The sequence below is a fragment of the Vibrio sp. 2033 genome (genome assembly GCF_033339735.1).
The window spans coordinates 56,978-287,663 of the sequence record NZ_JAWOVC010000003.1; the positions used below are offsets into that span (position 1 = coordinate 56,978).

Annotated in this window: 191 protein-coding genes and 1 tRNA gene (2 of these 192 cut by a window edge); 81 read left to right on the top strand and 111 right to left on the bottom strand. The window is 43.8% G+C overall.

Annotated features, from left to right (window positions below; translation table 11 throughout):
* On the top strand, positions 1–34 hold the 3' portion of the coding sequence (locus tag R7P74_RS05950; RefSeq protein ID WP_064354777.1) for a biotin-dependent carboxyltransferase family protein. The gene continues 902 nt to the left of window position 1, outside the view; the window shows 34 of its 936 coding nt (coding positions 903–936); its start codon lies off the left edge, out of view; the stop codon is at positions 32–34.
* 28 nt (positions 35–62) lie between these two features.
* On the opposite strand, the gene R7P74_RS05955 is transcribed toward R7P74_RS05950, so the two are convergent.
* The 3 genes from R7P74_RS05955 to R7P74_RS05965 form a co-directional block, all read right to left on the bottom strand.
* A complete protein-coding gene (locus R7P74_RS05955) occupies positions 63–1,502 on the bottom strand; it encodes an FAD-dependent oxidoreductase (RefSeq protein ID WP_318122745.1) in 1,440 nt (479 codons plus the stop codon).
* Positions 1,503–1,854: 352 nt separating this feature from the next.
* The gene (locus tag R7P74_RS05960; protein ID WP_318122746.1) at positions 1,855–4,311 is read right to left on the bottom strand and encodes an ABC transporter permease; all 2,457 of its coding nucleotides are present in this window, start codon (positions 4,309–4,311) and stop codon (positions 1,855–1,857) included.
* The gene (locus R7P74_RS05965) at positions 4,311–5,003 is read right to left on the bottom strand and encodes an ABC transporter ATP-binding protein (protein WP_005376323.1); all 693 of its coding nucleotides are present in this window, start codon (positions 5,001–5,003) and stop codon (positions 4,311–4,313) included. Before R7P74_RS05965 ends, R7P74_RS05960 begins: the two co-directional genes overlap by 1 nt.
* On the opposite strand from R7P74_RS05965, the gene tesA reads away from it, so the two are divergent.
* From tesA to R7P74_RS05985, 4 genes are all read left to right on the top strand, one after another.
* A complete protein-coding gene (gene tesA, locus R7P74_RS05970) occupies positions 5,002–5,604 on the top strand; it encodes a multifunctional acyl-CoA thioesterase I/protease I/lysophospholipase L1 (protein WP_005376324.1) in 603 nt (200 codons plus the stop codon). The two genes, R7P74_RS05965 and tesA, sit on opposite strands and share 2 nt — an antisense overlap.
* Before the next feature lie 82 nt (positions 5,605–5,686).
* Positions 5,687–6,886 carry an enoyl-ACP reductase FabV gene (fabV, locus tag R7P74_RS05975; RefSeq protein WP_318122747.1) on the top strand — a complete coding sequence of 400 codons (1,200 nt, stop codon included), beginning with the start codon at positions 5,687–5,689 and terminating at the stop codon, positions 6,884–6,886.
* A gap of 180 nt (positions 6,887–7,066) precedes the next feature.
* The gene (locus tag R7P74_RS05980) at positions 7,067–8,977 is read left to right on the top strand and encodes a bifunctional diguanylate cyclase/phosphodiesterase (RefSeq protein WP_318122748.1); all 1,911 of its coding nucleotides are present in this window, start codon (positions 7,067–7,069) and stop codon (positions 8,975–8,977) included.
* A 71-nt stretch (positions 8,978–9,048) separates the two neighbouring features.
* Positions 9,049–10,704 (top strand): ABC-ATPase domain-containing protein, encoded by a 1,656-nt coding sequence (locus R7P74_RS05985; protein ID WP_017821933.1) that lies wholly within the window; start codon positions 9,049–9,051, stop codon positions 10,702–10,704.
* Positions 10,705–10,783: 79 nt separating this feature from the next.
* Here R7P74_RS05985 and R7P74_RS05990 read toward each other — a convergent pair whose 3' ends face one another.
* Positions 10,784–11,404, bottom strand: coding sequence for a DNA-J related domain-containing protein (locus R7P74_RS05990; protein WP_318122749.1), 621 nt, complete (start codon positions 11,402–11,404; stop codon positions 10,784–10,786).
* 128 nt (positions 11,405–11,532) lie between these two features.
* On the bottom strand, positions 11,533–12,372 hold the full coding sequence (locus R7P74_RS05995; protein WP_005386285.1) for an isopenicillin N synthase family dioxygenase: 840 nt from the start codon (positions 12,370–12,372) through the stop codon (positions 11,533–11,535).
* Positions 12,373–12,614: 242 nt separating this feature from the next.
* Here R7P74_RS05995 and R7P74_RS06000 point away from each other — a divergent pair, with 242 nt between their 5' ends.
* Entirely contained in the window at positions 12,615–13,211 is a 597-nt protein-coding gene (locus R7P74_RS06000) for a DUF2238 domain-containing protein (protein WP_005376330.1), read from the top strand.
* On the opposite strand, the gene cutA is transcribed toward R7P74_RS06000, so the two are convergent.
* The 5 genes from cutA to R7P74_RS06025 all read right to left on the bottom strand — a co-directional run bounded on the left by cutA (position 13,173) and on the right by R7P74_RS06025 (position 16,218).
* Entirely contained in the window at positions 13,173–13,505 is a 333-nt protein-coding gene (gene cutA / locus R7P74_RS06005; protein ID WP_017634166.1) for a divalent-cation tolerance protein CutA, read from the bottom strand. The two genes, R7P74_RS06000 and cutA, sit on opposite strands and share 39 nt — an antisense overlap.
* Before the next feature lie 14 nt (positions 13,506–13,519).
* Positions 13,520–13,771 (bottom strand): hypothetical protein, encoded by a 252-nt coding sequence (locus R7P74_RS06010; RefSeq protein WP_005376334.1) that lies wholly within the window; start codon positions 13,769–13,771, stop codon positions 13,520–13,522.
* Positions 13,755–15,464, bottom strand: a complete 1,710-nt coding sequence (locus R7P74_RS06015; RefSeq protein WP_005386283.1) for an SgrR family transcriptional regulator — start codon at positions 15,462–15,464, stop codon at positions 13,755–13,757. The genes R7P74_RS06010 and R7P74_RS06015 overlap by 17 nt, the downstream gene beginning before the upstream one ends.
* 79 nt (positions 15,465–15,543) lie before the next feature.
* Positions 15,544–15,777 (bottom strand): DUF3389 domain-containing protein, encoded by a 234-nt coding sequence (locus R7P74_RS06020; protein WP_005386281.1) that lies wholly within the window; start codon positions 15,775–15,777, stop codon positions 15,544–15,546.
* Positions 15,778–15,783: 6 nt separating this feature from the next.
* Positions 15,784–16,218 carry a hotdog fold thioesterase gene (locus R7P74_RS06025; RefSeq protein WP_005376340.1) on the bottom strand — a complete coding sequence of 145 codons (435 nt, stop codon included), beginning with the start codon at positions 16,216–16,218 and terminating at the stop codon, positions 15,784–15,786.
* A gap of 200 nt (positions 16,219–16,418) precedes the next feature.
* Here R7P74_RS06025 and R7P74_RS06030 point away from each other — a divergent pair, with 200 nt between their 5' ends.
* Entirely contained in the window at positions 16,419–17,207 is a 789-nt protein-coding gene (locus tag R7P74_RS06030) for a M48 family metallopeptidase (RefSeq protein WP_017634168.1), read from the top strand.
* A 74-nt stretch (positions 17,208–17,281) separates the two neighbouring features.
* Here the strand turns inward: R7P74_RS06030 and R7P74_RS06035 are convergent, their stop codons facing one another.
* On the bottom strand, positions 17,282–18,310 hold the full coding sequence (locus R7P74_RS06035; protein WP_047103591.1) for a site-2 protease family protein: 1,029 nt from the start codon (positions 18,308–18,310) through the stop codon (positions 17,282–17,284).
* 422 nt (positions 18,311–18,732) lie between these two features.
* Between R7P74_RS06035 and R7P74_RS06040 the strand changes: the two genes are divergently transcribed.
* From R7P74_RS06040 to R7P74_RS06055, 4 genes are all read left to right on the top strand, one after another.
* Positions 18,733–19,968 (top strand): outer membrane protein transport protein, encoded by a 1,236-nt coding sequence (locus R7P74_RS06040; protein WP_262634071.1) that lies wholly within the window; start codon positions 18,733–18,735, stop codon positions 19,966–19,968.
* 20 nt (positions 19,969–19,988) lie between these two features.
* A complete protein-coding gene (locus tag R7P74_RS06045) occupies positions 19,989–22,397 on the top strand; it encodes a VolA/Pla-1 family phospholipase (RefSeq protein WP_318122750.1) in 2,409 nt (802 codons plus the stop codon).
* Positions 22,398–22,533: 136 nt separating this feature from the next.
* Positions 22,534–22,743, top strand: a complete 210-nt coding sequence (locus R7P74_RS06050; protein WP_017634171.1) for a YgdI/YgdR family lipoprotein — start codon at positions 22,534–22,536, stop codon at positions 22,741–22,743.
* A 289-nt stretch (positions 22,744–23,032) separates the two neighbouring features.
* Positions 23,033–23,590, top strand: coding sequence for a PhnA domain-containing protein (locus R7P74_RS06055; RefSeq protein ID WP_005376350.1), 558 nt, complete (start codon positions 23,033–23,035; stop codon positions 23,588–23,590).
* Between the two features lie 185 nt (positions 23,591–23,775).
* On the opposite strand, the gene R7P74_RS06060 is transcribed toward R7P74_RS06055, so the two are convergent.
* From R7P74_RS06060 to R7P74_RS06070, 3 genes are all read right to left on the bottom strand, one after another.
* Complete coding sequence (locus R7P74_RS06060; protein WP_005376351.1) at positions 23,776–23,967, bottom strand: hypothetical protein; 192 nt, start codon at positions 23,965–23,967, stop codon at positions 23,776–23,778.
* A gap of 279 nt (positions 23,968–24,246) precedes the next feature.
* Positions 24,247–25,266, bottom strand: a complete 1,020-nt coding sequence (locus R7P74_RS06065; protein WP_064354768.1) for a TerC/Alx family metal homeostasis membrane protein — start codon at positions 25,264–25,266, stop codon at positions 24,247–24,249.
* A gap of 622 nt (positions 25,267–25,888) precedes the next feature.
* Positions 25,889–27,631: a bifunctional metallophosphatase/5'-nucleotidase gene (locus tag R7P74_RS06070; protein WP_213874222.1), complete on the bottom strand. Its 1,743-nt coding sequence runs from the start codon at positions 27,629–27,631 to the stop codon at positions 25,889–25,891.
* 268 nt (positions 27,632–27,899) lie between these two features.
* Here R7P74_RS06070 and R7P74_RS06075 point away from each other — a divergent pair, with 268 nt between their 5' ends.
* Positions 27,900–29,534 (top strand): ATP-dependent endonuclease, encoded by a 1,635-nt coding sequence (locus tag R7P74_RS06075; protein ID WP_047103581.1) that lies wholly within the window; start codon positions 27,900–27,902, stop codon positions 29,532–29,534.
* Positions 29,535–29,687: 153 nt separating this feature from the next.
* Here R7P74_RS06075 and R7P74_RS06080 read toward each other — a convergent pair whose 3' ends face one another.
* Together R7P74_RS06080 and R7P74_RS06085 are read right to left on the bottom strand one after the other, a co-directional pair.
* Positions 29,688–30,170, bottom strand: a complete 483-nt coding sequence (locus R7P74_RS06080; RefSeq protein WP_017634175.1) for a DUF1097 domain-containing protein — start codon at positions 30,168–30,170, stop codon at positions 29,688–29,690.
* Between the two features lie 228 nt (positions 30,171–30,398).
* Positions 30,399–31,304 carry a LysR substrate-binding domain-containing protein gene (locus tag R7P74_RS06085; RefSeq protein ID WP_005376369.1) on the bottom strand — a complete coding sequence of 302 codons (906 nt, stop codon included), beginning with the start codon at positions 31,302–31,304 and terminating at the stop codon, positions 30,399–30,401.
* A 301-nt stretch (positions 31,305–31,605) separates the two neighbouring features.
* Here R7P74_RS06085 and focA point away from each other — a divergent pair, with 301 nt between their 5' ends.
* The gene (gene focA / locus R7P74_RS06090; protein WP_262634069.1) at positions 31,606–33,057 is read left to right on the top strand and encodes a formate transporter FocA; all 1,452 of its coding nucleotides are present in this window, start codon (positions 31,606–31,608) and stop codon (positions 33,055–33,057) included.
* Between the two features lie 136 nt (positions 33,058–33,193).
* On the opposite strand, the gene R7P74_RS06095 is transcribed toward focA, so the two are convergent.
* The 3 genes from R7P74_RS06095 to R7P74_RS06105 all read right to left on the bottom strand — a co-directional run bounded on the left by R7P74_RS06095 (position 33,194) and on the right by R7P74_RS06105 (position 34,716).
* On the bottom strand, positions 33,194–33,763 hold the full coding sequence (locus R7P74_RS06095; protein ID WP_017634178.1) for a YceI family protein: 570 nt from the start codon (positions 33,761–33,763) through the stop codon (positions 33,194–33,196).
* Positions 33,760–34,299 carry a cytochrome b gene (locus R7P74_RS06100; RefSeq protein WP_042520838.1) on the bottom strand — a complete coding sequence of 180 codons (540 nt, stop codon included), beginning with the start codon at positions 34,297–34,299 and terminating at the stop codon, positions 33,760–33,762. The genes R7P74_RS06095 and R7P74_RS06100 overlap by 4 nt, the downstream gene beginning before the upstream one ends.
* A 174-nt stretch (positions 34,300–34,473) precedes the next feature.
* Positions 34,474–34,716: a DUF2164 domain-containing protein gene (locus tag R7P74_RS06105; protein ID WP_042520836.1), complete on the bottom strand. Its 243-nt coding sequence runs from the start codon at positions 34,714–34,716 to the stop codon at positions 34,474–34,476.
* Positions 34,717–34,899: 183 nt separating this feature from the next.
* Between R7P74_RS06105 and R7P74_RS06110 the strand changes: the two genes are divergently transcribed.
* Positions 34,900–35,532, top strand: a complete 633-nt coding sequence (locus R7P74_RS06110; protein ID WP_005376385.1) for a hypothetical protein — start codon at positions 34,900–34,902, stop codon at positions 35,530–35,532.
* 187 nt (positions 35,533–35,719) lie between these two features.
* The gene (locus R7P74_RS06115) at positions 35,720–36,508 is read left to right on the top strand and encodes an EAL domain-containing protein (protein WP_258645169.1); all 789 of its coding nucleotides are present in this window, start codon (positions 35,720–35,722) and stop codon (positions 36,506–36,508) included.
* A gap of 27 nt (positions 36,509–36,535) precedes the next feature.
* On the opposite strand, the gene R7P74_RS06120 is transcribed toward R7P74_RS06115, so the two are convergent.
* The 3 genes from R7P74_RS06120 to R7P74_RS06130 form a co-directional block, all read right to left on the bottom strand.
* Positions 36,536–37,795: a DEAD/DEAH box helicase gene (locus R7P74_RS06120; RefSeq protein ID WP_318122751.1), complete on the bottom strand. Its 1,260-nt coding sequence runs from the start codon at positions 37,793–37,795 to the stop codon at positions 36,536–36,538.
* Positions 37,796–37,862: 67 nt separating this feature from the next.
* Positions 37,863–38,465, bottom strand: a complete 603-nt coding sequence (locus tag R7P74_RS06125) for an acyl carrier protein phosphodiesterase (RefSeq protein WP_005376382.1) — start codon at positions 38,463–38,465, stop codon at positions 37,863–37,865.
* 81 nt (positions 38,466–38,546) lie between these two features.
* Entirely contained in the window at positions 38,547–38,720 is a 174-nt protein-coding gene (locus tag R7P74_RS06130; protein WP_005376381.1) for a hypothetical protein, read from the bottom strand.
* 314 nt (positions 38,721–39,034) lie between these two features.
* On the opposite strand from R7P74_RS06130, the gene R7P74_RS06135 reads away from it, so the two are divergent.
* Positions 39,035–40,465: a methyl-accepting chemotaxis protein gene (locus R7P74_RS06135; protein ID WP_005376380.1), complete on the top strand. Its 1,431-nt coding sequence runs from the start codon at positions 39,035–39,037 to the stop codon at positions 40,463–40,465.
* Positions 40,466–40,895: 430 nt separating this feature from the next.
* On the opposite strand, the gene R7P74_RS06140 is transcribed toward R7P74_RS06135, so the two are convergent.
* Together R7P74_RS06140 and R7P74_RS06145 are read right to left on the bottom strand one after the other, a co-directional pair.
* Positions 40,896–41,564 (bottom strand): HAD-IA family hydrolase, encoded by a 669-nt coding sequence (locus R7P74_RS06140; RefSeq protein ID WP_213970401.1) that lies wholly within the window; start codon positions 41,562–41,564, stop codon positions 40,896–40,898.
* A gap of 195 nt (positions 41,565–41,759) precedes the next feature.
* Entirely contained in the window at positions 41,760–42,269 is a 510-nt protein-coding gene (locus R7P74_RS06145; RefSeq protein WP_151515604.1) for a flavodoxin, read from the bottom strand.
* Positions 42,270–42,414: 145 nt separating this feature from the next.
* Between R7P74_RS06145 and R7P74_RS06150 the strand changes: the two genes are divergently transcribed.
* The 4 genes from R7P74_RS06150 to glgC all read left to right on the top strand — a co-directional run bounded on the left by R7P74_RS06150 (position 42,415) and on the right by glgC (position 48,163).
* Positions 42,415–42,885, top strand: a complete 471-nt coding sequence (locus R7P74_RS06150) for a CreA family protein (protein ID WP_005397614.1) — start codon at positions 42,415–42,417, stop codon at positions 42,883–42,885.
* A 234-nt stretch (positions 42,886–43,119) separates the two neighbouring features.
* Positions 43,120–44,424 carry an inosine/guanosine kinase gene (locus R7P74_RS06155; protein WP_005376376.1) on the top strand — a complete coding sequence of 435 codons (1,305 nt, stop codon included), beginning with the start codon at positions 43,120–43,122 and terminating at the stop codon, positions 44,422–44,424.
* Between the two features lie 235 nt (positions 44,425–44,659).
* A complete protein-coding gene (locus tag R7P74_RS06160; RefSeq protein ID WP_318122752.1) occupies positions 44,660–46,408 on the top strand; it encodes a formate--tetrahydrofolate ligase in 1,749 nt (582 codons plus the stop codon).
* A 537-nt stretch (positions 46,409–46,945) separates the two neighbouring features.
* Positions 46,946–48,163 carry a glucose-1-phosphate adenylyltransferase gene (gene glgC / locus R7P74_RS06165; RefSeq protein ID WP_262634066.1) on the top strand — a complete coding sequence of 406 codons (1,218 nt, stop codon included), beginning with the start codon at positions 46,946–46,948 and terminating at the stop codon, positions 48,161–48,163.
* 97 nt (positions 48,164–48,260) lie between these two features.
* Here glgC and R7P74_RS06170 read toward each other — a convergent pair whose 3' ends face one another.
* Together R7P74_RS06170 and R7P74_RS06175 are read right to left on the bottom strand one after the other, a co-directional pair.
* Positions 48,261–51,422 carry a chitinase C-terminal domain-containing protein gene (locus R7P74_RS06170; RefSeq protein WP_262634065.1) on the bottom strand — a complete coding sequence of 1,054 codons (3,162 nt, stop codon included), beginning with the start codon at positions 51,420–51,422 and terminating at the stop codon, positions 48,261–48,263.
* 277 nt (positions 51,423–51,699) lie between these two features.
* Positions 51,700–52,581: an AraC family transcriptional regulator gene (locus tag R7P74_RS06175; protein WP_064354760.1), complete on the bottom strand. Its 882-nt coding sequence runs from the start codon at positions 52,579–52,581 to the stop codon at positions 51,700–51,702.
* Between the two features lie 206 nt (positions 52,582–52,787).
* Between R7P74_RS06175 and R7P74_RS06180 the strand changes: the two genes are divergently transcribed.
* From R7P74_RS06180 to R7P74_RS06210, 7 genes are all read left to right on the top strand, one after another.
* Positions 52,788–53,936, top strand: a complete 1,149-nt coding sequence (locus R7P74_RS06180; protein WP_047103556.1) for an iron-containing alcohol dehydrogenase — start codon at positions 52,788–52,790, stop codon at positions 53,934–53,936.
* A 294-nt stretch (positions 53,937–54,230) separates the two neighbouring features.
* Complete coding sequence (locus R7P74_RS06185) at positions 54,231–54,887, top strand: lysoplasmalogenase (RefSeq protein ID WP_005376394.1); 657 nt, start codon at positions 54,231–54,233, stop codon at positions 54,885–54,887.
* A 162-nt stretch (positions 54,888–55,049) separates the two neighbouring features.
* Entirely contained in the window at positions 55,050–55,784 is a 735-nt protein-coding gene (locus R7P74_RS06190) for an amino acid ABC transporter ATP-binding protein (protein ID WP_053307675.1), read from the top strand.
* Positions 55,784–56,581, top strand: a complete 798-nt coding sequence (locus tag R7P74_RS06195) for an amino acid ABC transporter permease (protein ID WP_115386637.1) — start codon at positions 55,784–55,786, stop codon at positions 56,579–56,581. Before R7P74_RS06190 ends, R7P74_RS06195 begins: the two co-directional genes overlap by 1 nt.
* Before the next feature lie 9 nt (positions 56,582–56,590).
* Positions 56,591–57,409: a transporter substrate-binding domain-containing protein gene (locus tag R7P74_RS06200; protein ID WP_086047417.1), complete on the top strand. Its 819-nt coding sequence runs from the start codon at positions 56,591–56,593 to the stop codon at positions 57,407–57,409.
* A gap of 81 nt (positions 57,410–57,490) precedes the next feature.
* Positions 57,491–58,411 (top strand): amino acid ABC transporter permease, encoded by a 921-nt coding sequence (locus tag R7P74_RS06205; protein WP_047103552.1) that lies wholly within the window; start codon positions 57,491–57,493, stop codon positions 58,409–58,411.
* 92 nt (positions 58,412–58,503) lie between these two features.
* Positions 58,504–59,322 (top strand): EAL domain-containing protein, encoded by an 819-nt coding sequence (locus tag R7P74_RS06210; RefSeq protein ID WP_137282661.1) that lies wholly within the window; start codon positions 58,504–58,506, stop codon positions 59,320–59,322.
* Between the two features lie 106 nt (positions 59,323–59,428).
* On the opposite strand, the gene R7P74_RS06215 is transcribed toward R7P74_RS06210, so the two are convergent.
* Positions 59,429–59,962: an RNA-binding S4 domain-containing protein gene (locus R7P74_RS06215; RefSeq protein WP_053303581.1), complete on the bottom strand. Its 534-nt coding sequence runs from the start codon at positions 59,960–59,962 to the stop codon at positions 59,429–59,431.
* A 226-nt stretch (positions 59,963–60,188) separates the two neighbouring features.
* Between R7P74_RS06215 and R7P74_RS06220 the strand changes: the two genes are divergently transcribed.
* Entirely contained in the window at positions 60,189–61,142 is a 954-nt protein-coding gene (locus R7P74_RS06220) for an endonuclease/exonuclease/phosphatase family protein (protein ID WP_175413493.1), read from the top strand.
* A 17-nt stretch (positions 61,143–61,159) separates the two neighbouring features.
* On the opposite strand, the gene cra is transcribed toward R7P74_RS06220, so the two are convergent.
* A complete protein-coding gene (gene cra, locus R7P74_RS06225; protein WP_005376402.1) occupies positions 61,160–62,140 on the bottom strand; it encodes a catabolite repressor/activator in 981 nt (326 codons plus the stop codon).
* 374 nt (positions 62,141–62,514) lie between these two features.
* Between cra and fruB the strand changes: the two genes are divergently transcribed.
* Genes fruB through fruA form a run of 3 tightly spaced genes read left to right on the top strand, consistent with a single transcriptional unit; the run spans position 62,515 to position 66,387 of the window.
* Entirely contained in the window at positions 62,515–63,648 is a 1,134-nt protein-coding gene (gene fruB, locus R7P74_RS06230; RefSeq protein WP_047103539.1) for a fused PTS fructose transporter subunit IIA/HPr protein, read from the top strand.
* Positions 63,649–63,657: 9 nt separating this feature from the next.
* Positions 63,658–64,629 (top strand): 1-phosphofructokinase, encoded by a 972-nt coding sequence (pfkB, locus tag R7P74_RS06235; RefSeq protein WP_225491836.1) that lies wholly within the window; start codon positions 63,658–63,660, stop codon positions 64,627–64,629.
* An 18-nt stretch (positions 64,630–64,647) separates the two neighbouring features.
* On the top strand, positions 64,648–66,387 hold the full coding sequence (fruA, locus tag R7P74_RS06240) for a PTS fructose transporter subunit IIBC (protein ID WP_213872448.1): 1,740 nt from the start codon (positions 64,648–64,650) through the stop codon (positions 66,385–66,387).
* A gap of 82 nt (positions 66,388–66,469) precedes the next feature.
* On the opposite strand, the gene R7P74_RS06245 is transcribed toward fruA, so the two are convergent.
* From R7P74_RS06245 to R7P74_RS06260, 4 genes are all read right to left on the bottom strand, one after another.
* Positions 66,470–67,180 carry a hypothetical protein gene (locus R7P74_RS06245; protein ID WP_318122753.1) on the bottom strand — a complete coding sequence of 237 codons (711 nt, stop codon included), beginning with the start codon at positions 67,178–67,180 and terminating at the stop codon, positions 66,470–66,472.
* Positions 67,181–67,344: 164 nt separating this feature from the next.
* The gene (locus R7P74_RS06250) at positions 67,345–70,404 is read right to left on the bottom strand and encodes an efflux RND transporter permease subunit (RefSeq protein ID WP_318122754.1); all 3,060 of its coding nucleotides are present in this window, start codon (positions 70,402–70,404) and stop codon (positions 67,345–67,347) included.
* Entirely contained in the window at positions 70,404–71,465 is a 1,062-nt protein-coding gene (locus tag R7P74_RS06255; protein WP_005376420.1) for an efflux RND transporter periplasmic adaptor subunit, read from the bottom strand. Before R7P74_RS06255 ends, R7P74_RS06250 begins: the two co-directional genes overlap by 1 nt.
* Entirely contained in the window at positions 71,465–72,538 is a 1,074-nt protein-coding gene (locus tag R7P74_RS06260) for an efflux RND transporter periplasmic adaptor subunit (protein WP_017820965.1), read from the bottom strand. The genes R7P74_RS06255 and R7P74_RS06260 overlap by 1 nt, the downstream gene beginning before the upstream one ends.
* Before the next feature lie 160 nt (positions 72,539–72,698).
* Here R7P74_RS06260 and vdeR point away from each other — a divergent pair, with 160 nt between their 5' ends.
* Positions 72,699–73,427, top strand: coding sequence for an efflux transporter transcriptional repressor VdeR (vdeR, locus tag R7P74_RS06265; RefSeq protein WP_005376423.1), 729 nt, complete (start codon positions 72,699–72,701; stop codon positions 73,425–73,427).
* 71 nt (positions 73,428–73,498) lie between these two features.
* Here vdeR and gcvT read toward each other — a convergent pair whose 3' ends face one another.
* Positions 73,499–74,617 (bottom strand): glycine cleavage system aminomethyltransferase GcvT, encoded by a 1,119-nt coding sequence (gene gcvT / locus R7P74_RS06270; protein WP_137282664.1) that lies wholly within the window; start codon positions 74,615–74,617, stop codon positions 73,499–73,501.
* 260 nt (positions 74,618–74,877) lie between these two features.
* Positions 74,878–75,501, bottom strand: a complete 624-nt coding sequence (locus R7P74_RS06275; protein ID WP_005376429.1) for a helix-turn-helix domain-containing protein — start codon at positions 75,499–75,501, stop codon at positions 74,878–74,880.
* Positions 75,502–75,880: 379 nt separating this feature from the next.
* On the opposite strand from R7P74_RS06275, the gene R7P74_RS06280 reads away from it, so the two are divergent.
* The 3 genes from R7P74_RS06280 to gcvP all read left to right on the top strand — a co-directional run bounded on the left by R7P74_RS06280 (position 75,881) and on the right by gcvP (position 80,601).
* Positions 75,881–77,176, top strand: coding sequence for a serine hydroxymethyltransferase (locus tag R7P74_RS06280; RefSeq protein WP_318122755.1), 1,296 nt, complete (start codon positions 75,881–75,883; stop codon positions 77,174–77,176).
* Between the two features lie 53 nt (positions 77,177–77,229).
* Positions 77,230–77,610: a glycine cleavage system protein GcvH gene (gene gcvH, locus R7P74_RS06285; protein ID WP_005376432.1), complete on the top strand. Its 381-nt coding sequence runs from the start codon at positions 77,230–77,232 to the stop codon at positions 77,608–77,610.
* Positions 77,611–77,736: 126 nt separating this feature from the next.
* Positions 77,737–80,601 carry an aminomethyl-transferring glycine dehydrogenase gene (gene gcvP, locus R7P74_RS06290; protein WP_137282665.1) on the top strand — a complete coding sequence of 955 codons (2,865 nt, stop codon included), beginning with the start codon at positions 77,737–77,739 and terminating at the stop codon, positions 80,599–80,601.
* A gap of 239 nt (positions 80,602–80,840) precedes the next feature.
* Here gcvP and R7P74_RS06295 read toward each other — a convergent pair whose 3' ends face one another.
* From R7P74_RS06295 to R7P74_RS06305, 3 genes are all read right to left on the bottom strand, one after another.
* Positions 80,841–81,242 (bottom strand): VOC family protein, encoded by a 402-nt coding sequence (locus R7P74_RS06295; protein ID WP_137282666.1) that lies wholly within the window; start codon positions 81,240–81,242, stop codon positions 80,841–80,843.
* 250 nt (positions 81,243–81,492) lie between these two features.
* Positions 81,493–82,320 carry an MBL fold metallo-hydrolase gene (locus R7P74_RS06300; RefSeq protein WP_225452537.1) on the bottom strand — a complete coding sequence of 276 codons (828 nt, stop codon included), beginning with the start codon at positions 82,318–82,320 and terminating at the stop codon, positions 81,493–81,495.
* Positions 82,321–82,586: 266 nt separating this feature from the next.
* Complete coding sequence (locus R7P74_RS06305; protein ID WP_262634060.1) at positions 82,587–83,492, bottom strand: LysR family transcriptional regulator; 906 nt, start codon at positions 83,490–83,492, stop codon at positions 82,587–82,589.
* A gap of 93 nt (positions 83,493–83,585) precedes the next feature.
* On the opposite strand from R7P74_RS06305, the gene R7P74_RS06310 reads away from it, so the two are divergent.
* The 3 genes from R7P74_RS06310 (at position 83,586) to R7P74_RS06320 (ending at position 86,000) form a co-directional block, all read left to right on the top strand.
* Positions 83,586–84,497, top strand: coding sequence for a DMT family transporter (locus tag R7P74_RS06310; RefSeq protein WP_262634059.1), 912 nt, complete (start codon positions 83,586–83,588; stop codon positions 84,495–84,497).
* 196 nt (positions 84,498–84,693) lie between these two features.
* On the top strand, positions 84,694–85,155 hold the full coding sequence (locus R7P74_RS06315; RefSeq protein ID WP_047104117.1) for a carboxymuconolactone decarboxylase family protein: 462 nt from the start codon (positions 84,694–84,696) through the stop codon (positions 85,153–85,155).
* A gap of 104 nt (positions 85,156–85,259) precedes the next feature.
* On the top strand, positions 85,260–86,000 hold the full coding sequence (locus tag R7P74_RS06320) for a helix-turn-helix domain-containing protein (protein ID WP_262634058.1): 741 nt from the start codon (positions 85,260–85,262) through the stop codon (positions 85,998–86,000).
* A gap of 119 nt (positions 86,001–86,119) precedes the next feature.
* Here R7P74_RS06320 and R7P74_RS06325 read toward each other — a convergent pair whose 3' ends face one another.
* Positions 86,120–86,614 carry a YcxB family protein gene (locus tag R7P74_RS06325; protein ID WP_262634057.1) on the bottom strand — a complete coding sequence of 165 codons (495 nt, stop codon included), beginning with the start codon at positions 86,612–86,614 and terminating at the stop codon, positions 86,120–86,122.
* Positions 86,615–86,837: 223 nt separating this feature from the next.
* Entirely contained in the window at positions 86,838–87,098 is a 261-nt protein-coding gene (locus R7P74_RS06330; protein WP_115386623.1) for a DUF5062 family protein, read from the bottom strand.
* 1,295 nt (positions 87,099–88,393) lie between these two features.
* On the opposite strand from R7P74_RS06330, the gene R7P74_RS06335 reads away from it, so the two are divergent.
* The 5 genes from R7P74_RS06335 (at position 88,394) to R7P74_RS06355 (ending at position 93,823) form a co-directional block, all read left to right on the top strand.
* Positions 88,394–88,921 carry a DUF6795 domain-containing protein gene (locus R7P74_RS06335; RefSeq protein WP_262634055.1) on the top strand — a complete coding sequence of 176 codons (528 nt, stop codon included), beginning with the start codon at positions 88,394–88,396 and terminating at the stop codon, positions 88,919–88,921.
* Between the two features lie 265 nt (positions 88,922–89,186).
* Positions 89,187–89,648, top strand: coding sequence for a DUF6795 domain-containing protein (locus R7P74_RS06340; RefSeq protein WP_053303565.1), 462 nt, complete (start codon positions 89,187–89,189; stop codon positions 89,646–89,648).
* On the top strand, positions 89,648–90,799 hold the full coding sequence (locus tag R7P74_RS06345; protein ID WP_262634053.1) for a lipase family protein: 1,152 nt from the start codon (positions 89,648–89,650) through the stop codon (positions 90,797–90,799). Before R7P74_RS06340 ends, R7P74_RS06345 begins: the two co-directional genes overlap by 1 nt.
* A gap of 371 nt (positions 90,800–91,170) precedes the next feature.
* Entirely contained in the window at positions 91,171–92,931 is a 1,761-nt protein-coding gene (locus R7P74_RS06350; RefSeq protein ID WP_262634052.1) for an ABC transporter ATP-binding protein/permease, read from the top strand.
* A 499-nt stretch (positions 92,932–93,430) separates the two neighbouring features.
* Entirely contained in the window at positions 93,431–93,823 is a 393-nt protein-coding gene (locus R7P74_RS06355; RefSeq protein WP_005376463.1) for a hypothetical protein, read from the top strand.
* A gap of 40 nt (positions 93,824–93,863) precedes the next feature.
* Here R7P74_RS06355 and R7P74_RS06360 read toward each other — a convergent pair whose 3' ends face one another.
* The 4 genes from R7P74_RS06360 to R7P74_RS06375 all read right to left on the bottom strand — a co-directional run bounded on the left by R7P74_RS06360 (position 93,864) and on the right by R7P74_RS06375 (position 97,507).
* Positions 93,864–94,868, bottom strand: coding sequence for a metal-dependent hydrolase (locus tag R7P74_RS06360; RefSeq protein ID WP_206969559.1), 1,005 nt, complete (start codon positions 94,866–94,868; stop codon positions 93,864–93,866).
* A 328-nt stretch (positions 94,869–95,196) separates the two neighbouring features.
* Positions 95,197–95,655 carry a hypothetical protein gene (locus R7P74_RS06365; protein ID WP_005388759.1) on the bottom strand — a complete coding sequence of 153 codons (459 nt, stop codon included), beginning with the start codon at positions 95,653–95,655 and terminating at the stop codon, positions 95,197–95,199.
* A gap of 93 nt (positions 95,656–95,748) precedes the next feature.
* Positions 95,749–96,777 carry a phospholipase A gene (locus R7P74_RS06370; protein ID WP_017820977.1) on the bottom strand — a complete coding sequence of 343 codons (1,029 nt, stop codon included), beginning with the start codon at positions 96,775–96,777 and terminating at the stop codon, positions 95,749–95,751.
* Positions 96,778–97,003: 226 nt separating this feature from the next.
* Positions 97,004–97,507 carry a DUF2938 domain-containing protein gene (locus tag R7P74_RS06375; protein ID WP_203345405.1) on the bottom strand — a complete coding sequence of 168 codons (504 nt, stop codon included), beginning with the start codon at positions 97,505–97,507 and terminating at the stop codon, positions 97,004–97,006.
* A gap of 84 nt (positions 97,508–97,591) precedes the next feature.
* Between R7P74_RS06375 and R7P74_RS06380 the strand changes: the two genes are divergently transcribed.
* Positions 97,592–97,999 (top strand): helix-turn-helix domain-containing protein, encoded by a 408-nt coding sequence (locus tag R7P74_RS06380; protein WP_213869820.1) that lies wholly within the window; start codon positions 97,592–97,594, stop codon positions 97,997–97,999.
* Positions 98,000–98,071: 72 nt separating this feature from the next.
* On the opposite strand, the gene def is transcribed toward R7P74_RS06380, so the two are convergent.
* The 5 genes from def to R7P74_RS06405 all read right to left on the bottom strand — a co-directional run bounded on the left by def (position 98,072) and on the right by R7P74_RS06405 (position 102,151).
* On the bottom strand, positions 98,072–98,578 hold the full coding sequence (gene def / locus R7P74_RS06385) for a peptide deformylase (protein WP_047101472.1): 507 nt from the start codon (positions 98,576–98,578) through the stop codon (positions 98,072–98,074).
* 234 nt (positions 98,579–98,812) lie between these two features.
* Complete coding sequence (locus tag R7P74_RS06390; protein ID WP_171342919.1) at positions 98,813–99,277, bottom strand: ABZJ_00895 family protein; 465 nt, start codon at positions 99,275–99,277, stop codon at positions 98,813–98,815.
* Between the two features lie 32 nt (positions 99,278–99,309).
* Positions 99,310–99,639 carry a YceK/YidQ family lipoprotein gene (locus R7P74_RS06395; RefSeq protein ID WP_017820979.1) on the bottom strand — a complete coding sequence of 110 codons (330 nt, stop codon included), beginning with the start codon at positions 99,637–99,639 and terminating at the stop codon, positions 99,310–99,312.
* A 416-nt stretch (positions 99,640–100,055) separates the two neighbouring features.
* Positions 100,056–101,501: an AGE family epimerase/isomerase gene (locus R7P74_RS06400; protein ID WP_318122756.1), complete on the bottom strand. Its 1,446-nt coding sequence runs from the start codon at positions 101,499–101,501 to the stop codon at positions 100,056–100,058.
* Positions 101,502–101,608: 107 nt separating this feature from the next.
* Positions 101,609–102,151 carry an AAA family ATPase gene (locus tag R7P74_RS06405; protein ID WP_167416060.1) on the bottom strand — a complete coding sequence of 181 codons (543 nt, stop codon included), beginning with the start codon at positions 102,149–102,151 and terminating at the stop codon, positions 101,609–101,611.
* Positions 102,152–102,204: 53 nt separating this feature from the next.
* On the opposite strand from R7P74_RS06405, the gene R7P74_RS06410 reads away from it, so the two are divergent.
* Complete coding sequence (locus R7P74_RS06410) at positions 102,205–102,465, top strand: hypothetical protein (protein WP_318122757.1); 261 nt, start codon at positions 102,205–102,207, stop codon at positions 102,463–102,465.
* Here R7P74_RS06410 and R7P74_RS06415 read toward each other — a convergent pair.
* Entirely contained in the window at positions 102,442–103,785 is a 1,344-nt protein-coding gene (locus R7P74_RS06415) for a magnesium transporter (protein ID WP_017635328.1), read from the bottom strand. The two genes, R7P74_RS06410 and R7P74_RS06415, sit on opposite strands and share 24 nt — an antisense overlap.
* Before the next feature lie 215 nt (positions 103,786–104,000).
* Between R7P74_RS06415 and R7P74_RS06420 the strand changes: the two genes are divergently transcribed.
* Positions 104,001–104,876 (top strand): universal stress protein, encoded by an 876-nt coding sequence (locus R7P74_RS06420; protein WP_104976128.1) that lies wholly within the window; start codon positions 104,001–104,003, stop codon positions 104,874–104,876.
* Positions 104,877–104,919: 43 nt separating this feature from the next.
* Here R7P74_RS06420 and R7P74_RS06425 read toward each other — a convergent pair whose 3' ends face one another.
* Positions 104,920–105,309: a MazG nucleotide pyrophosphohydrolase domain-containing protein gene (locus R7P74_RS06425; protein ID WP_005376487.1), complete on the bottom strand. Its 390-nt coding sequence runs from the start codon at positions 105,307–105,309 to the stop codon at positions 104,920–104,922.
* Positions 105,310–105,335: 26 nt separating this feature from the next.
* Positions 105,336–105,764 (bottom strand): PaaI family thioesterase, encoded by a 429-nt coding sequence (locus tag R7P74_RS06430; protein ID WP_005376488.1) that lies wholly within the window; start codon positions 105,762–105,764, stop codon positions 105,336–105,338.
* A gap of 211 nt (positions 105,765–105,975) precedes the next feature.
* Between R7P74_RS06430 and gloA the strand changes: the two genes are divergently transcribed.
* Entirely contained in the window at positions 105,976–106,362 is a 387-nt protein-coding gene (gene gloA / locus R7P74_RS06435; protein WP_005376490.1) for a lactoylglutathione lyase, read from the top strand.
* A gap of 11 nt (positions 106,363–106,373) precedes the next feature.
* Complete coding sequence (locus tag R7P74_RS06440) at positions 106,374–107,474, top strand: alkene reductase (RefSeq protein WP_318122758.1); 1,101 nt, start codon at positions 106,374–106,376, stop codon at positions 107,472–107,474.
* A gap of 117 nt (positions 107,475–107,591) precedes the next feature.
* On the opposite strand, the gene R7P74_RS06445 is transcribed toward R7P74_RS06440, so the two are convergent.
* Positions 107,592–107,867, bottom strand: coding sequence for a nitrogenase-stabilizing/protective protein NifW (locus R7P74_RS06445; RefSeq protein ID WP_318122759.1), 276 nt, complete (start codon positions 107,865–107,867; stop codon positions 107,592–107,594).
* A gap of 241 nt (positions 107,868–108,108) precedes the next feature.
* Here R7P74_RS06445 and R7P74_RS06450 point away from each other — a divergent pair, with 241 nt between their 5' ends.
* A complete protein-coding gene (locus R7P74_RS06450; protein WP_318122760.1) occupies positions 108,109–109,959 on the top strand; it encodes an acyltransferase family protein in 1,851 nt (616 codons plus the stop codon).
* A gap of 79 nt (positions 109,960–110,038) precedes the next feature.
* Here the strand turns inward: R7P74_RS06450 and R7P74_RS06455 are convergent, their stop codons facing one another.
* The 4 genes from R7P74_RS06455 to R7P74_RS06470 form a co-directional block, all read right to left on the bottom strand.
* A complete protein-coding gene (locus tag R7P74_RS06455) occupies positions 110,039–110,509 on the bottom strand; it encodes an RES family NAD+ phosphorylase (protein WP_262634051.1) in 471 nt (156 codons plus the stop codon).
* A 1-nt stretch (position 110,510) separates the two neighbouring features.
* Positions 110,511–110,963 (bottom strand): type II RES/Xre toxin-antitoxin system antitoxin, encoded by a 453-nt coding sequence (gene parS / locus R7P74_RS06460; protein ID WP_017820987.1) that lies wholly within the window; start codon positions 110,961–110,963, stop codon positions 110,511–110,513.
* Positions 110,964–111,128: 165 nt separating this feature from the next.
* Complete coding sequence (gene katG / locus R7P74_RS06465) at positions 111,129–113,303, bottom strand: catalase/peroxidase HPI (protein WP_213909850.1); 2,175 nt, start codon at positions 113,301–113,303, stop codon at positions 111,129–111,131.
* Positions 113,304–113,489: 186 nt separating this feature from the next.
* Positions 113,490–115,031: a glutamate synthase-related protein gene (locus R7P74_RS06470; RefSeq protein WP_031781378.1), complete on the bottom strand. Its 1,542-nt coding sequence runs from the start codon at positions 115,029–115,031 to the stop codon at positions 113,490–113,492.
* Between the two features lie 156 nt (positions 115,032–115,187).
* Here R7P74_RS06470 and R7P74_RS06475 point away from each other — a divergent pair, with 156 nt between their 5' ends.
* Positions 115,188–115,667 (top strand): aminoacyl-tRNA deacylase, encoded by a 480-nt coding sequence (locus tag R7P74_RS06475; protein ID WP_005376501.1) that lies wholly within the window; start codon positions 115,188–115,190, stop codon positions 115,665–115,667.
* Between the two features lie 175 nt (positions 115,668–115,842).
* Here the strand turns inward: R7P74_RS06475 and R7P74_RS06480 are convergent, their stop codons facing one another.
* The 3 genes from R7P74_RS06480 to R7P74_RS06490 all read right to left on the bottom strand — a co-directional run bounded on the left by R7P74_RS06480 (position 115,843) and on the right by R7P74_RS06490 (position 118,516).
* Positions 115,843–117,255 (bottom strand): coniferyl aldehyde dehydrogenase, encoded by a 1,413-nt coding sequence (locus R7P74_RS06480; RefSeq protein WP_005390037.1) that lies wholly within the window; start codon positions 117,253–117,255, stop codon positions 115,843–115,845.
* A 125-nt stretch (positions 117,256–117,380) separates the two neighbouring features.
* On the bottom strand, positions 117,381–117,953 hold the full coding sequence (locus R7P74_RS06485; protein WP_031781379.1) for a GNAT family N-acetyltransferase: 573 nt from the start codon (positions 117,951–117,953) through the stop codon (positions 117,381–117,383).
* A 104-nt stretch (positions 117,954–118,057) separates the two neighbouring features.
* Positions 118,058–118,516, bottom strand: a complete 459-nt coding sequence (locus R7P74_RS06490) for an NUDIX hydrolase (RefSeq protein WP_005376504.1) — start codon at positions 118,514–118,516, stop codon at positions 118,058–118,060.
* Between the two features lie 169 nt (positions 118,517–118,685).
* Here R7P74_RS06490 and R7P74_RS06495 point away from each other — a divergent pair, with 169 nt between their 5' ends.
* Positions 118,686–119,591 carry a DMT family transporter gene (locus R7P74_RS06495; protein ID WP_031781380.1) on the top strand — a complete coding sequence of 302 codons (906 nt, stop codon included), beginning with the start codon at positions 118,686–118,688 and terminating at the stop codon, positions 119,589–119,591.
* A 79-nt stretch (positions 119,592–119,670) separates the two neighbouring features.
* Here R7P74_RS06495 and R7P74_RS06500 read toward each other — a convergent pair whose 3' ends face one another.
* A complete protein-coding gene (locus R7P74_RS06500; protein WP_005376506.1) occupies positions 119,671–119,985 on the bottom strand; it encodes a DMT family transporter in 315 nt (104 codons plus the stop codon).
* A 394-nt stretch (positions 119,986–120,379) separates the two neighbouring features.
* Here R7P74_RS06500 and R7P74_RS06505 point away from each other — a divergent pair, with 394 nt between their 5' ends.
* Positions 120,380–121,744: an endonuclease/exonuclease/phosphatase family protein gene (locus R7P74_RS06505; RefSeq protein ID WP_005390044.1), complete on the top strand. Its 1,365-nt coding sequence runs from the start codon at positions 120,380–120,382 to the stop codon at positions 121,742–121,744.
* Positions 121,745–122,028: 284 nt separating this feature from the next.
* Here the strand turns inward: R7P74_RS06505 and R7P74_RS06510 are convergent, their stop codons facing one another.
* The 4 genes from R7P74_RS06510 to R7P74_RS06525 form a co-directional block, all read right to left on the bottom strand.
* Positions 122,029–122,562, bottom strand: coding sequence for a hypothetical protein (locus R7P74_RS06510; protein ID WP_017635341.1), 534 nt, complete (start codon positions 122,560–122,562; stop codon positions 122,029–122,031).
* On the bottom strand, positions 122,556–122,942 hold the full coding sequence (locus R7P74_RS06515) for an MAPEG family protein (RefSeq protein WP_005376510.1): 387 nt from the start codon (positions 122,940–122,942) through the stop codon (positions 122,556–122,558). The genes R7P74_RS06510 and R7P74_RS06515 overlap by 7 nt, the downstream gene beginning before the upstream one ends.
* A 208-nt stretch (positions 122,943–123,150) precedes the next feature.
* Positions 123,151–124,056, bottom strand: a complete 906-nt coding sequence (gene rarD, locus R7P74_RS06520) for an EamA family transporter RarD (RefSeq protein WP_031781381.1) — start codon at positions 124,054–124,056, stop codon at positions 123,151–123,153.
* Between the two features lie 102 nt (positions 124,057–124,158).
* On the bottom strand, positions 124,159–124,881 hold the full coding sequence (locus tag R7P74_RS06525) for a sulfite exporter TauE/SafE family protein (protein ID WP_005390054.1): 723 nt from the start codon (positions 124,879–124,881) through the stop codon (positions 124,159–124,161).
* Between the two features lie 444 nt (positions 124,882–125,325).
* On the opposite strand from R7P74_RS06525, the gene R7P74_RS06530 reads away from it, so the two are divergent.
* Positions 125,326–125,856 (top strand): prepilin-type N-terminal cleavage/methylation domain-containing protein, encoded by a 531-nt coding sequence (locus tag R7P74_RS06530; protein ID WP_005376513.1) that lies wholly within the window; start codon positions 125,326–125,328, stop codon positions 125,854–125,856.
* 49 nt (positions 125,857–125,905) lie between these two features.
* Here the strand turns inward: R7P74_RS06530 and R7P74_RS06535 are convergent, their stop codons facing one another.
* Positions 125,906–126,886 carry a chemotaxis protein gene (locus R7P74_RS06535; RefSeq protein ID WP_025998672.1) on the bottom strand — a complete coding sequence of 327 codons (981 nt, stop codon included), beginning with the start codon at positions 126,884–126,886 and terminating at the stop codon, positions 125,906–125,908.
* Between the two features lie 671 nt (positions 126,887–127,557).
* Here R7P74_RS06535 and R7P74_RS06540 point away from each other — a divergent pair.
* A complete protein-coding gene (locus R7P74_RS06540) occupies positions 127,558–128,166 on the top strand; it encodes a response regulator transcription factor (RefSeq protein WP_017821556.1) in 609 nt (202 codons plus the stop codon).
* Here R7P74_RS06540 and R7P74_RS06545 read toward each other — a convergent pair.
* The 5 genes from R7P74_RS06545 to R7P74_RS06565 form a co-directional block, all read right to left on the bottom strand.
* On the bottom strand, positions 128,163–129,050 hold the full coding sequence (locus R7P74_RS06545; protein WP_017635345.1) for a LysR family transcriptional regulator: 888 nt from the start codon (positions 129,048–129,050) through the stop codon (positions 128,163–128,165). The genes R7P74_RS06540 and R7P74_RS06545 overlap by 4 nt on opposite strands.
* Before the next feature lie 157 nt (positions 129,051–129,207).
* Positions 129,208–130,578, bottom strand: a complete 1,371-nt coding sequence (locus R7P74_RS06550) for a GGDEF domain-containing protein (RefSeq protein ID WP_005390063.1) — start codon at positions 130,576–130,578, stop codon at positions 129,208–129,210.
* A 9-nt stretch (positions 130,579–130,587) separates the two neighbouring features.
* Entirely contained in the window at positions 130,588–131,184 is a 597-nt protein-coding gene (locus R7P74_RS06555) for a response regulator transcription factor (protein ID WP_017635347.1), read from the bottom strand.
* A complete protein-coding gene (locus R7P74_RS06560; RefSeq protein ID WP_005387483.1) occupies positions 131,177–132,343 on the bottom strand; it encodes an EAL domain-containing response regulator in 1,167 nt (388 codons plus the stop codon). The genes R7P74_RS06555 and R7P74_RS06560 overlap by 8 nt, the downstream gene beginning before the upstream one ends.
* The gene (locus R7P74_RS06565) at positions 132,327–135,992 is read right to left on the bottom strand and encodes an ATP-binding protein (RefSeq protein ID WP_318122761.1); all 3,666 of its coding nucleotides are present in this window, start codon (positions 135,990–135,992) and stop codon (positions 132,327–132,329) included. The genes R7P74_RS06560 and R7P74_RS06565 overlap by 17 nt, the downstream gene beginning before the upstream one ends.
* 446 nt (positions 135,993–136,438) lie before the next feature.
* Here R7P74_RS06565 and ylqF point away from each other — a divergent pair, with 446 nt between their 5' ends.
* Complete coding sequence (gene ylqF / locus R7P74_RS06570) at positions 136,439–137,383, top strand: ribosome biogenesis GTPase YlqF (protein ID WP_005376521.1); 945 nt, start codon at positions 136,439–136,441, stop codon at positions 137,381–137,383.
* Positions 137,384–137,720: 337 nt separating this feature from the next.
* Positions 137,721–138,902 carry an alpha-hydroxyketone-type quorum-sensing autoinducer synthase gene (cqsA, locus tag R7P74_RS06575; protein WP_151515634.1) on the top strand — a complete coding sequence of 394 codons (1,182 nt, stop codon included), beginning with the start codon at positions 137,721–137,723 and terminating at the stop codon, positions 138,900–138,902.
* Positions 138,903–139,005: 103 nt separating this feature from the next.
* Here the strand turns inward: cqsA and R7P74_RS06580 are convergent, their stop codons facing one another.
* Entirely contained in the window at positions 139,006–141,051 is a 2,046-nt protein-coding gene (locus tag R7P74_RS06580; protein ID WP_318122762.1) for a hybrid sensor histidine kinase/response regulator, read from the bottom strand.
* Positions 141,052–141,413: 362 nt separating this feature from the next.
* Between R7P74_RS06580 and R7P74_RS06585 the strand changes: the two genes are divergently transcribed.
* Entirely contained in the window at positions 141,414–142,031 is a 618-nt protein-coding gene (locus tag R7P74_RS06585; protein WP_225473033.1) for an HAD family hydrolase, read from the top strand.
* An 89-nt stretch (positions 142,032–142,120) separates the two neighbouring features.
* Here R7P74_RS06585 and R7P74_RS06590 read toward each other — a convergent pair whose 3' ends face one another.
* Positions 142,121–142,669: a GNAT family N-acetyltransferase gene (locus R7P74_RS06590; protein WP_005376525.1), complete on the bottom strand. Its 549-nt coding sequence runs from the start codon at positions 142,667–142,669 to the stop codon at positions 142,121–142,123.
* Positions 142,670–142,940: 271 nt separating this feature from the next.
* Between R7P74_RS06590 and R7P74_RS06595 the strand changes: the two genes are divergently transcribed.
* A complete protein-coding gene (locus R7P74_RS06595; protein ID WP_017821552.1) occupies positions 142,941–144,065 on the top strand; it encodes an acyl-CoA desaturase in 1,125 nt (374 codons plus the stop codon).
* A gap of 359 nt (positions 144,066–144,424) precedes the next feature.
* Positions 144,425–145,792 (top strand): anaerobic C4-dicarboxylate transporter DcuC, encoded by a 1,368-nt coding sequence (dcuC, locus tag R7P74_RS06600; RefSeq protein WP_005376528.1) that lies wholly within the window; start codon positions 144,425–144,427, stop codon positions 145,790–145,792.
* Positions 145,793–145,895: 103 nt separating this feature from the next.
* Here the strand turns inward: dcuC and R7P74_RS06605 are convergent, their stop codons facing one another.
* The gene (locus tag R7P74_RS06605) at positions 145,896–146,252 is read right to left on the bottom strand and encodes a hypothetical protein (protein ID WP_005376535.1); all 357 of its coding nucleotides are present in this window, start codon (positions 146,250–146,252) and stop codon (positions 145,896–145,898) included.
* Positions 146,253–146,828: 576 nt separating this feature from the next.
* On the opposite strand from R7P74_RS06605, the gene R7P74_RS06610 reads away from it, so the two are divergent.
* From R7P74_RS06610 to R7P74_RS06625, 4 genes are all read left to right on the top strand, one after another.
* Positions 146,829–148,061, top strand: coding sequence for an L-lactate MFS transporter (locus R7P74_RS06610; RefSeq protein ID WP_053349165.1), 1,233 nt, complete (start codon positions 146,829–146,831; stop codon positions 148,059–148,061).
* A gap of 67 nt (positions 148,062–148,128) precedes the next feature.
* Positions 148,129–149,742 carry a VRR-NUC domain-containing protein gene (locus tag R7P74_RS06615; protein WP_318122763.1) on the top strand — a complete coding sequence of 538 codons (1,614 nt, stop codon included), beginning with the start codon at positions 148,129–148,131 and terminating at the stop codon, positions 149,740–149,742.
* Between the two features lie 165 nt (positions 149,743–149,907).
* A complete protein-coding gene (locus R7P74_RS06620) occupies positions 149,908–150,555 on the top strand; it encodes an AcfA family outer membrane beta-barrel protein (RefSeq protein WP_042520735.1) in 648 nt (215 codons plus the stop codon).
* 15 nt (positions 150,556–150,570) lie between these two features.
* On the top strand, positions 150,571–150,906 hold the full coding sequence (locus tag R7P74_RS06625; RefSeq protein ID WP_042520734.1) for a YgiW/YdeI family stress tolerance OB fold protein: 336 nt from the start codon (positions 150,571–150,573) through the stop codon (positions 150,904–150,906).
* An 81-nt stretch (positions 150,907–150,987) separates the two neighbouring features.
* On the opposite strand, the gene yegS is transcribed toward R7P74_RS06625, so the two are convergent.
* The 11 genes from yegS to R7P74_RS06680 all read right to left on the bottom strand — a co-directional run bounded on the left by yegS (position 150,988) and on the right by R7P74_RS06680 (position 163,093).
* Entirely contained in the window at positions 150,988–151,890 is a 903-nt protein-coding gene (gene yegS, locus R7P74_RS06630; protein ID WP_053307625.1) for a lipid kinase YegS, read from the bottom strand.
* Between the two features lie 8 nt (positions 151,891–151,898).
* Entirely contained in the window at positions 151,899–152,804 is a 906-nt protein-coding gene (locus R7P74_RS06635; RefSeq protein ID WP_318122764.1) for a LysR family transcriptional regulator, read from the bottom strand.
* 172 nt (positions 152,805–152,976) lie between these two features.
* Positions 152,977–153,402 carry a bifunctional diaminohydroxyphosphoribosylaminopyrimidine deaminase/5-amino-6-(5-phosphoribosylamino)uracil reductase RibD gene (locus R7P74_RS06640; protein ID WP_005376542.1) on the bottom strand — a complete coding sequence of 142 codons (426 nt, stop codon included), beginning with the start codon at positions 153,400–153,402 and terminating at the stop codon, positions 152,977–152,979.
* 49 nt (positions 153,403–153,451) lie between these two features.
* Complete coding sequence (locus R7P74_RS06645; protein ID WP_318122765.1) at positions 153,452–154,753, bottom strand: BatD family protein; 1,302 nt, start codon at positions 154,751–154,753, stop codon at positions 153,452–153,454.
* The gene (locus R7P74_RS06650) at positions 154,750–156,480 is read right to left on the bottom strand and encodes a VWA domain-containing protein (protein ID WP_318122766.1); all 1,731 of its coding nucleotides are present in this window, start codon (positions 156,478–156,480) and stop codon (positions 154,750–154,752) included. Before R7P74_RS06650 ends, R7P74_RS06645 begins: the two co-directional genes overlap by 4 nt.
* Positions 156,473–157,543: a vWA domain-containing protein gene (locus R7P74_RS06655; protein WP_318122767.1), complete on the bottom strand. Its 1,071-nt coding sequence runs from the start codon at positions 157,541–157,543 to the stop codon at positions 156,473–156,475. Before R7P74_RS06655 ends, R7P74_RS06650 begins: the two co-directional genes overlap by 8 nt.
* A complete protein-coding gene (locus tag R7P74_RS06660; RefSeq protein ID WP_054574631.1) occupies positions 157,536–158,114 on the bottom strand; it encodes a DUF4381 domain-containing protein in 579 nt (192 codons plus the stop codon). Before R7P74_RS06660 ends, R7P74_RS06655 begins: the two co-directional genes overlap by 8 nt.
* Positions 158,115–159,077 (bottom strand): DUF58 domain-containing protein, encoded by a 963-nt coding sequence (locus R7P74_RS06665; RefSeq protein ID WP_047101409.1) that lies wholly within the window; start codon positions 159,075–159,077, stop codon positions 158,115–158,117.
* A 12-nt stretch (positions 159,078–159,089) separates the two neighbouring features.
* Positions 159,090–160,073 (bottom strand): AAA family ATPase, encoded by a 984-nt coding sequence (locus tag R7P74_RS06670; protein WP_005376549.1) that lies wholly within the window; start codon positions 160,071–160,073, stop codon positions 159,090–159,092.
* Positions 160,074–160,158: 85 nt separating this feature from the next.
* On the bottom strand, positions 160,159–161,460 hold the full coding sequence (locus R7P74_RS06675; RefSeq protein WP_318122768.1) for an anaerobic sulfatase maturase: 1,302 nt from the start codon (positions 161,458–161,460) through the stop codon (positions 160,159–160,161).
* A 106-nt stretch (positions 161,461–161,566) separates the two neighbouring features.
* Positions 161,567–163,093, bottom strand: a complete 1,527-nt coding sequence (locus R7P74_RS06680) for an arylsulfatase (RefSeq protein WP_318122769.1) — start codon at positions 163,091–163,093, stop codon at positions 161,567–161,569.
* A gap of 141 nt (positions 163,094–163,234) precedes the next feature.
* Here R7P74_RS06680 and R7P74_RS06685 point away from each other — a divergent pair, with 141 nt between their 5' ends.
* On the top strand, positions 163,235–164,092 hold the full coding sequence (locus R7P74_RS06685) for a LysR family transcriptional regulator (RefSeq protein WP_025767859.1): 858 nt from the start codon (positions 163,235–163,237) through the stop codon (positions 164,090–164,092).
* Positions 164,093–164,226: 134 nt separating this feature from the next.
* Here the strand turns inward: R7P74_RS06685 and R7P74_RS06690 are convergent, their stop codons facing one another.
* A complete protein-coding gene (locus R7P74_RS06690; protein WP_005376560.1) occupies positions 164,227–165,774 on the bottom strand; it encodes an arylsulfatase in 1,548 nt (515 codons plus the stop codon).
* Positions 165,775–166,080: 306 nt separating this feature from the next.
* On the opposite strand from R7P74_RS06690, the gene R7P74_RS06695 reads away from it, so the two are divergent.
* The 3 genes from R7P74_RS06695 (at position 166,081) to R7P74_RS06705 (ending at position 169,112) form a co-directional block, all read left to right on the top strand.
* On the top strand, positions 166,081–166,467 hold the full coding sequence (locus tag R7P74_RS06695) for a winged helix-turn-helix domain-containing protein (RefSeq protein WP_005376561.1): 387 nt from the start codon (positions 166,081–166,083) through the stop codon (positions 166,465–166,467).
* An 80-nt stretch (positions 166,468–166,547) separates the two neighbouring features.
* Positions 166,548–168,902: a fatty acid cis/trans isomerase gene (locus R7P74_RS06700; RefSeq protein ID WP_225473024.1), complete on the top strand. Its 2,355-nt coding sequence runs from the start codon at positions 166,548–166,550 to the stop codon at positions 168,900–168,902.
* Positions 168,903–168,920: 18 nt separating this feature from the next.
* The gene (locus R7P74_RS06705; protein ID WP_005376565.1) at positions 168,921–169,112 is read left to right on the top strand and encodes a hypothetical protein; all 192 of its coding nucleotides are present in this window, start codon (positions 168,921–168,923) and stop codon (positions 169,110–169,112) included.
* Between the two features lie 50 nt (positions 169,113–169,162).
* Here R7P74_RS06705 and torS read toward each other — a convergent pair whose 3' ends face one another.
* Positions 169,163–172,126, bottom strand: a complete 2,964-nt coding sequence (torS, locus tag R7P74_RS06710) for a TMAO reductase system sensor histidine kinase/response regulator TorS (protein WP_225473023.1) — start codon at positions 172,124–172,126, stop codon at positions 169,163–169,165.
* Positions 172,127–172,169: 43 nt separating this feature from the next.
* Here torS and torT point away from each other — a divergent pair, with 43 nt between their 5' ends.
* Complete coding sequence (gene torT, locus R7P74_RS06715) at positions 172,170–173,219, top strand: TMAO reductase system periplasmic protein TorT (RefSeq protein ID WP_080960073.1); 1,050 nt, start codon at positions 172,170–172,172, stop codon at positions 173,217–173,219.
* 64 nt (positions 173,220–173,283) lie between these two features.
* Positions 173,284–173,739, top strand: a complete 456-nt coding sequence (locus tag R7P74_RS06720; protein ID WP_005376571.1) for a methylglyoxal synthase — start codon at positions 173,284–173,286, stop codon at positions 173,737–173,739.
* Between the two features lie 77 nt (positions 173,740–173,816).
* Here R7P74_RS06720 and helD read toward each other — a convergent pair whose 3' ends face one another.
* Positions 173,817–175,886 (bottom strand): DNA helicase IV, encoded by a 2,070-nt coding sequence (helD, locus tag R7P74_RS06725; protein WP_005376572.1) that lies wholly within the window; start codon positions 175,884–175,886, stop codon positions 173,817–173,819.
* Between the two features lie 323 nt (positions 175,887–176,209).
* Between helD and yccS the strand changes: the two genes are divergently transcribed.
* From yccS to R7P74_RS06740, 3 genes are all read left to right on the top strand, one after another.
* Positions 176,210–178,363, top strand: a complete 2,154-nt coding sequence (gene yccS / locus R7P74_RS06730; RefSeq protein ID WP_031781171.1) for a YccS family putative transporter — start codon at positions 176,210–176,212, stop codon at positions 178,361–178,363.
* 189 nt (positions 178,364–178,552) lie between these two features.
* Entirely contained in the window at positions 178,553–178,783 is a 231-nt protein-coding gene (locus R7P74_RS06735) for a hypothetical protein (RefSeq protein WP_005376575.1), read from the top strand.
* A gap of 80 nt (positions 178,784–178,863) precedes the next feature.
* Positions 178,864–179,166, top strand: coding sequence for a hypothetical protein (locus R7P74_RS06740; RefSeq protein ID WP_031781170.1), 303 nt, complete (start codon positions 178,864–178,866; stop codon positions 179,164–179,166).
* A gap of 184 nt (positions 179,167–179,350) precedes the next feature.
* Here R7P74_RS06740 and R7P74_RS06745 read toward each other — a convergent pair whose 3' ends face one another.
* Complete coding sequence (locus R7P74_RS06745; protein ID WP_318122770.1) at positions 179,351–197,971, bottom strand: retention module-containing protein; 18,621 nt, start codon at positions 197,969–197,971, stop codon at positions 179,351–179,353.
* An 861-nt stretch (positions 197,972–198,832) separates the two neighbouring features.
* On the opposite strand from R7P74_RS06745, the gene R7P74_RS06750 reads away from it, so the two are divergent.
* Positions 198,833–199,084, top strand: coding sequence for a YgjV family protein (locus R7P74_RS06750; protein WP_005376619.1), 252 nt, complete (start codon positions 198,833–198,835; stop codon positions 199,082–199,084).
* Positions 199,085–199,172: 88 nt separating this feature from the next.
* On the opposite strand, the gene R7P74_RS06755 is transcribed toward R7P74_RS06750, so the two are convergent.
* Together R7P74_RS06755 and R7P74_RS06760 are read right to left on the bottom strand one after the other, a co-directional pair.
* On the bottom strand, positions 199,173–199,454 hold the full coding sequence (locus R7P74_RS06755) for a DUF2218 domain-containing protein (RefSeq protein WP_005376622.1): 282 nt from the start codon (positions 199,452–199,454) through the stop codon (positions 199,173–199,175).
* A gap of 41 nt (positions 199,455–199,495) precedes the next feature.
* A complete protein-coding gene (locus tag R7P74_RS06760; protein WP_225473021.1) occupies positions 199,496–201,502 on the bottom strand; it encodes a TonB-dependent siderophore receptor in 2,007 nt (668 codons plus the stop codon).
* Positions 201,503–201,618: 116 nt separating this feature from the next.
* Between R7P74_RS06760 and R7P74_RS06765 the strand changes: the two genes are divergently transcribed.
* The gene (locus R7P74_RS06765) at positions 201,619–202,587 is read left to right on the top strand and encodes a helix-turn-helix domain-containing protein (RefSeq protein WP_213866754.1); all 969 of its coding nucleotides are present in this window, start codon (positions 201,619–201,621) and stop codon (positions 202,585–202,587) included.
* Between the two features lie 87 nt (positions 202,588–202,674).
* The gene (cueR, locus tag R7P74_RS06770; protein WP_005376627.1) at positions 202,675–203,061 is read left to right on the top strand and encodes a Cu(I)-responsive transcriptional regulator; all 387 of its coding nucleotides are present in this window, start codon (positions 202,675–202,677) and stop codon (positions 203,059–203,061) included.
* A gap of 42 nt (positions 203,062–203,103) precedes the next feature.
* Here cueR and vctC read toward each other — a convergent pair whose 3' ends face one another.
* From vctC to rbsD, 13 genes are all read right to left on the bottom strand, one after another.
* Positions 203,104–203,859 (bottom strand): iron chelate ABC transporter ATP-binding protein VctC, encoded by a 756-nt coding sequence (gene vctC, locus R7P74_RS06775; RefSeq protein ID WP_025767868.1) that lies wholly within the window; start codon positions 203,857–203,859, stop codon positions 203,104–203,106.
* Positions 203,860–203,861: 2 nt separating this feature from the next.
* On the bottom strand, positions 203,862–204,812 hold the full coding sequence (gene vctG / locus R7P74_RS06780; protein WP_005376631.1) for an iron chelate uptake ABC transporter permease subunit VctG: 951 nt from the start codon (positions 204,810–204,812) through the stop codon (positions 203,862–203,864).
* The gene (vctD, locus tag R7P74_RS06785; protein WP_017820306.1) at positions 204,805–205,740 is read right to left on the bottom strand and encodes an iron chelate uptake ABC transporter permease subunit VctD; all 936 of its coding nucleotides are present in this window, start codon (positions 205,738–205,740) and stop codon (positions 204,805–204,807) included. Before vctD ends, vctG begins: the two co-directional genes overlap by 8 nt.
* A gap of 22 nt (positions 205,741–205,762) precedes the next feature.
* Positions 205,763–206,671, bottom strand: a complete 909-nt coding sequence (locus R7P74_RS06790; protein ID WP_005376635.1) for a siderophore ABC transporter substrate-binding protein — start codon at positions 206,669–206,671, stop codon at positions 205,763–205,765.
* A 163-nt stretch (positions 206,672–206,834) separates the two neighbouring features.
* Positions 206,835–207,515, bottom strand: coding sequence for a Crp/Fnr family transcriptional regulator (locus tag R7P74_RS06795; RefSeq protein WP_042522565.1), 681 nt, complete (start codon positions 207,513–207,515; stop codon positions 206,835–206,837).
* Between the two features lie 134 nt (positions 207,516–207,649).
* A complete protein-coding gene (locus R7P74_RS06800; RefSeq protein WP_017635382.1) occupies positions 207,650–208,381 on the bottom strand; it encodes a nucleoside phosphorylase in 732 nt (243 codons plus the stop codon).
* Between the two features lie 10 nt (positions 208,382–208,391).
* The gene (gene pnuC, locus R7P74_RS06805) at positions 208,392–209,123 is read right to left on the bottom strand and encodes a nicotinamide riboside transporter PnuC (protein WP_025767870.1); all 732 of its coding nucleotides are present in this window, start codon (positions 209,121–209,123) and stop codon (positions 208,392–208,394) included.
* Positions 209,124–209,622: 499 nt separating this feature from the next.
* Positions 209,623–210,645, bottom strand: a complete 1,023-nt coding sequence (locus tag R7P74_RS06810) for a substrate-binding domain-containing protein (RefSeq protein ID WP_025767871.1) — start codon at positions 210,643–210,645, stop codon at positions 209,623–209,625.
* 35 nt (positions 210,646–210,680) lie between these two features.
* Entirely contained in the window at positions 210,681–211,598 is a 918-nt protein-coding gene (gene rbsK / locus R7P74_RS06815; RefSeq protein ID WP_005373140.1) for a ribokinase, read from the bottom strand.
* Between the two features lie 222 nt (positions 211,599–211,820).
* Complete coding sequence (gene rbsB, locus R7P74_RS06820; protein ID WP_005373143.1) at positions 211,821–212,699, bottom strand: ribose ABC transporter substrate-binding protein RbsB; 879 nt, start codon at positions 212,697–212,699, stop codon at positions 211,821–211,823.
* Between the two features lie 87 nt (positions 212,700–212,786).
* Entirely contained in the window at positions 212,787–213,770 is a 984-nt protein-coding gene (rbsC, locus tag R7P74_RS06825; RefSeq protein WP_005382618.1) for a ribose ABC transporter permease, read from the bottom strand.
* Positions 213,767–215,272, bottom strand: a complete 1,506-nt coding sequence (rbsA, locus tag R7P74_RS06830; RefSeq protein ID WP_085569089.1) for a ribose ABC transporter ATP-binding protein RbsA — start codon at positions 215,270–215,272, stop codon at positions 213,767–213,769. The genes rbsC and rbsA overlap by 4 nt, the downstream gene beginning before the upstream one ends.
* Positions 215,273–215,295: 23 nt before the next feature.
* Positions 215,296–215,715: a D-ribose pyranase gene (gene rbsD, locus R7P74_RS06835; RefSeq protein ID WP_005382620.1), complete on the bottom strand. Its 420-nt coding sequence runs from the start codon at positions 215,713–215,715 to the stop codon at positions 215,296–215,298.
* Positions 215,716–216,188: 473 nt separating this feature from the next.
* Here rbsD and R7P74_RS06840 point away from each other — a divergent pair, with 473 nt between their 5' ends.
* Positions 216,189–218,549, top strand: a complete 2,361-nt coding sequence (locus R7P74_RS06840) for an EAL domain-containing protein (protein ID WP_154204298.1) — start codon at positions 216,189–216,191, stop codon at positions 218,547–218,549.
* Positions 218,550–218,688: 139 nt separating this feature from the next.
* Here R7P74_RS06840 and R7P74_RS06845 read toward each other — a convergent pair whose 3' ends face one another.
* Complete coding sequence (locus tag R7P74_RS06845; RefSeq protein ID WP_053349404.1) at positions 218,689–219,264, bottom strand: imm11 family protein; 576 nt, start codon at positions 219,262–219,264, stop codon at positions 218,689–218,691.
* Positions 219,265–220,112: 848 nt separating this feature from the next.
* Here R7P74_RS06845 and R7P74_RS06850 point away from each other — a divergent pair.
* From R7P74_RS06850 to R7P74_RS06860, 3 genes are all read left to right on the top strand, one after another.
* Complete coding sequence (locus tag R7P74_RS06850) at positions 220,113–220,754, top strand: murein L,D-transpeptidase catalytic domain family protein (protein ID WP_017633652.1); 642 nt, start codon at positions 220,113–220,115, stop codon at positions 220,752–220,754.
* 326 nt (positions 220,755–221,080) lie between these two features.
* Complete coding sequence (locus R7P74_RS06855; RefSeq protein WP_318122782.1) at positions 221,081–221,539, top strand: hypothetical protein; 459 nt, start codon at positions 221,081–221,083, stop codon at positions 221,537–221,539.
* A gap of 86 nt (positions 221,540–221,625) precedes the next feature.
* A complete protein-coding gene (locus tag R7P74_RS06860) occupies positions 221,626–221,949 on the top strand; it encodes a hypothetical protein (protein ID WP_042522561.1) in 324 nt (107 codons plus the stop codon).
* A 124-nt stretch (positions 221,950–222,073) separates the two neighbouring features.
* Here R7P74_RS06860 and R7P74_RS06865 read toward each other — a convergent pair whose 3' ends face one another.
* The 3 genes from R7P74_RS06865 to R7P74_RS06875 form a co-directional block, all read right to left on the bottom strand.
* Complete coding sequence (locus R7P74_RS06865; protein WP_033906460.1) at positions 222,074–222,754, bottom strand: DedA family protein; 681 nt, start codon at positions 222,752–222,754, stop codon at positions 222,074–222,076.
* A 50-nt stretch (positions 222,755–222,804) separates the two neighbouring features.
* Positions 222,805–223,242 carry a hypothetical protein gene (locus tag R7P74_RS06870; RefSeq protein ID WP_225473018.1) on the bottom strand — a complete coding sequence of 146 codons (438 nt, stop codon included), beginning with the start codon at positions 223,240–223,242 and terminating at the stop codon, positions 222,805–222,807.
* Positions 223,243–223,329: 87 nt separating this feature from the next.
* On the bottom strand, positions 223,330–223,848 hold the full coding sequence (locus R7P74_RS06875) for a DUF4136 domain-containing protein (RefSeq protein WP_053304498.1): 519 nt from the start codon (positions 223,846–223,848) through the stop codon (positions 223,330–223,332).
* Between the two features lie 371 nt (positions 223,849–224,219).
* On the opposite strand from R7P74_RS06875, the gene R7P74_RS06880 reads away from it, so the two are divergent.
* Positions 224,220–224,294, top strand: a tRNA-Gly gene (locus R7P74_RS06880).
* 16 nt (positions 224,295–224,310) lie between these two features.
* Here the strand turns inward: R7P74_RS06880 and R7P74_RS06885 are convergent.
* Together R7P74_RS06885 and R7P74_RS06890 are read right to left on the bottom strand one after the other, a co-directional pair.
* The gene (locus R7P74_RS06885; protein ID WP_005373167.1) at positions 224,311–225,168 is read right to left on the bottom strand and encodes a sterol desaturase family protein; all 858 of its coding nucleotides are present in this window, start codon (positions 225,166–225,168) and stop codon (positions 224,311–224,313) included.
* A 7-nt stretch (positions 225,169–225,175) separates the two neighbouring features.
* On the bottom strand, positions 225,176–226,186 hold the full coding sequence (locus tag R7P74_RS06890) for a DUF2804 domain-containing protein (protein ID WP_206225659.1): 1,011 nt from the start codon (positions 226,184–226,186) through the stop codon (positions 225,176–225,178).
* Positions 226,187–226,491: 305 nt separating this feature from the next.
* Between R7P74_RS06890 and gdhA the strand changes: the two genes are divergently transcribed.
* Positions 226,492–227,844 carry an NADP-specific glutamate dehydrogenase gene (gdhA, locus tag R7P74_RS06895; protein ID WP_017633658.1) on the top strand — a complete coding sequence of 451 codons (1,353 nt, stop codon included), beginning with the start codon at positions 226,492–226,494 and terminating at the stop codon, positions 227,842–227,844.
* Positions 227,845–227,920: 76 nt separating this feature from the next.
* Here the strand turns inward: gdhA and R7P74_RS06900 are convergent, their stop codons facing one another.
* Together R7P74_RS06900 and R7P74_RS06905 are read right to left on the bottom strand one after the other, a co-directional pair.
* Positions 227,921–228,388 (bottom strand): OsmC family protein, encoded by a 468-nt coding sequence (locus tag R7P74_RS06900; protein WP_017820322.1) that lies wholly within the window; start codon positions 228,386–228,388, stop codon positions 227,921–227,923.
* Positions 228,389–228,487: 99 nt separating this feature from the next.
* A protein-coding gene (locus tag R7P74_RS06905) for an ATP-binding protein (protein ID WP_225473017.1) crosses the window boundary here: on the bottom strand, positions 228,488–230,686 show its 3' portion. Its footprint extends 159 nt past the window's final position; the window shows 2,199 of its 2,358 coding nt (coding positions 160–2,358); the start codon falls outside the window, past its right edge — the gene reads right to left on this strand; its stop codon occupies positions 228,488–228,490.

Genomic DNA, 230,686 nt, shown 5'->3' on the forward strand with positions numbered 1-230,686 from the left:
ATGGTGCCAATGGGCTCAGTTTTTTGGGTACTAATACAACCACTGAGCCCAAACACAGCCGATTATGTAGGCATACCATAACGCACTGCTAAAGCTTGTGGATAGCCTCGCTCTTGAGTGAGTTTAATCGCGTACTGCTCGACCTCTTGTTCAGACCACTTTACAGCGACCGGATGCTGTGTTTCCACATTTTGGTTAGGATCGATGTCAAACCAGAATTGAAGCATTTTTTGCGCTGCGAGTAGTGTCGATGACGCTTTTACCACCTCTATTCTCGCATAGTGGTTATCTTCAAAAGTCACATCTGCCGCTCTGAGTACTGGGTCTGTTCCGGGAATTTGCTGAGCGCCAAACAATGCTTTTCCTCCTTTTACAGCAGAGTGATAGTCGGGAATAAACTGCGCCATGTGTTTGATGGCATTGTTCGTTCGCTCTTCTAACACTTCTTCTCTCCAGCCGTTACGGATCTTCGAGAGTAAAGGCATAGGCAGTTCAGGTTGAGCAGATGAGTTCGTGCTCTCCACTAAACCATCTTCAAACAGCGTGATTCCTTTTGTCATACCATGAAGTTGAAAGTAACCATCGCCATAAGGCGTCAATTGAGCCATTCCTTTATCGGTTCCACGCGGGCCATGAAAAATAACTTCTGGCCATTGTTGTTGACAGTCTGCCCACCTCGTAACGTAAGCGGCTTTAAACTCCACCAACCTGTCACGCTTGGCACCAACTGTGTTGTCAATTGAGCCTGTTTCAAAGCCACACGCGTTAACCAAGTAGTCGCATGTCATCAGGTAATCGATACCTTCACGTTCATAGCCAAGTTGCCAGTGTTCCCCCATCCAATCGGCTTGCTTGAACGTTGCTTGTGTGAAGACTGAAGCATTAGGAAGCGTATCTAGTGTTAAGTTGGCAATTGCAGCGAGGCGAAAAACACTCCAACCATATTCTTGAACTGCGACAACAGGATACTTTAGCGCTTCAAGATCAGCATGTTGAGCAAAAGGAATACACCACTCATCGAAGTTTGTAGGATGACTTGGTTGAGTACGTTGCGCGAGAGCTTCTAGCTCCGCTTTTGAATACAGTTTGTAGTATTCGCTTGGTTCGCCGAGCACTTTATTACTCTGATCTTTATCAACGAGCGTCTGATAAGCACTTTTCACAACCTCTAATCGCGGAATTAGTGTGGATGGGTCTCCACCATCGGAATGAGGAACCGCGATGATTGTCGGACGAATATTCAGTGAAAGCGGATACAGGCGAACAGTATCAATAGATTGTGCTAACAAGTCTAAGCATTGTTGCTCGGAAATCTCTCGATATAAATTACCACCAGCATGCAAATGACAAATGGGTGGACCATTTACTAGTGATACGCCCTTCTCTATTACGGAAACTTTAAAACCCAGCTCCGCAAAATGAATTGCTGCTGTTGCACCTGCTACACCGCCACCAACAACAGCGATATGCTTATCTTTATAACTTGGAAACTCAGACTTCATTGCTTCACTAAAAATTTTATAAGGAAAATTCTTTACTAACGGTGGATTCTACTCGTGTTTGGACTTGATTAAAATCACAAAAAGTTCATGGGTTTGCGAAATATCCAACAGCGCCTGTAAAGTGCATTAAAGTAGAAAAAATTTGCGAAAAAGTACTTGACTACATGGTTAAGAAGACACTTTTTTGTGTCTATGTGAATAAGAATTTCACTGTAAGACCCATGGCGCAAAGCCTGCAGAAACACCCCACTTTTTACCCCATTTAGTTATCCCAAAAGTTATCCACTGTTTTTGTGGATAACTAAAATAAAAGTGTCATGGAGTGTTCCAAACTTGATAACACTCGCTGCGATTAAGTGTTTACTGGAGTTAACAATCTTTTCAACAAACTCATCACTACAAGTGCCAACGTAACAAATGTTGCAAGCGGTAAAGCTATCCACAATTCGGGGTGAATTTGTGCATTGAGATCGAATCCATATGTCATGACTGCGGCCACACAAACTTCCGCAGCGAATACCGCAACACCACTAGCAATCAACGCCATAATTCCGTACTCGGCCCACAGGGTTGTGTTGATCCGTTTCTTACTTGAACCTAATGTGCGATACAAACGAATCTCTTGTTGTCGTTGGGACAAGCTTAACCTCAGTAGCGTAAAGATGAGCAGCAGACCAGCAACAACGCCTAAAAGAGCAAGGATGGTGATTGCTGATACGATTTGCTGAATCAAAGCCTGAATTTTCTCGCCCATAGTTCGGATATCTAAAACAGAGACCGTTGGGTGAGCACGTGACATTGACGTCAACAACGCTTCATTTCCTTCTTCAATCCTATAACTGATGAGGTAAGAACCAGGTAAATTAGCCATCACGTCAGATGAGAAAATAAAATAAAAGTTAGGCTTCATGTCACGCCATTCGACATAACGGATGGTATCTACTACTGCATCGTAATTCTGGCTGTTTATTACAAAGCGCAGCGTATCACCGAGTTTTATGCCTAAGTCATTTGCTACATCCGCTTCTACAGATACACTCCCTTTGTTTGTCCATTCACCCGAAAGCACATCATTATATTCTGGTAGGGTATCTCCCCATGTCAGGTTTAGCTCTCGACGTATCGCGTCAGAACCTTCTCCTTCGTAATCAATCTCTTTGACGTTTTGACCGTTAATCTCTGTTAGTCGTCCACGAATTATTGGATAAGCTTGTGACCGCGTAACTCCATTTTTATCTAGGGTTTCTAGGTAGTTATCGAGCTCATAATCACCAATGTTCAAAGCGAACACATTTGGCGCGTCTGCAGGTAAGGTTCTCTCCCAATCAGCGAGAATATCACTGCGCACAAGCCAAATGATAGACAGCAACATCAAAGATAATGCCAAAGCACCAAACTGTAGACCGCTGGTTACTGGCGTCCGGTTGATACGACTCAACGCAAGCTTCATTGCAGGATGGGTTGACACACGTGCAAACAGCTTTGTGAGTGTGACGCTAACTGCTGCGAGTACCACAAACAGTACCGCTATACCAGTGAGCACGATCCAAACTAAGGTGTTATCTGCATACAGTAAAAGCAATGGAACAACGGGAACTAGAACAAGTAACATTCGCTTCCAGGAACGTTGCGCTTTGCCCTGCTGTAGCACTTCTAACGCGGGAGTTTTAATCAAGCCTAACAATGGTATACCGAGAGCGGGAACAGTAATCAAGACTGCAGAGATAAATGCCACCAAAAATGGTGTGACACCGTAACTAGGGAGTGGATCGGGTAATAAGTCTTTGAGTGGAATGCGTAATAAATACTCCAACCCGCTCCCTAGCAGTAGGCCGACGACACTGGCACTAATGAGAAGGATTGTGACTTGAATAAATAACCACTTTTCAATCCATCGGCGGCTCGCACCAAGACTTTTCAACATCGCGATAGTTTGTGTCCGGCTGTTCACGTAATTTTGACAAGTAAGAACCAATGTTGTCGCCGCCATAATGATGACAATCGCTACGGTCAACGACAGATACTGCGTCGTGCGTTCAAAAACCTCATTACTACGACTGGCAGTATCTTGCGTGCGCCAGCGATCGCTCGGAGAAAGCTGCGTATCATCTTGCAAGCTCTTTAGTGTTTTATCATCGGCTTGTAAAAACAGACGGTATTGAACTCGGCTCCCAACTTGAATTGCTCCTGTTTTATCTACGTCACTTTGATGAATGTATGCAGAAGGCATTTGCTGAAATGGATTAAAGCTCAAGCCTGGTTCCATCAATACTGCGCCTGATACAGTAAACTCGGCATCGCCTATCGTGACGCTGTCACCTGATTTTACGTTTAGTTGAGTCATAATCCGCTCATCAAGCCAGAGTTGGTTCTCTTTAACGCGACCGGCTGGATTACTTTCAAGAACGAGCTCTCCCATTAAAGGGTAATTATCATCCACCGCCCTTACAGAAATAAGCTGCATACCATTATCGCTAAATGCCATAGTGGCAAAGCGTGTCATCGTCGAACGTTCAAGGCTTTCAGTCGAGGCTAACAACATGTCCGGAATGGGATTAGCAGACACAAACACCGCATCTGCCGTTAATGCGTCCTTCCCCTGCTTGACGATCACCTGCTCCATTCGTTCTGCTAATGCAGAAAGCGCAAAGATACTCGCAATCACGAGAATAAGAGCAACGCTAATAGGCCAAAGATTCCCCTGCCTTATTTCGCCGAAACTCCAGCGTATCAAACTTTTATTCGACGAGTGCTGTGTTGTACTGTTTTGCTCTGTGGATGTTGCTTCACTTGATGATACTGCAGACATTATATCTCCTCCTTAAGCTCACCCGCCTCCATACGATAGATACGGTCACATCGGCTTGCTAGATGACCATCGTGTGTTACTAAAATCAGAGTTGTCCCGTGCTGTTCATTAAGATCGAATAGCAGCTCAATCACTTTGTCTGCGGTTTGATGGTCAAGATTGCCGGTAGGCTCGTCTGCGAACAACAGCTCAGGCTGTGTCATAAATGCACGCGCTAGCGCAACTCGCTGTTGTTCACCACCAGATAACTGGCTTGGTAAATGGTCGACACGTTTTTCCAATCCAACAGCAGCTAATAATTCCGCTGCTCTTGCTTCATCTTCGGCTTCACCACGTAAAAGACAAGGAAGCGTGACATTACGTAATGCACTCAAACTCGGGATTAACAGGAAACTTTGGAAAACGAAACCTAAAGAGTCAGCCCGGATTTTCGCACGAGCTTCATCGTCCAGTTTTGATAATTCATGACCTAATAAAGTAATTTCGCCTGATGTCGGCGTATCAAGACCAGCTAGCAACGTCATCAATGTTGACTTACCTGCACCGGAAGTTCCGACGATGGCGATTTTTTCTCCTTTTCGGATGTCAACATTTACGTCTTTGAGGATTGTTAATTGTTCTTGATTAGTAGAGACTTGTTTAGAAACCAAATTGGCTTGAACAATAGGTGCATTAAGTACAGGTGTTTGCATGATTCGTATACTTTCCTTAGTTCTATTTTTTTGTTTTTCCGCTACTGCACATGCGAGCGAAAAGCTACTTGTCTTGGGTGATAGCTTGAGTGCAGGCTATCAGATGCCGATCGAAGAGAGTTGGCCTAGCTTACTCCCTGATGCGTTGTCAGAACATGGTCAAGATGTAACAGTTATTAATGCTAGCATTTCTGGCGATACCACTGGCAATGGCTTAGCACGGTTACCTCAGTTGCTAACTCAGCATAGCCCTGACATGGTACTTATTGAGTTAGGTGCCAACGATGGCCTAAGAGGTTTCCCTCCTAAACTTATTACGTCAAATCTTTCAAAAATGATTACCATGATAAAAGATTCTGGTGCGGACGTTGTCATGATGCAAATTCGGGTTCCGCCTAATTATGGTAAGCGCTATAGCGATATGTTTTACGATATCTACCCTAAGCTTGCACAGCATCAACAAGTTGCCTTGATGCCATTCTTCTTAGAGCATGTTGTCACCAAACCAGAATGGATGATGGATGATGGCCTTCACCCAAAACCAGATGCACAACCTTGGATCGCTGATTTCGTTGCTCAAGAATTAATTAAACATCTCTAATTTTAATGGTCTAGCTCAATAAGTTTTACGTAACTTTACGTTAATCTATTTTCAATTCCACTCATCGAGGATAGATAACAACATGCGAATAGAACCGTTAATTCAAGGTGTTGTTGCTCGCTCTGCGCACCCCAAAGGGTGTCATGCATCTATTAAAGAGCAAATTGAATACGTAAAGCACGCCCCACAGATCAAAAAAGGCCCAAAACGGGTTTTGATTATTGGTGCCTCCTCTGGTCTCGGCCTAGCGGCACGAATAGCCCTAACGTTCGGTGGCGCTAACGCCGATACCATTGGCGTCTCATTTGAGCGTGGCCCTTCAGAGAAAGGGGTTGGGAGTGCGGGTTGGTATAACAACGTCTTTTTTAAGCAAGAAGCAAATCAAGCCGGGCGTACCGCAATAAATATTGTTGGCGATGCATTCTCGGGTTCGGTGCGCAATCAAGTGATTGAAGCCATTGAAACGTACTTTGAGGGTGAAGTTGACTTAGTCATCTATAGCTTGGCAACCGGTGTTCGACCTAAACCTGAATCTGATGACTTTTGGCGCAGTGTCATTAAACCTATTGGTGAACCTGTCACTGGCGCTTCTATCATGCTGGAGAACGATAAGTGGATAGAAACCACCTTAACGCCTGCAACAGAAGAGGAAGCCAATGCCACCATTAAAGTAATGGGCGGCGAAGACTGGGAAAGCTGGATTGACACACTCATCAATAACGACTCTATCGCAAACGGCTGCAAAACCATCGCCTTTTCTTACATGGGCCCTGACATTACGCACCCAATTTATCTCGATGGTACGTTAGGTCGAGCGAAAATCGATTTACACCAAACCAGTCATTCATTAAACCTCAAACTCGCCAACTTTGACGGCGGTGCTTACGCAACCGTGTGTAAGGCGTTGGTGACGAAAGCCAGTGTATTCATCCCTGCTCTAAGCCCTTACCTGTTAGCGCTTTATCGAGTGATGAAGGAAAAAGGTACTCACGAACGCTGTATTGAACAAATGCAGCGGCTGTTTACTACGAAGTTATACGATCAAGAGAAAGTGCCAGTTGACGGTGAACGCTTGATTCGAATAGATGACTTGGAACTTGAACCGCAAGTTCAACAAGAAGTCCACGCTCTTTTAGAACAAATGAATGCTGATAACTTTAAAGAGATTGGTGATTACCAAGGTTTTAAAGATGAGTTTATGAAGCTCAATGGCTTTAACTTTGAGGATGTCGACTATTCGCAAGACATTTCTATTGAATCGTTAATGTCGCTTAAGCCTTGATGCTTGTTATCTGTTTCAAGGATGAGATATGTGACAACTATTCCTAGTCCTGAACACTTTTCAGGACTTTTTTTTGTTTCGAGCCCTAGCCACCCTATACTTAATTAAAAAGCGAGAACAAAATAGAGCAGTCTGCATTTTTAATTCACAGGAAGTGAAACCACGTAAAGGATGACCTATATGGGGAGATTGCAAACATTAGACTACGAAATCCCTGAGTCTATGCGAAGAAGTTGGCAGGAAATCGTCAACTTACTGGCTCAAATAACGCACGTACCCACCACATTAATTATGCGTATCCATCCAGATCGCATAGAAGTAAATACATCCAGCGAAACTATAGGTAATCCTTATCGTACTGGCGATACTGAGTTGCTTGGCAACGGTTTGTATTGTGAGCATGTCATAAAACACAAAAGTGAACTTATTGTCCCAAACGCGCTTGAAGATGAAGAGTGGCAAAATAACCCTGATATCAAACTAGGTATGATCTCTTATTGCGGCTTACCGCTATTCTGGCCAAATGGAGAGACGTTTGGAACTATTTGCATGCTTGATTCTAAGGAGAATGAATACTGCGACACTTACCGGCAATTACTTGGGACTTTTAAAGATTCAATCGAAGCGCAGCTTTCCATCGTGCATCAGCAACACAAACTTCAGCGTCTTAACAACGAACTCAAAAATAGAGTTGAGAATCGCACTACAGATTTGGCGCAGTTAAGTTATTCCCTAACGCAAGAGATTGATCGTCGCAGAGCCGCTGAAAAGCAGGTGAGCTACCAAAAAACACACGATCAAGGAACTGGATTCCTAAACCGAGCAGCACTCGAAAATATAGTCAGTGACACACTCAGAACGTTAGATCACAGTCAGCAATCATTAATCGTAATAAACATTGGTTTTAGCAATGCACGCAGTATCCAAACCCGTTATGGCTTTGAAGCTTTCGACGAAATATTGAAAGAGTTTCGGTATCGTCTTGGTAAGCGGGAGTCCAGACATTTTGTTACGGGGAGGCCTAGCTCCAATGATCTCGTATTGCTCGTTTGGGGCACAGACATCGATATAAAATTGCATCAGCTACTGAATGATATTACCGATATTGGTATGGGAAGTTTTTATGTAAAAGACACAGAGGTTCACCTAAACTCTTACATTGGTGTTGTACAAGCTCACCGAACCAGCAATGCTAAACAACTACTCCAGAACGCATGTTATGCCATGCTTTTGTGTAAAGAATCTGGCGAAGCGTATAGTTATTTCTGTGAAAGCCATTCAAATGAACTCAACAACCACAATCAACTGGAAAGCTACTTATTGCAAGCGGTAAGAAACGACGACCTAATGCTCTACTTTCAGCCCAAAGTACACCCTCAAACCCACAAATGGATTGGCGCAGAAGCATTACTACGCTGGAGGCATCCAATACTAGGCGACGTATCCAACGAAGCCTTAATACATATGGCTGAACAAAACGGGCTTATCTTTGAAGTTGGCTCTTTTGTTCTTCGAACCGCGATAGACAAAGCAAAACAATGGTCTGAGTTAATTGATAACTTCAAAATGGCCGTCAACGTTTCTCCCATTCAATTACAAAACGTAAATTTTGCGGAACAAGTGCAACACTTACTCGAGTCTTTTCACTTGCCAGCGCACTTTCTCGAGCTCGAGGTGACCGAGAGCGCTTTAATTGCCGATGAGGTCGTAGCACGCACTACATTAAATAAACTGCACAAACTAGGCGTGACACTGTCACTTGACGATTTTGGTACAGGATATGCCTCGTTCAGCTATTTAAAGAAATATCCATTTGATGCCATCAAAATTGATAAAAGCTTCGTCCAGCAAATGGAAAAGTCGGACGATGACCGCGCGATAATTTGTTCTATCATACACATTGCGAAAAAACTGGAACTCCAAGTCGTGATCGAAGGCATTGAATCCCACCAACAAGAGCAGTTTCTTATTGGTGAGGGTTGTGATATCGGACAAGGTTTTCTTTATGGTAAACCTATGCCTTGTAATGAATTTGAGCAAAGTTTGTTTAATCAGCGCCTTTCTGGCGGGCAATACGCCTACTCTTCCTAAGCATTCTCTTTACTATGAGGGCGGTGGTTTCTATAATCGCCGCCCGCTTCTATTAAAAGGCCAATATCTTCATGGATCAGTTGACTGCCACGCTTAAGAAAATTGAAAAGCAGAACTACCGAGCTTATCAGCAAATCAAAGGTCAATACGACTTCACTGATTTCACTTTGTTTATCGATCATGTACAGGGTGACCCTTATGCATCGGCGTCACGTTTTCGTGCGACTCGCGCATGGTCTTTGACTGGTCTTGAGTGGCTAAGAGACGAGTCTCCTGCATTTCAAAGAGCTGCACGTGATTTTATTGCGCGTAGTTTTGAACAGTTTGCTAAACAAGAAAACTCAGTGTCAATTTCACTGACAGGCCAAACTGTACTGGATAGCACCGCGGTGTTGTTTACTGAAGAAGGTATTGAACTGCGTTTTCGAGTTAACTTACCGGCTGAAGGTCGTTCAGTATTGGGGAAAAAAGCCAACAACATACTGACTTTCCACCTGCCTAAGTTTATCCGTCGAGCAACTTTAGAGCGTGAACTCGACAAAGCCGCTTTAATTAAGCACTGCCAAGTTGTTGAAGACCAAGATGCCCTGCGAGAACAGTTGGAGGCCAATAACTTAGTCGCGTTTGTCGCAAACGGCAGTATTCTTCCTCGAATTGCAGGTAATTGCGACCTTCCAATGAAAGAAGCCGTTGAGTTTAAAGCCCCTGAATCTCTACAAGTCACTTTACATGCGCCAAACAAGGGCCATGTCACAGGATTAGGAATTCCAAAAGGTATCACACTGATCGTAGGTGGCGGCTTCCACGGCAAATCTACCTTATTAAATGCAATAGAGCGTTCAATTTACGATCATATTCCAGGAGATGGTCGCGAATACATTGTTGCCGATAACAAGGCTATGAAGATTCGTGCCGAAGATGGCCGATGCGTACACCACTTGAACCTGTCGAACTACATCAACCATTTACCGATGGGTAAAGATACGGCGGACTTTTCTACTCAAGACGCATCAGGCTCAACGTCGCAAGCCGCTTGGCTTCAAGAGTCTATTGAAGCGGGTGCAAGCACATTATTGATTGATGAAGATACTTCTGCTACCAACTTCATGATTAGAGATGAGCGTATGCAGGCATTGGTGGCAAAAGGTGATGAGCCAATTACTCCTCTCGTCGACCGCATTGGTCAATTACGAGATGATCTTGATATCTCTACCATTATCGTTATGGGTGGGTCAGGCGACTACTTAGACGTTGCCGATACCGTCATTCAAATGCACGACTACCAAGCCGTTGATGTAACTGAAAAAGCGAAAGAAGTTATCGCTCAGCACCCTACTCAACGCCATAACGAGTCAGAAGAACGTTTACAGACCTTCCCACCTCGAGCACTGAACCGCGTTGCGTTGATGAATATTCTGACTGACGGCAAGTTCCGTGTGAATGCGAAAGGCAAAGAGTCACTTCGATTTGGTAAAGAGTTTACTGATCTTAGCGCTTTGGAACAGATAGAGTCAGCCGATGAAGTCAACACAATTGGCTGGTTATGGTTCCAAATTGCTCAACTTCCAGGTTGGTGTAATCATCCGGCGAAGGAGATTGAAGAAATGCTGTCTGGTGAGTGGCATGCCGCTCTTCCTAAGCAAGGCGACTTAGCCAAACCACGCACACTAGACGTTATGGCTGCCCTCAACCGCATGCGAAAATCTCAGTTTAAGTCATCATGCTAGTTTTGATACGCTGACAAAGACAGTTCAATCAAAAGGCAGCTATAGTTAGCTGCCTTCCTTTATCTTTATTCTTAGCGAATCATTCGTTTTTCAGTACATTCCACGCTTCACAAAGAACTCTAAATCTTTCTGCATCGCCATTTTCTCGATCAGGATGCCAACGAAGCGCGAGTTTTCGCCATTGTTTTCTAATTTCCGCAGGCGTAGCGTCAGTGTTAAGTTCAAATAGTGACAGTGCCTTTGTCTTATCTACGCTGGCTACTGACGAACCACCGATGAACTTTTGATAAGTTGTCCAAAATTCATTCAACAGTCGACGCACTTCATCTTCGTCCGCTTCGTAATTGCGCCAATCTAAGTAATACTCACGCAAAGGATCATGAATATCGATCTTATGCCTCAAAGCTTCCATCGAAGACATGAGCTGAATATCCATGGCTTCGACTTGAAGCCAACTATCCGGATACAGAGTGTCTTGCAGTTGATATAATGCATTCATGATCAGGAAATTTCTTTTGAATAAATCCTTATCGGGAGAGTCGTCCAGCTTTGAAATATAACCTTGTTCACCCAACGAGCTTGCCAAGGTGTGCACTTTCCAATTAGAGGGCTGTTTTCTCAGAATTTCTAGCATTGGCCAAAGCAGCGGATTTTCTATTGCATGAGGCTCAATACTATTGACAGTACGTTGTCCTTCCATTCATCCTCTCTGACACGAGTTTAGGGCCCCATTCACGGCACAAAAAACATAGTTTCCACTTTGTAGCATAAATGCAAAAAGGCCGATAGTCATTCACCATCGGCCTTTGTAAGGAGATCACGTAAAGGTTAAATAACCCCTAGCTCACGTAAACGTTCCATAAGGTAGCTATGTGCAGTGTAGCGCTCAGATAACACCACTTCCGGCTTTGGATGCAGGAACAACGGTAATGAGATACGTGACTTTTCTTGACGGCCACCCGTAGGGTTGATTACACGGTGAGTCGTTGAAGGGAAATAACCACCTGACGCTTCTTGAAGCATATCACCAATGTTGATGATTAAGTTCCCGAAGTCACATGGTACATCGATCCAATCACCCTCTTTACTCTTTACTTGCAGTCCAGGTTCATTAGCAGCAGGCAAAACCGTTAACAGGTTAATGTCTTCATGCGCAGCAGCACGAATAGCGCCTGGCTCTTCTTCGCCTGTCATCGGTGGGTAGTGAAGCACGCGTAGTAATGTTTTGTCACTGTTATTGATCATTTCTGACAACGCGATAGAGAACTTCTCTTGAACGTCCTTAGGTGCGTACGCTTCAACCCAGCCTAATAGCTCTTGAGCAAATGCATTGGCACGCTCGTAGTACTCTAAGATTTCAGCTTTAAGCTGCTCTGGGATCTGACCCCAAGGGTAAACATGAAAGTACTCTTTGATGTCTTTCACTTTGTGCCCTTTCGCCACTTCAGACACAGAAGGTGGGAAGTAGCCATCTTGGGTGTCTACGTTAAAGTGAAAATCATTCTTTTGTTCTGAACAGAAAAACTCATGCCAGTTTTTGTAAATTGACTCTACAAGCTCTTGTGGAATCGGGTGGTTTTTCAACACACCGAACCCCGTTTCGCGTAGAGAGGTAACGAACTGTTGAGCAGCATCGTCAGCAAGATAATCGACAGTTTCCAGTTTCATGGCTTTACTTCTTTTTTATTAGACTGAATCATGGATTCTATGGATGGGCATGTTGTAAATCAAACTTTAATGAAAAGTGCACGCGCAAACGTTTTAATGTTGAGCAGTTTGCCAATAAATCAACATTTTCAGTGATCAAAAAACCCATTAAAATATCAATTGCACACCGTTCAATTAAGTGCAATCATTAACACAATCTATGGAGTCCCACTGTAAGATAAATTGAAGGATCAAATAACTCTATGAAAAGCACCTCGACACTCTTAGGATTAACGATTTTTTATGCCATCGTGTTTTTATTTTCTGCGTTGGAACCTAACTCACGTGCAGTTTGGTTTGCGGAGATTATCCCGGCGATTGGTATTCTTGTTGCTATTTGGGCGATTTCGATTCGCTATCAGTTCAGTAATACGGCTTACTTTTTAATGTTCATCTGGCTCTGTTTGCACACTATCGGTGCGAAATATACGTTCTCCGAAGTGCCGTTTGACTGGTTTAACGACATGATTGGTTCAGAGCGAAATAATTTTGATCGCGTTGCGCACTTTTCAATTGGCCTTTACGCATATCCGATCGCTGAATACTTGATAAACAAAAAACGGTTCAACAAAGCGTTCTCTTGCTGGTTTGCTTTGTTTGCTATCATGTCACTTGCTGCTGGCTATGAGATTATCGAATGGTGGTATGCGGAGTTGGCTGGTGGCGATGAGGGAATTGCCTTTCTGGGCTCGCAAGGTGACATATGGGACGCCCAGAAAGATATGTTGTGCGATACCGTTGGTGCAGTGTTGTCGTTATTCTTAATGTCGGCTCAACGTCGATTCTCTCAACCATTCTAAATAAGGGTTAAACCCATCAACAATTGGAACCTGTACGATTTGAGCGACCTCGTATTCGTGCAGGTTTTCTATTTTCTCTTCCACCAATTCATAAAGTTCTCGACGAGTTTTGATGACTAGCAACCATTCGTTGTCAGTACAAACCTCCCCTTTCCAAACGTAGTGGCTTTCAATAGGCATTGTTTGAATACACGCGGCTAATTGGGCATCTAGCAAACCTTTAATGATCTGATCTCGATTTTTTTCATTACTGGTTGTACTTAAAACCATGCAATAGTCATGTTTCATACTCATTTTCTAGCCCTTTATTATTTCATCGTCACTTTGCCGCCAATCATTTTGTAAGCGGGGGTTCCTCTTACTAGGGTATCTCTTGCAAACTCTTGTCCGCAAGCGGGGCAAATACATGGGGTTTGTGTGAAATCGTCAACAATGCGCTCTTTGAAGCATTTAACCAGTGCGCCTTTCCCGCCTTTACGGTACTTAAATAGTTGAGTTTTACATTTAGAGCAAAAGATATCGACGGTTTTCGTCGGTTGTTTTTTATTCGGTTTCGCCATGGTTACTTTCTATATCCGGTTTGACCCATACATTATTAAAATCAAACCAACCTAAGGCATTACACTTTGCATTTTGTAACGCACCGCTGTGGTCTTTATTCACGCCTAGCCAGCAGTGAAACATAGGAATCACCTGACAGCTTTTTACTAACTGTCGTCCTAGCTCACGCGCAGGAAAGTCTGTGTGCATCCCAGCACGCCATTGATCGACAAGTTTAGCCCATTCACTAAAATCGTAACCTGAACTGAACTTCTCAATATCACTGTAATCCAGGAGCCAGCCCGCCAACGCGTCATTTCGGTTCGTTGCAATGCCCATAGCTTTCACCCAGATATCCACTTCCTCCGGCGCGGGCGGTTGAGAATCATAACGAATAAACTCAACCTCTATACCGTGCGGTTTTAAGAGTGTCTTGATGGCCTTGGCAACTACTGGAAACATCGGATGCTTTTTCTGATACGCTACGGAAATTACCTTATTAGCCTGTGGTACGCTGCCCGCTTCCGCTGGCCTGAGATCAATCCAACCGGGCTTAAGGCCAAAGGCTTGCAATACTCCCAGTTCCATCACTTTATCTTGTGGAACATGCGCGTAAATCTGGTGACTGTTGAGGGTTTGCGAGAGGAACTCTGCCCAACGTGGATCTTTTGCAATCCCAGTGTTTTTGTTTAGTAATAGGAATGTACAGCCAGGGTCCAGCTCGACTTCATCGGATGAACCTTGTTTATCCATCTTCGGCTTTGACAGGCTTGGATAAACCATTGAAGAATAGGCTTCATCGATTACCCACACCTCCACTTGGTCAAGTAAAGGGCGAAAACCAAAGTAGCCATCAAAAGCCGTCAAAATAAGACGCTTATCATCATTCATTTTAACTTGGAACGGCCCTGTCCCTATCGGTTGTCTATCGAAGCTTTCAGAACGCAAAGCACTCGGTAGCAAAATTTTTGCTTGCGACTCACTCAGAGCCAGAGGAAGGTAGCGATCAGGACGGACGAGCTCAATATCAACGGTCCACTCTTGTGGTGAAGACACCCGCTTTATGTGAGAAAACAAGTTCAAGCCATTTAACGCAAGCACACTCTCAAGAACACAACTGGTTGTTAACGGTTCACCATTATGAAAGCGTACTCCACGACGAAGATAAAAACGCCAATGTGTATCAGAAATTGCTTCCCACGTGTGGGCTAAATCTGGTTGAAGTTGTTCATTTTCATCAAGGCGAGTGAGTCCGCTAAAAATTTGTCTGGCGATGTGCTGTTCAGAACGCCGCATCGGTTTCTGCGGGTTTAACATCGACAATGGTCGATAATAAGGCAAACGCACGACCTGCTCGCCCTGTCGATGCTGAAGCCCTAAATAACCTTGGATAACCTGCGTCAATCGTGCCGCATCGTTATCAAGCGCATCTAGAGCCTGACCGATTTTCCCTTCATCGAGATAACGCCTGGCGAGGTTTTCGCTGACGTCGCTTCGATTACGTTTAAAAACGAGTTTCGAAAGTTTTCCTCGACCCGCTGCCGGATGCCACTCAATCCAGCCCTCTTCTTCAAGTTTATTTAGAACAATACGAGCATTACGACGTGTACAAAACAACGCTTCGGTGATGTCTTCGAGCTGAACGTCCGTATCGTGACCGGAAAATTTTTCAAACAGTGTTTCGAACTGAACACGTAAACGAGGGCTACTCATAAAGAGGAAATTCTTATCTTGTTGTCGATAAGCTAAGTTTCCTCATTTTTTCCAAAAAGTGCAAACATCACACTATAAATTATTGAATATCGATACCAATTTCTCGCGAAAGTTCAGCCAGTTGTACCTCGTTGTCCAGCTTGATAGACCATTTGCACTCTGCTCCATGAGATAAAACAACGTTCGCTCCTCTACCCAGCAACTGAATTGCATCGGTTTGCGCTTGCAAGGTTACCATTGCACTGCCGGAGAGCTTAATCACTATTTCACGCTGGGTTGCAATGATTTTTCCTAATGAAAACTCAATCACCATCTTAGTTTATACCGACTTTGTTTTGTGTTGTTTCACAGCGATGGTCAAGCGACTGGTACACACTAAACGGCCTCGCTCATCAGTGATATCGATTTGCCACACTTGCGTTGAAATACCCAGATGAAGCGGTTTTGCCGTACCAATCACATGACCACTTCGCATGGCTCGCACATGGTTCGCGTTAATATCTAAACCGACGCAGTAGCTGCCCTCATCGACAGAGAAGTTTGCAGCCAATGAGCCTAATGTTTCTGCGAGCACGACTGATGCACCACCGTGAAGCATTCCTAAAGGTTGATGAGTAAAGCTGCATACGGGCATGGTTGCTGTAAGGGAGTCGTCAGTGAAATCTGTATATTTAATTTGTAGGTGCTCGATCAGGGTATTTTTTGACGTGGCATTCAGAATCTCTATGCTTACGGGCTTTTTCCATATACTCATTGTTTTACTCTTAGTTTCACAAACTGGTTTGTTAGGTTGTAACGATGTGCTAGGAAGCTAGCATGACGCTACTTGGGCATAACTTCAAGACGTAACATCTCACCTTCTTTATTAATCAGATGAATAACTTGATCCATGCATCATGTTACTATTTGGGTATATACTATTGCTTCAAAACAAAAAATTAAATGGAGCCTGTTATGAAGGTATGGATGAAAGCCTCTGCTCTTTTAACTATCGCGGGTTTAACGGCGTGTAGCGCATCACCGACGGGTCGCAACCAGATCCTGATGTTTTCAGATCAGGAAATGTCATCGCTTGGCGCTAAATCTTTCGAACAAATGAAGAAAGATATCCCAATCAGCAAAGATCGCAAAACGAATGCCTACGTTCAATGCGTTGCCAAACACATCACTGACACCATTCCCGCTCAATCTGGATTTAAAGACTGGGAAGTCGTTGTTTTTGATAGTGAACAAGTCAATGCGTTTGCTCTACCAGGTGGGAAGATCGGCGTGTATACCGGGCTTTTAGATGTCGCGAAAAACCAAGATCAGTTGGCAACAGTCATTGGTCACGAAGTCGCTCACGTCCTCGCTGACCACAGTAATGAACGTCTCTCACAAAGTCAGTTAGCAAATGCCGGGTTGTCTCTAGCAAACGTTGCCATTGGCGCTTCCGAGTACAAACAGTATCAACAAATGACGATGGCGGCACTTGGTGTCGGTGTCCAATACGGTGTTATTTTGCCATACGGTCGTACTCAGGAATCTGAGGCTGATATTGTCGGGCTGGAATTCATGGCAAAAGCAGGTTTCGACCCACGTCAAAGTGTCGATTTATGGAAAAATATGAGTGCTGCATCAGGTGGTTCTCAACCACCTGAATTCTTCTCAACCCACCCATCGCACAGTACGCGCATTAAAGATTTACAAGCAACCATAAATAAGCTGCCTGCGTATAACGCGAAAGCACCAAGATGTGGCTAATTCATTGCTACTATCGTCTACTACTTAAGCTTGCCAAATAAAAAAGCTCCCTAGGGAGCTTTTAATGATTCTAATCAAGTGCCCAATATCTGTAGCGGCAAACTTAACAAACTATCTCCGAGAGTGGCAAAATACCAGATGATAGAAACAAAACCTCCGACAGAGACCAAGTACCAAGCCAGTGAGAATAGCTGCCCATAACGGGTTAATGGCAATAAATGGCTTTGATGTCGAGCTCTCCATTCCATCACCACTTCCAACATTCCCATTAACAATAAAAACCCTAGCAACGTCAGACCGAAATAGTAACTGATAAAAATGCCTAATAAAGCGGTCGCAATACTGCCAACTAACCCGACCCAAGTATTCATTGAGAAGGTAATACTTTTGAGCACATGGCCACCATCTAATGGTAAAATAGGCAGCAGATTAAATAGGTTTAGCAAGGCGTTAAACACAGCAAGCCCAGCGAAGATCACCTCACCAGTCATCCAATAAAGCAAAGTAAAAACAATACTAAGTACTAAACCGAAAAATGGTCCCATGATTGAGATAACCACATCCTGCCAGCGCGTGTTTATCTTTTCGTCACTTAGCGCCAAACCACCTAGGAATGGAATCAAATAGATTCCTTTGGTCTTCATTCCAAAATACTTCATAGCTCTAATGTGACCATATTCATGGAAAACCAAGCAAGCGATCAACGCTAGCGCGAACTCGATGGAAAATAGCCAAGAATATGCAGCGAGACTTGCAGACGCTAACGCCACTTTAATAACTTTCGCACTTTTAAGTGCTTTCATCCCAAGAGATACGAGACCTATTATACTTAAACGCTTTTCGGATGGTGGCGTAACTTCTGGCACTTGGCGCTCGATGTCTTTTTCATTTCGACAACCTTCGTTGACGAGCTCACCGTTAATTGTGACCTTGTAACTCAATTCAAACGGTTGCCATGTTAAAGAACACTCTAAATGACAGTTCAGGATTTCCTCACCCGCAGAGAGCCTAAACTGGTGTAGACAAGTCTCTGCGGTATTGTCACTGGCATCGATTTGAGACACCAACGTATTATCCCAATATAACTGCTGCCACCCAGCCATCGATCCTTCGAGCCTTAGCGAACGACCTAAAAATTCAACATTCAGTAATTCCAATGCGGTTCCTATTGCGTCTATTGAATAACTACATAGCGAGCGCGAATTATGCCTGTGAAGTGAAGAAACCGCAAAGCGAGCTATCTCTTGATTTGATCGTTATTTAACTATAAAGCTCGCAAAACAATTCTGGTCGTACCATTCTCTTCAAAAATATAACGATAATACATGCCCTTAAAAGCCATCGTTTGACCTATGCATCATATTTAAAACGCAAAATACGCTCAAACTTTGACAAGTTATTAAACATACAATTAACATTACATTTACATCACCGTTGTATTTCGCGTATTAACAATTGGTGTAAGTACCACACAACAATTACAAGGACTTCGGTCCAGCATTATGACACCCTAGGAGGGTCAAGGATGAACAAGAAGCACTGCTCTCTGCTTACAATTTCAATATTGTTTGCGTGTAATGCCCACTCAGCGGGCTTCCAGGTAGCTGAACATTCGGCATCTGGTCTTGGTCGAGCATTTTCAGGTGAAGGGGCTGTCGCAGATAATGCCAGCGTCCTTGCCCGTAACCCTGCAGCAATGACACTTTTCAAAGAAGCTCAATTTTCGGGCGCGTTATCTATCATCGACCCTGAAGTCGATGTGTACGACACTGTAAACAATGAACACGCGAAAGATGTCGCCCCTTTACAGATCGTGCCAGCAGGTTATTACATCAGCCCTATCAATGATAACTGGGCTTGGGGTATCGGTATGTTCACAACATACGGTGTTGCTACCGACTATCCAAATGATATTTCCGCAGGTGATATGGCGGGTGACACTTCCCTACTTTCAGTAAACATCAACCCTAATGTCGCTTACCGTATCAACGAGTCTTTCAGTGTCGGTGGTGGTATCAACCTAGTTTACGCTGAAGCAGAGCTGACTCGCCACAAAGGCGCACTCGCCCGTATTTTAGGTGGTAATAAGTCCGATAACCTTGTCGGCATGGAAGGCGAAACTTTTGCTTGGGGTTGGAATATTGGCGCTTTATTTGAGCTAAATGAAAACAACCGTTTTGGCTTTGGCTACCGCTCTAAGGTTGATCTAGATTTTGATGACGGTGAGTTTAGTAGTTACGACTCTGGTCGAGCTTCATCACCAAAAGTGGATGGCCGTTTAAAAATCTCTCTTCCTTCAATTATCGAATTATCGGCTTTCCATCAATTGAATGAACAATGGGCTGTACATTACGGCTGGCAACAAACCGACTGGAGCACATTTAAAGAACTAAAAGCGACCAGTAACGAATGTAATGACGGAGTATGTTTCTTTAAACCTGAGAAATATGAAGACAACAATCGCTACTCCATTGGTGCAACTTACATACTTAATACAGACTGGACATTCCGTGCAGGTTTTGCGTACGACGAACAAGCAGGTGAAGCGACATTGAGTATCCCTGACAGTGACCGTTTTTGGTACAGCGCGGGCCTAACTTACGCAATGAATGAGAATTTAACTTTCGATGCAGGCTTTGCACTTGTTAAGAGTAAATCAGGCTCTTTCACTGAGACGAATGCTCTGGGTGAAGAGATTAAGTTTGACTCAGAAGGTACTGCTTACATCAGCGCGGTACAGATGAACTACACCTTCAAATAATGGGATTACGGAGTAAACCAATGAAACACACGTTTAAATTATCAATGCTTTGTTCTGCAATCCTTCTTGCTGGTTGTGGTGATGATACCTCCAGCTCTGGTACTTCCGACAAAGTTCAATTTGAAGATGAAGTCCAAGCATTGCTTGATCGCGAAACATCCATCAGTTTTACGCTTCAAGGAGCGAACGCAGATGTACCGGCACCGTCTTACTTATTAATGGACACAAGCGATGGTACGCTTGGTCTGCCAACTGATGGCGATGATGCTTTAACCAACCCTAGAGCCTCAATGAACACGATGGATGGATGGTCAACGTCTATGCCAATCGTTCTTAACTTCAACGGCGACGGTTTTGCAACGGGCATGCTGTCGTCTGGTGTTAAAGTCATCAAGATTAACCAACGCTTAACCGAGTGGGACGGTAAATCTAACCCAATCGAAGAGGTACTCGTTCAGAATCAGAACTACGTAGTTCAAGCAAAAGGTAGCTCTCTATACATCCAGTTCTTGGCTGCACTTGATGAGTCAAGCGAGTACATTTTTGCGGTTACACAAGATGTTACTGACGTGAATGGTGAGCCAATTGGTACATCAGCCAGTTATGCGACAGGTAAATCGAAAGAAATCGTTTATGAAACTGGCGACCTTGCTTCTGTTCAAGCAGTCACTCAGGCGGTTGAAGGCATTTTTGGTCTAGCTCAAGTTAATCCTAACGACATCGTTTACTCCTCATGGTTCAGTACCCAGTCTGTAGGTGATACGTTAGCGGCAGTCAAAGGAGTAACCGCTACTGGTTTTTCTACTGGCGCAAACACACTAAATACCGTTTACAAAAATGACTCAAACGAAGGTTCAGTAGACTTATCAACGGCCTACACAATAACGCTCGGTGAAACCCAAGACTTTAGCACTGCGCTAGACTCTGACGATGACTTTAGTAAATACATTAGCGATCTAGACGCAGCTAAAACGGCAATTAAAGGCCTTTACATGCAATCAGGTGCCGATGTAAGCGTGACACAAGGTGTGGTAAGACTGCCTCATTACTTGGAAAAAGGCGCAAGCTGGAACATGCAACCAATGGTATCTGCGATGCCAAGCCTAGCGAAGCTAAGCGCAGCATTAGCGGATCCGAACGAGCAAGCAAACATGGTTCAGCAGCTATCAACAGACGTTTTTGCAAATGATCCTGTTGATGTGACAAAGCTTGCTACAGATCCTACAGAGCAGCTAAAACTTGTTGGAGCTAAGCTTACTCTTACCGATGGTACCCAGCTTGATAGTGAGCGTATTGTTACTCGCTACTCGCCTGTTCCCGTAGTGAAATCGGTTGAAGATGTCGAAGTACTGGTCTTCACACCTAAATCTGGCGTCGCGACAGACGTTGTGATTTATCAACACGGCATCACCTCTGCGAAAGAGAATGCGTACGCGTTCGCGTTCAATATGGTAAAAGCAGGTGTGGCAGTTATCGCTATTGACTTACCTATTCATGGTACGCGCAGCTTAGATGAACAACGTTCCGCAAATGCGAATGTACTGGCTTATCTAAATCTTTCCAACTTAGCCGTTGCGCGTGACAACCTACGTCAAAGTGTTCTGGATGTGTTAGGTTTGCGCGCTAGCTTGGTAGTATCTGCTCAAGGCGGTCTTTTAGCTGGAGGTCCTCTGCAAGGCTTCAACCCAATGACGGGTTCAAAAGTCAAAATGCTAGGTCATTCACTTGGCGGTATTGTCGCTACATCTGCCGTCGCAGCAGCAAACAATACATTGGGCAGCCCTACTGCGGATGCACTGTACACCTTTAGTTCTGCATCAGTACAGAACTCTGGTGGACAAATTGGTAATTTGTTACTGGGTTCAGACAATTACGGCCCTCAGATCAAACATAACCTCGCTTATGCAGCATCTAAAGACTATGCGAGTTACGCTGATGCATCATGTGCGGATCTAGAAGATAAAACATGTTACGAAGCATTTGAGGCTGCGGCAACGGAAGCTCAAGTAGCAGCGCTAGAAGCAGGTTTTTCACAATTTATCTATGCAGCACAGACTACACTAGACACTGTCGATCCGTTCACAAACGCTTCAGATTTAGTGGCATCTGGTTCGCTAACGACACCATTCTTTATGACAGAAGTGGATGGCGATAGCACAGTACCAAACAGCGTTCCAAATGCACCATTCGCGGGTACTGAACCACTCGCTAATAAGCTAGGGTTGAAGACTGTGAACAGTACGGACACTACTGTGAATGCAACTGCGAGCTTTGTACAGTTTAATGCTACTGCATCGCACAGTACTTTTGCTTCGCCAAATGGCACTTTGTCTGATATTGATCATCATGTAGAGATGCAGATGGAAAACACTGACTTCTTAATGGATGACGCATTAACAGGTGTCACTAACACTTCTGTTTTGAAGTAATCGCAACATCCTTCCTACCAAAGCCCAGTTTCTACTGGGCTTTTTCATTTCAATTCTATTCAAACCCACTCATATTTCCTCTGCTATAGTTAAAACGATGTCTTTGCCTAACTCACTTGTTTAAAAGGAAAACTCTATGCGCGTATTGACTGTTATTGCCACTGTATTACTTCTTTCTGCATGCGGAAGTAGCCAGTATCTGATGTCGACAAATGAAGGGAAAATTATTACCTCTTACGGTAAACCAGACCTGAACGAGGAAACGGGTATGTACGAGTATGAAGACATGGATGGTAAAGAAATGAGTATTTCAAAAGAACAAATTGTCCAGATTGTCGAACGTTAACGACAGGCCCTCTGTAAATTAGAGGGCTATGTTCTAGCCACCCTCTCTCTACATTTACCTCTTTTAGGCTTGTAATCGTTGTAGAAATTGACACAACTAATTCATAAGCCAAAACAATTAATAGTGTCTTTTATACTTCCGTATTATTTATTTAGCGAATATTTTACATCTTCACCTTAATCAGGTTGGAGTATTGTAAAATCTAGTCTTTAATTCGCTAACACCCTTTTATTTCTCAGGATAAAGTGGATAATACCGCCACAAAATAACATTACTAAGGTGAGTCCTTATGTCTATTGAAGCTACTCTGCTTGCGCGCTGCGAGTCAAAATGTGAACTGTGTTCTTCTGAATCTCAACTAACTGCATACGCTGTCCCACCTCACGGTAATGTGACGGTTGATACTGCCATCATGGTTTGTGATAAGTGTCTGGGTGAGATCGATGAGCCAAAAGACATTAACCACTGGCGTTGTCTAAACGAAAGCATGTGGAGCCAGGTTCCTGCTGTACAAGTGACTGCATGGCGCCAACTCACTCGCCTAAACACAGAAAGCTGGGCTCAAGATGCTCTTGACATGATGTACATGGAAGAAGAGCAAATGAACTGGGCAATGAAAGGGATGTCTGCTGACGATAAAACGGTTGACTGTAACGGCACTGAACTTAAGAAAGGTGACGATGTAACAGTAATTAAAGACCTACCAGTAAAAGGCACTAACCAAGTAATCAAACAAGGTACAGTGATTCGTGGTATTAGCCTTGGCGATGATCCAAAGCTAGTTTCGGGTAAGGCAAATGGTGGTCAGTCGATGTACGTGATCGCAGAATACTGCCGCAAGAAGTAATATCGCACTTCAGTCATGTCAAAACGGGGCACCAATGGTGCCCCGTTTTTCTATACAACACTTAATCTACTATCATGTCTACCTCCTCTAGAGTGTTTCTTTTCTAGGGCGTAGGTTGAGTAGGCATGTTTTACAAATAAAAAAATACCGGCTCATAGGCCGGTATTTCTTACACTATTTCAATATTAACGGTACATACCGATGTCTTTTTGAATATGTGCTGACAAGTCTTCTGCGTAGTAACTGCGTGGCGCAGTGTTATCTACAAATAGAATGTCCAGTAAGTGAGCAATCAGTCCTTTGAAGTTAACCGCGTAGGTTTTCTTATCCATAGAGGTTGGTAAAGCTACATTTGTCATTTGCATTGCTTGTGCCATGATTGCCTCTCTTTAAAAGCAGTAGTCTGTTTAGTTGGTTGTATATTAGTCAGTTTCTTATTGTTTAAGAAATGACAAATTTTACCCATTCAAATTAGAATTTCTAATAAAACAAACTCATTACAAAACTCAAAAATACAAATGAATAATAACGGCATAAATAATCACAATTGCTGTAATTACATTGAATAACTGAACATTACCTGCATAATCGCCCCTTAAGCAACAACATATATTTAACAATATTTTTCGTTATTTCTTTTGATTTTAGTGCTTACTTTATATTTTTTGATTAGTAATATTAACGCTAGTTTGACGCTTCGCTTTATTTTTTAGGAGTGATGCCACCACTGCCGATGTCATCACAACAACTAAAAATGTGAGAGACCATGTTGTCGGAATCTCATATTCTGTTCCAACCAATAGCATTTTTACCCCGATAAACATCATGATTACTGATAATGCTGGTTTTAAGTATACAAACTTGTCTAACATTGCTTGAAGAACAAAGTACAGCGATCGCAAACCCAATAATGCAAATACGTTCGCGGCTAAGACTAAAAATGGCTCTCGCGTTACCGCGAATATAGCTGGTATAGAATCCAACGCAAACATAACGTCCATTACTGCAATGACACCAACAACGATCAGCATCGGTGTTGCCACCCACTTACCAGCTTGCTTTAAGATTAAGTGATTTCCTTGGTAGTCATCTGTAACTGGCAATACCTTTCGAATCAACTGCTCCGGATATGGATTAACCTCTTCTGCTTCGCCTTTGTCGCGAGCTAGCTTAACACCTGTCCAAATAAGGAAAGCAGCAAATAAGTACAATACCCAGTGATACTGTGCAAGTAACTGAGCACCAACCGCAATCATGACAGCGCGTAAAACTAGCGCACCTATCACCCCCCAAAGCAATGCTCTCGGACGCAAGTGCTCCGGCACACTGTATTGTGCAAAGATGATGGCAAACACAAACAAGTTATCCACGCTTAGCGACTTCTCTAGTAAGTAACCAGTTAAGAATGAAATCGTTGCTTTGTCGTTCGTATAAGCGCTATGTGGCGCGTAAAAGTCCCAGAATAAATAAATAGAACCTGCAAAAACAAAGGCAAGCAAGAACCAAAAAACACTCCAAACGATGGCTTTTTTCATCGTGATAACGCCACCACGTGTTTGATAGATATCAAGCGTAACAAGAACAAGGGTAAATAAACCAAAAGCACCATACATCGCTAATGATTCTTGAAGAGGCACCGATTGGCTCAATTGGGTGGTATTTTCGATAAGAGACATATTTCCTCCCATGGCGGAAGGACTTCGTTTGGTGACCTTCCGCAGACAATAACAACCAACAGCCACATAACGATTATGTGCTGCTAGTCAATGAATGCGTTGGTCTCGTTGAAGTGTTGACGTGAATGAACCACGTAACACCTTTACTTACCGGATAAGCTGATGCTTAACGAGATGACGATAAGTAAACTTGCGCTAACTACTCCCCAAACGCCGACATAATAACGCCGAGCGTCAGGCTTTCCAACAAAAAAACCTTGTCTTATCGAAATAAAATTCTTATCAAAAATCAGGAAGCACTATAAAAAGAAAGAAATGGATTCAAACACCTGAACTATAGTAAACAGACAAAAAGCAGCAAATGGCTCAAGACAAACTCTTCATTAGTTAGGGCCCTAACGGGGAAGATAGATACAAAAAAGGAGCATTACTGCTCCCTTTTGTAACATCCACATTCTTAGCAATTCAAAAGCCGCTTAGAGGCACAAAGTAGACCAGTGTTGACCAAATTGCGATCCAGGCAACCACGACTGCCGTATCTGCCCAATCTTTATTCCACATACTGCCATCCTCATCAACCCATGTAGTAAGTGGAGAGCAGCAAAATCAATACCAATATCTATTATCGACGTCGCTTTGTGTAAAGTTTGTGACTTTGATTCAAACAGTTTGACTCATCGGTCAGGAGTTCAATAAAACAATCAGCCATGGACAAACTGGTCACACGCCCTTCTCCTTTCATCTCCTGCAATGCGTCGTACCCCTCTTTCCCTTTCATCGTATAGGCAGAAGAAGTCCCTCGATACCAAACATCATCTTGAACACCTACCCATTGTTTACCATCAAAAATCACTAATGATTGAACTCTTTCACCTTTTGGGGCATCTGCGTGGTACTCGAAGTTTAAATTGTAAGTGTACGGATAACTGCCAGATCCAGTGCCTTCTACGCCATTGTTGAGTGCATTATTTATCGCGCCTTCAAGTGCACGGCGAATAGCGCTGCCTTTTACATCGTAAAAGCCGATAGGAACGGCAAAAGGCAACAGCCGTCCGGCAATGTCTGCCACTGTGATGTTGCCAGGGTTCAAAGAGGTTCGCACGCCACCCGCATTATGAATTGCAAATTGAACGTCATATCCACGTTTGTTTAAACAGTGCAGAAATGATCGGGCAACGGAGGAAGCCAACTCACTCTCACCAAATTCATCGGGAATTCTCACATGACGCTTTTTGGTGTCAACACTAGCAATGACTTGTGACTGTAACTGCCTAACCTGAGGAATATATTTATCGCTCAGGATAGCTTGAGTTTCCGGGTGTTTCTTACAAACCACGACATTCGGTTGACCATGGATGAAGTCGCACGCGGTTTCGAATACACCTTGGTCGAGCTGTTGGTTTAGCGTCGAGTCCCAAAAAATACGTCGGCCAAGCAACAGTTCATTTTGTCCACTCAACATCGTTGCTTTACCGTGTTCATCAAACTCAATGACGCAGTGCCCCATTGTCAAAGCATGGAAACCCGCTTGCACCACATAGGTATCATTAATTTTGATACCGTAGGGATCGTCTTGTCCTAACCCTATTGATGAAAAATCACCTTGCAACCGGTGGCTGTGTCCACCAACAATTATACCAATACCTGCGACTTGCTCAGCTAACTCTAAATCACCTTCATAACCTAAGTGGCTCAGAAGAATAATATTTTTTATACCTGATGAATGGATTTGTTTTACGGTCGCCTTGGCGGTTTCAATTGCTGAGTGAAAAGGCGTGTCTGCATCAGGGTTTGCGATGTCGCTCATTTTATCTATGGATAATCCGAAAATCGCGACCCGCTCACCATGGAATTCTTTAACAATGTATTGAGCGCTCTGTGTATCCGGTTGGTAACTATATACATCCTTACAATCACTGATACGGTGAGGTTTTTTAAGTGATTCATTGGATAAATCCCAGTTGCCAGCAAGCAATGGGAACTGAGTACGTTGGCAAAACAATGCAACTGGCTCATTCCCCATATCTAATTCATGGTTACCTAACGCCATTGCATCAATCTTTAATGCGTTCAATAAGTCGGCATTGGCTTTGCCTTTAAATAGTGAGAAATACAGCGTACCTTGGAAGCAATCTCCGGCATGGAGGAACAACATCCCATGACCTTGGCGCTGAGCATCATCTCTTAACTGCTCGACTCGGGTTGCGATACGAGAAAAGCCGCCAGCACTGACATAAGGCTCTAGCGTGAGTTCATTGTTTATCTTAAGCTTTAACTGTAATGACGTTGGTTCAAAGTAGGAATGTGTGTCATTGATGTGTGCCAGTTTGATTCTCACTGGCTTATGATTGTTATTCATCTTCATCTTCTCTTTTTTCATTCCTTATAATAATAAGAAGTGAATCATGACAGAATCATGAATTTTATGAAACTGCGATTTAGGGTTTCATGTTTAAGTGATCACGATGCTGTCCCCCGGCTTTGAAAGCAAGCCTCGCTTGTAACGGTCTCTATTCAGTAAGAGGCTCTCGTAATTTTGTGAACTGAGCTTAACTCAAAAATTTCGAATTCATATATGCTTAGGAGTAGCAAAATAACTCTCGATAATTCAAATAATTGCAAGGAGGATTGAGATGAGACTAGAACGCATCGAAATCTCCGGGTTTAGAGGCATCAAACGCCTTTCACTCTCTTTTGACGAACTCACCACGCTTATCGGTGAAAACACGTGGGGCAAATCATCATTACTCGATGCCCTTTCCATCGCATTACCTGCCAATGGCTCATTGTATCAATTCAAACTGAAAGATTTTCACGTTGACTACTCAATTTCTCATCCACAAACACAACACTTACAGATCATTGTTTGTTTTAAAGCACAGGATAAAAACGAAGTAAAAGCGGGACGCTACAGACGCATAAAGCCTACATGGTGCACCAACGAAGATGGTGAGCAAGTCATTTACTATCGTATTAGTGCGTCTCGCGATGAGCACGGCATTAATACAGAGTACGCGTTTTTGGATCATAACGGCAAACCCAAAAAACTTCACCACTCAGAGAAACTCGCTATTGAGTTAATGACACTTCATCCTGTAATCCGACTACGTGACTCCCGACGCTTCCCAGATTTAAACCATGTCAACGGCGATGGTAAAAATGCTCGGATTGAAAAACGAATCAACAACACCTGTCGACGCTTATTGGCTATGCCTGGCCATGTAAATAAAGGTGAGATTCGTAGTAGCCTCGACTCAATGCAAACGCTTGTTGAACACTATTTTGCGTTCAGAAGTGTCAGTAAAGGTAACCCACGCAAACCTCGTGATGGTCTTTTCTATACAAGCCCTTCCTCTGATAAAGGTTTGAGTCAGTTCTTGAAAGAAACCAATGACAAACAAAGCCGTTTGCTTTTAATGGGGTTACTCAATGCCTATCTTCAAGCTAAGGGTCCCACCGATTTAAGGCGCTGTGCGAGACCAATACTGATCATTGAAGATCCAGAAGGTCGACTGCATCCAACTCATCTAGCGAGAGCGTGGTCCTTATTGCAATTGTTGCCAATGCAAAAGATATTAACCACCAACAGTGGCACGTTACTCGGTTCTGTTCCACTGTATTCAATTCGACGTTTAATTCGGCTATCAGACAGAACCATCGCTAAGAGTTTAAACTCAACAAAGTTTGGTCGAGATGAGCTGCGCCGAATTGGTTTCCATATTCGTTTTCATCGTTCAGGAGCATTATTTGCGCGGTGCTGGTTACTTGTTGAGGGCGAAACCGAAGTTTGGCTTTTTCATGAACTGGCTCGTCAATGCGGGTATGACTTGGCTGCCGAAGGGGTTCAAATCGTTGAGTTTGCTCAATCAGGTCTAAAATCACTCATCAAAGTAGCAAAAGAGTTTGGTATTGATTGGCATGTCGTTACCGATGGCGACCCAGCAGGGAAAAAGTACGCGCATGCAGTGCGAGCACAGCTCGACCATGATCAGGAAAGGCATCGACTTACGGAGTTACCCGACCGAGACATCGAGCACTTTCTGTACAACAATGGTTTTGAACTTTTCTTTAAGGACATCATCAAAGTTCCTCATGACCACCCTATCCCTGCTAAAAAAGTCGTAAATCGTGTTTTGAAAAAACATGCAAAACCGGACTTAGCTTTGGCTATTGTTTCTCATTGTGAAGAGAAAGGCATGGAGTGTATTCCTGTTCTTCTGCGCTGGACACTTAAACGCGTTGTTACCATGGCCAACGGCAATACATGAGTTAGACGTATTTTACACTCAGCGTATTGTCTTGTAATACAAAAAAAGCACACCAATTTGGTGTGCTTGTATCAAACATCATTAATTTTGATTAAGGGTATTGAGAGGGATAAAACTCAATACACAGTGGATACCAATAAGATCGGGGGTTCACTACTGTGCTTGCTCAGCAAGCGAAGAAGAAGTAGCGGTTGATTTCGTATGCAACCATAGCCCTGTCGCTTTCATTAGATAGCCAAACACACCACCTAGCAACAACGATGGAATGACAAGTTGCCAGTTTCCGTCAGCCGCAAATGTTGCGCATGAACCAATAAAAGTACCAGGGATGTACGCGAGCCAAGCCTGTTTAGCTTGAATACACATGAAGAATGCCACAATAGCGGTAATCACATAGCCAATAATTTCCAACCCCACGTAAGTGGAACCGTGAATAATTACCATTGCCCAGAATACGCCTGTCATATTGGTGATTAAGCTGATGCCTAGTCCTTTCAATCCGCTCGTTGGCGCTGCAAAGTAGCTCGTGCAACCTAAAAAACCAGCCCAAGAAAGCAAACCTAAAGAGATGGCGATCCAACCCCATACGCCAGATAAAATTCCAGTAGTGATAGAAATAGCTAAAAGTGTCGTCATGGTAGTCATACCTGCTCGGCTATTATCGTACCTATATGGTTCAATAACTGCCTTCATACATTGAAATCAAGGACACATGTTAGATACATCAGCTCAGCTTATCGGTGATACTGATCACAATAAGATATTATTATTTTCACAATTTACATTAAAAGTTTGACGCAACCGATAAATCAACAGATTTGGGGAATAAACCCAACTCATCTCGTAGGCATGTTTAATCAACCTTTAAAGAACTGAAGGCTTCCCTTTCATCATTCGCAGCCCCTCTCTTTTAATGCAGTCGACTAATGGGTTTTCTGCCATATCTGAGCGCCATATAAATGAAAGCGTCCTTTCCATTTTTAACTCAGGTACATTTAATGCCACAAGATGACCTGCTTCTATATATCGCTCTACATCTAAATACGGTAAGCAAGTAAGGTACTGACCATTAGCAACTAAACTACGTAACACCGGAACGTGTTCATACTCGCGCCACACATCCAAATCTTCAATAAGGTGGTGAATGGAACTATCAAATGTTTTTCGTGTGCCAGAGCCATGCTCTCTTAGTACCCACTTCGCTTGCTCTAACTGCGCAAGGCTAACAGACTGATTACGCGCAAAAGGATGATGAGAAGCTGCGACAACAGTAAGATGATCACGACACCATACTTCTTGGTGTAAACGGTTATCATCACAGCGCCCTTCAATAATCCCTAAGTCATACTTGTAATCTAATACCCCATCAATCACCCCTTTTGTACTTTGTACACCGAGGGAAATACGCATTTCTGGAAAGTCATTATCAATGATACTGATAAGGTCGGGAACTAAGTGCTCTGCTGGGGTTTGACTCGCTCCCATACGAATCTCACCGCTCAATAAATGTTGCTCATAGAAGCCCATTTCAATCTGCAATGCATCTTGTAGCAAGCGTTTTGCTTTTGGTCGTAACCACATCCCCCAATGGGTTAACGCCATTTGCTTGCCTTGCCTCTCAAACAACGGCCTGCCAAGCATCTTCTCTAATTGCGCAAGCGACATACTCGTCGCTGATTGTGTTAAAGCCAATTTTTCTGCGGCTTGGCTTACACTGCCGGTATCTGCAACTGCGTCGAAAACCGCTAATTGCTTAAGTGAGTAGCGCAAAGTGTCCTCCATTATTAGTGGGTATTTCCCAATCCCCACAATTGTTAAAGCATGCCCCAATAAGCAATAGAGTTCATTTTACCTAGCCCCGTAAAGTTATCAATTAATTTGATGAGGTTTCTAAATATTATCAATTTTACCTTACTAACCGTTCTCCCTATTCTGAGTACGCGGTTCGGGAACACCGCAAGCCTCAATGGTTTTGAAACCGAAGTCATTGAGGCTCTTAATAAAAACAACAATTTCATTTTTGAGTTAATAACCAAGGATTTTTTATGCGATTACAAATTAAGGAGTCAATATGGCGGTGACCAGTTCTCAAAATCACCAGTATTTTTCTCCAAAAGAGATGATGGTTGAAGCGGAAAAATTTGCGTTAAGTAAGGCAAACAAAACCAGCAGTATGACATTAAGCCTCGCGATTATGGCCGGCGCGTTCATCGGGTTAGCATTCTTGTTTTACATCACGGTGACCACCGGCAGTACGGGCGCTGGTTGGGGCTTGAGCCGCCTAGCTGGTGGACTCGCATTTAGCATGGGATTGATCCTCATAGTGATCTGCGGTGGTGAATTATTTACCAGCTCCGTCCTATCCAGTATTTCTTGGGCCAATAAGCAAATCTCGTTCGGTAAGATGCTTTCGATCTGGGGCAAAGTTTACGTTGGTAACTTTATTGGTGCGATGTTCCTACTTGCGCTGGTTACTGCTGCTGGTCTTTATCAGATGGATAGCGGTCAATGGGGATTAAATGCGCTTAACATCGCACAACACAAACTTCACCACACTCTCATTCAAGCGTTTGCACTCGGCATTCTCTGTAACCTATTGGTCTGCCTAGCGATTTGGCTAACATTTAGTTCTGCAAATGCAATGACAAAAGCAGCAATGACAATTTTGCCTGTGGCAATGTTTGTCAGCAGCGGTTTTGAGCACTGTGTTGCGAACATGTTTATGGTTCCACTTGGTATTGTTATCGCGAATTTTGCACCTGAATCTTTTTGGGCATCTGTCGGTATGCCTGCGTCACAATACGCAGACCTAAACATTAGCCACTTTATTACCGCTAACTTAATTCCTGTCACGCTTGGCAACATCGTCGGCGGAGCGGTATTAGTTGGCCTTTCAAACTGGTGTATTTTTCGCCGACCAGAACTAAAAGCAGCGAATATTTCTTCTATCACTACAACTACAACACTGTCGTCAGTTAAGGATTTCACCATGAAAAATGCCTCTTTTGTTAAAGACATTATGAACCCAAAACCAATCACCATTCGTGCAGAAACGCCAATTGCAGCCGCGCTGGATGTGTTACTTGATAACAACGTAACTAGCGCACCTGTTGTAGACGTACAAAATCGATTAGTTGGCTTCTTCTCTGCTCACGATGTGATGGTAGAACTATGGTGTGAGGACTACATTCCGGTGAAAGACCAAAAAGTCGTCGACATCATGAGCAGAGATGTGGTCGCAATTGACGCTGATGATCGCCTCGTTGATGTTGTGGAATTCCTATGTATCGATAAAGAGCAGTTGTACCCAGCGAGCAGTATGGGTATCGCCACTCGCTTGACGTCTTTGTCTCTCGAAGAACGCGCTAAAAGTATCAAAGTAAGTAAGCCACAAGTGCTTCCTGTGCTTGAAAATGGGCAGATGGTCGGGGTGGTTACTCGTACTGAAGTATTAAAAGCACTACGCCCGATTTTTGGTGAGCGTTTAAACCTAGTGGAAAAAAGCGAGTTAGAAACAGCGTAATTCGCTAAACATTTACAACGTTTATTGGCTTTCAATCGCTATCACTGACGGGTTTATCGATGTTAGTGATGTGATTAAGATAATAAAAAAGCGCTCTTCAAGGAAGAGCGCTTTTAGTGTATCTAAAAGGAACTAATTACTTCTTAATACCTTCGATATGAAGTTCCATATCGACGTAGCTTGAAGCACCCATTACTGGGATGTCAAAGTCAGCAAGCTCTAGGCGAGTGTTGCCAACAAAGCCAGCGCGCTCGCCGCCCCATGGGTCACTACCAGCACCAACGAATTCAGCCTCAATAGTAATAGGCTTAGTAACACCGTGTAGCGTTAGATCACCAGTTACATCTAATTTGCCATTGCCTTTATCAACCACTTTTGTGCTCGTAAAGGTTGCTTCACTGTATTTACCAGCATCGATGAAATCACCACTACGAATGTGTTTGTCACGTTCAGCATGGTTTGAATCTAGGCTGGTTGTATCAACAACAACATTTACTTTTGAGTCAGCAATGTTGTTTTCATCAAAAGAAAAGTCACCAGAAAATGTATTGAAACGACCTTTGATGAAACTGTAACCCAAGTGGCTAACTTTAAAGTTGATTGAAGCGTGAGCACCTTTGGTATCGATGACATAATCTGCAGCTTGCGCACCAAATGGCAGTGCCATAGCGATAGCTAATCCTGTAGCGAAAAGTGACTTTTTCATTTTGAAGCTCCTAACATTTTTCTTAATGTGTTGTCTTTATCGATAAAGTGGTGTTTTAGTGCAGCAATAGCATGTAAACCTGCAATCAGGATGACTGCCCAAGCTGCATAGAAGTGAATCTCACCTGCAATATCTGATTGGCCTGGGAATAACTCTCCCGCTCCTGGCACGGTGAACCAATTAAACACTTCGATGCCGCGTCCATCAGACGTTGAAATGAGGTAACCTGAAACAAAGATGGTGACCAATAGTAGGTACATGACACCATGCGCTGCTTTAGCAGCAAGCACTTCGTAACGTTTGCCTTCTACCTTTGGTGACGCCGTCACATGTTTCCATACGATGCGTACCAAAGTTAAAATAGCGAGTAAAATACCGACAGAGCGATGGTAATGCGGCGCAGTTCGATACCATTCGCTGTAATAGCTAAGGTCGACCATCCACAAACCCACTGCAAATAGACCAATAATGCACAGCGCTGATAACCAATGCATCACGCGTGCAGTAAGGTTGTAATTCTTTACCAGTGTATCCATCTCAAGTTCCTAGATATATTCCTAAGTTAATGCTGAGCAAGAAACACTACATTAACCTATTTACGTCATATGAAACAGATTATTTACCATCATTTACATCCAGCCAATGGTACCGTATCTATCAAGTTGTTCGAATTTTTTGAAGGAACTTTAAATCGTTTGTAAAACTGAAACTTACAGCTTAATTTCTTGTTCTATCTCATACAGCTCTTCGGAAACTTCTAACATTCTGCGTTCAACCAGTAACTTAGCATCTTCAACACCCTTGTTATAATAAATTGGCCCTAGTTTTTCTGTAATAAAATCAATTAGAAACTCACTATCGAACTGGCCAATTTCAACATCTAGCTCGTCTTGCATGTAATCTTGAATGGCGGTGGCCAACGCCTCTTTTTGTGCGCGCTCTAGCTTTATCATTTTTTCCCTTTCAAATTTTTGTTCAACTTCTGATTCTTTCGTGTTGTTCTATTAAAGATTAGACACGGTCATTTGTGAGAAATTTGGTGTTTAGATCAAGAAGTTGCCGAAGTAAATTAGTCTATTCTCAAAAGACTATGCTAACCTTTTGCAGTTCGTTTTGTAATTATTAAGGGATATTCTTTGCTACTCGACCTAGTTATTCAAAGTGTTAATGATTTTCAAGACGACTGTCTTAAGCTGTGTGAAAAGCATTACCCTGCGGTGCATAACCAAGGCATGAGTGAGCATCATCTTGGTCTCGCGTTTTCAAGAAGGATGGAACATACTTTTCGTCACTTTGGATACAACTGCGTGATAAAGCCAATCGAAGTGTTGGATTCTCCAGACCTTCCCCATCACTATCGAATTTCATCCGACATTGGCACTGTCTGGGTTCTGAGTCACCATATGGTCAGTGCCGGAAAATCTTGCCGGGAAAACTTACTCTCATCAATTACGGAATGGCAGAGTGAATATGGCTATGCCTTACAGCCTAATGACCTACTCTTTTTGGTTTGCGATCATTGGATAAGTCGCAGCAAAACGAGCCGAGAATTGCTTCATTGGTGGATGGGTGAACTACCCGATCAGATCAACGAATACACAGAACAAGGAATCACACTGTACACCAGCGAGTCGCAACTCACGCAATCGTTGGACACTCGATTCGGTATTAGCCCTTGTTACATTAAGTTTGGGCATCCTTTACGGCGTTCGAACAAACAGCAGTTGGTCAGAAAATATTTGCAGTTGTATGCCGTACTGCAATGGTAGCATCAAATTGAAGTGCTGAGATTATCAATTATTTCATCAATTTGTTTGATATCACTCGACAAACCTACCCATCCATTACCATCGTTCTTGCTTGAGTTAATGAGCACACTTAGATTCATTGCCAATGAAATAGAAAAATTAGCGCGATAACGCTGATGTTGAGACATTGATTTAGGTTGTGGTAACAATGATGAGCATCTCGCAACTACTTAGTTGCATCCGGAAACAAGCCGACGGGCAGTATATTGCGAAATACGCGAACTTCACTCTCCGCAGTGTCTTTCAACCCATATATAAGAACGATATTTCCATCGTTGGCCTTGAAGCACTGGTAAGAATTAGCAATGCCAATGGCACCATGGTTAGGCCAGATCAGTTTTTCCAATCCAAAGCGACTCCCACTCAAGATTTGCTCAACGTTGAACGCTTAAGTCGCCTAATCCATATCAAAAATTTCTCTCAGTCTCGCTTTCACACAAAACAATTGTTTCTCAATGTATTACCGGTAGCGGCAGAGATACTAGTTAAAGACATCACTTATAACCGACTGCTAAAACAAACCATTTATGAATCGCATTTGATGAATGAACAAATCGTCATGGAGTTACTTGAATTGAAGGTGGAGGATGAACTCTCTTTGTCTCAAGCTGCTCGGGAGTTAAGTCTTGAAGGATTTAAATTAGCGATTGACGATTATGGCGTCAATGCATCGACAACTGAGCGAGTGAGAAGCGTTTGCCCAGATATAATCAAGATGGATCGCTCTTTATTGCTAAGGTATGAAAACGGTGATTTTAAAGCGCTTAACGATGCATTATCACTCGCAAAAGCGTTATGCTCTAAAACCGTTATCGAAGGAATTGAAACCGAGCATCAACTTCGCTTAATGAAAAAGCTCGGTTTCGATATGTATCAAGGGTACCTACTTGCTATCCCCCAAACGTTAGACGCCTATGAAGAGGCAAAAACAGCCTGACTATGTAAGAGCAAAAGTTTGCGCGGTTTAGCGAGAGCTACGTGATTTACCACGATTCTTATGAATCGCCAATTTTGCTTTTAGCTTACGCTTCTCAGATGAACGACTACGACGACGCCCACCCCCATTTTGTTCAGGCTCAACTTCTTCTACAAGACTTGGTTCGAAACCTGCCAGCCATTCTTGGGGTAAGCGTTGATCAAGCAGATTCTCGATAGCTTGCAACAAGTACTCCTCATCTCTACTCATCAGAGAAACCGCCAAACCTGACTTTCCTGCTCTTCCAGTGCGGCCAATTCGATGGACATAATCTTCTGCTTTGAATGGCATATCAAAGTTCACGACTTGTTCTAGCTCTTGAATGTCTAACCCTCGTGCTGCCACATCGGTTGCAATCAAAGCACGTACCTTACCTTGTTTAAATTCATCCAAAGCTCTTTGGCGGGCACCTTGTGATTTATCGCCGTTGATAGAAACCGCTTTGATGCCATCTAACTTGAGCTCTTTCGCTAACTCATCACTGCCTTGCTTCGTTTTTGTAAATACAAGCACTTGCTGCCAATTCCGCGAGCCAATTAAGTACGCTAGCAATTCACGTTTCCGTTTTTTATCCACTGGATAAACCATTTGTGTTACCGTTTCAGCAGTCGTATTTGCTGGTGAAACTTCGACTTCAACTGGCGATTCCATGAGTTTATACGCAATAGTTTTGATTCGCTTCTCAAATGTCGCAGAGAACAATAGGATCTGTTTCTCTGCAGGTAAACGTCGGAAGATGCGCTGCAAGTCAGGCCAAAATCCCATATCTAACATACGGTCGGCTTCGTCTAACACGAGCATACCGGTTTTAGAGATGTTTACGTTACCATTAAACAGGTGATCCAAAAGGCGGCCTGGCGTGGCAATCAAAATATCAGCGCCCTCTTCTAACTTTCTCTTTTGTACGCCAATGCTTGTACCACCATAAACACACACAATGCGAAGTTCTGTTTCTGCCGAGTACTGATTCAAATTATCAAATACCTGCTGTGCAAGCTCGCGTGTTGGAACCAAAATCAATGCTTGAGGTGTGCCGTTAAGTTTCTTTTGCTGAACGGTTTGTATGATAGGTAAACCAAACGCAGCCGTTTTTCCCGTACCAGTTTGTGCAGCAGCAAGTAAGTTTTTTCCTGCAAGGACGTGTGGAATTGACTTTTCTTGCACTGGTGTTGGCGTCACGATATTTAGATTGCCTAGCGTCTCGATTAGCTTTTGTTCGGTGCCTAAATCAGCAAAATTAACAGACATGTGTAACCTCATTATTTTTGGAGCGCAGAGTTTACCAGAGCCCCTAAAGCCATACTACTTTTCTGTCTCATTGAGTTGAGTCATTAAGCTGTTGCTGAAAATCATACGACTGGCGCAAAACATCTCGATAAAGTGACGAGAACTTCTCTTCTAATTCGGTGTAATCACTTTCAATCACTTTAAATGTTGTGGTTAAGTCTGCCATCCTAGGACTTCTTTGCGACATCCGATGTAGTGCAAATTCTATATTGTCTAGATCTTGATAGGATTGAAGCCATCGGCCATGCCACATTCTGCTGTGGAGCACCAAAAAACGTGGCGGCAAATGTTCATGAACCTCTCGGTTTACTCTCTCGTATGCCGTTTGGACAAAGTGTTCGAGAGGCTCGGAATGAAAGTCGTTCCAGTGTTTTGCGAGGCAATGATCCCAAAACATATCCAAAGCGATAGGTGCAAAACGTCGCGCAACACCAGTGAAATGAGGCTTACATTCGTTGACGATTGGATGATGATCAGTAATACGGTCAACAAATCTATGTAATCTGATGCCGTTTGAGATATCGCGCTCATACAGCTTGCTTGGATCTCCTTTTACGAAGTCTCCAAGCAAGTTTCCCAATAAATGGCTGTTACTGTGATCTGCGATATGCAGGTGGGCTAGAAAGTTCATTCGACGCCAGTTTTGGCCTCTAGGGCTTGGTGTGACATGAACCTAGTATAACGTCAATTACGACGAGATGAGAGTGTTCCGCTATTCGGCTTCGTTGTCTGAGCCAACGTATTCCGACAAGATAATGCCAATTTCAAGCGCATCTAGCAGCTCTAGGCTCTCATCGTTTTGGTATTGGTCGCTCATTGTGACCTCCTTTATTTTAAGCTCTCTTGCTTTTACTTGCTGACGGCCTGACTCTTGCCATATCCACATCAGCAACTCCTTTTTATAGTCTTTATATGACACATTCATGACAGCGAGAAGTAAAGATTTAAAAACCTATGAGCATAATCAAAAGTAAACGATTGCAATTAGGTTTCATATCCGCTTAACACTTTAGAGAAATGACTCTTTTATCAACATTCATGTCAATTTAAAGATATAACATACTGTTATAGGCGTCCTTAGATCTCATTTCTTAAACTAAATTTAGTATTCGTTACATATTTTGCTGATTAACTTCGCATATTTTGTTTCGATATAGCAATAGATTTGGTCAATATCTTTTATCTCTAATGGAGCTTTAAATGAGAGAAGTTGAGTTTAGAACGATAGACAGGCTGTTTATCAAGATGTCTATCAACGACAAAATGTGGGTTATATTCCTACTGTTTTTAGTAGCCCTCACTTCAGTGGCTGGAAGCCGCTACTTCAATGAAATACAACAATTTGAGCAGCAAGCCATCTCGGCGAGCGAAGCGAAGCTTTCTGGTATCGTTGATGCTCAATCAAACCGCGCTACAGAAATTGACGGCGTATCGAAATCGAACCGCGTAAGCGAGAGTTCTTTTGTCGATGGGTCTGTGACCGCTTATGCCAAGTTGCATTCTGGAGAAGTGATTAAGCTGACTCAAAATGTGTCCACACAATACGAATCGTTAAAATCATCAGCTCTATCGTCACTATTACTCAGCTTCTTATGGGTTATTCCTTTTGCCCTATTCTCTTACTGGGTGGCAACGTTTATCGGAGGAGCTCTGTGGGTTTTATATACAACAACCGAAAAAATTGGTGACGGTGACTTAACCTCTCGTCTTGGTTTCCATCCTGGTCGAGATGAATTCGGTACCATCGGCTGTGCGCTAGACAAGTCTATGGATACCTTAAGTGAACTGGTTAATAGTGTTAAAAATAATGCAACGATGTTGAGCGAGACATCTTCTGCATTCGAAAAAGATATGCAGTTGAGTGAAACCCAGATATCTCATCAATATCAAACGCTTGATTCAGTCGCGACGGCAATGGAAGAAATGACAGCCTCTGCAAAGGAGGTATCAAGTATTTCTCAACAAGCAACGACGCAGTCAGACCAAGATGCCCAGAAGATCGAACTAAGCAGAAGCCGTGTACAAAACGTGATTGGCGAGATAGAGACGTTATCTAGCTATATTGAACAAGCCTCTACGTCAGTAACCAATTTAAACGAGAATACGACGCAGATTAATGACGTGATCACAACGATTAACGCCATTTCAGAACAAACTAATCTGTTGGCACTAAACGCAGCAATCGAAGCAGCCCGTGCTGGTGAACAAGGTCGTGGATTTGCAGTGGTTGCCGATGAAGTACGTACATTAGCAAGCAGAACTCAACAGGCAACAGTAGAGATCCAAGCCATGATTGAGAAGCTTCAAATTGAGAGCCAGAACATTGCTTCAATCACCAACCGAACCGTTCAGCAAGCTCAAACCAGCAGCCAGCTTATTGATGAAATCGGCCATGATGTTACCTCTATTGCCGAGTCAGCACGCTCATTAATGGACATGAGCATTCAGATTTCCACATCTGCTGAAGAACAAAGCGCAGTTGCTAACGATATTGCATCGGAACTTTCAGAAATTCGTAGTCAATCAAGCACAATCAGAGAAGTGGCGGAGCAATCTACCGCTGGCGTCGCTAATCTCACGCAAGCCTCCGTTTCTCTTGGTGAGATATTACAACGCTACCGCACCGCATAACATTGTGGAACTTATGATCAACAAGGGCTCCTTAAGGAGCCCTTTTCTTTAAACCGTGTTCAACTATTACCTTCGATATTTTCTACGACATCCAAGTGGATATTTGAAGTGAATCTCAAGTTCTCGCTGTACCCGATGAAATAATGTTCTTAAACAAAGCGTTCCGCTATGCTTGATCTTGCCAATTCCAATTTGCTGCTGGAAAACAATATGAATAATTACAAAGACACAAAAGACATAGAGAACCTGAACTGCCCACTCTGCCAAGGAGATGAATATCTCATTTCATCGGATGGCGAGAAATTCACATGCGCTGCTTGCGGATTTCATACAAAAAACTTCTCATCTATCCAATGTCTACATCAAACGCCTTACCTACAGTCTAAACTTAAGCACATCCACAGCTTGAGTCCGGTTTGCCATTAGTAGGTCAAACAGAGCAGCCACACAGCTGCTCTTTTAATTCATCTAAATGATGGATGCGAATTACACGCTCGTCATCAACAAGATTGATAGCTTCACCATTAAATAACTGTATCGTTTTGATACCGGCGTTTAGTCCCGCCTCAACTCCTTTAGGCGTGTCATCAATATAAAGACAGTCACTTGGTAAAAACCCCATGCTCATAGCACTGTACATGATTAAATCGGGCTCAGGCTTCCAACTATTCGCATCGAATGCCGAGAACACTTTCCCTCGGAAAGCATCGAGCAAACCGGTTAACTCCAAAGCGTATTCAATTTTATCTTTAGGTCCATTAGACGCCACACAATATTCGATACTATGCGAATCCAAAAACTGAATTAATCGTTTTGCGCCATCCATCGGCTGTAAGTGACGCACAAAAAGAGACTGGACTTCTTCTCGGTATTGCGGCTCTAAAACATCAATTGGGACTTTGATATCTTTCAACTCTTTAGTATCTAAAAGGATGTCAGCGAGCTTTCCTCCTTTAAAGTGAGAAACGCACTCTTCCATCGTTAACTCAGCCCCATGCTGGTTAAATACATTGACGAGCGCTTGGCAACACAGCCTTTCACTGTCGACCAACGTACCATCACAGTCAAATATCACGCACTTAATATTGGTAATTGCCATAGCCATCTCCAGACGTCTTACAGGCTCAAGCCCAAGCTGATTTTAAGAATGTTTGGATTAATCTTATTTGAGTTTGGGATTGTTGAAACGACGAGCTTGGCATTTCATGGAAATAGAAGGGAGCAATTACAGTTTTTCTAAGCAAGATCACCCAACGTCATCTTGCTTTACTTTTTATGCACATTGATGTGTAAGTTAGTTTTCGATAACCACTGAGTCTAACAGTTTTTGCTCGGTGCTTAGTTTTTTAGCCAGATCAGCCACAAACGAGCTTTTGTATTTTGATTCAGAAACAGCAACATCAGAGATGAGTGTATTTCCTTCGAGATGGCTAACAATAGCAGCACCAATTGGGACTCCAGATTTAAAACCAACATATAATTCAAAATCTGGCGTGAGGATAATCTGTGTCAGATATTCAATGATCATATCTTTATCATACTGCTGTTCCCAGCGCTGAGATTGCAAGATAGAGAACATAATGGTCAGTCGATGAAAATCGACCAGAAAAATATCGTCGGGGTTAAATTCAGAGTCACTTTCCAGTAGTGTGTCTTTGTCGACTACTTGATACGTTGCTTTTTCTAGCGTTTTGAAATAGACATCGCGCCCTTTCAAACTCTCTGGTGTCGGAAATTCAACTTCGACCAGATCATACAGCCATGTATTTTTACGCTCGATACTGGCTAACTGTTGTTCATTCATCTTGATACCTTCGTTTAGAGCAGTACATTAGCATGAAGCCCGCAACAAACCTAGCGCACATAGACCTTTCCGTGGCTAAATTTTGTTTTAGGTGCAAACCTCTGATAGATTTCATCAATATCTTTCCTAGTTAAGGACAAAAATAATGAAAAAGATGCTGTTAAGTGCATTGCTTGCTACTACTCTAGTTGGTTGTTCAGATAACGATGTTGCTGACGTGGGGCTCGGTTGGTTTACTTTGAAAGACATCAAAGTCGGTGAGTTGAAAGACGAGGTGGTAACAGGTGTCACATGTCACATCGCCTCTATCGAAGCGGATTTCAGCTTAGCAGATCCAAGTGATAGCTCAATATCATGTCGTCAGACTGGCGAAATCACACCGGAAATGATTGCAAAAATAGATAAGAGTAAGTCCGGTGAAATTGTATTTAAGAAGTCAAAAAGCATTTTCTTCAAAACAATGAAGGTTCGCCGTATTTATGATGCCGATAACCAAACCTTACTCTACTTGTCTTATACAACAAAAGAGACCGATGGTAGTTTTAAGCATAGCCTTTCGACAGTCCCACTTTGGGGTACCAAGGCTTACGTTGAGCCAACTGAAGTGAAAAAGTAACGCGGGTAAATTTAGTTAGCGCGGAGCAGGCTCTTTCCGGGCGCTGCTGAGCAACAAGTTTAAAAAACAACCCATTGCAATACGACAAGCGTCATAAATTGCAGCTGCTTTGGTTGCTATTTACTCAGCTCGCTGATTTTTTCAGCGAGCAGACTTCTTTGTAATAAATCGCCACGATTTTCATTTTTTTGTGATACAATCCCGCCTCTTTTTTTTTCTCACTCAAGAACAAGCATGAAGTTTCCTGGTCAGCGTAAATCTAAACACTACTTCCCAACTCACGCTCGAGATCCATTAGTAAACCAAATCCGACAGGCACCTAAGCTATATCGCCCAACTATTGTTGGTGTCGGTCAAACCATTGTAGATATCGAAGCACGTGTAGATGACGCGTTTTTAGAGAAATACAACCTGAGTAAAGGACATTCGCTCGTTCTTGAAGAAAGCAAAGCAGATGCACTTTACGAAGAACTAGTTGAGCAAGGCCTGATCACACACCAATACCCAGGTGACACGATTGGCAATACTCTTCACAACTACTCAGTTTTAGCCGATAGCAAATCCGTTTTGCTCGGTGTGATGTCTAAGAACATTCAAGTCGGTTCTTTTGCTTATCGCTACCTTTGCCGTACGTCTTCACGTATGAACCTTAACCATTTACAAACGGTAGATGGCCCTATTGGTCGCTGCTACACCCTAATTTCTCAAGACGGTGAGCGTACATTTGCTATCAACGAAGGTCATATGAATCAACTACTTCCGGAAAGCATTCCTGAAGAGATCTTTGAGAAAGCATCAGCCCTGGTTGTTTCTTCTTACCTAATGCGTGGTAAAGAAGAAGATCCAATGCCTAAAGCGGTACAAAGAGCGATCGACTTTGCTAAGAAGCACGATGTCCCTGTTGTACTTACGTTAGGGACAAAGTACGTTATCGAAGGTAACGCACAGTGGTGGCAAGAATACATTCGCGAAAACATTTCTGTTGTCGCTATGAATGAAGAAGAAGGTGCGGCGCTAACAGGTGAAACAGAGCCGCTAGCTGCTGCTGATAAAGCACTTGAATGGGTTGATCTCGTACTGTGTACGGCAGGACCAAATGGTCTGTACATGGCTGGTTACACCGACGAGAAAGTAAAACGAGAAACCACACACGACATCCTTGAAAGCTCCCTCGAAGCCTTTAACCAGTACGAGTTTAGTCGTGCGATGCGTAAAGAAGACTGTCAAAACCCAATGAAGGTCTACTCTCACATCGGCCCTTACCTTGGTGGACCATTAGAGATTAAGAACACTAATGGTGCAGGTGATGCAGCCCTTTCAGCCTTACTGCATGACATGGCAGCAAACTCTTTCCACCAAAAAGAAGTGCCTAACTCAGAAAAGCACGAAGTACGATGCTTAACCTACTCCTCACTTTCTCAGATTTGTAAATACGCAAACCGAGTAAGCTATGAAGTGTTGACGCAGCACTCTCCTCGCCTATCGCGAGCGCTTCCTGAACGAGAAGATAGCTTAGAAGAGACTTATTGGGATCGTTAAAACGACAGCTTTAAAGCTAAAAATATATCAAGGTCACCATTTGGTGGCCTTTTTGTTTTATCTAGCACTATAACGAGTAGATTTCGTTAGTATGTCGCACAATACGAAGCAGTAAACTCTTTACAAGCCTAACCGAAACAGTACCATCACCAAGCAGACCTTTGCCTCACAATAATACTCGTTATAACTCAGGTAGTTTTTCAACGCTACCTGTGTGCCACTTTGGGGATTCTCCATGCAGTCAGATATCGAAATTTGCCGAAACACACCACTTTCTTCTATTGATGTTATCGCGGAAAAAGTAGGACTATTGCCCGAAGAGTATGACACTCACGGGAAGCACAAAGCCAAAGTCCACCCAAAATGTTTGGAACGACTCAACGCAAATGATGACGGCAAACTTGTACTCGTCACTGCGATCACGCCGACTCCTCTTGGCGAAGGAAAAACCGTTACGACGATAGGCCTGGCGCAAGGTTTAGCAAAGCTTAATCAATCTGTTATTGCATGTATAAGGCAGCCTTCGATGGGACCTGTCTTCGGTATTAAAGGTGGCGCTGCGGGCGGCGGTTATTCTCAAGTAGCTCCAATGGAAGAGTTAAACTTACACCTTACTGGTGACATTCACGCAGTGACAGCGGCGCACAACCTTGCTTCAGCCGCTCTTGACGCTCGCTTGTTCCATGAGCAACGCGAGGGTTATGATGCCTTTGAATCACGCACCGGGTTAAGAGCACTTAAAATCGACACGGCAAGTATTACTTGGAAACGAGTGATGGACCATAATGATCGTGCACTACGTAAAGTCAAAATTGGCCTCAATGATGCAGGAAAAACCATCAATGGTTTCGAGCGTGACGAAGGGTTCGATATTTCAGCCGCTTCTGAGTTAATGGCTATCATTGCACTAGCCAATGATTTAAAAGATTTACGCCAACGTATCGGGAAAATTGTCGTAGCGTACGATTTGAACGGAAACCCGGTCACCACGGAAGATCTACAAGTTGCAGGAGCAATGGCAGTAACACTAAAAGAGGCGATTGCACCAACACTGATGCAAACTCTAGAAGGTGTTCCTACGTTGATCCATGCAGGTCCATTTGCAAACATCGCCCATGGAAATTCATCCATTATCGCGGACGATATTGCGCTAAAACTGTCAGGTTACACGGTAACTGAAGCCGGTTTTGGTTCGGATATGGGATTTGAGAAAGCGTGTAACATTAAAGCTGCTGCCGCCAACAAAGCCCCGGACTGTGTAGTGATCGTAGCAACATTACGCGGTCTCAAAGCGAATTCCGGACACTACGATTTACGACCAGGTATGGCTATTCCAGATTCCATTTTTAATCCGGACCAAGCAGCATTGGAGGCTGGGTTTGAAAATTTAAAATGGCACATAAATAACGTTCATAAATACGGTTTACCTGCTGTCGTTGCCATTAATCAGTTTCCACAAGATTGTGTGAAAGAGCTTAAAGCTCTTGAAGATCTGATTCACCAATTTAATCCCGAAGTTAAAGTAGCCATCAGCACCGCTTTTTCGCAAGGCGGACAAGGCGCAACGGAACTAGCTCAACATGTTATTGATGCGTGTACCACGCCTGTAGAGTTTTGTCCGTTATACAACAAAGAGCAATCATTACTCGAAAAGCTCATGGCAGTATGTGAAGCGGGCTATGGCGCAACCAATATAGAAATGACTCCTATCGCGACTGAACAGCTCAACCATTTTGAAAATCTAGGTTTTAACAACTTAGCGGTTTGCATCGCGAAGACACCATTATCGATAACCACAGACTCCGCAGTCAAAGGCGCACCAACTGGTTTTACCGTCCCAATCCGCGAGCTGCGCTTGTGTGCGGGCGCAGGATTCGTTTATGCATTATCTGGTACCGTGATGACGATGCCAGGCTTACCTGATAAACCCGCATTTATGAACTTAGATCTTGATGATGAAGGAAATATCGTCGGTCTCTCTTAGTGCAGTGATAACGTATCGCTATCAGTGAAGTGAGCATATTCATTGAGTGAGTGGTCTACTTACCTATCCACTCACTCTCAACAACTGTGAAAAGAGTTGTCTCAGGCCTTCTACTCTTGAATCGTTGATACAAAGCTCTCCTGCCTTACATCAACGCGCCTGTTTTAGACCTTTAGAGTTAAGACGCTAACCCTAAGCCTTGTTTGGCCATAGTTATTAAGCTAGAAAACCCTATTTATCTTCTTGTTTTGTCGCCACTTTACATTGTAAATCCATACTTGTTGACTTCTCCTTTCTACAATTTTGCGCCAATTTGATGCACGGGCTATTTAGCGTTTCACTAATATGGTGCAGTTGTCTTACAGTGAAATTTTAACCTCCTTGATTTTTAAGGAGATATTCTATGGCTCGATTCTTGTAGTAGACTTTTCACTAATAAGCACATTAGCACATGCTTTTCAAAACCTCTGCGTTGCATACCACCTCCTTCAGGTTAGCACCGTTTTGATGCATGTCAGAAAAGGGAAAGGGAATACTATGGAAGACGCACTCGCCGTAATTTTAGCAGGAGGGATGGGGTCTAGACTCAGCCCACTCACCGATGACAGAACCAAGCCAGCCGTACCTTTTGGCGGAAAATATAGAATTATAGATTTCACACTAACCAATTGTTTACATTCGGGTTTACGCAAGATCCTTGTTTTAACCCAATATAAATCTCATTCACTTCAAAAACACTTACGAGACGGCTGGTCGATATTCAATCCAGAGCTAGGCGAGTACATTACTGCTGTTCCACCACAAATGCGCAAAGGTGGTGCATGGTATGAAGGAACCGCCGATGCGATTTATCACAACATGTGGTTGCTATCGCGAAATGATGCAAAGTATGTGGTTGTGTTATCCGGCGATCATATCTATCGAATGGACTACGCTGCAATGCTTGAAGAGCATAAAGAGAAAGGTGCTAAGCTCACCGTTGCCTGTATGGATGTTCCCGTAGAGGATGCTTCAGCATTCGGTGTAATGGGCACCGCAGCAAACGGGCTCGTTACTTCGTTTATAGAGAAACCTGAAACCCCACCTACTCTTCCTGGAAGCGCGACCAGAAGCCTTGTTTCTATGGGAATATATATCTTTGATATGGATGTTTTGAAAGAAGCGCTTGAAGAAGACTCAAAACTCGATTCATCAAGCCATGACTTCGGAAAAGACATCATACCTAAGCTGATTGATACCGAATCCGTTTACGCTTATCAATTCTGTGGCAGTAAAGGGCGCGTCGATAAAGATTGCTATTGGCGCGACGTGGGTACCATTGATTCCTTCTATGAAGCGAATATGGATCTACTAGAACCTGTGCCACCAATGAACCTTTATCAGTCCAATTGGGCGATTCGTACTTACGAGCCGCAGTTTCCACCAGCTCGTACTGTATCGTCGGCCACGGGTAATGAAGGCATTTTTATTAACTCCATCATTGCTACCGGTGTCATCAATTCCGGAGGCTCGGTACAGCACTCCATTATTTCCTCTAATGTACGCATTCAAGATAGTGCAACGATAGTCGATTCCATCATTTTTGATGACGTAGAAGTCGGTGAAGGAAGTCAGTTGGTCAACTGCATAGTTGATAAACATGTTCGTATTCCGCCACATACTCAAATTGGCATCAACAAACTTGAAGATGCGAAGCGATTTAAAATCTCAGACAAAGGTATTGTCGTCATACCCGAAAGTTACCAATTCGATTAAACGACAAACTATCACAACAAAAAAGCGCACGATAATCATCGTGCGCTTTTGTTTAAGTGCCTGTAAACATTAGGCTATAACAAATAATCCATAATAATTAGATGTTACATACCGTTGACCAGCTACCATCTGTACCCGGTTCAGCCGCTGTCCACCAGTTCGCTTGGTAAACCACACCGTTGTGGATGATCTTATCACCTTGGTTAGCGTGGCTTGGATTACCTGCCCAATCCGTTTGTGGCAGAGCTGGGTATGTCACTAAACCTGTCGTATCACACGTACCTGGTTCAGTGGTACCACCACCCGTGCCCGCATTGAGATCACCAATTGGTAGAGCTGGCTGTTCAAACTTAAACGCAAACTCTTTACCACCAGAAATCACTGAGTAGTTAGCAGGACCAGAGATTGGTAGGTAGTAAACCATATCAAGCTCGTAAGTGCCGCCCGCCGGCAAGTCTTTCCATGCTGGTAGAGAGAACGACACACGGTGCATTACGCCATCTAAGCCACCAATGTTGTTTGCTCGAGTATGTCCAGAAGCAATTACTTTCAAACCACCACCTGATTGGTCTTTCGCGTTGTCCGGCGCAGATACTGGGATATCGAATTGGAATTCAGTACCGCCAGGGATCGCTTGACCAGTGTTGTTCGTAAACGTGATTTTCGGGTTAATTGGGTAGTTTTGGTCGCCAACTTTGAAGCCGCCAACACTAACAGTAATGTCTACTGCTTCAGTTGGTGTTGGACCAGTCGCTACTTTGTTACCGTAAGGCGTCGCAGACTTAAACTTGTCGTAGATAGCTTTGGTCATAGTGTTACCCATGTGGTATTCACCATTACCCGCCGCACAAGCTTGTTCAGTTGCATCTACTGCCGTACGATTACCATTTGCATCCAGTACGTAACAGTTGTAGTCACCTGCTAGTTCCCAGAACATGATACCGCCGATCTCTTTATCGATAACGTAATCGGCTTTCACCTCGATAGAAGCTTTATCTTCCGTAGATAGGAATACGCTCTTCTCTGCGTTCCACAACCAAGGTGCCACAGCAACGCTATCGTAATGACGAGTATAAGTACCAACAAACTTATCTGAAGGATCGTTGACTGGGTCGAGACCGTAAGCAGCTGCGTAAGAGCCCCAAATACCGTTTTCTAGGTTCTTAGCATGCCACATTGGGTTAGAACCAGCGCCCATTTCGTTTCCTTTAGGGTCGGTATCATGCCACATGTTGTCGATACCAATAGCGCCGTGACCACAGTTGTTCTTCTCACCTTCACCTGTGCCCGGTTGGCACTCTGCTTGGTTTGGTAGTGCCGCTCGGCCCCAAAGGCCATTTTCGCCACCAGTAACACCTTGCCAACCACGGGTGTAGTAAGGAACACCAATGTTGATACGACCTGCTGGCATAGAACCACGGAAGTAATGGTAAGCCCAGTCTGTGTTCAAGTAACCGATACCACCGTATGCAGCAGTACCGTATACGTTCCACTGCGCTAGCTCCGAGTCTTTACCTGTATCGAATAAAGCCGCGTTATGACCAACGTGATCATTCCAAGCCCCATGCAAGTCGTAAGACATGATGTTTACGTAGTCTAGGTACTTAGTTACATCGAAGGTTTCCATCCCACGTAGCAAGTAACCTGAAGATGGTGCTGCGATAGTCAGCATATAATGAATACCATCTTGTGCGGATGCCGCATCAAGTTTCTCACGCAATACTTTCATCAGCTCTTGGTAAGACGCCCATAAATACTGACGACGTGGTTCCATGAAGTCTTTGTCGTAAGGGTTACCAGCACCAGCCATTGACGTCGGGTATTCATAGTCGATATCCAGGCCATCGAACTTGTACTGACGCATCATTTCAACGGCTGAAGTTGCGAACTTCTCAATACCAGCATGATTAATAGAACCGTCCGCATTCGTCGTCATGGTGTAAAAGCCACCATCAGCTACACGATCGCCGTTCGTATCGAAGTGACCGCCCGTTTCAGCCCAACCACCAATCGAGATTAGCGTTTTAACATCATGTTTTTGCTTGTAAGTTGCTAGTGCACCAAAATGACCTTTAAAACCAAGGGCAGGATCTACCTCAACGCCTGGCCAAGTTTTACCTGTAGCAGGGTTGTTAGGATCATTAACGTCGCCAACGTTTACTTTGCCCTCAGAACCAATGCTCACAAACGCGTAGTTAATGTGAGTAAGTTGTTCCCAAGGAATGTCTTTAACAAGGTAAGTCGCTTGTGGGTCGTCACCTGATCGCCAACTGGTGAAGTAGCCGATTACACGACGTGGGTGATCAGCCCCCATTTTCTCACGGCCTTCTTCGTCATAAATAGAACAGTAAGGAACATCTACACCCGTTGTTTGATAAAGACCATCAGGACGACAATTAGATGTCACTGCGCCGCCGTTTACCGTTAACGTTGCAAGTGCAGAATCTGCTGTTGCTCCAGCATCATCGGTTGCTCTCGCATAAACACTTAATGAGCCAACTTGTGAAGGGGTTACATCCAGCGTGTATGGCGCTGTTGTAGCAGTGCCAGCAAGCACACCTGCAACATAAAAATCAACTTTAGCAACGGTACCATCCGCATCCGTAGCATTTGCAGTCAGTGTGACGGAACCACCCAGGTCAATAGAGTTCGCAGAAAGCACGACATCCACTGTCGGCGCTTCGTTACCAGGTTGCGCTGATGCCACAGTTAACGTCACAACACTTGCCGTACTAACGGCACCTGCATCGTCATAGGCCTTGGTAGAGAACTCGTGCTGTCCTTCAGTTGCTGTCCACGATGCAGCATACGGCGCAGACGTTGCCTGACCAACTAATACACCATCAACAAAGAACTCTACTTTGCTAACAGTCCCATCAGTATCTGCTGCATCTGCAGCTAGGTTAACAACATCCCCCGCAGTCACAGAAGCCGACGCAGAAGGCGATGTCAGAGTAACAGTCGGGACTTCATTCTGAGGTGGATCAACCGGTCCAGTGCCATCACAAGCGCCAAGTGTTTCCCACTCGCCCCACTCACCAGATTGCGCTGGATTGTTGTTTTGCGTCCAGTAACGCGCTTTATAAGCATTACCTTCATGCTGAACTTGGTCGCCACCGTTATAAACTTTTGATGATTGCCAAGTTTCTAGAGGGGCACAGTCAACTGCTGCGTAGCTATTGAAGGCCATAAGACAAGAAGCGGTGAGTGTGCTTAGTGTGAACACGTTTTTCACTGCGTTGCCGTTGTTAAGGTGCATAATCGCTCTTCCTTAAGTTATTGTTAAAACAATACTAAATGCGCTAAACGAAACGCATCTATACTTTTATTTCGACGTAAAATAACTTAAGTACAAGTTGGTGATTTCACACTATCTATTTACGAGTTTTCCACACCGCCTCGCAACAATCCACTAAATGATTGCAACAACGTACCTATTATTTGGCACCAGTAACTAATTTTATAACTCAAATAAATATGTCACTCGCAAATTAATAAAAAAGGTAAAAAAAGTCGCCATTTTGAAATAAAGATCACTAAGCCTTTGTTGACCTTGGCGTTTCATTAAAATGCCGCTTGTACTCGCGACTAAACTGTGATGGGCTCGTGTACCCGACCATTCTCGCTGCATCATTAACACGTCTCCCCTCTAACTGGATCAATTCGCGCGCTTTGTTAAGTCGAACTTTCTTAATATATTGCAACGGAGATTCAAGCGTGACATTGCGAAATGCTTGATGGAAAGCAGACACACTCATGTTGGCTTCTTCAGCCAATGCTTGTACGTTCAACTGTTCATGATACGCTTGATGCACGCGATTTAGTGCTTTAGCGACCCTCGCGTAAGAACCTTCTTGATGTGCTAGGTCAAATAAGACATACCCCTCTTTGCTCACCAAAGTACGATACACAATTTCCTCAAGAAGCAGCTCGCCAAGCATGATGACATCAAGCTCGTTACACATTGCTTTCATTAACCGCTTGCACGCATCCAACATACCTTCATTCATACGTACCGACTTAAGGCCGCAACGGGTTGCATCCAGACACTTATTACTGAATTTCTCAGCCTCTAATTTTTTAACGAGTTTATGAAGAAGCGTTGGCGAAATATCTATCGAAATGCCAAGTAAAGGCTCATTGTTTGTCGCAAACGCTTCGCACTCTAGTGGCATGGGAACCCCGACAACAAGGTAATCATCGGGCCCATATTGCACTGGTGTATCACCAATATGAATGTTCTTATGCCCTTGACCCAATACGATGATGCCGGACTGATAGACAAACGGCTGGCGATGATTCCCTTTGCTACTGCGATAAAACCATACGCCATCTATCGCTGTTTTCTTCATACCTTCTAGGTCATGCAGCCCCTGCTTTTCAACATATTGCTGCATGATATCTGCGAGAGTGTGCATTAGAGCGCTCCATCAATGACCAACGAGTTTGGTCTCTATTATCGTTTCGAGCACTATACTTCCTCTCGACTTTAACTTTCTAGCTCAAGAGCATTAATTTTGTAGAAATAGGCAAATTATTTGCAGAAATCGACCTGTTAACGATCGTTAATCAGGACTAATATGCATGTATTCAATCTCCTTCACTGGAAGCAAGAGGGCTAATAATGAACTTTTCTTATGTAAACCCAACCAAGATTTTCTTTGGTCAAAAACAAATCGCTGCAATCAAAGAAGCTATCCCATCCGACCAAAAAGTTTTAGTGGTATACGGTGGTGGCTCCATCAAAAAAAATGGCGTGTACGACCAAGTAGCAGAAGCTCTTGAGGCACATGAATGGCTAGAGTTTTCAGGTGTTGAACCAAACCCAACCAAAGAAACACTCGATAAAGCAGTCGCAATGGTAAAAGAGCATGGCGTTGACTTTATTTTAGCGGTAGGTGGTGGTTCAGTCATCGATGGCTCCAAATACGTAGCAGCGGCATCAAAGTATGATGGTGATGGTTGGGATATCATGATTGGTAAGCACCAAGTCACTGAAGCGACGCCTCTAGCTGCAATTTTGACATTGCCAGCAACAGGCTCAGAGTCAAACATGGGCGCAGTTATCACTAAAAAAGAAACTCAAGACAAACTTCCGTTCATGTCTCCAGCAGTGCAGCCAAAATTTGCCGTGTTAGACCCAGATGTAATGAAAACACTGCCAGAACGCCAGCTTATCAACGGCATTGTTGACGCATGGGTGCACGTATGTGAGCAATACTTGACGCTTCCTACCGGTGCAATGGTTCAAGATGGTTACGCAGAAACACTGCTGAAAACTTTAAAAACACTCGGAGAACAGTTTGCGGAACGAGACGACGATATGTGGCGCGCAAACTTAATGTGGTCTGCTAACCAAGCATTGAATGGGTTAATTGGTAGTGGCGTTCCACAAGACTGGGCGACACATATGATCGGCCATGAATTAACGGCTCTATGGGGCGTTGATCATGCGCGTTCTCTTGCAATTGTCCAACCGTCGTTACTTCGTAACCAAATGCAGTTTAAGCGCCCTAAGTTAGAACAAATGGGTCGCAACGTATTTGGTCTTGAAGCAGGTGAGGATTTAGCAGAGCGCACAATCGAATCTATCGAAGCGTTTTATCATCAACTTGATGTCGCAACTAAGCTCGAAAACTATGGTGAGAGCCGTGAACAAGCTATCGATGCCATCATTGATCAACTAAACAAACACGGCATGACTGTTTTAGGTGAAAACCAGGCGATCACACTTGAACGTAGCCGAGAAATCTTAGAGTTAGCTGTCTCATAACTGCAACAATTCTTCACTGCCCTTCCTAGGGTTTAACGGTATTGTGACTTAACAGTCACAATACCGTTTTTTTATGCTATTTTGTAAGCCACATCACGTTCAAAACGAGGAGGCTTCTAAAAACAACGATTCCCTCCAGACAAAAAATCGGCCGTGTTGGTTAGTAAAGAGACAACTGTCCAGCTTTACACAAATAAAAATAATTGAGATCAAAGAACGAGTTAACTCGTTAATTAAGTTTTGATTTGTTGTAGTGATGTACTACATAATTTTGTCTGTTCGAGAAAACACTTTATGTGGCTAGTTGTTGTCGTATTAGCATTCATACATATCATCAGTATCCGTAAAGGCTCTAAATGGCTCTTTTACGTTTCTAAACCATTACCAGTGCTCTGTATGCTTGGTATTTTAATTCAGTCCCCGGCTTACCCAATGCCATATGCGCATTGGATTTTGATTGGCTTATCGCTCTCGTTGCTTGGTGACGTGTTATTAATGCTCCCTAGAGACAAGTTCATTACAGGATTAGTGCTCTTTTGCTCTGCCCATCTCTCCTATAGTTATGGTTTTGCCATCATGTCAGCGTGGCATTTTACACCTTGGCTCCCAATTGCCTTGTTCGGACTCGGTATATGCGTCTACTGGTTGTTCCGACCGGATCTCGGTAAAGAAAAACGGCCAGTTGCTAGTTATATATTGGTACTGATGACTATGTGCTGGGCTTCGATCGAGTATTATTTGAGTGGGAAAACACAATCCTCCTCCTTTGCAGTGCTCGGAAGCTTTATCTTTATTATCTCTGGCATCGTATTGGCTTTCGAACGCTTTGGAGGACGGTCAATATTTTCACGACAAGTTGTCATGGTGACCTACTATTCTGCACAGACATTAATGGTTATGTCTGTTGTTGCGATTGTTGTTCGTTATCCGTATCTCGTTGAACTGAGTTAGTCATACTCTAGACTGCACCAACATTAAAGAAACATGGATGTATCTTGTAAGCGATCTGAATAGAGTCTTAAAATCATCGCCTAAACATTAGCTTATTCTTAATGAAATTACGCGCACAACTTGCTATTGTAAAAGGATATTTTTCCGTTATAGCGTGCCCCTTTGAAAGAGAATACTCCCGTCGTTGAGTTTAGCGACGTAAATAAGTGGTATGGCGATTACCACGCTCTAAAAGACATCAACTTCTCCGTGCATTCTGGCGAGATCGTCGTGGTGTGTGGCCCTTCAGGTTCCGGAAAATCAACGCTCATTCGTTGCATCAACCATCTTGAATCGATTCAAGAAGGCCAGCTTCATGTGTTCGACCAGCCTTCTCACGCAAAATCTCTCAAGCCCGGTAAAATCGGCATGGTGTTCCAACACTTTCACCTTTTTCCTCACTTGACTGTACTGGAAAACCTCACCTTAGCGCCGATTCGCACACTCAAATTATCAAAACAAGAAGCTGAAAAACGCGCAAAACATTACCTAAAGCGAGTCAATATTGAAGAGCAAGCGAGTAAGTATCCTATCCAGCTTTCTGGCGGTCAGCAGCAACGCGTCGCGATTGCCCGCTCCTTGTGTATGGAACCGGATTTACTCCTGTTTGACGAGCCAACTTCAGCACTTGATCCGGAAATGATCAACGAAGTGTTGGATGTCATGGTTGAGCTGGCTCAAAGCGGAATGACGATGATTTGCGTCACGCATGAAATGGGATTTGCCAAAAAAGTAGCGAACCGCGTGGTATTTATGGATGAAGGCCAAATCGTGGAAATGAACTCTCCAGTCGCCTTATTTGAGACACCACAGCATCCACGAACCCAAGCATTTTTGAACCAAATTTTAAGTTACTGATGATAGTTCGCGTAATCAAACCTGTCCTTCAAGCTATACTGCAAATGACGCTCCTCTTCATCGCGATTGTGTGGGTGTTGGACTCTGGTGCCGACGCTATGGGCTATCAATGGCAATGGGAGCGCGTACCTGATTACATCGCTTTTTATGAAGATGGCGAATGGTGGCCGGCAGAACTTATTGATGGGCTATTGGTAACGCTTAACATCTCGGCTATTAGTCTATTTTTTACCTTAGTATTAGGGTTGGTTACCGCGTTACTAAGGCTTAGCGATTCGAAAGTCGGCAATGTTATTGGTACCACTTATGTCGAAGTAATACGTAACACGCCGTTGTTGGTGCAAATCTATTTACTCTACTTCGTGTTTGGCCCGGTGATTGGTTTGGACCGATTCAGCACCGCCGTTTTGGCATTGTCCCTTTTCCAAGGTGCCTACACCGCGGAAATATTCCGTGCAGGTTTAAACAGTATTCCTAAAGGGCAATTCGAAGCAGCACAAACTCTCGGGCTATCACCGTTTTACACCTACAAAGACGTAATTTTTCCTCAGGTTTTACAGCGCACATTACCGCCATTAACCAATGAAGTGGTTTCTTTGATCAAAAACTCTTCCATTGTAAGCGTGATGGCGATTTTTGATCTAACAACACAGGCACGCAACATCGTCTCAGAGACGGCGATGCCGTTCGAAATTTGGTTTACCGTGGCAGCAATTTATCTTGCTCTCACTCTGTCACTTTCTGGCTTGTCTGCAAGGCTAGAACACAAACTCGGAGCCAGTTGGCGCAAATTATAAGGAGATAACATGAAGTTATTCAAAGCGACCATTACTGCATTATTAGGGCTAGCCATCGCTATGCCTACAATCGCGAAAGAAGATGTCGCCACACCCAATGTAGATCAAATCAAAGAACGAGGCACTTTGCGCGTTGGTATGTCAACATTTGTACCTTGGGCAATGCGTAACAAGCAAGGTGAGTTAATCGGTTTTGAAATCGATGTTGCCAAACGCTTAGCACAAGATTCAGGTTTGAAAGTGGAATTCGTACCGACTGCGTGGGATGGCATTATTCCCGCACTACTGGCGAAAAAGTTCGACGTGATCATCGGTGGCATGTCGGTTACGCCTGAGCGTTCCAAAAGCGTCTTGTTTACTGAGCCCTACTCGCACTCAGGCGTTCAAGTAGCAGCAAACAAAGAACTCGCCTCTGGTTTTAGCGAATTTTCGGATTTTGACTCACGACGCGTAAAAATTGCGGCTCGTCGCGGCGCATTCACCGTTCAAGTAGCCAGAGAAACCTTCCCGAAAGCGAAGATCCTGCAATTTGATGACGACGCGCAAGCGTTCCAAGAGGTGCTGAATGGTAACGCCCACGCGGTCATTGCTTCTAGCCCAAAACCAGAACATGAGACAGTGAAACACAGCGACAAACTATTCCTTCCATTCTCTGAGCGACTATCACAAGGTAACGAAGCCTTTGCAGTTCGCTTGGGGGAAGAAGATAAAAAGGCCTTTTTCAATAAATGGATTGAAGCAAGAACCCAAGATGGATGGTTAAAACAACGTTATGAATACTGGTTCTCGACATTAGATTGGCAAGATCAAGTCGCGCAAGGCCAGTAATCTAAATGGCTCGTGGACGCCGCGAGCCTATACTCTCCAATCATCCATTTTACTTTTCCATAACTTATCGGAGTCAAATTTTTGGGCGAACACACTACCACTCGCACAGCACCCGCGAAATCCAGCACAGGCTACCTTTTACCGCAGTTAAACACACTAGACTGGGTACTACTTGTTATGTGCGGTATCGGTGGTGTTTGGCTGTACCATCGGTCCGCTGTTGGTGTGCATTATTTGTGGCAGTGGAAAGAGGCGCTTGAATTACTTTTCACGCCTAGAGCAGATGGTGGTTTGCCCTACTTCTTCCAAGGTTTGATTTCGACGTTAAGGCTCAGTATTTGGGGCATCAGCTTCGCATTAGTGTTTGGCACTTTGTTAGGCTTAGCACGCTTCTCTCGTTCCGTTTGGTTGCGCACACCTGCCAATGCGTTTATCCAGTTAGTGAGAAACATCCCTCCGTTGGTGTTTGTTTTTATTTTCTACTTTTTCATTTCTAACCAATTGATCCCGTTACTCGGTTTGGAAGATCTTCTACGAAACTACAACGGCGAACCAAATGCGCTACAGCGCTTTCTGTTTGGGCCTTCTAACCTTTGGGAAAACCTTGCCTCTGGCGTGTTATGCGTCGGCTTACTCTCTTCTGCCTACATTGCAGAAGTTGTGCGCGGTGGTTTACAAAGTATCGACCAAGGTCAGTGGGAAGCGGCTGACTCATTGGGCTTGTCTCGATGGGTGAAATACCGATTTGTTATCGCGCCACAGGTGCTTAAATCAATAACACCTGCACTTGCCGGTCAAACTATCTCTTTGGTGAAAGACACCTCTATTGTTTCACTGATTTCGATACAAGAAATGACGTTTGTTGGGACAGAGATGGCAAATTCATCAGGGTATATATTTGAAATTTGGCTGATTGTCGGCTTTGCTTACTTCTTAATCTGTTTTGGTCTGTCACTTATTTTTCGCCATATTGAAGCAAAATCGGAAGCCATTTCAAATTAACTCAACCGCATATGTAATTAGGCACATTTGATTCTTCAAATCAGAATTGCACCCTGTTACATTGGCAAGATGCTAAATTTTCGGCGTTTTTCATGGAGTTAAAGAATCAATCCGACTACGAGCGATACATAAAACAAGATAATCTTGGTGAATATTACGTAGTTCTCAATCAATTCACTTTTCACAGTGTTTATCAGCCAATTTTTGATAGACGCCAACGTATTATTGGTATGGAAGCCTTACTGCGTATTCGTGACATTGATGGTTCCCTAATTCGTCCTGACGTGTTTCTGGCCAATAATGGTCTTGATCCCTACTTTCGCTTATGTGTAGAGTTTTTATCTAGAGCAATGCACATTCGAAATTTCGCACGCTATTTCGCAGGGACGCCGATCAAACTGTTTCTTAACGTCATGCCTCAAACGCTACTCACACTAACCAAAGACATGGGCTTTAAAGATAACGGCCTGCTTTACAAACGCCTTTCCGAACTTGGTATGAGCCCATCAGACGTCGTTTTTGAAGTAGTCGAAGAGTCATGCGGAAATACGGATTTATTAATCAAAGCCGTACAGTTAATGAAAGCAAATGGTTTTATCTTTGCTATCGATGATTTTGGCGCCCAACATTCTGATATCGCACGTGTTCAGCAGCTCTGCCCTGACATCATCAAAATCGATCGTTCCTATTTGCTAGACTACTGCGCCGGAGAAACCTTTTCCATACATAGCGCCGTTGATCTAGCGGATCATATGGGAGCAAAAGTCATTATAGAAGGGGTTGAAGAAGACGTGCAGCTACAAGCTATGTATCAACTTAATTTGGATTATTACCAAGGCTTTTACTTAGGAAAGCCTTGCGCCATTCATCACTGGACAGATAGCCTAAACATCGAGACGACTGTGCATTAACACTGCCCACTTACAGCACAGTGAAACCAAAAAAGCGCCGATATAATATGCTCGGCGCTTTTTAGTTTTACTCAGATGTCACTTATTTAGTTAAGCGTTCATTTCCCTAGAAAAAATCAATAGAATTACGACCGCTCTTCGGATCACGAGTGGCTTGCGGTTTGTCTTCTTTTTTGCCTTTCTTAGCAGACTGAGACAACGCTTCTTTCTGCGCTTTACGTTCTTTATGCGCTGCTTTTCGGCCTGTTGACTTAGGTCCAGAGCCTTTAGCTGGCTTGCTTTGGCGAGATTTCTCTTTACGTGCAGATTGCGCTTCTTTCTTCGCTTTCTTTTCTGCTTTTTGCTCTGCCGTTTCAGGTTCGGTTACTGGCGCATCGCAAACCACAACATAATATTCCTGGTTAAACTCAAAAAAGTCACCATCATACATCTTGCGGCGCTTACGTGTTTCTAGTTCACCATTCACCGCGACGTAGCCTTCCTCGATGATATGTTTTGCTTCGCCGCCACCGCTGACCAAGTTTGCGATTTTAAAAAGCTTGTACAGTTCGATTGGATGCGCATCAACATCGATGCCAATCGCTTCGATCTCAATCTCTTCGCCTTCTAAATACTCTTCGTGGTCGTAATCTTGGGTCATGTTACTTACTCTTACTATTTGATGCCCTGAAGTTTAAACGCAATGCTTAAAAATAGAAACCTCTGGCGATGTTCAATCACCGATTCGCCTTGGCATTTGAGCACCTCTTAACCCATTTAACTTGTCGCTCGTTAGCTTGTATACCGATGCGTAGCTCAAACGAAGCTGCAATTACGCAACCTGAAGGTATATACTCTCTAAGTTATTGTTGAAAAGAGCGAATACTTTGTCTCAACCAAGTAGAATTACCTTTGTCACTGCGAACTTGTTTAATTTTGTCGCACCGCCTAACGCCTACTATGATTTCGAGAACATATACTCGTTAGAGCAATGGCGAGACAAACTTTCGTGGACGCAACGTCAAGTTGAAAAACTGGAAGGCGACGTGATTGGTTTACAAGAAGTGTTCAGTATCGAGAAGACCCAGACATTTTTTTCAACCATCGGCTACCCCTACTTTGCGACCGTTGACACCCCACATGTTGAGGATGAGTACATTTACTCAAGCCCTGTTGTGGCAATCGCATCTCGGTTTCCAATAGAAAAAGTACAAGCGGTAGAGTTTGACTTAGCAACGCTTGAGCCTTTTGGAGTAAGTGTTGTTCCAGAGTTCAGTCGCAAACCTATCTATGCCCAAGTAATACATCCTGTACTTGGGCATATCGCCGTTTACGTAACGCACCTGAAATCTCAACGCCCAGCCGACTCAGAACAACCAGAAACGTCTAGCACGATTATTGGGCGCTGGTTATCCACCCAGCAAAGAGGCTGGGAAGCAGCGATGTTAAGAGACGCGATGCAAAAGAGGTATCGAAAAGAACCAATGCCGACAGTGTTAATGGGCGATATGAATCAACCTATCACTCCTATCAGCGTTAACAGCTCATTGGTATCCAACACTGGTGACTGCGTCACTGAATTACAACTCAAAGATGGTTGGTTATTGCAAAGTGACACCCTGAAGGATGAACGCCCAGCCACGCACTATCATTTTTCCACTGGGAATGTACTCGACTATATCTTGCTCTCACAAGAGTTTGACACCTTATCAGATATATCGGTTGCCGAGGTTGTTGACTATCAGGTGTCTAACCAACATCTGATCAACCCGATTTATGACAGAGATAAAAACGCCAGCGACCACGCATTTGTGGCGCTGACGGCTGAAGTAAAGCTTTGAGCAACCTATTTAGTTACTTAGTGACGTTTCACAATTTTACGCGGGATAAGTTCTACGCCAGGCTTGTAACGCTTGGCGGAAGCGTTGAGTGCTAACTCCATTGCGCTGTCCGCGATCAACTCAAACTGTTGAGGCAAAGAGTTGATTTTCACAGGCAAGAAGTCCAGCAGTCGATTATCACCAAATGTCGCTAAACGCACCTTTCCCATCAGTTCTGGTTTTTCTAGCATTACATCCAACACACCTTCTAACAGTGTGTATGACGTTGTAACAATGGCATCTGGCAATGCGTTCTCTATTAACCATCTCTCTAAGACTTTCTTGCCTTCTTCCCGGGAGAAGTGTTGTCCATAACCCACTGTTGCCGTTTTGCCACCTTGTTGAGAAGCAGATAGAAAACCGAGCTCACGCTCTTTTGAGACTTGAAGATCTTGCAATGCACCGATTAAGCCAATGGACTTAATATCCTCTGACAGTACTGACTGAGTGAGTTCAAGTGCGGCATCAAAATCTTCGCTGATGACACAACAAAAGTGCTCATCATCCATTGGACGGTCTAGCGCGATAACTGGCGTACCAGAATTTTGCAACTTAAGGTAATACTCGTTTGCAGTGGGCATACCACTTGCCACAAACAACGCATCAATGCGACGACTGACTAATGCTTCCGCCACCTTTTGCTCTGTATCAGGATCATCATCAGAGCAGCCAATCAAAATTTGGTACCCCGCTTTCCGAGAGTTCTGCTCTATCAGCTTTGCAAGACGCGCATAACTAGTGTTCTCTAAGTCTGGGATGATAAGCCCAAATGAGCGTGAATTACCTGCCCGCAAGGAAGACGCCGCATGATCTGGCTTATAATTGTACTCATCTACAACGGCCATCACCTTTTTCTGAGTCTTCTCGCTGATGCGGTATTTCTGCGCTTTTCCGTTAATCACATAGCTTGCAGTTGTCTTAGAAACACCCGCTAATTTGGCTATTTCATCCAGTGTCATATTCTAAACCTTATTCTGTGCGCGCGATCATATTAATACATCAACGATCTTTCGATAAGTTGAATTATAAGCTGAACCGATTCAGTATAAAAGCTGAAAGGATTCAGCAAAACTTAAAAATTGACGTAAATCACCCGAACACGCAACAAACCAATTTGTGAGCTAGGCTATAGGACAGCGGCAAAGGCTCGTTTGTTAACGTCAGTTTTTAAAACAGTTTTTCTGAGTCTTTTAAAAAAATTTACCAACAAGCTGAATCGATTTAGCTTGAAAGATAAAAGGTTTGAGGAGTGATAAGCGCTCAGAAGAAGCGGCGTTCAACTTCTCACACAGAATACATTTTTAAATTGATACCTTAAGGCTGGAGAAGCACCATGCTTAAGCTAAATAAGAACGACATTACCCTCTCGCAATCAGCGACAGATAAGTTTGAAGCAATAAAGAGTATTGCTCATAGCCTGACTGATAAAGGCCTAGTTGAACGCGGTTACGTTGAAGGCATGCTAAACCGTGAAAACCAAAACTCTACGTTTTTGGGGAACGGTATCGCCATCCCGCACGGTACAACCGACACTCGTGCAATGGTGAAAACAACGGGTGTTGCTGTGCATCACTTCCCACAAGGTGTCGACTGGGGTGATGGCAATACTGTGTTCGTCGCTATCGGTATCGCAGCTAAATCTGATGAGCACCTTGGCATTCTTAAACAGCTCACCAAAGTGCTAGGCGCAGATGGCGTAGAAGAGCGTCTGCGTAATGCAAAAAATGAAGACGAAATCATCGCCCTACTGCACGGTGATGTTCAGCTTGAAGCAGACTTTGACGCTTCTTTAATTCAACTGATGTTCCCTGCGAGCGACATGCTACAGATGAGTGCTGTAGCAGGTGGTCTGTTGAAAAATACGGGATGTGCTGATAACGAATTCGTTGCCGATCTCGTTACCAAACAACCAACTCACTTAGGTAATGGCCTGTGGTTAATTGGCAGTGACAAACATGTCACTCGCACAGGTGTGTCATTTGTCTCGACGGCAAACGACTGCGAATATGAAGGTCAAAAAGTGCGTGCACTTTTCGCGTTCGCAGCATGTAACAATGCTCACCAACCTATCCTAAAAACGCTTTCTAATATTGTGTTTAACAATGAACACGGCAAGCTTTTAGATGCATCAGTAGAACAGATTCTTGCTTTGTTCAAAGGTGAAGAAGTCACAGCCGCATCTTCAGAAGAAGGCAATACCGCTGTATTTAAAATCAAAAACTCTCACGGCCTACATGCTCGTCCGGGGGCAATGTTAGTCGCAGAAGCGAAAAAGTTTGAATCCACTATACGTGTTGCCAACCTAGACGGAGATGGAAAAGCAGTAAACGCGAAGAGCCTAATGAAAGTTATCGCGCTGGGCGTTAAGCACGGTCACCAACTTCAATTTACAGCAGAAGGCCCTGATGCCCCGCAAGCCTTGGAGTCTATCGGAAATGCAATCGCTTCTGGCCTTGGTGAAGGTTAAGGATCCGATATGACAAACAAAACAAATAAGGTTGTCACTATTACGCTCAACCCGGCATTGGATTTAACAGGCTCAGTAAATGAACTAAACGTTGGTTCCGTGAGCTTAGTACAGCAAAGCAATCTCCACGCTGCTGGTAAAGGTGTCAACGTAGCAAAAGTATTGAGCGATTTAGGCGCAGACGTTACGGTTACCGGCTTTCTCGGTAAAGATAACCCTGAGCTATTTCATCAGCTTTTCAATGACATCAACGTTAAGAATGAATTTGTGGAAGTAGAGGGTGCCACTCGTATCAACGTTAAGCTAGTTGAGGCCAATGGCAACGTCAGTGATATCAACTTCCCTGGCGTTCAAGTAACGACCGACGAAATTACTCGCTTTGAGGAGACACTATTTCGTCTAGCGGAGACGCATGATTACTTTGTATTGGCAGGCAGCCTACCGGTCGGTGTTACTGCAGAGCAATGCGCAGCATGGATTGAGAAGCTGCATCAGCAAGGCAAGAAAGTGTTGTTCGATAGCAGCAAAGCAGCACTACGCGCAGGCATCGACGCTCATCCTTGGTTGATCAAACCAAACGACGAAGAGCTAAGTGACTTTGTCGGCGAGCACCTTTCAACGCCAGAACAATGCCAAGCTGCTGCGCAAACACTGAGCGACAAAGGCATAGAAAACATCGTGGTTTCTATGGGACCTGACGGTGTTATGTGGCTCAACCAAGGCGAATGGCTTAGTGCAAAACCGCCTCGAATGAATGTCGTGAGCACCGTTGGCGCAGGCGATACGCTGGTCGCTGGCTTGTGTTGGGGCCACATGCAACTGATGCCTAAAAACGATTTATTGCGCTTCGCTACGGCACTTTCTGCTTTGGCAGTTAGTCAAGTTGGCGTAGGGCTAACCAGTCAGGAAGAACTGGAAAATATCAAGCGACAAACTGAAGTTAGCGCGCTTTACCCTATTACAAACTTAGAACAAAACTAAGGAACAGAAGGTTATCGTATGAATATTGCCATTATTACTGCCTGTCCGAGCGGTGTAGCAAATAGCATCCTTGCGGCAGGATTACTAGAACAAGCCGCCGCAAAATTAAACTGGAATGCCAAAATAGAATGTCAATCAAGTGTGGTTGAACCAACACTATTGACGGAAGCTGACGTTGAACAAGCCGAAGTCATTGTCATTGCGGCAAATACTAGCGTCGACACTTCTCGTTTTGTAGGAAAAAAGGTTTACCAAGCGGAAATTAGCGAAATAGCAAAAGACGCAACTGCGTTTCTCCAGCAAGCGGTTGAAAACGCCACTTTACTTGAAAAAGCAACCACACTTGCAGCCCCTATCACTGCAGATACAACATCAGCAGCGAAGAAAATTGTTGCAATCACCGCTTGCCCTACTGGCGTTGCGCATACCTTTATGGCGGCAGAAGCTTTAGAAGAAGAAGGCAAGCGTCGTGGCCATCAAATCAAGGTGGAAACTCGTGGTTCAGTTGGCGCTAAAAACCAACTGACTGAGCAAGAAATTGCAGACGCCGATCTGGTGATCATTGCTGCGGATATTGAAGTGCCACTTGATCGCTTTAACGGCAAAAAGATGTACCGCACGAAAACAGGTCCAGCTCTGAAAAAAACAGCCGAAGAGATGGACAAAGCATTCGAGCAAGCCACTGTGTATCAGCATTCTGGTTCAGCTAACTCTTCATCTACCACCGAAGAGAAAAAAGGCGCTTACAAACACCTAATGACGGGTGTTTCGCACATGCTTCCTGTTGTCGTTGCAGGTGGTTTGATCATCGCACTATCTTTCGTGTTCGGTATTGAAGCATTTAAAGAAGAAGGCACACTAGCAGCAGCCTTGATGAACATTGGTGGTGGCTCTGCATTCGCACTGATGATTCCTGTACTTGCTGGCTATATTGCGTTTTCAATCGCTGACCGTCCTGGTCTGGCTCCTGGTCTTGTTGGTGGTATGCTAGCAAGTTCTACTGGCGCAGGTTTCCTTGGCGGTATCGCAGCTGGCTTCATTGCCGGTTACGCAGCAAAACTCCTCGCAGATAAGGTGAAACTGCCACAATCGATGGAGGCGCTTAAACCGATTCTGATCATTCCATTTGTGGCAACATTGTTCACCGGACTTGTCATGATCTACATCGTAGGCGGCCCAGTTTCAGGCATCATGAACGGCCTGACTGACTTCCTAAACAACATGGGATCTGACAGTGCAGTACTACTGGGTATTATCCTTGGCGCAATGATGTGTTTCGACCTAGGAGGCCCGGTAAACAAAGCCGCTTACGCATTTGGTGTTGGCCTTCTGGCTTCACAAACTTACGCGCCAATGGCGGCAATCATGGCCGCAGGTATGGTTCCTGCGCTAGGTATGGGTTTAGCGACCTTCATTGCGAAGAACAAATTTGAACAAAATGAACGTGAGGCTGGTAAAGCATCATTTGTCTTGGGCCTGTGTTTCATCTCTGAAGGCGCAATTCCATTTGCTGCGAAAGATCCAATGCGCGTGATTCCATCTTGTATGGCAGGTGGCGCGCTTACTGGTGCCCTATCGATGCTATTCGGTGCGAAATTAATGGCACCACACGGCGGTCTATTCGTGCTGCTAATTCCTAACGCAATTTCACCAGTATTAATGTATTTAGTGGCTATTGCAGCGGGTACAGCGGTAACTGGCTTTACTTACGCATTCTTAAAAAGCAAAGCAGAAGCGAAGCAAGAAGTCGCAGCCTAATTAGAGCGACTCCGGTTAACAATGCCACCCTCGAATTTGGCATTTAGCACCTCCCTTTAATTCCGGTTAAGGGAGGTGTTTTTTATTCCGCAGCCGGAACGGCTACAATGTCTACTTCCCCACTGCTCATATCCACCGTTGCTTGATAAGCGCTATGCGGGTCACCGTAGTGCTTGAAGGTAAAGTGGTAAACGTTAGCTGGCGTCCACAAGGTTTTTGATTCTGCGGGCAGAATGTCATAGCCGTCTTGCTGATAAAGCTCTGTCGCCATTACATTTGCGATTGCCGCCTGCTGGTTAGCGTCTCGATCCACCTTTGGCTCTAGTGACGGGTTACTTGGATAAGACTCACCGTTGTAACTCATGAGTCGATATGAGCCATTACTCCAAACGATAAAGTCCTGCCAACCATTACTGTAACTGTTGGCTAGTACAATAGGCGTGCGAGTTACCGACATTCGATTAATAACGTTTCCCTCATTATCAAACATATATGCAGAGCAGCCACCACTACCACAGAAATAGCGATCTTGAAGCAACACTATGTGTTCTGTCTTTCCGTCGCTGTTTAGGTCGGCGCTACCCGATAGATAACGTAGATTGTCTTGCTCGAGCGACAGCCCTTCAGGGGCTAAAACCTTACTATCAATCCAACTGGAAATGACTTCAGCACTAACACTGTTGATTTTAGGGGCAGGTTGTTTAGTTTCTGTCGGCATGCTATCCGTCGCGGTGCAGCCAACCAAGGTGAAAGAACCAACGAAGAAGAGTCCGTTTAATATGCACTTATTCATGTAATCTCAATCTTTGATGTGTCGTTACATCAGTATACGCATGATTTGCATTGTAATCGTAAGAAAATCATTAAAATCAAGCAAATGAATGATTAGTAAGATCAAAAAAGCCCCGAAGAAAACCTTCAGGGCTAGGCAGGAAGCTGGCAAATAGCCAGGAGTCCCTATGCAGTGGTCGGTTTTACCCTAAACAGAATTGCAAACATCACTGGCACCACTATCAGTGTCAGTACAGTAGCAAAACCAAGACCTGCCATAATCGTTATTGCCATCGAGCCAAAGAAGGCGTCGAAGACCAGTGGTATCATCCCCAAGATAGTTGTTAGGGCAGCCATACTTACCGGACGAACGCGGCTTATCGCACTATCGATAATCGCGAGGTAAGGATCTTTACCTGACTCCAACTCAAGGTTAATTTGGTCAAGCAACACAATACCGTTTTTCAAAATCATGCCACTTAGGCTTAACAAACCAAGGAATGCTGTAAAACTGAACGGCATGTTCGTGGTAAGCAAACCAAAAGCAACGCCAATGATCGCTAACGGAACGGTGAACCAAATGACCAACGGCTTTTTTATTGAGTTAAACAGTAAAATAGTAATGATGAACATCAACAAGTAACCCATCGGCAATGAACCGAATAGGCCTTCTTGTGCATCTTTGGATGATTCGTACTCACCACCCCATGTGATTTCGTATCCTTCTGGAACATGCAATGCCATCACTTTAGGCTGTACACGAGCAAATAAGCTTGCTGCCGTGTCGTCACTCAACACATCATGGTCCGCGAGAACGGTTAACGTACGCTTACGGTCACGACGCTGAATTAGCGGCTCACTCCAATCCAGTTGAACGCCATCAATCACTTGATCAACCGGAATATACGTTTGCAACGAAGGACTCCAAATGGTCACGTTTTGTAGTGATTCAAAATCTACGCGTTCTTCTTCAGGAAGGCGTGTCATAATTGGCAACGTATGTGTACCATCACGCAAGTAACCTAAGGTGCTACCACCAAACGCCATTTGCAGTGTGCTTGAAAGATCTTCTTTCGAAATACCTAAGCGACGAGCTTTAGACTCATTGAAAACGGGTACAAGTTCCTTGGTGCGTTCTCGCCAATCGTGACGAATGTTTCGGGCACCAGGATCGGTATGAAGGATGTCTTCAACTTGCACCGCCAAGTCACGTAAAACTTGTGGATCAGGGCCAGTAATACGCGCTTCGATCTTAGACGCTGGTGATGGACCAAATTCCATCAATTTAAACTGGAACGTAGGCGCATCAAATGTTTTCGCCAGATTCGCATCTAACTTATGCAGCAAACCAAACATTTTCTCACGATCAGTCGCGCGAACTTGGAACTGAGCGTACGCTTCGTAACTTTTTTCTGGTTGATAGGTTAAAGCAAAACGCTGTAGGCCCTGCCCAATCGAAGCAGAAACAAAGTCAATATCATCTTGCTGACGAATGTAGCTTTCGACCTCTTCAGCTTTTTTGATCGTTTCACGGATGTCAGTACCCTCTGGCATCCACATATCCACGTAGAACATCGGCGTATTCGATGGTGGGAAGAACTGCTGTTTTACATTACCAAATGCCACGACAGCACCCACTAATAGCGCCACCATGCCAGCAACGGTAAGCCAGCGGAATCGCAATGCAAATTTCAGCGATGCCCCAAATACGACAAACAACCAGCCTTTATAAGGATCATCTTCGCTAGTACCTTGCTCTTTGTTTTCCTCTTTCAACAAAAGATCGGCAAGGAAAGGCGTCAGTGTAATAGCGGTAATCCAGCTTAAAAATAGTGAGAAACACAGCACCCAGAATAGAGAGCCCATGAACTCACCTGTCGCATCTTGCGACAAGCCGATAGGTGCAAAAGCCGTAATTGCAATAACAGTTGCGCCCAGCAAAGGCCATTGTGTTTGCTTTACAATATCGACAGCCGCTTGAACTTTGGTACGCCCTTTCTTTAGGCCAACTAATATGCCTTCCACGACAACAATCGCGTTATCAACCAGCATACCCAAGGCAATAATTAACGCGCCAAGAGAAATACGATGCAGTTCGATGTTGTTGTAATTCATCAAAATGAAGGTACCAAATACCGTCAATAACAACACAACTCCAATGATGACACCACTGCGTAAACCCATAGTAAACAGCAACACAATGATTACGATCGCCACTGCCTCCGCTAGACTAATTACAAACGCTTTAACAGATTCATCCACCTCATTGGCTTGGTTGTAAAAGTAGTTCATATCGATGCCAGCAGGCTTGATAGACTCAAGGCTCGCGAGCTCCGCATCCAAACGTTCACCAACCTCAACCACGTTCACACCCGATGCAAACGAGATACCGATATTAATCGCTTTTTGACCGTTAAAGAGCACGACGTTGCCTGGCTTCTCTTGAATACCGCGAGAAATCGTTGCTACGTCTTTTAGACGAATTAGATTTCCTGTGTCACGGCCATGAATGATCAGATTTTCTAGTGCTTCTACAGTGTTTAAGGTGCCGCTTGGGCGAATAACAAGGCTTTCGCCATTGACCATCACTTCCCCTGCTGAAACCACATTGTTTTGCTGGTTCAACAAGCTCGAAACCACATTCATGTCTAAGTTCAGTGCAGCAAGGCGATCAAGTGAGATCTCAACGAATAGCATTTCTTGCTGATCGCCCGTGATGTCTACCTTACCAACACCATCAACAAGCTCGATTTCACGGGTCAGGTAATCCGCATAACGTTTCAGCTCTACATAGTCGTAATCGTCACCAGTGAGCATTAACATCACGCCATAAACGTCACCGAAATCATCAATGATCTGTAAAGACTGAACACCTTGAGGCAATGATGGTCGTAAATCATTAATTTTACGGCGCATTTCATCCCAAATTTGCGGCAGTTCATCAGGACCATAGTCCATTTCCATGCTCACCGTTATTTGAGACATACCATTAGAAGACGTAGAGGTAATTTTGTCGATATAAGGGAGTTTTCGAATCTCTTTTTCTAGAGGATACGTCAGCTCTTCTTCAACTTCTTTTGACGTCGCGCCAGGGTATGTTGAGATGATCATGGCATCTTTGATCGTAAATGCCGGGTCTTCTAATCGTCCAAGCTCCAAAAATGACGTTAAACCACCAACAGCAAGGATAATAATGAACAACCAGCTGATGACTTTGTTTTTTATTGAATACTCAGCAATGTTCATTATTGGTTATTCTCCACAACATCCACATGTTTACCTTCGCGTAATTTACGCAGATTTGAATTAATCAGAATATCGCCCTGGCTAACACCTGACGACACAATGGCTCCATTGCCATTCACTTGAGAAATCATGACAGGCACCCGTGTGACAATGTCACCTTCTTTTTTCCACACAAAGAACTCATTCCCTTCACTGCCTGCTTGAAGCGCCGTGACAGGCACACTGTAACCATCGATAGAGGTAATGCCCGCCTTCACCATATCGACCAAAACGCTTACGCTGGTTCCCGGCAATATCTCTGTTTTTGGCTGTGGCATCGTCAAGTACATTTCGTAGGTTTGAGTTTCAGCGTTGGGTTCACTTGTGTGCTCTAAATAGTCCAAAGCAAATCTGCCATCGATGCCGGAGAAGGTTGCTCTAGGCTTGTAGCTCATGCTGTCTGAGTTTGGGTCTACCATCGCTAAAACATTGTCGGAAAGCTCAATACGCACGTAAACCAAATCGTTTTGGTATAGGTTTAACACGGGTTCACCAATTGCCACACGCTCAAAACGTTCTTTGAAAACATCGGATACTTTACCGGCGAACGGGGCGAATAAACGGGTGTAATTCAATTGATTGGTCGCGTTATAGAAAGTAGCCTCAGCTAGCTCTTTATTGGCGGTTAGCTCATCAAGTTCCGCTTTTGAAATCATTTGACGTGCATGCAAGTCTTCACCGCGTTTAAGCTGACGAATTGCAAGTGTGTATTGTGCTTCTGCGTCATTCACGGCTTGCTTCTCTTTGCTATCATCTAGCTTTGCGATCATTTGCCCCTGCTTCACAACGTCACCCGCTTTAACCAATACGTGCTGAACTTCCCCAGCGCGGCGAAATGCCATTGGCGTTTGCTCTGCAGGCACTACTATGCCTTTGAACGCGCGATGTTGACTTTGTACTGGTGCATCCACCGAGATAGTCGACACAAAAAGTGGCTGCTCGACGATAGCTTGGTTTTCATTTTTGCACCCTGTTAAAACTGCAAGTGCAATCGCAGAGATCGTAAGTAGAGAACGTTTCATTAAATGCCTCCCTCACGAACCCAAGCTTTCACCACTTGTCCTTCAACCAGTCTCTCAACACCAGCAATAACAACGTAATCATTGTTATCAAGCCCGGCTTTCACACCACCTGCTGCGTCAAGTGACACAGTGACTTTATTGACCTGCTGCGTGCTTCTGTCCATTACCCAAACTTCACCTTGCGTCCCATTTTTGTTGACCCAAGCAGACTGAGGTAACGTCATCGCGTCCGATACATGTTGTTTAGCAATGTGTACCTGCCCAGTCATACCTGTCAGCAAATTGCGATCTTCTGGTCGAGTGATGGTCACGATCGCCTCATAACTATTGGTATCGATGTTTGGCTGCGTCGAGATTTCTTTAAATTGCCCAGGGATACGTTTTCCTGGCTCGCTATCCATCGTCACCCACATATCGGAGTTTTGCAGTGACTCAAGTGATACAGATTCCGCATAACTTACTGGCAAGGTGAAAGATACATCCAACGTCGTGTTATCAATGAGATTCAAGATCTCCTGCTTCTCTGCTACTACTTGAAACGGGTTGACATAGGTATATGACACAATGCCATCAAACGGTGCGTGAATTTTGGTATAGCTCAAATCGGTTTTAGCTTGTTCGTAGTTCGCCAATGCCGCTTTATATTGAGTTTCTTTCTGATCGTACTCATCAGTACTAATGAGTTTTTTTCCGTAAAGGTTTTTCGCGCGGTCCCATTGTGTTTTCGCTAACGCGTACTGCGCTTGAGCGGCATCTAACGCAAGCTGAAGATCTTTAGGGTCTAACGTTGCGAGCACTTCACCTTTTTGGACTTTTTGACCCATGCGTACACGTAATTCATCAACCTCTCCACCAACCTGAAAAGAAAGCTGCGCGCGATGTGTTGCATCAATACGCGCTAAAAAGGCGTGCGAGTCTTCAAGTTCTAGGTCTTTCACCGCCAGTAATTTTACAGGTTTGATTAAAGGTTCAGACGGCTCAGAAATGGCTTTATTACACCCAGTTAGCATCCCAGAAAGACTTAATGTCACCACTGCGCCAACTAAAGTGCGCTTTAAATATTGTTTTCGCACCCGCTTTCTCCGTAGGTTTTATATATTACACAGCCGTGCAGTATAAGCAGAATTTGAAATTGATCAACATATTTTCCAGGTGGATAGCAAATTAATTAGTCAAAGCGTTCGGTTTCTGGTAAAAGTAAGCGCGTGATTAATATTCGGGAAAATTCGAACTATGAATGAAAGAAAGCAGGGGCGTAGAAGTGCTGAAGCAGCAGAACAAACTAAGTGTCTGATCCTTAAAGTGGCAGCAGATATGTTTTGTGAACTTGGTTACGAGCGTGTCTCGCTGCGCAATATCAGTGAAAAGGCTGGTGTTTCACATAGTTTGATCCGTCACCACTTCGGCAGCAAAGAGAAAATCTGGCAAGCGGTTAGCGATGCAATGGACGAGTTCATGCAGTGCTATATGGCTGAACTCATCAATGAAATGCCGGAGAACACACCTTCGAATAGAAAAATTTATCTGTTTATGGTTCGCATGCTAGCATTTGCTCTCGTCAATCCTCATCCAGTACAGATGATCGCCGATGCCATTCGACAAGGCGATGACGGTGCTCTACTGCAGTATTTCTTAAAGTCAAAAGATGAGTTCGCTGCAATATTTACCGGAATTTTCGAGCAGTACAACAGCGAAAACCCTAATGCACAATTTGATCAGTGGGAATCAAAGTGGCAAATGTTGATCTTCGCACATGGTGCTGTCAGTCTCGCGCCAATGATGCAAGAAACATGGCCGGATATTGCAGATAATCGCGAAAAACTGCTGATCAAGCATTGGGAATTGTTTAATACCATTATGGCCTCTCAATTTGGGATCCCAAAAGAAGAGATGATTCATCCGGAAAAGCTTGAAGATATCGTTATTGATATGTGCTGTACTATTGATGAAGCAGTAAACTAAAAGTAAACAAGCGAAAAGAAGACATAAAAAATGCCGAGCTACAAAGCTCGGCATTTTTGTTTCAATTCGTTTTAACCACGGTAGTAGCGTTGTGGTACGAACGGCATTTTTTCAACTGTCATTGGTAGCATTTTGCCACGCACTTCAGCGAACACTTCAGTACCAATCGCCGCCAAATCCGCACGAACATACCCCATTGAGACTGGCTTACCTGCATTCGGGCCCGCCGTACCACTGGTTACAACGCCAATTTTAACGCCGTCAGCATCAAACAGTTCAACACCTTCACGCACTGGCGCTTTGGTTTGACCTACTAGACCCACACGCTTACGCGCCACATCTTTAGTCTCAATCTGCTTAAGAATAATGTCTGCGCCAGGGAAACCACCTTCACGTTCACCACCAATACGACGAACTTTTTGGATACCCCATAGCAAGCTCGCTTCAACGGGTGTTGTTGTTGTGTCTAGGTCATGACCGTATAGACAAAGGCCACACTCAAGACGAAGTGAATCACGAGCACCAAGGCCAATCCATTCAACTTCATTTTCCGCAGTCAGTTTACGTGCTAGCTCTTCCGCTTTGTCAGCAGGAACCGAGATTTCGTAACCGTCTTCGCCTGTATAACCACTACGAGAAACAATGCACTCGGCGCCTAAAATATCGACTTTACGAATATCCATGAACAGCATTTCAGAAACTTCTGGTGCAAAACGCACCAATACAGCCGCCGCTTTAGGGCCTTGGATTGCAAGTAGAGCTCGGTCTTCGATAATTTCTAGCTCAACACCAGATGGTAAATGCGCTTGTAGGTGTGCGATATCTTGCGCTTTACATGCTGCGTTCACAACCACAAACAGATGATCGCCTAGGTTAGCCACCATCAAGTCGTCCATGATGCCGCCCTCTTCATTAGTGAAAAAAGCGTAACGCTGTTTACCAGACTCAAGATCCACAATATCCACTGGGACTAATGTTTCTAGGAACGCAGCTGCACCGTCACCAATTAGGCGAAGCTGTCCCATGTGAGAAACATCAAACAGACCTGCCGCATCACGAGTATGTAAGTGTTCCTTCTTTACGCCTAGAGGATACTGAACAGGCATATCGTAACCCGCGAACGGGACCATTTTGGCACCAACTTCAACGTGAAGTGCGTGTAGTGGTGTTTTCAGTAGTTCTTGAGTCATTTTCGTCTCCATTTAGATAGACCCGAGAATGCTATCGGCATTCGATGTGTTTCCAATAATAAACATGGCTCATTCTATTTTGCACGAACAAGACGTAGATCGACTTGCAAAAGTGTGACTCTTAACATTTTAATCACAACAAATCGTACAAAAAAAGCGCTTTAATGAGCAAGTTCTCATCAAAAAAGCGCTTTTTCATCATAACGACCACCAACAGCAATCGTTTGCTTTCACTATAGGAAATTTACAAGTATTTATCACTATTTGGCTGTCACCCACAAAATGAGCGCATCTTCCTCGCTAACACTGGTCAACATATGTCCCATATTTGCATCGTAATAAACGCTGTCTCCCTCGCTTAAAACAACAGGTTCGTAAAACTCAGAATAGAACATGACCTCACCAGATAAGATAAGTAAAAATTCTTCGCCGTCATGACGAACCCAGTCTTTATATTCATCAAAACTACGAGCTCGAATTTGGCTCTTAAACGGCATCATTTTCTTATTGGAAAGTTGTGTCGCGAGCAGTTCATGTTCATAGGTTTGTGTTGGGTGTGGTTTACCTTCATTCTTCTTGGTAACATCCCTGCGCCCTGTCGCTACCTTTTTTCTAGGTGGCTCAAAGAGTTGTGGCATGTCAATTTGTAAGCCTAGTGCCAATTTTTGCATCGCTTGAAACGTCGGGGAGATCTGCTCATTTTCTATTTTGCTCAGTGTAGATCGAGCAAGCCCGGTTCGCTGACTCGCTTCTTCTAATGTGATACCGAGTTTCGAGCGGATATCCTTAATACGCTGGCCCAGTTTTAACGGCTCGATATTTTGGTCATGTTGCTCTTTTGCCAACGTCATCGATGGGTATTCATCGTAAATACTTTCTGCCATAAATCCCTCTATAGATATCCATATTTTTTGTCTTACTCGCATTGTGCATGAAGCACATAGTGGATAGAAGTCCACCAAGTGAATTAAAGCGTGCTCTTGTTAACAAATTTTGAAATCTTGTTTCCTATAGGAAATTTTTGGTTGATTGTTCCCGTCACAGGCGCTATGTTACCAACTTGTTAGATGTAGAGATGCATATTTCCGTAAGAGATTGGTAAAGGAAACACGCCATCCAACGGAGTTTTTGCCCAAATTTAGGGCCGGATGTTCACTCTGTTCTGCTACGCAGTTCAGCTGTTTTTGAGGACAAATGAACCACAACCGCAAATCATAACTCATCTATTGCGGGTTCATTTTCAGATTTGGAAGGTCAACTACCATGAATAAGAGTTACCCTAACCACAGCTTGGAAAACTTTTTCTCTACCAACCTCTCTGCGACAGATGATGCTGTCTTTGCTGGAATTCAAGCGGAATCCGCTCGCCAAAACGAACAAATCGAACTTATCGCTTCTGAGAACATTGTTTCTAAAGCGGTAATGCAAGCTCAAGGCACATGCCTAACAAACAAATACGCTGAAGGTTACCCAGGTCGCCGTTACTATGGTGGTTGTGAGCACGTAGATACAGTGGAAGCCATTGCTATCGAACGCGCAAAAAAACTTTTCAATTGTGAATACGCAAACGTTCAACCACACTCAGGCGCACAAGCAAACGGCGCAGTAAAGCTGGCACTGCTTCAACCTGGTGACACCATTCTTGGTATGTCTTTAGACGCAGGTGGTCACCTGACGCACGGCGCACGCCCTGCACTTTCTGGTAAATGGTTTAATGCAGTTCAATACGGTGTTGATCGCGAAACACTAGAAATTAACTACGAAGATGTTCGTGAGCTAGCACTTGAGCACCAACCTAAAATGATCATCGCAGGTGGTAGCGCTATTCCACGTACTATCGACTTTGCAAAATTCCGTGAAATCGCAGACGAAGTAAATGCAATTCTTATGGTCGACATGGCGCACATCGCTGGTCTTATCGCAACAGGCGCACACCCTAGCCCACTGCCACACGCACACGTTGTTACGACTACAACACACAAAACATTGCGTGGCCCTCGCGGCGGTATGATTCTTACTAACCACGAAGACATCATTAAGAAAATCAACTCAGCCGTATTCCCTGGCCTACAAGGTGGCCCACTGATGCACGTTATCGCAGCCAAAGCGGTCGCATTTGGTGAAGCGCTTGGCCCTGAATTTAAAACTTATATTGATTCGGTGATCAATAACGCAAAAGTCCTAGCGGAAGTATTGCAAACTCGCGGTTGCGACATCGTAACTGGTGGCACAGACACGCACCTAATGCTGGTTGACCTTCGTCCGAAAGGGTTGAAAGGCAATAAAGCAGAAGAAGCTCTAGAGCGTGCTGGGATCACATGTAACAAAAATGGCATCCCATTCGATACAGAGAAGCCTATGATTACATCGGGCATCCGTTTAGGAACGCCTGCGTGTACAAGCCGCGGCTTTGGCGCTGAAGAATTCAAACTCATCGGTAATTGGATTGGTGACGTACTGGACGGTTTAGTGAACAACCCTGAAGGTGACGCAGAAGTTGAAAAACGCGTTCGCAAAGAAGTAAAAGAACTTTGCAGTCGCTTTCCTCTATACCAGTAAACGATTTTTTTGAAATCATAATAATTCCTGACAAGTTATTCGGAGATTAAGCAATGGACAAAACACTGAAGTTTGCAGATAGCCACGAGTGGGTACGTGACAACGGTGACGGCACAGTAACAATTGGTATTTCTGAGCATGCACAAGAAATGCTAGGTGACGTGGTATTCGTTGACCTACCAGACGTAGAAGACGAAGTTGAAGCAGGTGAAAGCTTCTCTCTCGTTGAATCTGTAAAAGCAGCGTCAGACATCTACGCACCAATCACTGGTGAAATCGTAGAAATCAATGAAGAACTAGAAGACAGCCCAGAGCTAATTAACGAAGAGCCGTACGAAGGTGGCTGGATCGTAAAAGTGAAGATGTCTGATGTATCTGAACTAGATAACCTGAAAGACGCAGACGAATACCTAAACTCTATCGAAGAAGAGTAATTAGGATGTGACGAAAGCTGTTCCCTAGCCTGTTTAGAGAACAGCTTTTTTTCTAGGTTCGGACGTATAATTTAATTTATCAGTAACGCAAATCCGTTACCCGAACCAAGGAGTAGGTAAAGGACAATGACTGAATTACTTCAAAGCCTCAGCACACAAAACGAGTTCGTTGCTCGCCACAATGGACCAAACAAATCTGACAAACAGAAAATGTTGGAAGCGATCAACGCAGTTAGCCTAGATTCGCTTATCGACGAAACCGTACCAGCACAAATTCGCCTAGAGCAACCAATGAGCTTGGCAGAAGCGAAAAGCGAAGCAGACATGCTGGCAGCAATGCGTAAGTTCGCCGATCAGAACCAAGTTAAACGTACATTCATTGGTCAGGGTTACTACAACACCTTCACGCCGAACGTGATTCTACGCAACGTGATGGAAAACCCGGGCTGGTACACTGCTTACACCCCTTACCAACCAGAGATCTCACAAGGTCGTTTAGAAGCACTTCTAAACTACCAACAAATGGTGATGGATCTTACTGGTATGGAAATCGCGAACGCGTCATTGCTCGATGAAGCAACGGCAGCAGCAGAAGCGATGACACTTTGTAAGCGTGCGGGTAAAAGCAAGAGCAACGTATTCTTCGTTGCTGACGACGTTCACCCACAAACCATCGAAGTGGTAAAAACTCGTGCGAAATTCATCGGCTTTGAAGTCTTGGTTGGTTCTTTAGAATCACTACCAGAGCAAGACGTGTTCGGTGCACTAGTTCAATACCCAAGTACAACAGGTGAAGTTCGTGACCTAACGGACATCATCGCTAAAGCGCAAGCAAACAAAACACTAGTGACTGTAGCAACGGACCTTCTTGCTTCTACCCTACTTAAACCTGCAGGTGAAATGGGCGCAGACGTAGCAATCGGTTCAGCACAACGTTTTGGCGTGCCGATGGGTTACGGCGGTCCACACGCTGCTTTCATGGCAACTCGTGATAAGCACAAGCGTACAATGCCTGGTCGTGTTATCGGTGTTTCTATCGATACCAACGGTAACCAAGCACTGCGTATGGCAATGCAAACGCGTGAACAGCACATCCGTCGTGAAAAAGCGACTTCAAACATCTGTACTGCTCAAGCACTGCTAGCGAACATGGCGTCTTTCTACGCGGTTTACCACGGCGCAGAAGGTCTACGCACGATTGCTCGTCGTACGCACCACATGACAGCCATCCTAGCCGCTGGCCTAACTAAAGGCGGCTTCGAGCTTGCTCACAACAGCTTCTTCGACACCATCACTATCAACACAGGTGCACAAACTGAAGACCTATACGCGAAAGCACTAGCCGCAGACATCAACCTACGTAAGTTGGGTACTCAGCTAGGTGTGAGCTTCGACGAAACCACAACCGTGGCAGATGTAGAAGCCCTATTCGCAGTATTCGGTGTGAAAGAAGAAGTCGCAGCACTATCAACTGAAATCGCAGGCAACGAGTTTGCAGCCATTCCAGAAGCATTGCGCCGCACAACAGAATATCTCACACACCCTGTGTTTAACACGCACCACAGCGAAACACAGATGATGCGTTACCTAAAACAGCTAGAGAACAAAGACTTCTCACTCACGCACGGCATGATCCCACTGGGCAGCTGTACGATGAAGCTGAACGCAGCAGCAGAGATGATTCCAGTAACTTGGCCTGAGTTTGGTTCGATCCACCCGTTCGCACCAGCAGAACAAGCAGCTGGTTACGCAGCACTCGCAAAAGATCTTAAAGAAAAGCTATGTGAAATCACTGGCTATGACGCATTCTCACTGCAACCAAACTCTGGTGCATCGGGTGAGTACGCAGGTCTTATCGCGATTCAACGCTACCACGAAAGCCGTGGCGAAGGTCACCGCAACGTATGTTTGATCCCAAGCTCTGCACACGGTACTAACCCTGCGACAGCATCTATGGTGTCAATGAAAGTGGTTGTGGTTAAGTGTGATGAAGAAGGCAACATCGACATCGACGACCTAGCAGCGAAAATCGAGAAACACAAAGACAACCTATCAAGCATTATGATCACTTACCCTTCTACGCACGGCGTTTACGAAGAGAAAGTGAAAGAAGTGTGTGAAATGGTTCATTCCGCAGGTGGTCAGGTTTACCTAGACGGCGCTAACATGAACGCGCAGGTTGGTCTAACATCACCAGGCTTCATCGGTTCAGACGTTTCTCACCTAAACCTACACAAAACCTTCTGCATCCCGCACGGTGGTGGCGGTCCGGGTATGGGTCCTATCGGTGTGAAATCTCACCTAGCTCCTTTCCTACCAGGGCATATTGAAGACGGTGTAGAAGGCGCAGATTTCGCAGTATCAGCAGCAGATATGGGTAGCGCTTCTATCCTACCTATCTCTTGGGCTTACATCGCAATGATGGGCGAAGCTGGCCTAACAGATGCTACAAAAGTAGCAATTCTGAACGCAAACTACGTGATGGAAACACTTCGCCAACACTACCCTGTTCTTTACCGTGGCAAAAATGGCCGCGTAGCGCACGAATGTATTATCGACATTCGTCCGCTGAAAGAAGAAACAGGTATCAGCGAAGAAGACATCGCGAAACGTCTAATGGACTACGGTTTCCACGCACCAACTATGTCGTTCCCTGTAGCGGGCACGCTAATGGTTGAGCCAACGGAATCGGAAGATCTAGAAGAGCTGGACCGCTTCTGTGATGCGATGATCGCTATCCGCGAAGAAATGGAGAAAGTGAAAAACGGTGAATGGCCACTGGATAACAACCCACTTGTTAACGCGCCACACACACAAGTTGATCTTTCAGCTGAAGATTGGGACCGCCCTTACTCTCGCGAGATTGGCTGCTTCCCGTCTAAAGCGACCAAATCTTGGAAGTACTGGCCAACGGTAAATCGCGTGGATAACGTATACGGCGACCGTAACCTAATCTGTTCATGCCCAAGCATCGATAACTACGAAGATTAATTTTTGTAGAATCTAAATAAACAAAGGCGAACCGTTTGGTTCGCCTTTGTTTTTGGTGTGCCACCCTAACATTTGTTGATACATCGAGAAGGAATGATGGCTAGTTATTGTTTGCACAAAAGTGATTTAGAAATACAGTGACTTCTGGGAACCTCTGAATTAGCACTAATATCTCAGAGCCTTAAAAGCTTGTTGGAAACTCCTCATGAACACTATGTTATGCAGGTGCTATGTAGTTTCTAGTTCAGTTGCAGTAAGTCCCATTTATTACCATAGAGATCTTGGAACACCACCACTGTCCCGTATTCTTCCACACGAGGCTCTTCATTAAATACAACACCATTTTTCTTCATCAACTCGTAGTCACGCCAAAAATCATTAGTTTGCAGAAACAGGAAAACACGGCCACCTGTTTGATTTCCTACTGCATGCGTTTGCTCCGGTGTACTCGCTTGAGCTAAAAGTAGGTTTGTACCATTGGAGTTTGGAGGAGAAACTTGAACCCAGCGTTTACCACCACCTAGGTTGGTATCTTCAACCAGAGTGAATTGAAGTTTTCGAGTATAGAATTCGATAGCATCGTCGTAATTTTCAACGACTAGAGCAATGTTTCCGATTTGCTGCTGAACAGTTTTGGCCATGATGATTTCCGCTGTGTCAAAACGCTAATTGTACGCTATTTTGAGACTTTTCTAGAAAGCACGTAACGCCTTGCAAATGTTTAAGGCACACAATACGAATGTTTACCCACAGCGCCTTTGCCACTAGAACCTACAAACAATATAGCTACCACAAGTGTCGAATCTTGATTGAGCAACTCATCAAAGCCTTAGCTATAACTCAAGAGCAAATCTCTAACCTAATAACGAAGGCTGCTCGTATACCACGGTATTATAGTTCTTCTAGTTTTCCCTTAGCTAAATCTTCTTGTTGCTTAAGGAACATGAAGAAGTTTGCCTCACTGATAAACGGGTTACCGCTTGTGCCGAGCTTCTTCCTATTTTCAAAAAGGAAATTTTTATGTGGATGGTTCGAAAGGTTAACGTTCACAATAGGTGCCTGTAGTGAAATTTTTCTAATTTTCTCCATGCTAGTCAGGAACTGGCCAATAACTTCTGGATCATTGCTACTTACGCTATGCCCACCAACGATAAAAGCACGATATTGTTCGCCATTATCTTCAACAGTGAAGTCTAAGGAATAATCACCTTCCGTGTGGCCAGGTGTGAGATAGAACTTAAACTCATGTCCACCAATAGCCATAGAGCTATCGCTTTTTATCTCTATGTCTAAATTTGGAGGAAGGAACTTGTTCTCACCTTCGCTTTTGTTTGATTGCTGTATAGATAGTTCATGAGCGCTTTTGGTCATCACGACTTTGGAACCATACTTCTCTTGAAGTAACTGGGCGCCTCCAACGTGGTCAGAATGCCCATGAGTTACCAATATGTGCGTTATTGGCTTATCTTTTAGCCCTAGCTTCTCTAGGTTGATAGGTATCCACTCAGAGTAAGGGAAGTCAAGCGTATCAATGATAACGAGTCCGTCGTCTGTAGCAATGGCATATGATGAGACCCACTTGTCGCCTACATAATAGACATTATCAAACATTTGAAATGGTTCTACATAACCGTTCTTATCATTCATTGCTGGAACATATTGACTTAAGGAAGCAAAAGACGAAGCACTGAAAAGTAAACCTACAATAATTTTTTTCACGAAATCACACACAAATATATCCTTAATAATTTCTTATAGAACCTCGCGGATGAGAAAGCTCTAAACGATTTTCAGAGGCAAATACAACTGCAAATACTTTCTACTTAGCTTGAGTTTTAGCTGACCGAATCACTTGTAAACTCGAATCCTATTAACTGCCTATGTATTCATGATTCTTTTAGAGGTTAAATAAATGAACTCAATTGAAGCAGAGTCATGAAGCTTCACTTGAGGTTACCGGCACAGCACAATGTGATAAACCTCTTTCAAGCAAACATTTGAATGCGATTTTTCCAATTTAAGACATGTTCAATAAATGCATCAACTCTTGCAGGCCTTTTATCGCGGTCTCGATACATAATGAATACTTCTTTACCCGAGCATTGCCATTCTGGCAACAAAGGCAGCAGGTTATGTTGATCATGATTTAGCTCATGAAAGTAATAGGTTGGAATCCAAGCAATTCCTAAACCATGGATGACGGCGTCTCTAACTAGTAGTACATCATTTGAAGTGAATTGAAACTTTAGCGGATGATCAAATGTTTCATTGGTGATTTGATTAACTAATTTCCATTGGCTGTCGTTGTTTACCGTAATTAGGCGATGATGAACAAGTTGTTCTGGATGGGTAATCGGTTGGTGTTGTTCTAAATAGCTTCGTGATGCACAAAGCGCAAATGGAATCGACCATAATTTCTGAGCAATCCAGTCTTGTTCAATAAGATCACCAAGACGAAAACTAACATCGACACGGTTAGATACAAGATTGATTTTTTCATTCTGTACATCTAAATCGATACATATCTTCGGATGTTGCTCTGCAAATTCATAAACGCACCGCTTTAACCACATCTGTGTCATGTTAATTGGCGCTGATATTTTTATCGTTCCGCTTAAAGACTGACGCTCAGTCGCAATTCTCGATGTCACATTATTTAAGCTAAGAAGTAACGGCTCACAGAGTTGATAATATTTTTCGCCATCAGTTGTTAATGCAAAGTGGTGTGCACCGCGGTTAAATAGTCTGCAATTTAAGTTTGTTTCCAGCTTTTTTAACTTCCGGCTTAGCGTGGCTAACGGGACATTAAGACGCTCAGATGCTTGTGTTAGGCTTTGATAGCGAGCAACAGAAACGAATAACAAAAGATCATCCAAAGAGTGACGTTCCATATTTGGGATTAACCCTCTTAAATTTGGCTATTAAAAATCAAATATGAAATATATAGCATTATCGCGTCAAGTTAATTTTTATCAGGAAGATCTATGTCTAAGCATTTATCAATTTGGTGCGGTGTTGTTGTCGCTATCTTTTTTTGGTCTAGTAACTTTAACGTAATAAAGGCTATTAATAGCGATGTCTCTCCTTTGGATTCAGCGACGTTACGATTTTCCGTTGCAGCTTTAATACTCTTACTGATAAGAGGTACTAAACGCTCTCCATATGGAGCCAAACTCACACGAAAAAGTATGTTGTCGTTGTTTGTTATAGCAACCGTGGGTGTAACTATCCAAAACTTCTCTATTTTCTCTGCAATGAGATTTACTACCCCAGTTAACGCAGCGGTTGTTCAGGCAAACCTACCACTTGTCACCATCTTGTTGTCGGGCTTTATTCTCAAGACTTCCATTTCGGTTAAAACTATTTTAGGTGCACTAATCAGTTTTTGTGGAGTGGTAATCGTCATTACAGGGGGAAATATTCATTCTATTAGCAGCAATAGTAATATTGGTGATCTATACATGTTATTTGCTTTAATTAGTGGGTGTTTATACACAATTCTAGCTAAGCGTTTAACATCTCATATCCCAGTAACTCAGCAGTTACGTTGGGTGTTAAGTATTGGTGCCATTCAAATGGTCGCTATAGCGATGTACCACGGCGACTTTAGCCTTAGCTTAAATGCCATAACATTTAAAGACCTAGCATTAATAGCTTACATGAGCCTGTTTGGAACTTTGATTGCTTATTACTTTTGGATGAAAGGCGCTATCGTTCTTGGTCCAGATAAGATGTCTCCATTATTTAATATTATGCCGGTATTCACTCTACTGATTTCGTTCATTTCTGGTGAGCAGACTCAATGGGAAAATGTTTTAGGCGTCTTTATCGTTGCGGCTGGTGTGTATATAGGTAACTCAGCACCTTTTGCTCGTTTACGGAAGGTGGTGGAGTAAAAATAGACGCCAACCTTAAGTCGCAATATTTAGCGCAATACTTTGTTAATTGGCATAAGTTTTCTTGGTTTCCAATAGGTACACTTTTCGCTTTCGTCGTTCACTCTTTTATCTAACTTTATTGAGTGCATGTCGAAAATCTTCAATCTTTTGCTAAGAGCGTTTTTTACTATGTAAAAAACAGAGGAGAATGACCATGAAAAAACGACTCAACTATATTGAAGTAGCGCCAAAAGCAATAGAAATCCTATACGCTCAGGAAGCTTACTTCCATGAACAATTTAGCCAATCAGAAACTATGAACATGATCATATGGGAACTGGTTAAGTTACGCATATCGCAAATCAATCAATGTGCATTTTGTATCGACATGCATAGTAAAGATGCGCTTAAGTTAGGTGAAAAGCCGGAACGTATATGGGGGCTTAGTGCATGGAAAGATATGCCATTCTACAGCGATGCAGAACACGTTGCGCTTGGCTGGGCTGAATTACTAACTGCTGGCCTACCAGTAGATGATGATAGCTATCAGCTGACCTTGAATACCTTTGGAGAAGAAGCTATGGTCAACCTAACAATTGCGATCAACGCGATCAATAGTTGGAACCGAATAGTTAAGGCATTTAAGCCAAAGGTTGGAGTCTATAAACCTCGATAATTCTATTTGACGGTTCTTACTTGTACGCCACTGCTTATACCTCAACTTAATAGGATGAAAAGTACATGTGTATCACTTTCTCATTTAAGTTGAGGTTAAATAGGATGATTCATTTGAACTTAGAATTTGATATTTTAAAACCTCAAAAGGCTTTAGCTGGCTATGTTCAAGCCATTTGGTCAGCATCCGTCAAACCTGATACGACGCAAACCGTACGTAAACAATTACTCAGTGATGCTGGTACAGGTGTGGTATTCATTTTACAGAATGATGTACAAATGGATGGTGAGTGGCAAACGCCAGGGGTTGTCCTACTACCTGTGAGCATTCTGGCACATCAAGTCTGCCTACCGCCAGGCACGGTGATGACTGGCGTACGCTTTCATCCTGCTGTTGGTTATCAACTATTTGGTAAACGTCTAGAACAGCTATTGCGGATTCAAGACGACCACCCTTTGGCTTCTTCTGCACTAGCAACATTTGAGTCTCAGCAAACAGCTCGTTCGCCATATGCAAGGATTTCTACGTTATATCGCTGGGTTCAAACACTGATTGAGGAATATGAACCGCAGTATGTCGGCCACATTATTGACCAACCTACAGGGACCATCAGTCAGCGCCAGAGAGAGCGCAATTTTCAGAAATGGTTGGGGATTACTCCTAAACATTACCAACGCATTAAACGAGTGAAGCACACTTTAGAGCAACTCCGAGCGCAACCCGATCTTACTTTATCGGAGTTGGCGCTGGAGCAAGGTTTTTCCGATCAAGCACACATGACTAGAGAGTGTAAGCAGATTGCGCGCATGACACCGAAGCAGTATGTCCGAAAGAGAAACCTCTAAACCTTATTAGCTTTCTACATCAAACCCCATTGATTCAGAATCGACCATATACTTGTTACAATGTTCGATCATATATCACCTACTTTTTCGATCGCTCATTCCAGCTTGATGTGAGTTGGTTAGCTCGCTTTTGATGCCGCGTGCCGCTCTACCATAAACGCGATCACTTCTTCGCTTAAGCAAGATTTGCTGATGTATTGGCGTTGTTTACCAAGGTGAAGGATAAAGCCCAAATCAGTTTGTTCGAGTTGGTCGATTTCATTCCAAGCGAGGCTGCGGTCAACTTTACCGCTTTTGTAGCGCACGCCATCTGCATTCACTTCAAACACCACTTTACTGCCGCGGCTTGAGCTGATGGTTTGACGCCACAGCCACCAAGTTCTTTTGAAGTAAACGCTGCACGCTTCAATCACACTCAATACGATAAAGAACCAACCGACGTAACCGTTAGGTAGCAGTTCAAACTCCAATAAAACCACACCAAAAATTAGAAAGAGGATCCCTTTCAAATACGCTTGCGGGAACTTAACTGGCTGGCTAGTTTGATCATAACACTCAGCAAAAAATGGCTTGTCGAGTGTGTATTCTGTAGTGAATTCGAAATCTTTAGACATGTATGGTTACTTCAAGGCTTCTATAAATGAGTATTCTTGGTTGCACTCTCGCAACGCATGCATTGTAGCGCTTCTCGGGATTTATCTTTAGTCCTTTTGATTCTGTTTTGTAAATCAATGATACCGCCACGCCAAAAGACCTCGGTGCACTCGCCAAGATCAAACAAGGCGAACCATTTGGCTCGCCTTATTAATTAGCGACCTATGTGACTTGTGAGACTTTCTACTTTAGAGGGTCGTTGTCTGGCAATACACTGTGTATCCATACTGCCAGTCGGTGTTTGATGCTTGCGCCGTCTAGCTTGCTTTCCGGTAGTGGTGTTATCTGTTTGGCATCGACCAAGAATAGGTAAATCGCTTTTACTCTTAGAGGTTGTGGTGACTGTGGAAGGTCAAAACCTTGTAGCTTCGCCATCTTCCCACCAATCTCTAGTGCCTTCTTAACCAGTTTGTCTTCATTGTGAAGCTTGGAGCTTTTTGACATTGATAAATCCTCTTCTTCGCTTCAATTAAGAATACATGAAGTGTCACGTATGGCGTGTTAGTAAGCTCGCATATTGATAAGTTTATGCCTTGCTTCCGAGTAAGAACAAAAAAACAAACCGAATTGTTGTATTGGTGAGTTTGCTACCAGCCGGTCTAGCCTCTCGAACCGACCGCACTTTTTAACAATCGCGTCTAAAGCGTCAAGCTCGAATAAAAATTCATTTTTTGCAACACCCTTTAATCATATTTCTCGTGTGGCTTGCTCACACATCGCCTCGCAAACATGATTCCAAGCCCAGTCTAAGCAATGTGATACTCAGTAATACAGATATGTAAGAGATTACATATATTAGCAGTTTCATTATGACAGAAATTAGCATGTGCAACTAACCAAAATAGGTACGTTAACAGATGTTTCGATTCTATCCACTAAGTTATTTCGTGAAATCGATTAAAGAACTCTAAAATTGATTTAGCTGGAACATGGTCTAGAAGATTTAGTTTTGTATGCCTTTATATTTCAAGAAAATAGTTAGCCAGAAGAGCTTTATGAGTAGTTAAAACGCCAAGAAAATAACGAGAGAAGTGGGTAAAACCGTAAGGTTACCTGTTACATATCTATATATTTATAACTACTACGAGTAATTTTAAGCACTGATAATTAACACTTTCAGTTAACACACTTTATGTATCATATGGGAACTTTTTTAAATGAAATAAATCCTCAACTTCTTATCGTTCCCTATTGATTTAGCTAATATTATACTCACTTATAAAACTAACAACATTATCAGCAATAAATAAATTTTAGGGTGAGTATTGACATGTCATGATAAATTATTTCAATAGAAGCCATAACCACCTATTACCTATTAAACTTTACATGATTATTATGTATTGCTGGAATTTCTTATTTTAATTTCATAATTACTCATGGATAGAACAACTCAAAAATATAATGACACTAATCATCTTTATTTTTATAAAAATTGGAGAATAATTGTTCTATCTTGATAACTTGATAACTTGATAACTTGATGACTAAATTTTTAGTCATACCTACCTTCTTTTTAAAAATTTTATACTTCTAGATATTAGAAATTACCTATTCTCATTAATATAACTTATTGATTATATAGGTCGTGTTCATGGACATAGTTCTCAATCTTGAAAGTAAACCTATGTGAAATCATTGAATTTGTGATGAGAACCTCACACAAATATAGACTAGGTGTTACACTTAGCCGTATTATGTGCAATTTTAGCCAGCTTCATTTTAAGTGGATTCCAATTGTGTTAGATTTATTTTTTACTGTATTAGAATACTTTGCGCTAATATTAGTTATCATGTTTATTTTTATTTTTACGTTTGGATATTTTTTTAGTGGTGAAGAAGTCCAAGAGTATACTCCAAACATCAAAGGACGTATTACTAAGAACGGATTTGCTATACAAGACTGCATTATAGAGCTTAGGATTAAATCTAGTAACCATTCATTAAAATACATATGCACTACAAATAAAAATGGCGTATTTACATTTAACTCAGTTGTAAGAAAAAGAAAAAAAGTTCTAAGTATTTTTGATGGTATTTTTCAAAAGATGTTGTCTATAGAAATATCCGCAGTAGTTGACAACAAGAAAGCTATAATCTGGAAAGGAGTCTCTAGGCAATTATCAATTGAAGATAACGAAAGAGAAAACATGTCTAATTTACATTGCGAAGTTAGCAACCCTATTAAAAAATATGATTTCCATTTATATGGAGATTCTGTGTTAAGCCAATGTGAATTAATTAAATTCTTGAGAGTAAATAGATAACACTCATTAAAAACTATAGCATTTATCTATAATTAAAATCTACAAAATCATAAATATAAAATTGTCAAATTAATTATGGTGCAATCTATGTTGTGTAAACTTTATTAAAAACAATTTAATCTTTAGGTGACACAAAATTAATGTAATTGTTTTTTATGTTAGTTACAGTTCAAATTTACCTCATGTCGCATTTTATATCCCTCCTTCTAGAGTTGACTTCATCTTAGAGGTAGTATGTTATTTTTAATTTTTACTGAGTTTTAAAATGAATAAAAAACAGCTTGATGAATATACACCAAATATAAATGGGGTAATAACGAAAAATGGTATTCCGATTAGAGATCATGAAATAACATTTGGAATCAATTCCGAAAAATTAAATGAAGAATTGATTGTCAAAACAGACAAAAATGGTGAGTTCAATTTTGATGCGATATATGTAGAGAAAGACAAAAACATGGAAGGAATTTTTCATGAAAAACGTGTCTCCATTTATATACTTACTAATTACGATGACAAAAAAGTGATACTTTGGAATAGTACATTGAGCGGATTCGTTGTGAGTGATTTTGAAAGAAGCAATCTTGGTAATTTAAATTGTGAAATTAATAACCCGATAAGTTCCTTTGCATTTAAAGATGGGCAGGAAAACTCTGCACCAGTGTATGTTTATAGCCAATGTTCATTATTTGGCTATTTTCAATCTGAAGTTATTGGAGATTCATAGTGAAATCATTAACCCCTCGTCTAGCTTCAGCCATAGCAGAAGTACCTTATGATGTTTTTTCTGGCGAATTAAATAATGTTCCTACTGATGTTGCTAAACAATTTGAATTTGATACAAAATTAAAAATTTTCAAAGCAACATCTAAGTTAATAGGCTTAGTAAAACAAACAACAAAGTTTGCTGTAATAGCTGAAGGTAGAAAAGGAACTCAGTATGCCGATTCTTTGGTTATATCATTTAGAGGTACTGAGAAAATAATTGGTGACATTATCACTGATGGGCATGTTGGCCTAACTGGAACATCTTCAGGTCATATTGTTCATGCCGGTTTTGAGAACTGTTTTAATAGCATTCGACCGCAGATATCCAATTATATTTTATCTTATAAGAAAACCTACGGAACCATGCCTAGAGTAATACATTGTGTGGGTCATAGTTTAGGGGGAGCAGTAGCCTCGCTAGCTGCAGAGTGGCTAAGATGTACTTACCATGCTCGAGTTCACTTATATACATTTGGTGCGCCTCGGGTTGGCTTTTTACCTTTTGCACGTGGAGTCAGTAGTGAAATAGAGAAAACCTATCGCTGTACGCATGGTGCTGATCCAGTACCAATGGTGCCTCTTTGGCCGTTTGTCCATGGTGGTAGTGAATATAGGCTAGATGGAAGCTCTGGTATTTACGCCTGTGCCCACGGATTAAGCTTGAAAGCAACGCCTGGATACATGAATACTGCCAATACTCAGGACTGGGAAGGTCTGGAGTACTCCTCCGATATTTATCTTCGACAACCGACTACACTTTCATACTTTAACAGGCATAACGCCCACTTCAACTCCACTTGGATAGCAAAAATCGGTTCTGCAATCATGACTTTACTTAAGTTGAGTGGCCAGGCTCACAGAGCTCAAGCATACATGACTGCAGGAATGACTTGTTGGGATTTATTGGCCAAGTTGCTTCATAGTGTTAGCAAAATAAAAGTTAAATATGCAGAGCATTTACGCGGAATTCTTGGCCATATGAATGTAATGTCTGGAAATCCAGCGTTAGATGTATCAAGCATCACTTATTCTGTAATTAGAAATTGTTTTTCTCGTTTTATAAAAAAGCTGAAGCAATTTGTAGGACACGCAATGAATTTGGCAAGATAAATTACTTCTTGTAATAACAATACTATATAACAGTTAAATATTATATAGTATCTTGGTTGAGCACGTTTGTAATTATCTAGTTTCTGTTGACAGGATTTAGTTTAGACTATTATTTTTACAGATAAGGATATTCATTAATTACGTGCTCATTTCGAACACCGAAGATACATTTTTCTTTATCAATTACTATACAGAGAAATTATATTTAAAAGATATATATCAAGAGGAACATTTCTATTTAAAGTTCGAGTTACAAAAGTTATTTATGTTCCCCTACATTAAACTCGCCGCCCCGAAAGCGGTAGTTCGCTGGTCTCACCAACCAAACTGGCTTACTATGCCAGGTACCTAAAACGCTTTGTGAGTCACTCATGAGCAGAAAAAATAACAAAAATCTCAGCATTCTTCTTAAACTCAACACCTTTATTGCACCTTATAAATGGCGGGTTGCGGCGGCCTTGGTTGCCCTTGTCGCGACAGCAAGTTTGACGTTATCCGTTGGCTATGGAGTACGTATTCTTATCGACCAAGGCTTTGCTCAGCAATCATTGCAAGAGCTTACCAATGCGATTCAGTTTATTGTCGGTGTCACACTGTGTATTGCCATTGGGACTTTCTTCCGCTTTTACCTTGTCTCTTCCGTAGGTGAGCGCGTCAGTGCGGATATTCGCCTTGCGGTGTTTAACCACGTGATTACGCTGCACCCGAGCTATTTTGAGACCAACAGTAGCGGCGATATTATGTCGCGCCTGACTACCGATACCACGTTGCTGCAAAGCATTATCGGTTCATCGTTCTCAATGGCGATGCGTAGCGCTTTGATGTGCTTTGGTGCCATCATTATGTTATTCGCTACCAACGTTAAGCTCACGCTGATTGTGCTTGCTTCTGTGCCTTTGGTTTTGGTACCAATTTTGTTCTATGGACGACGCGTGCGTGCGCTCTCTCGCAAAAGTCAGGATTCAATGGCCGATGTCGGAAGCTATGCTGGAGAAGCGATAGAACATATTAAAACCGTGCAAAGTTTTAGCTCAGAGTCGCATGAACGAGCGGCTTTTGCTGTCGAGGTGGAAAAAGCTTATGAAGTAGGCAGACAGAGAGTAAAGCAGCGAGCGATTCTGATATCAGGCGTTATTGTGATTGTGTTCAGCGCGATTTCAGGCATGCTTTGGGTAGGCGGCAGCGATGTGATTCAGGGAAAAATGTCTGCGGGTGACCTAGCCGCATTTGTGTTTTATGCCATTATGGTTGCCTCATCGACTGCAACCATTTCCGAAGTCATGGGTGAATTGCAAAGAGCCGCAGGTGCTACCGAACGGCTGATTGAGATCCTTCAAGTAGACAGTGATATTAAAGCGCCAAGCAACCATTTGCCTGTCCGTGCCGACATGCCTGCTGAGGTTAACTTTAATTCGGTGAGTTTCAACTACCCTTCTCGCCCAAATCAACCAGCAATCAAAGAATTAAATCTAACCGCTGAACAAGGAAAAGTACTGGCGTTGGTCGGCCCTTCTGGTGCAGGTAAAACAACACTATTCGAACTGCTGCAACGATTTTATGACCCACAGCAAGGGCAAGTGTTGTTTGGTGGTGAAGATATTCGACAGTTCGATCCAAACGAGCTTCGACGTCAAATGGCGCTCGTACCACAACAACCAGCGCTGTTTAGCCATGATGTTTTTCATAATATTCGCTACGGTAATCCTGAAGCGACGGATGTACAAGTTATCGAAGCCGCGAAAAAAGCCCATGCCCATGAGTTTATTGAGAAGCTTCCCGAAGGCTATCACAGCTTTTTAGGCGAACGCGGCGTTAGGCTATCGGGCGGACAAAAGCAGCGCATTGCGATTGCTCGCGCGATTCTAAAAGATCCAAAAATCTTACTGCTAGACGAAGCTACCAGCGCCCTTGATAGTGAAAGTGAACATCACGTTCAGCAAGCACTTGAAGCTCTAATGAAAGGACGCACAACGCTGATCATTGCTCATCGTCTTTCGACTATCCAACATGCGGATAAAATTGCGGTGCTTGACAATGGCGAATTAGTCGATGTTGGTAACCACCAATCATTAATGCAAAGCTGTGAGTTGTATCAGCGACTTGTGGCATTGCAATTTAAGCACTTGGAGTAACGCCTAGTTAAGCGCTCAAAAATAAGCAAAGGCGGACCAAATAATTTAATAACAGGAGTTTAACGATGTTTTTGTGTCAGTCCAGCGAGCCCTTGCGAGACTAGGAATCTAATAGCAGCGCTCTGAGTGGTTAATGAGATAATTTAGACCATGAAAAGCTAGGATAGAAGATCCCACATCATATCCCATCGTCGCTGTACAAGGTGACGAAATACAAAAGATGCCACTCGCAGTTAAACGAGCGGCATTAAACCAAGCAGCTCGCCTTTTAACAAAGGAATTCCAGTAAGAATCCAGTAACCAGCGTATTCTTCCTTCAACTAGAAACACCGTTCACAACCACCATATAAAAACCATTCAACTTCATTTGTAACAATCTAGGTTTCAAAAATAGGAAATCATTGCTGAAAAAGTTTACCGCGTTTTGTGTTGCTATCTATGGTTACAATGTTTGAGACATCAATGCCTTTAAACCAAGCAACACAAAAGCGGCACCGATATGAACAGCGAAGCGAAACAACTATTTTCTTATCTATGTCAGCGATACGATGCGCTTTCTCAAGAGCTTGAGTCTCGCCCTTTTCCTGAATTTTCTGAGACTATTACTCATCCTCTTGGGCACTGTTTAGTCCGTTGCCCAGCAGGTAGCCAACGCTTTTCTATTGTAGCAGTCAACTTTGCACCCTCCGTTCGCGGGCAAGGCGTGCTTACTGCATTTATCGACTACATCAAAAGCAATCCTTACCACTACCAAGGTGTTGAGGTTGCAATCATTGAAAACAAGAACTTAGCTAAACGGCTTTTGTCTCTTGGCTGGAAGTACAAGTCCCTGTTTGGCAAGATTTTCTTCGCTAGCAAGCCGACCCTAGTAAAGGACTTTCAGTCTGCGTAATAGTTATTACGAAACCGCATCGACATCCAAAGTAAAACCATCACTCAAAATCCGTAAGCATGTTGAAAAAAACTTGGCGATCTTCTGCAGTACTTCCTCGATGAGCAGTGTATTCAACGTGCGCGTCTGCGCTGGCTTTTGGGGATAGATTGATGCCCCATAACGCATTAATTTGGTTTGGTACGATGGAATAACGCATATCAACAATTCGCATTTCATTATTCGGATCCGTCGCTACAAAACCGTTTGAAAACCAACGGAAACGTTCGATGTCTCTTGCTTGTTGCGATTGCGGGTTTAGCCACGGAAATTGCTCTTTTATATTTAACTTTGGAGTTGATTCGCCAGGGTAAATTTTTATTGAACGCCCCACCCTTACGGCATCTACATAGTAGCTCTCTTCCGTTTCATAAATTAGTTTCCAAACCAAAAGATTGCTAAAGCTTGGTTTGGCTTTTAACTGTATAGCGTTGTGTTGTCGCTCTTTGACGATTTCCCAACCAGCTGCTTCTGCTCTATCTCGTTGGATCATTCCAAGGCTTAGGTAAGCCAGACACCATAAAAATGCAATGCGGGCATAGTTTGGGCTTCGCTTCAGTGCAGCAAACAAAAGCAATATTAAAATAGGGAGTGTGAACGCGGGGTCGATTACCGAAATAGTGTTCCAAGCATAACGCGTGTTGCTTATCGGCCATAGAAGCTGTGTTCCATAACTGGTGCATGCGTCTAATAACGCATGGGTACTATAACCAAGCGCGCAGTAAAACCAACTCTGCCGGAAGCTTAGTCCTCGCTTTTTTGCGAACAATGGATACAACACCAAAGCACAAATGAAACTACCAAACGGGATAAACAAGAGCGAGTGAGTAAATTGGCGATGGTATTCCAAATACAGCAAAGGATCAGTTGAAGAACGGATGAGCACATCTAAATCCGGAGCCATCCCAGAGACCACGCCCAACACGCCAACAACTGCAAGGTTTCGCTTGTTGCTCACGGCCAGTGGCAAAGCTGCACCCAATAAACCTTGCGTTAACGGATCCATCGTTCACTTCCTTTAGATAGATGAAGCTCAGCTGGAAAGCGTACACGCTCAATAGTCGGTTCCAATTTAAAAACCAGAAGGTTCTTCGACATAAATTATCCGCATTTAAGTGGAAAACAATACACGACTTAGTCATGCATTTGCTTGTTTAGCAACAAACACCTTGATTTAGTGTAAGAAGGAATCACGCCGTTCGCTAGTGAACGAACAAATCTGAGTCTAGGCTTGTTTGGTATTTCAAACCCGAAGGTTTATCTGACGCGAAAAAACAAGGCGAACCAAATGGCTCGCCTTGTTTCTAATTTACTGAACGATAAACGACAGGTGTTTAGTCTTGAGGATTCTCTTTCGCGTTGATTTCAGCGTAAGTGTGTAGCAGCTCCGTCAATGTTTTTACCCACGCAAAAACATCCGAAGGTGCATTTTCGATTAGTTTTTCCACTAGAGCACAGTGTGTTTCTAGCGTGATGGCCTCTTCCAAACGGAATGAGATCGCGTAGAAATGCCAAAGCACCAATCTCGTCATTCGCTCGCTATTTTGCTTTGCGTTGTCTGAGTCATCAAACGCTTGTTGAATTTCACTCAGTGCGATTGCTGTCATGCGTAGCATTGCATCAAGACGTGCAGACAACATGCGGTCTTCACTATCCACTTCTTCTTGATCAAAAGTGAACAGCTCATTCATCACGTCTTCTGGCACCATTTTACTGATCATACGAGCACTAAACTCTTCCAGCTCATGGCGAGGCATAGTTACAAGACAATCGAAGGTGTAATCACGAAGCATAAAATCACTCTAGGTTAGAAATCAATTTCAGCCTCGCATTCTAAATATTGAAATTTCAATTGCCAGTGTTAATTTCTATCCATCTACGAAAAACTACAAAACACCGTTGATTGCAATACCAACACCAATCCGCTGCTGATTATGATCATAGTCGATCAAGCTCTTACCATAACCAGCTGAGTATTGTGCGTACCCCTGAACTTTGCCCCAAATCGGAAATGACACACCCAGTTCTGCAAAACCCTTATGTGTTTGAAAGTTCTGGCGACCTAAAAAGGTAAACTCGTAACCATTCCACTTGTAAGCACTCGATAGCTCAAAGTGTCCCATATAGTCCTCGATATCCGGGTTATCATCACCTTTGGGATCATTAGGCGATGTCTTTTCATCTTCAGGTATACGCCACCAAGGCTGGATAGAAACCGCAAAATTGTCTTTTGCAAAGGTTAAGTTGGCATAGACACGGTTCCAACTGCGCGATAGCTCCTGTCTCTGACCGTTAGACTCATGTTCAATACCAAAACCTAACCAAGTCGAACCATCAAGTGGTTTCCAGTCTGTTGGGGTGTAGTAAAAAAGCTCTGGACGATAATTGGTTTCACGGAATGGACGAGATGCTGCCCCCGTGTATACCTGCCAAAATGATTTAAGAGTCATTCCAAAAAACAGACCATCGCCATCAAACAACAAGTCATCATAGTTCATTGGTACTTTAAAACTGATTTGGAACTCCGCCTCTTCCTTACGCAGTTCATCGCCGTATTTGGTGTCGGCATACGCGCGTTTATTTACTCGATCACTGTACGTAAACGGAAGAATATAGTTAACGCGATGCGCGACCAGACTAAACGGTTCAAACGCGTTTTCTCGTTCTGATTCCAAACGCTTGTCGACCAAACTTTCCTGAAGTTCTTCAGGCTCTTCAATTTCTGGATCAGCGGGCACTGTGCTGGTTACTGTGTCAAGCTCACACTGCGCGCGAATGCTCTTTATGGTTTCCTCACCTTTGCTTTGCTTTATTTTGTCTAGCAAACATAAATCATAAGCACTGGCTGTTTCTCCCATCGCAACTGGCGCTGCCAATAAACTCAGTATTGATATCCCTGCCACTTTTGAAGCCATCTGAAACCCTTAATATTCTTTATGTCAAACCAGATAATTTTAGTTTTTCTTGGTAAACCGCTTGCCATTCTGACGTTAAGGCAATGTTAAATGTCCGCCGACTTTACGTCTTGGATAAATGCAACAGACTTTAGACATATCGGTCAACTATGATCAAAGCGCAAAAAACAACCAAGAGTTGAGCATCATAGATAAAAACCACTCGTTTGCATGATGCTCATGTTATCTATGCAAAATACTGGCTCGTAACTTTGATTGCAAACCCGGCTATGAATAAACCCAAACCATAACCCAAATGCGCCAATGTGCTAAGAAAACGGGCTTTCCAAGGTGTTGGGGTTTTACTCGCAGCAAAACCAAATCCTAGACAAGGTTGAATGACCAAAAATGGGAAGATCAACGTTACCACACCTGTAATTAAGCTGGGCATTAGACTGGGCTCTACCAACCAATGATGACCAAAAACAGTAACGTGAGCCAAAGCGAAAGTAACGCCGATGGCATAATGCAAAAACCAGCCAAGTAACTTTTCTCCCGGCATCGCCTCTGACGCCATAATTGGCGCATGCATAAACTTTCCTTGGGGCATGTACAAAACCCAGCGCGCAACCAACGCATAGTTTAATGAAGGAATACCAAACACTCTCCTTTGTAACCATGCCCATAAATCCATTATCAAAGTGGCACCAATCCCTATTAGCACCGCTTGCAATCCCATTAAAAGCAGCATTTTTCTCTCCTCAAGTTTTTGATTTGTTAAGGTCTTAGTTGCATGCTACAACTTAAAGCCAACTTGAAGTCAATGGGGAATAATATGGATATTGCAGAAGTGGTTAGAAAATCAGGATTGCCGACTTCAACGCTCAGGTACTACGAACAGCTGGGGTTAATTCGCTCGATAGGAAGGAATGGATTGAGACGCCAATATTCACCAGAGGTACTCAATACACTCAATTTAATTAGTTTGGGGCGTATCGCTGGAATATCGCTTAACGAAATGGCAGAAATGTTGAATCAATCAAAAGTTTCAAAGCCATATATCGATCGTGACTTACTAACGAAAAAGGCACTTGAGATTGATGAGCAAATAAAACGTTTGAAAGCGGTGCGAGACAGCCTCAACCATGTCGCCTCCTGCCCTTATGAATCGCATATGGACTGCTCTTCATTTCAAAGGCTTATGAAAGTCGTAAAGCGTTATGTCCCCCAAAAGCAGAGATGAACCGCTCTCCCTACCTTCCTATTCTTGATTTAAAAGGAAGTAACTCGACATGGAGGGTTACTTCCTCTCATATTACTTAGCTTTCGCTTTTACGTACTTCTTCACTTTTTTCATCGCCATTTTTTGCTTCAGCGGTGAAAGGTAATCAATAAACAAGTTACCCGATAGGTGGTCGATTTCGTGCTGCATCACAATCGCTAAGAACTCATCACTCTCGATTGTAATCGGGTTGCCATCACGGTCTAGTGCAGAAACAACAACTGACGTGTAACGCTCTACATCTGCGTAGTACTCAGGAACAGAGAGGCATCCCTCTTGACCAAGTGCTTTGTTTTCTCCGCTCACCACTTCTGGGTTGACTAAGATTAAAGGATCATTGCGTTCGTCAGAGATATCGATGACAACAACCGCCTCTTTTCTGCCTACTTGGGTTGAAGCTAAACCGATACCATTGCCCGTTGCGTAAAGTGTTTCTAGCATATCGTCGATCAACGTTTGTATTGTCGATACATCAGTGACTTTTTCTGCTTTTACTTTAAGCCTTGGATCAGGAATTGAGAGAATTTCGAGGACTGCCATACTTACCTTTCATATCTATAAATCGTAATTCGTGGCGAATTATACACACGTTTCTCGATACATAAACCTGCTAAGCTATCTTGCGCACAAGGCATAAACCATTAACTCAAACGACAACACAATAAATGGGTTTGCCTTTTAGACAAAAAATCCTACAAACAGGAAACTAAAACGCCAGCACATTATGGCTGGCGTCTTGTCATGATCCTAATTGAATCGTTTGTTGTATTTTATCTACTGACTTTCCTTGGCTTTGAGTAATACTCTAATCGCCATTTTCTCACCACTTTTTAAAATTAAGTAGGCGATGCCAATCGTTATTAGCATTATGATAGCAATAAAAATACTTACCCCACCGAGCTCAGATAATAAATAAAACGGAGAAATATCTAACGACATTAAGATAAGAGAGAACACTACCAAACTTGCTAAAGTCCACAGTAAAACAGCATACCATCTTGTTTTTGTTGGCATTACATCTCCAGTCTTGTAGCCGAAGTAATAACCAACACTCATGGCTGGGATTAACGTGCTAAGAAAGCCTGTACCACTCATTTCTATCCCAACAATATATTCAATGGCCAACAGCAATGCAGCCCAACAAACGGACGCCAGACACAACAGAGACGTAACAAGAAGTACCGATGGTGGCTGGTTTATTTCTGATTCTGAATAGTTATTTTTTAATTCCACTTTCATTTCCTTCCATTTATTTGAATAAAATAAGCGTTTTAGATCATGCTTCCGCTTGGACAACCTAGAGAAACAACACCGCCATAACTCGTTGTTGGCGTAACTACCATGACTAAATCAACAGGAAGAAACACAACGTCCGTTGCTAACGACAAAGGAATGTCAATCAATGATAGTGGGTATAACGCGATAGAAGTAATATCAGCTCTTAAATAGCAAGGTTGTCGTGCGACTGATAACGCGGTGCCTGAAAACGGCTTTCCGTATCCGCCACCAGCATGCGCATCTATAGACGAACACCCCACCATTAAAGATGCTGACACCACAAGAAATACAACTTGTAGCTTTTTAAATAGTTTTATTTTCATTTAACCTAGATTCCAACTAACTATTATTTTTACAACTAAACCCTCTCTCAAATTGTATGTTCAATGAATTTACTCATATGGGCCAAGTGCAACCATGTTAATACGCTCTATGTATTAGAAACAATTCATTTATTTCCAATGACACTAGTGAGATTATGCGACGTGATTGGAATCTCACTTAAGTTTTCATGGACCTATCGCGCTGAAAATTGAAGTCTCTACCTGTCATAGAATAAAAAGCCGTCAAAACCAGTGGTTCTGACGGCTTTTTGTAAGCGCCCCATGGGCAATACCTACACCATTACTGCTTGAAGCTTATCTAGTGACAGACCTAGATAGCTAATAGTCGCACTTGCTGTCGGAGGATTTTATTGGCTTTTACGCGGACTTTAACCAACACATCACCATCGACCAACCTAAGGTCGAATATTGGTGAATGTCGCGATGGTGACTCCATCACTTTGTGACGACAACGATTTTACGTCTGCGCTAAAGTAATACGGATTAAGTGGCATTTTACTCTCGGCTAGTCGCGCGTAGTAAAGCTTGGCGGGCTGTTTTGCCATTTGTTGCGCGTACAAATACCCGACCAACGCATGTTCAAACTGGTGGTAACCATTTCCCCAATGGAACGCTTTGGTTGATTTAGGGCTTAGACCGACGCCTCCATATTGATGATCCACCCATACGTCCATAAAAGTGGGTAACGTGTATTGAAGCGTTTCTTTCATCGAACCATCGACAAGAGAAACTGTCATTGCCGCTTGATCGAGCTCTGCCCATTCCCAAGACGAGCTATAGTGCTTGTATGGTCTTGATTGCCAAGCAGGAATGCTCTCTTGCGTCCATTTACTCTGCCATTCTGGTGAGAAAAGCGCTTTGACTTGCTCAAAGTTTTGCTGGTATTGCGCTTGCTTAAGCGTGTGTTTCATTCCTTTGAAACCAAACTCTGTCCACTTTGAATTTTCCAACAACTGACCTGTCAGATACGTCATCCAATACGCCTTGATGGTGTGTCCAAAATCATTGTGTTTCGCATCTGGCATCATTACCGCTTTGTGGTGTATCGCGCCATAAAAGCGCTGCTCTTTGACGGAATGGTAGTTATCTATCATCACTTGCGTCAGCCATTGCAGATCTTGCTTCCACTTGGCTTGCGCTGGCGGTGGTAAAAGTGGCGCCGTTAACAACAGATAGCCATTGATCTGGTCAAGTTGAGCGACTAGCTCTTGCTGCTTCGCACTTTCCCCATCACCGTCTTTCAAAACCCAAGCCAGACCGCGATCATCGCTTCGTCGGTATTGTTTAAATATAAACGCTTGCTGGTCGATAAGCGCTTGTTCGACCTTTGGATCTTGAGTCAAGTAGTAGTACATCGCCAAACCCACCAAGGCGTAAGCTTGGTCTTGAGAAGTTCGTTGTTGCCACTCCATCCCCGGTTTTCCACTACGCGTAAAGCTCACAAAGCCGCCGTTTTTCTCATCTTGTAGATGATCAATCAGGTAATAAGCCCCTTTCTTTGCCAGCTCTAATGCTTGCTTGTCACCCGTAAGATGAAAAAGTACGCCATAAGCGTAAGTTTGGCGCGATTTCATGCGGATGTATTCGCGATCGAAGTGCGGGCTAATCCACCCTTTGTTTAATTCTTCACACGGCTTTTGTGGGTCGAGAATGACACCGTTATCACAACGAAAAGTCGGAAAATTCCCCGCAGGTTGTCCATGCGCGCTTTCCATCATCCAATATGGGGCTAGGCCATTCGTCACATGGTTTAGCCAATCATCCCCCGAAGGCAAGCCTACATCAGCAAAGCTGCTCATGCTCGTTGTTGCGAGCAATAAGGTAAGATATTTAAAAGACATAACACTCAATTAAGTTATTGAATTTTATCCAGTATAAATAACTCCCTTTACGCATATTGTCGTCGTGGTCACAATCGCCTTACGCATTTGTTTGCATCAATCATCTTTCAGCCTTGTTCGATGACTGAGCCGAGAATAAACGCTACTCTGTCTTCGACTGACATTTTGGGCACTTCGATCAATTGATAACCGAACTTGTGGTATGCATCGACCATCTGTTGATACGTGGCGACCACTTCAGAAAAATCTTGCTTTCGCTCTTCGTCGTTGCTGAATATCGACGTCCACGGTGGAAAAATGAATACTTGAGAATGATAACGAAGCGTCTGGCAATGCGTGATGAGCTCATGCGAGATTGGCAGTTGTTCCAACTTACTGTATCCATATACGTCCACAATACTGCGATCAAAAAACACATTCCCTTGGTGGACATTGAAAGCTCGGTAATTGCTCACTTCTGCCTTCATCATTTCGTCTCGAAAAGCTTGTTTGTCATTCCAAGGTAATGCTGAACCGTGATTGGCAACCTGCGTTTGTATTATTTGACGGCCGGTTTCTGGCGCGCAGATAAAGCCTTGTGTTTTTAGTTGTTCGATAACCGAGGTTTTTCCTGCACCGGGACCACCAGTGAATACGATGAGTTTATTCAAAATTGTTTCCTTATTTTTTGTTTGAGTGAAGTAATGCGTATACAGCCAAGAAAATGGGCATCATCTGGCGTTTGAAATTGGCATTTGGCACGCCAGCGTTAAGCGAGATCGGTAGTGGGAAATTTGGGGGAATAGAACTGGGCAGTGAAGAGATATACAAAGTAAGAACCGAAACGACGTGTTCATCGGTTATGGAAAACGGAGGAATGCTGAGTGAAGCAAGCTCGCCCAAAATACTGGGTTGGGAAATGGTGCGATTGGTTCTGCTGGTTAACGCGTCAATTGGATATCTATATCAAGAAAATGGCGCCTAAGCCTAAGAACGCAAAGAAACCGACGACATCGGTAACGGTCGTCAATACTACCGAGCCAGCCACGGCGGGGTCAATGTTAAACTTTTTCAACGTGAATGGTATCAACGTACCCGATGCCGCGGCCGCCAAACTATTGAGGAAAATGGCACAGCAAATAATAAGCGCCAATGGCAAAGAGTCAAACACCATGTAAACGACACCCGCGATCACCAATCCCATAATTAAACCATTAATGGTGGCGATTTTTAATTCCTTATTCACCAATAGCTTCAAGTTACTTTGGTGCAAGTGGTTTAGTGCGATACCTCGAATGGCCACCGCTAAGGTTTGGCTACCCGCGATGCCGCCCATGCTCGCCACGACAGGCATTAAGATCGCAAGCGCAACGACTTGCTCGACCACATTATCAAAAAGCCCAATGATGGCGGAGGCTACGAAAGCGGTCAGCAAGTTAATCACCAACCAAAGTGCTCTTAGCCTTGTCGCCACGCTTAATGGTGTAAACAAATCTTCTTCGCTTCGTACGTTTTCTGCCACTACAGCTTGTAGGCTGAGTTCGCGCAACGTAATCGCGATGGTCGCCATCGACAAGACGCCCATAATTTTGCCCCCAGCCATGATAGGAAACCAGTGTGCTCCACCATCAATAGAGACTTGTTTGCTGACGCTTTGAATCGTTTGAATATCTTCTAGAATTGGCGTAACTACGGTCAAGTCGGTAAGTTTGATATGATTCTCGTGTAACAACAGGGTTTGCGGCTCTATCGTACCAATCACACCACTTGCATCACGCACAATAATCAACCGCACTGGACTTTGCCCGCGTTTTAGCAGCTCGGTTTTGATGCCTCCTACGCTGTTTTTAGGGTTTGCGACCAGAAAGTGAGGCTCGGCATAACGTCCAACTTTGTTGTCTTCATACGACAATGCTTGTTGGATATGCGCGACAGACTCTTCACTTTGATCAATAAGGTATTCATCTACAAATTCGGTCGGTAGAAAGTCCGCAAAGATGATCAGTTCTGAATCCGTTATGTACGCCAAGCGTTCATGTTGTAAGTCTTTATTGAGTGATTGATGAATGTGCTTGGCGGTGTCGTATCGGAGCAAATTTAATACCGTCCAATACTTCTCAGGCGGCACTGCTTCTATGACACGTTTACGGTAAGCAATGTTGACCGATTCCAAAATGTTCGCAATCTGTGCTTCTTGATAGTCTTTCAAAAAGCTCAAGTCTTCGGTCGATTCTATCGCTTTAATGATCTCAGCAAGCAAATGTGGCACTTTGCGGTTAATTTGCAATTGGTTGGAATCTATCATTACTTTTACCTATAGCTTTCACTACCACATTCGCCGCATTGACGATATGTGCTATCCGAAGGCATGAATTCTTGATGTTAAAATTCTAGGCGATAGTTGACTTAATTGCGGAATTTATATTTCGCTCGCAGAAACAAAACGCCTCTGCATCAGTTCATGGTATAGACTTGAATGTGTGTCAGGCTCATTCGCCTTGTTTGATAATGGAGTAATCAATGGCACCTGTATTTTTTCTGACTCAGCAGGCCGCCTTACCAAGTCGTAAGGTGCTTCGTAAAGTGATTCAATTTTCGACAGCGTTGGCTCAGCCTATTGTGGTTTTAGTGGAAGACCATCGCCGAAGTGAAGATCACGCATTCGCTCATTTTCTCAGTTTCAACTCTGACCATATAGAAAAAAGACAAGCTGAGTTTGAAGCTTGGACCTTAAAGTTCAACGCATTAATTGTCGAACTTTGTGAAGAAGAAGAGCTTGAAACGCCAACGCTCTCTTACGAGCATTTCAAAGGGAGTCATTGGGTTGAGCAAGTTACGAAACGGCTTGTTGACCACACTGACTTACTGCTCGTGGGACACTTTAACAAACACGAGATTCAAACGATGCTCACAGAACTAGCACAACAAGATTGCGACTTGTTGCTACTGAGTGAGCGTTCATGGCCTTCTCACGCCAACATGCTTTGTGCAATCGACCCACTTCATCGAGGGGATGAAAAGTCGATAGTAGATAAAGCCATCGTCTCGCGAGGCTCAAAATTAGAACAAACCTTAAGCGGGAAAATGACGCTCGTTTACTGCCGATACGTCGCACCATACCTCTCTCGCTATCGTGCAGAGATATTAAGCAATCAAAAAGCAGGCATTACAGATTTTATTAGTGCGCAAAAGTTAACGCGAGTTCCATTACTATTACCGGAAGGAAACCCTGAAACGGCGTTACCAAAAGCAGTTAAGCAATCACAAGCAGCGATTTTGATTATGGGGGCATGTAAACGAAGCATGTCATCTCAATTTTGGTCTGGCAGCACTGTAGACACGTTACTTGATCAACCACCTTGTGACCTACTGTTGGTCAACAGCTCCAAGGGCTGACTAGGTATTCTCTATTAACCTATCCTTTCAATACCAAGCGCAGTTATTGGCTCTTTACATCTTCTAACTGCGCGGCTTCATGCTCTGCGTTCAAGGCTTGTTTCTGCTGCTGTTTTATCTCATCCCAACTGCGTCCCGACTCAATCGCAGATACACGCTGATCGTATTTGTTGCAGGCTCTTTCGAGTACTTTCTCAGGATCTATACCCTTTTCTCTTTCCAGCGCTTTTAATACGTTAAGATAGTTCCACAACACATCGCCTAACTCGTCTTCCAAATGACAAAGGCGATCCTCACGAATCTCTTCGCGGACTTCATCAACTTCTTTGCCAATGGCCTCCAGATAAGTCTCTACGCCTTTAAACCAAGTGTTGGTTTGGTCATATTGAGATTTTCTCGTCGCAATTGCATACAGCTCATCAAATTTCTTCATTGCCTCTCCGTAGAACACGTTTTTATTTATGCCTTTTTAGGACGAATAAACTTCCCTTTAGCCGTCACTCTAACTTCGCTATTGACCCGCAATTGAGCCACCAGTTGATATATACCGCGTCGTTCACCTTCACAGTGTGCAGTAATCGTGACTCGATCATCTAACTGAATAGGTGCATGGTAGCGCACATCCAACTGCGCCGTAAGGGCTTGAATGTCTCTAGATAACAAACAATGCGTCATTGCACCATCGAGAAGCGAACTGGCAATACCACCATGCAACAGGTCTGTGTAACCTTGATGACGCGGTAAAACGTGAAACTCTCCGACAACAGAACCATCGGCTAGGTATTGGTAGTTCACGGCCAAAGAGTTCGGATTCACATTAATTGAAGAACAAACCGCACATTGATGATGATATTCGTGAGTGTAATGACAGTAGCTGTTTGTGGACATGATAGTTACTCGGTTTCTCAAAAGAGTAATTAGCATATGCCAACAATTAAAAAGAAACGGCGAGTAATCTTTGTTTGCATGTTGCAGGGCCAGCAACCTCGCTTTTCATAACACTAAATAATCATTTTAATAATTAACGATAATTTCCAGTTTATTTAGAGTGGCGATATGGTTTGCATAGTGATTACGCAACGTTATGAAAAGGCGACTTATGAAGTTTCTCCACACGATGATCCGTGTAGCTGACCTAGACAAATCTATCGAATTTTATACAAAAGTTCTGGGAATGAGTGTTTTGGATCGTTTTGAAAACCAAGAATACCGTTACTCACTGGTGTTTGTTGGTAACCCTGATCAACCAGATGGCGCGACCATCGAGCTAACTTATAACTGGGATACCGACAGTTACGACTTGGGTAACGCATTCGGACACATGGCACTGGGGTCTGAAGATATTTACGCCGCTTGCGAAAAAATTAAAGCGCTTGGTGGCAACGTTACTCGCGAGCCAGGTCCAATGAAAGGCGGAGAAACTCACATCGCGTTCATTAAAGATCCCGATGGTTACCAAATCGAACTCATCCAAACTCAAAAATAACGAGGTTTCCTATGACAGACGCATTATTTCAACCCATTCAACTTGGCTCTCTCTCATTAAAAAACCGTATCGTTATGCCTCCGATGACGCGCTCTCGTGCTTCTCAACCAGGTAATATCGCTAACGACATGATGGCGACCTACTATGCTCAACGTGCTGAAGCGGGCCTAATCGTTGCTGAAGGCACACAAATTTCGCCAATGGGTCAAGGCTATGCATGGACACCAGGCATTTACAGCCCAGAGCAAATTGCTGGCTGGAAAAAAGTAACTGATGCAGTGCACGAGAAAGGCGGCGTTATCTTCGCGCAATTATGGCACGTTGGTCGCGTGACTCACCCTGATAACATTGGCGGTGAGCAACCTATTTCTTCTTCTGCGCTAAAAGCAGAAAACGTGAAAGTATTTGTCGATAACGGCACAGACGAACCGGGTTTTGTCGACGTGGTTGAGCCACGTGAAATGACCAAACAAGACATCAAGAACGTTATTGAAGAGTACCGCCAAGCTGCCCTAAACGCGATAGAAGCCGGATTCGATGGTATCGAGCTTCATGCAGCGAATGGCTACTTGGTTAACCAGTTTATCGATTCTGAAGCGAATAACCGCACCGATGAATACGGTGGTTCCATTGAAAACCGTCTGCGTTTTCTTGGTGAAGTGGTAGAGGCGATGACGCAAGCTATTGGCGCAGAGCGTGTTGGTGTTCGTCTTGCACCATTCACTTCGTTAAATGGCACCGTTGATAGTACGCCAGTCGAAACCTACACCGCCGCTGCAACGCTGCTTGATAAACTCAATGTGGTTTACATTCACATTGCAGAAGTAGATTGGGACGACGCGCCAGACACTCCGCACGACTTTAAAACCGCAGTTCGTGAGGCGTATAAAGGCACACTAATCTATGCCGGTCGTTACAACGCAGAAAAGGCGCAACACGCGATTGAAAGTGGTTTAGCTGACATGATTGGCTTTGGCCGTCCGTTTGTTGCAAACCCAGACTTACCAAGCCGCATCAAGCATGGCTATCCGCTGGCAGAACATGACCCTGCCACATTGTTCGGCGGCGGTGAAAAAGGCTTAGTGGACTACCCTGCGTATCACGCGGGTTAATTCATCTACGTAAAGCTGATTCGCAACTCGCGACAAACCAATAGCTAACCCAGAAGAACCTTGCTCTTCCCCCTGTGACGCCAAGATGCAGGGTTCTTTTTAGGCAAGCCACCAGAATTAACGTCTTTGACAAGATGTACAACCTCGGCACGCAGAGCGCGTCTTTTTACTGAGCAAACGGCGTTGTACTTTACAGTAAGCATTCTTTAAAGCACGACGACCTGAAAACCAATCATCCGGTTTAGTGAGGATTAAGTAGCCGTTAAACCTCTTAACCAACTCGGTTCGGTTGTTTTCGATAAATCGGCTATCAAACTCGATGTCGAAGTAATTCAAAGCCTCTTCGATACAAGTAAAGCTGGCAATTTTTTCCTGAATCGTATTCTCTGTCATCGTTTCTTTAGCGTAATCATTTTCAATGAAGTCTAAGTGCCTCGCGCTTTACGTTCTTTGATTTAGCGCTTCTTAAGATCATTCTTTATGGGTTTTCCATATTGAAATTCAATTTGGGAATTCGTTAACCCACCTAGCATTTTCATTTTGAAAATCACTTTAAGACACTGATTTAAATAAATATTATTTCTGGTTCATATTTTGCTTTACTTCATTAAACGGAATGTTGGAGCAACACGATATGACTTACAGAGCAGAAGTAGACGGATTAAGGGCGATTGCTGTCACGTTGGTGATTTTGTTTCATGCAGGAGTTGAGCAATTCGCTGGTGGCTTTATTGGCGTCGACGTGTTTTTTGTGATCAGCGGCTATTTGATCACCACCATCGTGATTAACGACTTAGAAAACCAGAAGTTCAGCCTTGGTGATTTTTATGAGCGACGCATTCGTCGCATACTCCCCCTCTTACTGGTGGTGATCGCCGTCAGCTATTTGATGTCTTGGTGGCTATTTTTGCCGCAAGCACACAAAGACGTTGGTCAGTTTGCAGTGTCTTCCATTCTTTCCTCATCCAACATTCTTCTGTATTTAAAAGGCCACAATTACTTCGGTTTAGAAGATCAAGCCAACCCGCTGTTCCACACATGGAGCTTGGGCGTTGAAGAACAGTACTACATTGTCATTCCTTTGCTACTCATGCTACTCGCTCGTGGTAAAAACGCGTTTTACCTGACTTTTTTTATCACGGTATTTGTGCTGAGTTTGATGACTATTGTCTACGCGAGCAATGATCCTGATTTCGCTTTTTACATGATCTTCTCTCGCGCTTGGGAGCTGGCAACCGGTTCATTACTCGCATTAGTGATGAGAAAAGTCCAAGTTCAATCTAACAATACTCTAGCAACCATTGGCATCGTTTTGATATTGGCTTCCGCGCTTTTGTTTGAAAAATCGCAAGATGGCGCGGGCATTACGCTGCTGGTGCCGGTCATCGGTAGCGCGTTGGTGATTTTGTTTGCCTCTAAAGGCAATGTCTGCGGTAGATTACTGAGCCTAAAGTGGGTCGTGTTCGTCGGCTTAATCAGCTACAGCTTATACTTGTGGCACATTCCATTATTTGTCTTTTACCGCTACGTATTGGACACAACACAAGACGTCAATATCCCGCTTTACGTTATCGCTCTTTTTGTACTGTCTTACTTCACTTGGCGCTTTATTGAAAAGCCGTTCCGTAGCCGAAAAGCCATGAGCATGCGCACTGTGTCCGCGGTTATTGTGTTGTTGACGTTGCCCTTGCTAACGCTCGGCGTTATCGGTCATCAAAACGGTGGTTTTCCAGAAAGAAGCGCATTTTTCGAGGCCATGCGCGTTAACAACGGTTATGGTTTAGATTGCAACGGCAACACCAACGTTAACGATGTGTGCTCGTCTGCGCCGCAGCCCGCCATCGCTGTGTTAGGCAATAGTCACAGCATGGTTTACGTGAAGCGTCTATCTGAAGTAACACCAACTGGCGTGGTGCAACTTACTCAAGATTCCTGTGCGGTCGGTTATGTCGACATCCTAGAAGCTGCTGGCTCAATTTCTTGCCGACAGTTCTTCAATGAGGCTGTCGATACCATTCTAAGTACCCCTTCCATTCGTCGCGTTGTTATCTCTTCTAACTTCAATAAAGAGCTTTCACAAGCCGATTATGAAGCATCATTAACCAAATTATTGAATGAACTGAAAGGAAAGGAAGTGGTCGTTTTCGGTCCAACCCCTTCTGCACCGTTTGCGGTAGGAGAATGCCTTTGGAAAGCGCGTTTGTTTGGCGAGACAGAAGAGTCTGCCTGTGACTTTTCTCCCAAACAACATCACCCTCAAAACGTGGCGAAGTTAGTGAACTACTTTGAGCAATTTGAGCACGTTGAGTTTGTCGACTTGACCGATGCCATTTGCAGAAATGGCGTATGTCGAATGAGAGTTGGAGCAAACAATGCGATGTATACGGATGACAGCCATTTATCTTACAAAGGTGCTGAGTTGGTGCTTGGGCATTACCTCAACACTACAAATGAAGCGCAACAGTTCACTTACGACCGACAATAACCAAGGAAATAAACTTTTATGCTTCAGCGCTTATCTCAGGTAAGCGCTGAATGCTTTAAAGCAAGACAAAGCTAGGCGTCTATTTGAAAATGCGCGGATCAAACGCGAAATCGAGCTTTTCGGCTTTCTTGATGATCTCTTTCATTTTGGGATGATTTGGATTCACCACGTAGTTTTTATCACGAGGTGAAATCGTTGAAGGCACTTGCAGCGCGGCAAACTCTGGATGAGGATCATTGATAAACTGATCGCCAATGTACTGCGTAGACTCGCTCGCCGGTATTGCTCGCCACGTCACAGGGAGATCTTCTTCATCTAAGGTGGCGATGAGGTATTCTGGCATTTCAATACGATATAAATCGTAAAGTTTGGTGATAGCAGGATCGTTGTTTACGTGAACAAATACTTCCAACGAGCAAAGGGATTCCGATTCAGAGAAGTAGAGGGCTTCGGTTCCTTTTGAGTTCCATCGCCCTCCAAATAACTTTGCGCCAACGGGGCTGAATGGCGTGTCAGCAAATTTCTTTTGTGTGAGACGATAGAGCTTCATATTACGAGAATACCCCGTGCTCTAAACGGCCGATCAAATCTTTTACGATTTCAAAATCCACCGTGGTCGAGACCATATCAAGTGGACGTTTTCCACCTAAGCCGTACACATTCTCTCTCATCCATTTTAACGCGCGCTCTTCGTCGTCAAACAGTTCTGTCGCGAGTTTCAATAACATCGCTAATCGATAGATTGCATCACTTTCTTGCGTATTGAAGCGTTCATCGTTTTTTAGACGACGCTTGATCGTGCTAACAGGTATCAATGTGACGTTTTGAAACTCACTCTGAGAAAGCTTCACACGCTCAACAATATTGCGATACACCTTTGGCTCAAAGCCTTTGTGAACCGCATCAGTGCGACCTGTTTCAGCGTCTTCAATACCCAACATAAACCAGAAATTGGCTTTATGAGGTTGTTTCGGTTTGAAGCTTTTTAATGCTGCAGTTGCCATATCAAGCTCCTATGGTTCATATGGTCCAGTTATTATGGTTCAAATGAGCTTAATTTTCAATCAAAGTAACAATCAAAGTAAAAAGATAGGTAAAGAAAAAGGCGAGCTTTTCGCCCGCCTCTCTTACTTATTCATCAACCCATCTACCGACAGGCATCGTTTCACTTATTGCAAGTCAAAACGATCCGCGTTCATGACTTTCGTCCATGCGGCGATGAAGTCATGGATGAATTTTTCCTGATTATCATCTTGCGCATACACTTCCGCATACGAACGCAGGATCGAGTTTGAACCAAAGACAAGATCCACTCGAGTAGCCGTCCACTTCACAGCGTCGGTTTTACGATCACGGATTTCATATTGATTAGCACTCACTGGTTTCCACGTATATGCCATGTCAGTAAGGTTCACGAAGAAATCATTCGACAAAGTGCCGACTCGCTCAGTAAATACGCCCTCTTTTCCACCGCCGTAGTTACTGCCTAGAACGCGCATACCACCGATAAGTACCGTCATTTCTGGCGCCGTTAGCCCCATAAGCTGAGCACGATCTAATAAAAGCTCTTCTGGCTTAACCGCGTAGTCTTTCTTCAACCAATTTCGGAAACCGTCAGCGACAGGCTCAAGAACTTCGAATGATTCCACATCCGTCATCTCTTGGGTGGCATCACCTCGGCCTGGCGCGAATGGCACACATACATCATGACCTGCGGCACGCGCAGCCAGTTCAATACCTACGTTCCCAGCAAGCACGATAGCGTCTGCAACACTACAGCCCTCTTCTGCTGCTATTTTTTCTAACACCGCAAGAACACGCCTTAGACGTTCAGGTTCGTTCCCTTGCCAATCTTTTTGTGGAGCCAAGCGAATTCTCGCGCCATTTGCACCGCCTCGGCGGTCAGAGCCACGGTAGGTACGCGCACTATCCCACGCCGTACTTACTAACTCACTAATGGATAGGCCACTTGCTTCAATTTTTGTTTTCACTAAATCGACATCGTAGTCTGTCTTACCTGCGGGCGTTGGGTCTTGCCAAATAAGATCTTCGCTTGGCACATCAGGGCCGAAATAACATGATTTTGGTCCTAGATCGCGGTGTGTCAACTTAAACCAGGCACGAGCAAAAACGTCATCAAAGTACGCAGGGTCATTTTGGAACTTTTCTGCAATCTTACGATATTCAGGGTCCATTTTGAGCGCCATATCGGCGTCGGTCATGATTGGATTGTAGCGCTTAGAACCATCTTCAACATCGACAGGCTTGTCTTGTTCTTCAATGTCGATTGGCTCCCATTGCCATGCGCCGGCTGGGCTCTTTTTCAGTTCCCAGTCATACTTAAATAGTAGGTGGAAGTATCCGTAATCCCATTGTGTAGGGTGTGTTGTCCAAGCACCTTCAATACCACTCGTTACCGTGTCACGGCCAATACCACGTGTTTTGTGATTAATCCAGCCAAGACCTTGCTCATGAACGTCTGCTGCTTCGGGCTCTGGGCCAAGGTTTGCGGCATCACCATTACCATGACACTTACCCACCGTGTGACCACCAGCTGTGAGCGCGACGGTTTCTTCATCGTTCATTGCCATTCGCGCAAAGGTCACTCGCATGTCATGTGCTGTTTTGAGAGGATCTGGGTTACCGTCTACCCCTTCAGGGTTCACATAGATAAGACCCATCATTACCGCAGCAAGCGGGTTTTCTAAATCTCGCTCACCAGAGTAGCGGCTGTTATCAGCGTCACTTGTGGCTAACCATTCTTGCTCAGAGCCCCAGTAAGTGTCTTTTTCTGGGTGCCAAATGTCCTCTCGTCCAAACGCAAAGCCAAAGGTCTTAAAACCCATGGATTCGTACGCCATGTTACCGGCAAGGACAATCAGGTCTGCCCAACTTAGTTTGTTGCCATATTTTTTCTTGATTGGCCATAAAAGGCGTCGAGCCTTATCGAGGTTGGCGTTATCTGGCCAAGAGTTGAGAGGAGCAAAGCGTTGGTTGCCTGTAGCAGCACCGCCACGGCCATCCGCAATACGATAACTGCCCGCTGCATGCCATGCCATTCGGATCATTAAACCACCGTAGTGTCCCCAGTCGGCAGGCCACCAGTCTTGGCTATTAGTCATTAAATCTTTTAAATCTTTTTTAAGTGCTTCGACATCTAGCTTTTCCAGTTCTTCTTTGTAATTAAAGTCCTGACCAAATGGGTTGGTTTTGGAGTCGTGTTGATGCAGGATGTCTAAGTTCAAGGCATTCGGCCACCAATCCATCACCGACTTATCTGTAGATGTTTGCCCACCATGCATAACTGGACATTTACCTACCGAACCGCCGTTTGCTTTGCTCATATAATGCTCCTTCGTGTCGTGGTTGTGGTAACCACTCTTTGTTATTCAATAAATCGAATATCCACCTCAAACAGCGTAGTTCATACACTGTTTTTTTAGTTAACGCCAAGTCAAAATTTCAAACATTTCAGCGAATAAATAATTGTTATCAAACATGTACCTATATGCAGAAAATATGGATAGAGATCAGTTTAAGTCCATACCTGAATACTTAATCCCAGACAGCCTCGCCATGTTGTGATCCCAGGTAGCTAAATCATGATGACTAAATTCATTCAGAGCGTGATGACCACACGCCCTCGCCATGACTTTCATGAGCTCAACCGAAGATTCGAAGAAATTTTTCAGTTGCTGGGATGACTTTTCAACGTCGAGACGCTGCCTCAAATCGGCATTTTGTGTCGCAATGCCTGCCGGGCAATTATTGGTGTTGCAGATGCGAGCCGCGACACAACCGATCGATTGCATCGCACTGTTTGCTATCGCTACTCCGTCTGCTCCAAGTGCCAACGCTTTGACAAAATCCGTGGGAACTCGCAACCCACCGGTGATGATTAATGTGACGCGGTCACTTGCACCTTTTTCATCTAAATACTTACGTGCACGAGCTAATGCAGGAATGGTGGGCACACTAATATGATCACGGAACATAGTTGGCGCCGCACCCGTGCCACCACCGCGACCATCTAAGATGATGTAATCAGCCCCAGCATCAAGCGCAAACTGAATGTCTTGCTCAATATGGTTGGCACTGAGTTTAAATCCAATTGGAATACCGCCTGTGATGCCACGAACTCTGTCAGCAAACTTTCTGAAATCGTGAGTAGTGTGAAGATCTTTGAACGTTGGTGGTGATATCGCTGGTTGTCCTTCGGGGATGCCTCTCACCTGAGAGATCTTACCTACATTTTTATTTGCAGGCAGATGACCACCCGTGCCCGTTTTTGCTCCTTGCCCACCTTTAAAGTGAAACGCCTGAACATTAAGAAGCTTAGATTCGTCGTAGCCAAATTGAGCACTAGCAAGCTCATAGAAATACCGTGAATTAGCGGCTTGTTCTTCCGGTAACATGCCACCCTCACCAGAGCAAATCCCAGTCCCTGCCAACTCTGCACCTTTTGCTAGTGCAATTTTCGCCTCTTCAGAAAGTGCGCCAAAACTCATGTCCGACACCAACAAAGGAATGGCGAGTCTGAGCGGCTTACGCGCGTTTGGTCCCACAATCAACTCGGTAGACACAGGAACGTCTTCCAACAACGGTTGTGTCGCCATTTGCGCCACCATAATTTGTATAGCATCCCAATGTGGTAGCAAATGCCTAGGAACCCCCATTGCAGCCATCGGACCATGATGACCGAGTTTAGAGAGTCCTTCTCTCGCTAATTGGTGGATAAACTCGAGGGTTGGTTCTTCTTGAGTAGCAGACGCCGTTGGTTTGTCTCTTTTCTCTCGCTTTTGTTCCGGTCCCTCTTTACCGACTTGCTCTGCGGTAAATCGCTTGTGTGTACCATCACAAAAAGGAGCATTGGCGGTATGCTTACATTGGCAGAGATAGGCATCTTCGTCTTTTTCCGCACTAAAGCTCATTGGCTTTAAGCCGGTTCCCGAATGAGACCCATCGCAGTAAGGTTGTTTTTTAGAACGCCCACATCGGCAGAAGTAATATTCTTGCCCAGCTTTCAACTCTACTTTGATCGGCTTGTTATCAGCGATGATTGGCTTGCTCATGTTGCCCCCTATTTATTATTGTTAACCATGCTTTCTCGCTGGCTTGCAATAAGCGTAGAACAGGAGCGTAAAGAGCGTCAGTGTCGCCGAGTAAAATGCGCGATTGTCGCCCGACTAACCTATACTTTTTATGGGTCTCATACACGTGGAGGCTATATGACGATTGCAACCCGATTAGATGAATATTTGACTGAGCATAACATTCACTTTCAAACCGTGAATCACAGCCACAGTCATAGCTCGCTACAAAGTGGTGTTGCAGCAGGTGTGCCTTTAATGAATATCGCAAAAGGTGTGATTCTTGAGGATCATGAAGGGCGTCATATGATGGCGGTCTTACCTGCCAACAACAAAATCAGTTTGTCGAGATTAAACGACGAGTTTAACGCCACCTTCCACTTGGTGAAAGAGCGTATGGTTTACCGACTCTTCACCGATTGTGAACACGGCGCTATTCCACCGATTGGTAGCCCTTACCACATGTCGACAGTTTGCGATGAAAGATTAGCAAATTTGGAACATGTCTATCTCGAAGCTGGCGATCATGAAACTCTGATTAAGCTGGACAGAAAGGCGTTTAAAGAACTGATGAACGACTGTAGATATCTAAGATTCAGCAGTGAAGTTCTGCATTAAACTTGCCAAAACCTCTCGACATTTCCTGAACAAGGCTCTTTCAACAAGAGCCTTTCTTTGTTTTGTTGGTAGCACGCGAAGGAAGTTTCTCGGACTTTGGTGCCCAGCGTTTCAGAGCATATAGAAACAAAAAACCGCCTATTCGGGCGGTTTTTTATCAATCAAATCATAATTATTATCGAACAAAGATCTTTTGGATCGCTTTTATCGCCATAGCCCTACGGCGCATTAATACGCTCGTTCTTGGCAACCATTTCGGTGTGTGAAGAATGGTTTTCGCATGACTAAAAGTTCTGAATCCTTCCTCTCCGTGATAATGCCCAATACCCGATTCACCAACGCCACCAAAAGGCGCATCTTCAGCGCCAACATGTAAAACCGTATCATTAACGCCGACGCCACCACTGTGGGTGTTGCGTACAATATATTTGATGGTCGATTTGTCGTCCGACATAACATACAGCGCAAGTGGTCTTTGGCGCTGATTAATGTAATCAATCGCTTCATCAACCGCATTGTAGGGCTTGACTGGTAGAAATGGCCCGAAGATCTCCTCTTGCATGATTCGCATTTTCGGCGACACGTCCGTGACCAAATGAGGATACAGAAGTCGTTCCTCTTGGGGCGACGCTTCAACAGTATGAATGTTTGCACCTTGCGCTTTTGCATCCTCAAGTAGCGCAGTCAAACGATCATATTGTCGTTGGTTGACAATATGGGTCAGCTTTTGATTCTTGTTGGATTTTAAATAGAGCTTTTCAAAACGTTTTAAGAATAGCGAAATGAACTCTTCGACACGTTCTTGCGGTACAAACGCGTAGTCAGGCGCGACACAAATCTGGCCTGCATTAATGCATTTACCAAACAAGATAGCATCAACGGCTTTCTTCATGTCTGCATCTTTTGCAATGATCACCGGGGACTTTCCACCCAACTCTAACGTCACCGGGGTAAGGTTTTCCGCTGCCGCTTTTGCTACTGCGCGGCCAACACTCGTAGAACCCGTGAACAAAAGGTGATCGAATGGCAGTTGGCTGAATGCTTGTGCGACGTCTGCTTCACCCTCAAAAACTTCGACATACTCAGACAACCCACGGCAAATATCGACGATGACTTTATTGGTTTTTGGCGTAAATTCGCTGAGCTTCATCATCACGCGGTTGCCAGCAGCCAATGCTGTCACTAAAGGCGCAAGGCTCAAAATCACAGGAAAGTTCCACGGTGAAATGATCCCGACGACACCTAACGGTTGATACTGAACGGTGACTTTAGAAGGTGCGAGCAATAAGCCGGATTCGCGCTTGCTGGGTTTGCACCATTTTTTTAGTCGTTTGAGTGTATAATTAATATGCGAGACCGTTGGCAAAACGTCGGTCATGGCGGTATCAAATTCTGAGCGATAGCCAAAATCGTCACTTAACGCTTCAACCAGCGCTTGTTTGTTCTCAAGCAGCGATTTTTTTAACAAAACGAGGCGCTGTTTACGTTCATCCAAACTAGGATAAGGCTCGGCTGCATATGCCGCTTTTAAGCGTTCGAGGCTTTGCTGTAACAAGTTATCTACTTCAACCTCTGTGATTGCGTTCATGATGCTTCTCCTAGCCTAGTTTCTGCCAATGACGCCCCAAGTTAACACGAGCGCAACAATGTTACTATTGTAGCGCTCGTGAAGTTAGAGTTCGAACTCTGATTAAAATATTTCTGGGGTGGATACTACATCAAACGTAGTTCATAAATGCCTAGTCGTTGAGAGCGGTCAAGCATATCGAACTCATGATCAACGTATTCTTTTAATGTGGCGCCTGCACGCTCAGCAATATTGATGCTAGCGATGTTATCTTCCATACAATGGAACTGAATGAATTGTGCGTGCCCTTTCTTCTTCAAGAAAGGGATCAATACTGCGAGTACTTGATCAATCACACGATGGCCTCGCCCATTGTTGGCAAGCCAGTAGCCAATTTCAGTAACACGTGTATGTGAATCCACACCTTTAATGCCAATAACACCCGTAAGTTGCTCATCAAAATAAATTGCGCACCAGTGGGAATCCAGCGCGTTACTGTTCACTCGCTGGGAAATGTAGTTAACGGCCTCTCTATGATTCGTGACAGAATCCGTCCAAGGTAGATAGCCCTCAAGGCTCTCTCGGTGAGTGTTCACAACCTCTAGTAAAGCGGACGCGTGTTTCGTGTTGAGGGGCTCAATTGAGACCCTTTGCGAGACGGAAAAACGCTTCTGTAAGTGATTTCCTTGATACGTCTCTTGGCATGTGACTTCATCCATAGATGTTATTCCTTTTTATTGTGAACGCTCAGCGCAAATCCTAACGCTTCATTTTATGAGAACAAACCTCTCTATAAAAACTAATCAAAGCCGTTGCCGTTCATTTAGCCCTTTTGATCGATCAGCGTAAATGGCGTTAGTGATGCCACATCTACATAATGTTTCCATACATGTTCATAGAGGTGATGCTGATTGGCAAACGGAGCCAGCTGCTTAGCTTCTTCAAGCGTACACCAGCGATACTCTGTATGCTCTTCGTTAAGAACAACTGATTGGTTAGGCGGACAAAATAGCACAAAACATGGGATAACCATGATACGGTTATTTTTTGCTTCGTAGAACTGCTCTAGAAAGTCTGCTGTATGTAACTCAACTTGGTCAATTAGTGTCTCTTCTTTTAACTCTCTTAAAATGGTTTGCCACCCGGCTTCACCCGCTTCGATACCACCTGCAACATGGCACCAATAGCCACCTTTTACGCGTTTGAGTAACAGCATTTTTTCTATGCCATCAATTTTTGAAATGACAACGCCTGAAACATGCGTTGCTTTTATCGGGATCATGTAAGCTCCTTAAATATCGAGTTTTTATTGTTACGCTGAAGAGAGGCAGATTAATTGCTACGTATTCTACTGTTTATTCATCTTGTCGACAGAAGTGTTTGAGTTGAGAGAATTTAATCACTAACTAAGTATGCTAAAGTGAGATCTGTCGCAACAAATGAGCAGTAAAATGTCCAATTCATTCAACACTATGATTCCCATCGGTGTGCGCTTTATGGTGCTTTCCGCGTTCGGCTTTGCTCTGATGTCAGCTACAGTAAAGCACGTCGGCAACTACGGCATCCCCGTTTTTGAAATCGTTGCAGCAAGAGCGCTCGTTTCACTTATCATTAGTTATTTCGATGTAAAGCGAAAACGAATTTCTGTATGGGGCTATAATAAGCCATTACTATTTGCACGCGGTGCTGTGGGTACGATGGCTCTGATGTGTGTATATTATTCAGTGACCACCTTACCTTTGGCAGAAGCGACGATATTCCAGTATATTCATCCGGTATTTACTGCACTACTCGCCGTATTTTTCTTGAAAGAGCGCATCCAGCCGTCAACTTTCCTTTGTATTGCGTTGTGCTTACTCGGCATCTATATCATGGTAAGCCCAGAAACGGGGCAAGGCTCAGATAGCGCTTTACCAATGTTTAGCGTCATGATTGCGATCTTAGGCGCATTTGGTAGCTCAATTGCCTACGTCATTGTCAGAAAACTGAGTCAGACAGAAGACAGCTCAGTGATCATTTTCTATTTCCCGTTGGTTGCTCTCCCCGCTTCACTCTTACTGATTGGCGACGATTTTGTAATGCCCGATCTATATCTGACTTTCATGTTGGTTCTAGTTGGTGTCTTTACCCAAATTGGGCAATTGGGGTTAACCAAAGCGATGCAAACTCAACAAGCGGGTAAAGCCTCCGCTTATTCGTATATCCAGATCGTATTTTCTGTGTTGTTGGGCATCATTTTCTTTGGCGAGGTTCCGATCATTTGGACGTACGTCGGTGGCGGTCTGATTGTTACAGGCGCATTAATTAATGCGTTTGGTCATCACTTACGGTTACCTTTTATTAAGCGCAACGCTTGATATACCTCGCCAGAACCGTAAACACGACATTTAGAAAAACAGCCAGAGTGACTCTGGCTGTTTTGTGTTTAGCCTAACGTTAAGCTGATATTTTTAACCCTGCGATACCAGCGACAATCATTAGCAAGCTTAAGGCTTTGATAAGTGTTGCTGGCTCATTGAACAGATAAATACTCACGACTGCCGTGCCTATTGCGCCAATCCCTACCCATACTCCATAAGCAATGCCTAAAGGCAAGGTTCTTAACGCAATGCCAAGCAACCAAAAGCTCAATAACATAAAGACAATAGTGAATGCCGAAGCACCGAATTTGGTAAACCCTTGTGAATATTTAAGACCGACAGCCCATGCGATTTCACACAAGCCCGCAATGAAGAGAATTCCCCAAGCCATGTCACATTTCCCAACGAGATGGGGTCGTCCCCGAGAAAAGATAGAGCGGTGAGGTCGTCCTCACTTCTGATTGACTGCTTATTATATACGGAAATCTAAACATAAAAAATAAAACACGGCGATAAGCATACAACTCAAACATCTCATGCACGCTTAAATTCTACGCTTTTCTTTTTAACGGTGGCGGACTCTCTATTTCGCATCAATAACGACACCGTTTTTTAACAATTTACATATAACCTTCTGGTGTTGAAAGTGTTGCATTTATTGCACAAATCACACAAAAACTAATTGAACATGTAAATATGAAAACGTTTGTGTGACTAATATCGCTTAAAACAATGACTGATGACTTTAATATTCAGCCGAATTAATTATAAGGTATGACGTACCCATGAAAGCAATCAAAACCTCTATCGCTGTCCTTGTTGGCGCCGCTCTACTATCTGGATGTAATGACGATACTGAATACGTCAATGTTCAGCCTAAAGAAGTAAAAATAGCGACTTACAACCTCTCTTTTGACCGCGCTACCTTCGAAACTTTGGTAGATGAAATGCAAATTAAACCAACGCAGCAAACTGCGTTGGTCACCTCTTATTTAGACGGTTCAATCGCAGCCGAAGACAAAACCACTGCGGAAAAAGTCATTCAAATTCGTAACGTTGCAGCAATCATTCAAAAGAATCGTCCTGATGTTCTTATGATGGCGGAATACAACAACGACGGAACAGGTGAAAACAAAGCAGCCATTGAAGGATTCCAGAAGAACTACTTGTCTGTCGCGCAAAGTATCGATGGCGCGGGCGGTGAAGCAAACCTTGAGCCTATTGAATACCCTTATGCTGAATCTTATTCAACCAATACAGGGTTGTTGAGTGAGTTTGATCTCGACAACAACGGAACCGCAGGTCAAATGCCAGGTGATGCATGGGGCTTTGGCATGTACCATGGTCAATATGCATTTGCCCTTATGTCTAAGTATAAAATTGACACGGCAAACACACGTACATTCCAAGCATTTAAATGGAAAGATATGGAAGGTGCGAAAATTCCAACCATTACTATCTGTGACGGTTCGCAAAAGATTCCAGACGGCATGAAGTGTGGTGATGAATGGTACTCAGCGGAAGAGTGGGATCAAGTGCGTCTATCTTCGAAAAATCACGTCGACGCGCCAATCATCATTCCAACACGCAACGGCGAGGAAGTTGTACACTTGTTGATGTCTCATCCTACTCCACCAGTATTCGACACCGGTAAAAACAAAGCGCAAAACGCAGCAGAAGTGGAGTTTTGGCATCATTACATTCAAGGCAAAGACTATTTTTACGACGATGCGGGTAAAACAGGTGGCTTAACGAACGGCGCTAAATTCGTAATGATGGGTGATCAAAACCTTGATCCAGTGGCTGGTGACGGTATTAGCTCTGTAATGCAAGAGCTGCACAACGATCCATTGGTTAACCAAACCGTGATGAATGGTGAGCTTTACCCAACAAGCTTTGGTGCAGCTGAACACGCTGTTGACCGCAGTTCAACTCACCCATATCCGAATCGCATCACTTCAACGTTTGGCTTAGGGGTAGACTATGCCTTGCCTTCAGCAAATTTGAATGTAATAGACTCTGGTGTGTACTGGTCAGCGTCTTATGAAGAGGGCCGTAAACTATTTAACGATGCACGTATCGGTAAGTATGGTGATGGTAAGGATGTATCTTCCGACCATCGCATGATCTGGATTAAAGCACAGTTCTAGACTGCATAAAAAAAAGCCAACCACAAGGAGTCGTGATTGGCTGTATATATTTGTGAACAAGATGGTTCACTAACAACGTCAGTTGGCTAGGTGACCCTCGGCTTAGAAAGGGTCACTCATACTAAAGCATGAGGCGTGCCAACTTTTCAGCGCACAAAAACAGGTTGTTATTTAATCACTTTCATTAAAACTTAACCAATAGCTACTGTTTGCTCACAGAATAAATTGCAATTTGCAAACTACCATTGGCATTTCGCAATAAACCTGATCTTTAGCTCTTGCTTTTATTGCTTCCTAGCTAAGTCGCGTGCAAGGATTAACGCAAGTCCGAATACTTGCAAGAAGAGTCCGATATTCTTGTACCAAGCGATCTTTTCATCCTGCTTTGCCATTACCTCATTGAGCTCTACATTCTCAATGTAGTAATTATCGATGCGGTCTCTATACGAAGCTTGTGCCTGATTTATCTTTGACATTAGTTGAGGAAGTTGATCAATTTTTATTTCATCCGACTCGTTATGAACCCAAGAAGATAAATGCCCTGCTAATACCTCTTCTAGCTCTAAAGGTATCGCTACGCTCTGACTTATGTGCACATGCAGCAGTAAAGCTTCTCTTTTCCTTTCTAGGGTTTCCACACTGTTCCATGCGAGTTGGATGGAATACAAGTTTTCTGCTGTTTGCTCTGCGAGCTGCGAGTGCTGTTTACCCAACTTATCAAGGACTAAGCTAGTAACGATGATCGCGCCAATATTCAGTACTAATCCAATCAGAACGAGTACCCAAGGTGGTGGAATGTAACGTCGCAGACTTACCATAACTTATCGTATGGCAGGTAAATCATATTTAACACAACCAATGAAAGTATCACCAGAAATGTCACCTGCATCCCTCTAATGCGTTTTTTCAAGTCTTTTTTCAATATGCCTTTAGCATGAATAACTCGACCAATTACAAAAATAATACCGGTGAGATGTATCCATGTTGGGTAAGCACTATTGAATTCTAAAAGTGCCATTAAAATCAGGGTGATGGGGATATATTCTGTCGCATTACTCTGGGCACTACGAGCAATTTGTAGAGCCTCTACCCCACCATCTGCATAAGCAATTTGATTTAAGCGACGTTGCTTAATTACTTGAACAGCCAACCAAATAATGAGTATTGCGAGAATGTTGGCATACAGAGCTGTGATCATATGTCGTCCTTCTTGATCTGGTTTTCACTTATATAAGCGTGTCACTTGGCTATAACTATAGCGGTATCATTATGATAATGCGTCAAATAATCTCAAGTTATGATTTCTACTCGGAAAAAAGCGAAAGCCAATGCTTCATGACATTAAAAATGCCCTCGAATGGAGGGCATAAGAATAAAGAAGCTAATATGTGAGAATATTGAAACCACTATAAGGGGTGTTTGACCAGCTTTTTGCGCCGATGCCCTTTGATAATACTTTCAAAAATTGTGAACAACAGCCCTGCCCAAATAAATGCAAAGGTCACCGCTTTCACTTCGTCAAACAACTCGCCAAAAAACATAACTGCCAACACAAACTGCAAGCTTGGTTCGATGTATTGCATTAGACCGACGGTTGATAAATTAGTTATACGTATTGCGATAGAATAAAATACGAGCGGTAAAAGTGTGATAGGTGCACTGCCAAAATACAAAAGCAATGTTGTGGTATCTGTGCCCGAAGCCAGTTCACCAGTTGCCCATTGTTTATAGAGCAAATATGCGAGTGCAACTGGAGTCAGTAACAACGCCTCAACAAACAAGGTTGTACTCCAGTCATAATTTATCTTCTTCTTGTACAGCCCATACAAAGCAAAGAACAACCCCATCGTTAGTGCGATAACGGGTAGCTGACCATAGTGAATCACTTGATACATAACACCAATTGTTGCCAGCACGATTGCAATAAGTTTGCCTTTTGAGAGCTTATCCCCAAGAATAAATACGCCCAGTGCAACAGATACTAATGGTCCAATAAAGAAGCCTAAGCTGGCATCGATGACCCGATGATGGGTCAAAGCCCAAGTGAACGCACTCCAAGAAATACACATCAAACTGCTCGCCACAAACGTGTACCACAAGGATTTTTTATCAAGCCAGATTTCTTTCCAATTCAGCCCTCGACGGGTTATCCCAAGTACAATTAGAAACCCGACAGGTACAGACCCAATGATTCGCCATGCTAGCAACTCATCCATAGAAGCATTTGGTAAATAACGATAATAAATTGGTAGCAATCCCCAGATCACAAAGGAGAATGCTGCCATAAAAGTGCCATAACGAGTGTTATTCATAAAACTATCGCCCATCTAAACGACCAATTTGGCGTAAGTAAACAAGTCCGCCATACATAAAAAGGAATGCAATCCCGCAGTGACTTTATGATGCAGATGGCATTATTGGCTCAACGCTTGTACGACGGCGGTAAAGCCACTCACAAAACACAACATAAGTGCCCCAAACCGAATCTTTTCTTTTGGTAACGACTGGGTAGTTTTCATTGCTAGCCAGTAACCAAGCGCCGCAGCAGGTAATAGAGGAATAGTAATGACCAAATGATGCAATGTGAAGAAGCCCACTGGGATTTGTACTATTAGTGAAATAATCGAACTGAAAACAAAAAAAGCCGATAAGTTGCCGCGTAACTGATTTGCTTCTTGATGCTGCAACAATAACGCCATCGGAGGGCCTCCAATCGCAGAACTGGTACCAAACAACCCAGAAAAGAAACCAGCACATGTCATACGCGAAGGCGTAGGCTCAACCCGAAACGGTAAAACACTCACCAAGACTGCAAACAGCACCAACAAACCAATCCAAAGCGTGAGAGTTTGTGTAGATACAAAAAAGAGTAGCAAGCCACCAGCAATTGATCCCGGCACTCGCCCAATCAACGCCATCTTTAAGCCGCCGATTTCAACACTACTGCGGTGCTTCATCGCATTCATCAACGAAATAAATAACGCGACTAAACAGATTGGCGCAGGAACATATTCTGGCGCCCAAAGAATCAGTAAAGGTGCGGCAACAATAGCCAAGCCAAAACCGATTGCGGTCTGGACATAAGAGCCAAGAAATATCAAACCTATTGCAAGGAAGTTTATCGAATCGAATTCCATTTAGATTATTCTTATATTTGAAAAATAAACACAAAACCAAAGCACATTCACATGACGAATACCTCAGGCATACTGCGATATGAATTCCGCGTAGCATTCATCAAAGTGAATAAAAAGACAATCCATTTGTGCGGTTCGCCCTCATTTGCATTTTGTATTTCATTCCGCTGATGTACATGTTTGCTTACATCGAAGAGGATTCATGCTCGCCTGTTCACGCAGCATTTCTTCAGCGGAATTAATGACCTCTTAAAATCTAGCAGAATTAGATCCGTGAATTCTCCATTGCATTTAATGGATTCAGTCAATTAGTGCGGCGTCGGTATAGCACTTTACAACTCACCTCCTTATACTACTGATCGATTTGTCATTACCGTACTTATTTACACAATAAACAAGTGTACGGTCAGTGTTTTTCTACCTTTAACTTGCTGTGAAAATAATATGAAAAAACAAACGGGATTTACTCTAATAGAGTTAGTCGTAGTTATTGTCGTGCTCGGTATTCTTGCTGTCACTGCCGCGCCACGCTTTTTAAACCTTCAAAGTGATGCACGTGAAGCTCGTTTGGAAGGAATGAAAGGCGCTATTGCGTCAGCATTAGGCGTCGGTTATGGGAAAATGGCGATTGCGGGATTGGAAAGCAAGCCTTACGTTTCAAACTTCGTAGACAGTGCTTTAATGGCAGATTTACCATTTGACGGCTGTAATATTGGTGGTTCAAAGCGCTGTGTTTTTTTATATGGATATCCTGATTCTGATAGCGAATCGATGAAGTTACTCGTGCAAGGACTGAACGAAGAAGACTCGGATTGGAAAACATTTCATCACCCGGCTGGTTCAACAACTCGCGAAATGGTCATTGCTGCAGCCGACGAAAAAAGAGCTAGCCTTACACAATGCGGAATTTTATATGGGCCACCGCAGACTCCAAACGAGAGTTACACCTTAGATATTCTTCCCTGCCCTCAATAAAAATAAGGCTGCCAATCGGCAGTCTTATTTGTTTCATCTGATCGGTTTTTTACGCAAAGTTAAACACGTATTTATCCATCATATTCACCATGCGGCCAATCTCTGGCTTGGTAATCGTATCATTTGCGCCAAGAGATAGTGCTTTCGCTCGGTTATCCTCACTCATCAATGACGAGAACATAATGATCGGCATTTCATGAAACGCTTCGGTATCTCGTAGTCTCTTCACTAAGTGCATACCATCCATTCGAGGCATTTCTACGTCCGTAACCACCGCATCTAATAGCTCTTTAACTGGCAAGTTTTCTTCTTTCGCGACCTCGATCAAGCTCATCAACTTCTCATGCGCCTCACCACCGTCTTTACATGTGATCACATTGTAACCTGAAGAAGCTAATGTATCTTGGATCAAAGAGCGAATAAATGCTGAGTCATCCACCACCATGATCGTTTTAGCATTACGCTTACCGACCATTCTCTGGTTGAGATCCACCGACTTGTCCCCTTTCACATCGTATTTTTCCATACTCAGTTCTGGGTTGATGTCTGCGATGATTTTTTCAAAGTCGAGAATCATGATCAGGTTGCCTTCTTTACGGACAACGGCTACTACACAATCTTGTTCGCCCGCTTCCAAAAACTGACTTGGTGATTCCACATCATTCCAAGAGATACGATGAATACGCGAAATGCTGTCAATTAAGAAGCCATTGGTCATTTTGTTGAAATCCGTAACGATTACAAACTTGCGCTCCAGATCTTGTCGTGTTGGCACACCTAACCAACCAGCTAAATCCACTAAAGGCGTCAGTACATCTCTGGATGAGAACACACCAATCATATGAGGTTGTGCGTTTGGATAATCGGTTGTTTCTGGCACGCGAATCACTTCTCGTACTTTCGCAACGTTAATGCCGTAATAACAAGTTTTTGTGCTGCCATCTGGCAATGTTTTTTCTAAATGAAACTCGATGATTTCAAGCTCATTGGTACCACTTTCTGTCAAAATGGTGCTGGTTACGTTACTCATAAAGCCAATTATCCAACCAAAAATACGCATCAGAAAAAGTTTGATGCAAACGCCATGAGAAGCCATTCTCTGGCTAAAAATCCAAAAGTCCTTTTTAGTCGTTACAACAAAATTTGTAAACCATCAAAAGGACGGCTAACGCACATTTCCATACCAAACCATGTAAAATTGTCTCATTTTTGAACACGACATTATGAGTGGCCAAAGTGCGAATTAACACCTCCACTTTTAGCGGCAGAGTCAATGAAAAGTTTAGAAATAATTTGAAGTGATGTTCAGCGTCAATAGCCAAACCTATCTAACAGATATCAGTACAAAGTTGGCTACCGTGATCATGCCTGGTGTAGAACAAGCTCTCTTCAAGTGGCTTGGTATAAAACTGCGCTTGCTAACACGGGTTTAAATCGAAGCGCTAGAAACATCACAAGAAAATCTGAAGGCATAGAACACTTTCAGTTTGTTAGTTTTCTGTCAGCGTAAGTTTTAAGCAATCATCCTATCACTAGGTATTTCAATACCTGACATCGCTATTCCCATAATCAAGACACTGATTTTCACTTTTGGAAAGAGTCATTTTCCTTCCTCTTAGCAAGGTTTTTCCTACAATCCTATTCATCCAATTGCGCTGTCGCCTGACAGCACACTAGTTGATGTATTAGGTGAGGTTCACTTTGAATAATGTTCTTATTATCGACGCTCAACCATTGTATAGCGAAGCACTTGCTTCTCTAGTTGAATCTGTAATCAACGCAGCTGAAGTGATTCAAACCACTGACAGTGCGGAAGTGATGGATCTTGTCCGAGGCCAAAAGATTGATTTGATTATTTTAGACGTAGTGCTTGGCGACCGCGATGGTATGCGTTTAGCCAAAAACATTTTAGCGACAGGATATCGTGGCCGACTGTTATTTGTTTCTTCACGTGACTACTCGAGTCTTTCTAAAGCAGCGTACGAAATGGGCGCAAATGGCTTCTTAAGCAAACATGAAACAAGAGAGACCATTATTGACGCAATTGTGAGTGTTTCACGCGGTTACTCAATGTTTAAGTCGACTCACACACCATCGTCGGGTAACGTAACACTTTCAAATCGCGAAGCCATGGTGTTCCATTATCTTGTACAAGGCTACTCAAATAAGAAGATTTCTGAACAACTTTCACTCAGCGCTAAAACAATCAGCACCTACAAAACGCGTATTCTGAAAAAGTACCATGCGGACACGTTGATTGAACTTCTGCATACTATTCCTCAGTCAGAAAACATTGAGTTTTGCCGCTAAGCGCTCATGTATTTTGCAATAGCACCGATTAACAACTGGTGCATTGCATCATGTCTTAAGCTTTGCTTCACCTGTACAACCACTTTTGGCCAGCCATCTGGGTAAAAATGCTCTGGCACTCTTATAAATTTATATCCATCAATTGGCGCCTGATATTCAAGTAACACGGTTGCGGCGCTTTTTTGCTTAATTAGCTTCAATACGCTGCTTACGTTGTCTAGAGCCGCAATACGGTTGATGACCATACCGTGGCTTTCCATTGCACGCTTAACGAGCTGCTCTTTCTCTTTCCAACCGATAATCTCTAACATGATAAAGGGAAGTTTGGCCGCTTCTTCCAGGGTGGTAATTCCCAGCTCTTCAGGAACAACTACCACAGCAGGCGCATAGCCAATGAACTTTTGATAAACAGATTTCGGAACATCCTCGTTGAAGTAATGTAACTGCGCATCCACTTTGCCTAGGATTATCTCTTCTATCGTATACTCTGTAATCGTTGCTATCGAAATGTGCGCCTTGGGAAACAGCGCCATTAAATCCATTGCAAGTAAATGCCCAAATGAGTATTGAGCGGTTTGCGGTAAACAAATGGTGATGTCTTTTTCGTAGTTTTCCGGTTCAAACTCATCTCTAATTAGACAAGTTTCAAGCTTCTCGAGTGCATCGGAAATTTTAGGTAATTGACGTTTTAAATAGTCCGTCGGTTCCATGTGGTGAGGATGCCGAATAAACAATTCATCGTTTAGCTGGAGTCGCAATCGGGCAAGGTATTTGCTAATTGACGCTTCGCTCTTCCCCATCGCTTTCGCAACGGGCTTGAGCTGACGGTGCTTATCCAGTAAGACAAGTATTTTAAGTAAGTTTAAGTCGAGATCTTTGTTCACGTGCGACACCAGATGTAAGGTCGATAATAAATAGAGCAATCACTATTTGTTGACTGCTCTAATATAAAAGACCACTCATTCTGTTTGGTCAAATTAATCAAACAGTTATGTCATGGTTATGTTCCGTAACTTGGCATTTAGTCAATACCAGACCTGCTTAATGGGACTTTTGTCTGTGTTTTTTCATCTCATAGAGATCTTCATCTGCACGTACAATAACGTCCTGAAGCGTTTCGTGTAACTCATTCGCCGCGATACCAGTACTCACACTAACTTCGATATCCAAGGTCTTTAGTCGGTTATCTTTAACGACACTACGAAGCTTCTTCGCCAATATTGAAGATTGGCTGATACTGCAACCTGGCAGAATCGCAACAAACTCATCACCACCAGTTCGAACTAGATAATCACTATTTCGAAACACTTTAGACATAGCATCAGCAATAATCCCAATAACTTCGTCCCCTACATGGTGACCGTAATGGTCATTGATTCGCTTGATCCTATCGCCATCTATTGCAATGACGGAATATGGCGCGGTTTCCAAACGACGTTTGAATTCGCTATCTTGAAAGACTCTGCGGTTAAACAATCCCGTTAAATCATCTTTCGTCACGTTCGTCAGTGCTTTCGCGAGGCGAAGTTTGCTCTCTTTAGATTCATAAGCTTTGTTGTAATACGCTAAGGTTACGAAAAAGAAGATGATAAACAAGAACACGTAATCCAATACAATTTTACTGAATGGGTACATGTAAACGATAAGATTGTTGTTGTCTGCGACATATGATTGGGTGTACGCGAATGATGGAAAGGGGTAGCCAGCGAAATAAATCACCATTTGTTTGTTCCCATTCGCTATTTGAACATCCACCGCTTTCCCATCATTGTAAAGCGGCGAGAGGTACAATTGTTCCGAGAACTCCCCCACTAACTCACCTTGAAAGTAAACCGGACTCATGATGCTTATCGCCATGTCATCGGAGTATGTCGTTTTAAATGGTAGGGAAAACAATACCCGGTCCGTCAGTTGCTCTTTCCACGCAGCTAACACACAAGAATAATTACTTTTACACCAATCAACATCAAATGTGGCTTTCACTCCCTCTAACGCTTCAATCGGTCTCTCTAAGATGAGTTTGTTTCCAGTATAAGAACGAAAATACATAACGGCATTTTGTCGATTGAACGCATTTGATAAATACGCTTCAGCCTGATGAAGCGATTTCCGTGCAACAGATTCAACGTAATTGAGTTTTTCATAAGGTGACAGGGAGTAAATCGCATCTCGAAAGCTCAGCTCTGTTTGCGCTTCTACTTCACTCACGCTCATGCCTTTGTATTGCTCGAGCTGCGCTTCCGTCAATAAACCCATGAGAATCACTTTTTGTTTTATTTTGGCTAAATTATTCGCGTAAGTGTTGAACTGCTTTACTTCATAAGAAATTAACACCGCACCAATCATTGTGACAGAAGTGACGAATAGTAATGTTGCGATGAAAAGAGACAACGCGATACTTTTAAGTGTCATGATGCGGTCTTACGCCCCCGCCACTCTTGTTAGCTCAACAATGTTCTTTACGTTAAATTTATCCAATAGACGACGTTTGTATGTGCTGACTGTTTTGTCACTTATTGATAGCACTGAAGCGATTTCTCGATTGGACTTTCCTTGTAATAAATACTTCATTACTGCGCTTTCTCTGCTTGAAAGTTGTGGCATTTCTCGAACGCTATTAACAACTTGCTTAAATTTGAAGAAGGTATACCCCTTCTCTACCGCTTCTATCGCGTCTTTAAGAATGTCGTGATTTTCCGATTTACACACATAGCCATCAGCGCCAGAACGAAAAGCCATTTGGCTGTACATTTGGCTAGTTTCAGCGGAGAAGAAAATGACTTTGCCTTCATAACCATGGGATTTGATACGTTTGTAGAAATCAAACCCATCGCAATCTGCCAAGTTCACATCTAAGATCAACAGTTGAATTTCTTCCTTTTTCAATATTTGTAATGCCATCTTCGCTGATGTTGCAGTAAATACCCCATTTGTTTTTCCTAACTCTTCCAACAACGACTTGATTGCAACACAAACGAGAGGATGATCGTCAAAGATCAAGTAATTCAATTTATTCATATCTTTCATTTAGTATGGTTATGGCTTCTAGTGGCATGGGTTTATCAATGTAGAAGCCTTGGCAAAGATCAATCCCATACTCACGTATCGCTTGCAGTGTGACTTCGTCTTCAATACCTTCCGCGACCAGTCGTATATTCAAACTTTTCGCTAACGCGCAAATAGCAACAACGATGTTGCGTTTTTTGATGTCGCATTCGACACCTTGTACAAACGAACGATCGATTTTTAACTCGTTGAATGGCAGTTGAGCCAGTTTTTCAAACGTTGATGAACCCGTGCCAAAATCATCTATTGAGACAGTGACACCGTTCATCCTCAACTTGAGTAAATTCTTGTACAGGGACGCGCTAGTCTGAAATGTATCTCGCTCTGTAATTTCAATGGTGATTTGTGATGGGTCAATCTCGCTCTCTAAACATTGCTGTAAAAAGTAATGAGAGAACGCCGTATCTTCTAAATTTTCATGGTCTACATTGATGGATACGTTTTGCGTCAATCCGCGGTGTTTCATGTCATAGATAACATTACTCAATACAGCTTGAAACAACTCTCCTGAAAGGCGGCAACGCTCTACAATTGGCAAAAAATAATGAGGGGGTAACACACCATAAATAGGATGATTCCAACGCGCGAGCGCTTCATACCCAAGCACTTCCCCACTTTGCACATCGACTAAAGGCTGGTAATAATTTTTCACGCGCCCTTCAGCCAGAGCAAACAGGAATTCTTGATCTTCCACTTCAATCGGTTGAGCAAAGCTGGCTTGTTTCGCTTTTTCATCTCTTATTTTACCCAACAAATCAACGACTTCATTTTCATCGTATGGCTTGGGCAGCTTCCCTAATACTTCAAAGCTAAATCCCTCGCACATGGCTCTTACCGCAGAAATAATGGTCAATTCCATTGCACTGACCAGTACAACTTGCCCCTGGTACTGGACTTTATCGAGCATTTCCATCATATCGATGCCGTCTTTTCCGGGCATTTGGATATCACAAAAAATCACGTCAAAATATTGTTCCTGCACACTCTGAATAGCGGCATCCACACAGTTAAAAGGGACGACTTGCGCGCAATAGCGATCCAATATTTGCGTAAGTATTGTGGTTTGTAGCGGATGGTCATCAATCACCATCACATTAAATTGTGTATTCATTTGTCTCTACCCAATAGTTTATGTTTTCGATCTCCTGCTCGATTCGTAAAATTAGCTCCGCTGTTCGCTTGTCAAACTCCGCAGCAGTAACTCGTTCTGCCTCAATGCAAAGCTCAGTCAGCATGCTTACCCCTATCGCCCCAACCGCTCCTTTGATGCCATGAATGACCCGTTTTTTGTCTCGCTCAGTCGATGCGGCGTTTAAGTTTTTTATATCTGTAGACATTGATTGACTAAACACGCGCGCAATCTCTTTTGCGTCCTGTGCTTTGAACCGTTTAATCCAGCCGGGCAGCCTACCCCTCTCTTTTTCGCCAATAAATGGAATCAAAACGGTTTTTAATTGATTAAGGTCATAGGGCTTGTAGAGCACATCATCAATGCCGATATCCTGTGTGCGCTCAATGGCAAGACGAGCATCTTCTGCTGTCACACCGATGATTGGAATTGCTTTAAATTCGGAGTTTTTCACGTGCCTAACAAGCTCATAGCCATCCATTTCTGGCATATGAAAATCGGTCAGCAGCAACACAACGTTTTCATCTTGGTTGATGTATTCCCATGCTTCGCGGCCGTTGTTCACAATGACAGGTTCGATTCCAAGTTCATGAAGCTGCATTGCTATCACACTTTGGTTAATGGGATTATCTTCTGCGACCAGTACCGTGCCGAGAACCCAAGAAACCACTTCTTGATTTACGTCACTAAGCTTGGTTTCTTGCTGCGTTTGGCTGAGCAAATTGAACAATGTATCTGGATATTGAATCTCTCTTAGCGTAAGACTGCCAAGTACCCTTTGTTCGTCACGTAGCATTAGGCCATTAAAACTGGCATCGCTGTCGTGTGTAGGGTGAAGGTTCGCCACCATTGTTTTTAACGTCGCTGGACGCATTTTCCACGCGTCACACCACTGGCGAACATTAAGTGGTAAGCTCTCGCTATACGTCCAGTTCAAACAAACGTCTGGCTCAGAGTCGCAATGCTCAATTGGCAGTTTGACGGTAATCGTCGTGCCCAAGCCAAATTGTGAATCGATGCAGAGCACGCCGCCCATGCAGTCGATCAATCGGTCAACAATGCTTAGCCCCAATCCAGTACCGCCATATTTACGCGTAATAGTGTCATCCGCTTGAACAAAAGGATTGAGAATGCCTTCGAGTTGGTCATCCGTCATGCCGATACCTGAATCTGCCACTTTCAAGATAAGCTGCTTTTCATGAAGAATGACACTGATTCCAACCTCGCCTTCCGCAGTGAATTTCACCGCATTGGAGAGTAGATTGGTGGTAATTTGCACCAATCGCAGCGCGTCGATTTCAATGAAAGCATTCGAAAATGGTTTGATTGTCACTTTGTAATCCAAACCTTTCGCGAGCGCTCGTGGTTCAAAGCTTCGAAACACATCGCACAAGGTTTTAAGCAAGTCGCTCTTAACTGGGGCGACGGTTAAGTGCCCTGCCTCTAACTTTGAATAATCCAGTACTTCGTCTACTAACGTATTCAAATGATTGAGCGAGCGTATGGCTTGGGCAATTAACTCGCGATTTGAATCTGCCGTCACTTGGTGATTTAGCAAATCGAGGATGCCGTGTGCTGCCGACAATGGCGTTCTTAATTCGTGACTCATGGTTGCCAAAAAGTTTTCGCGCGCACGTACCGCGGTTTGCGCTTCTTTTTGCGCATCGATTAACGCCTGTTCACGTTCTTTTTGCTGGGTAATATCTTGAATCACAGTCAGTACAAACTTGTTCTTACCGCTAGGAGAAGCGATGACTTTGCGTTCTCGATATACATGTTTAATATCAAGTTCACAGCCCGACGAGGCAACCTCTTCTGAAATACGCTTTCCAGCAATAACAGTGGTCAGTTCATCAAAATTATTCACCAGAGGAACGTGCGCAGAATCACTTTTCAAACTACATTGTTGGCACTGTTTACTGTTGTAGTTCGCACAATTGCTCATCTCCATATGGTTATTTTCACTATGGATAAAAACCAAGCTATTGATCTCTTTGATGATGTCCATCAGCCATTGCTTTTCCGCTTCCTCATTGTCAGCATTAAATTCGGCTAACCTCACTTTAAGTCGCATGTGAGATAAGATGAAATACGCCGCAATCAACATGAGACAGAATATGAATGAACCAGCAACAACAAATGTAGCGATCTGCTCCGCGTCATAGCCATAAGTCAGTTTGAAGCTTCGGTGAGAACGCAGCAGTTTTTCGATCTCGTTAGAATCAATGGTTTCGATGATGCTGTTCAACATGTGTTGCAGTTGTGTATTGTGGTTTGCAACCGCAAATGCATTAGAGAACGTCAAAACGTCCTCCGCATTGATCACCAAGTCATCGACTTGATCTTGTGCAATCATGTTGTGAACGATGTCGTCAGGAATATAAGCCACATCCAAAACGCCCGATTTCAAATCGGTAAGCAGCTTCTTCAAATCATTATAATGATCAACTTGGCCTTGCTGCAAAGTGCCCAAATGAACTAACCCTTGCTTTTTCAAAGTGAGCAGAATACCCGCTTCTTTCAGTGCAGATTTATCGCGCTTGCTCTGCTCCGCTTGGATAGCCACGTAATTACTGTGCATGAATGGTTTAGTGAACAACCAATCTGACTTAGGTAGCTCACCCACATAAGAAACGGGGACTATATCGGCATCAAATGCCGTTAATCCATTAGAAAGGCTCGACGTCGGTTTCACATACTTAAAGCTCAAGCCAGTACGAGACTGCAATAAGTCGATGAAGTCTGGAAAGAAACCGTCTAGCTCGCCCGTTTGCGAATCTCGGTATAGAAACGGATAAGCTTCGTCACTGCTGCTGTAAGTTATCACTAGTTTGTTTTGATGATTACGTCGGTAATCTACCAATAACTTATCACTGATATGGTAAGGATTTTTCGAGGCGACGGAGCGAATGTTTTTTCCATTTTGCTCCCACTGAAGGATTTTGTTGATGTCATCGATCAGACTCTGTTTGTCCAACGAAGCGATAAAACTCACCTCTTCGTTTTTCAACCAACTGGGAATATCGACAACCCCTTTTACAATGTCATTCAAATCCAAATATTGGGTAATACCAACGTAAGTGTAAATCAGCGCGTTCGCTTTACCTCGCTTAACTTCATTAAACGCCTCTAAACGTGTTTTAACGTAATGTATCTTATCGATACCGCGTTCAGTGAGGTTGTCACAATACACACTGCCCTCAACACACACCCATTTAAGATCACGCGCATCACTATCTCGGTAAGTGGCATTCCGATACCAAACAGCGATAGTGCTCGAAAAGAAAGGCATCGAAAACAAGAAACGCTTTTCTCTTGCTGCTGTTTTACTAAATCCAACCGCACCATCAATCTTCTTGCTTTCGACATCCGCAAGTAAAGACGGAATATGCTTGTAAGTCCGAAGTTCTAACTCATAATCCAAAGCTTTAGTAATGTTAGACAAATACTCAAGACTAATTCCGTACGAAGGACCAACGCTACCGTCAAACGAGTCTTTAGCTTCGTCTTGCGCAATAACACCAACGATGACCTTCGGTTTAGGACTCTGTTTGGCAGTTGAGCAAAAAGAACTCGCTAAAAAAATTAAGGCGACGGACGATACCGTAATACTTCTAAGAATACTGAGCATGACTGCTTCCTCTGAATGGAAGCTCAGACTAGTTTTTGTCAGATAAAAGTCAAACTTCGCTCAATAGCGAAATAAAAATAAAGCTTTGATATAAAATCAAAAAACCAAAATCCGTCAGAACAATCTGACAACACAATCCACCTTTGACTACACAGCGTTTGCGTTCGGTCTCTCACCCAGACGGATATTCACTGCGAGTCGGTATATATAAGAGATGTGTGCTTTTAGGTTTGCACGCCATAGCTTTTTACTTTCATCTTGAATGATTCATCATCATTCCATGATAAACTGACGTATTAACATGAAAGAAAGCTCAACTCCGCGGTTTCGAGCAGCTTGAAGTAAACACAGTTTTAGAAAATGCGTTCTAGTATTGTATTACTCAAGATTCACATTGCTACTTTACAACCGCTGGAGCATTAGAAAAATTAAGGTATTAAATTCAAATGGTTAATAACTCAATCCAGTGGTTTCCTGGCCACATGCACAAAGCACGTAAAGAGATCGAAGAAGCAATCCCTCAAGTGGATGTGATCATCGAAGTACTGGATGCTCGTATTCCTTTCAGTAGTGAAAACCCTTTGATTTCTCAAATCCGTGGTGACAAACCTGTCGTTAAAGTTTTGAACAAACGTGATTTGGCCGATCCAGAATTAACTCAACTGTGGATTGAGCACTTGGAACAAGAGCAACATGTAAAAGCAATGGCGATCACGACTTCTGAACCACAAGAAGTGCATCGAATCATGGAGCTTTGCCGCAAACTTGCCCCACACCGAGAAGAAATTGGTAAAAACATTCGCACCATGATCATGGGCATCCCAAACGTTGGAAAGTCGACGATCATTAACACCCTCGCAGGTCGAACAATCGCTGTAACAGGTAACCAACCCGCGGTTACACGTCGTCAACAACGTATCAATCTGCAAAATGGCATCGTATTATCTGATACTCCAGGAATTTTATGGCCAAAAGTGGAAAATCCACACAGTGGCTTCCGCCTTGCGGCTACTGGCGCGGTAAAAGATACAGCGATGGAATATGACGAAGTCGCATTCTATACCATTGAATACCTAGCAGCTCATTATGCAGATAAGCTTAAAGAGCGTTATCAAATTGAAGAGCTTCCAGAATCAGATATCGAGATCATGGAAGAAATTGGTCGTCGCCGCGGTGCACTACGTGCAGGTGGACGTGTTGACTTGCACAAAGTATCAGAGATCTTATTGCACGAACTTCGTCAAGGCACTTTGGGCCAAATTACATTAGAACGCCCAGAAATGATCACTCAAGAGCTGATTGAAGTCGAGATTGAAACCGCCCGTAAAGAAGAAGAGAAAGCGAAGCGTAAAGAAGAGCGTCGTAAGCGCTATTTACGTAATAAGCGATAAGCTTGTCTCTTATCTACTCATGTTTCAAGGCGCGATTTTCGCGCCTTTTTTGTTATCTAATGCGCCCATTTTTTTCACTTTTCAAACTTTATATTCCTCATCCAAAATCCCAGATATGAAGCACGAAAAAACACCGCAAAATCGCCGTATAAACTTTAAGCACAAACTAGTTTAGACCCCGGGCCCCTATAGAGTTACAGCCACCATCCAACCCTCAAATGTCGAGTTTGCAAGGGTCTGCAAACTTATGCAACCTGGTTAGTGACACTCTCCCCAAAATCCGCAATATGAATAAGTGTCAGCGCTGGCGTTTTTCCATATGAAGAAGAGATTTATTATGAGTGAAACTATACAAAGCAAACCACTTCCCTCCTTTATCGAGGAACGCCTAGATTTTTATATTCAAGATCTAATCGAACCGAATGAGAACAAAAAACACCTTGTTCTTGGTAAACGCCCACCGTGTAATGCCGTTGTCCTGCAAAGCAATGATTACCTTGCACTGTCTCATAACAAGGAGATTCAAAACGCGCATCGTGATGCGATTTCCCAGCACGATGACAACGTCGTGATGTCCGCGATTTTCTTACAAGATGATGAATCGAAACCTGCATTTGAAACGCAACTAGCCAGTTTCGTTGGTATGCCTAGTTGTCTACTTTCTCAATCTGGTTGGGCTGCGAATGTCGGTTTATTGCAGACTATTTGTGCACCGAACATACCTGTGTACATTGATTTCTTTGCACATATGTCTTTGTGGGAAGGCGCACGTATTGCCGGAGCACAAATTCATCCGTTCATGCATAACAACACCAGTCACCTAAGAAAACAGATTTCACGTCACGGTTCAGGGATCATTGTTGTGGATTCGGTTTACAGCACTATCGGGACCATCGCTCCTCTACGTGATATCTACGAAATAGCACAGGAGTTTGACTGCGGCCTGGTTGTAGATGAATCACACTCTTTAGGTACACACGGTCCACAAGGTGCGGGGATACTGCAGGGTCTTGGCTTAACTCATAAGGTAGATTTTATTACCGTTAGTCTTGCCAAGACATTTGCTTATCGTGCTGGCGCGATTTTAGGCCCAGAAAAACTGTCGAAGACGCTTCCGTTTGTGGCGTACCCTGCAATATTTAGCTCTACCGTATTACCGCAAGAGATCATTCGGCTAGAGAAAACACTGGACGTTATAAGAAAATCAGATGATAAGCGAGACATTCTGTTTGAAAGAGCCAAGTCTTTAGCCGTTGGTTTAAAACGCATTGGATTTACTATTCGCAGTGAATCACAAATTATCGCATTAGAATGCGGCAACGAGAGAAACACTGAGCGAGTCCGCGACTTTCTCGAAGAGCGAAATGTTTACGGCGCAGTGTTTTGCCGCCCTGCAACTGGAAGGAACAAAAACATCATTCGTTTTTCAGTCAATGCAGACATGACTGCTGCTGAAGTTGATCATGTACTCACTGTCTGCCAACAAGCATTTGCACACCCTGACTTAGAGTTTGTATAAGTTAGTGTGTAGATAAAACTAAAGAGCTCAACAGTTTTGCTGAGCTCTTTATTCGTGTTATTCGTTGTGAGCAACTCGCCTCAAGAAAACAAGTCGCGAATGATTAGATCCAGTTTGCGATTTTATCGAACAAGCGATTTTTATCCGCCGGTTTTACGATGAAGTCAGACATACCCGAAGACCCAATTTTGTCCAACGTGACAGGTGAACTATCCCCTGTATGTGCAATAATAGGTACCGACGCATAGTTTTTATCCGAGCTTCGAATTCGCCTAGACGCTTCTACACCATCCATAATTGGCATTTCGATATCCATCAGAATGAGATCAACATCTTCTTGCTCTAGTGTATCCAGAGCCTGCTGCCCGTCTTCTTTCTGAATCACTTCAAAGCCTTGCTTTTCAAGTAACATTGCCGTGAATTTACGCAAAGATTCATTATCATCCACGACCATAATTGTGCGCTTATTTGAATTATCTAACGTCACCGAGGCCGTTGGTGTCGATACATAGCTTGAATCATATAAGAGACGCTCAACCGTTGGTTTAGTATTCAATAACCAGGCTTGCGTTTCGATCCAAATAGGTTCATATGCAGCCTTGCGTGCTCTCTGAGTCGGATGATGCTCAAAAAGATAAACGATGCGTGCTTCAGTGAAAGACAAGAGAGATTCTAATCTATCCAATTGGTTTGCTCTTGAATCTAAGCTCTCAAGATCGATAAAAATCAGATCGAATTCGAACTCGTACTCTTTCTTTTTGAGTACTTGGTTGGCATCTAAAATCGTCGAGTCAAAGCCCATAAAACGGCTAATATCTGTTACTTTAGACACCAAGATATCTTGGCTAGTCACCGTTAGAATGGTTTTGAGTTTAGTCAGATCGTTTTTGATTTCAGTAACGGTATCAGATGTCGTTAGTGGGAAAGTTAATGTAAATTGAGACCACTCCCCTAACTGAGATTGACACTCAATGTTCCCCCCAAATGAACGCATGACTTTTTTACAAAACGGTAGACCCAAACCATAACTTCCTGATTTGCCAGTGGTGTAAAAGTCTTGAAAGATATTGCGTAGAACATCAGGAGCAATGCCAGCACCATTATCGGTTACAACAATTTGATTAAAGCGTTCTGAACTTATCATGGATACATGTATGTGAAAATCTTCAGATTTACGGTGATGGAAGGCATTCTTGAAGAGGTTATACATAACGTATTTAAGTAACGTATCACTACCTAGAAACTCAAACTCACTTCTCGCATCCAGCAATATGGCAAATCGATCAGTGGCACGTTTATAACTGAAGCTTTCAATTGCCTGTTCAACGACCGAGTGAACTGAATATTTTTTGAAGCTAGAACGAGAAACTCGATTTTCATCAATCGAAGTTAGCAATAAATCGATGGTTTCATTACCCGATTGGATAATGTTCATTGCATCCTGACTCACTTCACGTAATAAGGTGACATCCTCTACACTCATGACGTACTGCTCTTTTCCTGCCTCTTTCATGTTGGGCAAGATCGACTGGATAACATCTATTGAAGTGCAAAGCCCACTCAACGGGTTACGCATTTCATGTGCAATCCCTGCCCCGAATGATTTTGCCAGCGAGACTTTCGCTTCATGTTCAACTTGGTTACGAAAATAGAACAAATTACCGAAGACATAAATAAACAGAAAGATTGGCACATGAGTCCAATCCATGGTCAAGTCAAGATGGAACCCTTTTGCAACCCAAGCGAAGAATGTTGCTAAACCTATCCCAGCAAAGGTTTGAGCAAACATGACCCTAGTAACATGAACCAGTAAAATGTGTAAGAAAATTGCAGACATAAACGACATAACCCATACATTGGACCAGTCATTCATCAGTAACATATAAAAAAAGAAAAACGGTAAGCACAGCGTTATCGTCACTTGGTAGTAAATAGGAACATAATCTCTCCAAGTCGATGATAAGCGGTTTCTAAAAATGATGCCGAAAAACAATAACGAGCAAAACAATCTAAGAGGTAAATTTTCATAAGCCTGTGGAAAGGCAAACTCCCAGACAAAGTAGTACAGCGGAAAGCCAAGAAACCCCATCCAGCCAACGAGAGTTAGGTTTGGTTCTGCATATTGATAAACCTTACGTATCGAGTCCATATAATCTGTTTTGCTTACTCCGCCTGACGCACAACAATGTGATTTTGATTCACTTTTATCATTTTATTATTAACTAATTATATATTAATCATCATTTATAAGCAGCGCGAAATGACGTAAACAGCTCGCAATACTTATCTTTAGTTTCAATCTTTTAAGACAGCTGCACTTGATTTACAACCAAATAAACAAAGTTGCATATAGTTTAGTGTAATTTTGCGATAATCGCTCTGTATCCAATTGGATGTTAATCTCATTTTGTTCTAGAAACTTAAGTCGCGCCTTTGGCACGACTTTCCAACGATTCAAAACAGCACTCACCGCATATAGCGCGGTGACAAACAATTGGCTTGGGGTGTGTCATGAATTTTTTCCAGATAAAAAATGTCATTTTTGATGTAGGTAATGTATTGGTACGCTGGTCTCCAGTAGAAATCGTTCGCTTAACATTTGGTGGTTCCGTAGAGTCAGAGAAAATGGCTCAGATGCTATTTTCATCACAAATCTGGAAAGATTTAAATAAAGGGACGATCTCCGAAAGGGAAGCAAAACAGCGTTATCAACATGAACACCAAGTAACAACGGAAGAAATGGACCGCTTCTTTTATTATGTAAAACACACTCAAATATTACTTTACGGCAGTATAGAGCTGTTAAAACGAGTAAAAAGAGCCGGATATGGCGTATATGCGCTCACAGACAACATCAACGAAATTGTGGAACATCTTCGTACTACCTATGAGTTTTGGCCACTGTTTGATGGAGCAATCATCTCTTCTGAAGTTCAATTACTAAAACCACAAGCGGAGATCTACCAAACTCTACTTTCAAAGTATCAGCTTAACCCCGAAGAGACAGTATTTCTTGATGACATGCCTTACAATGTTGAAGGTGCCCGAGCAGTTGGCATGGCTGCTATTCAGTTTGAAAATGCTCAGCAATGTGAGCTCGAACTAAAAGCCATGGGGGTTAACTTCTAGAAAGCTTTTAATAAAACATAACGTTAGGGTGCATAAACAAAAAAGAGCAGTGTTGAGACTGCTCTTATCTAGTGTTTTAGAACGCTAGGTTAGGAGTAAATCACGTTTTCCTCAATCCCACTAACTAATGACTGGGCGTTCTTCCAACGGAATACTTTTTCTAACACCTCTTTGCCATCAGGTGCGCGCCAAGTTCGCTCTTGATCCTCTTGTCCACCAATGTGGCGATAGAATTCAATCGCAGAAATGTTTTGCGACACAACTTCTAAATAAAGACCTGTGTCTTTAAAGTACTGCTGTTGCCATTCGGCGACAGCAAGTAATAGCTGCTTACCAATCCCACGACCACGGTAACTGTCATCAACATGCAATGCATCAATAAAGGTTCCACGCTCGAAATCATGGTTGCCGAACACACAAACAAAGCCAAGTAGCAAACCTCCCTCCTCCGCCAAGACAATGTGCTGATTGAATGGTGGGTTGGTCAAACGGGTTTGCCAAATCAGTAGTTTGTCGTCAATCGCTTCTTTCTCAAGATAGTTATCACTAAGAATGCCACGGTAATGACGCTTCCAGCTATCCGCATGAAGATGCGCAATGCGCTCGTAGTCCTTATATTCCGCTAATCGTAAATCCATTACGTATTCCTATTTTCTTACATTTTTGCTTCTTTATAGAGTCTCGGTATATTCCACCTTTATAACACTTGTTTCTTGGCAGATTTTATACACCTTAAGCCAGAGCTCATTTTTTAATACTACTCATTATTCAATTAAAAGCAAAATATCCCATCAAGTTCCTTAATCTACACCCAAAGGAATAGTCACATTTGTCTAACTTTAATTTGACTTACATGTGTACGCTGATATTCTGGCGAACAGTTGTTAGCTCAAAGTTAGGGATACACCTGTGACTCAAAACAAACCACCTGTTATCTGGTTGAATACATTGATATTTTCTGCCAGTTTTGTTCTGACTTTTATTGTAATGCCTTGGTATGCATATCATTTTGGACTGGGTTGGGAACATCTAATTTGGGGAGTGATTGCATTTAGTTTTACTAACCTTTCTATTACAGCAGGCTATCATCGTCTCTGGAGCCACAAAACGTACGAAGCTCATCCTATTTTGCGCGCCATTTTTGCGATTGGAGGAGCATTTTCTTTGCAAAATAGTGCATTACATTGGTCTTCTGATCATCGTGTGCATCACAAACATGTCGACAATAACGATAAAGATCCGTATTCAGCCAAGCGGGGTTTTTGGTATTCTCACATTGGGTGGATGTTACGTGATTACAATAAATCAAAGGAAAACGAATATACAAACTGCCGTGATCTAAAGCGCGACAAAATCGTCATGTGGCAGCATAAGTATTATGTTCCACTTGCCCTACTGACTAATATTGGTTTCCCAGTCATGCTCGGACTGATCTACGGTGATATCTGGGGGATGTTATTGGTCGTTGGTGCGGCTCGACTCTTTATGAGTCACCATACGACTTTTTTCATTAACTCCCTCGCACATATTTGGGGTAAGCAAACTTTCACAGACAAAAACACTGCTCGCGATAATGGTGTACTCGCCTTTTTCACATTTGGAGAGGGTTACCATAATTTCCATCATATTTTCGAGAATGACTATCGCAATGGCGTGTATTGGTGGCATTACGACCCAACGAAGTGGTTGATAAAGTCATGTTCTTGGCTAGGACTCACATCTAAGTTGCGCACAACGCCTACATTTAGAATTGAAAAAGCCCGTGCGAGTCAACTTTTGAAGAAAGCAAGAGAAAAGCTAGAATCGAAACCGAACACGCAAACAATCCTCGATCAGCTGCAGCACGAGTTTGATACTCTAGTTCATCACATGCAGGAATACTACGAGATGCGCAAAGAAGTACTCGGTGCCAAAACTGCCAGTGTGGTAAAAAAATACGAATGTTCTGTAACGAAAATGAAGTACCAGCAAATTAAAGCAGAGTTCGAACGGCAGCAGCGTAGTTGGAACCTTATGGTTCGTCGATACGCATAGTTTATCCTCATTCTTACGATTACTTAGCTTCGCTTCGGCGAAGCTTTTTTGTTGTGAAGAGTGTTTTCCAATAATTGCTTACTGAGTAAAGTCTTTTTCCTATTGTGAATCAATTCACTCTTTATTCATTCACTTTCCTAGTCATATTTTCCTTCCTATAAATAGCTTCAAACCAGCACATAACACTTAGAAAACCAAATTCCAACAATACAATCTAACGAAATTATTTATTAAATTATTATTTGTCTCAGATCATGCAAGCCCCATATTTGTCTCGTGCCACAGCTAAGAATTCTGTAAATTCCTTGTCATAAACTGAAACAGTTTCTTTCTTTTTTACATAACATTCGGAGATCCCTATGTTAGAGCTCTTAATTGGCTTAGTGGTTACCATTGCGGTGGGTTACTTTATTGTCAAAGGCTATAAAGCTGCGGGCGTGTTACTGACCGCTGGTATTGCTTTACTTCTTATGACTGGCGTTTTGGGGCACGACGTGCTGCCGTCAAAAATCACCTCAACTGGTAACATGGTGACAGATGCGCTTGAATACGTGAAATACATGCTTCAATACCGCGGTGGCGGTCTTGGTATGCAAATCATGCTGCTTTGTGGTTTTGCGTCATACATGACTCATATCGGCGCGAACAACGTGGTAGTGAAACAGTTCTCTAAACCGCTTTCTGTCATCAAGTCTCCTTACGTCCTTTTGGTAGCGGCTTACATTGTGGCGTGTTTAATGTCTCTTGCGGTAAGTTCTGCAACAGGCCTTGGCGTACTATTAATGGCGACATTATTCCCAATGATGGTCGCGATGGGCATTTCTCGTCCAGCAGCCGTTGCAGTGTGTGCCTCTCCAGCGGCAATCATCCTTTCTCCTACTTCTGGTGATGTTGTTATCGCAGCAGAAAAGTCTGGTTTAGAGCTTGATGTGTTTGCGGTACAAACTGTGTTGCCTGTTTCTATTTGCGCAATCATCGTCATGGCAGCGGCAGCGTTCTTCTGGAACAAATACTTAGATAAGAAAGAAAATACACCAATGGAAAAAATTGATGTATCAGAGATCAAAGCTGACGCACCAGCGTTTTATGCAGCTCTTCCATTTCTACCTATCATCGGCGTTTTCCTATTCAACGGTCGTACCATTCCAGGACTTAGTCTAGACATCTACACTATTGTGGTTGGTTCGATTTTCCTTGGAGCTCTGATCCATTATGTTGTAAATAAGTTCGATGGTAAGAAATCACTAGAAGATTTAGATTCTTGTTACGCGGGCATGGCTGACGCGTTCAAAGGCGTTGTGATGCTTTTGGTTGCCGCAGGGGTTTTTGCACAAGGTCTGATGTCTATCGGAGCTATCGATAACCTACTTCATCTAGCAGATAATGCTGGTGCAGGCGGCGTTGCTTTAATGCTTATTCTAACTGCATTGACAGTTGCAGCAGCAATTGCAACGGGTTCGGGTAACGCGCCTTTCTATGCGTTCGTGGAGTTAGCACCATCTTTGGCTGCGAAAATGGGATTAAACCCTGCTTTCCTAATTATCCCGATGCTTCAAGCATCAAACCTAGGCCGTACTATCTCACCAGTATCTGGCGTAATCGTTGCGACATCAGGTATGGCAAACATCAGCCCGTTTGAGGTTGTAAAACGCACATCCGTTCCAGTTCTAGCAGGCCTTATCACGGTGATTATTGGTACTATGGTGCTTGTTCCAATGAGTGCCTAACGGTATTGCCACGATCAAACTAAAAGCAATATCCGAACAAAATTACGTTTAATTAAAAACGCCAGCAAATGTGCTGGCGTTTTTTTTATTCTAATGTGTTGATTTACGCTGACTTAAATCGGTCAGGAATCTTAGTGATGCTCTCTCTGTAGCTAAACCATAAGTAGGTAACGGCAAGCGAAAAGAATAAATATGAAAGTGCGAATACGATTGGAGACGTGATTAATTCCGCGGACATTCCCCACATCACACCGACTACGGTTATCGTCAACTTAGAAAGCATACCGCAAATGAGTAGGAATAAAGCAAGCTGTGGAAAGCGCGAGCTGCGAAATGCGAAGAAATAACAGCTACCTACCGCTAAAGAAGCAATAGATAAGCCCAACATAAATGAATGGATGTGGTCTGCTGATGCGATACCAGCGGATACCGAAGCCATGAGTAATAGGAACAGTTTCATAAGTCACCTCACAACAAATCTAAAAAGCATCCCTTCATAAATGAAAACTCATTTTTCACTATATTCTGCGCCTAAAATCAGCAATTACAAGTTACTTTTTTGCTCACTTAATGAACATAAAAGCTAATCAGCTTCAATTATTACAAAAGGTTAACAATTAAAAATTAAGAAACCCTTTGCATCTGATACTTACGACAGTCAGATGATAAATTCGCCATTTTTGTTACAGATGGTTAACATGGAAACATTTTGAAATTTTTTATTTGAAATGTGAACTGTGCACTCAACAGCGTAAAACCTCTCTGTCTTGACTCATCATTCGTTATTAGTGAACAAAAAATGTCACTTTTTTACAACGTTCTTACTACATACAAAACCATGAATTCACATCCACTTTTAATGTTGCAAATTATTTTATCAGTAACCGTAAAAAGAGATTCCAATCACATATTTATTGGTTATAATCCGCGCTCATTGCGTTAAACGTTGAAAAACGCAAACTAATTTTGAGAAAAAACATCTTTAAACCAACCTTCTTTGCGGCATTGCCAATAAGAGGAAAAACTGAGAATAAAAATGAGCAAGATTGATAAAGCTATGCGCATCCTGTTAGCAGGGTTCTGTATCAACCTTTGTCTTGGCATCCTGTATGCTTGGAGTGTATTCAACAAGGCACTGGTAACTGAATCAGGCTGGAGTGCTGCAGAAGCTTCTGCACCTTACGCAACTGCAACCATCACTTTCTCTATCTGTCTTCTTATTGCAGGCATTCTTCAAGACCGCATGGGCCCTCGAATGATCCTTATCCTAGGTACTGTTCTTACAGGTCTGGGCATGATCGCTTCTGGCTTTGTGAACTCTCCACTAATGTTGAACATTACATTCGGTGTGATCACAGGTGCAGGTATCGGTTTTGGTTACGCATGCCTATCACCTTCTGCGATGAAGTGGTTCCACGCTTCGAAGAAAGGTATGGTTAACGGCATTATTGCGGCAGGTTTCGGTCTAGCGGCTATTTACCTTGCGCCAGTAACTTCTGCGCTAATAGACAGCATGGGCATTCAAACTAGCTTTATGGTTCTTGGTGTTGGTATCCTAGCGATTGCAGTTCCTCTTGCAGCAACCATCAACAACCCACCAGCAGACTACACACCTGCTGAGCCTAAAGTAAAAGAAGGCCAAGCACCTAAAGCGGTGAAAAAGTCAGATGACTTAACTTGGAAAGCAATGTTGAAAACGCCACAGTTCTACTCTCTATGGATCATGTACGCGTTCGCAGCTTCTGTTGGTCTAATGATCATCGGTAACATCACGACAATCGCAAGCGTTCAAGCAAACTTGCCAAACGCGGTTTACCTAGCGTCTATTCTTGCTGTATTCAACTCTGGCGGTCGTGTTGCCGCGGGTATGCTTGCAGATAAAATCGGCGGTGTTCGTACGCTTCTACTCGCGTTCGTTCTACAAGGCGTAAACATGGTGCTGTTCGCGACGTTCGACTCTGAGTTTACACTGATCATCGGTACAGCAATCGCAGCGGTAGGTTACGGTACACTTCTAGCGGTATTCCCTACTCTAACGGCTGAGTTCTACGGTCTGAAAAACTACGGCACTAACTACGGCGTGCTTTACACAGCATGGGGTATCGGTGGTGCAATCGGCGCAGCGGTTGTTGGTTTCTCGATGACAAATGGCGACGGCTACACCTTGGCTTACACAATTTCTTCAGCAATGATGGCAGTATGTATCGTACTTGCGTTCATCACTAAGCCATTGTCTGATGCGAAAGTAGCACAGCTAAAAAACGCATAATTGCGAATTGATTTGATAGCAAAAAGGCTTAACCTATGGGTTAAGCCTTTTTTGTTATCGGTCGTTTATGGAAAGCCCTATCGAACTTGTACCAGACTACTATCTAGAGAACTTCTTTAAGCTGACTCATCACGCAGTAACTTGGTACAGCGATTTACTGACCAAGGAAGAACACGCATGGCTTTGCTCGTTTGATTCTTTGAGCAAACACGCCCAGTGCCTTTTGGTACGTTTATACAGCCGAAAGGGATGTTGGTTTCGAAGTGATAAGCTGAGTTATCCAGAAATACCTTCTATCAATGAAGCACTGGCAGAATTGAGTCAACATGAGTTTGTAGCCCTTTCCCCACCCCTTTCTCATCAAGAGTTAGCGGCCAATTTACTGACCAAACCAGAAATCTCTGCGCTTTATCCCGAACTGCCGAAATCACTCAAGAAAGACGCCCTTGTCGAACGTTTGAGTAATGCGGAATTTGATCGTATAGAGAAGCTTGAGTTTACGATCGTCAAACTCAATTCAGCTCATATGATCGACGTGTTGCTCACTCTGTTTTTTGCCAACACCCATCAAGACTTAAGTCAGTTTGTGCTTGATGACTTAGGTTTGCATCAGTTCGAGCAATATCAATTGAGTAAAGTGCGCCGTTTCTTTGATTCACGTGAGCAAATAGACCGCTTAATTGAACTGAGCCAGTTGGCCAACCTGTACTGGCAATTTGACCGAAAAGACAAAGCCAATCTCGACTTATTAATTGAGGCAATGCCTCAGCCCGTTAAACACCGTTACGTAGATCGTAAACGCGAGCACATGTTGAATGACATAGCACGTGATTACGAACGGCTTAATGATCTAGAGACCGCCCTATCTCTATTTGGCCAAACTCAACTCACACCGAGCCGAGAACGACGCGCACGTATCTATGACAAATTAAACCATGATGATTTATTTTGTGACATTGTCACAGATATGCTTAACTCACCGATCGATGTGTCTGAGCTCGAAGTTGCACAAAAACTTGAGCAACGGTTAAAACGAAAACAAGGCGAGAAAGTGCCAAGAGTGACGAAGCCAACCTGTACGGAATACCGCCTTGAACTGGATTTATCTCAACAGAGAGTCGAACTCGCCAGCAAAGCGTATTTTGAGTCCTTAGGCTGGACTGTATTTTACGCCGAAAATGCACTGCTTAATGCATTACTTGGTCTCACTTTTTGGGATGCGATTTTTGCTCCTATTGAAGGGGCATTCATTAACGCTTATCAACACCGTCCTTTAGATTTATATCACTCGGATTTTGTTACCAAGCGCCAAGCTTTGATAGACACCGCTTTTGCCGAACTAGAAGCGGGCAACACCCAGATGTTATTGACAAAATACGATGAGAAGTTTGGCATCAGTAATCCATTTGTACATTGGAACTTAATAAGTAAAGAGCTACTCGAAACAGCACTCAACACTATCCCAACCAATATGCTGATGGCGCTGTTCAAAATACAATTGAGCGACCTTAAGCTTTACCGTAATGGGATGCCGGATCTCATTGCTTTTAAAGAAAACGAGTTCGAGTGGATTGAAGTGAAAGGCCCTGGCGATAAACTCCAGGATAACCAATGGCGTTGGATCAAAGAGTTTACTCGCCTTAATGTCCCGTTTGCGGTGTGTTACGTCGCAGCAACTTAACTTACTCTATATAAAGAGCTTGGTGTTTGTTCACTCAAACCGCCCCTCGGTTATCGCCCCTTGCTCTTTTTTCTAAACATTTTTTCGTTTCTTCACGATCGCTTCACGCTTCTTCACACAAAATGCGCTTCTACTCACTAAGTTGATTTGAAGAGGCAAAATAAAATGAACAAAACACTTCTTGCGTTACTTGTTACCTGCTCAGTTTCGGTATCTGCGGCTCCTTATGTAGGTCTGGAATATGGACTAGGCACCACTGACCATGATTTGGAACCTCACTTTTCAACTGACAACGTAACACTCAACCCTGAGCTTGAAGACGGTATTTTCTCAGGCTTTGTCGGTTACGCATTTAATGACAACTGGGCATTGGAACTGGGTTACAGCCAGTTTGACCTTGATGACGGCCGTTCTAAGAACCTTGGTATCAAGACAATTGATGGCAAAGATTACCATCATGAAATGGATTGGGATTCCTCTATCACAGCCAAACAAGTCTCGCTAGCACCAGTGTTTAGCTATGCATTAAGTGATAAATGGACAACAAAATTCAAAGCGGGTTTAACTTACACGCAATACGACGCCAAGGTTGCTCAACATCAAGAATATGAGCTTGTCGCGAATGACGATGTGGAAATAAGCAACACGCTTTTCCATAGCTCGGAGAAAAACAACGAGCTAGGCGCAATGTTCTCAGTGGGTGCGGAATACAGAATTTTCCCGCAGCTCACCATAGGTGTAAACGCAAAATATCAACTAGACCGATACGCGAACACTGCATCCTTTAACGTAGGCACAACTTATTACTTCTAATATAAGGAGATGATAATGAAAAGAGTATTGTTAACATCCATGCTTGCCCTACTTTCAAGCTCGGTTTTCGCCGCGTTTAATGGTCCAGAAGTCAGTGCAATCAATACGGTGAAAGAGGCGCGCAACGCAACCGACGACAGCGCTGTAGTGCTAACCGGGCATATTGTTCAATCATTTGGTAACGAGACTTACTTGTTCAAAGACAACACTGGTGAGATCGAAGTAGAGATCGACAACGAAGATTGGATGGGTCAAGAAGTGACACCAAAAGATACCGTAATGATTCGAGGAGAGGTTGACGCAGATTGGACAACTACGCAGATAGACGTTGAGACCATTCAAAAACGTTAAGAAGCTGACTGATACCTCAACACAAATAACACAGCCACATTTTAGTGGCTGTGTTACGCAATAATCATGGAAAACGCTCGTTTAGCTAGTCAAGCAAGGACAATCTTGCGGTACGACTAATCGTATACTCTTAGGCTGAACATCAAATCTAATGGTTCTCGAATGATAAGGTTCTCCATCTAAATTAAGAGGTAATGGATTCGGGAAGTCTATCTCCAACCAGCTTGCTCTTGTGTACTTCACAAACTCTCCTTTCTCACTCGGGTTATTGATCTCGTCGATTACTTTAGGCAGCTCATGAGGTAAAAATGGGCGCACCAATGTTAGATCCATCAGCCCATCATTAATCATCGCTTTTGGAGCTAACTCTTGCCCACCTCCAGCAAGGCGCCCATTACAAAACGCACCGAGCAACATTTCTCCCTGATACGCACCACCTTCAATCGTTATTGTTCCGTCATATGGTTTAAAGCCAAGTGCTTTTACAACACCAGTTAGCGTGTAAGCTCCGCCGCCAAGAAAATTTTTGAGTTCAACAGGCGTTTCTGCTGTAACTTCTGCGCCAAACCCTGCTGTTGCCACGTTAATAAAGCAGCGATCGTTCGCTTTGACGCAATCGACCAAAGCGGACTGCCCCTCAACAGCAAGAGATAAAGACGCCTTAATGGAATTAGGTACTTGAATAGCGGTAGCAAAGTCATTGGCGGTACCAAGGGGAATAATGGCTAACTCAGGGCGTTTTTCTTCGTCAATTTGAATAATCGCAGAAGCCGCCTCATTGACGGTCCCATCGCCACCAGCGACAACAATACGTTCAATGCCTTCATCAACCGCTTCTTTCACTAGCCGCGGCATGTCTTGAGATTCCCACGTCACACGCACCTGTACGTCGATGCCTTTGTCTCTCATTTTCATGATTGCATCTCTTAACTCTGTATTCCCAGCTTTTTTTCCGTTAAGGATGGCACGTATTGTCTTTTTCATTGCACTTCCTATTGGTTGATGACTTTTCCTGCTTGCTTAATCTGTGAACGCAACCACTGATGGGCGCTGTCGTTTGTGCGACTAGGATGCCAGATTGTACAAAGCTCATACATTTGTTCATCAAATGGCATTGATAGAGATTTAACATGATAGGTGTTATTGAACAAGTTGATCATCGACTCTGGCATTAAACCAATGTATTCACTACCACAAATAATTGGGAGCATTTCTAGTACGCCTGAGGCTCGATACTTAATCTTTCTCTTATCCAAGTCGACAATGTCATCGGCGTTTAACAAGCTCTTACGACTCTGCCACTGCGAAACCACTACATGTTCTTCTTCAAAAAATTGTTCAGTCGTAATCTCGTCATTCAGGCGTGGATGCGCTTCGCTACATACCACCACCAAACGCTCCGTAAGTACAGTTTCCAGTTTTAACACCGTTCTTGCTCTTGGTGTGATATCAATGATCAAATCGTATCGTTGTAACCGCAGATCACTTTCAAAATCTTCCGTAAAAAGCGGATGTACTTCTAATGCAACATTTGGCGCCGACACACGGATTTGTTTCATGACTTGAGGTAGCAACTCAAAGCTTGCAACGGACACACAGGCAATAGAAAACACTCTATTCGACACTTTAGGGTCAAACTCACTAGAGGCCGATAATGTCGAAGTGAAATTTTGTACTGAAGCAAGAAGAGCAGGATAAATATCCATCGCAAATGAGGTAGGCTCGACACCTTTAACGCAACGATGAAACAATGGATCATCGTAGATATCACGTAGCCTTGCTAGCGCTTTACTCACCGCAGGCTGGGTGATGTTTAAACGCGCCGCCGCCCGAGACAAGTTACGCTCTTCATAGATGGCAGTGAAAATGGGAATAAGATTAAGGTCGGTCGGTTTCATGCTATTAAATTTTTCAAAAGTCACTTTCTCTATTTTAATCTAACAGCATGATCCTTCACGTAGCCAAGTGCAATAAATGGGCGGTATCGCTTGTTTTAATGAGTTTTAACTCAATTTTGACGCACTTCATTCACTATATAAGCTGGCACCGTAGTGCAACGTAAAGCTTGGATTAGGCTTTGCCTAAGTAAGGGGTAAGAAACTCGCTGACTTCCTCGCCGCACAAACCCGTTTCTACCTCTATACCTGCTTGTTTTAGAATCTCGATACCTCGACCACTGTTGCGTGGGTCGGGGTCCAATATGGCTACGACGACTTTGCTTATGCCGGATTTGACTAATGTCACCGCGCAAGCTGGCGTGCGACCAACAAACGAACACGGTTCCAGCGTAACGTATGCCGTCACCGATTCTAACGAGCCTTGATACGCATTCAGCGCTTCCACTTCCGCGTGATTGCCACCAATCGCTTGAGTATGACCTTCAGAAACGATTTGATTGTCTTTCACTAACACGCAGCCAACCGGCGGGTTGGGTTGACATTCAGGAAGCGCATTTTTGGACACTTCCAATGCGCGGCGCATAAACTCTTGGCTCATTTGAACTCTATTCTCTAATAAAAACGAGGCGCTATATTAGCGCCCCGTTTTATTCATTGCCATCTCTTCCAATGACTTTGTCCAGTTCTGGTAACGCTCGCGGAATACGGAATTTAAAGCGTTTTTGTTTGGTCTGGACTTTGCGCCACATCGACTTCAGTAAATGAGCGCTATTTTCACCATTTTGCATTCGCGACGCACTTTTTTGCCACGATTCACTCGTATCGGCGTTGGTCATTTCTAGCTCGGCCGTATTTAAACGCAATTGTTTGTACAATATGGTCCTTGCTTCAGACCAACGTTTAGCCTTTAACAAACGGTGGAACGTCAGCCATGCTGGTGTCGGTCTGTTGCGGTAGTAACGTTTAATGGCTACCAATGAAATAATCACAAAACCCAGAAATACAAGCGTGGATACAATCCATGCAAAGTACGTTTTGATGAAGGATTTCAACGTGTGCTTCGCAGCAAATGTTTTGCCCTCTAACACCACCGTTTCCACTTGTTGAGTATTACTGTTCCACCAACGGAACTCATAATCTGGCAGGGTTAATTCACCACCTTGTTGAATCACGTACACACTCTCTTCTGTGCGTGTTGACTGGTAGTCACCACGTGTTTGCGTATCTGTAAGACGGTGCGGTTGAGGATACGCTTGGTAACGGGTTGTTGATTCTCCTTTCAACAAGTCTGGTAGCAACACAGATAGCGAATCATGAGCCAAAATGGTGATTTTACGCGTGATTGCATCCCCAACTTTGAGTGACTCAGTGGAGGTTTCCCACTCTTGTTTTACGTCTACGTGCGTTGCAGAAAACCAAGGCGTATCACCGCTCAACAATCCCGATGGCAAGACAGTTTTGAACTTAATCGGCTGCGTATAAAGTGTGCCTGACACCTTCTCGCCATCCGGCGCCGACACCTGAACGCCCACAGCGACAGGTGGAATCACAAAATCACCAGATGCTTGTGGATACAAAGTCACTTCCCAGCGTTGACGCGACCAAGTTTGTCCCTCTTTTTGCTCAGTAAAGTTGGTTGCTAGTTGATTACGCTGTTTGGCGATAACATTGGGTATTTCAATATTGCCAATTCTCGTACCACCCGTAAACCAACGCGGCGTTGCCACTTCGATGGTTAAAATAACTTGCTCATTGACGCTAAAACTTGGTGTTTTACGCTTCTCTCCAGCCGTTGGTTGTTTGCCAACCCACGCTTGTAACTCAACACCATGCTCTCGTTGAACGTCACGAATATCTTGAGCCAACACACTACTGCTCAGGAGGAAACCGAAACAGATAACTAACCACAAGGGTAAAGCAAAGGGCGTAAAACGGTGGCTTTTCATCATTGCACCGCCTCCTCTGTATTTTCGTTCGCAGTAGAAGTTGATTCTCCGGTTTCTATTGAACGCAATTGAATCTGAAACTTCGCATTTAAGAAGTATTTAGGATCCGCTTCGACTCGCTTTAACCATTTGTCTGCTAATTCTTGGCTACCTAAGATGTCGTCTGCATTTAACGTCTCTTTAATCATCAACTCCGCTGACGTTTTTTCATCCGCCCCTTCGGCGGTTTGAGGGTTATCGCCTAGCTCGGTTGATGCTTCTTGCTCTGTTCCTGCCTGACTCTCACTCATCCGGTTGATGTCCTCTACAATACCACCAATCACTTTCAAGTTATGCTCAACATCCGGTCTTAGCCTCTCGCTCAACGTTGGCTTGTTGGCTAGGGATTTTAACAAGTCACGTGCAGCCAAATATTCACGCTGACGCGCCAATGCACTCGCCGCATTATAAAGACCGTAATCTCGAACCTCTTCGGACGGGTCGTTTTGCATTTCCAAAAACGCACTGTGCGCGAGCTCAAACTCGCTAGCGTAGTAGTACGCCGTGCCTTTGCGTAATGGATCGACAAAGTGTTTCGCGGCTTCTAAATACGCTTGTTGGTTGAACAAACGCTGTCCTTGTTGATCTGGCGTTAGCCACAAATCCCACCACCATTGCGCCACCTTGTCGAAGGTCTTCACTTTTTGCACAACTTGTGGCTGCTCGGCTTTAACAGAAATGTTCTCCGCCATTGCACTGGTCGGCATCAACAGTGTACCGCTCACCATCGCAATCACACACCATTGCACTAACCACCCTTTTCTAAACCACAGCATCATGATCAACGCGATTGGAAACAGAAGTTGATAACCCATGTCTTTCCAAGGCATTGAAGATTCGCCATTAAGCTGCATATTGCGCTCAACGTATCGGTTCAGTTGCTCGATATCACTATTATCGACGGTCACTTCCACCAATCGACCGTTAGTCTGACTAGCCAGTTTTTGTAGAGAATCCAAATCCATTGGGTTGTTACTCACAATGTCAGCATTCCCTGCCGCAAGAATTAACAGTTGATAAGGTTTGCCTGCAAAATACGCTTGGTATTGCTTAATTGTTGCCGGGTTCACGCCGTCGCTCACCAACAGAACGGTGGAGCCGGGTTGACCTTGCAATTGTTGGTCAATTAACGGCAAGGCTTTTTCGGCAAGCTTACCTTGCACGGGCATAATTTCTGGCGTAATGGCCGCCAAAAACGGGTCAAATACTTTGCTGTCTTGAGTTATAGGCATCGCGACATGAGCACTGCCCGCAAACACGACTAACCCCGTTTTTCCGCCTTTTCGCACGGCTAGCAAATCGCGTATTTTCTGTTTGGAACGCTCAAGGCGGCTTGGTGGGAGATCTTTTTGCAGCATCGATTCGCTGTTATCAAGCACCACCAGCAGAGAGGCTTTATCTTCGCCAAAGGGGGAAGATTCACGTTGCCACGTTGGGCCTGCACAAATCACAATGGCGATGAACACAATCAGCATCAAGAGCTTAAGCGGCAGTTGCTTACGCCAACCTCGCTCACCTATCGTCAAAGCATTGCGTAAATGTTCGGGCAGAATATCCTTCCAGCTTGGCTTGCTTTCTTCTCGCCAGCGTAACCACACCAAGAAAAACATGGGGATCAAAGCCAGTAACCACAGTGGTCGAATAAAATGAAACTGCGTAAAGAATTGCGTCCAACTAAGAGAATCAAACATCGCTCTCTCCTAATGATGATCGTGTAACAGCCCTTCTTTTGAGTGTTGCGACGCTGAACGCGAGCAAATGCATGATGACCACTAACACCATCAAGTAATGATGAAGGCTTTGTTTTGGGCGGTATGTAGTGCTTTCGTAAAGTTGAGGTTCCAGTTTGCCAATTTCGTCGTAGGCAGCCGATAGTTCATCACGGTTGAGTGCTTCAAACGCTTCACCGCCGGATTCTTTCGCAATGCGATGAATCGTTTCCATATCCAACGCGGTTTCACCTATCGTTTCCGGATCGCCCATCGCAATGACGTGTACTCTCACGCCTTTGGCTTTCGCAACTTTCGCCGCATCAATCGGTTCAACAAAACTGCCCGTGTCGTTACCATCGGTTAATACAATCGCGACTTTTTCACGGTTTTGGTCTTGTTCTAAAGCACCACGCGACTTATCGCTTTGCTCAAAAACTTTAATCGCTAAGCCAATCGCATCACCAAGATGGGTACTCTGCCCTGCCATCGCCACATCGGTTTGGTTAAGCAGTTCGAGCCACACTTTTTGGTCTGCGGTAAATGGCGTTTGCACGAAAGCAGCATCACCAAAAAGCACCATGCCTAATCGGTCACCTTTACGAGACTGAACAAACTCCGACAGCACTTCTTTTGCCGCATCAAGACGAGAAATTTTTCCGCCTGTACGTGAGGTGAAATCTGGCTCGGCCATGGAGCCCGAAAGATCCACCACCACCATCACATCGCGCCCTAAACTCTCGCGAACTTGAGGCTCGCCTAACACGGTGGGTTTTGCCATCGCACACACCACCAAAAGCCATGAGAGAATTAACGTTGCTCGTTGCCACCAACTCGGGGTCAACTGGCTTGCACCTTCTGATGGCGTCTCGCCAATCGCTTCCACCAGCTGACTAAAAAACGGCACTTTGATCGCCATTTGCTTAGTGCGATATGCAGGCACCAAGTAGTACACCACCAACGGCAAGGGCAAAACCAGAAACCACATTGGGTGAGCAAATTCAAAACCAGACAAACCAGTTATCGATCCAAGAAGATCATTCATGTTGACCTCCCTGATGTGCTTTGCGTTTCAATCGTGGTGATTTCTTTGCCGCGCTTTTTTGAGCATCACCACGGTGTTCACTCACCCAGTTTTTCGCACGAGCAATTAGCATTACACGATCTTCGTTGGTTAGCGTAACGCTTGGGTCAACAATACTTTGTAGCCAGCACTTTGAAAGCTCATCGTTAAAAACCATTTGCGAGTTTGCTTGAGAATCTTCGGTTTGCGGATACAGCGCATCGAGCTTGCGCAGAAAGGCGGTATCAAACAATTTCGCGTTGCGGCTATCAATATGAATCAGCACTACTTTAAGCACCGAGAACAATGCTTTAGGCATATCTTTGTCGCTCGATTTGATTTGCGAAATCGCCATTAGAGCTTCTTTTCGGTAACGATTATGCCACCATTGCCGAGCCAATCGATATACGACATACACCAATGCAATGAGCACAACCGCCGCTAAAATTTTCCAGCCAATAGTTTGCGGGTACCAACTCACGCTGGGTGGTACAGCCACATCATGCAGCTCTCTGAGTATGTAGGTACTCGGAGGCGTAGGAAGATCACTCATTTAACGCCCTCCTACCAGTTTTTGGAATTGTTTAATGTGCTCACCTGTCGTATCGAGTTCGATGTGTGGAAGGTGTTTCATCGCCATAAGTTGAGAGAGTGATTGACGCTGTAAGCTAGTTCGAGCCTCAAGCTTTGCGCTCGCAGCTTCTACCTTTGCTTTGCTGTCTAAGTTGAGTTGATACTGCCCATCACCAACCACCCATTTCGATTTTGCCAAATCGTCTGGTAACGTTTGTTCTAATGGGTCACTGACCATCACTGCGAGAACATCGTTATGCTGTTGCAGCTGTTTAAGGTGATCAAGATGGTGCTCCTCGCAGTCGCTCCAGTCGCTGATAAAAATCAAAGTGGATTGCTTGAGCTTCATGCGTTTAATGAGCTCAATCCATTGACTGAACGTTACTTTTTCGGAGTTGCGGGAGTCCACATTGAGCGATTGATTGGCTTTAGCGAGACGTTTAAGTTGCGCCAGAAGATCGTTTTGCGAACGCTGTGCCTTGCTGTGAAACAACGCCTGCGGGGATGCGATGACAAAACCGACTCGATCGCCATCTTTTAATACTCGCCACCCACACATCGCTGCGATCTCTGCCGCGACAACTGATTTCATTACTTGCGTCGAAGCAAAAAACATTGTGCTTCTCTGGTCGACACACACGATTACGTTGCGATCTTTTTCTTCTGTATAACTGCGTACATGCGGCTTACCCGTACGCATCGTAACTTTCCAATCAAGGTTACGAATATCATCACCTAATTGGTAATGGCGCAGCTCTTCGAAGTTCAATCCACGACCGCGAAACAACGAATTGTGTCGGCCAGAGAGTACGCTACCCGCCTTTAGGTGAGGAAGTAAACTGAATGATTCTGCTTGTGCTTGCAGACGTACTAAACGAGCGTAATCGCAGTACAAACGGGGATCCATCCCTTGTGATTTTGGCGCAAGAGTTGGCTTAGCCATAATGCCTCCCACTTACCCAATTTCTACACAATCTAGCAGCTCTTGTACGACTCGTTGGTGATCGACTCCGTCTGCTAGTGCGTCGTAGGTCAAAGAAAAACGGTGGCCCAATACAGACGGAACCATGGCACGCACATCGTCAGGAGTCACATGGTCACGTCCTTGCATCCACGCATACGCACGAGCGCATTTGTCGAGTGCGATGGAAGCACGAGGACTAGAGCCAATCTCAATCCATTTTGCTAAGTTTGAATCGGCATAACGCTCTGGCTTACGAGTCGCCATCACTAACGCAACGATGTAGTTTTCCACTAGGTCCGATACCACGATGTTTGGTAACTGACGGCGCGCTTCTAGCACCACGTCTGGCTCGATGTGTTTTGGCGTAATAATTTCGCTGCTGGTTTCCGCACCCAATTCTTCACTGCGCACCAAACGAATGATGTCACGTTCGGCGTCATCTTCTGGATAATCGACGGTAACCTTCATGATAAAGCGGTCCATTTGCGCTTCTGGCAGCGGGTACGTGCCCTCTTGCTCTACAGGGTTTTGCGTTGCAAGCACCATAAATAAGTCTGGCAATACGTGAGTTTTATCGCCTACTGTGATTGTGCCTTCGGCCATGGCTTCAAGCAGTGCCGCTTGTACTTTGGCTGGTGCACGGTTGACCTCATCAGCAAGTACAATGCTGTTAAAAATTGGCCCTGGCTGAAAATGGAGTTGCGGCTTACCATCCAGCTCTTGATAAACCTCAGTACCCGTCACGTCAGATGGTAAAAGATCCGGCGTAAACTGGATTCGACCAAAACTGGTGTTTAACAAGTTCGCCAACGATTTTACGGAACGTGTTTTTGCCGTTCCCGGTAAACCTTCTAGCAGAATATGCCCATTTGTTAATAACCCGATGACTAAAGCTCGAACCACGTGGCTTTGTCCAATGACGCTTTTTTCTGTTTGTTCGATGAGTTCTTTTATCGCTTGTTGTGCGTGGTTCATAGGATACCTTTTCAATGGTTTAAGCCGTCTTTTCGATAGTTAAGTATAAGAACAAATGAAATAACTTAAGGTTATATTCACTATGTTATCTTTGCGGTTCTTGAGATTGGAGAAGTTGTGCAAGACCAACCAACATCGGTAACGCATAATCAAAGAACATTTTGATTCCCGAACACAAATAGTTTAGACCACTCTCACCATTCGGCGTTTTGATCAAACGGTTTTTTGGGCACTCACCCCAACAATAAGGCAAGTAAGGGCATTGCTTACAATACGTCGGCAATGAATCGCGTTTTGCCATGCCAAAAGTATATTGTCTTGTAGAGAAGGCCATTTCATTCAGTGAGTGTTCATGAATGTTGGCGAGTTTGTATTCTGGATACACATAGTGGTCGCAACTGAACACGTCGCCATTGTGCTCAATCGCCAACCCTTTGCCACAAAACTCAGCCGTCACGCAAAGCTGAGACGGTTTCCCCATTACTTGTGCTACCGCAGTTTCAAACAGATTAACCAACACACGGCCAAGATCGTTATTCACCCATTCTTCAAAGGTCGCCATTAAAAAGCGTCCCCAGTCTTCAGGATCGACCGACCAATCCGTCACTACAGACATTGGATGACCCGGTTTCGCCAGATCACTGCCTTTGGTTGGGATCATCTGTTCGTTCCAAAACTGCGGCGCGGTTGTTTGGAAGTTGTTGGCTTCTACCACCGGCGCAAACTGAATATAAGTCACACCCAATTCTTGGGTTAAAAATCGATATACTTCGAGTGGGTATTTCGCATTGTGACGATTCACCGTGACCAACGCGTTGAATTTCACGCCATGCGCTTTGAGCTTATCTACCGCTTTCATCACGAGATCAAACGTTGGCTTACCGCTGCGGGTTTTGCGATATTTGTCGTGCAGCTCTCGTGGTCCATCAATCGACAAGCCAACTAGGAATTTTTGCTCTTTTAAAAACGCACACCACTCATCGTTTAGCAAAATGCCGTTGGTCTGAAGGTCGTTTTCAATGCGAACGCCTTTCGGCTGATATTTCTTTTGCAAAGCTACGACATTGCGGAAATAGTCCAACCCAAGCAGCGTCGGCTCCCCGCCCTGCCATGAGAATACAATTTCTTCGCCATCCTGACTTTCGATATAGCTTTTCACGAACGCTTCCAGTGTTGCGTCGTCCATTTTTGGCTGCTTTTCTTGGTGCAGTAGATTTTCTTTATGCAGATAAAAGCAGTACTGACAATCGATGTTGCACTTTGCTCCGCCTGGCTTTGCCATCACATGGAATCGACGGTCATACGCGCCCAGAACAGGCGCTTTAGACGCCGTTTTAAGAGGAACAATAGGCATAGTAGTAGAATGGCGAGGGGAAATCTTACTCATACGTTTCTCACTATTACATATACCCAAATAACCTCGTGAGCGCTGTACAGCAAAAGTGAAGCTATTTGGGTATATAGCGCTCCAAAAAGCGCTATATAATCTTAATTTACTTAGAAGACTTAGGTACGAACGAACCTGCTTCCATACGAGGCGGGAATTCTTTGAATGTACCCATCACCTCTTTCACTGTATCCATTGCTGGCATCATTAAGAATGAACGCTCGTACATCCAACGAGAATAACCCATGCCTTGATCGCCTCGTTCAAATGGATCAATGCTCAAGTCAAAGATCAGTGGCACACGAAGTTTAGTGAACGGCTTACGCCATACATCCATACCCGTTTCATTCTCTTGAATCATAAAGTGGAACTTGTACTTTCCTTGGCGCAATGCCACAAGATCGCCGTCGTCGCTCCAGTAAACGAACTCATTTCGTACGGATTTGTCTGACTTACCCGTTAAATATGGCAGTTGGTTGTAACCGTCTAGGTGAACTTTGTAGTCCATATCGCCAACTTTTTTGCCTTTTAGCAGTTCGTCTTTAACTTTGGTATCACCTGCCGCAGCAACTAGTGTCGGGAAAAAGTCCTCTAATGACATCATGCCGTTGAATGTTTTACCTGCCTCAATTTTTCCAGGCCATTTAATCAACATTGGCACACGGAAACTCCCTTCCCAGCCAGTGTTTTTCTCTGAGCGGAACGGTGTCATCCCAGCATCCGGCCACAAATCAACCATAGGGCCGTTGTCAGTGGTGTAAACAATGATTGTATTGTCATCCACACCTAACTCTTTGATCTTGTTAAGTAGCTGACCGATTTGGTCATCGTGCTGCTTAACACCATCCGCGTAGAAACCGGCACCTGTTTTACCTTGGTATTCTTCAGGAACATGTGTGAAGTTGTGCATGCGAGTGGTGTTAAACCAAGTAAAGAACGGCTTGTCCGCTTTTACTTGTTTTTCTATGAAGCTTTCTGCGGCATCAAGAAACTCACCATCAACATTTTCCATACGCTTACGCGTAAGTGGACCGGTATCTTCGATTTTGCCGTCAGCGTAAGAATGGATAACGCCACGAGGGCCAAATTTCTTCTTGAACTCCGGATCTTTAGGGTAATCCACGTTCTCTGGCTCTTCTTCTGCGTTCAAGTGGTATAGGTTGCCGAAGAATTCATCAAAACCGTGGTTGGTAGGAAGATGCTCGTCTCGGTCACCTAAATGGTTCTTACCAAATTGTCCGGTTGCGTAACCCATTTGCTTAAGCACGGTTGCAATCGTCGGATCTTTTTCCGAGATACCTTCCGGAGCGCCTGGTAAGCCCACTTTTGATAGACCTGTACGTTTTGGCATTTGACCAGTGATGAATGCAGAACGGCCTGCTGTCGAGCTTTGCTGTGCGTAAAAGTTAGTGAACTTCGCACCCTCTTTAGCAATGCTATCGATGTTTGGCGTGTTGTACGCCATCATGCCTTGGTTGTAGGTACTAAGGTTCCAGTAACCAACATCATCACCAAAGATGACAAGAATGTTGGGTTTGTCCGCTGCATGTGCAACTGCAGATGCAGCGCCCAAAGCTAACGTACATGCGTTAAGTACGAGTTTTTTACTGCTCGTTTTGGTCGCATTTTTCATATTATCTCCAAGAGTTCGCTAGTGCGTAAAAAATGGTATTCGCTTTTCAATACCATTGTTGATATAAGATAAAGCACTAATTTCAGGCGATAAATGCAGTCAAAATTAGTTAACCTATAAATTAAATTTATGAGTGACGTTATGGACTTGAATTTGATCCAAACTTTTCTTGTTGTTGCGGAGTTTCAATCTTATACAAAAGCCGCGGAACAATTAGGGCTTACACAACCTGCTGTGAGCGCTGCAATAAAGCGTTTAGAGCAAGTCGTAGATAAGCAGTTATTCGTTAAAAAAGGACGAGGGATCGCACTAACCTCCACCGCTTATCAATTACTGCCGCAATTCCAGCAAGCGGTTAATATTATTGACAATGCGATATCTGATAAAAATCATTTTGAAGTGTGTTGTTCGGAAATTTTGTTGCACATTATGGACCCGATAAAGAACACTATTTTTTATGAATCACCACCCGAAAAATTCCTATTATTTGAGCTGTTAAGACAACAAAAAGTCGATCTAGTAATCGATACGGTGATCACGAAAGATGCAGCGTTTATTATTGAAGATGCCTATGAGGAAGAAGCCGTGGTTATCTGTCGTGAGAACCATCCCCGTGTACACGGCACGCTCACAAAAGAGCAATTTTATGAGGAAACTCACTGTTTATTTTCAGGAAAATGGAACAACATGTCGGGGTTCGAGCAACTAGCAAAGGAAACAATTCAAGAAAGAAAAGTCGACTTGATCACATCTTCGCTAGCGGGCATGGCGCTGTATGTCGCCCAAAGAGACAGTTTAGGGATCGTGTCTCAATCTTTTGCAAACAAGTGGAGCAAAGCGCTCAAACTTCAAATTTTGCCCTGCCCCATTTCGATACGCTCTATCCCTTACAAGTTCGTCTACCATAAGCGAGAGGTAAACAACCCAGCCCACATCGCTCTACGTGAAAAAATCAAAGCCAACTTAACGGCAGCCCACTACGAACCAATTTGTTTATAACTCTTGTCAATTGAAGCGTTAGGCGTTTTCGTCATCAAGCTTTCTACAAACCTGAATAGATAGAATTTTACAGATAAAAAAGAGGCTCATTTTAATGAGCCTCTTTCTATATGTGATACTTCACTTAGCTTTTCCTACTTATTTGGGTTCTCTTTTAGTTTCTCCATCACTTGATCGAGCGAGAAGCTTGCTGCTTTTTGCCTTGGTGGGAACTCTTTAAACGTTTCAAGGAATCTGCCTACGTAAGCTTGCGCAGGAACAAGCATGTAAGCACGGTCTAGCATCCAATCGTAGTAAGTGTTAGAAGTGATATCAGCCACTTCGTAAGGATCCATACGCAAGTTGAAGATCTTAGGAACACGAAGTGTGGTGAATGGTTCAGCCCAAATACGCAACGTACCTTTTGCTCGTTGCTCCATAAAGACCAGCTTCCATTTGTTATAGCGAAGTGCAGTTAAGTCTCCATCATCTGAGAAGTAAAAAATTTCTTCTCGTGGGGCCTTATCCTCTTTACCAGTCAAATATGGTAGGAAGTTATAGCCGTCTAGGTGAACTTTGAATTTCTTACCATTCGCACTGTAACCTTTGAGCAATTTCTCTTTGATATTGTCATCACCCGCGGCAGCAACGAACGTTGGCATCCAGTCCATGTGATGCATGATATCATTCGAAACAGAGCCAGCTTTAATTTTACCCGGCCAACGTACCATCGCAGGAACTCGGTACGCACCTTCCCAGTTGGTATTTTTCTCTCCACGGAATGGCGTTGTACCTGCATCTGGCCACGAGTTCATGTGTGGGCCATTATCGGTGGAGTAAAAGACGATTGTGTTGTCTTTAATACCCAAATCATCCACTTTTTTCAGTAGCTGACCTACATGGTTATCATGCTCGACCATACCATCTGCATACTCGCTGATACCTGTTTTTCCAGAGTTCTCTTCTTTCACATGAGTACGGAAGTGCATACGAGTTGCGTTCCACCAGACAAAGAAAGGTTTTTCAGCCTTGACGGCACGATCCATAAAGTCGAGTGCCGCATCTAACGTCTCTTCATCCACGGTTTCCATGCGCTTGCGAGTTAGAGGTCCTGTATCCTCAATTTTGCCATCAGCGTACGAACGGATAACGCCGCGCGGACCGAACTTTTTACGAAACTCAGGATCTTTAGGATAATCGACGTTTTCTGGCTCCTCCTCGGCGTTCAAGTGATAAAGGTTGCCAAAAAATTCATCGAAGCCGTGATTAGTAGGAAGGTGCTCATCTTTATCACCTAAGTGGTTTTTACCAAATTGCCCTGTCATATAGCCCATCGGCTTCAGCATTTCGGCAATGGTTGCGTCCTCTTCCTTCAAGCCAAGATCAGCACCTGGAAGCCCCACTTTACTCAAACCTGTTCTAAGAACGGTTTGGCCCGTAATGAAAGTAGAACGGCCCGCTGTACAAGATTGCTCACCGTAATAGTCAGTGAACATCATGCCTTCTTTGGCGATACTATCTATATTTGGTGTTTTGTACCCCATCAAGCCAAACGTGTAAGCACTGAGATTGGACTGGCCAATATCATCACCCCAAATGACGAGAATATTTGGTTTCTCTGCTGCGATACTGCTACTTGTCGCACCGATTAAAGCGGCGGCAAGAATCGCTAATCGGCGTTTAACGCCATATTTCGCTGTCATATAAACCTCTGTGTGTATTAGAAAAGTGCTTCCTGCAACAGAATGTATAGTTCACAAATAGCGGATAAGCGAATTTACTAAATGAGAATTCTTTCTATCTTTGCCTAACATTACACCGTTATTTGTCGCTAATACGCACTCCAATAGCACTTTAGTTCAGAGCGCCATCGCACCATTCATCACTACTGTTAATCTCAAATATTAAGATTGTCTACGCATATCACAGTGCTCATAAAGTACCTGATTGCTTTTATATAAATATTAATGATAATACGTTTTACTACTATTAATAATTAAGGTACCCGTGTGCTTGACTCCAAGGTTTCAAATGGAAAAACTTCCCAATGCCAACACAACGGCGTTCACCATAATGATGAGGAGCTATTACTAGATAAGCGCACTCACTCTGTGGTACTCAATTACTTGCCAAACAAGAAATCTGTTCAGTTAACAAGCATTCAATTTAAGCTGCTGCAAACTCTCACTCACCATCAAGATCAAGTACTTAGTAAGCATTTTCTTTACGAAACAGTACTAAAACGTGAATTTACTGAACATGATCGAGCACTCGATATGCACATGAGCAGAATGAGAAAGCGTCTAGTTCACGAAGGCGTTCCAACAGACAGAATTCAGACAGTCCACCGCCAGGGTTACATTTTCAAGCGCTCAGACAATCAACAGAAAAATTAACGCTAATTGACCCAACTTTTGGTAATTGACCGCTTATTTTGCTTTAATTAATGCAAATTCTAATCACGTAAAATAACTCAATGAATTTGCGCTTAATTTTTACACTTTGCATTGCTACTTTGTTTGCCGGCTGTGCAACCTATGCTGGTCTTAACTATGACCAACTGTTTGGTCCACAGCTCGTGCGTGAACGCACAGTTGACGTGGAAACCCCTCAAGCAAACTTCTTCCAAAGCGAAGTTAAACCCATTATGGATAACCGCTGTGTCGTCTGCCACGCGTGCTACGATGCACCATGTCAGCTTAAGCTCTCTTCTGTTGAAGGCATTGACCGTGGTGCGAGTAAAGCACTGGTATATGAAGGAACAAGACTCACAGCCGCAGTACCAACACGCTTATTCGAAGATGCAGAAACAACCCAAGAGTGGCGCGATGCGGGTTTTCATCCGGTTCTCAACGAACGTGATCAAAGCATGGCAGCCAACATTGACGCAGGCCTTATCGCACGTTTGCTACAGCAAAAAGAGCGCCACCCATTGCCTGACCAAGTCCAGTTAGAAGGCTTTGACTTTTCGATAGACCGAGAGCAAACCTGTCCAACGATTGAAGAATACGAGCAATACGAAAAGGATAACCCAACCTGGGGCATGCCTTTTGGTATGCCAAATCTATCAAACAGTGAATACCACACTCTCATGACTTGGTTGGAAAACGGCGCAATAATGAACGTTCACCAACCTGTTAGTGAGAATGAGCAAGCGCAAATAGATAAGTACGAAACATTACTTAACCACTCTGATTTGAAAAATCAGCTGATGGCTAGGTATATATATGAGCATTTGTTTTTATCTCATCTCTACTTTTCGGAACTCGATGAAGATCCCCGATTCTTCACGCTCGTCCGCTCTGCGACACCACCAGGACAGCCCGTCAAACGTATTTCAACGCGTCGCCCGTACGATGATCCAGGGGTTGAACGTGTGTTTTATCGAATTATTCCAGAGCAAGGGACCATAGTAGATAAAACTCACATGCCATTCGCGTTAAACAAGCAACGCATAGAGAACTGGAAAACTTGGTTTATTGATGCTGATTACATGGTTAGTCAGCTACCGAGTTATGAACCAGAAGTTGCTGCAAACCCGATGACATCATTCATCGACCTTCCAGTGAAGTCGCGCTTTAAGTTCATGCTAGATAATGCACAAAATACAATAATGGCATACATCAAAGGCCCAGTTTGTCGTGGCCAACTGGCATTGAATGTTATCAATGATCGCTTTTGGGTGTTTTTCCTTGATCCAGATAAAGCAGACATCCCAGAAGTAAATGAGTTTTACCGATCTCAGGCTGATAATCTAAAACTACCGGCAGAACAAGAGAGTAACACGCTACCTGTTACCAACTGGGTCAAGTACGCGCGCCAGCAAGCTCGCTACCTAGAGGCTAAATCTGAGTTCACTAATAACTGGTTTAAAGAAGGTGAAAACCTATCCACCGATGTAATTTGGGATGGTAATGGCACCAACCATAATGCGGCATTAACGATATTCCGCCATTTTGATAGTGCTTCTGTTGTTCAAGGTTTAGTTGGTGAGCAGCCTAAAACAGTGTGGATTCTTGACTACGCGTTACTAGAGCGTATCCACTATTTGCTTGTTGCTGGGTTTGACGTTTACGGTAACTTCGGCCATCAGCTCATGACACGAATGTTTATGGACTTCTTGCGTCTAGAAGGCGAAAGTAACTTTATCTCGTTGTTACCCGCCGATATGCGCCATGAACTTCAATCTAGCTGGTATAAAGATCAAAGCCCGCAGTTGAGTGACTTTTTACAACGAAATGTGAAGCCGTTTAACCAACCAACCAGCGTTCAGTATAAGAGTGACGATCCAAAAACGGAGTTGGTGGAGTTGTTGAGCGAACATGTTTCAGATGTGCTTCTGCCTCGCTACGAAATTCAAGACACGGCTCTTTCTGCGAGTAGTGAAAAGCAACTAAAACGTATTGACCACGTTCGTGGTGAAGGCCTAAAAACCGTTCCGCAAATCACTATGCTTATGGTGAGAAGTCAATCAGGGGAAGATGAACTGTTCACCTTACTTCACAACAATGCACACACAAACATCTCTAGCTTGTTTGATGAAGAAAGTAACCGTGACTTTGCTAACGATGATATGACCATTGTACGCGGCGTTGTGGGAAGCTACCCTGCGGCATTTTTCTCGATCAACGAAAACCAAGTAAAAGATTTTGTCGATCAATTTAGTGCCATCCAAAACGAGTCCGATTACGTTAAGTTATTGGATAATTTTGCGATTCGTAGAAGCTCAGAAAAATTCTGGTCATTTAGCGATCGTTTACACAATTGGTACCGTACAAAACAACCGATCGAATTTGGATTACTTGACTATAATCGTTTTGAGAATCGATGATGATTTAAGGGGGTTCTCATGGGTATCCGAGATAACATTGCCGCTCTTGAACAACAGATTTACGTTGCTTGTTCTGAGGGAGACTACGAAACGGTCAATATGCTTGAGCATCAACTCGAATACTTGCGTGGCAAAGTGGAACATCCTTTTGATGATGACCCTTATGCCCTAGACACTCGATTCGAGTGGGAAGATGACATGACCGAATAGAAAAAACCTCCGGAAAGCCGGAGGTTTTTTTATTTTCAATGCTCGATGGATTACTTCGACATTAACTCATCCAGAGCTTGAATTGATGCAGACACTTGAGAAACTAAATCATCTTTAGTCGCATTATAGGTATCTAGAGGTTGAGGCGCGGCTTCAATTGCTTGGCAAGCGTTCATTAGCGCAGTTAGTCCTAAACTTCCCGCGCTGCCCTTTAATTTATGGGCAAGGTTCTTTACTTCTTTACTATCATTGTCCTCAGCAGACGCTTGCAGCTTGCTTAATACATCGGTGCTGGTGGCTCTAAACAGATTAATAATGTGCAACATCTTATCTCTGCCCAAGATTTTCATATCGGACTCAATCACGCTCGGATTAATGATAACCACATCGGGTTCCTTTGTTTTAGGTGCTTGAACGACCTTTGATTGTAGCTCTTGTTCTTGAGGCGAAATTTGATCAAACGGGGTACAGTCGGCATTTTGTGGCAACAACAACGGCTTTCCGTCTAGCGCATCCAGAATCAATGCCGCGAGTGCCTCTTTTGCCAATGGCTTAGGCAAGTATCCGTCAAAACCAGCGGCTAGATAGCGCTCAACTTCTTCCGCAAAAACGTGCGCAGACACTGCAATCATTGGCGTGACGGCAAGCGCTTTATTGGCCGGCTTATCACACTCAATCCGCTTTAAGCGTTGGATCAACTCAGTTCCATCACAATCAGGGAGGTTGATGTCGACCAAAGCGATATCAAAATCTTGTGTGCTGATCAGTTGCTCTGCTTGTGAGCCGTTTTCTGCCATCACGACTTGATGCCCCATGCTTTCTAGAAAACCTTCCGCGACCACTCGGTTGACTTCATTATCTTCTACCAGCAAGACCTTTGCTTTCACTTTGCAACGTGCGGTTGCCACGGTTCCTGTTTCAACAGGTTCGCTTTCCTCTAACGGAATAGAGAACCAGAATCGGCTACCATTTCCCTCTTCGGAATCGACTTCTAAAACACCGCCCATCGCTTCAATGATTCGCTTACTGATAGCAAGTCCAAGCCCCGTGCCTCCAGTTTGGCTCATCCCACCTTCAGCTTGCGTGAAGGCATCAAACAACGTTCTCTGGTATTTTTTGGCAATTCCTATTCCAGTGTCTGATACTTCAATCAGGACTTGCGACTCGTCCTCTGGGTTCAGGCTAACGTAGATATCAATTTCTCCTTCGTCAGTGAACTTAATCGCGTTACCAACAAGATTGTTCAGCACCTGACTGATTCTGGTGACATCCCCTTTCCAGTAGCGACTAACATCACTTTCAATATGGTAGGAGAACAGCAGCTTCTTCTCTTGTGCTCGACTGTTCATTAACTGGAAAGTGTCCTCCACCATTTGGTGTAAATCAAAGCCCATGTGACGAATTTCTAAATGCCCCGCTTCAATCTTGGAGTAATCCAGTACATCATTAAGGATCGCGAGCAACGTTTTACCACTACGATTAATGATTTCCGCATAACGCTTTTGAATTGGGTTGAGGCCTGAGTCAATCAACAAGCGTGCTGTCCCCAACACTCCGTTCATTGGCGTTCTTATCTCATGGCTCATCGTCGCCAAGAAAGCCGATTTTGCTCGGCTCGCTTGCTCTGCTTGCTTGCGAGCTTTAGCGTGATTCAAAACCTCTTCATTCAAACGGCGGTTTGCTTGTTTTAACTGCGAGGTGCGCTGCTCAACGAGCTCTTCTAAATGCTCTTTATGCTCCTCAAGCTCTCGCTTGGCTTGAGCTTCACCCTCTGCTACCACTTTTAGTGCTTGCGCGGTATTACGAGCCGTGATGATGGCCTGCCCCATATGCGCCAACTCATCTTTGCCTTTCACTTCCAACTCAACCGCTAAGTTACCCTGTGCCACAGACAGTAACGCAGCGGAATATTCCGCTAACCGCTTCACAACAGAAAGGTACACCACACGCCATAAAATCAGCACCAATACAATCAAACCAACAATTGAAATAACGGTTAGAGACCACTGAGCGAATTTCAGTGTGCTGGTCAATTGGTCTACAGCGACGGTAGTGGTTTTGTTTGAATCATCAACCAATTTGTTGACCGTGCCATTAAGCTCTGAGAACAACTCTAATGTATTTTGCATCAGTTGTTGTGACTGTTCGTTATTCTCGTATTGCTGCATCAGTATAGAAAATACGACCTGACGCTTACCAAGCTCTATGAGCAGTTGGCTCATTTGCTTAGAGCGCGTAGGATCTTCCACAGCGAGTACACGGCGTTGCATGATTTTGAGGTTGCTATCGAAATCACTTTGAACCTGTTGAATTCGCTCAATATTCGTTAATGTCCGAGCCTCTTCAATCTGATTCAACATTTTAAAGGCCAACAAGTGCAGTTCATGCAATCGCTCAGTCAGATCAAGATCGACCTCCACCAGTGCATCTAGCGCCTGATAAACTTGCGATTTTTTATTCGATTCTAATAAGTCATAAATATGCGTGACGTTAGCAACAGCAATGGTGCTTGTATTCTGAACTTGCGTACGAGTTAGTTGTTCTAGCTCTTCACTGAGCAGACGCATTTCTTCAACACGAGTATCTATCTCTTTTGCAAGCCACAGCTTTTTTTCAACCGAAACACCGAGTTCTGCCAAATTGTCGATAACGTTCTGGACGTTATTCTCTAAAGCTTCTAACAATTGAGAATCGAACGACTCGCTCCCGAGCTCCTTGATGTGAGTGAGTAAAGACTCGAGCTGTTCGAACAGCACTCGCCCTGACTCCTTTCTTTCCTGTTCGTTTCTTGCGTTCGACAACATTTGTACAGACGAAATAATACGAGTACTCAACTCAGAGACTTGCCTCGCCTCAATCATGGCGGGAATCGCAGAATCCACGACATTTCTTTCGGTTTTGGCAACCAAAGAAAATCCAGACACACCAATAAGTGCCGATAACATGACCAGTATTGCCATCGCAATGAAAGACAACAAAAGTTTACGACCGATGCTTGCAGTTGCTAGCAGCATATTTTCATGACCTTAATGTTCGTGTTCAGCGACATATTACGTTATATTTTGCAGTGTTTACTTAATCTATGCCAACGAACTTCATTTCATGGTTAAAAATCAACACGCATTTCGCACATTTTTCAAACATTCTGCAGCCACTTTAACCCTCGTTGCTTCTTTGCCAGCGGTTGCCGCAGAGAAAATATGTGCAATATACCCTCACCTAAAGGATTCATACTGGTTGTCAGTAAACTATGGAATGGTGTCCGAAGCGAAAAGAGAAGGTGTCGAGCTACGAGTCCTTGAAGCGGGCGGCTACCCAAACAAAACCCGTCAAGAACAACAACTCGCACTGTGTAACCAATGGGGAGCAGATGCGGTTATCCTTGGGACCGTGGACCCACAGGCTTACGAGCACTCACTTAAAAATTGGGTGGGGAATACTCCCGTTTTTGCTACTGTGAACCAACTCGACTTGGATGAAGAACAAAGTGAGTTGCTAAAAGGGACTGTTGGTGTTGACTGGCATTGGATGGGATACGAAGCGGGTCAATATTTGGCAGCTCGCCATCCAAAGGGGTCAGGAAAAACCAACATTGCCTTACTTTTGGGGCCGCGAACTCGTGGTGGTACGAAACCCGTTACTGCCGGATTTTATGAAGCGATACAAGGAAGTGATATCAACATTGTTGACTCATTTTGGGCAGACAACGACAAGGAGTTACAACGTAACCTAGTTCAACGTGTGATCGATATGGGAAATATAGATTACATTGTTGGCAGTGCAGTGGCGATTGAAGCGGCCATCAGTGAGCTGCGCAGTGCCGGCAAAGCTGAGGAGATCGGTTTAGTTTCTGTGTACTTAAGTCATGGTGTATATCGAGGCCTGTTACGTAACAAAGTGCTCTTCGCACCAACAGATAAAATGGTGCAGCAAGGTCGGCTTTCCGTGATGCAAGCAACGCATTACTTAAGAGGGGAAGCGTATGACAAACATGCCTCACCAACCATCAAACCACTGACTCCGAAGACGCTTCATGATGACACGATCGAAGAATCGTTATCTCCGTCAGAATATAGGCCGACATTCCGTGTTAAGGCTGTTGATTGAAAGACCAAAAACGTGTTCTATTGAGTCACAACAATTTTAAAATCATACAAACGGAAACATCTTGATGCAAAAAACCATTCGTACCATGCCAACCCATAAACATGTGGCTTTGGTTGCTCACGACAACTGCAAACCTGAGCTACTTCGCTGGGTAAAAGAAAACAAAGAAAAGCTACAGAGTCACTTCCTTTACGCAACTGGCACGACAGGACACATGCTGAGTAAAGAAACTGGACTTGCGATTAAGAGCATGATCAGTGGTCCGATGGGCGGTGACCAACAACTAGGCGCTCTCATTTCAGAAGGCAAAATCGACGTTCTCGTTTTCTTTTGGGATCCACTGAATGCCGTACCTCACGACCCAGACGTTAAAGCGCTTCTTCGTATTGCTAGTGTTTGGAATATTCCTGTAGCAACGAACCGAGCCACCGCTAAGTTCCTGTTTAACTCCCCTCTTCTTGAGCAAGAAGTAGACATCGAAGTACCGGATTACGAAGCCTATCTTGCTGAGCGCATGTAAGCTTTGATGCCAACCAAATAAAGCAAGGGCGATACCAAGTATCGCCCTTGCTGTTTTTAACATTCTAAACGTTGCATTTAACGGGAAGTCACGATGGGATAGTCACCATTAACGAGCTCTTGAACGAATGCAGATCCCGCGCCAGTATGCGTGATCCAAACCTTCTCTTTCGCACGTGTAATCGCCACGTAAAATAGCCTGCGCTCTTCTGCGTAAGGGAATTTGTCTTTGGACTCCGTCAACGCACCATCAATGTGAATTTGCTTCTTCTTAGCGGGGAATTGCCCCTCATCCACAGAAAGAATAATCACAAAGTCTGCTTCGCGTCCTTTACTCGCATGGCAAGTCATAAAGCGAATATCGAGATTAGGGAAACGTCGCAACCAATCGTCGAACAAATCGGGCTTATGATAATGGTTACGTCCTAGCAATAAAACTGACTTGGTTTGCTTGGCTTGTTGATTCAAGTGATCCAAGATCTTTTCCACTTGATTGCTCGGCGCGGTATGTACGCTCTTCTGCTTGCGTTGTTTGTGGCTGTTTAGTGTTTTCGGCAACTGCGATGGGTTTTGCTGCACGAATGTATTCGCTACATCACCAATCTGATTGTTGAAACGATAAGTTGTATCTAAGTGATGAACGGTTGAGTGAGCAAAGCGTTCTTTAAAACCAGTGATAAGATCGACATCCGCTCCTGCAAACTGATAGATAGCTTGCCAATCGTCGCCAACAGCAAATAACGTCGCACCTGCTTGTTTCTGAGTGGATTCACACAGTGCTTCAATCAATGCCAGACGGTCTGGAGAGATATCTTGATACTCATCGACCATAATAAAGCGCCATGGCGAGACAAACTTTCCTTTATTCACATAATCTGTCGCACGACTGATCATGGTTGGGAAATCCACTTGGTTGCTTTCTTTAAGCATTTTCTGCCACGCTGTAAAACATGGCCAGCATAAGGCGAGTTCACTATTTAAACGCGTATAGTCTTGGTGGTTTACGAGCTTTTCTTGTACTTGCTTTTTGGTCAACCCTACCGCCGCTAAATGAGACAGCTGCGAATCTAGCCAAGCGATCAGTTTTGGATTTTCTGAATGGCTTCCTAACTCATCATCCCCTTTTAGGTACGCAATCGGCCATTTGTCTAAATGTTTTTGCCAACGTTTAAAGTTGGTGGGTGTCATCCAATGTTTTTTCAACCAGTCTACACACCATGCCGTTCGTTGATTTTCGTCCAACGCTAAAGGGCTAATTTCGACAGGTTGCTGTTCGACTTGTTTAAGAATATACAAGCCCAACTGATGGAATGTGTTGACGCGCACACCGTCTGCCGCCATGCCCACTTTATCTACTAAGCGTTCTTTCATTTCAGTCGCCGCATCACGACCGAACGCTAACATGAGAAGCTCTTCTGCTTGAGCCTGATGGCTTTGCAACAAATAGGCAACTCGTGCGGTTAAAACGCTGGTTTTGCCCGAGCCGGCACCAGCAAGAACTAAGTTGTGGTCGTCGTTGAGTAATACCGCATATTGCTGGGATAAATTCAAAGGAGAGGATTCAATTTGATTAAACAGCACTTCCCAATTTGGACGTTCTGCTTCTAGCCAATCGCGATTACGCTCACCAAGCGCCTCAGAGGTATCAATGAGCCAAGGCTCTATTTGCGACATACGATTCGGCATTCGCATTTTGGCTTCTTCTAGGGTGGTTTTCATCTCGCTTAACTCTTGGTTAAGACTTTCAACCCAGGAGACCACTTGAGAATGCGATAAGTAAGCAGGCAAGTGCTTTAGTTTGTAAAGCTCTTCTTCCCACTTAGGTAGATACTCAGCCAGTTTTCGGCACTGAGTGTTGTGCCATTCTTGATACTGACGAACAGCTTCAAGAGCAAACTTACGGCATTGTGGCCACGGTAGTCCTTGTACTAGCCAACTTTGTTGTTTGCCTTCGTGCTCATGAGCAAAAAACTGCAAAGAGCTCCATAACAACCCACGCTTTACGCTAACTTTGCCATTCCAGATCGTAAAAGGAATATGTTCTTCACTGCCTATTGAGCTTAATAAAACACTGTTCTCTTTTATTTCGACGTGATGGTACTCATTTTGAATAAAAAACTGTGCTTTGCTAGTGGCAGTGAGCTGCATGAAACGTGCGCCTTTTAATTTAGAAGTTGTCGATTTATATCATTTTAAGGCGCCAAATTGTAGCAATGGCGAGCACCTAAGTAAGCATCTTCTTTTATTCTTTAATAAAATTCACATTACTGTCGATTTAGTAACCTAAAGCTCATTCTATTTGAAGCTGACTTTACAATTATAGACACATTGCGTGGCTGCTTTAGTATAAGTCAATGACATCCCTGTTGATTTTATCAGCAACAACGAATTTTTCTTAAAGTAAATCATAAACGCGCTATAGTGGGTTTGGTAGTATTCCCCCGTTCTTCATCGGAAACATAAGGCGCATTGTGCAAGCAACTTCTAAATTTCGGCTCTATTGGGCAAACAAGACCATAAATTACAGCGTTCTTATCCTAATCACCTTACTGGGTGTAGTTATCCCGACTTGGTACTTCGAGCAAAACACGCTGATCACGCCGCTAATACTGGGCGTTATTGCTGCTGCTTTGGCAGAGAGTGATGATAGTTTCACTGGGCGCATCAAGGCGCTGATTCTCACCTTTCTCTGTTTTGCGCTTGCTGCTTTTTCAATTGAAATCTTGTTCGATACCCCATGGGCTTTTGCGTTGGGATTATTTATCTCAACCTTCGGCTTCATCATTCTTGGGGCGATAGGTCCTAAGTACGCGAGTATTGCTTTTGGTTCGTTGCTGATCGCTATTTATACTATGCTTGGCGCACATGAAAGCACCAACATTTGGTTTCAGCCACTACTGCTTTTGACTGGTGCCGCCTGGTATTACTTCATGTCCATGATTTGGCAGATATTTTGGCCCCTTCAACCGGTGCAACAAAGCCTAGCCAATGTGTTCTTCCAAATGGCGAATTATCTTGATGCGAAAGCCAAGCTTTTTCACCCTGTGACCAACTTGACGCCACAACCGCTGCGGATTGAAGCTGCAAAATGCAATGCTGCCACGGTTACGGCACTAAACGTTTGTAAAACCACATTACTTAACCGATCGAAACGGGGTCACATTGATGGGCCTAGTGACCGATTTTTAAATATTTATTTCATCGCTCAAGACATTCACGAACGAGTCAGTTCTAGCCATTATCGCTATCAGGATTTAGCGACCGAATTTGAACGTTCTGATGTGCTGTTTCGTTTTAAATATCTTTTGGAGTCTCAAGCCCAAGCGTGTCGTGATATTGCACTAGCCATTCAGCTAGGAAATGAATACTCCCATACCGATCAATCTATTCTGGCATTAGCTGAAGTACAAAACTCTCTTGCTTATCTAGAAGAACAAAAGCAAGGGCACTGGAAACGTCTTCTGATGCAGTTAACATATTTATTCAATAACTTAGCGACGGTAGAAAAACAGCTTAATAACATTAACAACCCAGATGTTGAAGGCCTCGAAGAAGATACCCTCGCCGATACCAACCCACACACGCTAAAAGCGATGTGGCAGCGTATATCAGCAAATTTACACAAAGATTCGATGCTGTTTCGGCATGCATTACGTATGTCAATTGCCTTAACGATTGGCTATGGAATCATTCAAATATTCAACATCGACCGAGGTTACTGGATACTCTTAACCACTTTATTCGTATGCCAACCGAACTACAGTGCCACTCGCCAAAAATTGACGGCGCGAGTAATAGGTACATTAGCTGGTTTGTTGATTGGTGTACCATTGCTGACTTTTTTCCCTTCTCAAGAAAGCCAGTTAGTATTTATCGTTATCTCTGGTGTAATGTTTTTCGCCTTCCGGATGAACAACTATGGGTACGCGACTGGTTTTATTACACTGCTCGTCCTCTTCTTATTTAATCAACTAGGTGAAGGTTACGCAGTTGTCCTTCCTCGACTAGCAGATACCCTCATCGGGTGTGTGCTTGCAGTAGGAGCTGTATTAGTTATTTTGCCCGACTGGCAGTCGAGAAGGCTTCACAAAGTTATGTCGGATGCGATAGAGGCGAACAAGCAGTATCTCGATCAGATCATTGGTCAGTATAGAATCGGCAAGAAAGACAATTTGAGTTACCGTATCGCTCGCCGCCAGGCCCACAATAATGATGCCTCACTCTCTTCTGCGATTAGTACGATGCTGGCGGAGCCTGGCAAATATCGCGCAGCTGTTGATGAAAGTTTTCGCTTCCTAACGTTAAATCACGCAATGTTGAACTATATTTCTGCATTAGGCGCGCACAGAACTCGCATCGAAGATGAGTCAATTCATAAACTCGTTTTAGATGCTCACCGTTGTATTCATCAGCATCTGGATGTACTTCATAAACAGCTTCACCAGCATTGTGAGGAGTGTGACCTATCTAATATTGATGATGCTGGACTCGAGCAACGCTTAAACGAATGGCGCGATGAAGACGACAGCTCTGCCCGCATGGTATTGCAGCAACTTCATCTTATCTATCGCATGCTCCCAGAGCTTCATTCACTTGCTAGTAAGTTTGCCGTCAGGGTAAGTTAGTAACATTCAAACCATATGTAAGAGGGAAGCGCTATATCGCTTCCCTTTTTCTTTTTACGTTTCCATCTACCCCAAAGTGGGTAATTATGTACCTTCTTAGGAAAAATCTGACGTATCACTTAACACACCTTGACAATATTCGGACAAAAAGCAATCGATCAAATTCTAATCTATTTTGGTTGAATAAATATGTTGTATCCAAAGGATGAAGAATTTCGGGCAACGACGGATAAACCGAATCACGACGAAGGTATTGAGATGAACGCACAACAATTTAATGAACTTAAGCAAAAGCTCAGTGATTTAACGGCAAGTCAGTTAAAGTCATTACAAGGTGAGATCAGCGTGAAACTAAATAAAGCGCAAAAACCGGTTCTATCTGGTGAAGAAAGAGAAATGCTTGCCAAACTGTTTGCCTAATCAAGTCATTGATATAAAACACTTGAACGTTTTATAAACTCCACCTATGCTCTCACTATCATAATGTTGGGAGTAGTGATATGCCTGTATCAGGAATTCAATCTGGACACCACATCGTTCAGATGTCACAACAAATGGCCGAGAAAGCTGCACATGGCATTAACAATAATGTAAGTAAGGTAAAAGAAGAACTTTCTGATCACAACATCGATTTAGCTGCGGTTGCGGATGTCGCAATAACAGCCTCAACACCTAGCCTTCCCTCTCAAAAAGTTGAATCTCTCTTCAACCTAGCTCAAGCCGCTGGTTATAACCGAGTTGGCGCGTCTGCCATAGAGAAAAACAATGAAATCATTGGCAGCTTGCTAGACATCCACGTTTAGGCGATTTAACGTCAAATTATCGCTATTTTAATTTCCAACTATCACTATAACGTCGTAACAAGATAACCCCTTTGCTTCGTTCTTGCTTTCTATTTCGATTCAAATATCTCCTGTTTAAAATCAAGCTTTCCCGAAAAAAATGGGCGGCTTATCAGAGCCGCCCATTTTTGTGTTGTATACGGGTTTATCCGTTATCAATAACACCGTTGTTCAGCAATGACTCTACAATCTCGTTGGAGCTGAGACCGTTGAAGTCGATTGAAGTACCTAAGTTTTCCACGACAATTGTCTGTTGAACATTTGCATCCGTCGTAATGTTCAGAGAGACACTTTCCGTCGATGCATCGTAGTCTGCCGAAATGTGACTAAGCAGATCATCCATGTCGATCATTGAGTTATTGAGATCAGAGATAACTTCACGTAAATCGATACTGTCTTCGTTAACAGTGAAGTCAGTAATGGTATCCACTGCCCCTTCATCAACGGAATCTACCGTCCACTTGAAGATATCACTGCCGTCTCCACCCGTTAAGATATCTGAACCTAAGCCACCGATAAGCACGTCATCGCCATCGCCACCCAGAATAACGTCGTCACCGTCGCCACCAATCAAGTTGATACCTGTGTCTCCACCGACTAAATAGCTGTCGTCCACTGCGGTTGACTGGTCAATATCGTCGCTATCACTACTCACATCCAAACTAATTTGGACAGGTGAAGACTGCGCTTCATCGCCATTAGATTCCGTTGATATGGCCGTAAGCGAAATATCGTAAGAACCGACATCAATACCACTGTTAGTATCTGTTGCGACAATTTCTAGCGTATCAATTTCATCGCTTGGTACTGTCCAAGTGGTACCATCGAAGCTAATGCCTGATGGAGAAACGCCACTTGTTACCTCAGCACTAGCTGGTACGCCCGTTAGCTCCAAAGACAGCACCTCGTCAATATCAGTAAGCGCCGCCATGATTCCGACAATCGCTAAACCTTGACTGCTCGCGGTTTGGCTAGCCGCAATTTGACGAATGTAATTAAACTGAGGATTGATACTCAATGTAGGTGCATCAGCTACAGGTGTCACATTGATAGTGAAGTCTTGATTCGCTTCCAATGCGGTACCCGATGCATTTTCGAAGTACACGCCGTTGTCTTCGACTTTCACCGATAAAGTGATTGAAGCTGCGTTGACATCTCCTGCATCCACAAATACACCCTCAGAAGCGTCTGTTGCTCCAAGAACGGAGTTAATATTATCTGGTGTGCCCATTAGGGTGATTTCACCAGCCATCCCCGCCCCAACAGTCACACCACTACCTGCTGGCGGCTCGACACGAAGGTCGCCCTCGGTAACTGTAAGAGTCACGGTCATGCTTTCATTTGCTTGTGCGCCCGCAAAGTCGACGTCACTCACACTAATACCCGTTACTTTCTGGCCATCAGCTTCATTGATCGTATCCGTTACCGAAGTTGCAGTGATTTCAGGTGCGTCATTGGTCGCTTCAACATTCAACACTGCTGTGCCCGCGATTGTAATTGGGTCTGGAGCGCCGTTAGTGGTTCCGTCATCTGTGATTTCATAAGTGAAATTAACGTCACCAAAGAAATCTGCTGCGGGTTCAAACGTCCACTCTGTCGCACTCACTTGAGTCAGCGTGCCGGAAGCTGGATCCACTAACACAACATTATCGACGGTCAAGTTGTCTGACTCAGGATCACTTGCGTTGCTCAGCAACTCAGTAGCCGTAATAGTTACCGAACCACCATCTTCTTCGGTACTACTCAACGTTACCTCTGATGTTACCGGTGCATCGTTCACCTCAGTGACTTCGAAGGTCGCCGTTCCTGACACCGTTTGAGGATCTGAAACACCGTTCGTTGTACCGTTGTCGGTAATGTCGTAGGTTAGATCGACCTTGCCGTTGTAGCCAGGCGCAGGAGTAAATGACCATGTACCTGTTACGTTGTCGAAATCCAATGTGCCGCTGCTTGGATCAACCAACTGGACATTGCTCACCATCAAGGTGTCGTTTTCAATATCAGACGCATTCGCCAACAAATCAGCTTGGGTAATATCAACCGCCGTACTGTCTTCTGCGATATCAGAAAGTGTCACTTCAGACGTCGTTGGAGCATCATTGGCTTCCGTTACGTTGAACGATGCGCTGCCGTTAACCGATTTAGGATCGGATGCACCATTTGTCGTGCCATCATCTGTAATGGTGTACGTGATTTCAACTGGACCGTTGTAATCTGGTGCTGGGGTAAATTCCCACTCTCCCGTGCCACTGTTGAAAGTAATGCTGCCCGAATTCGGATCCGTTAACTGAACATTGCTAACCGTGAGATTATCGTTCTCTACGTCTGTCGCATTCGCAATAAGATCCGCTTCAGAGATGGAGAACACACCACTGTCTTCTTCAATATCCGGTAGCGTCACTGGCGTAGTTTCTGGGGTATCATTCACGGCTGTTACTTCAATATTGAAGCTGCTGCTGTTGGTATTTAGGGTGTCATCTACCCCACCAATTACGATACCTTCATTACCTTGGTCATCGACTGTCACGTCCACCTGAACGTCACCAAAGAAGTTCAGCTCTGGGTTAAACTCAATCAGACCGTCTGCAATGGCATTGTTTAGATCGGCCACTGTGCCTTTCAGTTCAACGGAGTCCGTACCATCACCGCTCACGGTTAGGTTGTAAGTAGCGATGAGCGTTGGATTAAGCTCCAAGATACCGCTGTCGACGTTCACATTGAGTACGTATTCAGCATTCGGATCATCGAGTACGGCATCAATATCGGTAATGCTGAAACCATCAAGCAGCATTGGCGTATCTTCTGGTGTTTCCACATCCACGGTATTGACGAACTCTGGACGATCGTTCACTGCTTCAACATCAACAGTGACATCAAACTCCTCTGCGGAGCCCAAGCTTTGACTGCCATCGAGCCCAGTATCAACGGCTTGCACTTTGAAATGCAGCGAACCATCCCATGAGTTATCGTTGCGATCACCAGAATTAAACACCACTTGATCCAAGTCTTGAGCATTGATTTCTAAGACAAAAACGCCGCCGCCTTGGTCAGTAAATACTGTCCCATCAGGTAATGAAACGCTCGCCCCATCAGGGACATTTGAGACCTCAACTCTCAGCGTCTCTGGATCATTTTCCTGGTAGTTTGCACCATCTCCGATGGACTCTTTGTTATCAACCACTAACGCATTTACATTAATAACAATGTCTTCGCCCTCATTACCTGCAGCCGAAGTGTCGGGGTTCACATCAACATCATCACCAATAGGATTGACAATAAGCGTAAAGTTGTTGTTTCGTTCCGTTGGAACTTGTAGCAACTCCTCTTGAATGAAGACCGTAATACCTATCTCAGCCTCGCCACTAAAGTGTTTTGGCGGTTTAATTTGGATGTCACTCAGGTCAATGGACGTCTGAGTGAGATCTTTTAGTTGAATACTCCATTCGCCCCCACCGTTGTTCTTAACAACATAATCAGAGGAATTGGATTTAACGATAAAGTCATCAGGAAGTCCCGTTAACTTGAGTGAAACGAAACTCTCAGAACCATCATTATCGTTCAGGCTGATCGAAACACCAGAGCCCGATTGATTCAGCGAAATTAAAGTATCTTCGTCACCAATCACCGTGATTGGCTGCGTCGGATCGGCACCTGTAATGGTAATGTCATCAACGACTGGCGTAACTTCAAATGTGACATCGTCAGTGAAGGTTCTTACATCTATATTATCGCCAGAGTTATTCAAGATAGACTGATCAAACACAGCTTCATCAGTAATTTCTCCCTCGATATTAATCTTGACGGTATTTTGGCCACCACCTACGGGGTAATTTTCTTTTGGCTTAAACAGAACATTGTCAAGCGCACCAGCTAAAATCTCAGCTTCATTAAACTCAATACTGGTTCCTAAGCTGTTACCATTGGCATCAACAAACTCACCTAATGTTGTGTCATCAAGCTCTAACTTGATGTTCGTTAGTGTTTCTCGACCACCTTGAGTGTTGTTAAATTGATCGGCAAAATCAACACTCAAGTTAAGTTGGATTAAGCCATCTTCGTAACCAACACCATCCGCCGTGGGAACGTCGTTATTTAGATCAGTCACAGGTTGTTTGTTTGCATCCAAGCCGAAAGTACCGACGATATCTACTCTTACATTTGGTGTGACATCGCTATCCAACGGCTGATCCCCGGCTGAACTCGGAACGTCTGCAACCGGTAAAACCTGAACTGGAAACTGAACATTATTTTCTTTTTCATCACCGGACTCAGTGTCTTTAGTGACGAACCGAATTGGTAATTCGAAATCACCTGCGTAATCTTCTGCCAAGTGCATCGTCAAACCATCAAGGCCAGTAATATTTCCACTCGCATCGATATGGGCTTGGAACACGTATTTACCATTGACAAAGTCGATATCCGTCCCCGTGATCACCAAGCCAGGAGGAATACCAGGAGCTGAAGGATCGACGATAATAGTCAAGACATCCTCCACGCCATCTGCATTAATCGCATCAACTTTCGACGTTAACTGAGCACCAAGGTTAATAGAATTGTCTTCCAACGCTTGAATTTGGACATCATCAGCCACCTGAATCTCTGCCGCTACACTCATTTGCGGTGTGAGAACGGTAGGAAATTCAAGTGTCACATCCGTTTGGCGCATGACCGTCGCATCTTTTTCGTTGCCCAAATCTTCGCCCAAATCATTCACTTCTGCGTAAATGGTTAAGCCAATTTGAGAGAGACCACCGTTATCGCCATCGTCACTGTCATCGTTTGGTGTTAAATCAAGTCCAGACGGCGCTTTAATTGAGAAGTTGTCTTCATTAGTTACTGTCCAACGACCTCCACCTTCATTTAGTGCTCCGACGATAACCAATTGGTTGAGGATCTCAGGGTCCACATTGTGAAATTGAACAACAAGTTGAGTCACCACTTCATCTGAAGACGCATCAAACTCTTGATATTTAATGATATGAGCACCAGATTCACCCCCCATAGAAGTGTTGATCGTAAAGTCAATGTTACCTTGATCGTCTGACTTCACGATATCGGTAGCACCACCACCACTTTCAGTGACAAGCAGACGGGTTTGGTCATCTATTGCCCCCGTCTTATCCTCTGGCTCAACGATTGGATTAACTTGGACATTCACCGTACCATTGATGGTTTTCTCAGCGATACCTTCACCGGGATTCGAAGCGTCAACATATTCATGGTCAATCTCTTTCACAGTGACGGTCGTGGTCAAGTCAAAGTCAGTACTTGAATCCTGCTCCAACTGGACTTGAACATAGCCACTTTGAGAGATTTTAGCGGAAAAATCTTGCTCTGATTCACCGGCTTGCGGTGAAAGCGTTAGTGTTCCAGAAACAAGCGTTTGTGCCACACCATCTACATAGACCGTGCTGCCTGGAGGAAATCCAGAGATGGTTACATCACTAAAGAATTCATCGGTATCAGGGCTTTGTACGAGCGTCGGTTTCCAATCGATGTCAAAGCGCGTATCTTCATCTCCCTCCGATCGAACAACGTAGTTATCTTGAGCGTCAATAACGGGTTCGACCTTGATCCTTACCTCTCTTTCAATCACACGACTATGACCATCATTCTCGGTAACAATGATCGTCCCTGTAATCGCAATGTTTTCAGTTGAAGAGGCTTCCGGAATAATTTGAATACCGGAATTAAAATTCAGCCCAGTGATGTTTGCTTCGTAAATCGGTTGACCGTTACCATCATAGCCAACAAAGGTGAGGTCAACGCTTGAGCCGTCTGAATCTACGACACGAACACCGTCGGGGATGTTGGACAGGATAACAGTAATGGCTTCTGAATCATCCTGTGGTCTATCGGCAACTTCACCAGATACAACCGAGAAGTTAAGGTTTACAACACCATTCTCTTCGATAGTCGTCTCTATCCCGGCCACATCTCCGTCTACGAACCGGTTCCAAACGTTCCCCGCGTCAATTAATACCGTGTCTGGTATGTCAGCAACACCTTTTACACCAACGATGACGGTCTTACTGCCCAGTGACAACACATCTTCTGTCGTACCGGTAGACAATGATGCTGTGTCTTTCACAATGCCTTCGACATTGAAAGTAAAGTCATCATTGCTGTGCAACGGAGGAAGAACTTCGACGTTCGCTAATTCAGACTCTGGCACTTCGTAATAAAGTACATTGCCGCCTGAATCGGTCACTTCTACTATCTGACTTGGGTTTGCTGAGTCCAGCCACACCAAAGTAACCCCATCAATTGAGAAGTTAGAAATGCGCACAAATAACGCTTCAGAACCATCTAAGTCCGCTGATGGTTTCATGGTGATCACTTCACTTAATTGGAGTGGGTCGTGATCAGTGACAGGGTCTACCGTATTTTGAGTTCGAGCGTTATCCTCAAACACATTAATTCGATTTACAGTAAAACTACCTTTATCCGCAACTGGGTTTACATCAATAATGATGGTTTCGGTTTCTGAGCGAGCGGTATCTTTCCCAAGCAGTGGATTGTTGTTTTCCGTCGTAATAGCGGTGACATCAATTCTGATTTCGCCCGAGAAGTTATTTATCGGATCAACTTGAACTTCATCAATTCGGCTTGCATCCACCAGATAAACACCACCGGATTTTGGTATCGCACTACCATCTGAATAGACTAACTCTGCGTTACCTTCTCCTTGTGTAAAGACAAGCTCGTACACAATGCCTTCAGGGTTACTAGTGTCTTGGGTTTCAGCCGTGATGTTAAGTGCGACATTGTTTCCATCTTCATCAACCGAGTAGTTAAATTCGCTGCTTGCCGTCCACGTTGCAATATCTGCAACGGCAGCAACTTCAATTTCTAAACGACCATTAATCGTATGATCTGGCGTACCATTGTTAAGAATTTCCACACGGATACGAGGATCGATACCAGAAGCATCGGTTGATGTATGACGATCTGGTACGAAGTACAAGTTATCTAACGAGACAAGCTCACCATTGAATGACTGCTCGACATTTGATGCGTCGAGAACAACCGTATTGCCCACAGATGTTAATTCAATGTAGTTGCCACTGCCGTCTCTGTAGTAGAACGTACCGTTGTGAGTATCAGCATCTCGAATAGTGATGTCACCTAAGCTCTCGTTACGGTCGATATCATGTAAATTGATAACCAAGTCGACTTTCGCAGGGCTAACATCCAGCGTCGACAAGTTGTCCTGAGTATTTGCAGAGTCAACGCCCACAACGACACCATCACGCCCTTGGTCTTCGAACGCAGTAACGGTAGACGTGTCAATTTGCGCATTGCGGTCTCTTATCGAGATATCCACATCGGCATCTTCGATATCGCCATCACCATCGGTTGCAACAACGTTGATGGTGAAATCAATCGAGTCGGTTTCGGTATGGTCAAGATCGTCATTCGGACGGAATGACACACTGCCATCGGTTCGAACAACCAAACGACCGATTTCAGTATCCACTCCGTCAAGAACCTTGTGAACAAATACGACTTGGTCGCTGCCGTTCAAATCGACAGAATCAGAATCAACACCGTTTTGCTTAAAGTAAATGCCTGAATCATCAGCCGAGAATGAAGTCACTTGTGCGCCGTCAGCACCAAGGTCATCATCCCCCTCTACAGGGTCTCGGAATAAACGAACCGTGCGGCTGCCTTGTCCCTCAACACGCGAAATAGATGCATCGTGCAAGGTTGGAACATCATCGGTAATCGTCACTGGTAAGTTAATACCTGCCGTATCACCATCGACATCGGTCGCAAAGACTGGGAGATCAAGTATGAGTGTATCTTCGCCTTGAGTTGAGTGATCTAGCGCACCCTCAAGCGTAAACTTGTAAGAGCCGTCAGCGTTCAAAACTAGCGTGAACACTGAGTTACCATCAGGTGTTTGACCTTGATAAGTAAAGTTGTTGTTGCTTACCGCGGTTTGAACTAACGTCACCGCAAGACCACCTGAAGTTACTCCTGGTATCGGGTTAGAAGTAAGATCCAGCTGATAAGAGACAACGGTATCTGCCCCTTCCACCGTATCGAAATTGCCCGTTGCTTCTAGGCTGTCTTTGTTGGTTGCCTGAGAGCCGTTGGCAAGGTCATCCTCATCAACAGCCAAAGCATCTGCTGATTTAATTTCGGGAATGTCATCAACTACGGTAATTGGAAGATTCAGTGATGATGACGTGTCACCATCAAAGTCTGTTACTGTAATTGGAATATCAATGACAAGGTTGTTTTCACCTTGAACAGCGTCATGGTCGATTGGTCCCAACAGCTCAAATTGGTAGCTGTCATTATTCGCATCAAGAGACAGCGTGAAGATCTTAGTTGATGTGCCAGTAATAACCGCTTCGTAACTGGTTACTCCACCATTCGTGCCTACTAGATTCAACTCGATGCTGCTGCCGTTCGACGTTAAGCCAGACACGACTGCATCGAGGTCTGAAACTTGGTAGCTGACAATCTTGTCTGCACCAGCAACGACTTCAAATCCACCAGTCAATACCGTTGAATCGCTACTTGTCGTGTCAGAGCCACCAGCAAGATCATCTTCATCAACGGTTTGTTGGCTTGAGTCTGTCACTTTCACAATCGCTGGAACATCGTCCACTACTGTGATCGGCAAGGTGATGTTATTGGACACATCACCGTCAAAATCGGTCGCGTTGACAGGGAAGTTGATGACTAACGAGTTTTCATCGTTACCCGCAGGATGATCAAGTGCACCCAACAGTTCAAATTCATAACTGTCTGCTGAACCATTTAGCGTCAGTTTAAAGACGGTGTCCGTCGTACCTTGTACATAAGCTCGGTACTCAATCACACCGTTTGAATTTGAAAACTCAATCAACTCAAGCGGTTGACCACCTGAGGTAAGTCCAGAAACAGGCGACGTTAAGCTATCCAACTGGAAGCTAACGATAGAGTCGGCACCATCAGTAACGTCAAAGTTGCCACCAATGATATTGGATTCTGGCGTGTCGTCTGAACCTTGGCTTGGAATATCATCCTCATCCACAGACAAGGTACTACCAGAGCTAATAGCATCAATGGTTGGCTTGTCATCTACGATGGTCACTGGCAAGGTCGCAGTGATGGTATCGTTGTCGCCATCCGTGATCTTCACAGGTAGATTCAACAAAATCTCATCAGAGTTAACCGCGTGATCTAACTGACCAGATAACTCAAAGTCGTATTTACCATCTTGATGAAGTGTCAACGTGAAGACCGTCACTCCACCCTGAGTTTGTCCCACGTATACAAGCGCGTCAGCAGTTGAAGCGCCAACGTCTTGAGAAAGTGTTACCTCTTCTCCACCCGATTTCAGATACGGGATAGGATTTGAGCTTAGATCCAATTCGAAAGCATCAATACCATCTGCGCTAGTGACTTCGAATTCACCTGATACCGTTAACGACTCTTTAGTACCATCAGAACCAAGAGGTAAGTCATCTTCGTCGACACGTAGACTTTCAATATTGGTAACAACTGGAACATCGTCCACAACGGTAATTGGCAATGTGAAGGCTGGTGAAGTATCACCATCATTATCTGTCGCCGTCACAGGGAGGTTAATAACAATCTCGTTTTGCTGATTACCATCGGGATGATCAAGCGGCTTCTGTAAATCGAACTCGTAGGTGTTGTTCGTTGCATCCAACGTCAGTTCGAACACCACTTCAGCAGGATTGCCAGCGACACCTTGGTATACGTTCACGCCGTTTGCGCTAGAAGACAGGACTAAGGTGATAGCTTCACCATCTGAAGTCAGTGACGCAACAGGCGTGGTCAGGTCACTCAGCTGAATAGAAGCAACTTGGTCAGCACCTTCGGTGATATCAAAAGTACCTGAAATAACAGTATCTTCTGCACTTGCAGCATCCGTACCTGCTGGTAGGTCATCTTCATCAACGGTTTGTTCGCTGCCTGCTAGCAAACCATCAATGGTCGGAACATCATCCACAACCGTAATTGGTAAGGTGATGTTGTTCGACACGTCTCCATCAAAGTCAGTCGCGTTTATCGGTAAATTTATGATCAGTTCATTCTGGCCATCAGCATTTGGATGATCGAGAGGAGCGAGCAAATCGAACGTGTAGCTGTCATCAGAGGCATCGAGGGTTACACGGAATACTGGTGTCGTCGTGCCATCAATACGAGCTTCGTAAACTGAAACGCCACCTGCGTTTGATACTTCAACCATAACCAGAGATTGACCACCAGAGGTCAGGCCTTGTACTGGCGTCGTTAGGTCAGAAACGCTGTACTCGACAATGCCATCAGAACCATCAGTCGCGATGAAGTTACCGGCAATGCTGTTCGACTGTGTACCATCAGATCCGACTGTTGGGATATCATCCTCATCAACCGTTTGCACACTTGTTGCTTCGATTCCACCAAGTGTCGGCTTGTCATCAACGATCTTGACAGGAATTGTCTCAGCAGAGGTATCGCCATCAAAGTCTGTCGCGATGATTGGGAAGTTGAGTGTTAACTCATCGCTATCTACCGCATGGTCGATTGGACCTTCTAGCGTGAAGTTATAAGAGCCATCAGTATTCACTATCAGCGTAAAGACCGCTTCACTACCCGCCGTCGCCTCGTAAGTAAAGCTGCCATCACCATTTGCGCTTTCAGTCAGCGTGACTGCCACACCTTGTGATGTAAGGCTGTCAACTGGTGTTGCAGAAGCGTCAAGCTGATAGCTCACTACTCGGTCAGAGCCTTGTGTGGTGGTGAAGTTGCCATCGATTGAAATCGGATTGCTTTGGTCTGAGCCAATTGACGCTAGATCATCTTCATCAACCGTAATGGCGTCGACGTCAGTAATAACCGGCTTATCATCCACGATGGTGACTGGGATCGTTTCTGTGGTGGTATCACCATCAAAATCCGTCGCGATGATTGGGAAGTTCAGTGTCAGCTCATCACTACCCGTCGCATGGTCGATTGGACCTTGCAGCGTGAAGTTGTATGAACCATCCGTATTCACGGTCAGCGTAAATACGGCTTCAGTTCCTGCTGTCGCTTCATAAGTGTAGCTGCCGTCGCCGTTTGCGGTTTCAGTCAGCGTCACTGCCACACCTTGTGATGTTAGACCATCAACTGGCGTTGCAGCAGTATCTAATTGGTAGCTTACTACCCCATCAGAACCTTGCGTTGTAGTGAAGTTGCCATCGATTGAAATTGGATCTGAGCCGTCAGAGCCAATCGTCGCTAAGTCATCTTCATCCACACGGATTGCGTCTACGTCAGTGATGGTTGGTTTATCATCAACGATGGTGACAGGTAGTGTTTCTGTCGACGTATCGCCATCAAAGTCTGTTGCGATAATCGGGAAGTCGATTTGCAGGCTGTCGCTATTTACCGCATGGTCTAGTGGGCCCTGCAGAGTAAAGGTGTAGCTGCCGTCTGGCTTCACCACCAATTCAAATACGTCCTTGCCATTTGCTGTGGCAGTGTAAGTAAAGCTGCCATCACCATTTGCTGTCTCTGCAAGCACGACAGGCTCACCATGAGAGGTCAACCCTGCGACTGGATCTGCCGTTGCATCAAGCTGGTATTTAACAACGCTGTCTGAGCCTTCAGTTGTGCTGAAAGAGCCCGACATAAACGCATCATCGTTTTGGTCTGAGCCAATTGTAGCGAGATCATCTTCGTCTACTGTTAGTGGGACAACGTTATCGATGGTTGGAACGTCATCAGTAATCGTGACTGGAATGGTCGCGGTCGTCGTATCGCCATCAAAGTCTGTAGCAATGATTGGGAAGTTCAGTACTAGCTCATCGCTGTTTAACGCGTGATCGATTGGCCCTTCCAGACGGAAGTCATATGTACCGTCAGCATTCACATTCATGGTGAAGACAGGATTGCCATCCGCAGTTGCCACGTAAGTGAAGCTGCCATCGGCATTTGCAGTCTCTACCAAAATAACAGGCTCACCTTGAGAAGTTAAACCTGAAACAGGATCAGAAGTTGAATCAAGTTGGTAGCTCACCACTCGGTCTGAACCTTGAGTGGTCGTAAATGCGCCTTCCACAAACACTGCGTCAGTTTGGTCTGAGCCAATACCTGATAAATCATCTTCGTCTACAGCCAGAGGCACGACATTATCAATGATTGGTGCATCATCCGTGATCGTGACTGGAATGGTTGCCGAAGTCGTATCACCATCAAAATCAGTTGCAATAATTGGGAAATCAATCGTCAGGCTGTCACTGTTAGCTGCATGGTCAATCGGGCCTTGCAGCGTAAAATCGTAAGTGCCATCTGTTGCTACGTTTAACGTGAATACCGGATTGCCGTCTGCGGTCGCCACATAAGTAAAGCTGCCATCACCGTTGGCGGTTTCCACCAAGATAATCGCCTCACCTTGAGAGGTCAGCCCCGCAACAGGATCAGCGGTTGAATCCAGTTGATAGCTCACCACTCGGTCAGAGCCTTGTGTGGTTGTAAACGCCCCTTCAACGAACAGATCGCCGCCTGGGTCCGAACCCACACCGCTAAGGTCATCTTCATCGACACTTAACGCATCCACCGCTGTGATGGTCGGTACATCATCAACAATCGTGACTGGAATGGTTTCCGTAACGGTATCGCCATCAAAGTCGGTTGCGATAATTGGGAAATTCAGTGTCAGCTCATCACTATCAACCGCGTGATCAATTGGCCCTTCTAGCGTGAAGTTATAAGAGCCATCAGTATTCACTGTCAGCGTAAAGACCGCCTCAGAGCCCGCTGTTGCTTCGTAGGTAAAACTGCCATCACCATTTGCAGTTTCTGTTAGCGTGACAGCCACACCTTGCGAGGTTAAACCGTCAACTGGTGTTGATGTGCCATCGAGTTGGTAGCTCACCACTCGGTCTGAACCTTGCGTGGTGGTAAAGTTACCATCAATAGAAATTGGATTGCTTTGGTCTGAGCCAATTGACGCTAGGTCATCTTCATCAACCGTAATGGCGTCGACGTCAGTAATCACTGGCTTATCGTCCACAATGGTAACCGGGATAGTGGCGTTTGTGGTATCGCCATCAAAGTCTGTTGCGATGATTGGGAAGTTCAGTGTCAACTCGTCGCTATCTACCGCGTGGTCGATTGGACCTTCAAGCGTGAAGTTATAGCTACCATCAGTATTCACGGTCAGCGTAAAGACCGCTTCACTACCCGCCGTCGCCTCGTAAGTAAAGCTACCGTCGCCATTTGCGGTTTCAGTTAGCGTAACTGCCACGCCTTGTGATGTAAGGCCATCAACTGGTGTTGAAGAAGCATCGAGCTGATAGCTCACCACTCGATCAGAGCCTTGTGTGGTAGTGAAGTTGCCATCGATTGAAATCGGGTCAGTTTGATCTGAGCCAATCGTGCCTAAGTCATCTTCATCGACGGTAATCGCATCTACATCGGTAATGGTTGGCTTATCATCCACGATGGTGACTGGGATCGTTTCTGTGGTGGTATCACCATCAAAATCCGTCGCGATGATTGGGAAGTTCAGCGTCAGCTCATCACTGTCTACCGCATGGTCGATTGGACCTTGAAGCGTGAAGTTGTATGAGCCATCCGTATTAACGGTCAGCGTGAAGACAGCATCGGTTCCCGCAGTTGCTTCATAGGTGTAGCTACCGTCGCCGTTTGCGGTTTCAGTCAGCGTCACTGCCACACCTTGTGATGTTAGACCATCAACTGGAGTTGCAGCAGTATCTAATTGGTATCTTACTACCCCATCAGAGCCTTGCGTTGTAGTGAAGTTGCCATCGATTGAAATTGGATCTGAGCCGTCAGAGCCAATCGTCGCTAAGTCATCTTCATCCACGCGGATCGCGTCTACGTCAGTGATGGTTGGTTTATCGTCAACGATGGTGACTGGCAATGTTTCTGTTGAGGTATCGCCATCAAAATCTGTCGCGATAATCGGGAAGTCGATTTGTAGACTGTCGCTATTCACCGCATGGTCTAGTGGGCCCTGCAGAGTAAAGGTGTAGCTGCCATCTGGCTTCACCACTAATTCAAATACGGTATTGCCATCTGCTGTGGCTGTGTAAGTAAAACTGCCGTCGCCGTTAGCAGTTTCAGCAAGCACGACAGGCTCACCATGAGAGGTCAACCCTGCTACTGGATCTGCCGTTGCATCAAGCTGGTATTTAACAACACTGTCTGAGCCTTCAGTTGTGGTGAAAGAGCCCGACATAAACGCATCATCGTTTTGGTCTGAGCCAATTGAGGCAAGGTCATCTTCGTCTACTATTAGTGGGACAACGTTATCGATGGTTGGCACGTCATCAGTAATCGTGACTGGAATGGTCGCGGTTGTCGTATCACCGTCAAAATCTGTTGCAATGATTGGGAAGTTTAGAACTAATTCATCGCTGTTTAACGCGTGCTCGACCGGCCCTTCCAGACGGAAGTTGTATGTGCCATCAGCATTCACATTCATGGTGAAGACCGGATTGCCATCCGCGGTAGCCACGTAAGTAAAGCTGCCATCGGCATTCGCCGTCTCTACCAAAGTAACAGGCTCACCTTGAGAAGTTAAACCTGCGACAGGATCAGAAGTTGAATCAAGTTGGTAGCTCACCACACGGTCTGAACCTTGGGTAGTGGTGAACGCGCCTTCAACAAACACAGCGTCAGTTTGGTCTGAGCCAATACCTGATAAATCATCTTCGTCTACAGCCAGAGGCACAACATTATCGATGATTGGTGCATCATCCGTGATCGTGACTGGAATGGTTGCCGTGGTCGTATCACCATCAAAATCGGTGGCAACAATTGGGAAATCAATCGTCAGGCTATCGCTGTTGGCGGCATGGTCAATCGGGCCTTGCAGCGTAAAGTCGTACGTACCATCTGTTGCTACGTTTAACGTGAATACAGGATTGCCATCTGCGGTCGCCACATAGGTAAAGCTGCCATCACCGTTGGCGGTTTCCACCAAGATAATCGCCTCACCTTGAGAGGTTAGCCCCGCAACAGGATCAGCGGTTGAATCCAGTTGATAGCTCACCACTCGGTCAGAGCCTTGTGTGGTAGTAAACGCGCCTTCAACGAACAGATCGCCGCCAGGGTCGGAACCCACACCGGTAAGGTCATCTTCATCGACACTTAACGCATCCACCGCTGTGATGGTCGGTACATCATCAACAATCGTGACTGGAATGGTTTCCGTAACGGTATCGCCATCAAAGTCGGTTGCGATAATTGGGAAGTTCAGTGTCAGTTCGTCACTATCAACCGCGTGATCAATTGGCCCTTCAAGTGTGAAGTTGTAAGAGCCATCAGTATCTACTGTCAGAGTAAATACTGGGTTTCCACCCGCAGTCGCTTCATAAGTGAAACTACCATCACCATTTGCGGTTTCTGTCAGTGTGACAGCAGCGCCTTGCGATGTTAAACCGTCCACTGGTGTTGCTGAAGCATCGAGTTGGTAGCTCACCACTCGGTCAGAGCCTTGTGTGGTAGTAAAGCTGCCATCAATAGAAATTGGATTGCTTTGGTCTGAGCCAATTGACGCTAGATCATCTTCATCAACCGTAATGGTGTCGACGTCGGTAATAACAGGCTTATCGTCCACGATTGTCACTGGGATAGTGGCATTTGTGGTGTCGCCATCAAAGTCTGTTGCGATGATTGGGAAGTTGAGTGTCAGCTCATCGCTATCTACCGCGTGGTCGATTGGACCTTCAAGCGTGAAGTTATAGCTACCATCAGTATCCACCGTCAGCGTAAAGACCGCTTCACTACCCGCTGTCGCCTCGTAAGTAAAGCTGCCATCAGCGTTTGCGGTTTCAGTCAGCGTAACTGCCACGCCTTGTGATGTAAGGCCGTCAACTGGTGTTGCAGAAGCATCGAGCTGATAGCTCACCACTCGGTCAGAGCCTTGTGTGGTGGTGAAGTTGCCATCGATTGAAATCGGGTCAGTCTGATCTGAGCCAATCGCGCCTAAATCATCTTCATCAACGGTAATTGCATCAACATCGGTAATGGTTGGCTTATCATCCACGATGGTAACTGGCAGTGCGATTTGGCTTGTGTCACCATCGAAATCGGTAGCAATAACGCTAAAATCAAGGGTTAAGCTGTCGCTATTTGCCGCATGGTCGATTGGACCTTGCAGCTCAAAACTGTACGAGCCGTCGGTATTCAAAATTAATGTGAAGACTGCGCTGCCATTTGCCGTTGCGTTGTAGGTATAGCTGCCGTCTGCATTTTGCGTTTCGGCAATGGAAACGGTTTGACCTTGAGATTGCAGGCCATTTAAAGGATCAGCGTTTACATCCAACTGATACTGTACGACGCCATCAGAACCTTGAGTTGTCGTAAACTGACCTTCGACCAGCGTTGACTGTGATTGGTCAGAGCCTACCAAACTTAAGTCATCTTCATCGACGGTAAGAGCGACAACGTCATTAATGGTTGGCACATCATCGGCAATGGTTACCGGTAGAACAAGTGAACTGGTGTCACCGTCAAAGTCCGTTGCGACAATAGTGAAGTCTAGAGTTAAGCTATCGCTACCCACAGCATGATCGATTGGACCTTCAAGGGTAAATGAATAAGAACCGTCAGGGTTCACTTGTAAGGTGAAGATAGCGTCCCCTTCTGCCGTTGCAGAATAGGTAAAGCTGCCATCTGAATTGGTTGTTTCCGTCAGAGAGATAGATCGCCCCTGCGATTCCAACCCATTGAGTGGATCAGTGCCGCTCTCTAATTGATAACTTACAACACGGTCTGAGCCCTGAGTCGTCGTGAAGCTACCTTGCGCGAACACAGAGTCGCTTTGATCGGAGCCGATGCTTGATAAATCGTCTTCATCGACGGCTAGTGCCTCAACGCCATCAATCGTAGGAACGTCATCTTGAACTTGAATGACAATTTGCGCCGCTTCTGGTGTGTTCGAGCCTTCGGTAATAGAGGAGCGGTCACCATCCGCATCTACTGCGTAAACTAGCAATGAGAAAGTAAGCGAGTCATCGTTAGCCCCCGTATGGTCAAGTTGTTCATACAAGTTGAATTGGTATTCGCCCAATGCAGGAGTATCAATCGCCACATCAAATACGGTAATACGCACGCCATCCAGCTCGATGAAGCCTTCGTAAGTACGCACGCCGTTACTCTCGGACGCCAGTTCCAATTGAACAACCTGCCCTTGAGATTGGAGTTCTCCACCAACATTAAACTCTGTAGGTTCCAACTCATAGTGATCAATAATGTCACTTCCGACCGCTGTCGTGATCGACCCGGTACCACTTGTTACTGCCGCGCCTTCCTGTGAACCTTGGTCAACCCCTGCCTCGTCTAAAGACAATCCCGTCACGTTTTCAATCACTGGATTATCGCCATCGAGGATGGTCATCGTAAAGGTGTTGCTTGCCGTATCTTGGTCGAAATCGACGATTGTGGTTGGCAAAGAGAGCTCAATCGTATCTTCACCGTTTGTTTGTTCTAACGGCTTAAATTGCTCAAATTGGTAGGTACCATCGGTGTTCAGACTGATGGTTAAGACGGTTTCATTCGAGCCAGCAATGGACAAGGTGATAGTACTGCCGTCTTCAGAGAGTACCGCTTCTGTCGCCTGATTATCACTCAATAGGCCATCGAATTGACTAAGTCCTTCTTGGTTAAACGTGACTGTTGCCAATTGATCACTACCAATATCAACAAAGGTGCCAGTGATTGGTGTAGAAGAAGATTCAACGTTTTCAAAAGTAACGTTTTGCGGCGCAGGATCATCGCCATCAATAACGGTTGTCGTAAAATCGATAGGCGCTTGAATGCTATTACCACCAATATCTGCGCCTGTAATATCAAAAGCGATATTGATTTGATCACCGACGATAGATACTTGGCCATCAGCGATGGACGCCACATGGTCAATACCCTGGCTAATCGTAGTAACGACCTCTAACTCTAAATCACGGCCTAAAGATGTCGCTTCGATCTCGATACGAAGCACTTCGTTACCACCTTGAGTGCCGATAATGGCATTTTGCGCTTCGTCGTAAACGAACACCACTGGCTGACCACCAGAGGTAATGTCACTATTTAACTCGGTTAACAAAGACTCTAAAGAAGACGTTTCGGGTACAAATGAAGCAGTATCAAGTGCGAGATCCCCTGCTTCAACCAGCACACTAGAAGAAATGGTTTGCGGGTAGCTAGATAGAGAAATTGAGCCTTCTGTTACGTTAGATTGCAGTGACTGCCCACCATCAGCAAAGATCGTGACATTCAAACCGTCATCTTCGTCGCGATCATCTTCTCCGCTGCGAGTCGCAGACGTTTCAAAAAAAGTAGACGCGAGTACTTCCGGGTTATTATATTCAACCGTCACGTAGCCAGCATTAGCCGAGCCTTCAGCACCTGCGCCAGCAGCTGTTGCTTCTAAGATAGCGGTAGGGTCAGCTCCGTCTAAAATAGCTTGCTGGATAGCGGCAATATCGTTGGCGTCGAAGTCAGCACTTCCAATAGCCGTTGGGTCAAAAGTCACCAAGCCATTAACTGGAGATTGTACCAATACTGGTTCTAACGGTTCAGAAGAAGGCACAGGAAGACAAGCAACACAATTTGCGTCGACCAGATAAAGCTCATTATTTATCTGTACGTCGAGAGAAGCATTATTTTCTGTGATAATAATCTCGCCAGGTCTTAACTCATCCCCTGATTTTATGACCTTAACGTTTCCGTCCAGGCCCAAAACCAAAACTTCACCTTTGACAGCATTTACAATCGCGCTCTGCGGTACCGTGTGCGTACTCATCTGACCTCCGCTAATGGCTTACGTTTCCCATTAACCTTTTTAGATAATTTCTTATTAATTTAGTGCGGCATACTGCACACCTTTATACGATTAAACTAAGTATTGAATCATTAAACAATCGATAAATACCCTACTACCAAGCAACATAAGTAAAACTTACTCGTAGTCACAGAAATGTGACACATGTGCTGACGCGTAGATATCGAATAATTATATGAAATTGATATCTTATTCTGATTAAGTGTAGTTGTTTTAAGAAAAGAAGAGAGATGAAATCATTCAGCTAAACGCCAGACTGCCGGTTGCGATCAATAATGGAAGAAAAGCAATGAGAATGTTGTATACACCGGATCGTGATGACAGCTTAATCAATATCGGTGACGAAAAAAACGTAACGATTAAATATTGAACAACATAAATTGCAGGACAAAATGCAACGATAAAAAAGTGGCTTACGATATGAATCCCCGCACACCACGAGTTCGGTTTTGTTCTGATATACAGCAAAAAAAACACGAGCAAGCTAATAATAAAATACATAAATACAGCACTTGAAAATAATTATCATTTTCAATCATATGTAAATATTCCCTTACTTTCAATGGTGTTTGAGCTATTAATGTCATCGTTATTATCAATCAACACAATAAGTAAAATTATCAGTAATTCCAGCCCTAAACGTTTGCGTAATCGCTAACCTTCTCTTAACCTTGATTTGAGGCTTTTATCACGGTTTTTCCATTGATATAGTGCGTCCATACAACAAAAAAAGACCATTCGAGGCATGGAGCTTCCTCATTAATCTCAAGATGAGAAGAATTGGTACCGACAAAATTCGGCAGATTTTAAGAGGGTCAAAAAATGGACATGAATATGGTTGAGATTTTAGGTTATGCAGCTTCAATCATGGTCGCTATTTCGCTAACTATGAAAGATATTGTTAAGCTTCGTATCCTTAACTTTATTGGTTGTGCGCTATTTACTGCTTACGGACTAATGATTGATTCTTGGCCTGTAGTACTAACTAACGGTTTTATAGCTTGCGTTAACATCTACTTCCTAGCAAAAATGCAGCAGGAAAAAAAAAGCCTAGAGCCTGAGAAAGCGCAATAGCATTCAAACAATAAAAGCCCGCAAATCATAAGATTGCGGGCTTTTGCTTTTAACATTCCCTTTCTATCACAGCATCCTTAAACGAGCGCTAACGAACCCAGCTAAGTGCTAATGTTTCTCGACGAGAAAACATGTCCACATGCGATGAAATGATCGCCTTCACCGTATTCAGTTTCTCTTCTGAATCCGCCTCACAGGTTATAGTTAAGCTAGATGCACAAAGGTTAAACTCAGCTTTTCCCGTCGGAAATGTCACCAAACCGCTATTTTCATTCCAAGTAGCAGGAACTTTTCGTCCAAAATGCCGACAAAGCGTCACTAAGTATTTGTCAGCGTGTTCGCTATCTATTCGGGTGCTTTCTTTAATCATGAACTTACTCGTTACTTTGAAACGTCCTATGAAGAACCTTGTTAGAATTGATAAGCTGCAGAGAGCTTGAAGTTGCGACCCGGCTCGTAGTCATCAAGTGTGAAGCCACGTGCAGTACCAGAACGAGACGCGTGAGAGCTGTACAACTCGTCAAATACATTATCAATACCAAAGGTCACCGACAGTCCATCAATATCAGACGGCACCCATTGAGCGTATAGATTATGTACATCATAACTTGCTTTCTTTGGCTGACCATCAAAGACGTTGTCTTCCTCTAGAACAAACATTGAGTTCCACCCGAAGATCGTTTCTAAAGCGTCTGACTGGTAATCCAAAGTTAGAGCAATGCTATCACCCATATCAATGCTACGCCCATTGCCCCCAGCAACAGCACCACCAGTATTCTTGTTTTTGGTGTCCGACTTAGAGTAAGAAAGTTTGCTGTTAAACTTGTCGTAACCATAAGAAGCACTTGCCTCAAAGCCTTTAATCTCAACATCACCTAAGTTGTAAATCAGGTAAGTTTGAGTCGCGTTTTGGTACTGATCTGCAATGTAATCATCAATTTCCGTTTGGAATACCGTAATATTCGCCCCAAAGAAATGCTTATCAAAGGTTTTATCAAAACGAACACCACCCTGCGTGTTCAATCCCGTTTCTGGCTTTAGCCCATCCTCTAAAAATGCAACGTCTTGGTAAGCAATAAAGGTTTCCATTAGCTCTGGACCTTTAAATAGAGAACGTGCACTCGCAAACAACGTCCAATCTTGAGTCACCGCCCACTCTGCAGCTAGAGCCCAAGTCACATCATCATAATTACTGGTTCCTGTCTCAGCTTTGCGTTTGTAATCATCAAAGCGCATACCTGCGGTAATAAAGAAGGCATCAGAGAAGAAGAACTGATCTTCTACAAACAGTGCGGTTGAAATCGCCGATTCGTCCATAAACTTACGACTACCGTAGTAACTCGAAGACGTTTTATCCATGTAGTCGAAGCCATAAGTGACTCGATTATCAAACTCACCTAACATAACATCTGACTGGAATTTGCCATTCAAACCAAAGTTTTGGTTTTTGGCGGTGTTCTTTGATAAACGGTTCGAGGGCCAACGAGGGGCCATCACCGTTTCGTCACGTTTAATTTCTGTCTCGGTATTATAAAGAGTGACGTTTCCTTGGTGTTGTTCGCCTCGCAACTCGTAACTCAAAGTAACGGTATCGCGGTCATAATCCGTAGGGATAAGTAACTTGCTCGACAGGCTATTATTTGCACTACCAGACATATCAGGACGCGGACTGTAATCTCCACTGTCTCGGTACATGTCATAAGAGAGCTCAAAACGATGGATGTCATTTAGTTCATACCCCAGCTTAGCCAGAATGTTGTAAACATCACCTGCAGCACCATAGGTTTTATTGCCATCACCATCTTCAAAATCATCACGCGTAACGTAATGGCCATAGACCATCGCATCAATGTTTTCGGACAAAAGTCCGTACAGTGTCAACGAACCTTGTTGGTTGTCGTTGGATGCATAGCCGCCATAAACACGCGCACCAAACTTTTCATCGTAACGAAGTAAGTCACGAGCGTCTTTCGTTTCAAAGTAGACCGAACCGCCTAACCCGTTTTGAGTCACAGAGTTATTACCTACCTGAATGTCCGCAGATTTGAGAATGTCAGGGTTCAACGTCAAGTTACCAATATGATGGAACATGCTCGCATGCTGAGAAGCACCGTCAAGACGAATGTCCAAATCGGTTTCGCTCAAACCACGAATCGTAATACGTTGATTCACAGAGTGTGTTCCACCAACATCCACACCGGGAATATCGCGCAGTAAATCAGACATATGATCGGCTTGCTTCAGTGACATGTCGTCCGCAAACATCGACTCAGTGTTGCTGGAAACTTTCGTTCCCCATACAACGACCTCTTCAAAATGTGACTCAGTATCTTGAGCTAAAACAGGGGTTGATAGCGCCATTCCCACTGCAAGGCAAAGGCTTGAAAGCTTGATAGGTGAACAAGCAGGGCTTTCCATAACTTCATTCCTAAATATTAATGATAATAATTCTCAGGTATAATAAGCATGAGTTTTATAAATACAAAGGCGATTTGGTTATGCGAAATCGCACAAGTGTTATGAGGAAGTGTCAAATGCAGGAAGTCACAACAAAACGAACTAAAATTGCCAAGATAGCTTTAACCCAAAGACTAGAGGCGACAGAGAAACAATGGATTGTCACGCAAGGCCAACCTTGTCAAACTCAACTGGCCGAAGGTAAGTTCCTATCATATCAGTACAATGATCAAATTTTTGTTCATGGCGGGCGTTGTCTAGAACTTATTGATTCGAATATTGTTTCTACTGCACACGCCTCACTGCTGGTCACTATTCTTTTAGAAGGTAGACTCTCGTTTGGCTACGACGATTTGCAATTTGATTTAGACGCGAGCGACGGCCCTAAGGGTGTAGTGGTGAACTTACTCAAACCTGCAAATTTTCGTCGTTCACTGCTCAAAGATAACCTCATTAATAAGATCAACATATTGGTTAAGCCCCAATGGCTAGAGGCCCGCCTTGAGCAAAATTGTAGTCATCGAGCCTTTTTTAACTCTCATCAGGCGTTTCAACAGTTGGAGCTTACCCAGACGCTATGCGAACTGGCTGAAACGTTAACAAATATAGAAACACCGCAAGAGTTTCAAGAGAAGCTAGAGGTCGAAAGCTTGATCTATCAAATATTACATCAAGCCACCAAGCAAATTCCTAAGAATTTCAGTGCTAAAAACAGCAGTATTGAACGACACATTGATGGTCGGATTGAGGATATTGTCAGCTATATTGAAACTCACCTTGATCAAGAACTACGCTTGGAAAAGTTGGCGAGCCAATTCTCAATGAGTGTTTCAAACCTGCAGCGCCGATTTAAACAATCACTTAATATGACCATAAACGGCTACATTCGTTTTCGACGTCTTGAGATTGCTAGGCAACATTTGGAACGTGGCCTAGTGACGATAACAGAAGCCGCCTATGAAGCCGGATACCACCACCCTTCTAACTTCACTTATGCCTTTAAAAAGGCATTTGGTGTGCCACCACATGAAGTGATTAAAGAGTAAGGGGACTCTAGGTAACAGACTGTTATTTAGGAGTGTCTTATCCACAACATCGGTATATACTCGCCTTAAACGTTATGGAGGTTAAACATGAATATTGGTGCCGTCGCGAAGCTCACTGGGCTTTCATCTAAGTCGATTCGATTATATGAAGACAAAGGGATCATATCTCCACCAGCGCGTAGCGACTCTGGCTATCGCGAATATTCAGATAATCATATTCAAGAGCTTAACTTGGTATCACGCGCAAAAAGCGCAGGCTTTTCGTTGCAAGAATGCAAAGAGTTCGTACAACTTGCTCATAACCCCAATCGCAAAAGTAGCGAAGTAAAAGCAAGAACCATGGACAAACTGAGAGAGGTTGAAGAAAAAATTGCACACCTCATGGAGATCAAAACGCAACTTGAAGGTTGGGTTTCTTCTTGTCCTGGAGATGCAGAGAGCCGATGCCCAATCATAGACGAGCTCACCAAGTAAGCCCGCCTATCTATTGATCTCGTTAAAAACGAACTAGCTCGCTTAATGATAAGTACACATGCGCTTACCGTTTAACTCTATGATGTTAAATGGCGTTTCATAGATGTCCTCTAGCGTAGACGCTTGAATAACATCTTCAACCGCACCACTCGCCACAACTTTACCTTTCTTAAGCGCCAATATGACATCTGAGTAACACGCCGCGAAATTAATATCATGAATCACGACCACCATGGCTTTATTCATGTCATGGGCTAACTGCTGCACAACTTTCATGATCTGAAGAGAGTGTTTGATATCTAAGTTATTAAGAGGTTCATCAAGAAAGACATAATCTGTATCTTGTGCAATCACCATAGCAATAAATGCAAGCTGTCGCTGACCACCACTTAATTCATCCAAGTATTTGTCTTGAATATCTTGCAAATCTAAGTAGTCGATCGCTTGTTCTATGACCTCATGATCTTCTTTAGTCAGATTTCCTTTAGAGTATGGGAAACGACCAAAAGAGACTAACTCTTTTACGGTAAACCGCATTGTAATCGAGTTAGCTTGGCGAAGTACTGCCAGTTTTTTCGCTAGCTCTTTTGTGTCCCATTCCGCGATTTCCTTGCAATCAATGATAACACTACCGCCATCTCGCTCCGTTAAGCGTGAGGCCATAGATAACAGCGTGCTCTTTCCCGCGCCATTTGGACCGATAATCGATGTTACCTTGCCCTTTTCAAACTGAGTATTGGCCTCGTCTACGACTTTGTTTGAACCGAAAGCCTTCGTTAATTTGTCTATTACTATCATATTTATACAACTTTGTTTTTCAGCAGCAGGTATAAGAAATATGCACCGCCGATAAAGTTAATTACGACACTCAACGTCGTCTCAAAACTGAACACGTTTTCGATTATCCATTGCCCAGCAAGTAGTGAACTGATGGATAGAAACGAACATCCGACCAATAGCGTTTTATGTTGGTAACTTCGGAACATTTCCCGGCTTAAGTTGGTCACTAGTAAACCAAAGAACATGATTGGCCCTACCAAAGCCGTAGAAATAGCAATCAAAACCGCCGAGATAATAAACACATTTCTCGTCACTTTAGGTACATCAACACCCAAGCTTTTCGCATTGTCTTGGTCGAGCCAAAACACATCTAAAGTGCGATGCATCCTAAACAACAACCAACATGCAAACATTAAAGCCGGAGCACTAAAGTAAACCAAGTTCACTTTGACATTATTGAAACTGGCGTACAGTTTCGACTGAACAATTGCATATGTGTTTGGGTCCATCAGCAAAGAAAAGAATGACGCCGCATTGGAAAATAGCTGACCAAAGATCAAGCCGACCAATAGCAACGTAATCAAGTTCTTGCTGCCTTTTGAAAAGTAAAACCCAAACAGCAGTAGCGAAAACGACACCATTACAATTACTGCAATCGCGAAATTGACGTACAAGTTAAGAACTAAGGTACTCAACCCACCAAAAATCAACACGATCAAAATTTGGGTTAACACATACAGCGCATCAAAACCCATGATACTTGGCGTTAAAATTCGGTTGTGCGTAATGGTTTGAAATACAAGTGAAGACTGAGCAATGGCCACACCCGCTAGCACTATCGCCAATACTTTAGGAACTCTACGAGACAAAAAATATTGGTAGTTGTCAGCCGTTAGCCCAATACCAATAAACAGACACGCGAAAAGAATCGCAATGCCACCTAGCAGCAGGATTTTCGTTGAATCACGCATGTTGCTTACCTCGCAACAACATAGCGATGAATACCACGCCACCCAATATGCTGATCACGATAGAGATTGGCATTTCATGAGGGAAAATAATTAAACGACTCACCAAGTCGCAACACAACACTAAAATCGCCCCATACATGGCCGTAAGCGGAATGTTCTTTTTGAGATTATCGCCATAAAAGTGACTCACGAGATTCGGCACAATCAGCCCTAAGAATGGCAACTGGCCAACAATCATCACGACACTTGCTGACATGATGGACACCAATAGCACGCCAATCGTCACAACCTGCTGATAATTCAAACCCAAGTTAATCGCGAAATCTTTTCCGATACCTACGGCAGAGATCCTTGCGGCAAAAAGATAGCTGAGGATAACCATTGGTACCGCGATGTACAGCAGTTCAAAATCACCACGCAAGATGTTAGCGAAGTTTGCGACTGTCCAAGCATTCAGACTTTGAAGTGCATCATATTTGTACGCGATAAACGTAGTCATGGATTGGATGACATTGCCGAAAATAATCCCGACAAGAGGCACAAAAACCACGCTCTTAAATTGAATGCGCTGAATAAAGAAAACAAACGCTAGCGTCCCAAATACCGAGATGCCGAAAACGAGCCAAAGGTGATTATCATTACCAAAGAAAACCACGCTCAGTACGTAGCCCAACATGGCACATTCGATCGTACCGGTTGTAGAAGGTGCAGCAAATCGGTTCTGGCTGATTTGCTGCATGACAAGTCCCGCAATACTCAAGCCAGCACCAGCAAGCAGTATGGCAAATAAACGTGGTATACGGCTGGTAAAGAAAAGCTCTAATGCTTTCTCATCACCTGAAAAGAGTTGTTGGGGCGTCATGTTTGCCACCCCAACAAATAACGAAACCGTGCTTAAAACCACAAGGGTTAGCAATAACTTCTTCAAAGTTAACCTCTGCTATCTTGGATTACAGTTCAACGGTTTGCTTTATCTCACTGACCATTTTTTCTGTTGCTGTCACACCAGACATCGACAAGTACCACGCGTCCACATCTAAATAAGTGATTTTATGATTTTTATATGCCGCAGTCGCTTTGACTAAGTCGTTATCCATAGATTTACGAATATCGTTATCCGGCGTACCTGTCAGAGAATTTCGGTCAACCACGAGAATATTTTTCGGGTTAGCTTCACGAATAAACTCATAAGAAATGACATCTCCGTGAGTGCCCGTTTTCACGTGCTCAACCGTTTCCAAGAAGCCAAAGTCGTTATAAATGACGCCAAATCGCGACTGGGCACCAAACGCGCTGATATTGTCACCCATGCTTAAAATCGTTAATGCATCATTTTTGTTCGATTGGTTGTAGTCACGGATTGCTTTGAATTGAGCATCTAGCGCTTCAATTTTCTGCTCTACTTTTTCTTCGATATTGAAGATCTTACCAATATTGCGCCATTGCGCTTGCGTGCCTTCCCAATAGCCTTGGTTCTCTTTCGCCGCAAAAACAACTGTAGGGGCAATTTCACTCAGCTCTTCATATTTCGCAGACGCCCGCGGACCAACCAAAATCAAATCCGGTTTTTGCATGTAGATGGTTTCAAAATCAGGTTCAAACAAACTACCCGCAGAGGTGTAGTTATCTTTGCTGTATTTTGAAAGGTAACTAGGCAGATTAGAAGAGTTAGATACTGCAACAGGATCGATACCAAAGTTGTCCAGCGCATCTAGCGGGCCAAAGCCAATCACAACCACACGCTCTGGGGATTGTTCTAGCTCTGTTTGACCCATGTAGTGGTCAATCACAACTTTAGCAGCGAAAGAAGGAGAAACAGTAAATAACGACAGCATAGCCGCACCAACGAATTTTTTCATTTTGTTAAGCCTTAATGAGATCTATTATCATACGCGTTCGCAATATAACGCTACTCTTTAATGCATTCAACAAAATTTAAGGTACTTTACATTAGTTACGTTTACTCAAGACTTAGATATATCAAAGACTTATAAAACCCATTAGTTTCAATACCTGGGCGTATCATTCATGCGCTTCAATAAACGCTTTGAGTGCCAGCTCATCAATAATCTCCAAACCGTTGTCTGTTTTGGTAATCAATCCCTTTTCAATCAAGTCCTTAACTGCACGTCGATAGACTCGGCCTGAGGTGCCAAACCGCTCAGCCTCTTGGTTCACTTTATCAAAGCCACCAAGGAGCTTATCCGTCTGATTACGGACGAGAAGATCATAGGCAATGTTGTAAGTAATGGGATGCAACAAACGATTAGTGTAGATATCCATGGAGTCTTGATAATCCTCAGCCAATGCTGAAGCGAAGAACACCATCATTTCAGGATGATTTTGCAGAGCTTCGGTTAGTTTTTGGATACAGATAACATCAACCTGCATATGTTCATCTGCTATCACATTCCATTGACAAGGGGTCTGAGTGAAGAACTCCATTTCACCATAAATATGATAGTCGCAGTTAGCTTCCCCTAATTGAAAACGTCGTCCATTTGCGGCCAATATGTTCATCGAGACTCGACCTACTGGCACAACATACAAGTACTGAAGTTGCTCACCTTGGCGGAGAATTGCTTCCCCAGCATCAAAGTAACGCGAATTTATTTGGCACTGATAAATCAAATCGCGAAAGGTGGCACTCTTTTCTTCAAGGTATGTTTTGAAGCGACCAGTCGGATAAGGGCTGATTTTCATTTTCTGCTCTCTCAGAAAAAGTTACGGACAACTATTTAAGGTGGATTGTACCCCGTAACTCCAAATAAAAAAGCGACAGTGACCTGTCGCTTTACATCTATTCTGTTTATGTGACTTACTGAGATAGAGACTGGCTAACGCTGAGCAACCAAGGCTTCTAATGCCGTAATCGCGGCACTCTTCTCACCTTGCATCATTACTTTGGCCTCATCAACGTACTGACCAACCCCTTCTTTCACATCTTGTTGATACAGCACCACGTTGTTTAATATCGAAGCCACATGAAGGCCTCGTAGTCGACCGACCGTAAACAGCGCAGAGGTTTCCATATCTGCACCTAAGATGCCTTTCTTGTTCCAATGTTGGCATATTGCATCCTCGTCATCGGTATAGAAACTGTCGTGAGAACGCACCACACCAAAATGATAATGCACTTTTTGCATCGACAAGTAACGCTCAACTTCCTTTAACAGTGAAAAGCTTGCGTAGGCTGGATAAGACGAATCGACATACGCTTTAGAGCCGCCCTCATCTCTTACCGCGCCTTCGGCAATGATCAACTCGCCAAGATGAATGCCTGATTGCATTGCCCCCGCAGATCCAACGCGTACCACATGAGTCACACCGCACTGTTTTAGCTCTTCCACTGCGATGATCATCGATGGCGCACCTATACCTGTACTACATACTGAAACAGGCTTGCCTTTGTAGTTGCCGGTAAACACACGGTACTCGCGGTTTTCCGACACCATTTCTGCATCATCAAATAATGCCGCGATACGATTCGCTCGATCTGGCTCGCCGCATACAATAACGAGGGGAGCGATTTGTGTTTCATCCACTCCGATATGAGGTTGTTTGGCCATTTTTCGTTCCTTACGCAGCAGCGTGCGCTAAGGTTTTATCGCCATTGCGCTTAGCGCTACGAGCCCACTCACGCGTGCCATTGGCAGCGATGAACATAAGAATCGCGTACTGAACAGACATTGCGTAAACACCTTGCGTCGCGTAGATACCCACACTGATGATGTTAATCACGACCCATAGAATCCAGTTTTCGACGTATTTACGTGTCATCAGAATTTGTGCAACAACAGAAAGTACTGTCATGGTTGCATCCCAGAACGGAAACGCGTCAGGTTCAAGCACCGGTTCAGCCAAGCCAGCACCAAAGAGATTCAAGCTATCAACAGCAATGTTTGCTAGCGCAAAGAAAAATGGGTCGATATAGATCGTTAATAATGCGATACATGCAACGCTAATAGAGGCAGTAGTAATAAGTTTCTGTTTATTTAACCAGCGAACCTCCAGCGTTTCACCTTGTGCGTTTGGACGAGTCCACGCATACCAGCCGTAAATGTTCGCACAGAAGAAAAACAATTGAAGAAGCAATAATCCGTATAACTGAATTTGAAAAAAGATAACGGCAAAAAGCGTGACATTCAGCAAACCGAATAAGTAGTTGATGGTTTTTTCTTGGCTGGCAAACCAAATGCAAAGCAGTCCAAAAACTGTACCGAAAGCTTCGATCCAACTCATTGCGTAGCCGTCGCCGATCGGAATGTTAACGAGAGTATTATTAATATCGAGTAAGGCAAAGAGGTCCATAACATGTCCTTTATTATTTTGTTTGGAATACGCTTATATTAGAGCGTGATCCCCAACAAAAAGGAGGACATTTGTCCTCCTCTTGATGCACTCGATCATAATTCAGTTCAATGTTTACTTGAAAGCAATAAATGATGCTATTGAACGATGTTGGAAATAGACGTGCCTATGAATCCAAGCCTAGATAGCGTTTTTTGAATGCAGAAGCTGATGCAAATAAAGCTGACGCCAAAAGTGTAATAATAAAGCCAATTGCGTACTCAAATGCTTCATTAACCAGTAGCTGATAGCAGCTCACAAAAAAAATCAATACAACTGTAATAACATTAACTCGGTGAAACCAAGGGTGTTTTACAGATAACTTAGCGTAACCTTTTGATAACATTTAACTAATCCGCCAGACAACAATTAATAGTTTTATTTATAATCAACGACGATAGTAAGGCTTTATCGTATAAAGAGAAACGACTTTTTTAATTTTTTAGCTCAACATCACACGTCATTCAGTGACGTTTGACTTTAACCTCTTGACGCTTTTCCGTTCCACTAGAGTCGGTTCTAATTGTACGACCTGTGCCTCTGTTGACTTTTCATCCAACTTTCGGACAAGAGTCTCAACGGCAGCCTGCCCCAAACGGTACTTAGGCTGATGAATGGTAGTTAGCGATGGCGACATAAATTTCGCGATATGGATGTCATCGTAACCAATAATGGACAGGTCGTCCGGCACTTTAATATCGAGCTCATTTGCGGCGTTAATCACCCCCATCGCCATCATATCGTTAGAGACGAAAATCGAGCTAGGTAATGCGCCACGCTGAGCCATTTTTTTGAACGCTTGATACCCACCCTCACACTCGAAGTCCGATTCAATGATCCAATTGGCATTAAATTCCAAGCCAGCTTCGTTCATTGCTCGCTTATAACCTTCGTATCGCATTTGCGCTTGGTGTTTAATCAAAGGGCCAGTGATGCACCCAATTTCGGTATGGCCGCAATCAATTAAGTATTTCGCCGCTAAGTAACCGCCACGAAGTGAGTTGTCTTGGATTTTATCGCTTGTAAATAGCATCGGCCCCCAGTCCATTACCACAACTGGGATATCTGGGTAACGCTCAAATACATCGATACGCTCTCCTTCTAGCGACGAGCACATCAAGATCAAACCATCGACACGCTTTTGCAATAGCGTATTAATGGATTGACGCATACGTTCGTTATCACCCTCGGTGTTACATAAAATGAGGCTGTAGCCTTTTTGGTAACAGCTACGCTCTACGCCTTTTACGACTTCGCCAAAGAATGGGTTGGTTGAGGTTGTCACGAGCATACCAATGGTTTTGGTACGATTGACTTTGAGGCTACGCGCCAACGCAGAGGGCGCGTAGTAGTTAAGCTCTTTTGCGGCATTGTTAACGCGTTCAGAGATCTCTTCGCTCACAAAACGCGTCTTGTTAATAACATGGCTCACTGTTGAAGTGGAAACCCCTGCCAGTTTTGCGATGTCTTTCATCGTCGCCATGTTACTACTCCTATTTTAATGAGGCGTTGTGCGCCTTATTGTTCAGCGAGAAACGCGTCCACCTCTTCGCGGGTTGGAATCGACGTTTGCGCGCCAAAGCGGGTCACAGAAATTGCAGCCGCCGCATGTGCAAACTTAATCGCTGATTCTAAAGGTAAATCTTCTAGGAGACCAGTGACGAATGCCCCATTAAATGTATCGCCCGCAGCGGTAGTATCCGTCGCTTCAACGCGGAAACCCGAGATGATTTCGCCTCGACCGTTTTGGCTTAACCAAACGCCTTTTGCACCGAGTGTGATCATGACAATTTCTATACCTTTACCATGTAGCACATTCGCCGCTTCTTGCGCGCTTTCGTTGTCTGTTACAGTAATACCTGTCAGAACTTCAGCTTCCGTTTCATTTGGCGTAATCACGTCAATGTAAGACAGTAATTCATCTGACAGTTCGCGAGCTGGCGCTGGGTTCAGAATGACATTGGTTTTGGCATCTTTCGCGATTCGCGCGGCTTTCTCAATGCCGCACATCGGCGTTTCCAATTGCATTAGCAAGTAATCTGCTTGGCGAATACGCTCTAAATCTGGCTCAATCGCTTCTGCTGTCAGTTTGGCGTTTGCTTCAGCTGAAATGCAAATGCTGTTCTCACCACTGTCCGACACTTGAATCATCGCGATACCTGTCGGGCAATTTGGCTGCATCTTCACACCAGTGATATCGATGCCGTCCATTTTGAAGTTTTCGCGAATGTTAATGCCGAATGAGTCGTCGCCCACACAAGCGATAAAACCTATGTCTGCATTTAATCGCGCCGCCGCGACGGCTTGGTTGGCACCTTTGCCACCTGGGATAACTTGATAGTTGCGACCATGCAGCGTCTCGCCTGGGCGAGGGAAAGAAGGCACTTGAAGAACATGGTCAGCGTTTACACTACCTAACACCACTAACTTATTCATACGGTTATCCTCGGTTCTGAATGAACCCTTTTTAAAAACTGTTTAGGAAAATACATTAGATGACTTTAACTTCTCTTCCTGATGAAGGAGTCTCGATAAAAAGTCAAAGGCATCTATACCCCACACTTTGCAGTATTTTGGGTAAGTTTGCCCTCACCTCCTAAACGACAGATATAAACGGAGGAGAGAGCAAAAATTAGGATGATTTATTGAACTTAAAACTTACTTAGTGACTACTTTTAGTGGTACTGGGATGTACTCTTCTACTTCTTCACCTTTCAAAACTTTGTCAGCCGTTTCAACACCTAAAGCACCGATAAGGTCTGGTTGCTGAGCAATAGTTGCCGCTAGTTTGCCACGGTTAACTGCTGCAATGCCGTCTTCCGTACCATCAAAACCAACGATAACGACATCTTTGCCAGAAGCTTGAACTGCGCGAAGTGCACCTAGCGCCATTTCATCATTCTGTGCAAATACCGCTTGTACATCCGGGTTAGCCGCTAGCAGGTTTTCCATTACGTTTAGACCTTTCGTGCGGTCAAAGTCAGCCGGTTGGCTAGCAAGAAGATCCATATCGCTGCCCTTCACGGCATTCATAAAGCCTTCACCGCGCTCACGCGCTGCCGATGTGCCCGCAATACCTTCAAGTTGAATGACTTTTGCTTTTTCGCCGACTTTTTCCATGATGTAGTGGCCTGCCATTTCACCACCAATTACGTTGTCCGACGCGATGTGACTCACAACTTCACCACGGCTTGCACCACGGTCTAATGTCAACACAGGGATCTTAGAACGGTTCGCCATACGAATTGCATTAGACACTGCATCAGAATCCGTTGGGTTGATAAGAATTGCTTTTACGCCGCGAATACTTAAATCCTCGATGTTCGACAGTTCTTTACTCGGGTCATTTTGCGAGTCCAGTACAATTAAGTCGTACCCCAATTCTTTCGCTTTTGCTTCCGCACCGTCTTTCATCGTTACGAAGAACGGGTTGTTTAGCGTCGAAACCACAATCGCCATGGTATCTTGAGCTTGCGCCGCTACCGATACGGTTGAAGAAAGAAGTGCAGCAGAGATAAGAGTTGCAAGTTTTTTCATCGTTCTAGTCCTTTGTGTAGGGTGAGCCAGTACACGTCCCCTGACTCGGTTTGTATTCACTGTTTTATATATACAGATTGTTATGAATTACTTGTTTTTGTTGTCTACCAATACCGCCAGCAAGATAACCACTGCTTTTGCAATCATTTGGTAGTAGGAAGAAACATCAAGTAGGTTAAGTGCATTGTTCAAGAAACCGATGATCAGCGCACCAATCAAGGTACCCATGATACGGCCTTTACCGCCCATCAAGCTGGTACCGCCAAGAACAACCGCTGCGATAGCGTCTAGCTCGTAGCCCATACCTGCTGTTGGCTGCGCCGAAGAAAGACGAGACGTTACAATAATGCCTGCAAGCGCTGCTAACATACCGCAGATGGCGTAGACACCAATCTTCACTCGGTCTACATTGATACCTGATAGGCGAGTCGCAGACTCATTGCCGCCTAGTGCGTAAACATAGCGACCAAAGCGCGTGTGGTTAAGTAAATACCAAGCCGCAGCGAACACAACCACCATTAACCAAACAGGAACTGGAATGCCTAGCGCGTAGCCAGTACCAAACCATGCGAACGCATCCGCGGTGTCAGTAAAGCCTGTCGAGATTGGACGACCTTCGGTGTACACCATGGTCACACCGCGTAGTAACGTCATGGTAACCAGCGTAGCGATAAATGCCTGCACCTTACCCTTCGCAATAATGATACCGCTGATCGCACCTAACGCTGCACCTGCGACTAAAGCAGTTGGAACCGCCACTAGCACCGGAACCTCAAGCGCAATCATGCTTGCCGCAAAGGCACCACACAATGCCAATACCGAACCAACACTTAAGTCGATGCCTGCTGTTAAAATAACTAATGTCATACCCACTGCGATAATGGCATTCACGGAGGTTTGACGAAGAATGTTGAGAATGTTGTCGACCGTAAAAAAGTTCGGGTTCAAAAATGACACAACAACGATCAGAAAGATCAAAGCTATCAGTGATTTTTGCTCAATCAGCCACTCTTTTGTGAACAACTTCTTGTTGCCAGTTTCGGTTGGTTTGCTCATGGTATTCGTACTCATGCTGCTTCCTCATTGATCTCTTTGCCTACGGCACAGGCGAGTAATTTTTCTTGATCGGCGTCTTTCGCATCAAATTCGCCAGTGATACGACCTTCATGCATCACTAAAATACGGTCGCTCATGCCGAGCACTTCAGGCATCTCGGAAGAAACCAAGATGATGCTCATGCCTTCGGCCTTAAACTTGTTGATGAGCTGATAAATCTCTTTTTTTGCTCCGACATCAACACCACGTGTTGGCTCATCCAGAATCAGAACTTTAGGTTTCGTCATTAACCCTTTCGCAATCGCAACTTTTTGCTGGTTACCACCAGATAAGTTGCCGATGATTTGATCTCGCGTTGGGGTTTTAATGTTGAATAACTTAATAAAATCTTCCACTGCAATCACTTCGTCGCTGTGTTGAATCTGGAAGCCTTTGGTCAGCTGGTTTAGCGAACAAAGTGACATGTTCTCCTTAACTGAAAGACCTAAAACCAAACCATCGCCTTTGCGATCTTCAGAGATGTAAGCGATACCATTTGCCAAGCCATCTTGCGGGCTAACCGGGTTAATAGTTTTGTTATCAAGATTGATAACACCATGCTCACTAGGTAATGCGCCGTAAATGACTTTCATGAGTTCAGTGCGGCCTGCGCCCATCAAGCCAGAAATTCCAAGAATCTCACCACGCTTGAGAGTAAAGCTCACATCCTGAACGCCAGATCCAGTCAAACCAATGACTTCAAGACAAGCTTCGCCATGTTGTACATCAATACGTGGATATTGCTCTTCTAATTTTCGGCCAACCATCATTTCAATTAGGCCATCTTCATCAGTGTCGGACACCTTGCACTCACCGATAAACTTACCATCACGAAGTACGGTAATGTCGTCACAGATTTCAAAGATTTCTTTAAGACGATGCGAAATGTATACGATGCCGCATCCTTGCTCGCGAAGCTCATTAATCACTTTAAACAGTGATTCCGTTTCGGTATCGGTCAATGCGTCCGTTGGCTCATCCATAATGATGACTTTCGACTCAAACGAAAGTGCCTTTGCAATTTCCACCATTTGTTGTTCACCAAGGCTTAAATCGCCAAGCAATGTTTTTGATGAGTGCTTGACATTGAGACGTTTTAAAAGCTTGTCAGCTTCGTCATACATTTTGCCCCACTGGATACGCCCTAAGGATCCAGTGAACTCTCGTCCCAAGTAAATATTTTCGGCAATCGTCAGTTCAGGAATCAGGTTCAGCTCTTGGTGAATAATGCTAATACCAGCTTCCTGTGAATCGCGTGGACCTTTAAAGGCCGCCGGCTGACCTTGATATTGAATGCTCCCCGCATCCATGTGGTAAATGCCTGTCAACACCTTCATTAACGTTGACTTGCCTGCTCCATTTTCACCCATCAGCGCCATCACACGGCCTGGATAAACATTCAGGCTTGCTTTGTCGAGTGCTTTTACGCCCGGAAACGCCTTCTCAATTTCGCTTAGTTGTAGAATGGCTTGAGTCATAATCTGTCCTCAATATCTCTGGCTTAAAAAACCACGCCCGCTTGGAAAATAACGTTCGCATATGGCGAGCATTCGCCCGTTCTTACGATAGCGCGACTTTGGGCCGTGCGTGCTTTAAACGCTTCATGTGACACGTAGCTCACCTCAATAGATTTGCCCGTTTCTTCACTCTCTTTGCTCAGTTCGTTGAGCAACGCTTCATGCAAAACTGGGCTTGCATCAGAGAACTCTTCCGCAATGATGACCCCTTCGATTTGGGACTCAGATAGAATTACGCGAACAGTATCAAGAAAACTTGGTACCCCATGCGTTAGCGCCAAATCGATTCGCTGAACATGCTCTGGGATTGGTAGACCAGCATCACATATCGTGATCTCGTCGGTGTGGCCTAGCGTCGCCACCAAGTAAGAAATATCTGAGTTAATTAGGGTACTTTTTTTCATCTCATCGACCTTTCGGTTACACGTTCATACAACCATGAGCGCCTGTCTTAAAGTGTTTTCGTTATTAACAGAAAACTCATCGAAACGTTTCGATGAAATAATAATTCGTCATCGCAATTTGACCAGTGTGAGATCGATAAGGTGTGAGAATGATCTGTAATTCAATTGTCATTGAATAGGAAAAGTGCACTTGAGTCACACTTTACCATCGAAACGTTTCGATGATGGTATTTCCCTGTCATTACGGTTAGGTTTTATACAGGGAGGAAGGAAAAGAGACGTCCAACTACTGAGAAAACCTCTAGTTAATAAGCTCGAAACCTTTCACGTCATCACAATTCTTAGATAGCTGCCTGATTTTGGAGAACGCTCACCTTACAATCTGGTTACAATTTGCCAAAACACATCATCCGTTCAGTACCTTACCTGGTACGCGACGTTTGTAGGGACACAAACGGAAACTAAGAACCATAATGAAGTTAAGCAATAGAGTCATTTTGCTTGTCGCGCCAGTGATCTTATTAAGCGCGTTAGTATCTAGCTATATTATTTATAGCATTCAAAAAGTGACGCTCATCAAGCGGGAAGACAGCTATATTCAGTTGCAGATGGAAAAGCTCGCCGGGCAGTTTCGACAAGCGAATATTTTTCTTAATAGCTATGCCTATACGCTCAGTAAAAGTGATGTATTACAAGACTATTTGGTAAATCATAACAACCCCTATCGTGAACGAGTCTTGTTTAACCGATTAGACGAGACCGCTGAAGTATTGAGCCATGGTTACAAAGGCGATGCGAGCATGGCGATCCTCGACGGAAAACAAAACCTTCTCTACTACACAGAAAACAAATATTACGAATCATCGGGCGTGGTCGACCCAAAGGTGTTAGAGTACATATCACGAAGTTTCAATGAGAGAGAGGCTTTCAGTCACACTGGCTTTATTTATAACTCCAGTGGACAAAGCATTCTTCTTCAATATGAAGTCGTCGACAAAAGAACGGGGACTCACCCTTTGAGCTTTGACTCGAAAAATGTGTTTTTTGTGGTAGTTTCCGTATCACTTGAAGCCTTTAACGAGATTAAGCATGAAATCGAGTTTGACACGCACAGCGTGATTACTTTCGCCGACAAACCCATTTATCTTGATATTCCTCTCGCTCAAACCATTGAGCTGCTGCCGCACTTTTATGCCGTGCTTTCTCCTGCCGAATATTTAATGTGGAATAAAGTCGATAAAGTGTGGCTAGAACTTGCTTTCTCCTTTGGCGTAGCGGCGTTTTTCACCATCACATTAATCATTTTGGTGTTGTACCGCTATGTGTTGCGCCCTGTTTCTCGCCTTGATAAGCAGCTGAACGAACTTGAATCTAATCAACGTGACAATATTGAAAAGCTAGAAACAAACGATGAAATAGGACGCCTCTCTGCACGCTTTTTTGATATGTATGAGGAACTTAATGTCATCTATAAAAAGACAAAACGCCTAGCTGAAACGGATCACCTGACGCAACTCGCCAATCGCCATCGTTTTCATGAGCTTGCCACTCGTGAACTTATCTCCCCTTCGCAGTTTCTGTGGGTTGTTTACGTCGATCTTGATAACTTTAAATACGTGAATGATAAATACGGGCATGAATTGGGAGATAACTTATTAAAAGTGTTCTCATCACACATCAAGAATGCCTGTCAAAAGTTCTCGCACGATTACAACAGCCCCTGCTTTGCCGCCAGGTTATCTGGTGACGAATTTGCAATTTTGCTGAGCTCAAATCAAGAGGTAAAACGCTTGCCTGATTTGCTTGCATCAGAGTTACTAAAACCAATTAGTAATCTCAGTTCATCTTGGAGTAATTCATTTCCCGTTACGGCAAGCGTAGGTATTGCACAATATCCTCAAGACGGTACTGACATCGCGAAGTTACTCTCCAGTGCCGATGCGGCTATGTATCAAGCAAAACGGGCAGGGAAAAATCAATACGCCTATTATTCAGCCGCTCTCAATATTGAGTCTCAAAGACGAAGTCAGCTTGAACGTGCGCTCCGAAAAAGCAATGTAGAGGAAGAATTCCACCTTGTTTTTCAACCCTATATGAACAATCGAAGCAACGAAATTGAGGGGTTAGAAGTCTTGTTGCGCTGGGAAGCCGAAGGTATCGGCCCTATCCCCCCAAAGGAGTTTATTCCAATTGCAGAGCAAGCCGGATTATTTGATAAAATTGACCGCTGGGTTTTCGCCAATGCAACGGCGGAATACCATCAATTAAGGAATATTTTCGGTAAGGATATTGTTCTTTCGGTCAATCTTTCATCAGCAGAGCTAAACTCGATAGAAATGGCAAACTACATCCATGAACAAGCGACACTGCACAGTGTTAAACCAGAATGTATTGAGATAGAAATAACCGAAACCTTTGCCGCAGAACAACAAGGCACAGCCCTACTTGATGAGCTATCAAAACGTGGCTACCGTCTTGCAATTGATGACTTTGGTTCTGGTTACACATCGTTAACTCAGCTCGTTCAGTATCCGGTTCAAAAAATCAAATTTGATCGAGAGTTCCTCGTTACATTGATGAACACCAACAACGGACATGTGATCAAACCTATTATTGAGCTATGCCATGCCCAAAATAAAACGGTTACAGCAGAAGGTATTGAACACAATATGATGCATGAATGGTTATCGGCATACCGCTGCGACTATATGCAAGGCTATTTATTTGGCAAACCAATGACTAAAGAACAATTGAGCTTGTGGTGGCAATCGGCAAATGACGACAGTCGATTTGATGCGTCCATGGTCAGCTCAATTAGGGTTTCAAGAACATAAGTTAAGGGGAGACGTACAGCAGTCACAACTGTGGCGGCTGTATTTAGCTGTATATGAGCTTCATTGATAGATGCTCAGCTTTTGTTCCCCCATACCTATGTCTATGACTTTAGTTGAGTAAATCACTATTTATTCGTTTTTAAACCAGCACTTCCTTGAAATCCAAACCGGTCAAATTCAGCGCTTTGACGCTATCGTACAAGCCACCTTTTTTGTCCGTGCAAAACGTTCTGAGCCCAGCACCTTTTACTCTGAACAAGTCAGATTCATTAACGGCTTCTCTATTCAAAACGAGTTTCTTAAACGGTCTAGCACGACTTAGCTTACCATGACGAAGATTATACTCGGTAGCAGAGGTATCAATGGCATCAATTTGAGTGACAATGTTTAATGCTCGCCAAGGCTTTCCTTGTAGATTTAATGGTAAAAATTCGACATTCTCGCTCAACACATCGAGCTTATCCGCAATAGAAGCGGATACAGCAAGAGTAAAAGATCCCCATGCTGCAATATCAGGCCTGGGTAATGGCTTTTCACCCTTAACGTCTAACCATTCAATATCAATACTTTTCCAACTGGCTTTAACAGACTCTCCATAGAGTTGGATAGGTTTGCTTGCCGTTACTTGAAGAGACATTTCCAATGGCGACTCTTGCAACATTGCAAAATCATTAACATTGGGAGTGACAATAAACACTTTATTAAATGCTGTCATAACCGTCCTTAAATAAATTTGAGCGCTTTTCTTAATGAGACGAGCACTCTCACACCAAACCAAACATAATAGATAGAGTTTACTCTCATGTTCAAAAATTTAATGAATTAATATCTGGCGCTCTTATCTTTTAATTTCGAAGTTTTATTATTTATATATTTTAATCCACACGATAGAATTATTTTTTCAATTTTTACTATGTACCCTTCCTTATGTAATCGAATAAATTAGAAAATAAACAATAGCACGCATCACTTCACTTTTGTCGAGCTCATCACTCTCACTTAAACGATATATTCACAAGTTCAATTTTTGTACGACTTAGACTTAGCTTTATCAATCGTGAATTAAAAACAACCGATTCACCGCTGTTTTACTGCCTTTTCTTACCACCCTGTTGTTTATTCATACATTATAAATGCACTTATACACATAACGATTCGGCGTTACGATTTGTTACGAGTTAAATCACAAACTTTTGAGGTATTGGATAAAGCGTAGAAAAAGAAAACACATTGAAATAAAAAGAGTTTCTAAAGTACGAAAAATAAAACGCCGTTTTTATAAATTAGCAACTTCACAAATATCCTTAAACACAGTTTTATTAATTACATATATCAGATATCATTTACGCCGAAGTTTATAGAAACCATCGTTAAACTTCATATTTTATATAAGTTTCAATTAGTTAGTTTTTAACTCGAAAACTTATCGTCAACCCAATATCAAGCACCTAAGCGTGCAATAAGAAACATTGGGAATAGAATTATATTGATGTGCATGTTGTTTTAACGAGTGCATGAAGCAATCGGTAAATTTGTAACACCATAGAGTTTTATTTAGCCAAGATGAAAAAGTTAATTATATTATTTACATGTGCGCTGTTGTCTGTCTCACCTTTTGCTTTTGCAAAACAATCAGATAACGAACCCAGGGATCATTTACGACCAAAGCAAGTTGAACATGTGTTTAAACAAGCCAAGCTAGATGGCATAGTAGACTTTAAGTTGTTCAGTGACGCTTACATCGCTTATCAGAAGACACCCGATAGAAAGAAGTCGGTACTAACGATCATCGACTATAGTAAACCATCAACTGAAAAGCGTTTTTATGTGGTTGATTTAGATAAAAAGAAGCTAATTTACAATACGTATGTTTCTCACGGCGTGAACAGCGGAAAGAAAACAGCGACACAGTTTTCAAATGTCGTGAACTCGCGAAAAACATCATTGGGCACTTTTTTGACTGATACCACTTACTACGGCTCAAATGGCTATTCACTTCGATTAGATGGGCTAAGCTCTGGATTAAACGACAAAGCTCGCGAGCGTTACATTGTCGTGCACGGTGCCGATTACGCAAACCCTTCCTTCATCAAGAAGAATGGATACCTCGGACGCAGTTGGGGTTGCCCTGCTTTGCCAGAGAAGTTGTCTCGCGAGATCATTGACACCATAAAAGGCGGCAGCGTTATTTACGCAAGCGCATAATATCGATGCGACACATATGGGGAAGAAAAAGAAGATTCTATTTCTTCCCTAGTAATAATCCTGTTAGCTTAATCGTCCTGTGCAACGACTCTCTTTCCATTTTCGCTTACTCGAAAGCGAAAATTATTGTGTTATTCGCTGATATACCTAAGTGCGATCAGAAAACTCTGTTCATCCCCCTTCCATCTCGTTAGTATACGCTGAGTTCATCAGACACTGGCTTTCATCGTTATCATAGTTCCACTAAGATTCCTTAATCATGGTGGGTAACTGTGGCTTTATATGTTTAGGGTTACTTCTTGCGTTATCTACACCGTATATTATTGATGCTTTCTTTGTCCCTGCTCTCAGGGCTCATCACAGCTTCATATGCGCATGAGTGGCACCACACCAAACATTACACTTCCGAGCGCTTACTTAAACTCTCACAACAAGACGATTTTGAGCTAGCACACACTGATTTTCATGCCTCAGCTTCTCTGAGTTCTTGGGGTTCAGAAAGTTACTACCTACATATAAAGCGCGAGTTGTTCGGGCTTGTCTCCTGTCGCCGAACATCAGCTACTGATGGCGTTTTATCATCAGATTTTACTCCTAATTATTTTTTACTTATTGCTTTCTCTTCTCCACCACTACTGGAGTTGGCAAAACAAGCATCTCGCTTACCTCTAGACAGTTATGGCGGACTCATGAGTCAACGCTCTCTTTATCGCCTCTCAGGAAGAAAGGAAGCGAACTTAATGTACGTCTTTACTCATGGTCGCAACGCCTTCTCTGTTGTTTAACTTTTTATGACATACAGAGAACACGAAAATGTAACGATAAGAGCCAATATGCTCATTGTTACTAGAACCAATTTGAGGTCCATATAATGACAAGAATCGCTACAACAATCGCACTAGCATTACTATTTTCAGCGGGCTCAACCTTTGCAAACACAGAAACTAAGCCAGAAGAAATGAGTAACGACACTCTGTTAGAGTGTGCCAACGTTTCTAACGCACGTATTGCAGTTCCGGAACACAGAGCGATGTTCAGACACTACTTAATGTCTGAGAGAGACTACAGCTTTGACCAGCTATCGTCTGCCGAACTTGAATTTAAAGCAGCAGATAAGAATGAGTCTGAAGTAGAGAACATCTACAAGTCTCAGTGCAAAGAAGTTGGCGAATACTTATATAGCATTGGCTATTAAATTCGAAACCCTAACGACACTCAAAAAGAAAGGCGCAATGTATGCGCCTTTCTTTTTACTGATAAAAACCTGTCGATTAGATGTCTAATCTGCATACAAGCTTAAAAGTGCAAATCAAGTAAACTTACTGAGAAAACTCAGACACATCCTTGGGTTTACAGAACGCTCGACGTGCTTTAACAAACAAGAAACTAAGCACTCCAATCACAAGAGTAATTATTGGTGCCGCCATTAATAGCATTGTGATTGCTTTGCTCATATTTTCCGGTAGCAAAGGAAGTAATGAACCAAAACCGCATAATATCAGCGTCCATAAAATCGCACTCAGCCACGCAAAGTAATGGAATTTACTAATACGTTTCACTCGCAACCCCATCATTAATGGCAATAGGGAACGAACAACCGGAATAAACCGCGCGCACAAAAGCGCAACCAATCCATGTTTACTGAGTAATACGTCGACTTGTTCCAAACGCTTTTGAGGAACCGCACTCACCCAGCCTTGGACCTTAGGTAAGCGATTTAGCCACTTGCCTTGTAAATAAGCCGCCCAACTTCCCAACCCCGCACTAACAGCTATCACCAACATGATCATAATTGGGTCAAGGACGCTAACCGCCGCCAGCGTACCGGATAGTACGACGACACTGTCGCATGGGAAAGGTGCAGCAGGAATAAAACCACTTTCCAAAAAGATAATCACAGCAACAACAAAATAAACCAAACCTGCACTGCCTGGCGCCATTAACGCCGTGAAATCTTGATGCCAAAAAGCACTCAAGACCTGAATGATCGAATCAAACATAAACCGCTCCTAAGCATAATTAACCAAAAGTTGCAAAAACATGGAATGTGTTAGCGAGCATGTATAAAGCGGTATATGAAATTCGATTCTTTTCTCACGCCGATTCTGTATTTAGAGTGAGTAAAAATACATTCAATACAACAATCTAAAGCCTCATTGCCGATGCGTTTTAGCCACTTCATCGAGTAAATTGCCGAACGATGCGCCCACCATGCTACATCAAGCATTTCAAACCATTCGGGTTCTACATCGTCGTTCGAGCTCATTTCCTTAGCATGGCTAACCCTCACTACATTCCGGCTGTTTAAACTCGGATAGTCTTGTTGTATTGGAGAGATAGGATGTTCTGAAAAGTGCTTCGACTTAGCGTCAACAGCGATATTCTGGTTATGAACGGAAAGAAAATTTGGGTGTGAGTGCGCCAGGCTCATGCTCGGAGCCAGCAAGCAGAAAAGTAGTCCGAGTAAAGCAATCAGAGTCGTACGCACAAAGGTAACCAAAACCAAAATAATAAGTTCTTTTAACCCTGTGCGTAGCTATTGGCAATTAGTATTCTTAATCGTTAAGAATACTAATTATTTTTCACCGTAAGGGTAGCTTTCAAACATCTTCGCGATTTCTTCTTGGATGAGAGATTCTCTTTTCTCAGAGCTCATTGACTCAGACAGTTTACGACTTGAAACGCCTTTCCAAACGACTTGATTAGCCTTTGCATCAACCAGTTCAACTACCAACTTCCCATACTTACGTTCTTTATATCTTTCCGGGCTTGAAGTGATCACACCAAAGCTATTCCAGCCATAACCAAAGCTCACCGACGATCCTGAAGAAACAAGCTCGGATTCTTCTACGATATCATGATGTACGTAAAGGTCACCGCCGCTATTTACCTTGTTTAAACCCTTACCCTCAAGCTGTTCAGCAAGCCCTTGCTCAATACGTCGACCATCAATACTGGTAGGAGCTTCCGCCTGAGCACCGAAGTCAAACGTTCTGTAAGCTGAAAAGTCGGCTTGTTTATCTACATCGGTTGTAACGGTAGTACAAGCAGATACCAGCATCACCACCAGCCCTAATATCAAACCTCTCATCATGTTAAATCTCCTTTGGTTAAGCTGACTGTTTCAGCAGAATTACCCTGTGTTATACATACGCATAAACAGTAAAAAGTAATCATTTCAATATCTAGTCTTGACCATGAAACGTGACTGTTCAATAAACGAGATTAACCTTTGCACAGAAAATCTTGAATATCATCAACATCTAAACACCTAAGAATTCGGTTTTTACGACCTAATTGGAAGCCTCTAGGCTTAGTAACGAAATCGCGAGTGCCACAAAAAACCAGAGACAATGAACACTTTAACATCAGCCCGCTACTTTTTTAGGCAACTGACAAACATTTGATGAGAAAAGACTTTTCTTTTTCGTCCAGTGTGGCATATTAACCGAGTCCTATCGATGCGCGGGCATCGTATAATGGCTATTACCTCAGCCTTCCAAGCTGATGATGCGGGTTCGATTCCCGCTGCCCGCTCCAATCTCTTTATCTCAATTTACTCATAAAAATCCGATGGCGGAGCGAACAAACGGCGGCAGCGTTGTTTCCATGATAAGTTTGGTCGAGTTACGTCATAAAACATGTCTTTCCATTCTGCAAACGTCACGCGGATGGGATTAAAGCTGTTTACAGGTTTAGAAACCCCATACCGAACCGTTTCCACCTCTGGTTCAAACGTTCCGAACATTCGATCCCAAATAATTAATACACCCGCATAATTTTTGTCGATGTACTGACGGTTCACACCATGATGAACGCGATGATGAGACGGCGTGTTAAATACCCACTCTAGTGGCCCGAGCGAACGAATTGATTGGGTGTGAACAAAAAACTGTAAGCCCAGATTAAACAACACAACGAAGACAACCCATTTTGGCTCAAAACCAATAATCACCAAGGGCAACCAAAAAATCCACATCCCCGCTAGCGGATACATTAAACTTTGACGAAATGCGGTACTGAAGTTCATTCTTTCCGAACTGTGATGAACAACGTGCGCGGCCCACATCCAACGAATACGATGGCTAGCCCGATGAAACCAGTAATAGAAAAAATCTTGCAGGACAACAAGTAAAAGAAAAGCTGAGACGCTCATTTCGATATCAAACAAACGCCAATCAAACCACCACAAATACAACTGAGCAATCAGCAAACCCGTGAGTATGTCTGTCGCTTGGTGTAAGCCCGCAAGAACAAAATTACACGCTACTTCAGGGAAGTAATACGTCGCGCTTTCAGGCAAGCGTCCCCTTCTTTGTCCGAACCAATATTCGGCAAGCATGCAGAAAAAGAAAACTGGAGCCAGAATCATCAGAAGTAATTCTGGGCGGTCCATCAATTGCGTCCAATCCATTGTGTTTCTACCATTTTGCATAGTGATCTTCAGTAAGACCCATAACTTCTTCTAACTGATGTTTGATGCCATTTCCATCGATAAGATAGCCAGAGAAATAACCGATGTACTGACGAAAGTTACTTTTGAGAAGCCAAAAATTTTTCTTCTCTGAGCGTCGATTCAAAGGCGTGAACTGTAAGTTAACTCGTTTATCTTCCGACGTAATATGCCACTTTTGCCCTTCATCACTTCGTGAAAACTGAAACTGCACAGGTTGCAAAAAGTGACGCTGACCATTAATCCACAATACATTTTCGCAATAGCCAGTTTCATTAACGCCAGCTGCCAAGTTCAACCCCAGACGCCTGTCATCCTCAAAGCAATTGATACTCGCCCAGCGCCAACTTGTTTCTCGCCGCATGTACCCAGCGGAAAAATCGTAACCAGCAGCCACCTCTGAAAGATCTTGCTCTTTTCCTAATATGAACAAGTTACCGTCTACTGCTAACGCATTGTGCTTCTGAGTATATGTCCAACCCGCATAACCTGTTGGCGTACACAACATTAATGGCAAACTCATATTTTCTGGACGTAAATAGAGATCCGCATTGACTGACTCTGTCACAAAGTGGACGTGCCAAATACCATCCTTAATAGAAAACTGAACTCTTTTGTTAGCAAGATGGGCAAGACTGCACCAACTGGAAGGCTGAGTTTGATAACCTATATTAAAAGGTTTCAACCATTGTTGCTCAATCAACTTATTCTTTTTAATATCAAACAGGTAGCAAAAGCCGGATGCTAAATACCGTATATCAGCAATCGCTACTCCAATGACGTAATTAGGTGTGACCAAATTGACGAACTGAAACTGCTTATAATCGCGGTAACGGCGCCACTTAGACACCGGCTTATCCATCTCATCGAGGTAGGTAAATTTATCTAGCTGTAACGATGTTGGAATTCCATCAAGGTGGCCAAACGCTGGTAGGCCATTCTGCTGAATAAACGAGTTCAGAACCTTAAGCTCATCCATATAGTTGTCTTTTCACAAGTTATCACACACAAAAACTTTAACATGACGTTAACATAAACAATTTGCGTAACTGCACAACAACATCGACTAAAGTGATTTCTGCTTGTTATATGTGAAACTGATCACTCAACCACCCGCTTACTTAGCTCGCCCTACCTATCTCAACCAACACAGCCTGGGTTAGAAGCTGCACATTCTCATCCGCAGGAAAGACCACTACAACCATTGAATCTTGGTCAAAATCACTATTTAATGGAAATACATTCATATAAACTGATTGCTTATTCACATCAAGGAAGAAATCTATGTCATACATACACGATACTATTGTTGCGTTGCAACACAGTAGCCCTGCGCAAAAAGAATTTTACCAAGCGGTAGAAGAAGTATTAACTTCTCTCGCGCCGGTAATAGAAGGCAATAATAAATATAAGGAACAAGCGATTATCCAGAGGATCGTCGAGCCAGAACGTCAAATCATGTTTCGAGTTCCTTGGGTTGATGATGCTGGAAATGTACAAGTAAACAAAGGTTATCGAGTTGAATTCAACTCTGCTTTGGGGCCGTACAAAGGAGGATTGAGATTCCATCACTCAGTCAATGCGAGCATCATAAAATTTCTCGGCTTTGAGCAAATCTTTAAAAACGCACTGACTGGCCTTCCTATCGGTGGCGGCAAAGGCGGTTCAAACTTCGATCCTAAAGGAAAATCCGACGGCGAGATCATGCGATTTTGCCAATCATTTATGAACGAGTTGTACCGTCATATCGGTCCTGCCACCGATGTACCCGCAGGCGATATCGGCGTCGGGGCGCGCGAAATTGGCTATATGTTTGGTCAATACAAACGATTGACGGGACGCTACGAAGGTGTGCTCACAGGCAAGAGTCTTCTTTGGGGTGGCTCACTCGCCAGAAAAGAAGCGACAGGATATGGCGCCGTCTATTTTGCAGAATGCATGCTCAACGACCGCAACGATTCATTGAAAGGGAAAACTTGTCTCGTTTCTGGTGCTGGCAACGTGGCTATCTACGCCATTGAAAAACTGTACCATATGGGAGCAACGCCAGTTACATGCAGCGACTCTCGAGGTACGATCTATCATGAGCACGGTATTGATCTTAAGCTCCTAAAACAACTGAAAGAAGTGAAAAGAGCAAGCTTAGAAGAATATTTAGAAACTTACCCTGAAGCAGAATACACACCAGAGGGCGACTATCCTAATGAAGGACATGCTGTTTGGCGATATCAGGCTGATGCTGCCTTCCCTTGTGCGACTCAAAATGAATTAACGTCAGACGACGCACTGGCTCTTATCGAAAACGGATGTATTTTGATTAGTGAAGGGGCGAACATGCCAACCACCCGTGATGCTGCCAATATTATCGTGGACTCGGACATAGCTTATGGGCCTGCAAAAGCAGCCAATGCAGGCGGCGTTGCAACCAGTCAACTTGAAATGGCGCAAAATGCCAGCATGCAAAACTGGACGTTTGAACAAGTGGATAGTCAGTTGCAAACCATCATGAAAAATATTTTCATCAATGCAAACGAAACCAGTAAAGAGTTTGGCCAACCTGGAAATTTAGTTTTAGGCGCCAACATTGCAGGCTTTAGAAAAGTCGCTGATGCAATGATTGAGCAAGGTGTCGTCTAGATGAACGAGCCAGCAGGATGACTGCTGGCTTAATATAACTCCGCAATAGGCCGCGCTTTTTGATAAAGAGCTCCACTTAATTCGCAATAAGCGTTGTCACTTCTGTTTTAACGGAGTTGGCGATAAAGCAATTCTCATGGGCCATGTGGTGCAGTTTTTCTAATTGAGATGGTGTCGGTTGTTTTTCACCTGAAAATGTTATCTTAGGGTTTAACGTTACCTTTGATACCCACTCTTTTCCGTTTTCGCCTTTTTCAAGCTCCCCTACCGCTTCATCGAAGTAACTGTCCACAACATAACGTCGCTTTGCTGCAATAGACAGGAAAACGAGCATATGACAACTAGAAAGTGCCGCGACAAACGCTTCTTCTGGATCAACGTTTTCTTCTACGGATAGTGGTAATGGTACTACGTGGGGAGATGGAGATGCTGGGACTTGCAACCCTCCATCAAATTGCCAAATGTGTGCCCGACTATACTTATTATCACTAAACTCTTCGCCAGCTTTACGATGCCATTTGATTAAAGCGGAATGCTTACTCATTCTAACTCCCTGATTTTCCGACGACGAATCAACACTATCCGTCCTTGCCACAGTAAACCACAACAAAATGAGTTAAGGAAAGCATCGCACTCACAGGGACTATAAAATCTGTTGAGGATCGGCATTGTTCTTCTGGATATCATCCAAAAGTCTATGAGACTGATGGATGTTGACCTGTAACCGATTGATCAGCATCTGCAACTGCTCAATCTCGGGACTTTGGTTGGCTTTAAGTTGAGTTTCCAGGGCCTCCGTTTGGCTCGCCAAAATAGGTAAACTTAGGTTCAGTGCCATCCCTTTAGTTTTGTGCAACGTCAGCTCTAATGAAGCAAAGTCTTCAGCCATAAAGTATTCAATAAGCTCATCAACAGATGTCTCAAAATCGACAATAATGCTTTTTAGCAGCTCGTCGAGCGCTTCTGGCTCATCTCGTAAAGAAGCAAACATGCCTGAGCGGGAGAGTTCTTCCTCTGTTAACCTTAAGTTCTCGATTGGCTTACGTTGCAACTGAAGCACATTGCTGTCACTCGTTAGTGGCGGATTCTGTTTCGGTTCGAGTCTGGCGGCAAACTGTTTGAGAGCGTCTGAAAAGCTCTCATGCTGTAGCGGTTTCGTAAGCACATGGTCTGCTCCTGCTTCAATAAAGCTATCGTGAGCTTCACGAAATACGTCTGCCGTGTACGCAAAGAGTAATGTCTTGATACCTAACTCTTGTCGGATAACGCGTGTCGCCTCAACGCCATTCATCTCGGGCATATGGTTGTCCATCAAGATCAGGTCGTACTCGTTCTCTTTCGCCTTTTTAACCGCGATTAATCCATTTTCTGCAACATCCACTTCATGCCCAAGCTTTTCGCAAAACCCTTTTGCCACAATGGCATTCACACGGTTATCATCAGCAAGTAGTATCTTTAAATGGTGTGATTTTGCGCGAGGTTTCGGTGCTTCTTGCTGCTTTTTCGGAGCAGATTCTACCCAAGGAATCGGCAACTCAACGATAAATTGACTTCCAACGCCTTCTATACTCTTCAGAGTAATATGGCCACCCATCAAATCGGTTAGTTTTTTGACGATGGCTAACCCAAGCCCTGTTCCGCCGAACCTTCGAGTCGTTGATGAGTCTGCTTGCTCAAACGAGTTAAAAATATGCTCGTGCTTGTCTGGCGCAATACCAATACCGGTGTCGCTCACGCGCATGACCAACAACTGATTCGATTCATCTAACTCAGTTCTAACCAGCACATGCCCTTCGTTGGTAAACTTCACCGCGTTACCGGCGAGATTAAACAAGATCTGTCGTAAACGCGCACAATCTCCAGTAAATTCAGTATATTCAGAAACCTCGTTTTCCAAGATTAACTCGATATTTTTTTCATCAACAAGTGGTTTTATTGCGCTACACACCGGAGAAAGCACTTGATCGAGCTTAAACTTAGCTTGCTCAAATTCCAGTTTGTTTTCTTCAACTTTAGAAAAATCCAAAATATCGTTGAGGATAGTCATCAGATGCTGGCCAGAATCAAGAATAACCCCAATATGCTCTTTCGTCGTCGGCTCTTTGGTCTCTTCTGCAATCATTTGAGAAAGCCCTAGTACACCATTCATCGGCGTCCTTAGTTCGTGACTCATTGCAGCGAGAAAATTTGATTTCGCTTTTGCCGCTCGCTCGGCTTTGTTTCTCGCCTCTTCAATTTCAAGATTCAACTGTTTTAAGTTATGCATTCGGTGATGTGACTGATAAACAAACGCGCTAACTAGAAACATCACCGCGATAAATACAAACAACCACGTAAAACGCGCCTCACTTTGAGCAATATTGAGTAACCGATGCTCTGAGCTTTCGACAAACTCAATATAAGTGTGATCAAGCAGTTCATTCGTCAGCAATTCAATTCTTTTATCACTCGTTTGAAGCCGTTTAAGGAAGTTCGCTTCCTTTTCACTCTCAACTTCAGTTTGTGTTAGAAGCAACTGGTTGAGAAATTCAAAATAACGACTGCCACCCAAAGATTGACCGCTCTCGGTAGAAACATCTTGCTGATATAAATTGAACAACATGAGTAATGCATACCGATTTTCTACCTGAACACCAATTAACATATCAAGCTTCAACGTTGTTTGAAGCACTCGCTCCTTAAACTGTTCAAGCGTATCCCTAACTTTTATACGATTGGGTGTCACGGGAAACCAAACTGATGCCTTTGATGATTCCAACAGTGCCTGTACTGCGATTTCTATCTCTACTAAAGATGTTGTTAACTCATAGTTTTTCCTATCTTCAACGGCATATCGGTTCAC

Bases quoted from the DNA above. Each gene is read 5' to 3' on its own strand.
- R7P74_RS05955 (WP_318122745.1), bottom strand. From the start codon at position 1,502: ATGAAGTCTGAGTTTCCAAGTTATAAAGATAAGCATATCGCTGTTGTT.
- R7P74_RS05960 (WP_318122746.1), bottom strand. From the start codon at position 4,311: ATGTCTGCAGTATCATCAAGTGAAGCAACATCCACAGAGCAAAACAGT.
- tesA (WP_005376324.1), top strand. From the start codon at position 5,002: ATGATTCGTATACTTTCCTTAGTTCTATTTTTTTGTTTTTCCGCTACT.
- R7P74_RS05965 (WP_005376323.1), bottom strand. From the start codon at position 5,003: ATGCAAACACCTGTACTTAATGCACCTATTGTTCAAGCCAATTTGGTT.
- fabV (WP_318122747.1), top strand. From the start codon at position 5,687: ATGCGAATAGAACCGTTAATTCAAGGTGTTGTTGCTCGCTCTGCGCAC.
- R7P74_RS05980 (WP_318122748.1), top strand. From the start codon at position 7,067: ATGGGGAGATTGCAAACATTAGACTACGAAATCCCTGAGTCTATGCGA.
- R7P74_RS05985 (WP_017821933.1), top strand. From the start codon at position 9,049: ATGGATCAGTTGACTGCCACGCTTAAGAAAATTGAAAAGCAGAACTAC.
- R7P74_RS05990 (WP_318122749.1), bottom strand. From the start codon at position 11,404: ATGGAAGGACAACGTACTGTCAATAGTATTGAGCCTCATGCAATAGAA.
- R7P74_RS05995 (WP_005386285.1), bottom strand. From the start codon at position 12,372: ATGAAACTGGAAACTGTCGATTATCTTGCTGACGATGCTGCTCAACAG.
- R7P74_RS06000 (WP_005376330.1), top strand. From the start codon at position 12,615: ATGAAAAGCACCTCGACACTCTTAGGATTAACGATTTTTTATGCCATC.
- cutA (WP_017634166.1), bottom strand. From the start codon at position 13,505: ATGAGTATGAAACATGACTATTGCATGGTTTTAAGTACAACCAGTAAT.
- R7P74_RS06010 (WP_005376334.1), bottom strand. From the start codon at position 13,771: ATGGCGAAACCGAATAAAAAACAACCGACGAAAACCGTCGATATCTTT.
- R7P74_RS06015 (WP_005386283.1), bottom strand. From the start codon at position 15,464: ATGAGTAGCCCTCGTTTACGTGTTCAGTTCGAAACACTGTTTGAAAAA.
- R7P74_RS06020 (WP_005386281.1), bottom strand. From the start codon at position 15,777: ATGGTGATTGAGTTTTCATTAGGAAAAATCATTGCAACCCAGCGTGAA.
- R7P74_RS06025 (WP_005376340.1), bottom strand. From the start codon at position 16,218: ATGAGTATATGGAAAAAGCCCGTAAGCATAGAGATTCTGAATGCCACG.
- R7P74_RS06030 (WP_017634168.1), top strand. From the start codon at position 16,419: ATGAAGGTATGGATGAAAGCCTCTGCTCTTTTAACTATCGCGGGTTTA.
- R7P74_RS06035 (WP_047103591.1), bottom strand. From the start codon at position 18,310: ATGGCTGGGTGGCAGCAGTTATATTGGGATAATACGTTGGTGTCTCAA.
- R7P74_RS06040 (WP_262634071.1), top strand. From the start codon at position 18,733: ATGAACAAGAAGCACTGCTCTCTGCTTACAATTTCAATATTGTTTGCG.
- R7P74_RS06045 (WP_318122750.1), top strand. From the start codon at position 19,989: ATGAAACACACGTTTAAATTATCAATGCTTTGTTCTGCAATCCTTCTT.
- R7P74_RS06050 (WP_017634171.1), top strand. From the start codon at position 22,534: ATGCGCGTATTGACTGTTATTGCCACTGTATTACTTCTTTCTGCATGC.
- R7P74_RS06055 (WP_005376350.1), top strand. From the start codon at position 23,033: ATGTCTATTGAAGCTACTCTGCTTGCGCGCTGCGAGTCAAAATGTGAA.
- R7P74_RS06060 (WP_005376351.1), bottom strand. From the start codon at position 23,967: ATGGCACAAGCAATGCAAATGACAAATGTAGCTTTACCAACCTCTATG.
- R7P74_RS06065 (WP_064354768.1), bottom strand. From the start codon at position 25,266: ATGTCTCTTATCGAAAATACCACCCAATTGAGCCAATCGGTGCCTCTT.
- R7P74_RS06070 (WP_213874222.1), bottom strand. From the start codon at position 27,631: ATGAAGATGAATAACAATCATAAGCCAGTGAGAATCAAACTGGCACAC.
- R7P74_RS06075 (WP_047103581.1), top strand. From the start codon at position 27,900: ATGAGACTAGAACGCATCGAAATCTCCGGGTTTAGAGGCATCAAACGC.
- R7P74_RS06080 (WP_017634175.1), bottom strand. From the start codon at position 30,170: ATGACGACACTTTTAGCTATTTCTATCACTACTGGAATTTTATCTGGC.
- focA (WP_262634069.1), top strand. From the start codon at position 31,606: ATGGCGGTGACCAGTTCTCAAAATCACCAGTATTTTTCTCCAAAAGAG.
- R7P74_RS06095 (WP_017634178.1), bottom strand. From the start codon at position 33,763: ATGAAAAAGTCACTTTTCGCTACAGGATTAGCTATCGCTATGGCACTG.
- R7P74_RS06100 (WP_042520838.1), bottom strand. From the start codon at position 34,299: ATGGATACACTGGTAAAGAATTACAACCTTACTGCACGCGTGATGCAT.
- R7P74_RS06105 (WP_042520836.1), bottom strand. From the start codon at position 34,716: ATGATAAAGCTAGAGCGCGCACAAAAAGAGGCGTTGGCCACCGCCATT.
- R7P74_RS06115 (WP_258645169.1), top strand. From the start codon at position 35,720: ATGATGAGCATCTCGCAACTACTTAGTTGCATCCGGAAACAAGCCGAC.
- R7P74_RS06120 (WP_318122751.1), bottom strand. From the start codon at position 37,795: ATGTCTGTTAATTTTGCTGATTTAGGCACCGAACAAAAGCTAATCGAG.
- R7P74_RS06125 (WP_005376382.1), bottom strand. From the start codon at position 38,465: ATGAACTTTCTAGCCCACCTGCATATCGCAGATCACAGTAACAGCCAT.
- R7P74_RS06130 (WP_005376381.1), bottom strand. From the start codon at position 38,720: ATGTGGATATGGCAAGAGTCAGGCCGTCAGCAAGTAAAAGCAAGAGAG.
- R7P74_RS06135 (WP_005376380.1), top strand. From the start codon at position 39,035: ATGAGAGAAGTTGAGTTTAGAACGATAGACAGGCTGTTTATCAAGATG.
- R7P74_RS06140 (WP_213970401.1), bottom strand. From the start codon at position 41,564: ATGGCAATTACCAATATTAAGTGCGTGATATTTGACTGTGATGGTACG.
- R7P74_RS06145 (WP_151515604.1), bottom strand. From the start codon at position 42,269: ATGAATGAACAACAGTTAGCCAGTATCGAGCGTAAAAATACATGGCTG.
- R7P74_RS06150 (WP_005397614.1), top strand. From the start codon at position 42,415: ATGAAAAAGATGCTGTTAAGTGCATTGCTTGCTACTACTCTAGTTGGT.
- R7P74_RS06155 (WP_005376376.1), top strand. From the start codon at position 43,120: ATGAAGTTTCCTGGTCAGCGTAAATCTAAACACTACTTCCCAACTCAC.
- R7P74_RS06160 (WP_318122752.1), top strand. From the start codon at position 44,660: ATGCAGTCAGATATCGAAATTTGCCGAAACACACCACTTTCTTCTATT.
- glgC (WP_262634066.1), top strand. From the start codon at position 46,946: ATGGAAGACGCACTCGCCGTAATTTTAGCAGGAGGGATGGGGTCTAGA.
- R7P74_RS06170 (WP_262634065.1), bottom strand. From the start codon at position 51,422: ATGCACCTTAACAACGGCAACGCAGTGAAAAACGTGTTCACACTAAGC.
- R7P74_RS06175 (WP_064354760.1), bottom strand. From the start codon at position 52,581: ATGCACACTCTCGCAGATATCATGCAGCAATATGTTGAAAAGCAGGGG.
- R7P74_RS06180 (WP_047103556.1), top strand. From the start codon at position 52,788: ATGAACTTTTCTTATGTAAACCCAACCAAGATTTTCTTTGGTCAAAAA.
- R7P74_RS06185 (WP_005376394.1), top strand. From the start codon at position 54,231: ATGTGGCTAGTTGTTGTCGTATTAGCATTCATACATATCATCAGTATC.
- R7P74_RS06195 (WP_115386637.1), top strand. From the start codon at position 55,784: ATGATAGTTCGCGTAATCAAACCTGTCCTTCAAGCTATACTGCAAATG.
- R7P74_RS06200 (WP_086047417.1), top strand. From the start codon at position 56,591: ATGAAGTTATTCAAAGCGACCATTACTGCATTATTAGGGCTAGCCATC.
- R7P74_RS06210 (WP_137282661.1), top strand. From the start codon at position 58,504: ATGGAGTTAAAGAATCAATCCGACTACGAGCGATACATAAAACAAGAT.
- R7P74_RS06215 (WP_053303581.1), bottom strand. From the start codon at position 59,962: ATGACCCAAGATTACGACCACGAAGAGTATTTAGAAGGCGAAGAGATT.
- cra (WP_005376402.1), bottom strand. From the start codon at position 62,140: ATGACACTGGATGAAATAGCCAAATTAGCGGGTGTTTCTAAGACAACT.
- fruB (WP_047103539.1), top strand. From the start codon at position 62,515: ATGCTTAAGCTAAATAAGAACGACATTACCCTCTCGCAATCAGCGACA.
- pfkB (WP_225491836.1), top strand. From the start codon at position 63,658: ATGACAAACAAAACAAATAAGGTTGTCACTATTACGCTCAACCCGGCA.
- fruA (WP_213872448.1), top strand. From the start codon at position 64,648: ATGAATATTGCCATTATTACTGCCTGTCCGAGCGGTGTAGCAAATAGC.
- R7P74_RS06245 (WP_318122753.1), bottom strand. From the start codon at position 67,180: ATGAATAAGTGCATATTAAACGGACTCTTCTTCGTTGGTTCTTTCACC.
- R7P74_RS06250 (WP_318122754.1), bottom strand. From the start codon at position 70,404: ATGAACATTGCTGAGTATTCAATAAAAAACAAAGTCATCAGCTGGTTG.
- R7P74_RS06255 (WP_005376420.1), bottom strand. From the start codon at position 71,465: ATGAAACGTTCTCTACTTACGATCTCTGCGATTGCACTTGCAGTTTTA.
- vdeR (WP_005376423.1), top strand. From the start codon at position 72,699: ATGAATGAAAGAAAGCAGGGGCGTAGAAGTGCTGAAGCAGCAGAACAA.
- gcvT (WP_137282664.1), bottom strand. From the start codon at position 74,617: ATGACTCAAGAACTACTGAAAACACCACTACACGCACTTCACGTTGAA.
- R7P74_RS06275 (WP_005376429.1), bottom strand. From the start codon at position 75,501: ATGGCAGAAAGTATTTACGATGAATACCCATCGATGACGTTGGCAAAA.
- R7P74_RS06280 (WP_318122755.1), top strand. From the start codon at position 75,881: ATGAATAAGAGTTACCCTAACCACAGCTTGGAAAACTTTTTCTCTACC.
- gcvH (WP_005376432.1), top strand. From the start codon at position 77,230: ATGGACAAAACACTGAAGTTTGCAGATAGCCACGAGTGGGTACGTGAC.
- gcvP (WP_137282665.1), top strand. From the start codon at position 77,737: ATGACTGAATTACTTCAAAGCCTCAGCACACAAAACGAGTTCGTTGCT.
- R7P74_RS06295 (WP_137282666.1), bottom strand. From the start codon at position 81,242: ATGGCCAAAACTGTTCAGCAGCAAATCGGAAACATTGCTCTAGTCGTT.
- R7P74_RS06305 (WP_262634060.1), bottom strand. From the start codon at position 83,492: ATGGAACGTCACTCTTTGGATGATCTTTTGTTATTCGTTTCTGTTGCT.
- R7P74_RS06310 (WP_262634059.1), top strand. From the start codon at position 83,586: ATGTCTAAGCATTTATCAATTTGGTGCGGTGTTGTTGTCGCTATCTTT.
- R7P74_RS06315 (WP_047104117.1), top strand. From the start codon at position 84,694: ATGAAAAAACGACTCAACTATATTGAAGTAGCGCCAAAAGCAATAGAA.
- R7P74_RS06320 (WP_262634058.1), top strand. From the start codon at position 85,260: ATGATTCATTTGAACTTAGAATTTGATATTTTAAAACCTCAAAAGGCT.
- R7P74_RS06325 (WP_262634057.1), bottom strand. From the start codon at position 86,614: ATGTCTAAAGATTTCGAATTCACTACAGAATACACACTCGACAAGCCA.
- R7P74_RS06330 (WP_115386623.1), bottom strand. From the start codon at position 87,098: ATGTCAAAAAGCTCCAAGCTTCACAATGAAGACAAACTGGTTAAGAAG.
- R7P74_RS06340 (WP_053303565.1), top strand. From the start codon at position 89,187: ATGAATAAAAAACAGCTTGATGAATATACACCAAATATAAATGGGGTA.
- R7P74_RS06350 (WP_262634052.1), top strand. From the start codon at position 91,171: ATGAGCAGAAAAAATAACAAAAATCTCAGCATTCTTCTTAAACTCAAC.
- R7P74_RS06355 (WP_005376463.1), top strand. From the start codon at position 93,431: ATGAACAGCGAAGCGAAACAACTATTTTCTTATCTATGTCAGCGATAC.
- R7P74_RS06360 (WP_206969559.1), bottom strand. From the start codon at position 94,868: ATGGATCCGTTAACGCAAGGTTTATTGGGTGCAGCTTTGCCACTGGCC.
- R7P74_RS06365 (WP_005388759.1), bottom strand. From the start codon at position 95,655: ATGCTTCGTGATTACACCTTCGATTGTCTTGTAACTATGCCTCGCCAT.
- R7P74_RS06370 (WP_017820977.1), bottom strand. From the start codon at position 96,777: ATGGCTTCAAAAGTGGCAGGGATATCAATACTGAGTTTATTGGCAGCG.
- R7P74_RS06375 (WP_203345405.1), bottom strand. From the start codon at position 97,507: ATGCTGCTTTTAATGGGATTGCAAGCGGTGCTAATAGGGATTGGTGCC.
- R7P74_RS06380 (WP_213869820.1), top strand. From the start codon at position 97,592: ATGGATATTGCAGAAGTGGTTAGAAAATCAGGATTGCCGACTTCAACG.
- def (WP_047101472.1), bottom strand. From the start codon at position 98,578: ATGGCAGTCCTCGAAATTCTCTCAATTCCTGATCCAAGGCTTAAAGTA.
- R7P74_RS06390 (WP_171342919.1), bottom strand. From the start codon at position 99,277: ATGAAAGTGGAATTAAAAAATAACTATTCAGAATCAGAAATAAACCAG.
- R7P74_RS06395 (WP_017820979.1), bottom strand. From the start codon at position 99,639: ATGAAAATAAAACTATTTAAAAAGCTACAAGTTGTATTTCTTGTGGTG.
- R7P74_RS06400 (WP_318122756.1), bottom strand. From the start codon at position 101,501: ATGTCTTTTAAATATCTTACCTTATTGCTCGCAACAACGAGCATGAGC.
- R7P74_RS06410 (WP_318122757.1), top strand. From the start codon at position 102,205: ATGGGCATCATCTGGCGTTTGAAATTGGCATTTGGCACGCCAGCGTTA.
- R7P74_RS06415 (WP_017635328.1), bottom strand. From the start codon at position 103,785: ATGATAGATTCCAACCAATTGCAAATTAACCGCAAAGTGCCACATTTG.
- R7P74_RS06420 (WP_104976128.1), top strand. From the start codon at position 104,001: ATGGCACCTGTATTTTTTCTGACTCAGCAGGCCGCCTTACCAAGTCGT.
- R7P74_RS06425 (WP_005376487.1), bottom strand. From the start codon at position 105,309: ATGAAGAAATTTGATGAGCTGTATGCAATTGCGACGAGAAAATCTCAA.
- R7P74_RS06430 (WP_005376488.1), bottom strand. From the start codon at position 105,764: ATGTCCACAAACAGCTACTGTCATTACACTCACGAATATCATCATCAA.
- gloA (WP_005376490.1), top strand. From the start codon at position 105,976: ATGAAGTTTCTCCACACGATGATCCGTGTAGCTGACCTAGACAAATCT.
- R7P74_RS06440 (WP_318122758.1), top strand. From the start codon at position 106,374: ATGACAGACGCATTATTTCAACCCATTCAACTTGGCTCTCTCTCATTA.
- R7P74_RS06445 (WP_318122759.1), bottom strand. From the start codon at position 107,867: ATGACAGAGAATACGATTCAGGAAAAAATTGCCAGCTTTACTTGTATC.
- R7P74_RS06450 (WP_318122760.1), top strand. From the start codon at position 108,109: ATGACTTACAGAGCAGAAGTAGACGGATTAAGGGCGATTGCTGTCACG.
- R7P74_RS06455 (WP_262634051.1), bottom strand. From the start codon at position 110,509: ATGAAGCTCTATCGTCTCACACAAAAGAAATTTGCTGACACGCCATTC.
- parS (WP_017820987.1), bottom strand. From the start codon at position 110,963: ATGGCAACTGCAGCATTAAAAAGCTTCAAACCGAAACAACCTCATAAA.
- katG (WP_213909850.1), bottom strand. From the start codon at position 113,303: ATGAGCAAAGCAAACGGCGGTTCGGTAGGTAAATGTCCAGTTATGCAT.
- R7P74_RS06470 (WP_031781378.1), bottom strand. From the start codon at position 115,031: ATGAGCAAGCCAATCATCGCTGATAACAAGCCGATCAAAGTAGAGTTG.
- R7P74_RS06475 (WP_005376501.1), top strand. From the start codon at position 115,188: ATGACGATTGCAACCCGATTAGATGAATATTTGACTGAGCATAACATT.
- R7P74_RS06480 (WP_005390037.1), bottom strand. From the start codon at position 117,255: ATGAACGCAATCACAGAGGTTGAAGTAGATAACTTGTTACAGCAAAGC.
- R7P74_RS06485 (WP_031781379.1), bottom strand. From the start codon at position 117,953: ATGGATGAAGTCACATGCCAAGAGACGTATCAAGGAAATCACTTACAG.
- R7P74_RS06490 (WP_005376504.1), bottom strand. From the start codon at position 118,516: ATGATCCCGATAAAAGCAACGCATGTTTCAGGCGTTGTCATTTCAAAA.
- R7P74_RS06495 (WP_031781380.1), top strand. From the start codon at position 118,686: ATGTCCAATTCATTCAACACTATGATTCCCATCGGTGTGCGCTTTATG.
- R7P74_RS06500 (WP_005376506.1), bottom strand. From the start codon at position 119,985: ATGGCTTGGGGAATTCTCTTCATTGCGGGCTTGTGTGAAATCGCATGG.
- R7P74_RS06505 (WP_005390044.1), top strand. From the start codon at position 120,380: ATGAAAGCAATCAAAACCTCTATCGCTGTCCTTGTTGGCGCCGCTCTA.
- R7P74_RS06510 (WP_017635341.1), bottom strand. From the start codon at position 122,562: ATGGTAAGTCTGCGACGTTACATTCCACCACCTTGGGTACTCGTTCTG.
- R7P74_RS06515 (WP_005376510.1), bottom strand. From the start codon at position 122,942: ATGATCACAGCTCTGTATGCCAACATTCTCGCAATACTCATTATTTGG.
- rarD (WP_031781381.1), bottom strand. From the start codon at position 124,056: ATGAATAACACTCGTTATGGCACTTTTATGGCAGCATTCTCCTTTGTG.
- R7P74_RS06525 (WP_005390054.1), bottom strand. From the start codon at position 124,881: ATGGAATTCGATTCGATAAACTTCCTTGCAATAGGTTTGATATTTCTT.
- R7P74_RS06530 (WP_005376513.1), top strand. From the start codon at position 125,326: ATGAAAAAACAAACGGGATTTACTCTAATAGAGTTAGTCGTAGTTATT.
- R7P74_RS06535 (WP_025998672.1), bottom strand. From the start codon at position 126,886: ATGAGTAACGTAACCAGCACCATTTTGACAGAAAGTGGTACCAATGAG.
- R7P74_RS06550 (WP_005390063.1), bottom strand. From the start codon at position 130,578: ATGACACTTAAAAGTATCGCGTTGTCTCTTTTCATCGCAACATTACTA.
- R7P74_RS06555 (WP_017635347.1), bottom strand. From the start codon at position 131,184: ATGAATAAATTGAATTACTTGATCTTTGACGATCATCCTCTCGTTTGT.
- R7P74_RS06560 (WP_005387483.1), bottom strand. From the start codon at position 132,343: ATGAATACACAATTTAATGTGATGGTGATTGATGACCATCCGCTACAA.
- R7P74_RS06565 (WP_318122761.1), bottom strand. From the start codon at position 135,992: ATGCTCAGTATTCTTAGAAGTATTACGGTATCGTCCGTCGCCTTAATT.
- ylqF (WP_005376521.1), top strand. From the start codon at position 136,439: ATGGTTAATAACTCAATCCAGTGGTTTCCTGGCCACATGCACAAAGCA.
- cqsA (WP_151515634.1), top strand. From the start codon at position 137,721: ATGAGTGAAACTATACAAAGCAAACCACTTCCCTCCTTTATCGAGGAA.
- R7P74_RS06580 (WP_318122762.1), bottom strand. From the start codon at position 141,051: ATGGACTCGATACGTAAGGTTTATCAATATGCAGAACCAAACCTAACT.
- R7P74_RS06585 (WP_225473033.1), top strand. From the start codon at position 141,414: ATGAATTTTTTCCAGATAAAAAATGTCATTTTTGATGTAGGTAATGTA.
- R7P74_RS06590 (WP_005376525.1), bottom strand. From the start codon at position 142,669: ATGGATTTACGATTAGCGGAATATAAGGACTACGAGCGCATTGCGCAT.
- dcuC (WP_005376528.1), top strand. From the start codon at position 144,425: ATGTTAGAGCTCTTAATTGGCTTAGTGGTTACCATTGCGGTGGGTTAC.
- R7P74_RS06605 (WP_005376535.1), bottom strand. From the start codon at position 146,252: ATGAAACTGTTCCTATTACTCATGGCTTCGGTATCCGCTGGTATCGCA.
- R7P74_RS06610 (WP_053349165.1), top strand. From the start codon at position 146,829: ATGAGCAAGATTGATAAAGCTATGCGCATCCTGTTAGCAGGGTTCTGT.
- R7P74_RS06615 (WP_318122763.1), top strand. From the start codon at position 148,129: ATGGAAAGCCCTATCGAACTTGTACCAGACTACTATCTAGAGAACTTC.
- R7P74_RS06620 (WP_042520735.1), top strand. From the start codon at position 149,908: ATGAACAAAACACTTCTTGCGTTACTTGTTACCTGCTCAGTTTCGGTA.
- R7P74_RS06625 (WP_042520734.1), top strand. From the start codon at position 150,571: ATGAAAAGAGTATTGTTAACATCCATGCTTGCCCTACTTTCAAGCTCG.
- yegS (WP_053307625.1), bottom strand. From the start codon at position 151,890: ATGAAAAAGACAATACGTGCCATCCTTAACGGAAAAAAAGCTGGGAAT.
- R7P74_RS06635 (WP_318122764.1), bottom strand. From the start codon at position 152,804: ATGAAACCGACCGACCTTAATCTTATTCCCATTTTCACTGCCATCTAT.
- R7P74_RS06640 (WP_005376542.1), bottom strand. From the start codon at position 153,402: ATGAGCCAAGAGTTTATGCGCCGCGCATTGGAAGTGTCCAAAAATGCG.
- R7P74_RS06645 (WP_318122765.1), bottom strand. From the start codon at position 154,753: ATGATGAAAAGCCACCGTTTTACGCCCTTTGCTTTACCCTTGTGGTTA.
- R7P74_RS06650 (WP_318122766.1), bottom strand. From the start codon at position 156,480: ATGTTTGATTCTCTTAGTTGGACGCAATTCTTTACGCAGTTTCATTTT.
- R7P74_RS06655 (WP_318122767.1), bottom strand. From the start codon at position 157,543: ATGAATGATCTTCTTGGATCGATAACTGGTTTGTCTGGTTTTGAATTT.
- R7P74_RS06660 (WP_054574631.1), bottom strand. From the start codon at position 158,114: ATGAGTGATCTTCCTACGCCTCCGAGTACCTACATACTCAGAGAGCTG.
- R7P74_RS06665 (WP_047101409.1), bottom strand. From the start codon at position 159,077: ATGGCTAAGCCAACTCTTGCGCCAAAATCACAAGGGATGGATCCCCGT.
- R7P74_RS06670 (WP_005376549.1), bottom strand. From the start codon at position 160,073: ATGAACCACGCACAACAAGCGATAAAAGAACTCATCGAACAAACAGAA.
- R7P74_RS06675 (WP_318122768.1), bottom strand. From the start codon at position 161,460: ATGAGTAAGATTTCCCCTCGCCATTCTACTACTATGCCTATTGTTCCT.
- R7P74_RS06680 (WP_318122769.1), bottom strand. From the start codon at position 163,093: ATGAAAAATGCGACCAAAACGAGCAGTAAAAAACTCGTACTTAACGCA.
- R7P74_RS06685 (WP_025767859.1), top strand. From the start codon at position 163,235: ATGGACTTGAATTTGATCCAAACTTTTCTTGTTGTTGCGGAGTTTCAA.
- R7P74_RS06690 (WP_005376560.1), bottom strand. From the start codon at position 165,774: ATGACAGCGAAATATGGCGTTAAACGCCGATTAGCGATTCTTGCCGCC.
- R7P74_RS06700 (WP_225473024.1), top strand. From the start codon at position 166,548: ATGAATTTGCGCTTAATTTTTACACTTTGCATTGCTACTTTGTTTGCC.
- R7P74_RS06705 (WP_005376565.1), top strand. From the start codon at position 168,921: ATGGGTATCCGAGATAACATTGCCGCTCTTGAACAACAGATTTACGTT.
- torS (WP_225473023.1), bottom strand. From the start codon at position 172,126: ATGCTGCTAGCAACTGCAAGCATCGGTCGTAAACTTTTGTTGTCTTTC.
- R7P74_RS06720 (WP_005376571.1), top strand. From the start codon at position 173,284: ATGCAAAAAACCATTCGTACCATGCCAACCCATAAACATGTGGCTTTG.
- helD (WP_005376572.1), bottom strand. From the start codon at position 175,886: ATGCAGCTCACTGCCACTAGCAAAGCACAGTTTTTTATTCAAAATGAG.
- R7P74_RS06735 (WP_005376575.1), top strand. From the start codon at position 178,553: ATGTTGTATCCAAAGGATGAAGAATTTCGGGCAACGACGGATAAACCG.
- R7P74_RS06740 (WP_031781170.1), top strand. From the start codon at position 178,864: ATGCCTGTATCAGGAATTCAATCTGGACACCACATCGTTCAGATGTCA.
- R7P74_RS06745 (WP_318122770.1), bottom strand. From the start codon at position 197,971: ATGAGTACGCACACGGTACCGCAGAGCGCGATTGTAAATGCTGTCAAA.
- R7P74_RS06750 (WP_005376619.1), top strand. From the start codon at position 198,833: ATGGACATGAATATGGTTGAGATTTTAGGTTATGCAGCTTCAATCATG.
- R7P74_RS06755 (WP_005376622.1), bottom strand. From the start codon at position 199,454: ATGATTAAAGAAAGCACCCGAATAGATAGCGAACACGCTGACAAATAC.
- R7P74_RS06760 (WP_225473021.1), bottom strand. From the start codon at position 201,502: ATGGAAAGCCCTGCTTGTTCACCTATCAAGCTTTCAAGCCTTTGCCTT.
- R7P74_RS06765 (WP_213866754.1), top strand. From the start codon at position 201,619: ATGCAGGAAGTCACAACAAAACGAACTAAAATTGCCAAGATAGCTTTA.
- cueR (WP_005376627.1), top strand. From the start codon at position 202,675: ATGAATATTGGTGCCGTCGCGAAGCTCACTGGGCTTTCATCTAAGTCG.
- vctC (WP_025767868.1), bottom strand. From the start codon at position 203,859: ATGATAGTAATAGACAAATTAACGAAGGCTTTCGGTTCAAACAAAGTC.
- vctG (WP_005376631.1), bottom strand. From the start codon at position 204,812: ATGCGTGATTCAACGAAAATCCTGCTGCTAGGTGGCATTGCGATTCTT.
- R7P74_RS06790 (WP_005376635.1), bottom strand. From the start codon at position 206,671: ATGAAAAAATTCGTTGGTGCGGCTATGCTGTCGTTATTTACTGTTTCT.
- R7P74_RS06795 (WP_042522565.1), bottom strand. From the start codon at position 207,515: ATGAAAATCAGCCCTTATCCGACTGGTCGCTTCAAAACATACCTTGAA.
- R7P74_RS06800 (WP_017635382.1), bottom strand. From the start codon at position 208,381: ATGGCCAAACAACCTCATATCGGAGTGGATGAAACACAAATCGCTCCC.
- pnuC (WP_025767870.1), bottom strand. From the start codon at position 209,123: ATGGACCTCTTTGCCTTACTCGATATTAATAATACTCTCGTTAACATT.
- R7P74_RS06810 (WP_025767871.1), bottom strand. From the start codon at position 210,645: ATGGCGACGATGAAAGACATCGCAAAACTGGCAGGGGTTTCCACTTCA.
- rbsK (WP_005373140.1), bottom strand. From the start codon at position 211,598: ATGAATAAGTTAGTGGTGTTAGGTAGTGTAAACGCTGACCATGTTCTT.
- rbsB (WP_005373143.1), bottom strand. From the start codon at position 212,699: ATGAAAAAACTTGCAACTCTTATCTCTGCTGCACTTCTTTCTTCAACC.
- rbsC (WP_005382618.1), bottom strand. From the start codon at position 213,770: ATGAGTACGAATACCATGAGCAAACCAACCGAAACTGGCAACAAGAAG.
- rbsA (WP_085569089.1), bottom strand. From the start codon at position 215,272: ATGACTCAAGCCATTCTACAACTAAGCGAAATTGAGAAGGCGTTTCCG.
- rbsD (WP_005382620.1), bottom strand. From the start codon at position 215,715: ATGAAAAAAAGTACCCTAATTAACTCAGATATTTCTTACTTGGTGGCG.
- R7P74_RS06840 (WP_154204298.1), top strand. From the start codon at position 216,189: ATGAAGTTAAGCAATAGAGTCATTTTGCTTGTCGCGCCAGTGATCTTA.
- R7P74_RS06845 (WP_053349404.1), bottom strand. From the start codon at position 219,264: ATGACAGCATTTAATAAAGTGTTTATTGTCACTCCCAATGTTAATGAT.
- R7P74_RS06850 (WP_017633652.1), top strand. From the start codon at position 220,113: ATGAAAAAGTTAATTATATTATTTACATGTGCGCTGTTGTCTGTCTCA.
- R7P74_RS06855 (WP_318122782.1), top strand. From the start codon at position 221,081: ATGCTTTCTTTGTCCCTGCTCTCAGGGCTCATCACAGCTTCATATGCG.
- R7P74_RS06860 (WP_042522561.1), top strand. From the start codon at position 221,626: ATGACAAGAATCGCTACAACAATCGCACTAGCATTACTATTTTCAGCG.
- R7P74_RS06865 (WP_033906460.1), bottom strand. From the start codon at position 222,754: ATGTTTGATTCGATCATTCAGGTCTTGAGTGCTTTTTGGCATCAAGAT.
- R7P74_RS06875 (WP_053304498.1), bottom strand. From the start codon at position 223,848: ATGATGAGAGGTTTGATATTAGGGCTGGTGGTGATGCTGGTATCTGCT.
- R7P74_RS06885 (WP_005373167.1), bottom strand. From the start codon at position 225,168: ATGGATTGGACGCAATTGATGGACCGCCCAGAATTACTTCTGATGATT.
- R7P74_RS06890 (WP_206225659.1), bottom strand. From the start codon at position 226,186: ATGGATGAGCTTAAGGTTCTGAACTCGTTTATTCAGCAGAATGGCCTA.
- gdhA (WP_017633658.1), top strand. From the start codon at position 226,492: ATGTCATACATACACGATACTATTGTTGCGTTGCAACACAGTAGCCCT.
- R7P74_RS06900 (WP_017820322.1), bottom strand. From the start codon at position 228,388: ATGAGTAAGCATTCCGCTTTAATCAAATGGCATCGTAAAGCTGGCGAA.